The sequence below is a fragment of the Pseudomonas sp. W4I3 genome, assembly GCF_030816195.1.
Classification (GTDB): Bacteria; Pseudomonadota; Gammaproteobacteria; order Pseudomonadales; family Pseudomonadaceae; genus Aquipseudomonas.
Map to the genome: position 1 here is coordinate 1,226,712 of NZ_JAUSXS010000001.1, position 230,686 is coordinate 1,457,397.

190 protein-coding genes, 5 tRNA genes, 3 rRNA genes, 10 pseudogenes and 1 riboswitch (2 of these 209 only partly in view) are annotated in these 230,686 nt (G+C 61.6%); of the genes and pseudogenes, 105 read left to right on the top strand and 103 right to left on the bottom strand.

The annotated features are described in order from the left end of the window. Positions 1-779 carry the 5' portion of a TolC family outer membrane protein gene (locus QF045_RS05410; RefSeq protein WP_306491356.1) on the bottom strand. It extends 661 nt beyond the left edge of the window, so 779 of the gene's 1,440 nt are visible here — the first part of the coding sequence; the start codon lies at positions 777-779; the stop codon falls past the left edge of the window. A 196-nt stretch (positions 780-975) separates the two neighbouring features. After that, a riboswitch (TPP riboswitch) is annotated at positions 976-1,081 on the top strand. Positions 1,082-1,229: 148 nt separating this feature from the next. Here QF045_RS05410 and thiC point away from each other — a divergent pair. Both thiC and cytX read left to right on the top strand, forming a co-directional pair. Beyond that, positions 1,230-3,135: pseudogene (gene thiC / locus QF045_RS05415) on the top strand (phosphomethylpyrimidine synthase ThiC). 148 nt (positions 3,136-3,283) lie between these two features. Then, positions 3,284-4,573, top strand: coding sequence for a putative hydroxymethylpyrimidine transporter CytX (gene cytX, locus QF045_RS05420; RefSeq protein WP_306491357.1), 1,290 nt, complete (start codon positions 3,284-3,286; stop codon positions 4,571-4,573). On the opposite strand, the gene QF045_RS05425 is transcribed toward cytX, so the two are convergent. Further along, positions 4,542-5,288, bottom strand: a complete 747-nt coding sequence (locus QF045_RS05425; protein WP_306491358.1) for an RsiV family protein — start codon at positions 5,286-5,288, stop codon at positions 4,542-4,544. The genes cytX and QF045_RS05425 overlap by 32 nt on opposite strands. Before the next feature lie 194 nt (positions 5,289-5,482). Here QF045_RS05425 and QF045_RS05430 point away from each other — a divergent pair, with 194 nt between their 5' ends. From QF045_RS05430 to QF045_RS05465, 8 genes are all read left to right on the top strand, one after another. After that, positions 5,483-6,100, top strand: coding sequence for an NUDIX domain-containing protein (locus QF045_RS05430; protein ID WP_306491359.1), 618 nt, complete (start codon positions 5,483-5,485; stop codon positions 6,098-6,100). Next, positions 6,091-6,540 carry a DUF1249 domain-containing protein gene (locus QF045_RS05435; RefSeq protein ID WP_017138485.1) on the top strand — a complete coding sequence of 150 codons (450 nt, stop codon included), beginning with the start codon at positions 6,091-6,093 and terminating at the stop codon, positions 6,538-6,540. Before QF045_RS05430 ends, QF045_RS05435 begins: the two co-directional genes overlap by 10 nt. 96 nt (positions 6,541-6,636) lie before the next feature. Beyond that, positions 6,637-7,449: a 3',5'-cyclic-AMP phosphodiesterase gene (gene cpdA / locus QF045_RS05440; RefSeq protein ID WP_306491360.1), complete on the top strand. Its 813-nt coding sequence runs from the start codon at positions 6,637-6,639 to the stop codon at positions 7,447-7,449. A gap of 180 nt (positions 7,450-7,629) precedes the next feature. Next, positions 7,630-8,238, top strand: a complete 609-nt coding sequence (locus QF045_RS05445) for a YqiA/YcfP family alpha/beta fold hydrolase (protein ID WP_306491361.1) — start codon at positions 7,630-7,632, stop codon at positions 8,236-8,238. 45 nt (positions 8,239-8,283) lie between these two features. Beyond that, positions 8,284-10,188 (top strand): DNA topoisomerase IV subunit B, encoded by a 1,905-nt coding sequence (parE, locus tag QF045_RS05450; protein ID WP_124384843.1) that lies wholly within the window; start codon positions 8,284-8,286, stop codon positions 10,186-10,188. Next, entirely contained in the window at positions 10,188-11,183 is a 996-nt protein-coding gene (locus tag QF045_RS05455; RefSeq protein ID WP_306491362.1) for an esterase-like activity of phytase family protein, read from the top strand. The genes parE and QF045_RS05455 overlap by 1 nt, the downstream gene beginning before the upstream one ends. Positions 11,184-11,253: 70 nt before the next feature. Beyond that, entirely contained in the window at positions 11,254-13,518 is a 2,265-nt protein-coding gene (gene parC / locus QF045_RS05460; protein ID WP_306491363.1) for a DNA topoisomerase IV subunit A, read from the top strand. A gap of 173 nt (positions 13,519-13,691) precedes the next feature. Beyond that, entirely contained in the window at positions 13,692-14,402 is a 711-nt protein-coding gene (locus QF045_RS05465) for a membrane integrity-associated transporter subunit PqiC (RefSeq protein WP_306491364.1), read from the top strand. A 325-nt stretch (positions 14,403-14,727) separates the two neighbouring features. Here QF045_RS05465 and QF045_RS05470 read toward each other — a convergent pair whose 3' ends face one another. Then, positions 14,728-16,263, bottom strand: coding sequence for an AhpA/YtjB family protein (locus tag QF045_RS05470; protein ID WP_306491365.1), 1,536 nt, complete (start codon positions 16,261-16,263; stop codon positions 14,728-14,730). Positions 16,264-16,396: 133 nt separating this feature from the next. On the opposite strand from QF045_RS05470, the gene serB reads away from it, so the two are divergent. Continuing rightward, positions 16,397-17,611 (top strand): phosphoserine phosphatase SerB, encoded by a 1,215-nt coding sequence (gene serB, locus QF045_RS05475; protein WP_065951525.1) that lies wholly within the window; start codon positions 16,397-16,399, stop codon positions 17,609-17,611. Positions 17,612-17,743: 132 nt separating this feature from the next. On the opposite strand, the gene asd is transcribed toward serB, so the two are convergent. The 3 genes from asd to QF045_RS05490 are packed head-to-tail and all read right to left on the bottom strand — an operon-like array spanning position 17,744 to position 21,029. Beyond that, complete coding sequence (asd, locus tag QF045_RS05480; RefSeq protein WP_124365614.1) at positions 17,744-18,604, bottom strand: archaetidylserine decarboxylase; 861 nt, start codon at positions 18,602-18,604, stop codon at positions 17,744-17,746. 16 nt (positions 18,605-18,620) lie between these two features. Then, positions 18,621-19,436: a rhodanese-like domain-containing protein gene (locus QF045_RS05485; RefSeq protein ID WP_306491366.1), complete on the bottom strand. Its 816-nt coding sequence runs from the start codon at positions 19,434-19,436 to the stop codon at positions 18,621-18,623. A gap of 57 nt (positions 19,437-19,493) precedes the next feature. Then, positions 19,494-21,029 (bottom strand): HDOD domain-containing protein, encoded by a 1,536-nt coding sequence (locus QF045_RS05490; protein WP_306491367.1) that lies wholly within the window; start codon positions 21,027-21,029, stop codon positions 19,494-19,496. 167 nt (positions 21,030-21,196) lie between these two features. Here QF045_RS05490 and motA point away from each other — a divergent pair, with 167 nt between their 5' ends. Continuing rightward, the gene (gene motA, locus QF045_RS05495) at positions 21,197-22,048 is read left to right on the top strand and encodes a flagellar motor stator protein MotA (RefSeq protein ID WP_065951522.1); all 852 of its coding nucleotides are present in this window, start codon (positions 21,197-21,199) and stop codon (positions 22,046-22,048) included. A 3-nt stretch (positions 22,049-22,051) separates the two neighbouring features. After that, the gene (motB, locus tag QF045_RS05500) at positions 22,052-23,065 is read left to right on the top strand and encodes a flagellar motor protein MotB (protein ID WP_306491368.1); all 1,014 of its coding nucleotides are present in this window, start codon (positions 22,052-22,054) and stop codon (positions 23,063-23,065) included. 157 nt (positions 23,066-23,222) lie between these two features. Here motB and rsgA read toward each other — a convergent pair whose 3' ends face one another. Beyond that, positions 23,223-24,254 (bottom strand): small ribosomal subunit biogenesis GTPase RsgA, encoded by a 1,032-nt coding sequence (gene rsgA, locus QF045_RS05505; RefSeq protein ID WP_306491369.1) that lies wholly within the window; start codon positions 24,252-24,254, stop codon positions 23,223-23,225. 108 nt (positions 24,255-24,362) lie between these two features. On the opposite strand from rsgA, the gene orn reads away from it, so the two are divergent. Together orn and QF045_RS05515 are read left to right on the top strand one after the other, a co-directional pair. Next, entirely contained in the window at positions 24,363-24,905 is a 543-nt protein-coding gene (gene orn / locus QF045_RS05510) for an oligoribonuclease (RefSeq protein ID WP_003171343.1), read from the top strand. 166 nt (positions 24,906-25,071) lie between these two features. Beyond that, complete coding sequence (locus tag QF045_RS05515) at positions 25,072-25,689, top strand: trimeric intracellular cation channel family protein (RefSeq protein WP_306494857.1); 618 nt, start codon at positions 25,072-25,074, stop codon at positions 25,687-25,689. On the opposite strand, the gene queG is transcribed toward QF045_RS05515, so the two are convergent. Continuing rightward, on the bottom strand, positions 25,686-26,750 hold the full coding sequence (gene queG / locus QF045_RS05520; protein WP_306491370.1) for a tRNA epoxyqueuosine(34) reductase QueG: 1,065 nt from the start codon (positions 26,748-26,750) through the stop codon (positions 25,686-25,688). The two genes, QF045_RS05515 and queG, sit on opposite strands and share 4 nt — an antisense overlap. Positions 26,751-26,813: 63 nt before the next feature. On the opposite strand from queG, the gene QF045_RS05525 reads away from it, so the two are divergent. The 12 genes and pseudogenes from QF045_RS05525 to QF045_RS05580 all read left to right on the top strand — a co-directional run bounded on the left by QF045_RS05525 (position 26,814) and on the right by QF045_RS05580 (position 41,159). Beyond that, positions 26,814-27,674, top strand: coding sequence for an NAD(P)H-hydrate dehydratase (locus QF045_RS05525; protein WP_306491371.1), 861 nt, complete (start codon positions 26,814-26,816; stop codon positions 27,672-27,674). Continuing rightward, entirely contained in the window at positions 27,662-28,132 is a 471-nt protein-coding gene (gene tsaE / locus QF045_RS05530) for a tRNA (adenosine(37)-N6)-threonylcarbamoyltransferase complex ATPase subunit type 1 TsaE (RefSeq protein WP_306491372.1), read from the top strand. The genes QF045_RS05525 and tsaE overlap by 13 nt, the downstream gene beginning before the upstream one ends. Before the next feature lie 15 nt (positions 28,133-28,147). Further along, positions 28,148-29,569, top strand: a complete 1,422-nt coding sequence (locus QF045_RS05535; RefSeq protein ID WP_306491373.1) for an N-acetylmuramoyl-L-alanine amidase — start codon at positions 28,148-28,150, stop codon at positions 29,567-29,569. Beyond that, positions 29,569-31,482 (top strand): DNA mismatch repair endonuclease MutL, encoded by a 1,914-nt coding sequence (gene mutL / locus QF045_RS05540; protein WP_373424403.1) that lies wholly within the window; start codon positions 29,569-29,571, stop codon positions 31,480-31,482. The genes QF045_RS05535 and mutL overlap by 1 nt, the downstream gene beginning before the upstream one ends. Next, on the top strand, positions 31,482-32,453 hold the full coding sequence (gene miaA, locus QF045_RS05545; protein WP_306491374.1) for a tRNA (adenosine(37)-N6)-dimethylallyltransferase MiaA: 972 nt from the start codon (positions 31,482-31,484) through the stop codon (positions 32,451-32,453). Before mutL ends, miaA begins: the two co-directional genes overlap by 1 nt. 94 nt (positions 32,454-32,547) lie before the next feature. After that, positions 32,548-32,808, top strand: coding sequence for an RNA chaperone Hfq (gene hfq / locus QF045_RS05550; RefSeq protein ID WP_016976904.1), 261 nt, complete (start codon positions 32,548-32,550; stop codon positions 32,806-32,808). 12 nt (positions 32,809-32,820) lie between these two features. Further along, positions 32,821-34,122, top strand: a complete 1,302-nt coding sequence (gene hflX / locus QF045_RS05555) for a ribosome rescue GTPase HflX (RefSeq protein WP_306491375.1) — start codon at positions 32,821-32,823, stop codon at positions 34,120-34,122. A 96-nt stretch (positions 34,123-34,218) separates the two neighbouring features. Next, positions 34,219-35,395, top strand: a pseudogene (gene hflK, locus QF045_RS05560) (FtsH protease activity modulator HflK). Beyond that, the gene (gene hflC / locus QF045_RS05565) at positions 35,395-36,261 is read left to right on the top strand and encodes a protease modulator HflC (RefSeq protein WP_306491376.1); all 867 of its coding nucleotides are present in this window, start codon (positions 35,395-35,397) and stop codon (positions 36,259-36,261) included. The pseudogene hflK and the gene hflC overlap by 1 nt, the downstream one beginning before the upstream one ends. A 292-nt stretch (positions 36,262-36,553) precedes the next feature. Further along, a complete protein-coding gene (locus QF045_RS05570) occupies positions 36,554-37,741 on the top strand; it encodes an ATP phosphoribosyltransferase regulatory subunit (protein ID WP_306491377.1) in 1,188 nt (395 codons plus the stop codon). A gap of 54 nt (positions 37,742-37,795) precedes the next feature. After that, positions 37,796-39,085 (top strand): adenylosuccinate synthase, encoded by a 1,290-nt coding sequence (locus tag QF045_RS05575; RefSeq protein WP_306491378.1) that lies wholly within the window; start codon positions 37,796-37,798, stop codon positions 39,083-39,085. 139 nt (positions 39,086-39,224) lie between these two features. Beyond that, on the top strand, positions 39,225-41,159 hold the full coding sequence (locus QF045_RS05580) for a methyl-accepting chemotaxis protein (RefSeq protein WP_306491379.1): 1,935 nt from the start codon (positions 39,225-39,227) through the stop codon (positions 41,157-41,159). Between the two features lie 106 nt (positions 41,160-41,265). Here QF045_RS05580 and QF045_RS05585 read toward each other — a convergent pair whose 3' ends face one another. The 4 genes from QF045_RS05585 to QF045_RS05600 form a co-directional block, all read right to left on the bottom strand. Continuing rightward, the gene (locus tag QF045_RS05585) at positions 41,266-42,819 is read right to left on the bottom strand and encodes an iron ABC transporter permease (protein WP_306491380.1); all 1,554 of its coding nucleotides are present in this window, start codon (positions 42,817-42,819) and stop codon (positions 41,266-41,268) included. Further along, positions 42,819-43,844 carry an iron ABC transporter substrate-binding protein gene (locus QF045_RS05590; RefSeq protein ID WP_306491381.1) on the bottom strand — a complete coding sequence of 342 codons (1,026 nt, stop codon included), beginning with the start codon at positions 43,842-43,844 and terminating at the stop codon, positions 42,819-42,821. The genes QF045_RS05585 and QF045_RS05590 overlap by 1 nt, the downstream gene beginning before the upstream one ends. Positions 43,845-43,984: 140 nt before the next feature. Beyond that, positions 43,985-44,071 (bottom strand) — tRNA-Leu (locus QF045_RS05595). A 153-nt stretch (positions 44,072-44,224) separates the two neighbouring features. Next, a tRNA-Leu gene (locus tag QF045_RS05600) sits at positions 44,225-44,311 on the bottom strand. A gap of 224 nt (positions 44,312-44,535) precedes the next feature. Between QF045_RS05600 and rnr the strand changes: the two genes are divergently transcribed. The 13 genes from rnr to QF045_RS05665 all read left to right on the top strand — a co-directional run bounded on the left by rnr (position 44,536) and on the right by QF045_RS05665 (position 62,807). Further along, a complete protein-coding gene (gene rnr / locus QF045_RS05605) occupies positions 44,536-47,169 on the top strand; it encodes a ribonuclease R (RefSeq protein WP_306491382.1) in 2,634 nt (877 codons plus the stop codon). Continuing rightward, positions 47,166-47,927 carry a 23S rRNA (guanosine(2251)-2'-O)-methyltransferase RlmB gene (gene rlmB / locus QF045_RS05610; RefSeq protein WP_124365632.1) on the top strand — a complete coding sequence of 254 codons (762 nt, stop codon included), beginning with the start codon at positions 47,166-47,168 and terminating at the stop codon, positions 47,925-47,927. Before rnr ends, rlmB begins: the two co-directional genes overlap by 4 nt. A gap of 305 nt (positions 47,928-48,232) precedes the next feature. Further along, a complete protein-coding gene (gene rpsF / locus QF045_RS05615) occupies positions 48,233-48,655 on the top strand; it encodes a 30S ribosomal protein S6 (protein WP_003236224.1) in 423 nt (140 codons plus the stop codon). Between the two features lie 28 nt (positions 48,656-48,683). Continuing rightward, complete coding sequence (rpsR, locus tag QF045_RS05620; RefSeq protein ID WP_002551829.1) at positions 48,684-48,914, top strand: 30S ribosomal protein S18; 231 nt, start codon at positions 48,684-48,686, stop codon at positions 48,912-48,914. Between the two features lie 36 nt (positions 48,915-48,950). Continuing rightward, a complete protein-coding gene (locus QF045_RS05625; RefSeq protein ID WP_124384868.1) occupies positions 48,951-49,844 on the top strand; it encodes a hypothetical protein in 894 nt (297 codons plus the stop codon). A gap of 18 nt (positions 49,845-49,862) precedes the next feature. Continuing rightward, positions 49,863-50,309, top strand: a complete 447-nt coding sequence (gene rplI / locus QF045_RS05630) for a 50S ribosomal protein L9 (RefSeq protein WP_003171376.1) — start codon at positions 49,863-49,865, stop codon at positions 50,307-50,309. A gap of 110 nt (positions 50,310-50,419) precedes the next feature. Continuing rightward, positions 50,420-51,817, top strand: coding sequence for a replicative DNA helicase (gene dnaB / locus QF045_RS05635; RefSeq protein ID WP_003188079.1), 1,398 nt, complete (start codon positions 50,420-50,422; stop codon positions 51,815-51,817). Between the two features lie 96 nt (positions 51,818-51,913). Next, positions 51,914-54,217, top strand: a complete 2,304-nt coding sequence (locus tag QF045_RS05640) for a YgiQ family radical SAM protein (RefSeq protein WP_306491383.1) — start codon at positions 51,914-51,916, stop codon at positions 54,215-54,217. Between the two features lie 210 nt (positions 54,218-54,427). After that, positions 54,428-55,357 carry an NAD synthetase gene (locus QF045_RS05645; RefSeq protein ID WP_306491384.1) on the top strand — a complete coding sequence of 310 codons (930 nt, stop codon included), beginning with the start codon at positions 54,428-54,430 and terminating at the stop codon, positions 55,355-55,357. Then, entirely contained in the window at positions 55,345-55,794 is a 450-nt protein-coding gene (locus tag QF045_RS05650; protein ID WP_306491385.1) for a hypothetical protein, read from the top strand. The genes QF045_RS05645 and QF045_RS05650 overlap by 13 nt, the downstream gene beginning before the upstream one ends. A 187-nt stretch (positions 55,795-55,981) precedes the next feature. Beyond that, on the top strand, positions 55,982-59,272 hold the full coding sequence (locus tag QF045_RS05655; protein ID WP_306491386.1) for a DUF2126 domain-containing protein: 3,291 nt from the start codon (positions 55,982-55,984) through the stop codon (positions 59,270-59,272). Between the two features lie 158 nt (positions 59,273-59,430). Continuing rightward, on the top strand, positions 59,431-61,917 hold the full coding sequence (locus tag QF045_RS05660) for a circularly permuted type 2 ATP-grasp protein (protein ID WP_306491387.1): 2,487 nt from the start codon (positions 59,431-59,433) through the stop codon (positions 61,915-61,917). After that, a complete protein-coding gene (locus QF045_RS05665; RefSeq protein WP_306491388.1) occupies positions 61,917-62,807 on the top strand; it encodes a transglutaminase family protein in 891 nt (296 codons plus the stop codon). The genes QF045_RS05660 and QF045_RS05665 overlap by 1 nt, the downstream gene beginning before the upstream one ends. A 103-nt stretch (positions 62,808-62,910) precedes the next feature. Here QF045_RS05665 and QF045_RS05670 read toward each other — a convergent pair whose 3' ends face one another. Continuing rightward, entirely contained in the window at positions 62,911-63,093 is a 183-nt protein-coding gene (locus QF045_RS05670; RefSeq protein WP_057724239.1) for a hypothetical protein, read from the bottom strand. 332 nt (positions 63,094-63,425) lie between these two features. Between QF045_RS05670 and azu the strand changes: the two genes are divergently transcribed. Beyond that, the gene (gene azu / locus QF045_RS05675; RefSeq protein WP_306491389.1) at positions 63,426-63,872 is read left to right on the top strand and encodes an azurin; all 447 of its coding nucleotides are present in this window, start codon (positions 63,426-63,428) and stop codon (positions 63,870-63,872) included. A gap of 135 nt (positions 63,873-64,007) precedes the next feature. Here the strand turns inward: azu and nadE are convergent, their stop codons facing one another. The 3 genes and pseudogenes from nadE to QF045_RS05690 all read right to left on the bottom strand — a co-directional run bounded on the left by nadE (position 64,008) and on the right by QF045_RS05690 (position 67,153). Next, the gene (gene nadE, locus QF045_RS05680; RefSeq protein ID WP_306491390.1) at positions 64,008-64,835 is read right to left on the bottom strand and encodes an ammonia-dependent NAD(+) synthetase; all 828 of its coding nucleotides are present in this window, start codon (positions 64,833-64,835) and stop codon (positions 64,008-64,010) included. Between the two features lie 3 nt (positions 64,836-64,838). After that, the gene (gene pncB / locus QF045_RS05685) at positions 64,839-66,053 is read right to left on the bottom strand and encodes a nicotinate phosphoribosyltransferase (RefSeq protein ID WP_124361042.1); all 1,215 of its coding nucleotides are present in this window, start codon (positions 66,051-66,053) and stop codon (positions 64,839-64,841) included. 208 nt (positions 66,054-66,261) lie between these two features. Then, positions 66,262-67,153 (bottom strand): annotated as a pseudogene (locus tag QF045_RS05690) (LysR family transcriptional regulator). A 154-nt stretch (positions 67,154-67,307) separates the two neighbouring features. Between QF045_RS05690 and QF045_RS05695 the strand changes: the two are divergent. The 9 genes from QF045_RS05695 to QF045_RS05735 all read left to right on the top strand — a co-directional run bounded on the left by QF045_RS05695 (position 67,308) and on the right by QF045_RS05735 (position 78,474). Then, positions 67,308-68,798 (top strand): aldehyde dehydrogenase family protein, encoded by a 1,491-nt coding sequence (locus tag QF045_RS05695; RefSeq protein WP_306491391.1) that lies wholly within the window; start codon positions 67,308-67,310, stop codon positions 68,796-68,798. A gap of 170 nt (positions 68,799-68,968) precedes the next feature. Next, the gene (locus QF045_RS05700) at positions 68,969-70,252 is read left to right on the top strand and encodes an FAD-binding oxidoreductase (RefSeq protein ID WP_306491392.1); all 1,284 of its coding nucleotides are present in this window, start codon (positions 68,969-68,971) and stop codon (positions 70,250-70,252) included. Between the two features lie 374 nt (positions 70,253-70,626). Continuing rightward, positions 70,627-71,763, top strand: a complete 1,137-nt coding sequence (locus tag QF045_RS05705) for a branched-chain amino acid ABC transporter substrate-binding protein (RefSeq protein ID WP_306491393.1) — start codon at positions 70,627-70,629, stop codon at positions 71,761-71,763. A 205-nt stretch (positions 71,764-71,968) separates the two neighbouring features. After that, positions 71,969-72,883 (top strand): branched-chain amino acid ABC transporter permease, encoded by a 915-nt coding sequence (locus QF045_RS05710; protein ID WP_003188099.1) that lies wholly within the window; start codon positions 71,969-71,971, stop codon positions 72,881-72,883. 2 nt (positions 72,884-72,885) lie between these two features. Next, positions 72,886-74,163, top strand: coding sequence for a high-affinity branched-chain amino acid ABC transporter permease LivM (gene livM / locus QF045_RS05715; RefSeq protein ID WP_306491394.1), 1,278 nt, complete (start codon positions 72,886-72,888; stop codon positions 74,161-74,163). Then, on the top strand, positions 74,160-75,035 hold the full coding sequence (locus QF045_RS05720) for an ABC transporter ATP-binding protein (RefSeq protein WP_306491395.1): 876 nt from the start codon (positions 74,160-74,162) through the stop codon (positions 75,033-75,035). The genes livM and QF045_RS05720 overlap by 4 nt, the downstream gene beginning before the upstream one ends. Continuing rightward, complete coding sequence (locus tag QF045_RS05725) at positions 75,032-75,748, top strand: ABC transporter ATP-binding protein (protein WP_306491396.1); 717 nt, start codon at positions 75,032-75,034, stop codon at positions 75,746-75,748. Before QF045_RS05720 ends, QF045_RS05725 begins: the two co-directional genes overlap by 4 nt. Positions 75,749-76,616: 868 nt before the next feature. Next, complete coding sequence (locus tag QF045_RS05730) at positions 76,617-77,381, top strand: SDR family oxidoreductase (protein ID WP_306491397.1); 765 nt, start codon at positions 76,617-76,619, stop codon at positions 77,379-77,381. Positions 77,382-77,568: 187 nt separating this feature from the next. Then, positions 77,569-78,474 carry a cation diffusion facilitator family transporter gene (locus QF045_RS05735; RefSeq protein WP_306491398.1) on the top strand — a complete coding sequence of 302 codons (906 nt, stop codon included), beginning with the start codon at positions 77,569-77,571 and terminating at the stop codon, positions 78,472-78,474. A 100-nt stretch (positions 78,475-78,574) separates the two neighbouring features. On the opposite strand, the gene QF045_RS05740 is transcribed toward QF045_RS05735, so the two are convergent. From QF045_RS05740 to ureE, 5 genes are all read right to left on the bottom strand, one after another. Further along, positions 78,575-79,675: an AGE family epimerase/isomerase gene (locus QF045_RS05740; RefSeq protein WP_306491399.1), complete on the bottom strand. Its 1,101-nt coding sequence runs from the start codon at positions 79,673-79,675 to the stop codon at positions 78,575-78,577. 170 nt (positions 79,676-79,845) lie between these two features. Next, entirely contained in the window at positions 79,846-80,418 is a 573-nt protein-coding gene (locus QF045_RS05745; RefSeq protein WP_306491400.1) for a HupE/UreJ family protein, read from the bottom strand. Positions 80,419-80,438: 20 nt separating this feature from the next. After that, a complete protein-coding gene (gene ureG, locus QF045_RS05750) occupies positions 80,439-81,053 on the bottom strand; it encodes an urease accessory protein UreG (RefSeq protein ID WP_057724209.1) in 615 nt (204 codons plus the stop codon). 21 nt (positions 81,054-81,074) lie between these two features. After that, entirely contained in the window at positions 81,075-81,749 is a 675-nt protein-coding gene (locus QF045_RS05755) for an urease accessory protein UreF (RefSeq protein WP_306491401.1), read from the bottom strand. Next, positions 81,746-82,246, bottom strand: a complete 501-nt coding sequence (gene ureE / locus QF045_RS05760; RefSeq protein WP_306491402.1) for an urease accessory protein UreE — start codon at positions 82,244-82,246, stop codon at positions 81,746-81,748. The genes QF045_RS05755 and ureE overlap by 4 nt, the downstream gene beginning before the upstream one ends. Positions 82,247-82,584: 338 nt before the next feature. Here ureE and QF045_RS05765 point away from each other — a divergent pair, with 338 nt between their 5' ends. Continuing rightward, a complete protein-coding gene (locus QF045_RS05765) occupies positions 82,585-83,082 on the top strand; it encodes a C40 family peptidase (RefSeq protein ID WP_306491403.1) in 498 nt (165 codons plus the stop codon). 5 nt (positions 83,083-83,087) lie between these two features. Here QF045_RS05765 and QF045_RS05770 read toward each other — a convergent pair whose 3' ends face one another. Together QF045_RS05770 and QF045_RS05775 are read right to left on the bottom strand one after the other, a co-directional pair. Next, entirely contained in the window at positions 83,088-83,720 is a 633-nt protein-coding gene (locus QF045_RS05770; RefSeq protein ID WP_306491404.1) for a TetR family transcriptional regulator, read from the bottom strand. A gap of 151 nt (positions 83,721-83,871) precedes the next feature. Next, complete coding sequence (locus QF045_RS05775) at positions 83,872-84,243, bottom strand: hypothetical protein (RefSeq protein ID WP_306491405.1); 372 nt, start codon at positions 84,241-84,243, stop codon at positions 83,872-83,874. Between the two features lie 357 nt (positions 84,244-84,600). On the opposite strand from QF045_RS05775, the gene QF045_RS05780 reads away from it, so the two are divergent. Further along, a complete protein-coding gene (locus QF045_RS05780) occupies positions 84,601-86,670 on the top strand; it encodes an AsmA family protein (protein ID WP_306491406.1) in 2,070 nt (689 codons plus the stop codon). A gap of 131 nt (positions 86,671-86,801) precedes the next feature. Here the strand turns inward: QF045_RS05780 and QF045_RS05785 are convergent, their stop codons facing one another. Beyond that, entirely contained in the window at positions 86,802-87,332 is a 531-nt protein-coding gene (locus tag QF045_RS05785) for a bacterioferritin (RefSeq protein ID WP_306491407.1), read from the bottom strand. A gap of 97 nt (positions 87,333-87,429) precedes the next feature. Then, positions 87,430-88,320 (bottom strand): DMT family transporter, encoded by an 891-nt coding sequence (locus QF045_RS05790; protein WP_306491408.1) that lies wholly within the window; start codon positions 88,318-88,320, stop codon positions 87,430-87,432. 97 nt (positions 88,321-88,417) lie between these two features. Between QF045_RS05790 and QF045_RS05795 the strand changes: the two genes are divergently transcribed. From QF045_RS05795 to QF045_RS05805, 3 genes are all read left to right on the top strand, one after another. Next, the gene (locus tag QF045_RS05795) at positions 88,418-89,206 is read left to right on the top strand and encodes a helix-turn-helix transcriptional regulator (protein ID WP_306491409.1); all 789 of its coding nucleotides are present in this window, start codon (positions 88,418-88,420) and stop codon (positions 89,204-89,206) included. A gap of 71 nt (positions 89,207-89,277) precedes the next feature. Next, complete coding sequence (locus QF045_RS05800; protein WP_124384896.1) at positions 89,278-89,577, top strand: PsiF family protein; 300 nt, start codon at positions 89,278-89,280, stop codon at positions 89,575-89,577. Positions 89,578-89,751: 174 nt separating this feature from the next. Next, positions 89,752-90,765, top strand: coding sequence for an AI-2E family transporter (locus QF045_RS05805; protein WP_124384897.1), 1,014 nt, complete (start codon positions 89,752-89,754; stop codon positions 90,763-90,765). Between the two features lie 126 nt (positions 90,766-90,891). Here the strand turns inward: QF045_RS05805 and QF045_RS05810 are convergent, their stop codons facing one another. Next, positions 90,892-92,160 (bottom strand): Hsp70 family protein, encoded by a 1,269-nt coding sequence (locus QF045_RS05810; protein ID WP_306491410.1) that lies wholly within the window; start codon positions 92,158-92,160, stop codon positions 90,892-90,894. Between the two features lie 236 nt (positions 92,161-92,396). On the opposite strand from QF045_RS05810, the gene QF045_RS05815 reads away from it, so the two are divergent. Beyond that, positions 92,397-93,335: a DnaJ C-terminal domain-containing protein gene (locus tag QF045_RS05815; RefSeq protein WP_306491411.1), complete on the top strand. Its 939-nt coding sequence runs from the start codon at positions 92,397-92,399 to the stop codon at positions 93,333-93,335. 86 nt (positions 93,336-93,421) lie between these two features. Here QF045_RS05815 and QF045_RS05820 read toward each other — a convergent pair whose 3' ends face one another. The 19 genes from QF045_RS05820 to QF045_RS05910 form a co-directional block, all read right to left on the bottom strand. Next, positions 93,422-94,255: an IS3 family transposase gene (locus QF045_RS05820; RefSeq protein ID WP_306491412.1), complete on the bottom strand. Its 834-nt coding sequence runs from the start codon at positions 94,253-94,255 to the stop codon at positions 93,422-93,424. After that, positions 94,252-94,548 carry a transposase gene (locus QF045_RS05825; RefSeq protein WP_306491413.1) on the bottom strand — a complete coding sequence of 99 codons (297 nt, stop codon included), beginning with the start codon at positions 94,546-94,548 and terminating at the stop codon, positions 94,252-94,254. The genes QF045_RS05820 and QF045_RS05825 overlap by 4 nt, the downstream gene beginning before the upstream one ends. A gap of 157 nt (positions 94,549-94,705) precedes the next feature. Beyond that, entirely contained in the window at positions 94,706-96,406 is a 1,701-nt protein-coding gene (ureC, locus tag QF045_RS05830) for an urease subunit alpha (protein ID WP_306491414.1), read from the bottom strand. A gap of 118 nt (positions 96,407-96,524) precedes the next feature. Further along, on the bottom strand, positions 96,525-96,830 hold the full coding sequence (locus QF045_RS05835) for an urease subunit beta (protein WP_306491415.1): 306 nt from the start codon (positions 96,828-96,830) through the stop codon (positions 96,525-96,527). After that, positions 96,827-97,360 carry a GNAT family N-acetyltransferase gene (locus QF045_RS05840; RefSeq protein WP_306491416.1) on the bottom strand — a complete coding sequence of 178 codons (534 nt, stop codon included), beginning with the start codon at positions 97,358-97,360 and terminating at the stop codon, positions 96,827-96,829. Before QF045_RS05840 ends, QF045_RS05835 begins: the two co-directional genes overlap by 4 nt. A 5-nt stretch (positions 97,361-97,365) precedes the next feature. Beyond that, positions 97,366-97,878, bottom strand: a complete 513-nt coding sequence (locus tag QF045_RS05845) for a GNAT family N-acetyltransferase (RefSeq protein ID WP_306491417.1) — start codon at positions 97,876-97,878, stop codon at positions 97,366-97,368. Between the two features lie 9 nt (positions 97,879-97,887). Then, on the bottom strand, positions 97,888-98,190 hold the full coding sequence (gene ureA, locus QF045_RS05850) for an urease subunit gamma (RefSeq protein ID WP_003171437.1): 303 nt from the start codon (positions 98,188-98,190) through the stop codon (positions 97,888-97,890). Between the two features lie 144 nt (positions 98,191-98,334). Then, positions 98,335-99,174, bottom strand: coding sequence for an urease accessory protein UreD (locus tag QF045_RS05855; protein ID WP_306491418.1), 840 nt, complete (start codon positions 99,172-99,174; stop codon positions 98,335-98,337). A gap of 31 nt (positions 99,175-99,205) precedes the next feature. Continuing rightward, positions 99,206-99,904, bottom strand: coding sequence for an urea ABC transporter ATP-binding subunit UrtE (gene urtE / locus QF045_RS05860; RefSeq protein WP_306491419.1), 699 nt, complete (start codon positions 99,902-99,904; stop codon positions 99,206-99,208). Positions 99,905-100,037: 133 nt separating this feature from the next. Then, on the bottom strand, positions 100,038-100,871 hold the full coding sequence (gene urtD, locus QF045_RS05865; protein WP_306491420.1) for an urea ABC transporter ATP-binding protein UrtD: 834 nt from the start codon (positions 100,869-100,871) through the stop codon (positions 100,038-100,040). Continuing rightward, a complete protein-coding gene (gene urtC, locus QF045_RS05870; protein ID WP_306491421.1) occupies positions 100,868-101,935 on the bottom strand; it encodes an urea ABC transporter permease subunit UrtC in 1,068 nt (355 codons plus the stop codon). Before urtC ends, urtD begins: the two co-directional genes overlap by 4 nt. Further along, entirely contained in the window at positions 101,935-103,437 is a 1,503-nt protein-coding gene (gene urtB / locus QF045_RS05875; protein WP_306491422.1) for an urea ABC transporter permease subunit UrtB, read from the bottom strand. The genes urtC and urtB overlap by 1 nt, the downstream gene beginning before the upstream one ends. A 75-nt stretch (positions 103,438-103,512) precedes the next feature. Beyond that, positions 103,513-104,778, bottom strand: a complete 1,266-nt coding sequence (gene urtA, locus QF045_RS05880; RefSeq protein ID WP_124384909.1) for an urea ABC transporter substrate-binding protein — start codon at positions 104,776-104,778, stop codon at positions 103,513-103,515. Between the two features lie 219 nt (positions 104,779-104,997). Beyond that, the gene (locus QF045_RS05885; protein ID WP_306491423.1) at positions 104,998-106,359 is read right to left on the bottom strand and encodes a PepSY domain-containing protein; all 1,362 of its coding nucleotides are present in this window, start codon (positions 106,357-106,359) and stop codon (positions 104,998-105,000) included. Positions 106,360-106,475: 116 nt separating this feature from the next. Continuing rightward, complete coding sequence (locus QF045_RS05890; RefSeq protein WP_306491424.1) at positions 106,476-108,536, bottom strand: TonB-dependent copper receptor; 2,061 nt, start codon at positions 108,534-108,536, stop codon at positions 106,476-106,478. Positions 108,537-108,629: 93 nt separating this feature from the next. Further along, on the bottom strand, positions 108,630-109,019 hold the full coding sequence (locus QF045_RS05895; RefSeq protein WP_306491425.1) for a DUF2946 domain-containing protein: 390 nt from the start codon (positions 109,017-109,019) through the stop codon (positions 108,630-108,632). A 10-nt stretch (positions 109,020-109,029) separates the two neighbouring features. After that, on the bottom strand, positions 109,030-109,512 hold the full coding sequence (locus tag QF045_RS05900; RefSeq protein ID WP_306491426.1) for a copper chaperone PCu(A)C: 483 nt from the start codon (positions 109,510-109,512) through the stop codon (positions 109,030-109,032). A 48-nt stretch (positions 109,513-109,560) separates the two neighbouring features. After that, entirely contained in the window at positions 109,561-109,953 is a 393-nt protein-coding gene (locus QF045_RS05905) for a DUF2946 domain-containing protein (protein ID WP_306491427.1), read from the bottom strand. 261 nt (positions 109,954-110,214) lie between these two features. Then, complete coding sequence (locus QF045_RS05910; RefSeq protein WP_306491428.1) at positions 110,215-110,406, bottom strand: DNA-binding protein; 192 nt, start codon at positions 110,404-110,406, stop codon at positions 110,215-110,217. 301 nt (positions 110,407-110,707) lie between these two features. Between QF045_RS05910 and QF045_RS05915 the strand changes: the two genes are divergently transcribed. Then, positions 110,708-110,959: a DUF6124 family protein gene (locus QF045_RS05915; protein ID WP_306491429.1), complete on the top strand. Its 252-nt coding sequence runs from the start codon at positions 110,708-110,710 to the stop codon at positions 110,957-110,959. 118 nt (positions 110,960-111,077) lie between these two features. Here QF045_RS05915 and QF045_RS05920 read toward each other — a convergent pair whose 3' ends face one another. Together QF045_RS05920 and cbiE are read right to left on the bottom strand one after the other, a co-directional pair. Beyond that, positions 111,078-111,797 carry a cobalt-precorrin-6A reductase gene (locus QF045_RS05920; protein WP_306491430.1) on the bottom strand — a complete coding sequence of 240 codons (720 nt, stop codon included), beginning with the start codon at positions 111,795-111,797 and terminating at the stop codon, positions 111,078-111,080. Beyond that, positions 111,794-113,001, bottom strand: a pseudogene (gene cbiE, locus QF045_RS05925) (precorrin-6y C5,15-methyltransferase (decarboxylating) subunit CbiE). The gene QF045_RS05920 and the pseudogene cbiE overlap by 4 nt, the downstream one beginning before the upstream one ends. A 38-nt stretch (positions 113,002-113,039) precedes the next feature. On the opposite strand from cbiE, the gene cobG reads away from it, so the two are divergent. The 5 genes from cobG to QF045_RS05950 all read left to right on the top strand — a co-directional run bounded on the left by cobG (position 113,040) and on the right by QF045_RS05950 (position 118,390). Beyond that, entirely contained in the window at positions 113,040-114,386 is a 1,347-nt protein-coding gene (gene cobG / locus QF045_RS05930) for a precorrin-3B synthase (protein WP_306491431.1), read from the top strand. After that, entirely contained in the window at positions 114,379-115,005 is a 627-nt protein-coding gene (locus QF045_RS05935; protein ID WP_306491432.1) for a precorrin-8X methylmutase, read from the top strand. The genes cobG and QF045_RS05935 overlap by 8 nt, the downstream gene beginning before the upstream one ends. Beyond that, positions 115,005-115,736 carry a precorrin-2 C(20)-methyltransferase gene (locus tag QF045_RS05940; protein WP_124384920.1) on the top strand — a complete coding sequence of 244 codons (732 nt, stop codon included), beginning with the start codon at positions 115,005-115,007 and terminating at the stop codon, positions 115,734-115,736. The genes QF045_RS05935 and QF045_RS05940 overlap by 1 nt, the downstream gene beginning before the upstream one ends. Continuing rightward, on the top strand, positions 115,736-117,373 hold the full coding sequence (cobJ, locus tag QF045_RS05945; RefSeq protein WP_306491433.1) for a precorrin-3B C(17)-methyltransferase: 1,638 nt from the start codon (positions 115,736-115,738) through the stop codon (positions 117,371-117,373). Before QF045_RS05940 ends, cobJ begins: the two co-directional genes overlap by 1 nt. 237 nt (positions 117,374-117,610) lie before the next feature. After that, complete coding sequence (locus QF045_RS05950) at positions 117,611-118,390, top strand: hypothetical protein (protein WP_306491434.1); 780 nt, start codon at positions 117,611-117,613, stop codon at positions 118,388-118,390. Here the strand turns inward: QF045_RS05950 and QF045_RS05955 are convergent. The 3 genes from QF045_RS05955 to purD all read right to left on the bottom strand — a co-directional run bounded on the left by QF045_RS05955 (position 118,387) and on the right by purD (position 123,253). Further along, on the bottom strand, positions 118,387-118,983 hold the full coding sequence (locus QF045_RS05955; RefSeq protein ID WP_003171467.1) for a MarC family protein: 597 nt from the start codon (positions 118,981-118,983) through the stop codon (positions 118,387-118,389). The genes QF045_RS05950 and QF045_RS05955 overlap by 4 nt on opposite strands. A 104-nt stretch (positions 118,984-119,087) precedes the next feature. After that, positions 119,088-121,859 (bottom strand): hybrid sensor histidine kinase/response regulator, encoded by a 2,772-nt coding sequence (locus QF045_RS05960; RefSeq protein WP_306491435.1) that lies wholly within the window; start codon positions 121,857-121,859, stop codon positions 119,088-119,090. Positions 121,860-121,960: 101 nt separating this feature from the next. Continuing rightward, on the bottom strand, positions 121,961-123,253 hold the full coding sequence (purD, locus tag QF045_RS05965; protein ID WP_306491436.1) for a phosphoribosylamine--glycine ligase: 1,293 nt from the start codon (positions 123,251-123,253) through the stop codon (positions 121,961-121,963). Positions 123,254-123,274: 21 nt separating this feature from the next. Here purD and QF045_RS05970 point away from each other — a divergent pair. Beyond that, positions 123,275-123,388, top strand: a pseudogene (locus QF045_RS05970) (outer membrane lipoprotein carrier protein LolA); the annotation flags it as partial. Between the two features lie 15 nt (positions 123,389-123,403). On the opposite strand, the gene purH reads toward QF045_RS05970, so the two are convergent. From purH to QF045_RS06020, 10 genes are all read right to left on the bottom strand, one after another. Next, positions 123,404-125,011, bottom strand: a complete 1,608-nt coding sequence (gene purH, locus QF045_RS05975; RefSeq protein ID WP_306491437.1) for a bifunctional phosphoribosylaminoimidazolecarboxamide formyltransferase/IMP cyclohydrolase — start codon at positions 125,009-125,011, stop codon at positions 123,404-123,406. Between the two features lie 81 nt (positions 125,012-125,092). Next, on the bottom strand, positions 125,093-125,413 hold the full coding sequence (gene fis, locus QF045_RS05980; RefSeq protein ID WP_002555375.1) for a DNA-binding transcriptional regulator Fis: 321 nt from the start codon (positions 125,411-125,413) through the stop codon (positions 125,093-125,095). Beyond that, complete coding sequence (gene dusB / locus QF045_RS05985; protein WP_306491438.1) at positions 125,410-126,423, bottom strand: tRNA dihydrouridine synthase DusB; 1,014 nt, start codon at positions 126,421-126,423, stop codon at positions 125,410-125,412. Before dusB ends, fis begins: the two co-directional genes overlap by 4 nt. Positions 126,424-126,608: 185 nt before the next feature. After that, entirely contained in the window at positions 126,609-127,829 is a 1,221-nt protein-coding gene (locus QF045_RS05990; RefSeq protein WP_306491439.1) for a DUF3426 domain-containing protein, read from the bottom strand. A gap of 30 nt (positions 127,830-127,859) precedes the next feature. Then, complete coding sequence (prmA, locus tag QF045_RS05995; protein WP_306491440.1) at positions 127,860-128,738, bottom strand: 50S ribosomal protein L11 methyltransferase; 879 nt, start codon at positions 128,736-128,738, stop codon at positions 127,860-127,862. A gap of 266 nt (positions 128,739-129,004) precedes the next feature. Continuing rightward, positions 129,005-130,366 carry an acetyl-CoA carboxylase biotin carboxylase subunit gene (gene accC, locus QF045_RS06000; RefSeq protein WP_003188188.1) on the bottom strand — a complete coding sequence of 454 codons (1,362 nt, stop codon included), beginning with the start codon at positions 130,364-130,366 and terminating at the stop codon, positions 129,005-129,007. 17 nt (positions 130,367-130,383) lie between these two features. Continuing rightward, complete coding sequence (accB, locus tag QF045_RS06005; RefSeq protein ID WP_012721998.1) at positions 130,384-130,845, bottom strand: acetyl-CoA carboxylase biotin carboxyl carrier protein; 462 nt, start codon at positions 130,843-130,845, stop codon at positions 130,384-130,386. 24 nt (positions 130,846-130,869) lie between these two features. Beyond that, entirely contained in the window at positions 130,870-131,325 is a 456-nt protein-coding gene (aroQ, locus tag QF045_RS06010) for a type II 3-dehydroquinate dehydratase (RefSeq protein WP_065951442.1), read from the bottom strand. A 211-nt stretch (positions 131,326-131,536) separates the two neighbouring features. Beyond that, positions 131,537-133,498, bottom strand: a complete 1,962-nt coding sequence (locus tag QF045_RS06015; protein ID WP_306491441.1) for a methyl-accepting chemotaxis protein — start codon at positions 133,496-133,498, stop codon at positions 131,537-131,539. A gap of 53 nt (positions 133,499-133,551) precedes the next feature. Then, the gene (locus QF045_RS06020; RefSeq protein ID WP_306491442.1) at positions 133,552-135,222 is read right to left on the bottom strand and encodes a PleD family two-component system response regulator; all 1,671 of its coding nucleotides are present in this window, start codon (positions 135,220-135,222) and stop codon (positions 133,552-133,554) included. Positions 135,223-135,520: 298 nt separating this feature from the next. On the opposite strand from QF045_RS06020, the gene QF045_RS06025 reads away from it, so the two are divergent. The 4 genes from QF045_RS06025 to speA all read left to right on the top strand — a co-directional run bounded on the left by QF045_RS06025 (position 135,521) and on the right by speA (position 139,862). Then, the gene (locus tag QF045_RS06025; RefSeq protein ID WP_306491443.1) at positions 135,521-136,588 is read left to right on the top strand and encodes a DUF2333 family protein; all 1,068 of its coding nucleotides are present in this window, start codon (positions 135,521-135,523) and stop codon (positions 136,586-136,588) included. Positions 136,589-136,590: 2 nt separating this feature from the next. After that, positions 136,591-137,127, top strand: coding sequence for an NUDIX hydrolase (locus tag QF045_RS06030; RefSeq protein ID WP_306491444.1), 537 nt, complete (start codon positions 136,591-136,593; stop codon positions 137,125-137,127). A 307-nt stretch (positions 137,128-137,434) separates the two neighbouring features. Next, complete coding sequence (locus tag QF045_RS06035; RefSeq protein ID WP_049710213.1) at positions 137,435-137,806, top strand: translation initiation factor Sui1; 372 nt, start codon at positions 137,435-137,437, stop codon at positions 137,804-137,806. Positions 137,807-137,948: 142 nt separating this feature from the next. Then, positions 137,949-139,862 (top strand): arginine decarboxylase, encoded by a 1,914-nt coding sequence (gene speA / locus QF045_RS06040; protein ID WP_306491445.1) that lies wholly within the window; start codon positions 137,949-137,951, stop codon positions 139,860-139,862. Positions 139,863-139,909: 47 nt separating this feature from the next. On the opposite strand, the gene QF045_RS06045 is transcribed toward speA, so the two are convergent. Continuing rightward, on the bottom strand, positions 139,910-141,253 hold the full coding sequence (locus QF045_RS06045; RefSeq protein ID WP_306491446.1) for an MATE family efflux transporter: 1,344 nt from the start codon (positions 141,251-141,253) through the stop codon (positions 139,910-139,912). A gap of 290 nt (positions 141,254-141,543) precedes the next feature. On the opposite strand from QF045_RS06045, the pseudogene QF045_RS06050 reads away from it, so the two are divergent. Then, a pseudogene (locus tag QF045_RS06050) lies at positions 141,544-146,443 on the top strand (alpha-2-macroglobulin). Positions 146,444-146,564: 121 nt separating this feature from the next. Here QF045_RS06050 and QF045_RS06055 read toward each other — a convergent pair. Next, complete coding sequence (locus QF045_RS06055; protein WP_124384936.1) at positions 146,565-146,858, bottom strand: hypothetical protein; 294 nt, start codon at positions 146,856-146,858, stop codon at positions 146,565-146,567. 90 nt (positions 146,859-146,948) lie between these two features. Here QF045_RS06055 and pbpC point away from each other — a divergent pair, with 90 nt between their 5' ends. The 6 genes from pbpC (at position 146,949) to QF045_RS06085 (ending at position 153,813) form a co-directional block, all read left to right on the top strand. Then, entirely contained in the window at positions 146,949-149,279 is a 2,331-nt protein-coding gene (pbpC, locus tag QF045_RS06060) for a peptidoglycan glycosyltransferase PbpC (RefSeq protein ID WP_306491447.1), read from the top strand. A gap of 172 nt (positions 149,280-149,451) precedes the next feature. Further along, positions 149,452-149,760, top strand: coding sequence for a MazG-like family protein (locus QF045_RS06065; RefSeq protein WP_058423592.1), 309 nt, complete (start codon positions 149,452-149,454; stop codon positions 149,758-149,760). Continuing rightward, positions 149,753-150,502, top strand: a complete 750-nt coding sequence (locus tag QF045_RS06070) for a methyltransferase (RefSeq protein WP_306491448.1) — start codon at positions 149,753-149,755, stop codon at positions 150,500-150,502. The genes QF045_RS06065 and QF045_RS06070 overlap by 8 nt, the downstream gene beginning before the upstream one ends. Before the next feature lie 24 nt (positions 150,503-150,526). Continuing rightward, positions 150,527-151,129: a DUF4136 domain-containing protein gene (locus QF045_RS06075; protein ID WP_306491449.1), complete on the top strand. Its 603-nt coding sequence runs from the start codon at positions 150,527-150,529 to the stop codon at positions 151,127-151,129. Between the two features lie 45 nt (positions 151,130-151,174). Next, positions 151,175-151,732 carry a DUF4136 domain-containing protein gene (locus QF045_RS06080; protein WP_306491450.1) on the top strand — a complete coding sequence of 186 codons (558 nt, stop codon included), beginning with the start codon at positions 151,175-151,177 and terminating at the stop codon, positions 151,730-151,732. 98 nt (positions 151,733-151,830) lie between these two features. After that, positions 151,831-153,813: a pilus assembly protein TadG-related protein gene (locus QF045_RS06085; RefSeq protein ID WP_306491451.1), complete on the top strand. Its 1,983-nt coding sequence runs from the start codon at positions 151,831-151,833 to the stop codon at positions 153,811-153,813. Here the strand turns inward: QF045_RS06085 and QF045_RS06090 are convergent. Further along, the gene (locus QF045_RS06090; RefSeq protein WP_306491452.1) at positions 153,810-156,542 is read right to left on the bottom strand and encodes a PAS domain-containing sensor histidine kinase; all 2,733 of its coding nucleotides are present in this window, start codon (positions 156,540-156,542) and stop codon (positions 153,810-153,812) included. The genes QF045_RS06085 and QF045_RS06090 overlap by 4 nt on opposite strands. Beyond that, positions 156,539-156,979: a TadE/TadG family type IV pilus assembly protein gene (locus tag QF045_RS06095; protein WP_306491453.1), complete on the bottom strand. Its 441-nt coding sequence runs from the start codon at positions 156,977-156,979 to the stop codon at positions 156,539-156,541. The genes QF045_RS06090 and QF045_RS06095 overlap by 4 nt, the downstream gene beginning before the upstream one ends. 75 nt (positions 156,980-157,054) lie before the next feature. On the opposite strand from QF045_RS06095, the gene QF045_RS06100 reads away from it, so the two are divergent. Both QF045_RS06100 and QF045_RS06105 read left to right on the top strand, forming a co-directional pair. Then, on the top strand, positions 157,055-157,525 hold the full coding sequence (locus QF045_RS06100) for a prepilin peptidase (RefSeq protein ID WP_306494859.1): 471 nt from the start codon (positions 157,055-157,057) through the stop codon (positions 157,523-157,525). A gap of 123 nt (positions 157,526-157,648) precedes the next feature. Next, on the top strand, positions 157,649-158,422 hold the full coding sequence (locus tag QF045_RS06105) for a response regulator transcription factor (protein ID WP_306491454.1): 774 nt from the start codon (positions 157,649-157,651) through the stop codon (positions 158,420-158,422). 42 nt (positions 158,423-158,464) lie between these two features. Here the strand turns inward: QF045_RS06105 and QF045_RS06110 are convergent, their stop codons facing one another. Genes QF045_RS06110 through cpaB form a run of 8 tightly spaced genes read right to left on the bottom strand, consistent with a single transcriptional unit; the run spans position 158,465 to position 165,883 of the window. Further along, the gene (locus QF045_RS06110; protein ID WP_306491455.1) at positions 158,465-158,734 is read right to left on the bottom strand and encodes a DUF3613 domain-containing protein; all 270 of its coding nucleotides are present in this window, start codon (positions 158,732-158,734) and stop codon (positions 158,465-158,467) included. Between the two features lie 2 nt (positions 158,735-158,736). Further along, positions 158,737-159,459, bottom strand: a complete 723-nt coding sequence (locus QF045_RS06115; protein WP_306491456.1) for a tetratricopeptide repeat protein — start codon at positions 159,457-159,459, stop codon at positions 158,737-158,739. 10 nt (positions 159,460-159,469) lie between these two features. Beyond that, entirely contained in the window at positions 159,470-160,363 is an 894-nt protein-coding gene (locus QF045_RS06120) for a type II secretion system F family protein (RefSeq protein WP_306491457.1), read from the bottom strand. A gap of 1 nt (position 160,364) precedes the next feature. Beyond that, positions 160,365-161,246 carry a type II secretion system F family protein gene (locus tag QF045_RS06125; RefSeq protein ID WP_306491458.1) on the bottom strand — a complete coding sequence of 294 codons (882 nt, stop codon included), beginning with the start codon at positions 161,244-161,246 and terminating at the stop codon, positions 160,365-160,367. A gap of 19 nt (positions 161,247-161,265) precedes the next feature. Beyond that, positions 161,266-162,528: a CpaF family protein gene (locus tag QF045_RS06130; RefSeq protein ID WP_306491459.1), complete on the bottom strand. Its 1,263-nt coding sequence runs from the start codon at positions 162,526-162,528 to the stop codon at positions 161,266-161,268. Then, the gene (locus QF045_RS06135) at positions 162,525-163,721 is read right to left on the bottom strand and encodes a pilus assembly protein (RefSeq protein ID WP_306491460.1); all 1,197 of its coding nucleotides are present in this window, start codon (positions 163,719-163,721) and stop codon (positions 162,525-162,527) included. Before QF045_RS06135 ends, QF045_RS06130 begins: the two co-directional genes overlap by 4 nt. Next, positions 163,718-164,938: a type II and III secretion system protein family protein gene (locus QF045_RS06140; RefSeq protein WP_306491461.1), complete on the bottom strand. Its 1,221-nt coding sequence runs from the start codon at positions 164,936-164,938 to the stop codon at positions 163,718-163,720. The genes QF045_RS06135 and QF045_RS06140 overlap by 4 nt, the downstream gene beginning before the upstream one ends. A gap of 15 nt (positions 164,939-164,953) precedes the next feature. Then, complete coding sequence (cpaB, locus tag QF045_RS06145; RefSeq protein WP_306491462.1) at positions 164,954-165,883, bottom strand: Flp pilus assembly protein CpaB; 930 nt, start codon at positions 165,881-165,883, stop codon at positions 164,954-164,956. Positions 165,884-166,226: 343 nt separating this feature from the next. Between cpaB and QF045_RS06150 the strand changes: the two genes are divergently transcribed. Both QF045_RS06150 and QF045_RS06155 read left to right on the top strand, forming a co-directional pair. Next, on the top strand, positions 166,227-166,421 hold the full coding sequence (locus tag QF045_RS06150) for a Flp family type IVb pilin (protein ID WP_306491463.1): 195 nt from the start codon (positions 166,227-166,229) through the stop codon (positions 166,419-166,421). A 55-nt stretch (positions 166,422-166,476) separates the two neighbouring features. Then, positions 166,477-166,881, top strand: coding sequence for a response regulator (locus tag QF045_RS06155; RefSeq protein ID WP_306491464.1), 405 nt, complete (start codon positions 166,477-166,479; stop codon positions 166,879-166,881). Positions 166,882-166,986: 105 nt separating this feature from the next. Here the strand turns inward: QF045_RS06155 and QF045_RS06160 are convergent, their stop codons facing one another. The 4 genes from QF045_RS06160 to QF045_RS06175 form a co-directional block, all read right to left on the bottom strand. Continuing rightward, positions 166,987-168,669, bottom strand: a complete 1,683-nt coding sequence (locus QF045_RS06160; protein ID WP_306491465.1) for a ShlB/FhaC/HecB family hemolysin secretion/activation protein — start codon at positions 168,667-168,669, stop codon at positions 166,987-166,989. 187 nt (positions 168,670-168,856) lie between these two features. Then, positions 168,857-170,593: a collagen-like triple helix repeat-containing protein gene (locus QF045_RS06165; RefSeq protein WP_306491466.1), complete on the bottom strand. Its 1,737-nt coding sequence runs from the start codon at positions 170,591-170,593 to the stop codon at positions 168,857-168,859. 300 nt (positions 170,594-170,893) lie between these two features. Next, positions 170,894-171,742, bottom strand: a complete 849-nt coding sequence (locus QF045_RS06170) for a MaoC/PaaZ C-terminal domain-containing protein (protein WP_306491467.1) — start codon at positions 171,740-171,742, stop codon at positions 170,894-170,896. Between the two features lie 2 nt (positions 171,743-171,744). Beyond that, entirely contained in the window at positions 171,745-173,097 is a 1,353-nt protein-coding gene (locus QF045_RS06175) for a 3-oxoacyl-ACP reductase (protein ID WP_306491468.1), read from the bottom strand. A 104-nt stretch (positions 173,098-173,201) separates the two neighbouring features. Between QF045_RS06175 and QF045_RS06180 the strand changes: the two genes are divergently transcribed. After that, positions 173,202-174,479: an acetyl-CoA C-acetyltransferase gene (locus QF045_RS06180; RefSeq protein ID WP_306491469.1), complete on the top strand. Its 1,278-nt coding sequence runs from the start codon at positions 173,202-173,204 to the stop codon at positions 174,477-174,479. A gap of 134 nt (positions 174,480-174,613) precedes the next feature. Then, positions 174,614-175,510, top strand: coding sequence for a PA4780 family RIO1-like protein kinase (locus QF045_RS06185; RefSeq protein WP_306491470.1), 897 nt, complete (start codon positions 174,614-174,616; stop codon positions 175,508-175,510). A 200-nt stretch (positions 175,511-175,710) separates the two neighbouring features. On the opposite strand, the gene cueR is transcribed toward QF045_RS06185, so the two are convergent. From cueR to QF045_RS06200, 3 genes are all read right to left on the bottom strand, one after another. Then, positions 175,711-176,112, bottom strand: a complete 402-nt coding sequence (cueR, locus tag QF045_RS06190) for a Cu(I)-responsive transcriptional regulator (protein ID WP_306491471.1) — start codon at positions 176,110-176,112, stop codon at positions 175,711-175,713. Beyond that, complete coding sequence (locus QF045_RS06195) at positions 176,109-178,301, bottom strand: cation-translocating P-type ATPase (protein WP_306491472.1); 2,193 nt, start codon at positions 178,299-178,301, stop codon at positions 176,109-176,111. The genes cueR and QF045_RS06195 overlap by 4 nt, the downstream gene beginning before the upstream one ends. A gap of 66 nt (positions 178,302-178,367) precedes the next feature. Beyond that, complete coding sequence (locus QF045_RS06200) at positions 178,368-178,739, bottom strand: hypothetical protein (RefSeq protein WP_306491473.1); 372 nt, start codon at positions 178,737-178,739, stop codon at positions 178,368-178,370. 147 nt (positions 178,740-178,886) lie between these two features. Here QF045_RS06200 and QF045_RS06205 point away from each other — a divergent pair, with 147 nt between their 5' ends. Next, complete coding sequence (locus QF045_RS06205) at positions 178,887-179,078, top strand: heavy-metal-associated domain-containing protein (protein WP_306491474.1); 192 nt, start codon at positions 178,887-178,889, stop codon at positions 179,076-179,078. Between the two features lie 85 nt (positions 179,079-179,163). After that, positions 179,164-180,357: a multidrug effflux MFS transporter gene (locus QF045_RS06210; protein ID WP_306491475.1), complete on the top strand. Its 1,194-nt coding sequence runs from the start codon at positions 179,164-179,166 to the stop codon at positions 180,355-180,357. An 8-nt stretch (positions 180,358-180,365) separates the two neighbouring features. On the opposite strand, the gene QF045_RS06215 is transcribed toward QF045_RS06210, so the two are convergent. The 3 genes from QF045_RS06215 to QF045_RS06225 all read right to left on the bottom strand — a co-directional run bounded on the left by QF045_RS06215 (position 180,366) and on the right by QF045_RS06225 (position 182,018). Continuing rightward, the gene (locus tag QF045_RS06215; protein WP_164484509.1) at positions 180,366-180,539 is read right to left on the bottom strand and encodes a hypothetical protein; all 174 of its coding nucleotides are present in this window, start codon (positions 180,537-180,539) and stop codon (positions 180,366-180,368) included. 145 nt (positions 180,540-180,684) lie between these two features. Further along, a complete protein-coding gene (locus QF045_RS06220) occupies positions 180,685-181,698 on the bottom strand; it encodes a zinc-binding alcohol dehydrogenase family protein (protein WP_306491476.1) in 1,014 nt (337 codons plus the stop codon). A 26-nt stretch (positions 181,699-181,724) separates the two neighbouring features. Continuing rightward, positions 181,725-182,018 (bottom strand): putative quinol monooxygenase, encoded by a 294-nt coding sequence (locus QF045_RS06225; protein ID WP_306491477.1) that lies wholly within the window; start codon positions 182,016-182,018, stop codon positions 181,725-181,727. Positions 182,019-182,136: 118 nt separating this feature from the next. Here QF045_RS06225 and QF045_RS06230 point away from each other — a divergent pair, with 118 nt between their 5' ends. The 3 genes from QF045_RS06230 to QF045_RS06240 all read left to right on the top strand — a co-directional run bounded on the left by QF045_RS06230 (position 182,137) and on the right by QF045_RS06240 (position 185,355). Then, entirely contained in the window at positions 182,137-183,063 is a 927-nt protein-coding gene (locus QF045_RS06230) for a LysR family transcriptional regulator (RefSeq protein WP_306491478.1), read from the top strand. 137 nt (positions 183,064-183,200) lie between these two features. Then, complete coding sequence (locus QF045_RS06235) at positions 183,201-183,902, top strand: helix-turn-helix transcriptional regulator (protein WP_306491479.1); 702 nt, start codon at positions 183,201-183,203, stop codon at positions 183,900-183,902. 82 nt (positions 183,903-183,984) lie between these two features. Continuing rightward, complete coding sequence (locus QF045_RS06240; protein ID WP_306491480.1) at positions 183,985-185,355, top strand: MFS transporter; 1,371 nt, start codon at positions 183,985-183,987, stop codon at positions 185,353-185,355. A 57-nt stretch (positions 185,356-185,412) separates the two neighbouring features. Here QF045_RS06240 and QF045_RS06245 read toward each other — a convergent pair whose 3' ends face one another. Continuing rightward, positions 185,413-186,366 carry an adenosine deaminase gene (locus QF045_RS06245; protein ID WP_043051475.1) on the bottom strand — a complete coding sequence of 318 codons (954 nt, stop codon included), beginning with the start codon at positions 186,364-186,366 and terminating at the stop codon, positions 185,413-185,415. A gap of 193 nt (positions 186,367-186,559) precedes the next feature. On the opposite strand from QF045_RS06245, the gene QF045_RS06250 reads away from it, so the two are divergent. Further along, positions 186,560-187,651: a calcium:proton antiporter gene (locus QF045_RS06250; protein ID WP_306491481.1), complete on the top strand. Its 1,092-nt coding sequence runs from the start codon at positions 186,560-186,562 to the stop codon at positions 187,649-187,651. A 62-nt stretch (positions 187,652-187,713) separates the two neighbouring features. Here the strand turns inward: QF045_RS06250 and QF045_RS06255 are convergent, their stop codons facing one another. The 6 genes from QF045_RS06255 to QF045_RS06280 form a co-directional block, all read right to left on the bottom strand. Then, positions 187,714-189,072 (bottom strand): 8-oxoguanine deaminase, encoded by a 1,359-nt coding sequence (locus QF045_RS06255; protein ID WP_306491482.1) that lies wholly within the window; start codon positions 189,070-189,072, stop codon positions 187,714-187,716. A 212-nt stretch (positions 189,073-189,284) separates the two neighbouring features. Further along, positions 189,285-189,971: an SDR family oxidoreductase gene (locus QF045_RS06260; protein ID WP_306491483.1), complete on the bottom strand. Its 687-nt coding sequence runs from the start codon at positions 189,969-189,971 to the stop codon at positions 189,285-189,287. Between the two features lie 58 nt (positions 189,972-190,029). After that, a complete protein-coding gene (locus QF045_RS06265; protein ID WP_306491484.1) occupies positions 190,030-190,611 on the bottom strand; it encodes a YigZ family protein in 582 nt (193 codons plus the stop codon). Between the two features lie 12 nt (positions 190,612-190,623). After that, a complete protein-coding gene (locus tag QF045_RS06270) occupies positions 190,624-191,283 on the bottom strand; it encodes a TetR/AcrR family transcriptional regulator (protein WP_306491485.1) in 660 nt (219 codons plus the stop codon). A gap of 87 nt (positions 191,284-191,370) precedes the next feature. Continuing rightward, on the bottom strand, positions 191,371-192,765 hold the full coding sequence (locus tag QF045_RS06275; protein ID WP_306491486.1) for a uracil-xanthine permease family protein: 1,395 nt from the start codon (positions 192,763-192,765) through the stop codon (positions 191,371-191,373). Positions 192,766-192,852: 87 nt separating this feature from the next. Continuing rightward, the gene (locus QF045_RS06280; protein ID WP_306491487.1) at positions 192,853-193,773 is read right to left on the bottom strand and encodes a LysR family transcriptional regulator; all 921 of its coding nucleotides are present in this window, start codon (positions 193,771-193,773) and stop codon (positions 192,853-192,855) included. A 126-nt stretch (positions 193,774-193,899) separates the two neighbouring features. Here QF045_RS06280 and QF045_RS06285 point away from each other — a divergent pair, with 126 nt between their 5' ends. The 10 genes from QF045_RS06285 (at position 193,900) to QF045_RS06330 (ending at position 206,352) form a co-directional block, all read left to right on the top strand. Beyond that, complete coding sequence (locus QF045_RS06285) at positions 193,900-195,249, top strand: aspartate aminotransferase family protein (protein ID WP_124384981.1); 1,350 nt, start codon at positions 193,900-193,902, stop codon at positions 195,247-195,249. A gap of 39 nt (positions 195,250-195,288) precedes the next feature. Continuing rightward, positions 195,289-196,782, top strand: a complete 1,494-nt coding sequence (locus QF045_RS06290; RefSeq protein WP_306491488.1) for a CoA-acylating methylmalonate-semialdehyde dehydrogenase — start codon at positions 195,289-195,291, stop codon at positions 196,780-196,782. 572 nt (positions 196,783-197,354) lie between these two features. Beyond that, positions 197,355-198,891: ribosomal RNA gene (locus tag QF045_RS06295) — 16S ribosomal RNA — on the top strand. Between the two features lie 81 nt (positions 198,892-198,972). After that, positions 198,973-199,049, top strand: a tRNA-Ile gene (locus QF045_RS06300). Between the two features lie 30 nt (positions 199,050-199,079). Continuing rightward, a tRNA-Ala gene (locus QF045_RS06305) sits at positions 199,080-199,155 on the top strand. A 247-nt stretch (positions 199,156-199,402) separates the two neighbouring features. After that, a 23S ribosomal RNA gene (locus QF045_RS06310) occupies positions 199,403-202,295 on the top strand. Positions 202,296-202,450: 155 nt separating this feature from the next. After that, positions 202,451-202,566, top strand: a 5S ribosomal RNA gene (gene rrf, locus QF045_RS06315). The 16S, 23S and 5S rRNA genes sit together here with 2 tRNA genes alongside, the layout of an rRNA operon. A 220-nt stretch (positions 202,567-202,786) precedes the next feature. Continuing rightward, positions 202,787-203,446, top strand: a complete 660-nt coding sequence (locus tag QF045_RS06320) for a paraquat-inducible protein A (RefSeq protein ID WP_306491489.1) — start codon at positions 202,787-202,789, stop codon at positions 203,444-203,446. Further along, positions 203,433-204,056, top strand: a complete 624-nt coding sequence (locus tag QF045_RS06325; RefSeq protein ID WP_306491490.1) for a paraquat-inducible protein A — start codon at positions 203,433-203,435, stop codon at positions 204,054-204,056. The genes QF045_RS06320 and QF045_RS06325 overlap by 14 nt, the downstream gene beginning before the upstream one ends. Continuing rightward, positions 204,049-206,352, top strand: a complete 2,304-nt coding sequence (locus QF045_RS06330; RefSeq protein ID WP_306491491.1) for a PqiB family protein — start codon at positions 204,049-204,051, stop codon at positions 206,350-206,352. Before QF045_RS06325 ends, QF045_RS06330 begins: the two co-directional genes overlap by 8 nt. Positions 206,353-206,523: 171 nt before the next feature. Here the strand turns inward: QF045_RS06330 and mksF are convergent. The 3 genes and pseudogenes from mksF to mksB all read right to left on the bottom strand — a co-directional run bounded on the left by mksF (position 206,524) and on the right by mksB (position 211,351). Then, a pseudogene (mksF, locus tag QF045_RS06335) lies at positions 206,524-209,365 on the bottom strand (Mks condensin complex protein MksF). Further along, positions 209,362-210,069 carry an Mks condensin complex protein MksE gene (gene mksE, locus QF045_RS06340; protein ID WP_306491492.1) on the bottom strand — a complete coding sequence of 236 codons (708 nt, stop codon included), beginning with the start codon at positions 210,067-210,069 and terminating at the stop codon, positions 209,362-209,364. The pseudogene mksF and the gene mksE overlap by 4 nt, the downstream one beginning before the upstream one ends. Further along, complete coding sequence (mksB, locus tag QF045_RS06345) at positions 210,059-211,351, bottom strand: Mks condensin complex protein MksB (protein WP_306491493.1); 1,293 nt, start codon at positions 211,349-211,351, stop codon at positions 210,059-210,061. The genes mksE and mksB overlap by 11 nt, the downstream gene beginning before the upstream one ends. 187 nt (positions 211,352-211,538) lie before the next feature. On the opposite strand from mksB, the gene QF045_RS06350 reads away from it, so the two are divergent. Together QF045_RS06350 and rimI are read left to right on the top strand one after the other, a co-directional pair. Beyond that, positions 211,539-212,282 carry an energy transducer TonB gene (locus QF045_RS06350; RefSeq protein WP_306494860.1) on the top strand — a complete coding sequence of 248 codons (744 nt, stop codon included), beginning with the start codon at positions 211,539-211,541 and terminating at the stop codon, positions 212,280-212,282. Further along, positions 212,275-212,727, top strand: a complete 453-nt coding sequence (rimI, locus tag QF045_RS06355) for a ribosomal protein S18-alanine N-acetyltransferase (protein ID WP_306491494.1) — start codon at positions 212,275-212,277, stop codon at positions 212,725-212,727. Before QF045_RS06350 ends, rimI begins: the two co-directional genes overlap by 8 nt. 119 nt (positions 212,728-212,846) lie before the next feature. On the opposite strand, the gene QF045_RS06360 is transcribed toward rimI, so the two are convergent. After that, positions 212,847-213,251 (bottom strand): serine kinase/phosphatase, encoded by a 405-nt coding sequence (locus QF045_RS06360; protein WP_306491495.1) that lies wholly within the window; start codon positions 213,249-213,251, stop codon positions 212,847-212,849. 139 nt (positions 213,252-213,390) lie between these two features. Between QF045_RS06360 and can the strand changes: the two genes are divergently transcribed. Further along, entirely contained in the window at positions 213,391-214,035 is a 645-nt protein-coding gene (can, locus tag QF045_RS06365; RefSeq protein WP_003188288.1) for a carbonate dehydratase, read from the top strand. Here the strand turns inward: can and QF045_RS06370 are convergent. From QF045_RS06370 to QF045_RS06385, 4 genes are all read right to left on the bottom strand, one after another. Further along, a complete protein-coding gene (locus tag QF045_RS06370; protein ID WP_306491496.1) occupies positions 214,032-214,553 on the bottom strand; it encodes an SET domain-containing protein-lysine N-methyltransferase in 522 nt (173 codons plus the stop codon). The two genes, can and QF045_RS06370, sit on opposite strands and share 4 nt — an antisense overlap. Before the next feature lie 92 nt (positions 214,554-214,645). Continuing rightward, on the bottom strand, positions 214,646-215,815 hold the full coding sequence (locus tag QF045_RS06375) for a hypothetical protein (protein WP_306491497.1): 1,170 nt from the start codon (positions 215,813-215,815) through the stop codon (positions 214,646-214,648). A gap of 122 nt (positions 215,816-215,937) precedes the next feature. Continuing rightward, positions 215,938-217,638, bottom strand: a complete 1,701-nt coding sequence (locus QF045_RS06380) for an acid phosphatase (RefSeq protein WP_306491498.1) — start codon at positions 217,636-217,638, stop codon at positions 215,938-215,940. A 139-nt stretch (positions 217,639-217,777) separates the two neighbouring features. Then, entirely contained in the window at positions 217,778-219,196 is a 1,419-nt protein-coding gene (locus tag QF045_RS06385) for a short-chain fatty acid transporter (RefSeq protein WP_306491499.1), read from the bottom strand. A 185-nt stretch (positions 219,197-219,381) separates the two neighbouring features. Between QF045_RS06385 and QF045_RS06390 the strand changes: the two genes are divergently transcribed. Further along, entirely contained in the window at positions 219,382-220,671 is a 1,290-nt protein-coding gene (locus QF045_RS06390; RefSeq protein WP_306491500.1) for an MFS transporter, read from the top strand. A 3-nt stretch (positions 220,672-220,674) separates the two neighbouring features. Here QF045_RS06390 and QF045_RS06395 read toward each other — a convergent pair whose 3' ends face one another. After that, positions 220,675-222,045, bottom strand: coding sequence for a gluconate:H+ symporter (locus QF045_RS06395; protein WP_306491501.1), 1,371 nt, complete (start codon positions 222,043-222,045; stop codon positions 220,675-220,677). A 340-nt stretch (positions 222,046-222,385) separates the two neighbouring features. Between QF045_RS06395 and QF045_RS27690 the strand changes: the two are divergent. The 3 genes and pseudogenes from QF045_RS27690 to QF045_RS06405 form a co-directional block, all read left to right on the top strand. Next, positions 222,386-223,072, top strand: a pseudogene (locus QF045_RS27690) (PAS domain-containing protein); the annotation flags it as partial. A gap of 108 nt (positions 223,073-223,180) precedes the next feature. Then, positions 223,181-223,612: pseudogene (locus QF045_RS27695) on the top strand (methyl-accepting chemotaxis protein); the annotation flags it as partial. A 56-nt stretch (positions 223,613-223,668) separates the two neighbouring features. Next, complete coding sequence (locus QF045_RS06405) at positions 223,669-224,244, top strand: flavin reductase family protein (RefSeq protein ID WP_306491503.1); 576 nt, start codon at positions 223,669-223,671, stop codon at positions 224,242-224,244. 100 nt (positions 224,245-224,344) lie between these two features. On the opposite strand, the pseudogene QF045_RS27700 reads toward QF045_RS06405, so the two are convergent. Both QF045_RS27700 and QF045_RS06415 read right to left on the bottom strand, forming a co-directional pair. Continuing rightward, a pseudogene (locus tag QF045_RS27700) lies at positions 224,345-224,581 on the bottom strand (hypothetical protein). A 448-nt stretch (positions 224,582-225,029) separates the two neighbouring features. Then, the gene (locus QF045_RS06415) at positions 225,030-225,839 is read right to left on the bottom strand and encodes an AraC family transcriptional regulator (protein WP_306491505.1); all 810 of its coding nucleotides are present in this window, start codon (positions 225,837-225,839) and stop codon (positions 225,030-225,032) included. A gap of 144 nt (positions 225,840-225,983) precedes the next feature. Between QF045_RS06415 and ddlA the strand changes: the two genes are divergently transcribed. After that, positions 225,984-227,078 (top strand): D-alanine--D-alanine ligase, encoded by a 1,095-nt coding sequence (gene ddlA, locus QF045_RS06420; RefSeq protein WP_306491506.1) that lies wholly within the window; start codon positions 225,984-225,986, stop codon positions 227,076-227,078. A 50-nt stretch (positions 227,079-227,128) separates the two neighbouring features. On the opposite strand, the gene ggt is transcribed toward ddlA, so the two are convergent. From ggt to QF045_RS06435, 3 genes are all read right to left on the bottom strand, one after another. Continuing rightward, positions 227,129-228,940 (bottom strand): gamma-glutamyltransferase, encoded by a 1,812-nt coding sequence (ggt, locus tag QF045_RS06425; protein WP_373424406.1) that lies wholly within the window; start codon positions 228,938-228,940, stop codon positions 227,129-227,131. A 194-nt stretch (positions 228,941-229,134) separates the two neighbouring features. After that, a tRNA-Met gene (locus QF045_RS06430) sits at positions 229,135-229,211 on the bottom strand. A gap of 213 nt (positions 229,212-229,424) precedes the next feature. Beyond that, complete coding sequence (locus tag QF045_RS06435) at positions 229,425-229,976, bottom strand: RNA polymerase sigma factor (RefSeq protein ID WP_306491508.1); 552 nt, start codon at positions 229,974-229,976, stop codon at positions 229,425-229,427. A 262-nt stretch (positions 229,977-230,238) separates the two neighbouring features. On the opposite strand from QF045_RS06435, the gene QF045_RS06440 reads away from it, so the two are divergent. Further along, positions 230,239-230,686 carry the beginning of an HrpJ domain-containing protein gene (locus QF045_RS06440; RefSeq protein WP_306491509.1) on the top strand. It continues 617 nt past the right edge of the window, so the window shows 448 of its 1,065 coding nt (coding positions 1-448); its start codon is at positions 230,239-230,241; its stop codon lies beyond the right edge, outside the window.

Sequence of the window (230,686 nt, forward strand, 5' to 3'; positions counted from 1 at the left end):
TAGTTGCTCGCCAGAAGATTAAGGTTCTGGCGTCCGGCGGTCTCGACCCATGCCTTGGCGTCGTTTGGCGCTGGCGGTAATACCGGCAGCGTGTGGACGATTCCCTGGATCGAGTTGTACTGACGGTTGGTGAGTGTGATCAACGCTTCGAAGGCGTCTTCCACCTGGCGCTGGGCCACGATGCGGTTGGCGCGTGCAGTGTCATAGCTGGCCTGGGATTGCAGTACGTCCGTCTTGTCCGACAGGCCGACATCGAAGCGCTCGTTGGACTGATCCAGCTGGCGCTTGAAGGCAGCCTCTTCGGCCTTGGTGGTCGCCAGGTTATCTTGAGCCCGCAGCACGCTGAAGTAGCTCTCGGCGCTCTGCAGGATCAGGTTTTGCTCGGTGGCCGACAGCTGCAGCGCCGCCTGTTCGTTGACGGCTTCAGCTGCTTGTAGCTGGAACCAGCGGTCGGCGCGAAATAACGGTTGGCTCAAGGTTGCGCGCCAGGAATGTGCGTCACGGTCGATCGTGGCCGCTGGCTGATCGAACTTGTTGCGCACATTATTGGAATCGGCGCTCGCCGACAGGTTCGGCAGCAACCCGGCACGGGCCTGCGGGACGACCTCTTTCTGCGCGCCATATTGAGCGCGAGCGGCGGCCAGATCGGCGTTGTTATCCACAGCTTCCTGGTAGACGCTGACCAGGTCAGTTTTGGTCGACAGGGGCGCTTCTGCTGCCCAGGCCATTCCGTTGGTCGCACAAGACACGGCCAGAGCCAGTGAAAGTTTGCGCAGCATGAGGCGATCCCTAGTAAGAATATTATAGTAATAATTTTGCGCTCAAGGCTAAGGTGGGCCGTTCCTGGCGTCAAGCGTCGAGGCAGTGCCCGAGTGTAGTTGCGCGATCACGGCACAACAATCCCGCAATCATGTGATTTATCGGGGTGGCTACATCGCTATTGGCAATTTGCCCATGCCATGGTCTAGACTGGCTGCGTTCTTGTCGGGGTGCCTTGTTGGAAGGCTGAGATCGGTAAATACCGGATCCCGTTGAACCTGATCAGGTTAGCGCCTGCGTAGGGAACAAGATTTCTCGTCACCCGGCGAGTCCTCTTGTGCTTCGTCCGGGATGTTGTTCGACAATCGAACAGCCCTCGTGCGCCAAGCACAGCACTGGCTCCAGTGCATCCGTCCGTCACAGGTTCGCTCCGACAAACATCCACCGCCTGGACAGTTGGAGAGCCCGTGATGAGCACAGAAATAAAAAGTACAAAACCAAAAAACACCGTGCACCTGAGTGAATCGGCCAAGGTCGACTCCGGCTCCGTGCAGCCGTTTACCCGCTCACAGAAAATCTACGTACAAGGCACCCGCCCGGACATTCGTGTGCCGATGCGCGAGGTCAGCCTGGACGTGACCCCCACCGATTTCGGCGGTGAAATCAACGCGCCCGTGGTGGTTTACGACACCTCCGGCCCCTACACCGACCCCAACGTGATCATCGACGTGCGCAAAGGCCTGGGCGATGTGCGCTCGCCCTGGATCGAATCGCGCGGCGACACCGAGCGCCTGTCGGGCTTGAGCTCGCACTTTGGCCAACAGCGCCTGAGCGATGCCGAGTTGACTGCCCTGCGTTTTGCCCACGTGAAAAACCCGCGTCGCGCCAAGGCCGGGGCCAACGTCACGCAAATGCATTACGCGCGCAAAGGCATCATCACCGCCGAGATGGAATACGTTGCCATCCGCGAGAACATGAAGCTTGAAGAAGCCCGCGCCAGTGGCTTGCTCGACCAGCAGCATGCCGGCCACAGCTTCGGCGCCAGCGTGCCGAAAATCATTACCCCGGAATTTGTGCGCGAAGAAATCGCCCGTGGCCGCGCGATCATCCCGGCCAACATCAACCACACCGAGCTGGAACCGATGATCATCGGCCGTAACTTCCTGGTGAAGATCAACGGCAATATCGGCAACAGCGCACTGGGCTCGTCCATTGAAGAAGAAGTGGCGAAACTCACCTGGGGCATTCGCTGGGGTTCGGACACGGTGATGGACCTGTCCACCGGCAAGCACATCCACGAAACCCGCGAGTGGATCATCCGCAACTCGCCAGTGCCGATCGGTACGGTGCCGATTTACCAGGCCCTGGAAAAAGTCGGCGGCGCCGCTGAAGACCTGACCTGGGAGCTGTTCCGCGACACCTTGATCGAACAGGCCGAGCAGGGCGTCGACTACTTCACCATCCACGCCGGCGTGTTGTTGCGCTATGTCCGCGCTGACCGCCAAGCGCGTCACCGGCATCGTCTCCCGTGGCGGCTCGATCATGGCCAAGTGGTGCCTGGCACACCACAAAGAGAACTTCACCTACACGCATTTCGACGAAATCTGCGAAATCATGAAGGCCTACGACGTCAGCTTCTCCCTCGGCGATGGCCTGCGCCCAGGTTCGATCGCCGACGCCAACGACGCCGCGCAATTCGGTGAACTGGAAACCCTTGGCGAGCTGACCAAGATCGCCTGGAAGCACGACGTGCAAACCATGATCGAAGGCCCTGGCCACGTGCCGATGCAGTTGATCAAGGAAAACATGGACAAGCAGCTGGAGTGCTGCGACGAGGCGCCGTTCTACACCCTCGGCCCGCTGACCACCGACATCGCGCCAGGTTACGACCACATCACCTCCGGTATCGGTGCGGCGATGATCGGCTGGTTCGGCTGCGCCATGCTCTGCTACGTCACCCCCAAGGAACACCTGGGCCTGCCGAACAAGGACGACGTAAAGACCGGCATCATCACGTACAAGATCGCGGCGCATGCCGCCGACCTTGCCAAGGGCCATCCGGGTGCGCAGATACGCGACAACGCGCTGAGCAAGGCGCGCTTCGAGTTTCGCTGGGAAGACCAGTTCAACCTCGGTCTGGACCCGGACACCGCTCGCTCCTATCACGACGAAACCCTGCCGAAGGACTCGGCCAAGGTCGCGCATTTCTGCTCGATGTGCGGGCCGAAATTCTGCTCGATGAAGATCACCCAGGAAGTGCGCGAGTACGCGGCCAACCAGCGCATTGACGCGGTGGACGTGGACGTGGCCAAGGGCCTGGCCGAGCAGGCGGAGCGGTTCAAGCAGGAAGGCAGCCAGCTTTACAAGAAGGTCTGATCCGGGATTTCAGGGGCCTGTAAGGGCCTCATCGGGGGCAAGCCCCCTCCCACATTGATCGGGTTCACACAATCAAAGGTGGGAGGGGGCTTGCCCCCGATAGCTATCTCCCAAACAAAAAAAAAATGCCCCTCAGAGATACCCCCCCTTGAGCATTCAACCGAGTACCTACTCCCCCGACATCGCGGTGCCCACCGATAAGCGTGTCTTCGGCGCCCGCGACCTGTTCTCCCTGTGGTTTTCCCTCGGTATCGGCCTGATGGTCCTGCAAACCGGTGCGCTGTTGGCGCCGGGCCTGGGCTTGTCCGGCGCCTTGCTGGCGATCTTCCTCGGTACCCTGGTGGGCGTGTTATTGCTGGCCGCCGTCGGCGTGATCGGCAGCGACACCGGCCTGTCCGCCATGGCAGCGCTCAAGCTCAGCCTCGGTGCCAAAGGCGCCAGCCTGCCGGCATTGTTGAACCTGCTGCAGTTGATTGGCTGGGGTTCGTTCGAAATCATCGTGATGCGCGATGCCGCCAGCCTGTTGGGCGCGCGTGCGTTCAGCGAAGGCAGCCTGTTGGCGAGTCCCTTGCTGTGGACGCTGTTTTTCGGTGGCCTTGCGACCTTGCTGGCGGTGAGTGGCCCGCTGACCTTCGTGCGGCAGATCCTGCGCAAATGGGGCATCTGGCTGCTGCTTGCGGCCTGTCTGTGGCTGACCTGGAATCTGTTCGCCAAGGCCGACCTCGCCACCCTGTGGGCTCAGGTCGGTGATGGCTCGATGCCGTTTGCGGTGGGCTTCGACATTGCTATCGCCATGCCGCTGTCCTGGCTGCCGCTGATTGCGGACTACTCACGCTTTGGCAAGCGCGCCAAAAGCGTGTTCGGCGGTACTGCGCTGGGGTTCTTTATCGGCAATTTCTGGCTGATGAGCCTGGGCGTGGCCTACACCCTGGCATTTGCGCCAAGCGGCGAGGTGAATGCATTGCTGCTGGCCCTGGCCGGTGCCGGCCTGGGTATCCCGCTGTTGCTGATTCTGCTGGACGAGTCGGAAAACGCGTTTGCCGATATTCACTCGGCGGCGGTGTCCAGTGGGATTCTGCTGCGCTTGAAGGTCGAGCACCTGGCGTTGGCCATTGGTGTGGTTTGCACTTTGATCGCCTGCTTTGCGCCCCTGGCGCAATACCAGAACTTCCTGTTGCTGATCGGCTCAGTGTTCGCGCCGCTGTTCGGCGTGGTGCTGGTGGACCACTTCATCCTGCGCCGTCGGGCCCAGGGTACGGTGACCCTGCTGCACTGGCCGGCGCTGGTCGCCTGGCTGGGCGGCATCGCGACCTATCATCTGCTGGCCAATCTTTATCCGGATATCGGCGCCACCCTGCCGGCATTGCTGCTGGCAGGGCTGCTGCAGTTGATTCTGGGGCGGGCGGTCAGTGGCGTGCGGGCATCAGCTCAGGCTTGATCACGCCAGTTAGGCGCGCATAGGGGATAGTGATTTCGATCAACCCCTGTGCGTAGGGGGCGATGGTGCTGACGTTGTACTTGAGCACTACGCCGCCACTGGTCAGGGCCACGTTCGGGGTTTTCTGGAAGGGCCAGTTCTTCACGAACTCCGGGTCGCGGTCCATCTTGGTGTTGATCAACCAGCTGTTGTGCGCAACTTTTGCGGTATTCCAGAAGGCCTGCTCCTGGCCGGGCAGCAACATGTCGGCCAGGCCCAACTCTTTGTGCAGTACACGTGAATAGTTGATGAACCCGCGGCCAGGTTCACCGTGGGCCACGCCGGTGTCCAGGTAGCTGGACACTTCAACGATCACCAGTGCGTCATGCTGCTCCCGTACCTTGGCCTGCAAGTACATGCTGTGGCGGTCGGCGGACTCACGCAGGAATTTATCTCGATAGGCATTGAGCGTCGCAGGCGTGGCGGCGCCGGGCGTGGTGCGGGTCATCTGCAGCAAGCGCTGCTCCACCAGGCTGTCGAGTTGCGGATCGGCAGGGAAATGCACGGTATCGATGTTCACCAGAGGGCAATCCGGGCTGCCGCAGCCGGGTTTGGTTTGCTCCGATTTGTCGGTGGTAACCTCCAGCGGCTTGAGCTGGCTGGGTTGGAACAGGCTCTGGCAGGCGCCCAGGGTCAAGGCAATGCAAGCCACGGAGGCGATTTTTAAAAGCGACATGGGTGTCCTTCGTAAATCGATGGAAAGCGAAAAGAGTAGCGCTTGGACTGCCAACAGGGCCGCCAGTTCGCCACTAGACTGATTAGAGTGAGTTTGACGTCCGCCGTCTATCCCGGCAACTGGAAAGGGGCTGCGCCAACCGGCATCGGCGCGTTAGGATGGCGCCCATTGCACGGCTTATGACGAGGAAGACTATGACCGATTTGACGAAGTCGACGCCGAATAAGATCGAAATTGTTCAGCGCGATCATGCCTATAAAGGCTTCTACCAGCTCGATCGGGTGCAACTGCGCCACGAGAAGTTCGACGGCGGCATGAGCCGCGTGATCAATCGTGAAGTGTTCGTGCGTCATGATGCGGTGTGTGTGCTGCCTTACGATCCGCAGCGCGATGAAGTGGTGCTGATCGAGCAGTTCCGCGTGGGCGCCATGGGCCGTACCGACAACCCATGGCTGGTGGAGATGGTCGCCGGCCTGATTGACAAGGACGAGCAACCGGAGGAGGTTGCACACCGCGAGGCCGAGGAGGAAGCTGGACTGACGTTCTCGGCGCTATGGCCGATCACCCAATATTTCCCCTCGCCCGGCGGTAGTACTGAATTTGTCCACTTGTACCTGGGCCGTTGCGACAGCTCCCAGGCCGGTGGCATCCATGGATTGGAAGAAGAGGCAGAAGATATCCGTGTCACCACCTGGGCGTTCGAAGATGCCTTTCAGGCGGTGCGCGACGGTAAGATTTCCAACGCAGCCAGCATCATCGCCCTGCAATGGCTTGCGCTTAATCGCGCGGAAGTGAGGGGGTTATGGCAGTAAAGGCACGGGAACGTTATAGGGTCGACCTCATCGGGCTGCAAGCTGCGTGCGAGGCCAACTATGCGCGGCTGATGCGCCTGCTGCCCGACATGCGCCACGCACCCGAGGCACGGCGCATTGCCGTGACCCACGGCGACCAGATGCTCGGCGTGCTGACCCTGGAAGTCATCGTCAATTGCCCGTACACCACCACCCTGCGCGTGCGCCAGGAACACAGCCTGCCGTGGCTGCCGGTGCCGCAGTTGGAAGTGCAGGTGTACCACGATGCGCGCATGGCCGAAGTCATCAGCGCCGAACATGCGCGGCGCTTTCGCAGCATCTATCCTTACCCGAATGTGTTCATGCACCAGCCCGATGAGAAAGCGCAGCTCAATGTGTTCCTCGGCGAATGGTTGAGCCATTGCCTGGCCTTGGGTCATGAGTTCGAAGTCGTGCGGTAGATGTGAACGGCGCCCGTTTCCTGGCTTCCCTCTTTGTGTCCTGCCCCAGCATAATCGCCCCAACTATCTAATCCTGTGATTGCCAGGGAGAGCGCCTTGCCGAGCGTATCCACTGTGAAACCTGACGTTGCGCTGCTGGTGCAACTGTCCGACAGCCATCTGTTTGCCGAGGCCGACGGCGCGCTGCTGGGCATGAATACCCGCGAGAGCCTGCAGCGGGTGATCGAACGGGTGCGCGAGCAGCAGCCGCACATCGATCTGGTGCTGGCCACGGGGGATCTGTCCCAGGACGGTACGCTGGCGTCGTACCAGCATTTTCGCGATATGACGGCGCCCCTGGCCGCTCCCACGCGCTGGATTCCCGGCAACCACGATGAACCACAGATCATGGCCCAGGCCGCCGTGCACAGCGACCTGCTGGAGCCGGTGGTGGATATCGGCAACTGGCGCATTACGCTGCTGGACTCCGCTGTACCCGGCTCCGTGCCAGGCTACCTGCAAGACCAGCAACTGCAATTGCTCGCTCAGGCACTGAGTGAAGCGCCGAACCGGCATCATCTGGTGTGCTTTCATCATCACCCGGTCTCAATCGGCTGCACCTGGATGGAGCCTATCGGCCTGCGCAATCCCGATGCGCTGTTTGCCGTGCTTGACCGTTTTCCTCAGGTGAAGGCGGTGCTATGGGGCCACGTACACCAGGAAATCGACCGTGAACGCGAAGGCGTGCGCCTGCTGGCTTCTCCGTCCACCTGTATCCAGTTCGCGCCCGGCAGCGAGGATTTCCAGGTCAGTGAGCAGGCGCCGGGGTATCGCTGGCTGCGTCTGCATGCCGACGGGCGGTTGGAGACGGGCGTGGAGCGGGTCAAAGATTTTGCCTTCACCGTCGATTACGGCAGCAACGGCTATTAGAAAGCTGCAAACACTGATCAAAATGTGGGAGGGGGCTTGCTCCCGATGACTGAGTGTCAGTCAGCCCATGTGGCAGCTGACACACCGCTATCGGGAGCAAGCCCCTCCCACATGGGTTCTCACACAGGCCCCCGATCCCTGTAAACTGCGCCTCTTTGGCTGATGCACGGAGAGCCTGGCATGTCCGCTTCGATCCTCTATATCCACGGTTTCAACAGCGCGCCGGCGTCCAACAAGGCCAGCCAGTTGATCACCGTCATGGACAACCTTGGCCTATCCGGACAGTTGCGTGTTCCGGCGCTGCATCACCACCCGCGTCAGGCAATTCCTCAATTGGAGGAGGCCATCGCAGAACTCGGCAGGCCGCTGCTGGTCGGCAGCTCGCTCGGCGGCTACTATGCAACCCATCTTGCCGAACGCCATGGCCTCAAGGCGCTGCTGGTCAACCCTGCGGTCAGCCCGCATCGGATGTTTGACGGTTACCTGGGGACCCAGAAGAACCTCTACACCGATGAAACCTGGGAACTGACCCACGACCACGTCACGGCCCTGGCCGAGCTGGAAGTGCCAGCCCCTCAAGACGCCGCGCGGTATCAGGTGTGGTTGCAGACCGGGGACGAAACCCTGGATTATCGCCTCGCCCAGCAGTATTACCGGGCCTGTGCCTTGCGCATCCAGGCCGGTGGCGACCATGGTTACCAAGGGTTCGCCCAGCAATTGCCGGCCCTGTTGAGCTTTGCCGGCATTGGCGCTGATCAGTATCAATCCTTCGATTTTGCGTCACTGTAAAGATCGCAGGTCATTTTTTAATCGAACGACTCACGACGAGACCCCATGGCCACTCCCAGCGCTAGCTCTTATAACGCCGACGCCATCGAAGTCCTCTCGGGCCTCGACCCGGTGCGCAAACGCCCCGGCATGTACACCGACACCAGTCGGCCGAACCACCTTGCCCAGGAAGTCATCGACAACAGCGTCGACGAAGCCTTGGCCGGGCACGCCAAGTCGGTGCAGGTCATTCTGCACGCCGATCACTCTCTGGAAGTGTCCGACGACGGTCGCGGCATGCCGGTGGACATCCACCCTGAAGAGGGTGTGTCGGGCGTCGAGTTGATCCTCACCAAGCTGCACGCCGGCGGCAAGTTCTCCAACAAGAACTACCAGTTCTCCGGTGGCTTGCACGGCGTGGGTATTTCCGTGGTCAACGCCTTGTCCACGCAGGTCAGGGTCAAGGTCAAGCGCGATGGCAACGAATACCAGATGACGTTCGCCGATGGCTACAAGGCCACCGACCTCGAAGTGATCGGCACCGTCGGCAAACGCAATACCGGCACCAGCGTGTACTTCGCGCCGGACCCGAAATACTTCGATTCGCCGAAATTTTCCATCAGCCGCCTCAAGCATGTGCTCAAGGCCAAGGCCGTGCTGTGCCCTGGCCTGCTGGTGAGCTTTGAAGATAAAGGCACCGGCGAGAAGGTCGAGTGGCACTACGAGGACGGGCTGCGCTCCTACCTGGAAGATTCCGTCAGCGACTTCGAACGCCTGCCCAACGAGCCGTTCTGCGGCAGCCTGGCCGGTAACAAGGAAGCCGTCGACTGGGCGCTGCTGTGGTTGCCCGAAGGCGGCGACAGCGTGCAGGAAAGCTATGTCAACCTGATCCCCACCGCCCAGGGCGGCACCCACGTCAATGGCTTGCGCCAGGGTCTGCTGGATGCCATGCGCGAATTCTGCGAATACCGCAGCCTGCTGCCGCGCGGCGTGAAGCTGGCGCCGGAAGACGTGTGGGAGCGCATCGCGTTCGTGCTGTCGATGAAAATGCAGGAGCCACAGTTTTCCGGCCAGACCAAGGAGCGCCTGTCGTCCCGCGAGGCGGCGGCGTTTGTCTCGGGTGTGGTCAAGGACGCTTTCAGCCTGTGGCTCAACGAACATCCGGAACTGGGCCTGGCCCTGGCCGAATTGGCGATCAACAACGCCGGTCGTCGCCTCAAGGCCAGCAAGAAGGTCGAGCGCAAGCGCATCACCCAGGGCCCGGCATTGCCCGGCAAGCTGGCCGACTGTGCCGGCCAGGACCCGATGCGCTCCGAGCTGTTCCTGGTGGAAGGTGATTCCGCCGGCGGTTCCGCCAAGCAAGCGCGGGACAAGGAATTCCAGGCGATCCTGCCGTTGCGCGGCAAGATTCTCAACACGTGGGAAGTCGACGGCAGCGAAGTCCTGGCCAGCCAGGAAGTGCACAACATCGCCGTGGCAATCGGCGTCGACCCGGGCGCGGCGGACATGAGCCAGTTGCGCTACGGCAAGATCTGCATCCTCGCCGACGCCGACTCCGACGGTCTGCACATCGCAACCCTGCTGTGCGCGCTGTTCGTGCAGCACTTCCGCCCACTGGTGGATGCCGGCCACGTCTACGTCGCCATGCCGCCGCTGTACCGTATCGACCTGGGCAAGGAGATTTTCTACGCCCTGGACGAGGCCGAGCGCGATGGCATTCTCGACCGCCTGGTGGCCGAGAAGAAGCGCGGCAAGCCACAGGTCACGCGATTCAAGGGCTTGGGTGAAATGAACCCGCCGCAACTGCGCGAAACCACCATGGACCCGAACACCCGGCGCCTGGTGCAGTTGACCCTGGAAGACTTCGCCGGGACGTCGGAAATGATGGACATGCTACTGGCGAAAAAGCGTGCGCCGGATCGCAAAGCCTGGCTCGAATCCAAAGGCAACCTGGCCGAGGTTCTGGGCTGATGCGCACAGGCGTCGCCCTGGCGATCCTGATGGTATGCGGGTTGGCGGCCACCGATGTGGCTGCCGCGCCCGTGGCTGAGTTAAAGCTGGTGTCGGAGCATCCGGTAGACGGCATGCGCGGCGGGAACCTGTCGGGCCTGGCGCTGTGTGGTAACGAGCTGTGGACGGTATCGGATCGCGATGATGACCAGATCTATCGTCTGGACACCCGCGAGCCGACGTGGACTGCCCAAGCGTTGAAAATCGACGTACCGCCCGTGCCCGAGTCGGGCCTGCCGTGGGGGTTGCGCTCGCGCACCAAGGCGGCCTCGTTCATTCGCGGTGGAGACCTGGATTTCGAAGGCATCAGCTGTGATGCCGCAGGTAACCGCTACATCGTCAGCGAAGCCCATGCGGCGGTGTTGCAGGTGCCGGTAGAAGGCGCGCCCGAGTGGTTGAAGATAGCCCCTGGCATGGTGCGCGAAGCGCGGGCCAGCGGCTTGTTGCTGCACTTCAACGCGTTGTTCGAGGGCCTTGCGGTGAATCCGCAAGGCAACCAGCTCTGGCTGGCCGCCGAGCGTGAGCGCCGTGGCCTGGTCTCGATCAAACGCGGGCAGAGCGTGTGGGATTGTGACGGTCCTTGCGTGTTGCTGAGCGAGGCGGGGCTGGAAGTGCAGCCGGCGCAGTTCACCAACGCCAAGGCGGTGTCGAAGGATTTTGCCGATCTGGCGCTGTTCGACGGCAAGCTGTTTACCCTGGAGCGCAACGCGTTCCAGATCTGCCGGCGCGATACGCTAACGGCCAAGGTTGAGCTGTGCTGGTCGTTTGCCGACGAAACCCTGACGCCCCAGCGGCGTTATCCCCAGCCCTACGGCCTGGCCGAAGCCCTGGTGGTGGACGCCGATGGCGCCTGGCTTGGCATCGACAATAATTTCGGCGCGCGTGCCGATGGTGAAAAGCGCCCGGTGGTCTATCGTTTTGCCGCCCCGGCCGGCGGCTGGAGTGCCCAGCCATGAGCCGCGACTTTTTTGAATTGCATCAGCGCAGCGGCAGTTCCGCTGCGCCTTACCCCATGATGAGGCCCGCATGAGTGACATCCTCGCAGACAGCTTAGATGGCGTAGAACGCCGATCGCTGGCTGACTTCACCGAAAATGCCTACCTCAACTACTCCATGTACGTGATCATGGACCGTGCGCTGCCGCATATCGGCGACGGCCTGAAGCCGGTACAACGGCGCATCATCTATGCCATGAGTGAGTTGGGCCTGGACGCCGATTCCAAACACAAGAAGTCGGCGCGTACCGTCGGCGACGTGCTCGGCAAATTCCACCCCCACGGCGATTCGGCCTGCTATGAAGCCATGGTGCTGATGGCCCAGCCGTTCAGCTACCGCTACACCCTGGTCGATGGCCAGGGTAACTGGGGTGCGCCGGATGATCCCAAGTCCTTCGCCGCCATGCGTTACACCGAGGCGCGCCTGTCGCGCTACTCGGAAGTGTTGCTCAGCGAGCTGGGCCAGGGCACCGCGAACTGGGGGCCGAACTTTGACGGCACTCTCGACGAACCCCTGGTGTTGCCGGCACGTTTGCCGAATATCCTGCTCAACGGCACCACCGGCATCGCGGTCGGCATGGCCACCGACGTGCCGCCGCACAACCTGCGCGAAGTCGCCACCGCCTGCGTTCGTTTGCTCGATGAGCCAAAAGCCACGGTCGAGCAGCTGTGCGAGCATATCCAGGGCCCGGACTACCCGACCGAAGCGGAAATCATCACGCCGCGCGCCGACCTGCTGAAGATGTACGAAACCGGCAAGGGCTCGGTGCGCATGCGCGCGGTGTACCACGTCGAAGACGGCGACATTATTGTGACCGCCTTGCCGCATCAGGTGTCCGGCGCCAAGGTGCTGGAGCAGATCGCTGCGTTGATGCAGGCCAAACCGTCGAAATTGCCGCAAGTCGCCGACTTGCGCGATGAGTCCGACCACGAGAACCCTTGCCGCATCGTGATCATCCCGACCAATAGCCGGGTTGACCATGAAGTGCTGATGCAGCACTTGTTTGCCAGCACCGACCTTGAGTCCAGCTACCGGGTCAACGTCAACATCATCGGCCTGGACGGCAAGCCACAGCTCAAGAACCTGCGCAATCTGCTGGTGGAGTGGCTGGAGTTCCGCGTGCAGACCGTGCGCCGTCGCCTGCAATTCCGCCTGGATAAGGTCGAGCGCCGCCTGCACCTGTTGGACGGCTTGTTGATTGCCTACCTCAACCTGGATGAAGTGATTCATATCATCCGTACCGCCGAGCATCCGAAAGCCGAATTGATCGCTCGCTTCGAGCTGAGCGAGATCCAGGCCGACTACATTCTCGACACTCGCCTGCGCCAGTTGGCACGCCTGGAAGAAATGAAGCTGCGCGACGAGCAGGATGCATTGCTCAAGGAACAAGCCAAGTTGCAGGCGCTGCTGGGCAGCGAAGCCAAGCTCAAGAAGCTGGTGCGCAGTGAACTGATCAAAGACGCCGAAACCTACGGCGATGACCGCCGCTCGCCGATCGTCGAGCGCGCAGAAGCGAAAGCTCTGACAGAAACCGAGCTGTTGCCTAACGAGAAAATTACCGTCGTTCTGTCGGAAAAGGGTTGGGTTCGTTCCGCCAAGGGGCATGATATTGATGCCACCGGCCTGTCGTACAAGGCCGGTGATGGCTTCAAGACCGCGGCGGCGGGGCGTTCCAACCAATTTGCAGTGTTTATCGATTCGACGGGGCGCAGTTATTCGGTGCCGGCCCACACCCTGCCATCCGCACGCGGGCAGGGCGAGCCGCTGACCGGGCGCCTCACGCCGCCACCGGGGGCGAGTTTCGAGTGCGTGCTGCTGCCGGACGATGATTCGCTGTACGTCATCGCCTCCGACGCCGGTTACGGATTCGTGGTCAAGGGTGAAGACCTGCAGGCCAAGAACAAGGCGGGCAAGGCGCTGTTGAGCCTGCCGAACAACGCCAAAGTGATCCTGCCGCGACCCGTGGATGATCGCGAGCACAACTGGCTGGCTTCGGTGACCACCGAAGGGCGGTTGCTGGTGTTCAAGATCAGTGACCTGCCGCAGTTGGGCAAGGGCAAGGGCAACAAGATCATTGGCATTCCGGGAGAGCGGGTGGCCAGTCGCGAAGAGTACGTGACCGACATCGCCGTCATCCTGGAGGGCTCGACTCTGGTGCTCCAGGCGGGCAAGCGTACGTTGTCGTTGCGCCCTGACGACCTTGAACACTACAAGGGCGAGCGCGGTCGACGTGGTAACAAACTGCCTCGAGGCTTCCAGAGAGTGGATGCTTTGTTGGTAGAAACGCCTGCTTAAGGCGTACTAGAGGCCTCGATCTACGATTTAACGCGTAGATCGACGCATTGGCGCTGGAGTCATGGCGCATATTCACGGATGATATGGCCTTTCCAGCGCCGGCGTGGCCGAGCGTGTTTAGGTTATTTTTAGTATTACATTGTGGTTCGCCTTGTGGCAGCCACCTGGATGGGATGATGACTGCTCCACGCCTTCCTCTATTTTTGATGCTCGCTGGCCTGTTAGGGCTGGCGGGTTGCAGCACGCACCAGCCGGTGTCGCTGTACCAGCTGGACAGCGGAAGTCCGGCTCAGCCAGCACAAACCGCTGGTATGGCTGTTCTTCTGGGTCCGGTAGTCGTTGCCGACTACCTGCAACGCGAAACCCTGCTGCAACGTCAGAACGACGGCAGCCTGCAAGGTTCCATTGATGGTCGTTGGGCGGGTAGTCTCTCCTCCGATATCAATCAATTGATGTTGCGTCAGGTGGCTGGCCACTTGGACAGCCAGCGTGTGGTCCTGGCGCCAGGGCCCTCCGGGTTTACCCCGGATGTGCAGGTGTTGCTGACCATCACGCGGCTTGACTCCGGCAAGTCGCAACCGGCGATCCTGGATGCGCAGTGGCGCCTGATCGACCGCCGCGGGCAGGTACGGGACAACCGAATCGTGCACCTGCAGGAAGAACATGCCGGCACCACGGCGTCCCAGGTCCAGGCCCAGGGCGTGCTGTTGCAGCACTTGGCGCAGCAGTTGGCGGTGGCGCTCAAGCCATTGGCCAACCAGCCGCCGATTGCCGAGGCACCGCGCAAGCAGGCACCGGCACAGGCTAAGCCAGCAACCCCGGAAAAGCCCAAGATGCCGATGGCCACCCCGATTCGTACGGATTTGGAAGTGTTCAGGTTCTGATTTGAACGGCAGACAAACAAAAGGCCCGCTGAGTAAGCGGGCCTTTTTTGTTATATGTGATGGATGCCACGGCGCAGACCAAATGTGGGAGGGGGCTTGCCCCGATGGCGGTGGTTCAGTGAGTGATGTGCTGACTGATACGCCGCTATCGGGAGCAAGCCCCCTCCCACAGGGTTTCTGTGGTGTGCTTCAAGCTGCCGCACGGAGCGCAGACCATATGTGGGAGGGGGCTTGCCCCCGATGGCGGCAGTTCAGTGAGTGATGTCCCAACTGATACGCTGCTATCGGGAGCAAGCCCCCTCCCACAAGGTTTTTGCGGTGTGCTTCAGGGCTTGCGCGTCTCGTGCATCCGCGCCAACTGACGCTCTAGCATCGACGGGTACGGCTCCATCAACCGCTCAACACAGCTGGCCCCTTCAGGGCTGGCAATCGGGCGGATACGGGCGCGTTGGCGGATCAGCGAATCTTCACTGATCTTGCGCTCCACCAGCAGCAGGTTGCGGCTGTGTTGAGACAAGGCCAGGGCGTCCTGGGCGATCTCGGTCAGCAGCAGGTCGATCTGGCTGATGCCAAACAGGTCATCGCCCACCGTCAGGCCAAGCTGCAGTTGCAGAGTGATGCCGCTGTCCGCCACTTCGATCTGCAGGGCATGGCCCAGGGCGCGCAGCAACTCGCCGCAGCAGATGGCGTTGGTGAGGTAGTCTTCGCCGCTGTCTTCGCTGTGGAACAGCATCAACGTGCTGCCGTCGTTCAGGGTGTGCAATTCGCTCTGGTAGAGCGAGGCGGCCTGGTCGAGGCAGTCGCGGTAGCGTTCCAGCAGTTCGGTCAAACGGGCGCGGGGTAAGCGACGCAGTTGATCCTGGGCGCCCAGTTGCACGGCGAGTACCGCGCTGTACTGAGGTTCGGTGCTCTTGACCGGAAGCGGCTTCGACGCTGCGACAGGCGCGGCATCGGCGGTGTCGCGCAGGTCGGCAAACGGGTCTTCGTCGTCCAGCTCGTCTTCTTCGGCCTTGATCACATGCCGTGGCGCCGGCTTCAAACCGGCGACCGGAGCGCTTTCGTCAAAGCCTGGGTCACGCAGGTCGCGAACCTCAAACTCAGGCTCGTCGCCGTAATCAGCGTCGTCGTACTCCGGCTCGGGCTCGGGTTGAACCTCAGGCACGGTCGGCTCGGGGGCGAAGCTGGCATGCAGCTGGCGCGCGAGGTCGCCGATTTCGTCCTGGCGGTCGGTGGCCGGGGTGTGTTCGTCGATATCGCGTAGCCAGATACGCAGCTGCATCAGCGGCGTGGAGATATGCCGCCCGAGGCGCAGGCTCAACGCCAGGGCCAGGGCCAGCAGGATCGCGCTCAGGATACCCATGCTTTGCAGGCTGATGGTCATCGGCTGTTGGAACTGTTGCATGTCCAGGCTGATGCGCAATTGGCCGGCTTTTACGTCCTGGAACGTGATATTGCTCTGATACAAACCTTCGGCTTCGCCCAGCAGGCCGTTTTTCGGGCGCTGCCCGGCTTCGGCCATGATCCGGTTGTCCACGCTATAAATAGCGGCGTGGGCCACCAACGGGTTCTTGGTCAGGTTGTTGAGCAGCACGTTGAGGCTGAGGATGTCGTTGGACACCAGCAACTCAGTCGCCGAGGTGGCGGTCTGGGTCGTCAAGCTCTCGCCCAGGGCGTCGGCTTGCTCGTGCATGGCCTGCTTGAATTGCAAACCCATCACGCAGGCGTAGATCACCAGGGCCAGAGCGACCAGGATGACGTTATGGCTGGCGATGCGTAATGCGATCGGTACACGGCGGTGGCGCAGTGCCCGGAAGATCAGCAGGAAGAAGTTATCGGTTTTTACTGGCGTGGGCCGGTTCACTTGCGCTCGGCTCTTGGTCCGTGAAGTTGACGCGCAGTATAGCGACAGGCCCATGACCGGCAAAGCGCTGGCTGTGCCCGATGGTCACTGAAAGTGGGTAGAATGCGGTTTTTTTCCAGCCTGGGGGTGCGCTTTGCGCGAAATTGTCCTGATCAACATCACAGGTCTTGACCGACCGGGTCTCACCGCTGCCATTACCGGCGTTCTGGCCCAGGGTGGTGTGAACATTCTCGACATCGGCCAGGCGGTGATCCACGACACCCTGTCGTTCGGCATCCTGGTGGAAATCCCCAGCACCGAGCAGGCGTCCTCGGTACTCAAGGACATTCTGTTTACGGCCTACAAGCTGGATCAGCAGGTGCGCTTCACGCCGGTGTCCGAGGCCGATTATCAGCATTGGGTCGAAGGCCAGGGCAAGAAACGCCATATCGTTACGTTGCTTACCCGCAAGGTCACGGCCGAACAGCTGCAGCGCGTAAGTTCGATCACCGCGCATTACGGTTTGAACATCGACCATATCGACCGTCTGTCGGGTCGCATGCCGCTGGACACGCCAGCAGACAAAGGCAAGGGCTGCATTGAGTTTTCCGTGCGGGGCGAGCCGGCCGATGCGCAAGCGCTGCGCGCCGAGTTCCTCAGCGTGGCCCAGGAGCTGAATGTCGACATCGCCTTCCAGGAAGATTCACTGTTCCGGCGCAACCGTCGTCTGGCGGTGTTCGACATGGACTCCACGCTGATCGAAGCCGAAGTCATCGACGAACTGGCCAAGGCCGCCGGTGTGGGCGAGCAGGTCTCGGAAATTACCGAGCGCGCAATGGCCGGTGAACTGGATTTTCGCGCCAGCTTCAAAGAGCGCCTGGCGCTGCTCAAAGGCCTGGATGTGAGCGTGCTGGACTCAATCGGCGCCTCCCTGCGCCTGACCGAAGGCGCTGAAACCCTGTTTGCCGAACTCAAGCGCCTGGGCTACAAGACCGCCATCCTGTCCGGCGGCTTCACCTACTTTGCCAAACAGTTGCAGGCCAAACTGGGCATTGACTATGTGTTCGCCAACGAGCTGGAAGTGGTGGATGGCAAAGTGACCGGCGTGGCCGTGGAGCCGATTGTCGACGCACAGCGCAAGGCAGACCTGCTCAAGGAGTTGGCGCACAAGGAAGGCTTGCGTCTGGAACAGACCATTGCGGTCGGCGACGGCGCGAATGACTTGCCGATGCTGGCGATTGCGGGGTTGGGTGTGGCGTTCCGCGCCAAGCCATTGGTCAAGCAATCGGCCAAGCAGGCGATTTCGACTCTGGGGTTGGATGGGGTGCTGTATTTGCTGGGCTTGCGCGACCGCGACGGTCAGTTGTAACTGACTCAATGCGGTAAAAAATGTGGGAGGGGGCTTGCTCCCGATAGCGGTGTATCAGTCATACATGAGCTGACTGACACCCTGCTATCGGGGGCAAGCCCCCTCCCACATTGGTTTTTCACATTGGCTGAATCAGGCTTTAGGTGAACCGATACCCTGGCCCATCTGCACCGGCGTACCCGCCGCCAGCTCTTGCGCCCACTGCACCTGATCCGGTCCGAACAGCACGATGGCGGTTGAGCCCAGCTTGAAGCGACCCAACTCAGCGCCTTTCTCCAAGTGGATCGGTGCGCGAGCAGCCTCGTCATAACGGAAGGTTTTCAGCTCGCGCTTGGGTGGCGTAACCAGTCCGGCCCACACCGTCTCAATCGACGCCACGATCATCGCGCCTACCAACACCACGGCCATCGGGCCGCGTTCGGTGTCGAACAGGCAGACAACCCGCTCGTTACGCGCAAACAACTCCGGTACGTTTTCGGCGGTGGTCTGGTTTACCGAGAAAATTCGCCCCGGCACATAGACCATCTCGCGTAAGGTACCGGCCAGCGGCATATGCACGCGGTGATAGTCCTTGGGCGATAGGTAGATGGTGGCGAAGTCGCCGCCCATGAACGGCGCCGCCAGCGCTGCGTCGCCGCCGAGCAGTTCCAGCACGCTGAAACTGTGGCCCTTGGCCTGGAACACACGGCCATGTTCGATCGGGCCAAGCTGGCTGACCGCGCCATCGGCGGGGCTCAGTACGGCGCCGGGAGTTTGATCCAGCGGGCGCGCACCGTCTTTCAGCGCGCGGGTGAAGAAGGCGTTGAAGTGCTCGTAGGCAGTCACGTCTTCAACCAGTGCCTGGGACATGTCCACTTGGTAACGCTTGGCGAACCAACGGGTGAAGGCGTTCTTGAACCAGCGCACGCGGCACTCGGCAATGCAGCCGGCCAAGCGCGACAGCAGGTGGTGCGGCAGCAGGTACTGACTGAGGATAAACAACTGCTTTTTCATTAAATGTCCTTGAACTTCAAATCTCGACGGGGGTGTCGGGGTGGTTGCCCCATTCGCCCCAGGAACCGGCATAACCTTTGACGCGTGGATAACCGAGCGCCTTGGCCACCAGGTAGGTGAAGCCAGAGCGGTGGTGGGTCTGGCAGTGGGTAATGATTTCTTTATCGCGGGTCAGCCCGAGGTCTTCAAGCACCTGCGGCATGTCGCGGCGTATGCGCAGACTGCGCGCCTTGTCCATGCCGGCGGTCCATTCGAAGTTCACTGCGCCTGGGATGTGCCCCCCTCTGGCCGCAAGCACTTTTTCGCCGGAATATTCCAGCGGGCCACGGGCGTCCCAGATGCCCAGGTCGGCCGCGCCGAGCCGGCTTTGCAGGTATTCGCGGGTGGCGGTAGGGCCGTCGTGCAGCGTAAGGCTCGCCGGCCCGCCGGCTGGCAAGGGGATTTCGGTGGAGACCGGGTGTTTTTCCTCCAGCCACGCCAGAAGGCCGCCGTCGAGGTAGTGATACTTCTGGTGGCCGATGACGTCGAGCAACCAGATAAAGCGCCCGGCCCAGCCGCCGCCTTCGTCGTCATAGACCACATAGGTAGCGTCAGGCGTGTGGCCCAGCTCGCCAAACAGTTTTTCCAGGTCGGCCTTGTGCGGGAGCAGACCTGGCGCGGGCGGCTGGCCCAATTGGGTGCGCTTGGGGTCAACGAAATGCGCGCCGGGGATGTGTCCTTCGGCGTAGCGGGCGGCACTGGTGAGGTCCACCACAATCAGGTGTTCGGCATCCAGGCGACCTTGCAGGTCGCTGCATTCGATCACCAGCGGCAAGCCAGAGAAGTCAGGCATGTGAGGTCTCCTGGGCACAAATGTTGGCGATAAAGGAGGGCGATTGTAGCGCAAGCATCAGGTGCTGCGGTTGGTAAAGCTGTGCAGGGCTTTTTCGATGCATTGCGCGGTTTTGCCGAAGGCTTGCACGGTGGTTTCCGAGAACGGCCCGCCGCCCTGGTCCGCCACCATCAGCATCACCACGCGGCCGTTGCAGCTCAGCGAGCGCAGCAACAGGTGTTCGCCGGTAAACAGGCGGCGCAGGATCGGCGGCAGCAGAGCCGAGAACTGCGCATGGTTGTCCGGACCGAGACGCACCTGGGCGGATTTTTCCAGCAAGCGTTGCAGCAGCGTGCTGTTGACGACGTCCAGGCTCAGGTTGGCAGCGTCCTTGGGCAGGCCATCGGCCTGATGCACACGCAAGGTACTCAAGGCGCGATCCGCCATGAACAGCAATACGCGTTGCATGCCGCTGGCGACCAAGGCTTCCTTGGCGCAAGTGGTCAGGTGCATCGCATTGGCAAAGCGGCTCGGTTCGACCAGCAGCTCGGTGCAGCGGTTGCGCCACACCGCCAGGGCTTCGGCGGTGGGAGGCGGCGCGGGCAGCAAGCCACGGTGGACTTTCTGCACATGCCACGGCCAGATCAGCGACAAGGCCGGGTGCCAGAGGTCGGGCATTAAGGTGCTGCGCGCGCTGGTCACCGCTTGCTGGTGAACCTGCTGCTGCACATCACCCAGTGGCTCCTGCAGGTACAGCGCCGTGAGGTATTGCCAGCGCTCGGTGTGCGGGCAGGTCCAGGACTCTTGCGCCGACATCGCCAGGCCGTTGGCCAATAGCACGGTATTGGCCGGCTGGTTCAGCCAGCGGCGCAGGTTGGGTTCGGCGTCGAGCAATTGCTGGTGACGCAGAGGGTCGTCCTCGCGGGCGATACGCAATGCCTTGACCAGCAGGCGCTGCTCGCCCAGCAGCAGGTTATAGCCCTGGGACACCCAGATCGGCAGGTGCCAGGCCGCGGTCAGGCCAAGGCACAGGTCCAGCAGACGCACGCCGAACAATTGCTGCTCGACCTGGCGCGCCGACTCGCCCTTATGGATCACCCGCAGCTCCCATTCCTCCAGGAGCTTGGGGTAGGCGACGGCCATCGGCCACAACGGTGACAGAAGCAGCAGGCTGCCCCAATGGATGTCCTGCCACAAGCGCGCCAGGCGGCTGCCGAACAAGCCGTTGGCTTGCTGCGAGGCATGCTGGCTGACCAGCAGCAACTGGCGCAGCGCCACGGGAATTTCAGCGGCCGGCACCGAAGGCAGGCGCGCCAGCAGCTCTTCGGCGCGTTTGAGGCCGAGGCGGTTGAGCGCCACTTCGAGGTTTTCCGCAGGTTCCGACAGGCTGCCGTGAGTCTGGCTGTTGGCCTCGCGCATTACGCTGAGCACCAGGGCCGGGCTGTTTTGCATCAGCTCGGCAATGTCCCTCAGTGAGCTGCGACTGTCGCGAATGGCTTTGCACACGCGCTCATGGCTGGCCTGGGGGACGGGCAGCAGCACATCGTCCAGGCGCTTGATCCAAGCGGCGAGGGTGGTGGGTTTTGCAGTTGGGACTGTCGTTTCATTAGCCATGATTGGGGCGCGATCATCACGTGGGTTCAACACACCCGGAGCGGGCTCAATTGGCTTTTCGCCTTAACGGGCTATAGTCTGGCGCAGTTTTGCCGATAAGTAGAACAAGAGTTTTTCAGCAGCACCCACTATGTCCATGAACCCGACGGCGCAAGTACAGATCCCCTATGGCTAAAATTATCGGCATCATTGTCGTCATCGCAAGTGTGCTCGGTGGGTACGTCCTGTCCCACGGTAAAATCGCCGCGCTGATTCAGCCTTTCGAAGTGTTGATCATTGGCGGCGCCGCCTTTGGCGCCTTCCTGCAGGCCAACCCCGGCTACATGACCATGCACGTGATCAAGAAGTCGCTGGGCATGTTCAGCTCGCGCTTCTCCCACACCTTCTATCTGGAAGTGCTGGGGCTGGTCTACGAGATCCTCAACAAGAGCCGCCGCGAAGGCATGATGGCCATTGAAGGGGATATCGAAGACGCCGCCGCCAGCCCGATCTTCGCCAAGTACCCGGCCGTGCTCAAAGACGAGCGCATGACCGCCTATATCTGCGATTACCTGCGCATCATGTCCTCCGGCAACATGGCGCCCCATGAACTCGAAGGCCTGTTCGACATGGAGCTGTTCAGCCTCAAGGAAGAGCTGGAGCATCCGTCCCACGCCGTGACCGGCATCGCCGACGGCATGCCCGGTTTCGGTATTGTCGCGGCGGTACTGGGTATCGTGGTGACCATGGCCTCCCTCGGCGAGGGCGACCAGGCGGCTATCGGAATGCACGTCGGCGCGGCGTTGGTGGGTACCTTCTTCGGTATTCTGGCGGCGTACGGTTTCTTCGGCCCGCTGGCGACGTCGCTGGCCCACGATGCCAAGGAAGAGATCAACCTCTACGAAGCGATCAAGGCGTGCCTGGTGGCATCGGCATCCGGCATGCCGCCATCGCTGGCGGTCGAGTTCGGGCGCAAAGTGCTGTACCCGAAACATCGCCCAAGCTTCTCCGAGCTGGAGCAAGCGGTTCGCGGTCGCTAAGCCATGGAAAACAACCAGCCGATCATCATCAAGCGCGTCAAGCGCTTCGCTGCGGGGCACCATGGCGGCGCCTGGAAAATCGCTTTTGCCGACTTTGCGACGGCAATGATGGCGTTCTTCCTGGTGCTGTGGCTGATGTCCACCGCTACCCCTGAACAGAAGATCGCCATCGCGGGCTACTTCAAGGATCCGATTGGTTTTTCGGAAAGTGGTACGCCCTTCGTGATCGACCTGGGCGGCTCGCCGCAGTTGGCGCCCGAGCGCACCATCAACCCGGAAGTGCAGACCGAATCGCCCCAGGAAAAAATCCCGATCGAGCGCGATACGGTCGAAACCATGGCCGAGCAGGTCGAGAAAGAGCGCTTGGAGCTGTTGTTGCAAGAACTGCAGACCAAGGTTGAAGAAAACCCGCAACTGCTCAAGTTCAAGGATCAGATTTCGTTCGAGATTACCCCGGAAGGCTTGCGTATCCAGATCACCGACGCCGCCAACCGGCCGATGTTCGATTCCGGCAGCGCACGTTTGAAGCCGTATTTCGAAGATATCCTGCTGGCCATGGCTGACACCATCAAGGCGGTGCCGAACAAGATCAGCATCAGCGGCCATACCGATGCCAAGCCTTATGCGGGGCAGGGCGACTTCGGCAACTGGGAACTCTCGGCCAACCGTGCCAACGCCGCCCGCCGTGCGCTGGTGGCTGGCAGCTACCCGGACCCGCAAGTGGCGCGGGTGGTGGGTTTTGCTTCATCGCAGCTGTTCGATCCTAAAGAGCCGTTCAACCCGATCAACCGTCGCATCGATATCGTCGTGCTGACCAAAAAGGCCCAGCGTGCGATTGAGGGCGACCAGCCGCCACCGTCTACTCAGGGCGAAGGCGCCCCCGGTGAAGTGCCGGCGGACCCGAATGCGCTGCCGCCAGGGCAGGAGCCGCTGCCGGCCCATGAACTGCGGCAGAAGCTGAACCTGTTTGATGACGGTGGTGTGAAAGAACCGACGGCGCCTGCGCCGGGGTCCTGAACGCCAGATACAAGAAGGCCGCGATAATCGCGGCCCTGTTGTCATTGTAGGAGCGAGCTTGCTCGCGAAAAACGTCAACGATAACGCATATATTCAGGATGCCCGCGTTGCGCTTGGTAGCTTCGCGAGCAAGCTCGCTCCTACAGAGGCTGGCGGCTTAGTAACTGCTCTCAGGCAAGCTCGCAATAATCGAACGGTAGCTGTTCATCCGCTGCTGCTGCACGCGACCATCTTCCAGGGCCTTGAGCAATGCACAGCCCGGCTCGCGGTCGTGTTTGCAGTCGCGGAAGCGGCAGGTGCCGATCAGGTCGTTGAACTCGATAAAGCCTGCTTCCACATCGCTGCGGCTGACGTGCCCAAGGCCGAATTCACGGATGCCTGGGGAGTCGATCAGCTCACCGCCACCGGGGAAGTGGAACAGCCGTGCGGTGGTGGTGGTGTGCGTGCCCTGGCCGGACAGCTCCGACAGCGGGCCGACGCGGGTGTCGACTTCCGGCAGCAGGCTGTTGACCAGCGACGACTTGCCCACGCCGGACTGGCCGACAAACACGCTGATACGCCCGTCCAACTGCTGTTGCAGCTGTTCCATGCCGTTGCCGTGATGGGCCGACACTTCCAGCACCGGGTAACCCAGGGTGCGGTAGACCGCCAGCAGCGCGTTGAGCGCCGGAGCGTTTTGCTCGTCGATCAAGTCGAACTTGTTCAGCAGCAGCAGTGGGCGGATGCCAGCATGCTCGGCGGCGACCAGGTAACGGTCGATCAGGTTGGCGTGGGGCTCAGGCAGCGGCGCGAACACAATCACAATCATGTCGACGTTGGCCGCCACCGGCTTGAGCTGGCCGCGGCTGTCGGGGCGGCGCAATTCGGTGCTGCGTGGCAACTGGGCGACGATCACGCCGATGCCCTGGTTGCCGGCACGCCATACCACCTTGTCGCCGGTCACCAGCGCAGGCAGGTTGGCGCGCAAATGGCAGCGGGAGACTTGGCCGGCGAGGTCGCCTTCCAGCGCCTCGACCTCGACCTGCACGCCGAAGTGCGCGATCACCAGGCCCGTTTGTTCAGGGCCCAGGTCGCCGCCCTCGAGCGCTTCCACGGCGGAGGATTCACGTTTGGCGGCGCGTGCTGCGCGCTCGCCTTGAATCTTTTCGATGCGCCAGTTTTGGCGACGATTGAGCTGGCGTTTGGCCATTGGTGTTCCGTGTCGATAATGCAAAAGTTGGGTGAAACGGTCGCGAGTCTAGCACGGCGGCGCCTGCTAAACTGCCCGGCTACGCCAAGGTGCCAAGAGAATCAAGCCATGCAAAACCCACAGAACCTGATTTGGATCGATCTGGAAATGACCGGTCTGAACCCCGACACCGACGTCATCATCGAAATGGCGACGATTGTCACCGATAGCAACCTCAACACGTTGGCCGAAGGTCCCGTAATCGCCATTCACCACAGCGATGCCGTGCTGGCCACCATGGACGAGTGGAATACCCGCACCCACGGTAACTCGGGCCTGACCCAGCGTGTACGCGACAGCCGCATCAGCATGGCCGAAGCCGAAGCCGAAACCATCGCCTTCCTGGAAAAGTGGGTGCCCAAGGGCAAGTCGCCGATCTGCGGCAACAGCATCTGCCAGGATCGTCGCTTCCTTTATACGCACATGAAGGGGCTGGAAAGCTACTTCCACTACCGCAACCTGGACGTGTCCACCTTGAAAGAGCTGGCTGCGCGCTGGGCGCCGGAGGTCAAGGACAGCTTCCATAAAGGCAGTACGCACCTGGCACTGGATGATATTCGCGAGTCGATCGCCGAGTTGCAGCATTACCGCAAGCATTTCATCAAGGCTTGATGGCGCTATCGCAGGCAAGCCAGCTCCCACGTTTTGATAGAGGAACACATTCCAAATGTGGGAGGGGGCTTGCTCCCGATGGCCAACGACTCGGTTTATCGCCAAGCGCCCCCTTTTGGTGCTATCACCAAATGATTAGACTGCCGGTCTCCCTGCAAGGATCGCCATCATGCTGCTGATGCTCTACCTCATCGCCATCACCGCCGAAGCCATGACGGGCGCCTTGTCCGCCGGTCGGCGTGGCATGGACTGGTTTGGCGTGGTGCTGATCGCCTGCGTGACGGCGCTGGGTGGCGGGTCGGTGCGCGACATGCTGCTGGGGCATTACCCGCTGACCTGGGTCAAGCACCCCGAATACCTGGTGCTGACCTCCATCGCCGCACTGGTGACCATCTTCATTGCACCGCTGATGCGCCGCCTGCGTTCGCTGTTTCTGGCGCTGGATGCCGTGGGGTTGGTGGCGTTCACCTTGATCGGCTGTATGACCGCCCTGGAAATGGGGCATGGCATGTTGGTCGCGTCGGTCAGCGGCGTGATCACCGGCGTATTCGGCGGCATCCTGCGGGATATCTTCTGTAACGACATCCCGCTGATCTTCCGCCGTGAGCTGTACGCCAGCGTGTCGTTTCTCGCGGCCTGGTTCTACTTGCTGTGCCTGTACCTGGAATTGCCCAGCGAACAGGCAATTCTGCTGACCTTGTTCAGCGGCTTTCTATTACGCCTGCTGGCGATCCGGTTTCATTGGGAAATGCCCAAGTTCGTCTACAACGACGACGTCCACTAGCGAGCGGCGTGCTGGTTCAGCGCCCATTCCACATGCTCGCGCACCAGTTCCGACGGGTAGTCGCGCCGCGCCTTCAAGGCTTCCAGCACCGGAATGCTCGACGGGGCGTTACCCAGGCCCACCGCCAGGTTACGCAGCCAGCGCTCGTATCCGGCGCGGCGCAAGGGTGAGCCTTCGGTGCTGCTGAGGAATTTATCCTCGTCCCACATAAACAGCTCGGCCAGTTCTGCGTTATCCAGATTGTGCCGTGGCTTGAAATCGCTTTCGCCGCTGGGCCGGGCGAAACGATTCCATGGGCAAACGATCTGACAGTCATCGCAGCCAAATACCCGGTTGCCGATCAGTGGGCGCAGGTCCTCGGGAATGGCGCTCTTGAGCTCGATGGTCAGGTAGGAAATACAGCGCCGGGCATCCAGCACGTAAGGGCCGACGAAGGCGTTGGTGGGGCAGATGTCCAGGCACGCCGTACAGCGGCCGCAGTGTTCGGTGGCATGAGGAGGGTCTACCGGCAACGGCAAGTCGACAAACAGCTCGCTCAGGAAGAAGTAGCTGCCGGCCTTGCGATTGAGCACCAGGGTGTTTTTGCCGATCCAACCGAGGCCGGCCTGCTCGGCGATGGCTTTTTCCAGCACCGGTGCGCTGTCGACAAAGGCACGAAAGCCAAAGGGCCCGATCTGCGCCTGGATGCGGTCGGCCAGTTGCTGCACGCGCTTGCGGATCAGCTTGTGATAATCACGGCCCAGGGCGTAGCGCGAGACATAGGCTTTTTCCGGCTCGGCCAGCCGTTGCGCCATTTGTGTGTCGCCGGGCAGGTAATCCATGCGCAGTGACACCACACGCAAGGTACCCGGTACCAGCTCGTCGGGGTGGGAGCGCTTGCTGCCATGGGCGCCCATGTAGTCCATCTCGCCGTGATAGCCCGCGTCGAGCCAGCGTTGCAGGTGCTGTTCATGCTCGGCCAGGTCCAGGCCGCTGATGCCGACTTGTTGGAAGCCCAGCTCGCGGCCCCAGTCTTTGATCGATTGGGCGAGGGCGGGCAGATCGGAGGTAATAGCGGGCATGAGACACGGGAAACCACAGGTTAGATGCGTATAATTCTGCCAGACATCGGAGCTTGAAGACGCATGCCTCAGACAAAACACGAAATAACCGACGTTCAGCTTCTTTTGCCAAGCCACTTGCCGCAACTGGCTGCACGTTCTGTAGACGCCCATAAAGGCCAGTTTGGCCATCTGTTGGTGATTGGCGGCGACCGCGGCTTTGGCGGCGCAGCGTTGCTCAGTAGCGAAAGTGCGTTGCGCAGCGGTGCCGGCATGGTGTCGCTGGCGACCCGTGCCGAGCACGTGCCGGCCGCGTTGACCCGTTTGCCGGAAGTCATGACTGTCGGCGTAAGTTCGGCCAACCAGTTGATGGGGTTGCTGGAGAAAATCTCGGTGATCGTTATCGGCCCCGGCCTGGGCGCAGCGTCCTGGGGTAAAAGCCTGTTGTCCGTGGCGGCCAATGCCCGGCTGCCGCAAGTCTGGGACGCCGATGCGCTCAACCAGCTGGCGGCTGGCGGCGTGAGCCTGCCGGCCCATTGTGTGATCACACCGCATCCGGGCGAAGCTGCACGCTTGCTGGGGATGTCTACAGCCGAAGTTCAAGGCGATCGTCTTGAAGCGGTGCGTGCGTTGAGTCGTCAATTCAACGCAGTGGCTATCCTCAAGGGTGCTGGCAGTTTGATTGCAAGCCCGGACGGACGCGTTTCCCGTTGTGATCAAGGCCATCCCGCCATGGCCACGGCCGGTCTCGGTGACGTTCTGGCCGGCCTGGTGGGCGCCTTGCTGGCTCAAGGCATGCCGGCTTATGAGGCAAGTTGCCTGGCCGTGTGGTTGCATGCCACGGCGGGGGATCGCCAGGGCACATTCGGACGCGGGCTTGCCGCGAGCGACCTGATACCCGCCATTCGTCAATTGCTGGAGGAACACTCGCCGTGCCTGAAGTAACTCTTTTCCTGGCCGATGAAGACGCGATGGTCGCGCTCGGTCACGCTATTGCGCGGGTGACCGGCGGGGCGGGGCTGATCTTTCTCGAAGGTGACCTGGGGGCGGGCAAGACCACGCTGTCCCGGGGCATCATTCGCGGTTTGGGCCATACCGGTGCGGTGAAAAGCCCGACGTTCACCTTGGTCGAACCCTACGAGATCGGTGACTTACGCGCCTTCCACTTTGATCTCTATCGCCTGGTCGACCCTGAAGAGCTGGAGTTCATGGGCATCCGTGATTACTTCGACGAAGACGCGCTGTGCCTGATCGAATGGCCAAATAAAGGCACAGGCTTTTTGCCAAAGCCTGACATGACCATTACCATTACGCCGCATGAGCACGGACGTCAGCTGAAGTTGTTGCCCCAGAGCCCGCGCGCTGAGTCGTGGTGTACCGCTCTGGCATTGGAATTCAAATAATTGGTGGGGTTAGGTATGCGCTTTCGCGCGTTGGTTGCTGTCGTGGGGGTGTTGCTTGCGGCAATGACTGTCAATGCTCTGGCTGCTTCACAGGTGAAGAGTGTTCGCCTGTGGCGAGCGCCGGATAACACGCGACTGGTGTTCGACCTGTCGGGCCCGGTCCAGCACAGCGTCTTTACCCTCACGGCGCCTGATCGCCTGGTGATCGATATCAACGGTGCGACCCTGGCCGCGCCGTTGAAAGTCTCCACCGCCAACACCCCGATTACGATGATGCGCTCGGCCCAGCGCACGCCAACCGATTTGCGCGTGGTCATCGACCTGAAAAAGGCGGTCACCCCCAAAAGCTTCTCTCTGGCGCCCAACGCTCAATATGGCAACCGCCTGGTGGTCGACCTGTTCGACAACCCCGCCGATGCCGCACCGCCGCCTGCGCCGACGCCCAGCGTAGCGACGGTGCCTGCGGTGCCGGTCAACCCCTCGCAGCCGCAGGTCAAGCTGCCACCGCCGCCGCCCGCTCCGGCAGGCAAGCGCGACATTATCGTGGTGATCGACGCTGGCCACGGTGGCGAAGACCCGGGCGCGTCCGGGTCGCGCGGCCAGCATGAAAAAGACGTGGTACTGGCCATCGCTCGCGAGCTGCAGCGTCAGGTCAACGGCATGAAAGGTTACCGCGCCGAGCTGACCCGTACCGGCGACTACTTCATCCCGTTGCGCGGGCGCACCGAAATCGCACGCAAGAAAGGCGCGGACCTGTTCGTATCGATCCACGCCGACGCCGCCCCTTCCTCCGCAGCGTTCGGTGCGTCGGTGTTTGCCTTGTCCGATCGTGGCGCCACGTCCGAGACCGCGCGTTGGCTGGCCGACAGTGAAAACCGTTCCGACTTGATCGGCGGGGCCGGCAACGTCTCCCTTGATGACAAGGACAAAATGCTCGCCGGCGTACTGCTCGACCTGTCGATGACTGCCTCGCTGACGTCCAGCCTGAACGTCGGCCAGAAAGTCCTGAGTAACATTGGCCGGGTTACGTCGCTGCACAAACAGCGCGTGGAACAAGCCGGGTTCATGGTGTTGAAGTCGCCGGACATCCCGTCGATCCTGGTCGAGACCGGGTTCATCTCCAACGCCAACGAGGCCTCGAAGCTGGCCAGTGCCAGCCACCAGCAGGCCTTGGCGCGCTCGATCAGTGCCGGCGTCCGCCAGTTCTTCCAGCAGAACCCGCCACCGGGCACTTACATCGCCTGGTTGCGTGACTCCGGCAAGATTGCCCAAGGCCCGCGCGACCACCGCGTGCAGCCCGGTGACACCGTCGCCATGCTGGCCGTACGTTTTCAGGTCACCCCCGCCGCCTTGCGCAGCGCCAATAACCTGAAAACCGATGAATTGAAAATCGGCCAGGTGTTGACCATCCCCGGCACCGAATTGGCGGCGCAGTAATGAGCGAATCTGTCCTGAACACCGGCTCGCGTATCGAACTGCTCAGCCCGCGCCTGGCGAACCAGATCGCTGCGGGCGAGGTGGTTGAGCGCCCGGCGTCGGTGATCAAGGAGCTGCTGGAAAACAGCATCGACTCCGGCGCCAAGCGCATCGACGTGGACGTGGAGCAAGGCGGCGTCAAGCTGCTGCGGGTACGTGACGATGGCAGCGGCATCTCTTCGGATGACCTGCCGCTGGCCCTGGCCCGTCACGCCACCAGCAAGATCCGCGACCTGGAAGACCTTGAACGGGTGATGAGCCTGGGCTTTCGCGGTGAGGCCCTGGCCTCCATCAGTTCCGTGGCCCGCCTGACCCTGACGTCCCGCACGCGCGGCGCCGAACAGGCCTGGCAAGTGGAAACCGAAGGTCGCGACATGGCGCCCCGGGTCCAGCCGGCAGCCCATCCGGTGGGCACTTCGGTGGAGGTGCGCGACCTGTTCTTCAACACGCCGGCGCGACGCAAATTCCTCAAGGCCGAGAAAACCGAATTCGATCACCTGCAAGAAGTGATCAAGCGCCTGGCCCTGGCCCGTTTCGATGTGGCGTTTCATCTGCGCCACAACGGCAAGACCATCCTCAGCCTGCACGAAGCCCATGACGACGCCGCGCGCGCGCGCCGAGTGGCGGCAGTGTGCGGTGGCGGGTTCCTGGAGCAGGCGCTGCCGATAGAAATCGAACGCAACGGCTTGCGCCTGTGGGGGTGGGTCGGTTTGCCGACCTTCTCGCGCAGCCAGGCCGACTTGCAGTATTTTTTCGTGAATGGCCGTGCGGTGCGTGACAAGCTGGTGGCCCACGCGGTGCGCCAGGCGTATCGCGACGTGTTGTTCAACGGCCGGCACCCGACATTTGTGCTGTTTTTCGAGGTCGACCCTTCGGTGGTCGACGTCAATGTGCACCCTACCAAGCACGAAGTACGCTTCCGTGACGGTCGCATGGTGCATGACTTCCTCTACGGCACCTTGCACCGCGCCCTGGGCGACGTGCGTCCGGATGATCAGTTGTCTGCGCCCATCGTAACCGCAGTGGTTCGCCCAAGCGGCCCGGAGGCCGGTGAGTTCGGCCCCCAGGGCGAAATGAGTCTCGCCGGTAACCTGTTGCAATCATCGCAACCGCAGCCAAGTTACACGGCGCCCAACGCGGGGGCCGGTGCGGGTTATCAGTATCAATACACCCCACGGCCGCAATCGACCGTGCCGGTGGGTGAGGCGCAGGCAGCCTACCGAGAATTCTTCGCGCCGCTGCCGGGGGCTGAGCCGAGCACGGTTGCCTTGCCCGAGGGCGGTGGTGATATTCCGCCGCTGGGTTACGCGCTGGCGCAGCTCAAGGGCATCTACATCCTTGCGGAAAACGCCCATGGCCTGGTGCTGGTGGACATGCACGCCGCCCACGAGCGGATCATGTACGAGCGCCTGAAGATCGCCATGGCCAGCGAGGGGCTCAGTGGCCAGCCACTGCTGGTGCCCGAATCCCTGGCAGTCAGTCAGCGTGAAGCCGATTGTGCCGAGGAACACCACGGCGTGTTCCAGAAGCTGGGCTTTGAACTGCAACGCCTGGGCCCGGAAACCCTGGCGATCCGCCAGATTCCCGCGCTGCTCAAGCAGGCAGAAGCCAACCGGCTGGTGGCCGACGTGCTGGCGGACCTGATGGAATACGGCACCAGCGACCGCATCCAGGCGCATATCAACGAATTGCTCGGCACCATGGCCTGCCACGGCGCCATCCGCGCCAACCGTCGACTGGCCCTGCCGGAAATGAACGGCCTGCTGCGCGACATGGAAAACACCGAGCGCAGCGGCCAATGCAACCATGGCCGACCGACCTGGACCCAGATGGGCCTGGATGATCTGGACAAACTGTTCCTGCGCGGTCGCTGATGAGTGCCTTGCCCCCCGCAATCTTCCTGATGGGCCCGACGGCCGCCGGCAAGACCGACCTGGCCATCGAGCTGACCAAGGTCTTGCCGTGCGAGCTGATCAGTGTCGACTCTGCCCTGGTTTACCGGGACATGGACATCGGCACGGCCAAACCTTCGAAAGAGGTATTGGCCCAGCATCCACATCGTTTAATCGACATTATCGACCCGGCCCAGAGCTATTCGGCAGCAGATTTCCGTACCGACGCCCTGGCCGCCATGGCCGAAATCACCGCGCGGGGCAATATCCCGCTGCTGGTCGGTGGCACGATGCTCTACTACAAGGCATTGCAGGAGGGCCTGGCGGATATGCCGCCTGCTGACGCCCAAGTGCGCGCCGAGCTTGAAGAACAGGCGGCACGCCTTGGCTGGCAAGCCCTGCACGACCAGTTGGCGGCAGTGGATCCGGTGTCCGCGGCGCGCATCCACCCCAATGACCCCCAGCGCCTTACCCGCGCGCTGGAAGTCTGGCGCGTCAGCGGCCAGACCATGACTGAACATAGGCTGAAACAAACTGCGCAAAGTGCTGATGCAGGCACATCTGGTCAGTCACAATTGCCCTATACTGTGGCGAATCTGGCCATTGCTCCGGCAAATCGCCAGGTGCTGCATGAACGAATTGCACAAAGATTCACAATTATGTTGGAACAGGGGTTTGTGGAGGAGGTCGTAGCACTGCGTTCCAGAGGTGATCTGCACCCAGGGTTGCCTTCGATACGTGCTGTAGGCTACCGCCAAGTCTGGGATCATCTGGATGGCAAGCTGACGTCAGCCGACATGCAGGAGCGCGGCATCATTGCCACGCGCCAATTGGCGAAGCGCCAGTTCACCTGGCTGCGCAGCTGGAGCGATTTGCACTGGTTGGACAGCCTGGACAGCGACAATCTGTCACGCGCCTTGAAATACTTGGGAACGGTCTCCATATTGAGCTGAGTCCTTGCAATTGCCGTCTATCCTTGGGGGTGTGACGGCCATGCGCTAATTATTTTCCGATTTTTTATTATTGATCCTTAAAGGAGTGCGGCACATGTCAAAAGGGCATTCGCTACAAGACCCTTACTTGAATACCTTACGTAAAGAGAAAGTGGGGGTTTCCATCTATCTGGTCAACGGTATCAAGTTGCAAGGTACGATCGAGTCGTTTGACCAGTTCGTGATCCTGTTGAAAAACACCGTCAGCCAGATGGTTTACAAACACGCTATCTCGACAGTCGTCCCTGTTCGCCCAATCCGTCTGCCTAGCGCAGCCGGTGATGAAGCAGCTGACGCTGAGCCAGGTAACGCCTGATAGGAGTCTCCTTTGTTCTTTGAGCGCCACGGTGGTGGTGAGCGAGTAATCCTCGTTCACTTGGATGGACAGGACCCTGAGGCGCGCGAAGATCCGCAGGAGTTTCAGGAGTTGGCAAATTCGGCCGGCGCCGAGACCGTTGCGTTTTTTAACGTGCCGCGTCATCGGCCAACCGCCAAATACCTGATAGGCAGCGGCAAGGTCGAGGAACTGCGCGACCTGGTACACGCCGAAGAAGCCGATCTGGTGATCTTCAATCACACCCTCACGCCCAGTCAGGAACGTAACCTCGAACGCGTCTTCGAGTGTCGCGTGATCGACCGCACCGGCCTGATTCTCGATATCTTCGCCCAACGCGCGCGTACCCATGAAGGCAAGCTCCAGGTCGAACTGGCCCAGCTTGACCACATGAGCACCCGGCTGGTCCGCGGCTGGACTCACCTTGAGCGCCAGGGCGGCGGCATCGGCATGCGTGGTCCGGGTGAAACCCAGCTGGAAACCGACCGGCGTCTGTTGCGGGTTCGCCTGCGCCAGATCAAGGGCCGCCTGGAGAAAGTCCGCAGCCAGCGCGAGCAATCGCGCCGTGGCCGTTCGCGCGCGGATATCCCCACCGTGTCCCTGGTGGGCTACACCAACGCCGGCAAATCCACACTCTTCAACAACGTGACGAAATCGGACGTGTACGCGGCAGACCAACTGTTCGCCACGCTCGACCCAACCCTGCGCCGTCTGGACATCGACGACCTGGGGCCGATCGTTCTGGCCGATACCGTGGGTTTCATCCGGCATTTGCCGCACAAGCTGGTCGAGGCATTTCGGTCTACGCTCGAAGAGTCGAGCAATTCCGACCTGCTGTTGCACGTGATCGATGCGGCTGAACCGGATCGCATGCTGCAGATCGAGCAGGTGATGGTGGTGCTGGGCGAGATTGGTGCGCAAGACTTGCCGATCCTCGAGGTCTATAACAAACTCGATTTGCTTGAAGGCGTTGAGCCGCAAATCCAGCGCGATGAGAACGGCAAGCCCCAGCGGGTCTGGCTGTCGGCGCGTGATGGCAGTGGCCTGGAGCTGCTTGAGCAAGCCATTGCCGAATTGCTCGGCAGTGATTTGTTCGTCGGCACCTTGCGCTTGCCGCAGCGTTTTGCTCGACTGCGTGCACAGTTTTTCGAGCTGGGCGCGGTACAGAAAGAAGAACACGACGAAGAAGGTGTCAGCTTGCTGGACGTTCGATTGCCGCGCTCGGAGCTCAATCGACTGGTCAGTCGCGAGGGTGTTGTGCCGGCGGAGTTCATCGAGCAACACACTTTGCAATAAAAGCCTGAGAAAGCGGTTGTGCCGCAGTAGCAGGCATTCTGTAGCATTGGTCGGCGCGCCGTGGGTGCGTCTTTGCTTTATCAGATGGAGAGCGCTATGGCTTGGAATGAGCCGGGTGGCAACTCGAATAATCAGGATCCTTGGGGTGGTAAGCGCCGCAATAATGGCGACCGCAAGGGGCCGCCGGATCTCGACGAGGCCTTCCGAAAGCTGCAGGAAAGCCTGAATGGGTTGTTCGGTGGTGGAAAAAAACGCGGTGGTGACGAGGGTGGTCGCACGAGCAAGGGCGGTGGCTATGGCCTGCTGGGCCTGGGTCTTGTCGTGCTCGCGGCCGTCTGGCTGTACAGCGCGGTCTACGTGGTGGACGAGCAGGAGCAAGCCGTGGTGCTGCGCTTCGGCAAGTATTACGAGACGGTCGGGCCAGGCCTGAACATCTACTTCCCGCCGATCGACAAGAAGTACATGGAGAACGTCACGCGTGAGCGTGCCTACACCAAGCAGGGCCAGATGCTCACCGAAGACGAGAACATCGTCGAAGTGCCGCTGACCGTGCAGTACAAGATCAGCAACCTGCAGGACTTCGTGCTGAACGTCGACCAGCCGGAAATCAGCCTGCAACACGCAACCGAAAGTGCCCTGCGCCACGTGGTAGGTTCTACCGCCATGGACCAGGTACTGACCGAAGGGCGTGAATTGATGGCCAGCGAAATCAAGGAGCGCCTGCAACGGTTCCTCGATACCTATCGCACCGGTATTACCGTCACTCAGGTCAACGTACAGAGCGCTGCTGCACCGCGTGAAGTGCAGGAAGCCTTTGACGACGTGATCCGTGCCCGGGAAGACGAGCAGCGTTCGCGCAACCAGGCTGAAACCTACGCCAACGGCGTGGTGCCGGAAGCCCGTGGTCAGGCCCAGCGCATCCTTGAAGATGCCAACGGTTACCGCGACGAAGTGGTCTCCCGCGCCAAGGGTGAGGCAGACCGCTTTACCAAACTGGTTGCCGAGTACCGCAAGGCCCCTGAGGTGACCCGTGAGCGTCTGTACCTGGACACCATGCAGGAAGTCTTCAGCAACACCAGCAAGGTTCTCGTGACCGGCAGCAAGGGCGGGCAGAACAACCTGCTGTACCTGCCCGCTGGACAAGATGATCGAAGGTGGTCGTAGTGGCACCAGCGCGCCGTCCACCGGTTCGAATGCCGCTGCCAACGAAGCGAGCGCCCGTGCGGCCGCTGACTTGCTGCAACAGCAAACACGTACCAGGGAGAGTCGTTGATGAGCAATAAATCGCTGACCGCCCTGATTGTGGGCGTCTTCGTGGTCATCGCTGCCTGGAACTGCTTCTACATCGTGGCTCAGACCGAGCGTGCGGTGCTGCTGCAATTCGGTCGCGTGGTCCAGGCGGATGTCCAGCCGGGCCTGCATGTGAAAGTCCCCTACGTCAACCAGGTGCGCAAGTTCGACGCCCGCCTGATGACTCTGGATGCACCGACACAACGCTTCCTGACCCTGGAAAAGAAAGCCGTGATGGTTGACGCCTACGCCAAGTGGCGCGTCAAGGATGCCGAGCGCTTCTACACCGCGACTTCCGGCCTCAAGCAGATTGCCGACGAGCGTTTGTCGCGTCGTCTGGAATCGGGCCTGCGTGACCAGTTTGGTAAGCGCACCCTGCACGAGGTGGTATCCGGCGAGCGTGATGCGCTGATGGCTGACATCACCCGTTCGCTGAACACCATGGCCGAGAAAGAGCTGGGTATCGAAGTGGTCGATGTCCGGGTCAAGGCTATCGACCTGCCGAAGGAAGTGAACCGCAGCGTGTTCGAGCGCATGAGCACCGAGCGTGAGCGTGAGGCCCGTGAGCACCGCGCCAAGGGTAACGAGTTGGCTGAAGGTATCCGTGCGGATGCCGATCGTCAGCGCCGTGTACTGTTGGCGGAAGCCTATCGCGAGTCTGAAGAGGCCCGTGGTGATGGTGATGCTCAAGCGGCGGCGATCTACGCCAAGGCTTACGGCCAGGATCAGGAGTTCTACGCGTTCTACCGTAGCCTGCGTGCCTACCGTGAAAGCTTCGCGAACAAGACCGACGTGCTGGTGCTGGACCCAAGCAGCGACTTCTTCCGCTACCTGGAAAAGTCCAAGTAACAGGCCTGTGACTGTGTAGGAACCACTCCGTCGGGCGGCTAAAATGCCTGGCGGGGTGATCCTTTCAGAAAACGGGTGTATGATGCGGCAGCCGGGAAATTCCCGGCTTTTTTGCGTCTGCGTGTTCGATTCGGCAGGCGTGACAGTTTTTCGAGGAAAGTGCCCGACGAGGCCGGTTACAGGTCGTTCGTCACGTCGCTCTTGCGCGTGGTTTATGCAGGCGGCATGTATTTTCTGCTTCACTCAAGGCTCGGCCGAGGGCTGGCCGCCCGGATCATAGGGGAATGGCGTAATGGCAACGGTAGACCGCTGGCTGCTGCCAGATGGCATCGAAGAAGTACTGCCACCAGAGGCTGCGCGCATCGAAGTTGCGCGTCGCCAGGTGTTGGATCTGTTCCAGAGCTGGGGTTACGAGTTTGTCGTGACCCCCCATATCGAGTACCTGGAATCCCTGCTGACCGGCGCGGGCCAGGACCTGGATCTGCGCACCTTCAAGGTCATCGATCCGCAATCGGGCCGGCAGATGGGTTTCCGGGCCGACATCACGCCGCAGGTGGCGCGTATTGATGCGCACACCCTGCGCCGCGAAGGCCCAAGCCGCCTGTGCTACGCCGGCAGCGTGCTGCATGCCCAGCCGCGGGCGTTGTCCTCTTCCCGTAGCCCGATCCAGTTGGGCGCCGAGTTGTATGGCGATGCGAGCCCGAGCAGCGACGTCGAAGTGATCAGCCTGATGCTGGCCATGTTGCAGTTGGCTGACGTGCCAGACGTGCACATGGACCTTGGTCACGTCGGTATCTACCGTGGCCTGGCCCGTGCGGCCGGCTTGTCCGGTGAGGTCGAGCAACAGTTGTTCGACGCCCTGCAACGCAAGGCGATCGATGAAGTCATCGCCCTGACCGCCGGCGTGCCGGCTGAATTGGCCGACATGCTGCGTGCGCTGGTCAACCTGTGCGGTGGCCGTGAAGTGCTGGTGGCTGCACGTGAGCGCCTGGCCAATGCGCCTGCGCCGGTGTTGGCTGCGCTGGATGATGTGCTGGCGATTGCCGAGCAGCTGTCGGCGCGTTTCCCGCAGTTGCCGCTGTATTTTGACCTGGGCGAGCTGCGCGGCTACCACTACCACACCGGTGTGGTGTTCGCAGTGTTTGTGCCGGGTGTTGGCCAGGCCATCGCCCAAGGCGGTCGCTACGACGATATCGGCGCCGACTTCGGTCGCGCACGTCCGGCGACGGGCTTTTCCACCGATTTGAAAACCCTGGTGACCCTGGGGCGTGCTGAGGTCGAGCTGCCGTCTGGTGGCATCTGGATGCCCGACAGTACGGACGCGGCACTCTGGCAGCAGGTTTGCCAGTTGCGCAGTGAGGGTCAGCGTGTCGTCCAGGCCTTGCCTGGGCAGCCATTGGCCGCCGCCCGTGAAGCGGACTGCGACCGGCAATTGATTCAGCAGAACGGGCTTTGGCAAGTATCGCCACTGGCTTCTTGAGTTTTCCTGCCGGCCATCGCCGGCACCAAGTTTGCGCGAATGAGGACAAGTGTTATGGGTAAGAATGTCGTAGTCCTGGGCACCCAGTGGGGTGATGAGGGCAAAGGCAAGATCGTTGATCTGCTGACCGAACATGCTGCCGCCGTAGTGCGCTACCAGGGTGGCCACAACGCGGGTCACACGCTGGTCATCGATGGCGAAAAAACCGTCTTGCACCTGATCCCTTCGGGCGTTCTGCGCGAAGGCGTGCAGTGCCTGATCGGCAACGGCGTGGTGGTTGCACCGGACGCCCTGTTGCGCGAGATCACCAAGCTGGAAGAGAAAGGCGTACCGGTGCGTGAGCGCCTGCGTATCAGCCCATCCTGCCCGCTGATCCTGTCCTTCCACGTGGCGCTGGACCAGGCCCGTGAAAAGGCCCGTGGCGAGCTGAAGATCGGCACCACCGGCCGCGGCATCGGCCCGGCCTACGAAGACAAGGTGGCGCGTCGTGGCCTGCGTGTGGGCGACTTGCTCAACATGCCGCGCTTTGAAGACAAGCTGCGTGAACTGGTGGATTACCACAACTTCATGCTGGTGGGTTACTACAAAGAGCCGGCCATCGAGTTCGAAAAGACCCTGGCCGAGTGCATGGAATACGCTGAGCTGCTCAAGCCGCTGATGCTGGACGTGACGGCCGAGCTGCACGACCTGCGCCGTGCCGGCAAGGACATCATGTTCGAAGGCGCCCAGGGCTCGTTGCTCGACATCGACCACGGCACCTACCCGTACGTGACCAGCTCCAACACCACCGCTGGCGGCGTTGCCACCGGTTCAGGCGTTGGCCCGATGTTCCTGGACTACATCCTGGGCATCACCAAGGCTTACACCACGCGTGTAGGTTCGGGTCCGTTCCCGACTGAGCTGTTCGACGAAGTCGGCGCCCACCTGGCCAAGCAAGGTCACGAGTTCGGTGCAACCACTGGCCGTGCCCGTCGTTGCGGCTGGTTCGATGCCGTTATCCTGCGTCGCGCTATCGATGTGAACAGCATTTCGGGCATCTGCCTGACCAAGCTGGACGTACTCGACGGTCTGGAAGCCATCAACATCTGCATCGGTTATAAGGACGCAGAGGGCAACGACGTTGCGCCAACCGACGCTGACAGCTACGTGGGCCTGCAGCCTGTGTACGAAGAAGTGCCGGGCTGGACCGAATCGACCGTGGGTGCCAAGACCCTCGAAGAGCTGCCAGCCAATGCCCGTGCTTACATCAAGCGCGTTGAACAGCTGATTGGCGCACCGATCGACATTATTTCGACGGGCCCGGACCGCAACGAGACCATCGTTCTGCGTCACCCGTTCGCGTAATAAGCTGTTGATGTAAAAAGCAAAGGGCTCCTTCGGGAGCCCTTTGTCGTTTCTGCTGGGCAAACGGCACGACCCTTGCTGTATTTCCATCTTTCGAGGTGCTATCAAATTAATGGCACCCGTGGTGGAGGGATTTCCAGTGTCTGCCGTTCTCTCATTGTTACAAAGCCGTCTGTTGCGGCCGGTGTTCGTTACCCTCGGTATCGCTCTTTTGGTGCAAGTGCTGGTGGCTGTCGCGCTGACGCGGAGCACGGTCACCGCCTTGGAGGCCGATTTGGGCAATCGCCTGGGCGTCGACAGTCAGAAGTTGTCCGGCGAATTGGCCCAGGCCGGCAAGGAAGTCACGTCCAGCCTGGACAGCTTATCCACCAGCACCCGTCAGCGTCTGACCGCCGGGCTTTCCACGCGTCTTCAGGAAGAGCAGAAGCAGTTGCGTGCGACCCTGGAGAAAGACCTGCAGGACTCTGCCAATGACATGGCGCAGTTGCTGGCGTCGGTGGCGCCGCGTGCCATGTGGGACAGCGATGTGCCGACGTTGTCGGAATTTGCCCGGCGTGCCCAGCGCAATCCCAACGTGTTGTTCGTGGTCTATGACGACGCGGCGGGTGAGCACCTGACCCGTTACTTGAACCGTGAAAATCCGATCAACCAGGCTTTGTTGGCAAAAGGCGCGGGGGAGCGGGCACTGGATAAGGTACTCGACGCGGCCAAGGCTGATCCTTCGGTGTATTACGTCGAAGCATCGATCAGCCCCAACGGCGTGGAGATCGGCAAGGTCCGCATGGGGGTTTCCACCGCTTCGGTTGAAGCTGACCTGCAGGCACTGGACAAGCGTTTCGCCGCGTTGATCGCCAGCGGTGATCAACTGGTCGGCGACAGCCTCAAAGGCGCAGCGGCAGATAGCGCCGCCGCGATGGGCGCGCGTTTGCAATCAGCGCAAGCCACTGCCACCCAGATGACCGCCAACACCACCAGCGAGGTTCAGGAGGCTGCCGGCACCTTGCGCTGGCGTATCGGCATGGGCCTGGCGCTGGTCGGTCTTGGCGTATTGCTGCTGATCGCTATCGTGCTTGGTCGCCGCGTGGTCAATCGTCTGAAACTGCTGATTGCCGCCATGGACGATCTGGCTGCCGGTGAGGGCGACCTTACCAAGCGCGTGCAAATCAACAGCAAGGACGAAATCGGCGACATGGCTTCGGCGGTCAATCGTTTTGTGGATAAATTGCAGCCCATCGTGCGCGAGGCCGGAGACGTCGCCCAGCGCACCGGTGTGGAAATCGGCGCGATGACCCTGCGCAATGCGGGTGCTGACGCAGCGGCCGGTTTGCAGCGTGATGAGGTGGCGGAGAGTTTGCGTGCATTGTCGCAAATGGCCGATGAGGCCCAGGCCGAAAGCCATGCCATGCAGGCGGCGCTGCAACAGGTCGTCGACATTCGCCAGGCGACGGATGAAAACTCGCGCACCTCGGCCGAAGTCGGCAGTTTGATCGAGGCGTTGGCCGGGCAAGTGCAGGCGGGGTCCCAGGTTATCGAGCGCCTGGCCCAGCAGAGCGAGCAGATTGAAGTGGTGCTGACGGTGATCCACGGTATCGCCGAGCAAACCAACCTGCTCGCCCTGAACGCGGCCATCGAAGCGGCGCGTGCCGGTGAAACGGGGCGCGGGTTTGCGGTGGTGGCGGACGAGGTGCGTGCATTGGCCAGCAAAACCCAAAGCTCCACCGGTGACATCCAGGCGCATATCGTGGCGTTGCAGCAGGGCGCGCGTGAGGCGGTGGAAACCATCGGCAAGGCCGGACGCCAGGCCAGTGAAGGGCTGCTGGTGCTGCGCGACAGCGTGCGTTTGCAACAGACGGTGCAGGCTTCGGTGGAGCAGGTGCACGCGGCGATCGGCCTGGCGACCCGCGCGGCCGAACATCAGGCTCAGGGCGCGCATGCGGTGCGTGGGCGGGTCGAGGTGATCCATGCCCAGGCCGAGCGTGCGGCGCAGGCGGTGGTCGAGACGACTGCCAGTGGCAAGGTGCTGGATGGGTTGGCGGCGCAGTTGAAGGCGAGTCTGGGGCAGTTCCGGGCCTAATGTTGTCTGTTCTGGCCTCATCGGGGGCAAGCCCCTCCCACATTTGACTGGGTTCCAACTTTGGAATGCATTCAGTGTGGGAGGGGGCTTGCCCCCGATAGCTATCTCAGCGACTCAAATACATCCGCGTCGTAAGCAGATAGACCGGCAACCCCGACACCAGAATCAACAACGCCGCATAGGGCGCCGCCGCCGCAAACTCCACATTCGAGGTATGCGCCCACACGGCGGTGGCCAAAGTGTTGAGCCCAGTCGGGCTGAGCAGCAAGGTTGCCGTCAATTCTTTCATCGCATCCAGGAACACCAGCGCAAACGCCGCGCCCAGTGCGGGGAAGATAATCGGCAGTGTTACCCGGCAAAACGCACTGAAGGACGATGCGCCGAGCGTGCGTGCCGCCTCTTCCAGCTGGGGCGCGGCCTTGTTCAGTGCGGTGCGAATCGGCGCCTGGGCCAGTGGCAGAAACAACAGCGCATAGGCGATCAGCAGCAGTGCCGAGGTCTGATACAGCGCCGGCACGTAATGCAGTGCGAAATACACCAGAGTCAGTGCGATCACCAGGCCGGGCAGGGCGTGCAGCAGGTAGGGCAGGCGTTCGGCCCAGATCGCCAGTTGGCCTTTGTAGCGCACTACCAGCAAGCCGACCGGCACGGCCAGCACCAGGCACAACGCTGCGCCACCCAGAGAAAGCGCCAGGGACGACAACAATGCTTCACTGATCTGGGCGATCGGAAACGCCGCCGACGAACCCACGGCCAGCCAGTAACCCAGCATCCCCAGCGGAATGCCGCTGCCGATGATCGCCAACGCCAGGCAATACAGCTGCCCAAGCGGCGCCCACTTGCCCAGCTTCACCTGTTCGGCATGCCGCGCCGCGCCCTGGCCGATACGTACATGACGGCCCTTGCCGCGCATGCGCAGCTCCAGCCACAACAAGGTCAGGCACATCGCCAGCAGCACCGCCGAGAGCATCGCGGCATTGGCGTTGCTGAATTCCAGTTCAAATTGCTGATAGATCGCAGTGGTAAAGGTTTGCAGGCCGATGATCGACAGAGCGCCGAACTCTACCAGCATATGCAAGGCAATCAGCAGCGCGCCGGCCACCAGCGAGGGCCACAGCAGCGGCAAGGTGACGCGCCAGAACACGCCCCAGCGATTGAGCCCCAGGGTGCGCGCCGATTCTTCCAGAGCGGGATCGAGGTTGCGCAGCGTCGCGGCCACCGGCAGGAATACCAGCGGGTATTTGGACAGCGACATCACCAGGATCGCGCCGCCAAGGCCTTCGAAGTTGGCGCTCAGCGACACCCAGGTGAAGCTGCTGACAAACGCCGGCACCGCAAACGGCAGGCACAGTATCACCCCCCAAAGGCGTCGCCCAGGCAGGTTGCTGCGCTCCAGCAGCCAGGCCAGGGACAGGCCGACCACGCCGCACACCACCGTCACGCCGACCATCAGCGCCAACGTGTTGCGCAGTAGCCCGAAGACATAAGGCCGCCACAGCAGATGCACCGCCTGCGCCCAGCCGGCTTGCCAGGTTTTGAGCCCGACATAGGCCAGCGGCAACAGGCTCAGGCCGACCAGCAACAGCACCGGCAACAGCAGCCAGATGGAAGGGCGTTTGCGCCGGGGACGAAAACCTGCGGCGCTGAGCGATGGGGTCATTAGTTCAGGCCAACGTCACGTTCCAGGTCCAGGGCTTCTTCTGCGTTGCCAAGGTCCGCGGGGGTGACTTTCGGCGGCTGCAGTTCGTTGAAAGGCTTGAGGCCACGATTGGACTGCATGCCTTTGCGCAACGGGTATTCAGCCGAGGTGTTGGTGATCACGCGCTGGCCTTCTTCGCTGGCCATGAACGCCAACAGTTGCTGGGCTTCCTTGGGGTGCTTGCTGGATTTCAGCGCAGCAGCGGAAGACACCGTAATCAGGCCGCCGGCATCGCCGTCAGTGAAATAGTGCAGTTGGGAGTCGAGGTTGGTTTTCTCTTTCTTCAGGGCAAACCAGTAATAGTTGTTCACCAGTACGGTGGCCACTTCGCCATTTTCCACGGCTTTGAGCGCAACCATGTTGTTGCTGTACACCTTGCCGAATGCGCGCAGGCCGGTCAGCCACTCTTCTGCGGCTTCACGTCCGTGCAGCTTGATGATCGCCACCGCTTGTTCCTGGAATGCACCGCTGGTGGGTACGAAGCCTACCTTGCCTTGCCACTCGGGGCCGGCGAAATCCAGCACCGATTTGGGCAGGTCTTTTTCAGCAATCAGTTTGGGGTTGAAGGCGACGACGCGGGTGCGTGCGGTCACGCCCATCCAGTCGCCGTTACTGCCCACGTAATCCTTGGGCAGCACGTCGAGGGTGCTGGCATCGATTTTGGCCAGCAGGCCTTGCTCACCCAGTTTGTTCAGGGGCGGCGACTCTTCGGTGTAGATCACGTCGGCGGGCGAGCGGTCGCCCTCTTCGACGATTTGGCTGGCCAGCTGGTTGCTGCTGCCTTTGCGCACATTGACGTGAATGCCGGTCTTGGCTTCAAAGGCTTTGGCGAGTTCATCGCCGACTTCCTTGTGCTGGCCGTTGTAGAGGGTCAGGGAGACCTTGTCAGCGGAATAGGCAGCGGGCGAGAGCAGGGTCAGGCCGAGCAGAGTGATGGTCAGGCCACGCAGAAGGGATGTCTTGAGACGGGTATCGCGGATCATCATCCGGGGTTTTCCTCACTTGTAAGATACAAATTCTTACAAGGATAAACGATAAAACTTCTCATGTGCGGATGAGCAGGCGTCACCGCCAAGTTTTAAACCCCAGAACGAAAAAACCCGCTTTCGCGGGTTTGATCTGAATTTGGTGCCCAGGAGAAGACTCGAACTTCCACGACCTTGCGATCACCAGCACCTGAAGCTGGCGTGTCTACCAATTTCACCACCTGGGCATTATCAAGCAACGTTGCCGCTGTTGATGGGTCGAACTATACGGTGGGCTTTTTGATCTGTAAACCCCTGATTCAAAAAAATAAATCAAGTTTTACGTTAGAAATCAAAGGCCTGAAACGAAAAAACCCGCTTTCGCGGGTTTGATCTGAATTTGGTGCCCAGGAGAAGACTCGAACTTCCACGACCTTGCGATCACCAGCACCTGAAGCTGGCGTGTCTACCAATTTCACCACCTGGGCAGCATCAACAACGTTGCCGTCGTCGATGGCGCGCACTATACGGAGGCCTTTTTCAGCTGTAAACCCCAGGTATGAAAAAAAACTGGAAAATCTCACCATTGGTCGTGCAATGTGCGCGCAGGGGGCTACAAAAGGCTTTTAAACACTTGTTGATGCCTGAAATTTCCCGTTTCAATACGCGTATGCCAAACTAACCCGCATATAGACAAGGTGAAAACTCTCTAATGGCCGATTGGCAGTCCCTCGATCCCGAGGCCGCTCGTGAAGCGGAAAAATATGAAAACCCTATTCCTAGCCGCGAACTGATCCTGGCGCACCTCGCCGATCGTGGTTCGCCTGCTAGCCGCGAGCAGCTGGTTGAAGAGTTCGGTCTGACCACCGAAGACCAGATCGAAGCCCTGCGCCGCCGTCTGCGTGCGATGGAGCGCGATGCTCAACTGATCTACACCCGCCGTGGCACTTACGCGCCGGTCGACAAGCTCGACCTGATCCTCGGCCGCATTGCCGGCCACCGGGATGGCTTCGGCTTCCTGATCCCGGATGACGGCAGCGACGACTTGTTCATGAGCCCGGCGCAAATGCGCCTGGTGTTCGACGGCGACCGCGCACTGGCGCGTGTTTCCGGCCTGGACCGTCGTGGTCGCCGTGAAGGCGTGATCGTCGAAGTGGTGTCCCGTGCCCACGAGTCCATTGTCGGTCGTTACTTCGAAGAAGGCGGCATTGGCTTCGTTGTGCCGGATAACCCGAAGGTCCAGCAGGAAGTGCTGATCACCCCGGGCCGCAATGGCGCCGCCAAGGTCGGCCAGTTCGTCGAGGTGAAAATCACCCACTGGCCAACGGCGCGGTTCCAGCCTCAGGGCGATATCGTTGAAGTGGTCGGCAACTACATGGCGCCGGGCATGGAAATCGACGTTGCGCTGCGCACCTACGATATTCCTCACGTCTGGCCCGACGCCGTGCTCAAGGAAGCCGCCAAGCTCAAGCCGGAAGTCGAAGAGAAAGACAAAGAGAAGCGCATCGACCTGCGCCATCTGCCGTTCGTCACCATCGACGGCGAAGATGCCCGCGACTTCGACGATGCGGTCTACTGCGAAGCCAAGCCTGGCAAACTGCGCCTGTTCTCCGGCGGCTGGAAATTGTTCGTCGCGATTGCCGACGTGTCCAGCTACGTGAAGATCGGTTCGGCCCTGGATAACGAAGCCCAGGTGCGCGGCAACTCCGTGTACTTCCCTGAGCGCGTGATCCCGATGCTGCCCGAGCAGCTGTCCAACGGCCTGTGCTCCCTGAACCCGAAAGTCGATCGTTTGGCCATGGTGTGCGAGATGACCATCTCGAAAACCGGCGAAATGACCGACTACCAGTTCTACGAAGCGGTGATCCACTCCCAGGCGCGCCTGACCTACAACAAGGTCAGCACCATCCTGGAAACGCCGAAGACCAGCGAAGCCAAGGCCCTGCGTACCGAGTACGCCGGCGTGGTGCCGCACCTCAAGCAGCTGTACTCGCTGTACAAGGTATTGCTGGGCGCCCGTCATACCCGTGGCGCGATCGATTTTGAAACCCAGGAAACCCGGATTGTCTTCGGTTCCGAGCGCAAGATCGCCGCGATCACCCCGACGACGCGTAACGATGCGCACAAGCTGATCGAGGAATGCATGCTGGCGGCCAACGTGGCCACTGCCGAGTTCCTGAAAAAGCACGAAATTCCTGCTCTGTACCGGGTGCACGACGGCCCGCCGCCGGAGCGTCTGGAAAAACTGCGCGCTTTCCTTGGTGAACTCGGCCTGTCCCTGCACAAAGGCAAGGACGGCCCCACGCCGAAGGATTACCAGGCCTTGCTGGCCAGCATCAAAGACCGTCCGGATTACCACGTGATCCAGACCGTCATGCTGCGCTCGCTGAGCCAGGCGGTGTACAGCGCCGATAACCAGGGCCACTTCGGCCTCAATTACGAAGCGTATACCCACTTCACCTCGCCGATCCGTCGTTACCCGGACTTGCTCACGCACCGCGCGATCCGCAGCGTGATCCATTCCAAGCAGAACACCCCGCATGTCAAGCGCGCCGGTGCCATGACCATTCCGAAGGCACGGATCTATCCGTACGACGAAGCGGCCCTGGAGCAGTTGGGCGAACAGTGTTCCATGAGCGAGCGCCGCGCCGATGAGGCCACCCGCGACGTGGTCAATTGGCTCAAGTGCGAGTTCATGAAGGATCGCGTGGGCGAGTCTTTCCCAGGTGTGATCACCGCCGTGACCGGCTTTGGCCTGTTCGTCGAGCTGACCGACATCTACGTCGAGGGCCTGGTGCACGTCACCGCCTTGCCGGGCGACTACTACCACTTCGATCCTGTGCATCACCGCCTGGCGGGCGAGCGCACCGGGCGCAGTTTCCGTCTGGGTGACACCGTGGAAGTGCAGGTCATGCGTGTCGACCTCGACGAACGCAAGATCGACTTCGGCATGCCCGACAAGCCCGCCGAGCCGGTTGGCCGTAAAAAGCGTGGTGCTGAAACGGCAGCTCCAGCCAGCAAAGGCAAAGGGACTGCAGCGAAAGCGGCGGCCGTCGAGGCTGCGCCAGCCAAGGCCGGTCGTCGTTCCTCTGCCAAGGAAAAAGCTCCTGAGGCCTATCGCCCCAGCGATGCCGCGGCGAAGAACGCCGAACTGCGCAAGAGCCGCGAGTTGAAGCAGCAGTTGCTCAATGAAGCCAAAAGCGGCGGTAAAGCGGCGTCTGGGGGAAAGTCCCAAGGGGCGGAAAAACCGTTGAGCAAACCGAGTAAACACCGTAAAGGCCCGCCGAAAGCGGGTTCGGCTCCCGTGAAAAGCGGCGGGTCGCGCAAACCTAAGGCCAAGTCATGAGTCTGGAAAAAATCTACGGCGTGCACGCCGTAGAAGCACTGCTGCGTCACCATCCCAAGCGCGTCAAGCAAGTGTGGCTGGCGGAAGGTCGCAGCGAGCCACGCGTGCAGGCGCTGGTCGAGCTGGCCAATCAGAACAAGGTTGCCATCGGTCAGGCTGAGCGCCGTGAAATGGACGTGTGGGTAGAAGGCGTTCACCAGGGCGTGGTGGCTGACGTCAGTCCGAGCCAGGTGTGGGGCGAAGCGATGCTCGACGAGCTGCTCGACCGTACCGAAGGCGCGCCGTTGCTGCTGGTGCTGGACGGCGTGACCGACCCGCACAACCTGGGCGCCTGCCTGCGTTCGGCGGATGCTGCCGGCGCGCTGGCCGTGATCGTGCCTAAAGACAAGTCGGCGACCCTCACACCCGTAGTGCGTAAAGTCGCCTGCGGCGCGGCGGAAGTGATTCCGCTGGTGGCCGTGACCAACCTGGCGCGCACCCTGGAAAAGCTCCAACAGCGCGGCTTGTGGATTGTCGGCACGGCGGGGGAGGCCGAAGTCAGTATTTATGATCAGGACCTTACCGGCCCGACCATTCTGATCATGGGCGCCGAAGGCAAGGGCATGCGTCGCTTGACCCGTGAGCATTGCGATTACCTGGTGCACCTGCCGATGGCCGGTAGCGTCAGCAGCCTGAACGTTTCGGTGGCGACAGGCGTGTGCCTGTTCGAAGCCCAGCGTCAGCGCGGTGCTAAAGCCAAGGCCAAGCCCAAGAAGTAATCAGGTTGATGCAGGTCAAAATGTGGGAGGGGGCTTGCCCCCGATAGCGGTGTTTCAGTTGCAGATGTTGTGACTGACCCACTGCAATCGGGGGCAAGCCCCCTCCCACATTGTTTATGTGGTGTTTGGGAGATTGTTCAAATAATCACCAATCACCTTGCGCCCGTTCTCCCCCTTCTCTACAATTGCGCCCCTTGCCTTCCTGGCAGGCACTGATGTGCCTCCCTGCGGCAAGGTCCATAAGTGTCATTCACTCCTTGTCTGACCGTTTTTGAGCGGCAGGCTACAACCCGTAAGGAGCATTCATGCGTCATTACGAAATCATCTTTTTGGTCCACCCGGATCAAAGCGAGCAAGTCGGCGGCATGGTTGAGCGTTACACCAAGCTGATCGAAGAAGACGGCGGCAAAATCCACCGTCTGGAAGATTGGGGCCGTCGTCAACTGGCCTACGCAATCAACAATGTTCACAAGGCTCACTACGTGATGCTGAACGTTGAGTGCACTGGCAAGGCCCTGGCCGAGCTGGAAGACAACTTCCGCTACAACGATGCAGTGATCCGTAACCTGGTCATCCGTCGCGAAGAAGCCGTTACCGGCCAATCCGAGATGCTCAAGGCTGAAGAAAACCGCAGTGAGCGCCGTGAGCGTCGCGACCGTCCTGAGCACGAAGGCGCTGATAGCGCTGATAGTGATGACAGCGACAACAGCGATAACGCTGACGAGTAATCCACGGACCTTTTAAGGAGCCTATCAAATGGCACGTTTCTTCCGTCGTCGTAAATTCTGCCGCTTCACCGCTGAAGACGTGAAAGAGATCGATTACAAAGATCTCAACACTCTGAAAGCCTACGTATCCGAGACCGGCAAAATCGTTCCAAGCCGTATCACCGGTACCAAAGCACGTTATCAGCGTCAGCTGGCCACCGCTATCAAGCGCGCCCGCTTCCTGGCCCTGCTGGCCTACACCGACAGCCACGGCCGCTGAGACCGGGCAGTCGACAAGTAGTAAGGGATTGAATGCATGCGCGCCTTAGCTGAGTTCATCATGCGCGGTCGTATGCAGGCCACTCTGGTAGTGGCTGGCTGTGCGGCATTGCCGTTGCTTTATTGGTTGGGTGCCGCCGCCGGTTGCCTTGTGCTCCTGCGGCGCGGTTTGAAGGACGCCCTTGGCGTTCTTGCCCTGGGTTTGTTGCCGGCCTTGATCTGGTGGCTGCAAATGGGTGATCCACGGGTACTTCTGGTACTGCTGGGGTCATCGAGCCTTGCGTTGGTTTTACGCGCAAGCGAGTCCTGGGTCCGTACGCTGCTGGTCAGCGTGGCATTGGGGTTGGTGTACTCAGTGATGCTTGGCGCGGCTTTCCGCCCGCAAATCGAGGCGCTGTCGCAGGAAATCGTCAAGATCCTGCCGCTGGCCCTCGGGGATCTCTACCAGCAATTGTCGGTAGATGAGCGAGCGCGGTTTGCGTCACTGATTGCTCCGGTCCTGACCGGCCTGATTGCGGCTTTGCTGCAGGTCGTCAGCGTGCTGAGCCTGATTCTTGGGCGTTACTGGCAGGCGTTGTTGTACAACCCGGGTGGTTTTGGTCGCGAGTTTCGCAGTATCAGAATCCCAGCGGGGCCGGCGATGTTGCTGCTGGCGTGCATGGTTGTCGGACCGAACTTCGGTCCGCAGATGGCCTTGCTAGCGCCGATTTGCAGCGTACCGCTGGTGTTTGCCGGATTGGCCCTGATTCATGGGCTTGTTGCGCGCAAGCGCCTGGCCAAGTTTTGGCTGGTGGGGTTGTACGTCACGCTGTTGCTGTTCATGCAGCTGATTTATCCGTTACTCGTGGTTTTGGCCATTGTCGACGGCCTGATTGATTTTCGCGGACGTCTGGCGTCGAAAGATGCCGATAGCGCGAACGGTGAAGGTTAAAAGTTAGAGGATTTTCACATGCAACTGATCCTTCTGGAAAAAGTCGCCAACCTGGGCAACCTGGGCGACAAAGTGAACGTTAAGGCCGGCTACGGTCGTAACTACCTGCTGCCATACGGCAAAGCCACCGCTGCAACCGCTGCCAACCTGGCTGCGTTTGAAGAGCGTCGTGCTGAGCTGGAAAAAGCCGCAGCAGACAAAAAAGCTTCGGCCGAAACTCGCGCTGCCCAACTGGCTGAGCTGGAAGTGACTATCACTGCCACCGCCGGTGACGAAGGCAAGCTGTTCGGTTCGATCGGCACCCACGACATCGCTGATGCACTGACCGCCTCCGGCGTTGAAGTGCAGAAGAGCGAAGTTCGTCTGCCGAACGGAACCATCCGCAACGTAGGCGAATTCGACGTAGCCGTGCACCTGCACGCCGAAGTTGAAGCCACCGTACGCGTTGTCGTGGTAGCAGCTTAAGCCGCACCTAACTGACTGGCACCTCGCGTGTCAGCCGGTTAACATCGGGCACGATCCTGTTTACAGGTCGTGCCTTTTGTTTTTTTACACACCCCTAATTTCAAGTGGCCATGAACGAAATCTCCGCTCCTGAGCAATACGATCTGCAAACCGCTGCCCTGAAGGTGCCGCCGCATTCCATCGAGGCCGAACAGGCAGTGCTCGGTGGCTTGATGCTGGACAACAACGCCTGGGAACGCGTGCTGGATCAAGTCTCGGACGGCGACTTCTATCGTCATGACCACCGCCTGATCTTCCGCGCCATCGCCAAGCTGGCCGACCAGAACTCACCGATCGACGTGGTGACCCTGGCCGAGCAACTGGACAAGGAAGGCCAGACCTCCCAAGTAGGCGGTCTGGGTTACCTCGGCGAACTGGCGAAAAACACGCCGTCCGTCGCCAACATCAAGGCCTATGCGCAGATCGTCCGCGAGCGCGCCACCTTGCGCCAGTTGATCGGCATCAGCACCGAAATCGCCGACAGCGCCTTCAACCCCGAAGGCCGGACCGCCGCCGAGATCCTGGACGAGGCCGAGCGCCAGATCTTCCAGATCGCCGAAGCACGGCCCAAAACCGGTGGCCCGGTCAGCGTCAACGACCTGCTGACCAAAGCCATCGACCGCATCGACACCTTGTTCAACACCGATGCCGCGATTACCGGTATTTCCACCGGTTACACCGACCTCGACGAGAAGACCAGCGGCCTGCAGCCGTCCGACTTGATCATCGTCGCCGGCCGTCCGTCGATGGGTAAGACCACCTTCGCGATGAACCTGGTGGAAAACGCCGTACTGCGCAGTGACAAGGCAGTGCTGGTGTACTCCCTCGAGATGCCAGGCGAATCGCTGATCATGCGTATGCTCTCGTCCCTTGGCCGCATCGACCAGACCAAAGTGCGTTCCGGCCAGCTCGAGGACGACGATTGGCCGCGCCTGACCTCGGCGGTCAACCTGCTCAACGACCGCAAGCTGTTCATCGATGACACGGCCGGTATCAGCCCGTCGGAGATGCGCGCACGTACCCGTCGCCTGGTGCGTGAGCACGGCGACATCGCGCTGATCATGATCGACTACCTGCAGTTGATGCAGATCCCGGGTTCCAGCGGCGACAACCGCACCAACGAAATTTCCGAAATCTCCCGGTCCCTCAAGGCCCTGGCCAAGGAATTCAACTGCCCGGTGGTGGCGCTGTCCCAGCTCAACCGTTCCCTGGAACAACGTCCCAACAAACGCCCGGTGAACTCCGACTTGCGTGAATCCGGAGCGATCGAGCAGGACGCCGACGTCATCATGTTCGTGTACCGCGACGAGGTGTATCACCCCGAGACGGAACACAAAGGCATTGCCGAGATCATCATCGGCAAGCAGCGGAACGGGCCGATCGGCTTTATCCGCCTGGCGTTCATCGGCAAATACACCCGTTTCGAAAACCTCGCGCCGGGCAGCTACAACTTCGACGACGACGAATAATGCTTCTGCTCAATTCCGACCATTACCGTCGGAATTGGTCAAAATTTGTGCTATATTCCGCGCCCGCGATTTTTCATCTCAACACCGGTCACCGTCATGCAAACAGCCAAGCCGTTATTTGACTATCCCAAGTACTGGGCCGAATGTTTCGGTCCTGCGCCATTCCTGCCGATGAGCAGGGAGGAGATGGATCAGCTTGGCTGGGATTCATGCGACATCATCATCGTCACCGGTGATGCCTACGTTGACCATCCGTCGTTCGGCATGGCGATCATCGGCCGGCTGCTGGAGTCCCAGGGCTTCCGCGTCGGGATCATCGCCCAACCGAACTGGCAGTCCAAAGACGACTTCATGAAGCTCGGCGAGCCGAATCTGTTCTTCGGCGTCGCGGCCGGCAACATGGACTCGATGATCAACCGCTACACCGCCGACAAGAAAATCCGTTCCGACGACGCCTACACCCCCGGCGGCATGGCCGGCAAACGCCCGGACCGTGCGAGCCTGGTGTACAGCCAGCGTTGCAAGGAAGCCTACAAGAACGTGCCGATCGTGCTCGGTGGCATCGAAGCCTCCCTGCGCCGCATCGCCCACTATGACTACTGGCAGGACCGCGTGCGCAACTCGATCCTGATCGATGCCACCGCCGATATCCTGCTGTACGGCAACGCCGAGCGGGCCATCGTCGAAGTCGCCCAGCGCCTGTCGTGGGGCCACAAGATCGAAGACATCACCGACGTGCGCGGCACCGCCTTCATTCGCCGTGACACGCCGGCCGGCTGGTACGAAGTGGACTCCACGCGCATCGACCGTCCGGGCAAGATCGACAAGATCATCAACCCGTACGTGAACACCCAGGACACCCAGGCCTGCGCCATCGAGCAGGAAAAGGGGCCGGTGGATGATCCGGAAGAAGCCAAGGTCGTACAGATTCTGGCCAGCCCGCGCATGACCCGCGACAAGACCGTGATCCGCCTGCCTTCGGTGGAAAAAGTCCGGGGCGATGCGGTGCTCTACGCCCACGCCAACCGCGTGTTGCACCTGGAAACCAACCCCGGCAACGCCCGCGCCCTGGTGCAGAAGCACGGTGAAGTCGACGTGTGGTTCAACCCGCCGCCGATTCCGATGACCACCGAAGAAATGGACTACGTGTTCGGCATGCCGTACGCCCGCGTACCGCACCCGGCGTATGGCAAAGAGAAAATTCCAGCCTACGACATGATCCGTTTCTCGGTGAACATCATGCGTGGCTGCTTCGGCGGCTGCACCTTCTGCTCGATCACCGAGCACGAGGGCCGCATCATCCAGAACCGTTCCGAAGAATCGATCATTCGCGAAATCGAAGAGATCCGCGACAAGGTGCCTGGCTTTACCGGGGTGATTTCCGACCTTGGCGGCCCGACCGCGAACATGTACCGCATCGCCTGCAAGAGCCCGGAAATCGAATCCGCGTGCCGCAAGCCGTCGTGCGTGTTCCCCGGCATCTGCCCGAACCTGAACACCGATCACTCCTCGTTGATCCAGCTGTACCGCAGCGCCCGTGCCTTGCCAGGTGTGAAGAAGATCCTGATTGCCTCCGGCCTGCGTTACGACCTCGCCGTCGAGTCGCCGGAATACGTCAAAGAGCTGGTCACCCACCACGTGGGTGGCTACCTCAAGATCGCCCCGGAACACACCGAGGAAGGTCCGCTCAACCAGATGATGAAACCGGGCATCGGCAGCTATGACAAGTTCAAGCGCATGTTCGAGAAGTACACCAAGGAAGCGGGCAAGGAGCAGTACCTGATCCCGTACTTCATCGCCGCCCACCCCGGCACCACCGATGAAGACATGATGAACCTGGCCCTGTGGCTCAAGGGCAACGGCTTCCGTGCCGACCAGGTGCAGGCGTTCTACCCGTCGCCGATGGCCACCGCCACCGCGATGTACCACTCGGGCAAGAACCCGCTGCGCAAGGTCACCTACAAGAGCGACGCGGTGACCATCGTCAAAAGCGAAGAGCAGCGTCGTCTGCACAAGGCGTTCCTGCGCTACCACGACCCCAAGGGCTGGCCGATGCTGCGTGAAGCGCTGACCCGCATGGGCCGTGCCGACCTGATCGGGCCGGGCAAGGACCAACTGATCCCGCTGCACCAGCCGTCTACCGACAGCTACCAGAGCGCGCGTCGCAAAAACTCGACGCCGGCCGGCAGCCACAAGGTCGCCAAGGAAACCACCACCAAGATCCTCACCCAGCACACCGGCCTGCCACCTCGCGGCAGCGACGGCAGCAACCCGTGGGACAAGCGCGAACAAGCCAAGGCTGCGGCCCAGGCGCGCAACAAGCAGGCAGCCAAAGAGCGCACCGACGCGGCCAAGGGCAAAGGCGGCAAGCCTGCGCGCAAACCGGTCGTGCCGCGTTGATCGCAGCCTGAACATGCCAAACGCCAGCCTCGTGCTGGCGTTTTGCTTTCTGGCCGGTGGTGAGCCTGTTTGGTAAGGTGGCGGCCATTGAAGCGCTATCGGGGGCAAGCCCCCTCCCACATTTAAACGGTGTCTACATTTCAAAGTGTGGGAGGGGGCTTGCCCCCGATGGCGTCAGTCCAGTTTCCACCCCTTCAAGGAAGAACTCCCATGGGCAACCCCCTGGCCGGTATCGGCATGGACTCCAACCGCTCCCAATTCATGGCGCGCCAGCGTATTGAAAGCCAGATCAACCTGCCGCGCCTGTTTGCCGCCATCGACGCCGATCCAGGTATCGTTGGCGCAGGCGTTGTATACATCGACGCCGACTTCAACGTCATTACCCTGCGCGAATTCAAGCCCATTTGCAGCATCCAGCCCAAGCGCATCATCCTGCGGGAGGCGCAGAAATACGTTGCACCGACACAATTCGCTCAACATGTGACGAGCAACCCCAGAGAGTCCAGGCTGATCGGCGAGGCCGTGAACACTGGGATCTCTTGTCTGGGCGCTGTCATCAGTTGGGCTGCGATTGCCAGCGGCACCCTCCTGGTGCCGTTCAGTGCGGGCGCCAGTTCCGTCGTTGTGGTGATAGGGTACGCGGCGGCGGGCGCGAGTTCGCTGCAATGCATCAATGGCCTTGCCCGCACGACGCTTGAGGTGGCCAAGCCCGAGGTCAACGATTGGCTCGACAGTGAAGGCTGGTACCAGAATGCTTCCATTGTGCTCGACGCAGCGTCGCTGGTCGGCGTGGGCGCTTCGACCCTGACGACGATCAAGCTGGTCAGGGCAGCCAAAGCCTCGACGGGCAAGAGCCTGCGGGATGTGCTTCGCGGTTTGAATCGGCAGGAAAGAGCCAGGCTGACGAAAGAGCTGATGAGCATCAACCATCCCAGCTTGACTGCGAAGATGCTCAAGTTGCGGCAGGCGTCGGGTGAACTCACCAAGCGTTTCACCCCTACGCAGCTCAAGCACGGCACAACGACCCAGATCAAGGACGCCCTGAGCGCAGTCTTAGGGTTCGGCGGGAGTGCCTACTCCGGAAACGTCAATACCATCGCGATCGGGCTGTACGAGGAAGTAAAAGAATGGGCGAATTGATGACGCTCCGGGACTTTTTCAGGCATTACTTTCTGACATTTCTGGGCGGCGTATTTGCGGCGTATTTTTCAGTGGCGTTGGCCATGGCGCTGGCGTTCGTCACCTATTTTGATGATGCGCCCCTTGCTCAAGTCGGGCTCAAGATCATGCTGGCCGGGGCAGTGTTCACGCTGCTGACGGTGCATAGCAACTTTATGATCTTGCGCGGCAAACCCTCTTGGACATGGTTGATGGTCGGTATCTACGTCGCTTGCCTGCTGTTTGTGTTGCCGATGATCCAATACGACCCTCATCGTGTTCTTTATGGGTTGGCGCTGGTTTTTCCACTGTTCGGGCTGCTGATACTCAACAGCAAGGGGCAGCGCGAGATGCGGGCCAAACTCGTTGAAATCCGCCACCTGCGCCAAGCCCTCGGCGCCAGGCACAAGGCCCCATGACTGGGTAGATTCACCACCTCCCTCCAGGCGTTCGCCACAAATATGTGCAGCCCTCGCACCATGACGCCACCATTGGCGTCGTTTTGGTGCTGTACTGCACCGGGCTCGACGATAAAGCGCAATGACTGCCGCTCTGGCATAAGTCTTGCGCGCGTTGTGCCCATGCCCTGGCTCGCAGGAGGCCGCCGTGTCGATTCATGTCGCGTTGCACCACGTTACGCATTACCGCTACGACCGGGCTGTCGAACTCGGCCCGCAGATCGTGCGTTTGCGCCCGGCGGCCCACAGCCGTACGCGGATATTGTCCTACGCGCTGAAAGTGTTGCCCGAGCAGCATTTCATCAACTGGCAGCAGGACCCCCAGGGTAATTACCTGGCGCGTCTGGTGTTCCCGGAAAAAACCGGCGAGCTGCGCATCGAAGTCGACCTGGTCGCCGAGATGGCGGTATTCAACCCCTTCGACTTTTTCCTCGAGCCCTACGCCGAAAACATCCCTTTCAGCTACGCCGCCGATGAGCAGCGCGAGCTGGCGCCGTACCTGGAAACCTTGCCACTGACGCCGAAGTTTGCCGCCTACCTGGCCGGTATCGACCGCACGCCGTTGCCGGCGGTGGATTTTCTGGTCGGCCTGAACCAGCGCCTGGCTGCCGATATCGGCTACCTGATCCGCATGGAACCGGGCGTGCAAACCCCGGAATTCACCCTGGAAAACGCCTGCGGCTCGTGCCGCGATTCGGCCTGGCTGTTGGTGCAGCTGCTGCGCAACCTGGGACTGGCGGCGCGGTTTGTGTCCGGCTACCTGATCCAGCTCACCGCCGACGTCAAAGCCCTCGACGGCCCCTCCGGCACCGAAGTGGACTTCACCGACCTGCACGCCTGGTGCGAAGTGTATTTGCCCGGCGCCGGCTGGATCGGCCTGGATGCCACCTCCGGGCTGTTCGCCGGTGAAGGGCATATCCCGTTGGCCTGCAGTCCCGATCCGTCCTCCGCCGCACCGATCAGTGGGCTGGTGGAGCCCTGCGAGTGCGAATTCACCCACGAAATGTCGGTAGAGCGCATTTGGGAAGCCCCACGGGTAACCAAACCCTACAGCGAGGAGCAATGGCAGGCGATCCAGACCTTGGGCCGGCAGATCGATGGTGACTTGCTCAGGGACGATGTGCGCCTGACCATGGGCGGCGAGCCGACCTTTGTCTCCATCGACGACCCCGACGGCGCCGAATGGAACACCGCCGCCCTTGGCCCGGACAAGCGGCGCCTGTCCGCCGAGCTGTTCCAGCGTATGCGCAGCCACTACGCGCCCAAGGGCCTGGTGCACTTTGGTCAGGGCAAGTGGTACCCCGGCGAGCAACTGCCGCGCTGGTCGCTCAACTGCTACTGGCGCCGCGACGGCGTGCCGATCTGGCACAACAGCGCGCTGATCGCCGATGAGCAAGAGGACTATGGCGCTGACGGCGCGACGGCCGGGCGCTTCCTGGCCAGCGTCGCCGAACGCCTCAAGTTGCCGGCACGTTTTGTGTTCCCGGCCTACGAAGACAATTTCTACTACCTGTGGCGCGAAGGTGCGCTGCCGCAAAACGTCACCGCCCAGGATCCGCGCCTGAGTGACGATCTTGAGCGCGAACGCCTGCGTAAGGTCTTCAGCCAAGGCCTGGATAAAGTCATCGGCCAGGTTCTGCCGCTGGCGCGCACGGCCGCCAATGACCGCTGGCAGAGTGGTCGCTGGTACCTGCGCGACAATCACTGCCGCCTGGTGCCGGGCGATTCGCCGTTGGGTTATCGGCTGCCGCTGGCCTCGCAGCCATGGGTGACGGCGGCGGAATATCCGTTTGTGCACCCCACCGACCCGAACCAGGATCAACCGCAACTGCCGAGCACCGATCAACTGCAAAGCCATGGCGAGCCTGCGGCGAGCGAAGAGCGTGCGCCGAAGCTGGATGAATCCGCCGACTGGCTGACCCGCACCGCGCTGTGTGCCGAAGCGCGGGAAGGGCGCCTCTATCTGTTCATGCCACCGCTGGAACGCGTCGAGGACTATCTGGAGCTGGTGACGGCCATTGAGGCGACCGCTGAAGAACTGCACTGCCCGGTATTGCTGGAGGGCTATGAGCCGCCGGCCGATACGCGGCTGAGCAACTTTCGCATCACGCCTGACCCTGGCGTGATCGAGGTCAACGTGCAGCCATCCGCCACCTGGGACGAGTTGGTGGAGCGCACCGAGTTTCTCTACGAAGAGGCGCGGCAAACCCGCCTGACCACGGAAAAATTCATGATCGACGGTCGCCACACCGGCACCGGCGGCGGTAACCACTTCGTGCTCGGCGGCGCCACACCCAAGGACTCGCCGTTCCTGCGCCGGCCCGATCTGCTGCGCAGCTTGATCAGCTACTGGCACAATCATCCATCGCTGTCCTACCTGTTTTCCGGGCTGTTTATCGGCCCGACGTCCCAGGCGCCTCGGGTGGATGAAGCGCGCAACGATGCGCTGTACGAGCTGGAAATCGCCTTCGCGCAAATGCCCGCGCCCGGCGAAGAATGCCCGCCCTGGCTGGTCGATCGCTTGCTGCGCAACCTGCTGATCGACGTGACCGGCAACACCCACCGCGCCGAATTCTGCATCGACAAACTCTACTCGCCCGACGGCGCCACCGGCCGCCTGGGCCTGCTGGAGCTGCGCGCGTTTGAAATGCCGCCCCATGCGCGCATGAGCCTCACCCAGCAGTTGCTGTTGCGGGCGCTGGTTGCGCGTTTCTGGCGTGAACCCTACGCGCCACCGAAGCTTGCGCGCTGGGGCACTGAACTGCATGACCGTTTCCTGCTGCCGCACTTCATCCAGCAGGATTTCGCTGATGTGATCGTCGAACTCAACGCCGCCGGTTATCCGCTGCGCGCCGAGTGGTTTGCCGCGCACCTGGAGTTCCGTTTCCCCAAGGTCGGTGACTACGCCGTCAGCGGTATCGAACTGGAACTGCGCCAGGCCCTGGAGCCCTGGCATGTACTGGGCGAAGAGGGCACGGCGGGCGGCACGGTGCGCTATGTGGATTCATCCCTGGAGCGTCTGCAAGTGAAGGTGAGCGGCTTGCCACCGCAGCGCTATCTGCTGACCTGCAACGGCATCCCGGTGCCGCTGCAGCCGACTGGCCGGGTCGGCGAGTTCGTCGCCGGCGTGCGTTACCGTGCCTGGCAACCGTCCAACTGCCTGCAACCGACCATCGGCGTGCATGCCCCGCTGGTGTTCGACCTGCTGGATACCTGGATGCAACGCTCGCTGGGCGGCTGCCACTACCACGTGGCCCATCCGGGCGGGCGCAATTACGACAGCTTGCCGGTGAATGCCAATGAAGCCGAAAGCCGGCGGATGGCACGGTTTTTCCGCTTGGGGCATAGTCCAGGCAAGCTCGACGTGCCATCTGTCGTTATCAACGATGAGTTACCGATGACCCTCGACCTGCGGCGTTTCCCCAATAAAAATGACTGAATGCGATCAAATGTGGGAGGGGCTTGCTCCCGATGACGGAGTATCAGCCGATACATAAGTTAACTGATCCACCGCCATCGGGAGCAAGCCCCCTCCCACAGGGGATTTGCAGTGTTTGTTGAGTTAACCTGACTTCCCTTGCCTCTGCCGAGCGTTCCATGTCCGATTTGCTCGACCGCTATCCGCTGACCGCGGGCACCTATCACGAACTGCTGGATGACAGCGGCGCGGTACGGGCCCATTGGCAGCGCTTGCTCGACCACCTGCAGCGCAGCACGCCGGCGCAATTGGCGCAGCGTCAGGCATTGTTGACGCGACAGATCCAGGAAAACGGCGTGACGTATAACGTCTACGCCGACCCCAAGGGCGCCGATCGTCCGTGGGAACTGGACCTGTTGCCCCACGTGCTGGCGGCCGATGAGTGGCAGCACCTGGCTGCCGGCATTGCCCAGCGTGCGCGTCTGCTCAATGCAGTCCTGGCCGACCTCTATGGCCCGCAGCGCCTGATCAAGGAAGGCCTGCTGCCGGCCGAGCTGGTATTCGGGCATAACAATTTTCTGTGGCCGTGCCAGGGTATCCAGCCGCCGGACGGTGCCTTTCTGCACCTGTACGCCGTGGACCTGGCGCGCACGCCGGATGGTCGCTGGTGGGTGACGGCCGACCGCACCCAGGCACCATCGGGCGCAGGCTACGCCCTGGAAAACCGTACCATCGTGTCCCGCGCCTTCCCGGATCTGTACCGCGACCTGCAGGTGCAGCACCTCACCGGTTTCTTCCGCACCCTCCAGGAAACCTTGGCCCGCCAAGCGCCTGGCGATGACCAGCCACCGCTGATCGTGCTGCTCACGCCGGGGCGCTTCAACGAAAGCTATTTCGAACATCTTTACCTCGCTCGCCAGCTCGGCTACCCCCTGGTGGAAGGCGGCGACCTCACCGTGCGCGACAGCACGGTGTTCCTGAAAACCCTCAGTGGCCTGCGCCGCGTGCACGCGATCATGCGTCGCCTGGACGACGACTTCTGCGACCCTCTGGAGCTGCGCACCGACTCAGCCCTCGGCGTGCCCGGCCTGCTCGATGCCGTGCGCCAGGGCAATGTCCTGGTGGCCAATGCCCTGGGCAGCGGTGTGCTGGAATCGCCGGGGCTGCTGGGTTTCCTGCCGAAGATCAACGAGTTCTTGTTTGGTGAAGCACTGATCCTGCCGTCCATCGCCACGTGGTGGTGCGGTGAGGCCCCGGTGCTGGCCGAGGCGCTGGAGAAGCTGCCGGAGCTGCTGATCAAACCGGCGTTCCCCTCGCAAAGTTTCGCCCCGGTGTTCGGTCGCGACTTGAACGCCGAACAACGCCAGGCCCTGGCCGAACGCATGCGCGCGCGGCCCTATGCCTACGTCGCCCAGGAACTGGCGCAACTGTCCCAGGCGCCGGTGTGGCACACCGTGGATGACCATCTGCAACACCGCGCCATCGGCATGCGCGTGTACGCCGTGGCCAGTGACGACGGCTACCGGGTACTGCCCGGCGGCCTGACCCGCGTGGCCGCCGAAGCCGATGCCGAAGTGGTGTCGATGCAGCGGGGTGGCGCGAGCAAGGACACTTGGGTACTCGGCGAAGGTGCGCCCGGTAGCGAGCAGTGGCGGGCCCAGCGCACGATTGGGGCGCACGACCTGGTGCGCCGCGATCCGTATCTGCCGTCACGCGTGGTGGAAAACCTGTTCTGGTTTGGCCGTTATTGCGAGCGCTGCGATGACAGCGCGCGCTGGCTGCGCATCGTGCTGGCGCGCTATGTCGACGGCGACGATCCGCTGGCCTTGCAGGCGGCCGTGGAACTGGGTGAGAGCCTGCGGCTGTTGCCGGATGAAGGGCCACTCCCCGAGCGCTTGCTCGCCGCGTTGCTCGGCGATGACTGGCCCTCGAGCCTGCGCGCCAATCTGCAGCGCTTGCAGTGGGCGGCGTCCCAGGTGCGCGGCAAGTTGTCCCGGGAAAACTGGCAGGCCCTGGTGGAATTGCAGCGCGAAGCCATGGAGCTGGAGCGCGACACCCCGGACTTCGGCGAGCTGCTGGATTTCCTCAACCGCCTGGTGATGTCCCTCGCGGCGCTGTCGGGGTTTGCCCTGGACGACATGACCCGCGATGAAGGCTGGCGCTTCTTGATGATGGGCCGGCGCATCGAGCGCCTGCAGTTTCTCAGCAGCAGCCTTGCCGCGTTCCTGCGCGGTGTGGCGGTGTTCGATCAGGCCGGGCTGGAATGGCTGCTGGAACTGGGCAACAGCAGCATCACCTACCGCTCGCGTTACCTGGCGGTGCCGCAACTGATTCCGGTGCTCGATCTGCTATTGCTCGACGAGCAGAACCCCCATGCAGTGTTGTTCCAGCTCAAACTGGTGAGTCGCACCCTGCGGCGCTTGAACGATGATTTCGGCGTGCCGCGAGAAACCGGCCTGGGGCCGTTGGTGGTGCGGTTGGCGCGCTTCGACCTGGGTTGCCTGGAGAACCCGCTGTTCGGCGAATCCAGCGTGCGTGCCGCACTGGACGGCCTGGCTGACCTGCTGCAGGCGGTCGCCGACGAGAGCGGACAAGTGTCGGATCGCCTGGCCTTGCGTCACTTTGCCCATGTGGATGATGTCAGCCAGCAAACGGTGTCGCTGTGATGAGTGCGCGCTATCAGGTTTTCCATGACACCCATTATCACTATGACAGCCCGGTGTCCCTGGCCCAGCAGCTGGCGCATCTATGGCCACGGCCCTGTGCGTGGCAACGCTGCACCTGGCAAACCCTGGACATCAGCCCGCAGCCTTCTTCACGCCGCGATGAGCTGGACGTATTCGGCAACCCGATCACGCGCCTGGCGTTCGAGCGGCCCCATGATGAACTGCTGGTCAATGCCGGGCTGACCGTGGAAGTGCTGGCGCGACCCGTGTTGGACTTGCACCAGTCACCGCCCTGGGACCGCACCCGTGACAGCTTCACCTACAGCAGCCAGCCGCTGTCGCTTGAAGTGATCGAAGCCTGCCGCTATCGCTTCGAATCGCCTTACGTGCATTTGAAAAAAATCTTCGTCGAATTCTCCGAAAGCTGCTTCCCGCCTGGCGAGCCCTTATTGCTGGGCGTGCAGGCGCTGATGCAAAGGATCTTCAGCGAGTTCACCTTCGATGGCGAAGCCACGCAGGTCGCCACGCCGCTGGTGGAAGTGCTGGAGCGCCGTCGCGGCGTGTGCCAGGACTTCGCCCACCTGATGCTCGCCTGCCTGCGCTCGCGGGGGCTGGCGGCACGCTATATCAGCGGCTACCTGTTGACCCAGCCACCGCCCGGCCAGCCACGGTTGATCGGCGCCGATGCGTCGCATGCGTGGGTTTCGGTGTTTTGCCCGGTGGCGGGCTGGGTGGATTTCGATCCGACGAATAACGTGCAGCCGGCGCTGGAGCACATCACCCTGGCCTGGGGCCGGGATTTTTCCGATGTGTCGCCGTTGCGAGGGGTGATTCTGGGAGGGGGGAACCATGACCCGGAAGTGCGGGTGACGGTGATGCCGCTGATGTAGGAGCGAGCTTGCTCGCGAAGAACCTGAGGGCGCCGCGTTGATCCTGGCTTCCCGCGTTATCGTTGACGTTCTTCGCGAGCAGGCTCGCTCCTACGGTAAATAATTATTCAGCCGGGTCTTTCGGGGTTTCAGTCTCGTCTGCTGCCACTTCACCTTCCGCATCCGGGTTCAGTGCGCCCGCCTCTTCATCGGCAGCGGCTTTCTTGCGTTGCAGCTTTTCCTCTTTCTTCTGTTCCTTGGCCAAGTCTCTCTGACGTTTGGCGAAGGAGTAATTAGGTTTGGCCATGGGCGATCCTCTTGGGTCGAAGGTGAGGGTGGGCGGCGCGCGGCTGCCTTGGGTCGCTATGGTAGCAGCTTAGCAGCGCGGTTGGCCTTCACTTACCGCTGGCGTAAGCGGCCAGCAGGCCGTTGAACAGTTGATTGAGGTACATGGCTGGGGCTCCAACGAATGATGGGCCGATGATATTCAGTTGCCACGCGGTTGGCTGGTAGATTGTGTTGATGAGTCTGATAGCCTAAAGTTGTATACAATCTGTTGATGCAGATCATAAGAACTCACGCCTGATTGAGGCACCCTTGTCGCAATACGCGTTATTCAACCCTGCCTTGGAGATTCACATGTTCGCCAAACTCGTTGCTGTTTCCCTGCTGACTCTGGCTAGCGGCCAGTTGCTTGCTGCAGAGTGCAAGGTCACTGTCGACTCCACTGACCAAATGTCCTTCAACACCAAAGCCATTGAAATCGACAAGAGCTGCAAGCAGTTCACCGTTGAGCTGACTCACTCCGGCAGCCTGCCAAAAAACGTCATGGGCCATAACTGGGTGCTGACCAGCGCCGCCAACATGCAGCCAGTGGCCACCGACGGCATGGCCGCCGGCATCGACAAGGATTACCTCAAGGCGGGCGACGACCGCATCATCGCCCACACCAAAATCATTGGTGCCGGCGAGAAAGATTCGGTGACCTTCGATGTGTCCAAACTGGCTGCGGGTACGGACTACGCGTTTTTCTGCTCGTTCCCGGGCCACATCTCGATGATGAAAGGCACTGTGGTCGTTAAATAACACTGCGTTATCGTTCATCGGGGGCAAGCCCCTCCCACATTCGACCGGCTTCTCATGCTCAAACTCGGTCAACTGTGGGAGGGGGCTTGCCCCCGATGGCATTTCAACACTCAACGCAACACTATCTGACCCACCTCAAGGCGCAAACGGCATGACCCGCTTGTGCTCCGTCTTGCGATAGGTCTCGCAGATAATCCTGAACGCTTCCTCACGCACGGGCTCACCGTGCAGGAACGCATCGATCTCGGCATAGGTCACGCCATGTGACGCTTCGTCCGGCTTGCCCGGTGACAGGTCCTCCAGGTCGGCGGTCGGGACTTTTTCCACCAACGACTCCGGCGCGCCGAAATGCCGCGCAATCGCGCGCACCTGGTTTTTCACCAGCCCGCTCAGCGGCGCCAGGTCGCAGGCGCCATCGCCAAACTTGGTGAAAAAGCCCATCACCGCTTCCGCCGCATGGTCGGTCCCGATCACCAGCCCACCGGCCGCGCCCGCGATGGTGTACTGCGCGACCATGCGCATGCGCGCTTTGGTGTTGCCCAGCACGAAATCGCGGGAGGCCGCCGGCTTGCCCTCGAAGGCCGCGACTTCATTGGCCAGTGCTTTGACCGCAGGGCCGATGTTGACGGTGTGGCGCTCGTCCGGCTCGATGAAGTCCACCGACGCCTGGGCTTCGTGTTCATCAAACTGGGTTTCGTAGGGCAGGCGCACGGAGATAAAGCGATAGGCCTCATCGCCACTGCTGGCGCGCAGCTCCTGCACCGCGCGCTGGGCCAAGAGGCCTGCGGTGAGGGAGTCGACACCGCCACTGATGCCCAGTACCAGCGACTTGAGCCCGGAATTGCGCAGGCAGTTCTGGATAAAGGCCACGCGCCTGGCGACTTCTGCTTCAAGCGCGGCCTGGTCTTTGAACGGCGCTTGCACCTTGAGCTGCTGCGCAATCTCACGCTGTACGGCTTGCATGATTCACTCCTTGCTGGATAGGGCAGGTACTTTGAAAACGTGACGCAAATAGGCGACGAAATTCGGGTCGGTGCAGTGGGTCTTGCCCGCTTCGTCGGAGATCTTGGCGACGGGCTGGCCATTGCAGGCGGTCATTTTAAGCACGATGCTCATCGGTTCCACCCCTGGAATATCGCAGGTCAGGTTGGTGCCGATGCCAAAGCTCACATTGATGCGGCCACGCAGCGCGCGGAAAATCTCCAGGGCCTTGGGCAGCGTCAGGCTGTCGGAGAACACCAAGGTCTTGCTCATCGGCTCGATGCCCAGCTTGTGGTAATGGGCGATGGCTTTTTCCGCCCACTGCACAGGGTCGCCGGAATCGTGGCGCAGGCCATCGAACAGCTTGGCGAAGTACAGATCGAAGTCGCCGAGGAACGCATCGGTAGTGATGCAGTCGGTCAGGGCGATGCCCAGCAGGCCTCGGTATTCGCGTACCCAGCAATCGAGGGCGGCGATCTGGCTGTCTATCAGGCGCGGGCCGAGTTGTTGGTGGGCCATGATCCATTCATGGGCCATGGTGCCCAGCGGCTTCATGTCGAATTCGCGGGCCAGGTGCACGTTGCTGGTGCCGACAAAACGCCCGGGGAAATCGTGCTTGAGTACGCTGACCACTTCTTCCTGCACCCGGTACGAGAAGCGTCGCCGCGTGCCGAAGTCGGCCACTTGCAGCTCCGACAGTTCGTCGCTGCTGGCATTGGCCGTCAGCCAGTCGAACTTGCGGTACAGCTGCTCGCGGGCCTGCTCCAGGATCACGGTCTGGTAGCGGTAGCGGTTGCGCACTTCGCTGACGATGGCCAGCATCGGCACTTCAAACAGGATCACGTGCAGCCACGGCCCGCGCAGGCGGATAAACAGCTCGCCATTTTCGATACCGGTTTGCACATAGCGCAGGTTGAAGCGGAACAGTCCCAGGAAACGCAGGAAGTCTGGTTTCATGAAGCTGATGCGTTCCAGGAAGCCCAATTGGTCCGGGCTCAGGCTCAACTCGGCGAGACGCTCGATCTGGTAGCGGATCTCCGCCAGATAAGGGCGCAGGTCTTCGCTGTTACGGCAACGAAACTCCCATTCAACTTCCACGTTCGGGTAGTTGTGCAGCACCGCCTGCATCATGGTCAGCTTGTAGAAGTCGGTGTCGAGCAGGTTCTGCACGATGCGATCGGCAAACACACTCTCGCTCATAACGGGAATCTCCAGACGGCTCGGCGATGGGCGCCGGCCTTTACGCACGATTGGGGTAGGGGGCTAGTGGCGCATAGACCCGTGGGGTTTTGCCAGTGATTTTTTTGCCAAGGCCACTGGCGCCATCGGGAGCAAGCCCCCTCCCACAGGTTGGAATGCATTTCAAAATGTGGGAGGGGGCTTGCTCCCCATGGCGATATTCCAGGCACTAGATAACCTGCTCCATCATCCACTTCACAAATTCGCGCACCTTCGGCACTTCCGCCGCGTGCTCCGGATAAGCCAGGTAATAGGCATCCTGACTCGGCATCGCATGCTGCCAGGGAATCACCAGCTTGCCGTCGGCCAGTTCCTCTTCCACCAGAAACCTAGGCAGCAGCGCCACGCCGCAGCCGACCTGCGCCGCGCGGATGCACATATAAAAGGTGTCAAAACGCGGCCCGTGGTAACTGTGCTCGGTGTGCAAACCCTGGCTGGCGAACCAGTCATGCCAGCCCTGGGGGCGCGAGGCGTTTTGCAGCAGCACCAGCTCGCTCAGTTGGGTGGGGTCGCTGAACGGCGTGGCCGGCAGGCTCTCTGGCGAACATACCGGTACAAGCTCTTCGCTGAACAACCTCAGGCTCTCGGTGCCGGGGCGTGAACCCTGGCCGAAATAAAACGCCAGGTCGGCCTTGCCTTGCAGCAGTTCATCCGGTTCCATGCTCGTTGCACAGGTCCAGATGGATCTGTGGATGACGCAGACGCCAGCCCTTGAGGCGCGGCACCAGCCAGCGTGCGCCGAAGGTGTAGGGCGTGGACACACGCAGTACTTCGGTTTCGCCGCCATAGGAGCGCAGGTAGTGGGTGGACATCTCCACTTGGGTGAGGATCTTGCGCACTTCCACCAGGTACAAGTCGCCCGCCGGGGTCATCTGCAAGCGGCGCCGCACTCGGCGAAACAGCAGGTGTTGCAGCAATTCTTCCAACTGCGCCACCTGTTTGCTCACCGCGCTTTGCGTGAGGTTCAGTTCCTCGGCGGCGCGGGTGAAGCTCAGATGGCGGGTGGCGGCTTCGAAACACTGCAGCGCAGTGATCGAGGGCAAATGTCTTCTGTTCAGCACGGCCTGCCTCTTTTTATTCTTTGCATGAATAAACGGAATGATATCTCGCCTAATCGTCGTTTGTTGGCAAGTCTTGGGCCAGCTACAAATAAGGCCTGGATCGCCGTGCCGGGCGCGGCGCACATTTTTCTGCTTGTGATTGAAGGAGTGACCCATGGTTGCCGCATTGCTTGACCGTCTCGGGGTAAACCCGGCGCTGTACCAGGCGGGCACACAGCCCGTGCATTCGCCGATCGATGGCAGCCGCATCGGCAGCGTGCACTGGGAAGGCGCCGCCGAGGTGGAGCAGCAGGTCAGTCGCGCCGAGCATGCATTCGAGGCCTGGCGCAAAGTACCGGCCCCGCGTCGCGGCGAGCTGGTGCGCCAGTTCGGCGATGTGTTGCGCCAGTACAAGGCCGACCTGGGCGAGCTGGTCTCCTGGGAAGCCGGCAAGATCACCCAGGAAGGCCTTGGCGAAGTGCAGGAAATGATCGACATCTGCGACTTCGCCGTCGGTTTGTCGCGTCAGCTCTACGGCTTGACCATTGCTTCCGAACGCCCGGGCCACCATATGCGTGAAACCTGGCACCCGCTGGGCGTGGTCGGCGTGATCAGCGCGTTCAACTTCCCGGTCGCCGTGTGGGCGTGGAATACCACGCTGGCGCTGGTGTGCGGCAATGCGGTGATCTGGAAGCCGTCGGAAAAGACCCCGCTCACCGCGCTGGCCTGCCAGGCGTTGTTTGAGCGCGTGTTGAAGAACTTCAAGGACGCACCGCCGTACCTCAGCCAAGTGATTATCGGCGGCCGCGACGCCGGCGCCGCGCTGGTGGATGACCCGCGCGTGGCGCTGATCAGCGCCACCGGCAGCACCCGCATGGGCCGCGAAGTGGCGCCCAAAGTCGCCGCGCGCTTTGCCCGCAGCATCCTCGAACTGGGCGGCAACAACGCGATGATCCTCGGCCCAAGCGCCGACCTGGACATGGCCGTGCGCGCCATCCTGTTCAGTGCGGTCGGCACCGCCGGCCAGCGTTGCACCACCCTGCGCCGACTGATCGCCCACGAATCGGTCAAGGCCGAAATCGTCACCCGCCTCAAGGCCGCCTACGCCAAGGTGCGCATCGGCCACCCGCTGGAAGGCAACCTGATCGGCCCGCTGATCGACAAGCACGGCTTCGACAACATGCAGGACGCGCTGGAGCAAGCCCTGAGCGAGGGCGGCAAGGTGTTCGGCGGCAAGCGCCAGCTCGAAGACCAGTTTCCCAACGCTTACTACGTGTCGCCGGCGATTGTGGAAATGCCCGAACAGAGCGACGTGGTGTGCACCGAAACCTTCGCACCGATTCTGTATGTGATCGGCTACACCGACTTCGCCGAAGCCCTGCGCCTGAACAACGCAGTGCCACAAGGCTTGTCGTCGTGCATTTTCACCACTGACGTGCGCGAAGCCGAGCAGTTCATGTCGGCGGTGGGCAGTGACTGCGGCATTGCCAACGTCAACATCGGCCCGAGTGGTGCCGAAATTGGCGGTGCGTTCGGCGGCGAGAAAGAGACCGGCGGCGGGCGTGAATCAGGCTCGGATGCATGGCGCGGGTATATGCGTCGCCAGACCAATACCGTGAACTACTCGCTGGAATTGCCATTGGCCCAAGGCATCACGTTCGACTGAAGCCTCAAGTCGAAGTGAAGGCAATGTGGGAGGGGGCTTGCCCCCGATAGCGGTGGGTCAGCTGTGTATTGGTTGGCTGACACGCCGCCATCGGGAGCAAGCCCCCTCCCACAGGGGATTTCATTTGTACTTCAAGGTTGTTGTTTGTTGGGTCTCATCGGAGTCTGGCAATGGCACTACGTGAAACATGTTTGTGGGAACACCTCACCCCCAGCCGTCCGGATCGCGCCGCGCTCAAGGGCGAGATCAAGGCGGATGTGTGCGTGATCGGCGCCGGTATCACCGGTTTGTCGGCAGCTATTCATTTGCTCGAGCAGGGCAAAAGCGTCGTCGTGCTGGAGGCCCATCGCACCGGGCACGGCGGTTCGGGGCGCAACGTCGGGCTGGTCAACGCTGGCCTGTGGATCCCGCCGGACGAGATCGAAGCCGGTTTCGGCGAAGCCGTGGGCAGTCAGCTTAATCGCATGCTCGGCGCTGCCCCGGCGCTGGTCTTCAGCCTGATCGACAAATACAACATCGACTGCCAATTGCGCCGCGAGGGCACCTTGCACATGGCGCACAACGCTCGCGGCGAGGCGGATTTGCGCAGTCGTGAAGAACAGTGGAAGCGCCGGGGCGCGCCGGTCGAGTTGCTGACCGGGCAAGCGTGCGAGCAAGCCACCGGCACCACCAAAATCGCCGCCGCGTTGCTGGACCGACGCGCCGGCACCTTGAACCCGATGGCCTACACCAGTGGCTTGGCGAATGCGGCCGTCGGATTGGGCGGGCAGTTATTCGATCACTCTCCTGTCACCCAGCTTGAGCGCCAGGGCTCCGACTGGCTGGTGCAGACGGCCCGAGGCGCGGTGCGCGCCGCACAAGTGGTGATCGCCTCCAATGCCTACACCGAAGGCGAATGGACCGAGCTGCGCCGTAACTTCTTCCCCGGTTATTACTATCAGGTCGCGTCGGCGCCGCTCATCGATGAAGCCGCCGCGCGCATCCTGCCTGGCGGCCAGGGCTCATGGGACACGCGCCAGGTGCTGAGCAGCATTCGCCGGGACGCTGAGGGTCGCCTGTTGCTCGGCAGCCTGGGCAACGGCAACCAGAAACCGGCCTGGTTCCTCAAGGCGTGGGCCGATCGAGTGCAGCAGCACTACTTCCCGTACCTCAAATCGGTGCAGTGGGAATACACCTGGACCGGCTGCATCGCTTTTACGCCCGATCACCTGATGCGCTTGTTCGAGCCGGCGCCCGGGCTGGTGGCAGTCACCGGTTATAACGGACGCGGGGTAACCACCGGCAGCGTGGTCGGCAAAGCGTTCGCCGACTACTTGTGTCACCAGAATCCCCAAGCGCTGCCGATCCCCTTTGCCCCGATGCAACCCTTGTCGGGCGCAGGCCTGCGCAGTTGCCTGTATGAAGCTGGCTTTTCTCTGTATCACGCGGGCCAATGCCTGCGGATCGTGATCTGATCCGCGAAATAGCGCGCAGAAGCCGGCATTTTCTTAGCCGGCTATCCATCTGTATTGGTGCAAGTCGTAGCAATCGCGCACTGTAAATGTGCAGTTCCGTTACGCACAGGGTTACAGGTCGCGGAGCTGTCGTTTATCGCTACGGTTGCAGGTTCCCTCGTTCGTGGTTGTACTTTTTTCGCTTGCTGGTTGCACCTGTCGAGGCTAGACGGTTGCACGTACTGGCAAAAGGACTCTAAACGCCTGTAATAACAATGACACCGTGTCTTTTTGAAGAATAAAAACGTAATGGCACGCGGCTTGCTCTGAGCTTTCGCTGAAAGGTTTGAATGCAAGTTGTCGTGCCAAAAATCAAAAATATCGGAGCACCACTCATGTCCCAGACGTTTTACAAGAAAGGTTTTCTGGCCCTCGCCGTTGCAGCGGCGCTGGGTGTTTCTACGTTTGTTCAAGCTGATGTGAAAATTGGTGTGGCAGGCCCTATGACGGGCGCCAACGCCGCTTTCGGTGAGCAGTACATGAAGGGTGCCCAGGCGGCAGCCGATGAGGTCAACAAGGCGGGTGGCATCAACGGCGAGAAGATCGTATTGGTGGCCGGCGATGACGCCTGCGAGCCAAAACAGGCAGTGGCGGTGGCCAACCGTCTGGCCGACCAGGACAAAGTGATCGGCGTGGTCGGGCACTTCTGCTCGTCCAACACCATCCCGGCGTCCGAGGTGTATGACGAAGCAGGCATCATCGCAATCACCCCGGGCTCTACCAACCCACAGGTGACCGAGCGCGGCCTGGGCGCCATGTTCCGCATGTGCGGGCGTGACGACCAGCAAGGCATCGTTGCCGGCGACTACATCGTCGACGTGCTCAAGGGCAAGAAAGTCGCGGTCATCAACGACAAGGACACCTACGGCAAAGGCCTGGCCGACGCCACCGCGGCTCAGTTGACCAAGCGCGGCGTGAAGCCGGTGCTGGAAGAAGGCCTGACCCGTGGCGAGAAAGACTTCAGCGCGCTGGTCACCAAGATCCGTTCCCTGGGCGCCGACGTTGTGTACTTCGGTGGCCTGCACCCTGAAGCCGGCCCGCTGGTTCGCCAGATCCGTGAAGCCGGCCTGAAAGACGTCAAGTTCATGTCCGATGACGGCGTGGTCACCGACGAACTGGTGGCGACCGCCGGTGGTGCGCAGTACGTGGATGGCGTGTACATGACCTTCGGCGCCGATCCGCGCCTGCTGCCGGACAGCAAGGCCGTGGTGGAACAATTCCGCAAAAACGGCACCGAGCCGGAAGGCTACACCCTGTACGCCTACGCCTCGATCCAGGCCCTGGCTGCCGGCTTCAACGGTGCCAAGTCCAACAAGGGCGAGGATGCTGCCAAGTGGTTGAAGGCTCACCCGGTTAAAACCGTCATGGGCGAAAAAGCCTGGGATGCCAAGGGCGACCTGAAAATCTCTGACTACGTGGTTTACCAGTGGGATAAAGACGGTAAATACCACCAGTTGGAAAAGCAGAAGTAAGCCGAACTGAATGCGGCACCTCTGTAGGAGCGAGCTTGCTCGCGAAAAACCCGAGAGCGACGCGGGCATTCAGGATGCCCGCGTCATCGTTGACGTTCTTCGCGAGCAAGCTCGCTCCTACAGGGGATGTTGCCAAGCCTCTGTTTTCCTCCAGAAGCGCCGCACACCCACCAGTGTGCAGGTGCTCACCGCGTGAGATTGCGTTATGGATGGTATTTTCCTGCAGCAACTGGTCAATGGCCTGACCCTCGGGTCGGTCTATGGCCTGATCGCCATCGGCTACACAATGGTCTATGGCATCATTGGCATGATCAACTTCGCCCACGGCGAGGTTTATATGATTTCCGCTTACCTCGCGGCGATCAGTCTGGCACTGCTGGCTTACTTCGGCATCGAATCCTTCCCGCTGCTCATTCTCGGCACCCTGATCTTCACTGTTGTCGTCACCGGCGTGTACGGCTGGGTCATCGAGCGTGTTGCCTACAAACCGCTGCGTAACTCCACCCGACTGGCTCCGCTGATCAGCGCCATCGGCATTTCGCTGATCCTGCAGAACTACGCGCAGATCGCCCAGGGCGCCAAGCAACAAGGCATTCCCACCCTGCTGGCCGGCGCCTGGCGCGTCGATATCGGCACCGGGTTCGTACAACTGACCTACACCAAAGTGTTCATCCTCGTGGCGGCATTCGCCGGCATGGCGTTGCTCACCTACATCATCAAATACACCAAGCTTGGCCGCATGTGCCGGGCCACCCAGCAAGACCGCAAGATGGCCTCGATCCTGGGCATCAACACCGACCGCGTGATCTCCTACGTATTCGTCATCGGTGCCGCCATGGCCGCGCTGGCCGGCGTGCTGATCACCCTCAATTACGGCACCTTCGACTTCTATGCCGGCTTCATCATCGGCATCAAGGCATTTACCGCAGCGGTACTCGGCGGCATCGGCTCCCTGCCTGGGGCGATGCTCGGCGGGATCATCCTGGGTATTTCCGAGTCGCTGTTCTCGGGGTTGATCAACTCCGACTACAAAGACGTGTTCAGTTTCTCCCTGCTGGTGGTGATTCTGATTTTCCGTCCCCAGGGCCTGCTTGGTCGCCCACTCGTGGCGAAGGTGTAAACATGTCTGCTGCCAAATCTATCGATATCAAGAAAAGTGTGGTCGATACGGTCCTCGCCGGGCTGATTTCCCTGATCGTGTTCGGTCCGATCGTCGGCGTGGTACTCGACGGCTACAGCTTCAACCTGGAACCGGCGCGCGTGGCCACGCTGGTCGCCATTGTGATGATCGGGCGCTTTGCCCTCAGCCTGTTCCTGCAAACCCCCAAGGGCGTGAAGATCCTGCAGGGTTTCGAAAGCAGCGGCTCCGGCGTGCACGTGTTGCCGCCGGACTACAAGTCGCGGCTGCGCTGGATCATCCCGGCCCTGATCGTGATCGCCATCGTGTTCCCGATCTTCGCCAACAAGTACCTGCTGACCGTGGTGATCCTCGGGTTGATCTACGTCCTGCTCGGCCTGGGCTTGAACATCGTGGTGGGCCTGGCCGGTCTGCTCGACCTGGGTTACGTGGCGTTCTACGCCATCGGCGCCTACGGCCTGGCGCTGGGTTACCAATACCTTGGCCTGGGGTTCTGGACGGTGCTGCCGCTGGCGGCCATCGCGGCGGCGCTGGCGGGGTGCATACTCGGCTTCCCGGTGCTGCGAATGCACGGTGACTACCTGGCCATCGTGACCCTGGGCTTCGGTGAAATCATCCGCCTGGTGCTCAACAACTGGCTGTCGTTCACCGGTGGCCCGAACGGCATGCCGGTGCCTTCGCCGACCTTCCTGGGGCTCGAGTTCGGCAAGCGTGCCAAGGATGGCGGCATTCCGTTCCACGAGTTCTTCGGCATCGATTACAACCCCAACATCAAGTTCATGTTCATCTACATCGTGCTGTTCCTGGTGGTGCTGGCCGTGCTGTACATCAAGCACCGCCTGACGCGCATGCCGGTCGGCCGCGCCTGGGAAGCCCTGCGCGAAGACGAGATCGCTTGCCGCTCCATGGGCCTGAACCATGTGCTGGTCAAGCTCTCGGCGTTCACCATCGGGGCCTCCACGGCCGGTTTGGCCGGGGTGTTCTTCGCCAGCTACCAGGGCTTCGTCAATCCGTCGTCGTTCACCTTCTTCGAATCGGCATTGATCCTGGCCATCGTGGTATTGGGCGGCATGGGCTCCACGGTCGGTGTGGTGATCGCGGCGTTCGTGCTGACCGTTGCGCCGGAACTGCTGCGCAGCTTCTCCGAGTACCGGGTGCTGCTCTTTGGCGTGTTGATGGTGGTGATGATGATCTGGCGACCGCGCGGTTTGATCCGCATCAGCCGTACCGGTGTGACACCACGTAAAGGAGTGGCGCCATGAGCAAGGAAGTCGTCCTTTCCGTTGAACATCTGATGATGCACTTCGGTGGCATCAAGGCCTTGAGCGACGTGAGCCTCAAGGTCAAGCGCAACTCGATCTTCGCCCTGATCGGCCCCAACGGCGCAGGCAAGACCACCGTGTTCAACTGCCTCACCGGTTTCTACAAAGCCAGTGGCGGCAAGATCGAACTCAACGTGCGTGGCAAGCAGACCAATGTGATCCAGTTGTTGGGCGAGCGCTTCCAGGCCGCCGATTTCGTGTCGCCGAAAAGCTTCCTCAGCCGGGTGTACTACAAGATGTTCGGCGGCACTCACCTGGTGAACCGCGCCGGCCTGGCGCGCACCTTCCAGAACATTCGCCTGTTCAAGGAAATGTCGGTGCTGGAAAACCTGCTGGTGGCCCAGCACATGTGGGTCAACCGCAACATGCTCGCCGGTATCCTCAACACCAAGGGCTACCGCAAGGCTGAAAGCGATGCGCTCGACCATGCGTTCTACTGGCTGGAAGTGGTGGACCTGGTGGACTGCGCCAACCGCCTCGCCGGTGAGCTTTCCTACGGCCAGCAGCGCCGCCTGGAAATCGCCCGCGCGATGTGCACGCGACCGCAGATCATCTGCCTGGATGAACCGGCAGCCGGCCTCAACCCTCAGGAAACCGAAGCCCTCAGCGCGATGATTCGCCTGCTGCGCGACGAACACGACCTCACAGTGGTGCTGATCGAACACGACATGGGCATGGTGATGAGTATTTCCGACCACATCGTGGTGCTGGACCACGGCAACGTGATTGCCGAAGGCGGGCCGGATGCGATCCGCAACGACCCGAAAGTGATTGCCGCCTACCTGGGCGCGGACGAAGAGGAACTCGTATGAGCGGGCCTATCCTCGAAATGAAGGACCTGGACGTGTACTACGGCCCGATCCAGGCCCTGAAGAAAGTCTCGCTGCACATCAACGAAGGCGAGACCGTCAGCCTGATCGGCTCCAACGGCGCGGGCAAATCCACGCTGCTGATGTCGATCTTTGGCCAGCCACGGGCCGAGTCGGGGCAGATCCTCTACAACGGCGTGGACATTACCCACAAGTCGTCCCACTACATCGCCTCCAACGGCATCGCGCAGTCGCCGGAAGGGCGGCGGGTATTCCCCGACATGACCGTCGAGGAAAACCTGCTGATGGGCACCATCCCCATTGGCGACAAGTTCGCCCAGGAAGACATGCAGCGCATGTTCGAGCTGTTTCCGCGGCTCAAGGAGCGGCGTAACCAGCGCGCGATGACCATGTCCGGCGGCGAACAGCAAATGCTCGCCATCGCCCGCGCACTGATGAGCCGGCCCAAGCTGTTGCTGCTCGATGAACCCAGCCTGGGCCTGGCGCCGATTGTGGTGAAGCAGATCTTTTCCACCCTGCGCGAGCTGGCATCCACCGGGATGACCATCTTTTTGGTGGAGCAGAACGCCAACCACGCCCTGCGCCTGTCGGACCGAGCGTACGTGATGGTCAACGGCGAGATTCGCCTGACGGGCACCGGCAAGGAACTGCTGGTAAACGAGGAAGTGCGCAACGCCTACCTCGGCGGCCACTGATCTAAATACCATGCAGCCCCCTGTGGGAGGGGGGCAAGCCCTAATTTTTCGTAGGAGCGAGCTTGCTCGCGAAGAACTCAGGCCCCCCGCGTTTATCCAGAATGAGCGCGTTGCCTGGACGTTTTTCGCGAGCAAGCTCGCTCCTACATTGAGCCACTTTCGCTTAACTGACCGGTATCAGGGCGAGTCCCCCCACCTTGTTTTGTGTAATCCCCAGCGCCCTCGCCAAATTGTGGAAAACAAATCCAGCCCGCCTCCAAAGCGCGACATATAGCCGCCGCAAATCCCTGTTTTGTCACAGTTTTGACTTGTCCCCATCCGCTGTGGAACCGGCTGTGGGTAACGTGGGAGTAGCTGGCTGCAGGCCTTTAAAAACGTGGCTTGCAGAGGTGTGGTTGTTATTTGATCAGGCGTTTTTTCGCGAGCTGCCGAGGGGTTTGTCAACCTGTTTAAAGACACAGGTATGTGACGGTTTCATGTCACGTATGCCTGTGGATAAGTCTGTGACTAAACTCTGGAAAGACTGCCGCAGAGGCCGGAATGACTGGCCTGGAGCCATCGTCCAGATTGTCACCGGAAAAAATCCCTACATACGGCCCCGTTCAGGTCAAGCAAAAAACTTTCTAAAACCACCTGCAAGCCTTGTATAACGCGGCTCGTGGCGTTTTGCACTTGCCCCCAAAGACTGTGGGCGCAGTTGTGGATAACCTGCGCGTACATGGCTGCAGGCCACGATTTTCATGGCTCTGCCAGATATGGTTAAAAAGTGATCAGGCAAACGTGAAGGTGCGTGCATAGCGGTTGCCGCGAAGCCGGCGTAAGGGCATTCTGCTGGCAACTTTTTTCCGTTGCCCGCAAGGAGAACACCATGTCCGACACGCTGTTTATTACCGGCGCCACTTCAGGTTTCGGTGAAGCCTGCGCCCGCCGTTTTGCCGACGCCGGCTGGAAGCTGGTGCTCACCGGCCGGCGTGCCGAGCGCTTGAATGCGTTGGTCGAAGAGCTTTCCAAGCAGACCGAAGTGCACGGCCTGGTGGTGGATGTACGTGATCGCAAAGGCATGGAAGAGGCCATCGCCAACCTGCCGCCATCGTTCGCGACGTTGCGCGGGCTGATCAACAACGCCGGCCTCGCCGTGGGCACCGACCCTGCGCCCAAGTGCGACCTCGACGATTGGGAAACCATGGTCGACACCAACATCAAGGGGCTGCTGACGACCACTAACCTGCTGTTGCCACGCCTGATCGCCCATGGCCGTGGCGCGGGGATCATCAACCTGGGATCCATCGCTGGTAACTACCCTTATCCGGGCAGCCATGTGTACGGCGGCTCCAAGGCGTTCGTGAAACAGTTCTCGCTGAACCTGCGCTGTGACCTGCAAGGCACTGGCGTGCGGGTGACCAACATCGAGCCGGGCTTGTGCGAGAGCGAGTTTTCCCTGGTGCGTTTCGGCGGTGACCAGGCGCGCTATGACGCGACCTACGCAGGCGCCGAGCCGATCCAGCCGCAGGATATTGCCGACACGATCTTCTGGGTCATGAATACGCCGGCGCACGTGAACATCAACCGCTTGGAGCTGATGCCGGTGAGCCAGACCTGGGCTGGGTTTGCGATTGAGCGTGGGGCCAAGTAGGGCTTTACACCGAGTCGTCTGCATCGGGGGCAAGCCTCCTCCCACACTTGACTGTGTGAACCCGATCCAATGTGGGAGGGGGCTTGCCCCCGATGGCGTCAAATCTGCCAAAAACAGGGCATAAGGTACACTCCACCCCTGAAAACCCTCCGCACTGTGCGGTTTAAAGGTTTTGACGGGAGGAAATGTGAGTAACCGAGGTGAGCAGGCACTGCTCAAACAATCGACCATCCTGATGTTCGCAGTCGCGATCGCCGGGATTGTCACGGGTGTGATATCCGGCGCCCAATCCATTCTGTTCGACGGCTTTTTCTCGCTGATCGCCACCGCCATCAAGGTGCTGATGCTGATCACGGCCAAGCTGATCGCCAAGAAAAGCAACGAGCGTTTCCAGTTCGGCTACTGGCACCTGGAGCCCATGGTGCTGCTGATCGAAGGCAGTTTTCTGCTGCTGATCGCCATCTACGCGTTCCTCAATGGCGTGTTCGGCATCATCAATGGCGGACGCGAGATCGAGCTGGGCCTGGTGATCATTTACGCGGCGGTGTTTACCGTGGTGGAGTTCGCCTACTTCTTCTATGTGCGCTACCGCAACCGCAGCTTGAAATCCTCACTGATCCAGTTCGACAACATCAGCTGGCTGGTGGACGCAATGCTGTCGGTGGGCTTGTTGATCAGCTTTCTGGCGGCATTGTTGCTCAAGTCCCAAGGCTATGGCGAGTGGGCGGTGTACGTCGACCCGCTGATCCTGATTTTGCTGGCCCTGAGCATGCTGGCGCCGGCGTTCAAGATCCTGCGCCCGGCGTTGCGTGAGGTGCTGGGGATTGCCCCGGACCACCTGGATGACACCGTGCGTGAAGTAATGGATGCGGCCAAGGCCAGGCATGGCTTCGACGATTACGTGTCCTACGTGCAAAAGCACGGGCGCGCGCGGTTCATCGAAATTCATGTGGTGTTGCCGGTGGATTATCCGGTGGCTAACGTCGCCACCCTGGACCGGCTGCGCGAGGAGATATCCACAGGGCTTGGCACGCCGGATGCGGCGCGCTGGTTGACGATCAGTTTTACCGGGGATCGCAAGTGGATTGCGTGAGACCGAGGTGAGGCTATCGGGGGCAAGCCCCCTCCCACACTTGACGATGTGAACCCGATCCAATGTGGGAGGGGGCTTGCCCCCGATGAGGCCCTGAAACTCAACCCAGATGCCGGATCAGCCCCTGATAGCAAGTAGCCAAATGATAAGGCGTGGTAGAAGGCATGTCCCACCGGCTCACCACGCCCTGAGTATCCAGGCATTCGTGCCAGCCCTTGTCATGCAGGAAGTTGTTTTGCAGCGCCAGCAACTGGCGCTGCAACACCGCTTCGCTGCCGGGACGCAAGGTCAACGCCCGCAGGTATTCCGCCTGGGCCCAGATACGTTGCGTGCCGTCGCGCACGCTGCCGTCCAGGGCCAGCATGCCGCTGACCGCACCGCTGAACTTATCCACACCGTATTGCTCGGCGTACTCGAACGCCTGCGTCAGTGAGGCATGCAGCGCCGAACCGCGCAGCACCTCCGACGATTCGAGCAAAAAGAACCATTCGAACTGGTGCCCTGGCTCGAACCAGTTATCCACAGCGCCCAAGGGTTTTTCCATCATCACGCCGTGCTGGCGGTCGATAAAGCGCTTTTGCAGGGCGCCGGCCAGGTCCAGCAAGGCGCCGCGGGTGACGGCATCCTCACGCACTGCCAGCGTGGCGAGAAAGCTTTCGGCGAGGTGCATCAGCGGGTTCTGCAAGGGGCCGGAAGCAAGGCTCGACCAGTTGCGCTCCAGCACCGCTTCATACAGGCCGTCGCCCGTGGCAAAGCGTTCGGCGACCACCGCAAGCGCGGCATTGAGCACCGACTCCACCAGCGGTTCGTGCACTTTGGCCCAGTAATGGGCGCAGGCGAAAATGATGAAGGCGTGGGTGTAGAGGTCTTTGCGTTTATCCAGCGGTTGCCCGGCCGGGTCGATGCTGTAGAACCAGCCGCCGTGTTCGGCGTCATGGAAGTGCCGCTGCAGGGAACGAAACAGCGCGGCGGCGCGTTCATCGGCAAAGGCCGCACCGGGTTCGCCGATCAGGCTGGCGAACAGGTACAACTGCCGGGCGCAGGCCATGGCGCGGTAGCGTTGCGGGGGCAGCGGGTGATGGTCGGCATCCAGTGCTTCGTACGGCAACGCCAGGTCGGCATTCCAGCCCGGACCTTGCCAGAGCGGCACGATCAGGTCGTGGAAGTGCGTGAGCACGGAATTCAAGAGAGGTTGGGGCATCGGCTGGCGTCGTCACGGCAGGGGTGTGGCGCGCATGGTATCAGGCTTGGGAACTGTGTTGTCTGTGGTACCGCTATCGGGGGCAAGCCCCCTCCCACATTTGAATGTATTCACACATCAAAGTGTGGGAGAGGGCTTGCCCCCGATGAGGCCCTCAGCAGCGCTGAAGATCAGCCTGCCAGCAACCAGACCCCAGTTGCCGCAGAAGCAGCCCCTGCCACTCGCACCAACGGCGCCGCTGCCGCCGGCAGCAAGCGCACCACGGCATAACCCGCCGCGTGCAGCGCTGCGGTCGCGCCGACAAATCCGGCCGCATACGCCCAGGGGCTGGACATGTCCGGCAGCTCCAGGCCATGGGCCACGCCGTGAAACAGCGCAAACAACGCCGTCGCACCCACCGCCACAAACAACGGTGGCCGCACCGCCAGCGCCACCGCGAGACCCAGGGCCAGCACCGATGCGGCAATCCCGCTTTCCAGCGCCGGCAGGCGCAGGCCTTCGAAACCCAGCAGGCCGCCGATCAACATGGTGCCGACAAACGCGCAAGGCAGCGCCCAACGTGCAGGGCCTTTTTGCTGCGCCGCCCACAGCCCGACCGCGACCATGGCCAGCAGGTGGTCGAGACCGCCCAGCGGGTGGCTGATGCCGGCAACCAGGCCATTGTCACCGTGGCCCGGGTGAGCAAAGGCCAGGGCGGGGGCCAGCAGCAAAGCAGCGGCGGTGAACAGTTTCTTGAGTTTCATAAACAGGCTCCGTAGGAAAATCAGGCAGCAGTCAACAGACCTTGACGTTCGATAAAGGCGACGATTTCATCCAGGCCGACGCCGGTTTTCTGGTTGCTGAACACAAAGGGTTTGCCATTGCGCATGCGTTGGGTGTCGCTGTTCATCAACTCCAGCGAGGCACCCACCAGCGGCGCGAGGTCGATTTTGTTGATCACCAGCAGGTCGGATTTGCAAATACCGGGCCCACCCTTGCGCGGCAGCTTGTCGCCGGCCGACACATCGATCACGTAGATAGTCAGGTCTGACAGTTCGGGGCTGAACGTCGCCGACAGGTTGTCGCCGCCGGACTCCACCAGAATCAGGTCCAGGCCGGGAAAGCGGCGGTTGAGCTGGTCTACCGCTTCCAGGTTGATCGAAGCATCTTCGCGGATCGCCGTGTGCGGGCAGCCGCCGGTTTCCACACCGATGATGCGTTCTGGCGCGAGGGCCTGGTTGCGCACCAGGAAGTCGGCGTCTTCGCGGGTGTAGATGTCGTTGGTAACCACCGCCAGGTTGTAGCGCTCACGCAGCGCCAGGCACAGGGCGAGTGTCAGGGCGGTCTTGCCGGAGCCTACCGGGCCGCCGATGCCGACGCGCAGGGGTTGTGTGTTCATATCGGGTTCTCCAAAAAAGCCTCAGGAACGGAACAGGCGGCTGTACTGGCGCTCGTGGGCCATGCACGCCAAAGACAGGCCGAAGGCGGCGCTGCCCAGATGATCGGGTTCGATGTGACCGGCCGCCTGCTGGGCCTGCTGCAACAACGGCAGCAGCTCGCTGGTCAGGCGCTGTGCGGCCTGTTGGCCCAGAGGCAGGGTCTTCATCAGCACGGCCAATTGATTTTCCAGCCAGCTCCATAGCCAGGCGGCGAGGGCGTCGTCGGGGCTGATTGCCCAGGCCCGCGCGGCCAGCGCCCAGCCAAGCGCCAGATGGGGTTCGGGGTGCTGGTCAAGGAAGCCACGGGCGGCGGTGTCCAGCTCCGGCAAGCCAGCGAGCAGTTGTTGCAGGGAGTAGCCCATTTGCCGGCTTTCCTGATACAGCTCGCGGGTTTCGCGGCTGGCACGGTGTTCTTCACACAACTGCGCCAGGCGTGGCCATGCCTGGTCAGCGGCGGCGCGGCAGTGGGCCAGCAGCAACGGCGCTTCGAACCGAGCGAGGTTGAGCAGCAATTGATCGCTGATCCAGCGCCGCGCGCTGGCGGCATCGTTGACGCGGCCGTTCTCCACGGCCATTTCCAGACCCTGTGAATAGCTGTAGCCGCCAATCGGCAACTGCGGACTGGCCAGGCGCAACAGCGCCCAGGCTGGGTTCATGGACGCACGCCGAACTGATGCAGCTTGGGTGCGTAGTTGAAATCTTCATCGCCATGCCGCGAGTGGTGATGACCGCCGCCGTAGGCGCCGTGTTCGGGCTGGAAGGGCGCCTCGATGGTTTGCGCATCGGCGCCCAGCTGTTCGAGCATCGCCTTGAGCACATAGTCATCGAGCAGGCGCAGCCAGCCATCGCCGACCTGCAGGGCCACATGGCGATTGCCCAGGTGATAGGCGGCGCGGGTCAGTTCGAACGCGTTGCGGCAGGTGACGTGTAGCAGTTGTTCAGGGCGTGCGCAGACGCGTACGACACGTCCGTCTTCGGCCTGTAGGAATTCGCCATCATGCAGCGGCGGTTGCCCGCGCTCCAAAAACAAGCCGACGTCTTCTCCGTCAGCACTGAAACAGCGCAAGCGGCTTTTGCTGCGGGCTTCGAAGTTGAGCAGCAGTTCGGCGGCCCAGAGGGCCTGCGGGGCGATTCGGCGGTGGATCACCAGCATCGGAAGGTTTCCAGCTATGAACGATAAGGGAGCTAGAGCAAGGGCCTTGCCAACCGCGCAGGCGTGTAGGAAATCCGTGTAGGCAATTGCGGTATTGCCACCGAATAGGGCGTCAGCTCATTCACAAAATGTTTCAAATTGGTGCGTGCTGAAAGGTATAGCACCGGAGGAGGGCGTTTTGCGCGCAAAGCGGCGGGTGTCTGCATGAAACTTTTTTCATCTTCTTCGTTGCGGCAGCTTTGGGAATTTTCCTACATGGCGTGAGGATTTGGAGTTCAAGGCCTTACTTCGCGGTTGCTTAACATTCGCGCCGAATTTAACTCACCGCGATGTTTATCATGTTCAAGTCATTTATCTGCCTGGTTGTCGTCAGCCTGTCCTGTTTTATCAATTCTGCCGCTGCCAGTTTCCAGCATCGGGCACCCTTCGACGCTTCATTGCAATCCTCGCCGGTTGAGAATGTGATCGACCGGGCCCACCAACTGTTGGGCACGCCTTACAAGTGGGGCGGTACGTCGGCAAAGCAGGGTTTCGATTGCAGCAGCCTGCTGGTTTATCTGTTCAAGACCCAAGCCAATATCCAGTTGCCGCGCACGACCCAAGCGATGCATCGCTCCACCGCCGCCACCATCGGGCGCAACGCGCTCAAGCCGGGGGATGCGGTGTTCTTCAAAGGCAATGGGCGTGGGCAGGTCAGCCATGTCGGCCTTTATATAGGCGAAGGCAAATTCATCCATTCACCGCGTGCCGGCAAGAACGTGCGTATCGATTCGTTGAGCAATCGTTACTGGGACAAGAACTACACCACCGCCAAGCGCTTTCATAAGGCCGGTTGATCCGGTTACTCGGTGCTGCCCAGGCCTTGCCAATGTTTGAGGCCGATAAAGATAAAGCGCAATTGCTGGGTGATCTTCGCCTGAGGCGTGAGGTGGGCAGGCAGGGCGTGAGCCGGTGGGTCGATGATATCGGGCAGGGTGGCGAACACACTTTTGACGATGAGGTCGGCCATCACGTGCAACCCCTCGGCATCCAGGTGCTGCAGCTTGGGCATGCGCGTGAGGTCGGCCGCAAGGTCCGTGGTGATGTCTTCGCGCAGGGCTCCGATGGCTTGGCGCACGGCCAGGCAACCGCCATATTGTTCGCGGGCCAGGAACAGAAATTGGGAACGGTTCGCCGAGACCACGTCGAGAAAGATCCGCACGGACGCATCGATGATCCCGCCCATGACGAATTCGTTGTGGCGCACCAGGCGAATCGTGGCGCGGAAGGTCTGGCCGACTTCACTGACCAGTACCAGCCCGAGCTGGTCCATGTCGGCGAAATGGCGATAGAAGCCGGTGGGCACGATGCCCGCTGTCTTGGCTACTTCACGCAGGCTCAGGCTGCCAAACCCACGGCCGCACTCCATCAAATGACGAGCAGCGTCCATCAAGGCGAGGCGAGTCTGTTGCTTTTGTTCGGCACGGGGCAGCATGAGCGGATGGGCTTTGTCGGCAAGTACAGCGACGCACTCTAGCAAAACCGCTTCGCTGGCGTCGAACCTGGCAGGGGGCAGACGTGACGCGGTCTATAGAAAAGCGAAAGCCCGATCGACTGATCGGGCTTTTTTATGGGCCACCATGGGCTCAGCTCTGTGCTTGATGCAGTTCTTCCAGACGGTCGGCACCGCCTTCGGCAATACCCTGGGTGTAGGCGCGATCATTGGCTTGCTCGGCGCCGCCTTCGACCAGACCTTTTTCTTGCAGGCGGTCGTTACCACCTTCGGTCAGGCCTTCGGTGTAGGCGCGTTTGTTGGCCTGTTCCGAACCGTTTTCAGCGACAGCGCCTTTGGCGTAGTCACGGTTTTCGTCTTCTTGCGAACCGCTGCGCGCCACGGTCTGGGCGGACTGGACGGCTTGGGCCTTGTTCTGTGGAGTGGCCTGTTCGGCGGCTGGCAGGGCAAAGGCACTGGAAGCCAGGATGGATAACAGGACGGTAGCGAGTACTTGGCGTTTCATGATGGTTGCTCCTTGGGAGGGCGATAAAGTGGGTACAGGGCTAATGCTACTCTTGATAAGTCGATATAAAAGTTCATAAACACAATGGTAATAATCAACAGAATTGATTGTTCTCACCGGAGGCTCTAGAACGCGCCTCTCAAGCACGCGGTTTTGCACCGGTGTGGGTATTTTCGACACGAACCTGGGTAACAATGGTGCGCTGGGAAGGAGAAAATCTGTCTGCTTGATCAGGAAAGTCGCTTTTTTCGGCTAAATCCGGCGTTGCGTTAAACGCTCGGGCACTTTGCCAGTCCTAGTCCTATAAGCTGTGTCAAAGGCTGTTGCCCAGCCAGTCGTATTCAGGAGTTTTGTGCAATGACGCGCACTCGCAAAATCGTCGCCTGGAGCTGCGCCAGCTTCGTTCTGTTAATTGCCATCGTGGTACTGGTTCTGGTGTTCTTCGACTGGAACCGCATCAAGCCGCCCCTCAATGCCAAGGTCTCCGAAGAGCTGCACCGCCCGTTCGCCATCAATGGCAACCTGGCGGTGGTGTGGCAGCGTGAGCCCGACGAAGGCGGCTGGCGGGCCTGGGTGCCATGGCCGCATGTGATCGCCGAAGACCTGAGCCTGGGTAACCCCGACTGGTCCAAGCAACCGCAGATGGTCACGCTCAAGAAAGTCGAACTGCGTATTTCGCCCTTGGCGTTGCTGGCGCAGCGCGTGGTCATCCCGCGTATCGACCTCACCGAACCGAGCGCCGACCTGCAGCGCCTGGCCGACGGCCGGGCCAACTGGACCTTCACATTCGACCCCAAGGATCCCGACGCCGAGCCGTCCAGCTGGTTGGTGGATATCGGCGCCATCGGCTTCGACAAAGGCCACGTCACCCTTGACGACCAGACCCTCAAGACCCGCCTCGATGTGATCATCGACCCACTGGGCAAACCGATTCCCTTCGGTGAAATCGTCGGTGACGCCGATGCCAAAAAGGCCCTGGAGAAAGGCTCCGCGCCGCAAGACTATGCGTTCGGCCTCAAGGTCAAAGGCCAGTACCACGGTCAGGCGCTCGCCGGCACCGGCAAGATCGGCGGCCTGCTCGCCTTGCAGGATGCGGCCAAGCCGTTCCCGCTGCAGGCTCAGGTCAAGATCGCCGACACCAGCATCGCCCTGGCCGGCACCCTTACCGACCCGCTTAACCTCGGCGCTCTGGACCTGCGCCTTAAGCTCGCCGGTGCAAGCCTGGGCAATCTCTACCCGCTGACCGGCGTCACGCTGCCGGATTCGCCGGCGTATTCAACCGACGGCCATTTGATCGCCAAGCTGCATGAAGCCAGTGGCGCGTCTTTTCGCTACGACAACTTCAACGGCAAGATCGGCAACAGCGACATCCACGGCAACCTGGCCTATGTTGCCAGCCAGCCGCGGCCCAAGCTCAGCGGCGCGCTGGTGTCCAACCAACTGTTGATGGATGACCTGGCGCCCCTGATCGGCGCCGACTCCAACGCCAAACAGAAAGCCCGAGGCGGTGAAAGCAAGCAACCGGCCACCAAGGTGTTACCGGTTGAAGAGTTTCGCACCGAGCGCTGGCGCGATATGGATGCCGACGTGGAATTCACCGGCAAACGCATCGTGCACAGCGCCGAGCTGCCCTTCACCGACCTCTATACCCACCTGGTGCTCAACGACGGCGAGCTGAGCCTTGAGCCTCTGCGCTTCGGCGTGGCCGGCGGTAAGCTCGATGCGCAAATCCGCTTGAATGGCCGCACCACACCGATGGAAGGTCGGGCGAAACTCACGGCGCGCAACTTCAAGCTCAAACAGCTGTTCCCGACCTTCGAGCCGATGAAAACCAGCTTTGGTGAGCTCAACGGCGACGCCGATATTTCCGGGCGCGGCAACTCCGTGGCGGCGCTGCTGGGCACCTCCAACGGTGACCTGAAGATGCTGATCAACGACGGCGCCATCAGCCGTGGCCTGATGGAAATCGCTGGCCTCAACGTGGGCAACTACGTGGTGGGGCGTCTGTTTGGCGACAAGGAAGTGAAGATCAACTGCGCGGCGGCGGACTTCGGTATCAAGACGGGTCTGGCGACCACGCGCTTGTTCGTGTTCGATACCGAGAACGCGATCATCTACGTCGATGGCACGGCGAATATGGCGACCGAGCAGTTGGACCTGACCATTACGCCGGAGTCCAAGGGCTTCCGTCTGTTCTCCCTGCGTTCACCGTTGTATGTGAACGGTCCGTTCATCAAGCCCAACGCCGGGGTCAAAGCCATTCCCCTGGCGCTGCGCGGGGCGGGCATGGTCGCACTGGGTGTGATCGCCGGCCCGGCTGCTGGGTTGCTCGCACTGGTCGCGCCAAGTGGCGGCGAGCCCAATGAGTGCGCACCGTTGCTGCAACAGATGAAAGAAGGCAAGGCGCCGAAGACCGTCAAAGGCTAACTGGCAATACGCAAAACCAAATGTGGGAGGGGGCTTGCCCCCGATAGCGGTGTATCAGCCAAACACTCTTTGACTGAGATACCGCTATCGGGAGCAAGCCCCCTCCCACATGGGTATTGCGGTGTTGCGGGTTACAGGTCCTGCAGGATATCCGCCATGTCGTCGGCGTGTTCTTCTTCCTGGGCCAGGATGTCTTCGAAGATGCGACGGGTAGTCGGATCTTTGTCGCCGATGTACTGGATGATCTCGCGATAGCTGTCCACCGCGATCCGCTCGGCCACCAGGTCTTCGTAGACCATTTCCTTGAGCGAGTTGCCCGCCACGTATTGGGCGTGGGAGTTCTTCGACAACAGGTCGGGGTTGAACTCCGGCTCGCCGCCCAGCTGCACGATGCGCTCGGCGAGTTTATCGGCGTGTTCGGCTTCCTGGGTGGCGTGCTCCAGGAACTCATCGGCGGCGACGCTGGCTTTCAGGCCGCTGGCCATGAAGTAGTGACGCTTGTAGCGCAACACACAGACCAGTTCGGTGGCCAATGCTTCGTTGAGCAGGCGAATGATTTCTTCGCGGTCGGCGTCATAGCCTTCGGTCACGGCACCGTTTTCGACGTTCTGGCGGGCGCGGATGCGCAGGGTCGCAACGTCAGTCAAGTGTGCTTCAGTCATCTCAATCTCCTGGGGCTAATCCGGTTATACGTCACACTCTGCCGGCGTGATCGCTTAAGGTTGTGAGTCCCGCAGGAGGCGAAAAGTTTTATCGGATTTAACAGGATGTGTCAGCAGAGCGCCTGACCGGTGTCGTCCAGCGTTCCGACAGGATCACCCCGCCCAGGGTCAGCAACCCACCCACCACGTGATACAGCGCCAGCTCTTCCTTGAGCACCACCGCTGCAATCAGCGCTGTAATCAACGGCAGTAAGTTGAAAAACAGCGTAGTGCGGCTTGGGCCCAGGGCTTTCACCGAATGCATCCACGCCAGCGGCGCCAGCATCGACGCCAGCAGGCACGCATACAACACCAGCGGAATGTTCGCCCAGCCCAGGCCGGCCTTGGCGGAGAACAGGAACAGCGGCAACAGCACCACCACCGCCACCAGCACCTGCAGGTACAGCAGCACCAACGGCGGCAGGCGCAGCTGCCATTTTTTCAACAAAGTGCTGTAGACCGCGTAGGCCAGGGTGGCGACCAGCATCATGCCGTCACCCAGATTGACCCCATGTTGCAGCAACGTACCCAGGCTGCCGGATGACACCACCACCACCACGCCGGCAAACGACAGCACCGCGCCCGTCAGCGCGCCAAAGGTCAGGCGCTGGCCCAGGCTGATGATGGCGGCGGTCAGTGCCATCAACGGCATCAGCGAGAGAATGATGCCCATGTTGGTGGCGCTGGTCAGCGTGGCCGCGTAATAGGCCAGGCTCTGGTACACGGCCATGCCCAGCACGCCGAGGATGAAGATCTTGCCCAGGTTGGGGCGGATCAGCGGCCAGTTGGCGATCACCGGCTTGAGCATGAACGGGGTAAACAGCAGCGCCGCGAACAGCCAGCGATAAAAGCCGATTTCAGCGGGGAAGATCGAACCCACCGCCAGCTTATTGACCACGGTGTTGCCGGCCCAGATAAAAATGGCCAGCAGGGGATACGCGTATTGCATCGAAAACAGTCCAGTGTGTTGATGAGGCGGGATTATCCCTTGTCTGGATCGAAGCCTATACTGCGATCCAGACAACCCGCCGCTGAATCCAGACAATATGTCCAGACACACCGTACGCCTGCCCGATTTTGCCAGCCTGCAAAGCCCCGTGTACTTCCGTTACTCCGACTTCGCCCCGGACACCGAATGCACACCGCACCAGCACGCCTGGGGTTCGCTGGACTATTCAGCCAGTGGGGTGATGCGCATGGAAGTGGCCGGCAGCCGTTTCATGTCGCCGCCGCAGTACGCGGTGTGGGTGCCGCCGCATACCGAGCACAGTTCCTACAATGCCGAGGCGATCGTCTACCACTCGGTGGGCCTGGCGCCGCAGCTTTGCGAGCAACTGCCTCGGCAGCCTTGCACCCTGGCGATCAGTGACATCCTCAAGGCCATCCTCAAGGATTTTGCCCTGCGTGACGTCAATCAGCCGCAGACCGACGCCGATATCCGCCTGGCCCAGGTGCTGGTGGACCAACTCAAGCAGGCGCCGATCCACGATGGCTTCCTGCCTTACGCGCGCCATCCCGGCCTGCTCGGTGTATTGGAAGGCATGCAGGCCGAACCTGGCGACAATCGCCCGCTGGCGCAATGGGCCGAACAGGTGCATGTCAGCGAGCGCACCCTGGCGCGTCAGTTCGTGCGTGAGCTGGGCATGAGCTTTGGTGAGTGGCGCCAGCGCCTGCGCTACCTGGCGGCCATCGAAGCCCTCGACAGCGAGCGCAGCGTGCAACATGTGGCGTTTGACCTGGGCTACAGCAGCGCCTCTGCGTTTATCGCGATGTTCCAGCGCCACGCTGGCTGCACGCCGGAGCACTACCGCCGTGCGAATATTCGTGGCCGGTGAAGTTGTAACTGGTTTTGACTACACTGCCCTGTAGGCCGTGCCCCTCGGCGCGGTAACAGGGAGAAAACTCCATGAAGATGCTGCGTATTCCGTTGTTGATGATGGGCCTGCTGCTGTGTTCCCAGGGTTTTGCCGCCACCGCCCAGCAAAACAAGATGACCACCTGCAATGCCGAAGCCTCCACCAAGACTCTCAAGGGCGACGACCGCAAGGCTTTCATGAAGACGTGCCTGTCGGCCCCAGCGGCCAATGACGCCAAAACCCTGACCCCGCAGCAGCAGAAAATGAAAGATTGCAATGCGTCGGCAAAAACCAAGGCGTTGGCTGGCGATGCGCGTAAAACCTTCATGAGCACCTGCCTGAAGAATTGATAGCCCCAGGCCATAGAGGCTGAGACACTCGCACACAGCCCCCTGTAGGAGCGAGCTTGCTCGCGAAGAACTCAATTACCCCGCGTTTATTCAGAATAAACGCGTTATCGTTGGCGACCTTCGCGAGCATGCTCGCTCCTACACATCCTTTAATACCGTTCGTTTTGAGGCTGTATGCCAACGTTTTCTCAGCGTCATGTGTTGTTGCTGGCCAGCTACATCATTATTTTCGGCGGATTGCTGCTGGTACTGCCGCTGAAGTTGCTGCCCAGCCTGCTGGCCGGCCTGTTGGTCTATGAACTGGTCAACATGCTCACCCCCCAACTGCAACGGCTGATCGAAGGGCGGCGTGCGCGCTGGCTGGCGGTGGCCCTGCTTGGCACCCTGATCGTCAGCGTGCTCACGCTGATCTTTGCTGGCGCCATCAGCTTCCTGCTTCACGAAGCGGAAAATCCCGGCGCCTCGCTGGATAAATTCATGCACGTAGTCGACCGCGCACGCGGCCAGTTACCGCCGTCCATCGATGCCTACCTGCCCGCCAGCGCCGCCGAATTTCGCGTGGCCATCGGCGACTGGCTGAGCAAGCACCTGAGCGAGCTGCAACTGGTCGGCAAAGACGCCGCGCATATGTTCGTCACCCTGCTGATCGGCATGGTGCTCGGCGCAATCATCGCCCTGCAGCGCGTGCCCGACCTGACCAAGCGCAAACCCCTGGCCGCGGCGTTGTTCGACCGCCTGCACCTGCTGGTCCAGGCGTTTCGCAATATCGTCTTCGCCCAGATAAAAATCGCCGCGCTCAACACCGCCTTCACCGCCGTGTTCCTCGCCGTGGTGCTGCCGCTGTGCGGCATTCACCTGCCGTTGACCAAAACCCTGATCGTGCTGACCTTCCTGCTCGGCCTGCTGCCGGTGATCGGCAACCTGATGTCCAACACCCTGATCACGATTGTCGCGTTGTCGCTGTCGATCTGGGTCGCGGTGGCGGCGCTGGGGTATCTGATCGTGATCCACAAGGTCGAGTACTTCCTCAACGCGCGCATCGTGGGTGGGCAGATCAGTGCCAAGTCATGGGAATTGCTGCTGGCGATGCTGGTATTCGAGGCCGCGTTCGGCTTGCCGGGGGTAGTGGCGGGGCCGATTTACTATGCGTATTTGAAGAGTGAGCTGAAGCTGGGCGGGATGGTTTAGGTTTTGTGTTGCCTGGGCTGACGCCATCGGGAGCAAGCCCCCTCCCACATTTTTGAATGTATTCACAAATCAAAATGTGGGAGGGGGCTTGCTCCCGATGGGGGCGCCGCAGATTCAAGTTACAACTCAGTTGCCGTAACGTTTGCTCGCCTCGATCGCCAACCCGCTGCCGATACTGCCGAAGATATTGCCTTCCACATGCCGCGCGTTCGGCAGCATCGCCGAGATGCTGTGGCGCAGCGCGGGGATGCCGCTGGAGCCGCCGGTGAAGAACACCGTGTCCACCTGGGCCACGCCCACCGATGCGTCATTGAGCAACTGGGTAACGCTGCCGCGTATGCGTTCCAGCAGCCCGTCGATGGCTGACTCGAACAGCGTGCGGCTCAATTCCACGCTCAATCCAGACTCAACCCGGTCCAGCAACACCAGGCGGCTGTCTTCGTGGGTCAGCTGGATCTTGGTTTCTTCGACTTCCATCGCCAGCCAGTGCCCGGCACGCTGTTCGATCAGTTTGAACAGGCGGTCGATGCCGCCGGTGTCTTCGATGTCATAGCGCATGCTGCCCAGGGCCAGCTGGGATTTTTGCGAGTACACCGAGTTGATGGTGTGCCAGGTAGCCAGGTTCATGTGGTGACTGGTGGGCATGTAGGCGCCGCTTTTCATGCGACTGCCGTAGCCGAACAGCGGCATCATGCCTTGCAGGCTGAGCTGTTTGTCGAAGTCGGTACCGCCGATGTGCACGCCGCCGGTTGCGAGGATGTCGCTCTGGCGGTTGTCGTTATGACGGCGATCCGGCGACAGGCGTACCAGGGAGAAGTCGGACGTACCGCCGCCGATGTCGACGATCAGCACCAGCTCTTCCTTCTCGATGGTCGACTCGTAGTCGAACGCGGCGGCAATCGGTTCGTACTGGAACGAGATGTCCTTGAAGCCGATCTTGCGGGCCACATCGACCAGGGTGTTTTCCGCTTCCTGGTCGGCCATCGGGTCGTCATCGACAAAAAACACCGGGCGCCCCAGCACCACTTCTTCGAACTCGCGGCCAGCGGTGGCTTCGGCACGGCTCTTGAGCTGGCCGATGAACAGCGCCAGCAGGTCGGTGAACGGCATTGCGGTGCCCAGCACGCTGGTGTCGTGCTTGATCAGCTTGGAGCCCAACAGGCTCTTGAGCGAGCGCATCAAGCGGCCTTCGTAGTTTTCCAGGTATTCGTGCAACGCCAGGCGACCGTACACCGGGCGGCGTTCCTCGAAGTTGAAGAAAACCACCGACGGCAGGGTGATCTTGTCGTCCTCCAGCGCGATAAGCGTCTCCTCGCCGGGGCGGATCCAGCCGACTGTGGAGTTGGACGTGCCGAAGTCGATGCCGCAGGCACGGGCTGGGGATGGGTTTTTCATGTCTATCGGGTTCCGGTCGAAAAACGGCCGCGCAGTGTATGCCAGTCGACGCCGGATGCGTAGGCCGACCATCTGTTAAATCGTGCTTGAAAGCGCGGGATTTGCCCCCACATCTTGTGCATACGGCAAGTGCCGATAACACTTTGACGCACCCCAGGGCGCAAGACTCAACACGTGCAAAGCAGCGCACTTTGTGTCCGGGCTGTGCGATCTCGATTAAGGATGGTGAACCACCGATGGATTTCAAAGACTACTACAAGATTCTGGGTGTCGAGCCGAGCGCCGACGACAAGGAAATCAAAGCCGCCTATCGCAAGCTCGCGCGTAAATATCACCCGGACGTGAGTAAGGAAAAAGACGCCGAAGCCAAGTTCAAGGACGCGTCCGAAGCCTATGAAGCGCTCAAGAGTGCCGACAAGCGCGCCGAGTACGACGAGCTGCGCAAGTATGGCCAGCATGGCCAGCCGTTCCAGGGGCCACCGGGGTGGCAGAGCCGTGGCGGCTTTGGCGGTGGTGCGGGCACTGAGGATTTCTCGGACTTCTTCAGCTCCATCTTCGGCTCGCGCAGCGACGGATTTGGCGGCGGCCAGCGTCGCCCCGCCGGGCGCAAGGGCCAGGACGTGGAGATGCAGTTGTCGGTGTCCCTTGAGGAGACGCTGTCCACGGAGTCCAAGCAGATCAGCTTCCAGGTGCCTCAATACGACGCCTCGGGCCGGCATGTCAGCAACACCACCAAGAACCTGAACGTGAAGATCCCGGCCGGTGTCGCCGACGGTGAGCGCATTCGCCTCAAGGGCCAGGGCGCTCCCGGCATTGGCGGGGGGGCCAACGGTGATCTGTATTTGATGATCAAGTTTGCGCCCCATGCCAGGTTCGAGGTGGATGGCGAAAACCTGATCATCAACCTGCCGCTCGCGCCGTGGGAATTGGCGCTGGGCGCGGAAGTCACGGTGCCTACGCTGACCGGCAAGATCAACCTCAAGGTGCCGGCCGGCAGCCAGAACGGCCAACGCTTGCGCGCCAAGGGCCACGGGTTGCTGAACAAAGCCGGGCAACGCGGCTACTTGTTCGTGCAACTCAAAGCGGTCATGCCCAAACAGGCCGACGACGAGACCATCGCGTTGTGGCAGGCATTGGCGAAAAAGGCCAACTTCAACCCTCGCGAAAACTTCTAAGCGAGCCGGTGCGGGGGCTGGCTAAGCGATATTTGTAGGAGCGAGCTTGTAGCGGTCCAGTTTTTTTGGACCATTCTGTAGGAGTATTAGGCCGCCAGCTTTTCAAAAATGGCTGGCGGCAGGTTGTTCGAGGCAGAGTGACAGCGTCGATGGTTGTAATGAGCAATGAAGTCCATCACGTCCCGCTCTGCTTCGAAGTGAGTTGAGTAACCATTTTCAGGTGACCAATCGTGTTTTTGCGATCTGAAATAGCGCTCCACAACCGCATTGTCCCAACAGTTCCCGCGCCGACTCATGCTCTGCACGATCTGCTTTTCAGCCAAGTAGCTGACGAAGCGCTCAGCTGTGTATTGGCATCCCTGGTCCGAGTGAAACACCAGCTCGGAGGAAGGTCGACGCAGCCCCACAGCAAGTCGTAAAGCCTGCAATGAAAGCTCGGTATCAGCCGTCCTTGAAAATGCCCAACCAACGATTCTGCGCGAAAAAAGATCCATCACAATGGCTAGATACAACCAACTGCCACCGACACGGATATAGGTAATATCTCCCGCCCAGAACGTGTTGGGTTGTTCCGGATTAAAGCGTCGCTCCAGTACATTGGGCGCGATGTTGGACACTTTGGTGGCTCGCCGATAGTGCGCATACTGGGCCCGACGTCTCACCAGGCCCAAACTCTTCATCAAGCTGCGCATACGATGGCGCCCGACCACTACGCCCTGTGTTTTCAGGACTTTTGTAAACCCACGACTGCCCAGCGCTCCGCGATGCTCTCGGTGTAATAGCCGGATTTTCTTTTCCAGTTGGGGCTCAATTCTGCGCTCAGGTTTGGGCTGGCGCATCGCGTAATAGCTGCTGCGAGGCACGCCCAGCAAGCGGCATAGACGTCGCACCGACAGCTTTTTTGTGGCGCCCTCAATCATTTTCTTCGGCCAAACAGCACCTTTAGATGAGAGGGCAACTGCTTTTTTAGGACATCGTTCTCGGCTTCCAGCAACGCCAACCTGGCCTGCAGCGAATCAATCAGATCCTGATCCTGAGGACGCGTCGTTTGCGCTGCTCCTACCTGCTCCTTGCGCCATCGCGAAACCCAGCGTCGCAGCGCCGTCGGCCCCACACCCGTTTGCTCGCACGCCTTAGGCACTGAGTAGTTCAACTCAACGACCAGACGAATCGCTTCGGCTTTTTCTTCGGCTGTAACGATCCGAAATCCCATGACGCTTCCTTAGGTTGATACTCCTACATCATGGTCCATAAATATTGAGCCACAACAGCTTGCTCGCGAAGCACTCAAGGTCACCGCGTTTATTCAGAAATAACGCGTTGTCTGGGCGTTTTTCGCGAGCAGGCTCGCTCCTACAGTGAGGCGGTTGTCAGAACAGGAAATATCGCTGCGCCATTGGCAGCACGTCGGCGGGTTCGCACCATAGCAACACGCCGTCAGCCTTGACCTGATACGTCTGCGGGTCCACCTCGATATCCGGCAGGTAGTCGTTGTGGATCAGGTCGGTTTTCTGCACATCACGGCACCCCTTGACCACGGCAATCTGCTTTTTCAAACCCAGCGCCTCGGGCAGGCCGGCGTCCTGTGCCGCCTGGCTGATAAAGGTCAGGCTGGTGGCATGCAGCGAGCTGCCGAAGCTGGCGAACATCGGTCGGTAGTGCACCGGCTGCGGCGTCGGGATCGAGGCGTTGGCGTCCCCCATCAGGCTCGAGGCAATCGCGCCGCCCTTGAGGATCAGCGTCGGCTTGATCCCGAAAAACGCCGGGCGCCACAACACAAGATCCGCCCATTTGCCGACTTCGATGGAACCGACGATGTGGCTGATGCCATGGGTGATCGCCGGGTTGATGGTGTACTTGGCGATATAGCGCTTGGCGCGGAAGTTATCGTTGCCCGCGCCATCACCCGGCAGCGGGCCGCGCTGTTTTTTCATCTTGTCGGCGGTCTGCCAGGTGCGCGTGATCACTTCGCCGACGCGGCCCATGGCCTGGCTGTCGGAGCTGATCATCGAGAACGCGCCGAGGTCGTGGAGGATGTCTTCGGCGGCGATGGTTTCGCGGCGGATGCGGCTTTCGGCGAAGGCCACGTCTTCGGCAATGCTCGGGTCCAGGTGATGGCAGACCATCAGCATGTCCAGGTGTTCATCGATGGTGTTGCGGGTGAACGGCCGCGTCGGGTTGGTGGAGCTGGGCAGCACGTTGGCAAAGCCGCAGGCCTTGATGATGTCTGGTGCATGGCCGCCACCGGCGCCTTCGGTGTGGTAGGTGTGAATGGTGCGGCCCTTGAGCGCGGCGAGGGTGGTTTCGACGAAGCCGGATTCGTTGAGGGTGTCGCTGTGGATCGCTACCTGCACGTCGTATTCATCGGCGACGCTCAGGCAGTTATCGATGCTGGCGGGCGTGGTGCCCCAGTCTTCGTGCAGCTTCAAACCGATGGCGCCGGCCTTGACCTGCTCCACCAACGGCTGCGGCAAGCTGGCGTTGCCCTTGCCGGTAAACCCAATGTTCATCGGGAACGAATCGCTGGCCTGCAGCATGCGCGCCAGGTGCCATGGGCCTGAGGTGCAGGTGGTGGCGTTGGTGCCGGTGGCCGGGCCGGTGCCGCCGCCGATCATGGTGGTGACGCCGCTGGTCAGCGCCTCTTCGATCTGCTGCGGGCAGATGAAATGCACATGGGAGTCGATGCCGCCGGCGGTGAGGATCATGCCTTCACCGGCGATCACTTCGGTGCTGGCGCCGATGGCCATGGTCACGCCGGGCTGGATGTCGGGGTTGCCGGCTTTGCCGATGGCGTGGATGCGGCCGTTCTTCAGGCCGACATCGGCCTTGACGATGCCCCAGTGGTCGATGATCAGCGCGTTGGTGATCAGGGTGTCGACCACTTCATGGGCGAGCAACTGGCTCTGGCCCTGGCCGTCACGGATCACCTTGCCGCCACCGAATTTGACTTCTTCGCCATAGACGGTGAAGTCCTTTTCGACTTCGACGAACAGCTCGGTGTCGGCCAGGCGCACCTTGTCGCCCACGGTGGGGCCGTACATGTCAGCGTAGGCTTGGCGGGTGATTTTCATCTGTGTGCACCTGATAAATATGTGTTGAATGTGAGACCGCTATCGGGGGCAAGCCCCCTCCCACCTTTGATCTGTGAACACGGCCAAATGTGGGAGGGGGCTTGCCCCCGATGAGGCCCTAAAGGTCGCCCATGACCCGCCCGGCAAACCCGAACACCCGGCGCCCACCGCTCAAGTCCACCAGCTCGACCTCCCGACTCTGCCCCGGCTCGAACCGCACCGCCGTGCCCGCCGGAATATTCAAACGCATGCCACGGCTGGCGGCGCGGTCAAACTCCAGTGCGTCGTTGGTCTCGAAAAAATGATAGTGCGAGCCCACCTGGATCGGCCGGTCGCCGCTGTTGGCCACGCTCAGGCTGACGGTACGCCGGCCGACATTCAGTTCGATCTCGCCAGGCTGGATCTGGTATTGGCCAGGAATCATGCAGGTTGCCCCAGGGTCTTGAAGTAGATAGCGGTCGGGCTGTAGCGCCCGTCCGGGCTTTGGCAGTAGTCGGGCAACTCCCCAACCTTGGTGTAGCGCAGCGATTGGTAGAAGGCCTCGGCGTCGGAGCCGGCTTCGGTGTCCAGGTACAGCAAGCCGCGCTTGTGCTGGCGCGCGGCGAGCTCCAGGGCATTCATCAATTGCTGGCCCAGGCCGTGGCGCCGCGCACTGCTGTGCACCAACAGTTTTTGCACCTCGGCGCGGTTCAGGCCGTTGGCTTTCTGGCACAGCGCCAACTGCACGCTGGCGACCACCTGTTCATCGCGCACCACCACCCACAGCAGCAGGCTGGCCTCTTCGATGCCGGCCTGCACGCCGGTCAAATACTCGCGCGCCTGTACCTCATCGAAGTCGGCCATGAAGCCGACCGAGGCGCCATTCCGGACCGCGTCCAGCAACAGCTCGATCAAGCCGAGGCGGTAATGGGCAAAGCTTTCAGCATTGACTCGACGCAGTTGCGCAGCGCTCATCGATCTCACTCCTTGGGCGGTTCGGCGCCCGGATTCAAGGCCAGTTGCATAAAGGTCAGGTCGAGCCAGCGGCCGAACTTGATACCCACTTGCGGCATCTGCCCGGTGGTGATGAAACCCAGGCGTTCGTGCAGGCGGATCGAGGCAAGATTGCCGCTTTCGATAGCCGCGACCATCACATGCTTGTCGCCGCTGCGCGCGCGTTCGATCAGGGCCGCCATCAAGCGCGGGCCGAGGCCCTTGCCGCGCTGGTCGTTGCGCACGTACACCGAGTGTTCGACGCTGTAGCGGAAACCTTCGAAGGGCCGCCAGTCGCCGAATGAGGCATAGCCGGTGACCTCAGCGTTTTCCACGGCCACCAGGATTGGATAGCCCTGCGCCTGGCGTGCGTTGAACCAGGCTTGGCGGTTCGCCAGGTCCACCGGCTGTTCGTTCCAGATCGCGGTGGTATTCAGGACGGCGTCGTTGTAGATGTCGCGGATCGCCGGCAGGTCGTGTTCGGTTGCATCACGAATCATGGCCTTGCCTCAAGCGATGGGCTGGTGGACGGTGACCAGCTTGGTGCCGTCCGGGAAGGTGGCTTCCACCTGGATATCCGGGATCATTTCGGGGATGCCCTCCATCACCTGTTCACGGCTGAGCAGGGTGGTGCCGTAGTGCATCAGGTCAGCCACGGTACGACCATCGCGAGCGCCTTCCATCAGCGCGGCGGAAATATAGGCGATGGTCTCCGGGTAGTTGAGCTTCACACCCCGCGCCAGGCGGCGTTCAGCCACCAGGCCTGCGGTGAAGATCAGCAGTTTGTCTTTTTCCCGTGGGGTCAGGTCCATGGTTCAAGGTCCTTCAAACAACATTCATAAAAACACTGAAGATCCCTGTGGGAGGGGGCTTGCCCCCGATAGCGGTGGGTCAGTAGCAGATGCATTGCCTGACACTCAGCTATCGGGGGCAAGCCCCCTCCCACAGTTTGATCGTCATGTGCTCCAGATTCGTGGTGCGACTGCTTTGCGGCCAAGCAGCGTAGGGCGCAAAAGTCGCCATAAATCAATCAACCAACCCCGCGCCTGCAGCGCTTCACTGGCCAGGCAGCGCGCGACCAGCAAACCGGGCAGTTGGGTCAAGTCGCCGCGCACCGCGTGGGGCAGTGAGCGACAGTGTTCCAGCAATTGAGCGTCAATTTCACCGGTCACCAGCAAAGTGGCAAACACCGGTTGCCCATCCAGCCCGATAGGCGAATCCAGCAGCCCATCGCCGCCCACAATGCGCTGGCGTTCGTGCCAGAGCAACTGGCCGTCGCGCCGGATATCCAGTTTTGATTGAAAGTGGCCGAGGTCGAAGCGCTCGTCACTGGCCGGGCGCCCGAGGGCGACCACGTCCCAGTAGAACAACCGCGCGTCGCCGTGCAGTTCGATGCGCGTGGTCAGTTCGGCCTGGGCGGCGCTGAACGCAATGGTTTCCTGGGGCAGCCACTCCAGCGTCGCACCGGCTTGCACGGTCAGCTCAAGCTGCTGGAACGCAGGGCCGCTGGCGCGGTACCACTTGGCCGCGCCGGGGCTGGTCAATTGGGCCCAGGCGCCCTCGGCCACCTGCGCGCTGATGTCGAGGCGATCGCCGCCGGCGATGCCGCCGGGCGGGTGCACGATGATGTGCTGGCACACCTCGGGGCCTTCGGCGTACAGGTGTTTTTGCACGCGCAGCGGGCCGAGGTGGCGGCGCAGCACCGGGCGTGTGGTGTCGCCGAAACGCGCGTAGCCGAGTTCCAGCTTGGCGTGCCAGCTGGGGGTGAACAGGGCAGGGGTAACGGGCAGGTTCATGTTTTTTTGCTTATCGTTAGGACGCTACAGATTAGATGGTTACAAGACCGCGCACACCTTCGCTTTCCATATTTTCACCTCGGCCCTGCTGCACGATTTCGCCCCGAGACATCACCAGGTACTGGTCGGCCAGTTCCGCGGCGAAGTCGTAGAACTGCTCCACCAGCAGGATTGCCATATCGCCGCGTGCCGCGAGTTTCTTGATCACGGCGCCGATCTCCTTGATCACCGACGGCTGGATGCCTTCGGTGGGTTCATCGAGAATCAGCAACCGCGGGCGGCTCGCCAGAGCGCGGCCGATGGCCAACTGTTGCTGCTGGCCGCCGGACAAGTCGCCGCCGCGCCGGTGTTTCATCTGCAGCAGCACCGGGAACAGTTCGTAGATAAAGGCGGGCACTTCCTTGGCTTCGGAGCCGGGGAAACGCGAAAGGCCCATCAGCAGGTTTTCTTCCACCGTCAGCCTTGCGAAAATTTCCCGGCCCTGAGGCACGTAGGCGATGCCTGCATGCACGCGCTGGTGCGGCTTGAAGCCGGTGATCGGCTTGCCCTCCCAATTCACCGCGCCTTCCTTGGCCGGCAGCAGGCCCATCAGGCACTTGAGCAGGGTGGTCTTGCCCACGCCGTTACGCCCGAGCAGGCAGGTGACTTCGCCGATTTTCACGTCAAACGACAGCCCGCGCAGGATGTGGCTACCGCCGTAATATTGGTGCAGCTTGTCGACTTGCAGCATTCTCAAAACCTCCTCAATCCCCTGTAGGAGCGGGCTTGCTCGCGAAAAACCTGAGGGCGCCGCGTGCATTCAGAATGCCCGCGTTATCGTTGACGATCTTCGCGAGCAAGCTCGCTCCTACAGGAAAACCACCTTAGCGACCGAGGTACACCTCGATCACGCGCTCATTTTCCTGCACCTGCTCCAGCGACCCTTCCGCCAGCACGCTGCCCTGATGCAACACGGTGACGTGGTCGGCAATCGAGCCGACAAAGCCCATGTCATGCTCCACCACCATCAGCGAATGCTTGCCCGCCAGGCCCTTGAACAGTTCGGCGGTGAATTCGGTTTCGGCGTCGGTCATGCCGGCCACCGGTTCGTCCAGCAGCAACAGTTGTGGGTCTTGCATCAACAGCATGCCGATCTCCAGAAACTGCTTCTGGCCGTGGGACAGCAACCCGGCCGGGCGCTGTACCGAGGCGGTGAGGCGGATGGTGTTCAGCACCTCGTCGATGCGGTCTTTCTGCTCGCCGCTCAAACGCGCCCGCAGGCTGGCCCATACGGACTTGTCGGTTTTCTGCGCCAGCTCAAGGTTTTCGAACACGCTGAGGGCTTCGAACACCGTGGGTTTCTGGAACTTGCGGCCAATGCCGGCCTGGGCGATCTGCACTTCGCTCATGCCGGTCAAGTCCAGCGTCTCGCCGAACCAGGCTTTGCCATGGCTGGGCCGGGTCTTGCCGGTGATCACGTCCATCAACGTGGTCTTGCCCGCGCCATTGGGGCCGATGATGCAGCGCAGTTCGCCGACGCCGATGTAGAGGTTGAGGTCGTTCAACGCCTTGAAACCATCGAAGCTGACGCTGATGTCCTCCAGGGTCAGGATGGTGCCGTGGCGAGTGTTCAGGCCTTTGCCCGCGGCCTGGCCGATACCGATGGCCTCGCGACCGCTGCCCGCGTCGAAAATAGGTTCAAGCATGACGTTCCTCATTTCTTCAGCAGGCCGATAACGCCCTTGGGCAGGTACAGGGTGACGATGATGAACAGCGCCCCGAGGAAGAACAGCCAGTATTCCGGGAAAGCCACGGTGAACCAGCTCTTCATGCCATTGACCACGCCGGCGCCGAGCAACGGGCCGATCAAGGTGCCACGCCCGCCCAGGGCCACCCAGACGGCGGCTTCGATGGAGTTGGTCGGGGACATTTCGCTGGGGTTGATGATGCCCACCTGCGGCACATACAACGCCCCCGCCAAGCCGCACAGCACCGCGCTCAATACCCACACGAACAGCTTGAAGCCACGCGGGTCGTAGCCGCAGAACATCAGGCGGTTTTCCGCGTCCCGCAGGGCGGTGAGCACCCGCCCGAATTTGCTGCGGGCCAGGCGCCAGCCGATGTACAGGCTCGCCACCAGCAGCAGCACCGTGGCCACGAACAGCACCGCGCGGGTGCCAGGTTCAGTGATGCCAAAGCCCAGGATGCTGCGAAAGTTGGTGAAGCCGTTGTTGCCGCCAAACCCGGTCTCGTTGCGAAAGAACAGCAGCATGCCGGCGAAGGTCAGGGCCTGGGTCATGATCGAGAAATACACACCCTTGATCCGCGAGCGGAAGGCGAAGAAACCGAACACCAGGGCCAGCAGCCCCGGCGCCAGCACTACTAGGCACAGCGCCCACCAGAAGTGTTGGGTGCCCGCCCAGTACCAGGGCAATTCGGTCCACGACAAAAACGTCATGAACGCCGGCAACGCATCGCCGGAGGCCTGGCGCATCAGGTACATGCCCATCGCATAACCGCCCAGGGCGAAGAACAGCCCATGGCCCAGGGACAGCATCCCTGCGTAGCCCCACACCAGATCGAGCGCCAGGGCGACGATGGCATAGCAGAGGATCTTGCCGACCAGCGTCAAGGTATAGGCCGAAATGTGAAACACGTTTTCCGCCGGCAACAGCGACAGCAACGGCAGCGCCAGCAGCACCACAAGCAGGAGCGCGCCGACGGCAATCGTCACCTTTGGGCCGGCTTTCTGCGTGGCCGTAAGCATCAATGGCTGGTTCATCAGTCGATCACCCGTCCTTTCAGTGCGAAGAGTCCTTGCGGGCGTTTCTGGATAAACAGAATGATCAGCGCGAGGATCAGGATCTTGCCGAGCACGGCGCCGATCTGCGGTTCGAGAATCTTGTTGGCGATGCCCAGGCCGAAGGCCGCCGTGACGCTGCCGGCAAGCTGGCCTACACCGCCCAGCACCACCACCAGGAACGAGTCGATGATGTAGCTCTGGCCCAGGTCCGGGCCGACGTTGCCGATCTGGCTCAGGGCGACGCCGCCCAGCCCCGCGATGCCGGAACCCAGGCCAAAGGCGAGCATGTCCACCCGCCCGGTGGGCACACCGCAGCAGGCGGCCATGTTGCGGTTCTGCGTGACGGCGCGCACGTTCAGGCCCAGGCGCGTCTTGTTCAGCAGCAGCCAGGTCAGCACCACCACGAACAGCGCAAAGGCGATGATCACGATGCGGTTGTACGGCAGCACTAGGTTAGGCAATACCTGAATGCCACCGGAGAGCCAGGCGGGGTTGGACACTTCGACGTTCTGCGCACCGAACACCAACCGCACCAGTTGGATCAGCATCAGGCTGATGCCCCAGGTGGCGAGCAGGGTTTCCAGCGGGCGGCCATACAGGTGACGAATCACCGTACGCTCCAGCGCCATGCCGATGGCGGCCGTGACAAAGAACGCCACCGGCAGCGCGATCAGCGGGTAGAACTCAATCGCCTGAGGCACGTAGCGCTGCATCAGCATTTGCACCACGTAGGTGGAGTAAGCACCGAGCATCAGCATCTCGCCGTGGGCCATATTGATTACGCCGAGCAGGCCGAAGGTGATCGCCAGGCCCAGGGCCGCAAGCAGCAGGATCGAACCCAGCGACATGCCGCTGAAGGCCTGGCCGAGAATCTCACCGACCATCAACTTGCGTTTGACCTGGGCCAGGCTGGTTTCGGCGGCGGTGTGCACGGTGGCATCGGTTTCGACGCCGGGCGCAAGCAAGGTTTCCAGGCGGGTGCGGGCCAGCGGGTCGCCGGTGTTGCCGAGCAGGCGCACGGCGGCGAGGCGCACCACTGGGTCGGTATCGACCAGTTGCAGGTTGGCCAGGGCCAGGCTGAGGGCGCTGTGCACATCCTCATCGGTCTCGGTGGCGACCTGCTGGTCGAGGAATTTCAGTTGGGCCGGCACTGCCGTTTTTTGCAGGGTGCGCGCGGCATCAAGGCGCACCTTGGGGTCAGCCGCGAGCAACTGCTGGCTGGCCTGCACATTGTCGATCAGGCCGCGCAGACGGTTGTTCAGGCGCAGGGTCTTGGTTTCGCCGTTGAGCGTGAGCTGACCTTGTTGCAGCGCGTCCACCAGCTCGATACGCGCAGGATCTGGCTGGGCGGCCCAGTCCTGGAGGAGCTTGGCTTGCTGCGCCGGGTTGGCGTTGATGAAGTCTTCGGCATCGCCTGCATAGACCGCCAACGGCAGCAACAGCAGCAATGCCAATAAATAGCGATTGAGGGCAGTGGGCATAAACAAATGTCCTAGTCATGCGCGGACAGTGTGGGAGGGAGCAAGCCCCCTCCCACATTTGGCCTGTGGTGGGGCTTAGTTGCTCTTCACGGCGTAGTCCGGCTTTTTGTCATTGCCAGGGATGTACGGGCTCCACGGCTGTGCGCGGATCGGCTCATTGGTTTGCCATACAACGGAGAACTGCCCGTCGGCCTGGATCTCACCGATCATCACCGGCTTGTGCAGGTGGTGGTTGGTCTTGTCCATGGTCAGGGTGAAGCCGGACGGTGCGGCAAAGGTCTGGCCGGCCAGCGCTTCACGCACTTTGTCGACGTCGGTGGACTTGGCCTTCTCCGCCGCCTGCGCCCACATGTGGATGCCCACGTAGGTGGCTTCCATCGGGTCGTTGGTCACCGCTTTGTCTGCGCCCGGCAGGTTGTGTTTCTTGGCGTAGGCTTTCCAGTCGGCCACAAACTTCTGGTTCACCGGGTTCTCCACCGACTGGAAGTAGTTCCAGGCCGCGAGGTTGCCCACCAGCGGCTTGGTGTCGATGCCGCGCAGTTCTTCTTCGCCCACCGAGAAGGCCACCACCGGTACATCGGTCGCCTTCAGGCCCTGGTTGGCCAGTTCCTTGTAGAACGGCACGTTGGAGTCGCCATTCACGGTGGAGACCACCGCGGTCTTGCCGCCAGCGGAGAACTTCTTGATGTTGGCGACGATGGTCTGGTAATCGCTGTGACCGAACGGGGTGTAGACCTCTTCGATGTCCTTGTCCGCCACGCCTTTGGAATGCAAGAACGAACGCAGGATCTTGTTGGTGGTGCGCGGGTACACGTAGTCGGTGCCGAGCAGGAAGAAGCGCTTGGCGCCGCCGCCTTCTTCGCTCATCAGGTATTCCACCGCCGGGATCGCTTGCTGGTTAGGCGCCGCACCGGTATAGAACACGTTGGGCGACATCTCTTCGCCTTCGTATTGCACCGGGTAGAACAGCAGGCCGTTGAGTTCCTCGAACACCGGCAACACGGATTTGCGCGACACCGAGGTCCAGCAGCCGAACACCACGGCGACCTTGTCCTGGGTCAGCAGCTGGCGACCTTTCTCGGCGAACAGCGGCCAGTTGGATGCGGGGTCGACCACCACCGGCTCGAGCATCTTGCCGTTCACACCGCCCTTGGCGTTGATCTCGTCGATGGTCATCAGCGCCATGTCTTTGAGCGAGGTTTCGGAGATGGCCATGGTCCCGGACAACGAGTGCAGGATGCCGACCTTGATGGTCTCGGCGGCCTGGACGGTCCAGGTCAAGCCCATGGCGGCAATGGATGCCGACAAAGTGAAAGCCTTGATCAAGCTGCGACGCTTCATGGTGCGATCTCCGTAAAACCGATAGTTTTTGTTGGGCAGATACACACGACTTTGCAAAGGCTGTGCCTGCTACGCGAGGCGCGGGATTACAGGCGGTTCAGCGAGGCGAATCGGCACCGTGGCGCACCAGGATGGCGCCACGTTCCGTTGCTGAGTGCACGGCAAGCTTCAAAACAGGGCGTTGCGCACCAGGCCGTGCCGGCAGTGCGCAATTCGGTATTAGGCGGTGACGCCGACCCGTGACAACAGCACGCGGTCCAGCACCCACACCACCACCAACGAGGCGCCCACCAGCGGGAAAATGATCGCCAACGCGAGCATGATCGCCATCGCGGTCTTCCACCTGGGCAGGTCATGACGCAACGGCGGCACACCCAGCCCGCCCTGTGGCCGACGCTTCCACCAGATCACCACGCCGCTCACCGCACTGAGCAGAATCATCAGGCAGATCACCAGCACGATCAGTTGGTTGACCCAGCCGAACATCTTGCCTTCGTGCAGCATCACCCCGGTTTCGGTGGCACGTGCGACGCCGTTGTAATGCTCCCAACGCACGTCGGCGAGCACCTTGCCGGTGTACTGGTCCACATGCAGCGTGGCGTCGTTGCGAGGGTCGTTGGCGAATACGGCGATGGTGAACACGCCGGTGGCGGTGGTGGGGAAGGTGATGCTGTAGCCGGGTTCGACCTTGCGCGCAGTGGCCAGGTCGACCACCTGTTGCAGGTTGATGCCGGGCGCGGCGGGGCCCGCGTGCATGGCGCCGTGGTTCATGTGTTCGGCATGGTCGCCGGACATCGGCATCGGCGTATTTTCCATGGCCCAGGGCACCGTTTGCTGGCTGGCGGTATTGAGGGTGCGCGCCTGTTGGTCCGATTGCGGCACGTTGTTCCACATCGCCGCCGGGAAGGTGTTCCACAGGTCGGCGTATTGCTTGCCCCAGAAACCCGTCCAGGTCATGCCGCTGAGCAGCATCACCAGCAGGAACGCCGCGCCCCAGAAACCGGCGACAGCATGCAGGTCACGCCAGAGCAAGCGGCCTCGGCTGTTCAAGCGTGGCCATAACACCCCCGCCGGGGACCGCCCGCGCGGCCACCACAGGTACAGGCCGGACACCACCAGCATCACGCCCCAACCGGCGGCGAGTTCAATCAGGCGATCTCCGGTGGTGCCGATCATCAGTTCGCCATGCAGGGCGCGAGCGATGGCTTGCAGGTTGTCCTCGGCGTCCTGTTCGCCGAGCACGGTGCCGCGATACGGGTCGACGAATACGTTGATTTCGCGGCCCTGCTGCTGCATCACGAACTGCGCACTGCTGGTGGCGTCGGCGGGTGGCAGGTATTTGCTGATCGCGGCCTGGGGGTAGGCGGCCTTGGCCCGTTGCAACTGCTCGTCGGCACTCAGTGCGTGCTCGGCTGCGGGTACTTTCAGCAGCTCGCCATACATCAGCGGGTCGAGCTGGGGTTTGAACAGGTAAATGATGCCGGTCAGGGCCAGCAGCACCATGAACGGGGCGACGAAGAGCCCGGCGTAGAAGTGCCAGCGCCAGGCCAGGTTGTAGAAGGAAACTGTTTGAGTGCTCATCGGGTGCTCCGCAAGGCTTTTGATTTATCTGTGTCAGTTACACCGCTATCGGGGGCAAGCCCCCTCCCACATTGGAGCGCATTCCAAATGTGGGAGAGGGCTTGCTCCCGATGCTCCTAGAAGCTCATGTCCACCTTGGTCCAGAGCGTGCGCCCCGGCTCATTGATAGCCTGCGGGTCGTTCGCCGGGTAGCCAAACCCGGCGTTGCCGGCCAGGTTCAAATGCTCGGCGTAAGCCTTGCCGAACACGTTGTCGACACCGGTACTGACCTTGAAGTTTTTATTGATTCGGTACGCGGCGTTCAGCGAGAACACGCCAAAGCCACTGCTGGTGTCGTAATCCTTGCCCACCACGTTGCCTTTGTTCGGGTCGATGCGGTTCTGCGCCGCGACCACGCGCCACAAGGCGCCGGCGCTCCAGTCATCTTCGCTGTAGGTCAGGCCGAACCGCGCATCCAGCGGCGGCATCTGCGGCAGGGCCTTGCCGTCGCTGCTGTTTTTGCCCCAGGCGTAGGCGAGGCTGGCGTCGGCTTTCCAGTGTTGCGTCAGCTTGTAGGCCGCGCCCAGTTCGCCGCCCATGATGCGAGCGTCGACATTACGCGCCTGGGAGGTGGTGCCCATCATCCCCGGCCGGTAGTCGAACAGGATGAAGTCGCGCACCTGGCCGACGTAACCTGAGACCCAGGCTTCCAGGTCGGCGCTTTTATATTGCGCACCGAAGTCCAGCTGGGTGGTCTTCTCGGGCTTTACGCCGTCGAAGGCGTTCACCGATCCGACCGCGCCGGTGTTGGGGGAAAACAACTCCCAGTAATCCGGGAAGCGCTCGGCGTGGCCCAGGCCCGCATACAGCGTGGTGGGGGTGTCCGCCAGATCGTGCTCGTAGCGTACAAAGCCGGACGGCAGGGTATCGGCGCGGGTGTCACCGGCGGTGGGGTTGGGGCGCGACATCATTGCCGACCCGGTGCGTTGGCGAAAATCCTTGGCTGAGGCACGGTCCAGACGCGCACCGGTGATCAGGCGGTCGCGGTCGGCGGCGTACCAGGTCAGCTCGCCGAACACGCCGTAGTTATGGAAGTTGGCGTCCTTGTCGCGGGGCAGGTCCTTGTAGGTGTCGACGCCCATGCTGCTGCGCGCGCGGTGTTCGTTGGTCTGCGCATCGAGGCCGCCGATCAGTTGCACATCGGCCCAGCGCCAGGTCGCCTTGATCCGGGCACCCAGGGTGCGGCGGTCGACGTTGGACGCCATCGGTCCGGCCATCATCCCGGTGCCGGATGGCACGCGCAGGCTGTAGTTGTCCATCACGTGGTCGGCGTAGTTGTAGTAGACCTGAGCCTCGACCTTGTCCAGCACCTCGCCGAGGTTGGACTTCTCGAAGCGCAGCCCCAGGCTCTCGCGCAGGAACTGCGAGCCGTCCATGCCGCGCCCGGCGTAACGCGCCTCGCCATCGCCACGGCCGGCGGTGAGTTCCAGCAGGGTATCCGCGTCGGGGGTGAAGCCTAAGGCAACGTCGCCATTCCATTTGTCGTAGCGCGAAGCGACGGTGTCGTGGTTGCCGTCTCTGTAATCGTCGGCATGGGCCTGGTTGCCGATCACCCGCACGTAGCCCAATGGCCCGCCGGCAGCCGCGTCGATGACCTTGTCGAAGCGGCCGTTGGAGCCGGCCAGCACACTGGCGTTGACCCGCGTGCCCAGCTCACCGAACTGCTCCGGCTCACGCTCGAACAGGACGGTGCCGGCTGAGGCACCGGGGCCCCACAGTACGGTTTGCGGGCCCTTGATCACGGTGAGCTTGTCGTAGGTTTCCGGCGAGATGTACGAGGTGGGCGCATCCATCCGGCCGGGGCAGGCGCCGAGCATCATGCCGCCGTTGGTGAGGATATTCAGGCGCGAGCCGAACATGCCGCGCAGCACCGGGTCGCCATTGGTGCCGCCGTTGCGTACCAGGGCGAAGCCGGGGATGGTCTTGAGGTAGTCGCCACCATCGCTGGCGGGCACCGGCTGGCGTGGGTCTTTCGGGTGGGTGACAACGGTGAGGGGCGAGCTGGGGGCAATCGCCGTGATCACCGTGGGGCTCAATTCGTGTTCGTCCGCGTGAGCGCAGGGGGCAAGCAGTGCGCCGCACAGTACGGCGAACACCGGGGCAGCGCCCAAGCGGGTGTCGGCAGGAAACCTGGACATGACAAATTCCATCAATCAATCGTAAACAACACGGCCAGCAGCCTGCGGCTGTCTGTCTAAAGTCGGCCGGAGTGAAGTAACGCGATGAAGTGCTTACGAGGCGATGGGCGGCGCGCGGCTGCGGGCGCCGGGGAAGATGTTTTGCCGGGCATGGCCCAGGCGCGGCGCGCAGGGCAGGGCGTTGGCGGGCGGCGGGGCGTCGAGGCTGATAAAAGACGCGCCGCCGGGCAGGGCCGGGCAACTGAAGAGCAGGCTGCAATAGCCGCACTTTTCCCAGAGAACGTGGTGCTCGTCGGGGGCTTTGGTGGGTGTGGGCTCGCCATGGCAGCTGGGCATGTCCATCGACATACCGGCGTGATGGTCCATCGGCATCGCTTGGGAAATCAGCGGACCGATAAAGATCATCAGCATGGCGAACAGGCTGATCCAACTGCCGCGCATCAGGCGCGGGCGTTGAGACAACCTGGCGCGAGGGGCGCCCATCTAGGTGGGCCTACTGGGCGTGCTGATGCTCGTGGGCGGCCATCGGCGGCGTCTTCTGGACCGACACGTTCACTTGGACCTTGCCGGCCTTTTCAAAGGTCAGGGTCAGCGGGAACTGCTTGCCGTCGGCCAGCAGGCTGCGGTCTTTGAGGCCCAGCAGCATCACGTGGTAAGCCATTGGTGCGAAGGTCAGCTCGCCCTTGGCCGGCACGGCGACGCTGGGCACTTGTTGCATCTTCATCAGGTCGCCTTGCATCACATGCTCGTGCAATTCGGCTTTTTCAGCGACGCTGGTTTCAACGCCGAGCAGGCGGTCCTCGGCAGCGCCGGTGTTATGAATCACGAAATACGCCGCAACGGTGGGCGCATTCGGCGGCAACTCCTGGGACCAGGGATCGCTGACCAGCAGGTCACCGGCCTTGTAGTCATCGGCATTGGCGGCACTGAACACCGGCAGCAGCAACGCCGCCAGCAGCAGGGAAGATTTAAGCATGGCAGTTCTCCAGAACGGGTCTAAAACGCAGTTCACTTGCGAAGAAGATCAAACCGTTGGAGAGGCGCGGGGATTGAGGCTCGGCCATTGCTGGCGTGGTGTGGGATTTTGCAAGGCAGGCGCGGGCAGGCTGCGCAGTGCTTCGAGCCGCGTGACATACAACTGCGGCACATGCCCCGGCAACGCCAGCAACTGCGCGGAGCCCGAGCAACACCAACAATGCTGCATGGCGGAATGATCATCTTGCGGCGCCGGAACCTCCAGCTTGCCCAGGGCGATCGTCTTCAGGCTGGCGCCGTTGGAAGAACAAAAACTGCCCCACATCAGCCGCTTGACCGGGTCATCCGTCTGCTGCATCGCACTGGCCAACGGCATGGCAAACGCATTGAACAGCACTGCAAGGCAGGCGATCCAGGCAATTGCAAAGCGTTGACGGGCCATGGCGGATAATCCGTGGGGTTAATCGATCAGACGGGTATTTAGCCTGATCGAGGGGGATAAGTAAAAAGCGGCGGTGTGGTTTGGTGTCGCAGTGCTGGGTTTGAGGATAGACGGGGAATCGAGGGGGCGCCGATCAACAAGGCAGCACAGGTCCAATGTGGGAGGGGGCTTGCCCCCGATAGCTGAGTGTCAATCAGCCCATGTATGGCTGACACGTACCCATCGGGGGCAAGCCCCCTCCCACATTTGGATTGTGTTTGGCTATGAAGTGGCGTTGAGCCTGCGAGTTGCGCGGGCAATGTCGGCTTGCGCCATTTTGATCAATGAACCATCGCCTGGGTCTTCTTCAATGCAGGCTTCGAGGAAAGCATCCATATCTTCTTGTGTTTGAAGATGGTCCGCAGTGTCGAAATTTGTGAATTTTTGATCGTTCCCACGCGTGGGAACGATCAAACAGAAATTTCCGACAAGGATTTGAGGTTGTCCCTAGGACACTCAATCTCTAGGCTCCGTACACCGCTGCAAACGCAGCGGACGGGCGTCGCGGCCCGGATTCCTATGGACGCTGAGCGTCATCGTCTGCTTTCAGTTGGCGCTGTTTTATCGTCTACTATGCAGCGCTATGGCGGCTGTGCGCGGGATACCCTCGGGTATGCCGGGTTTCCTTAGGACCGGTCCGCGAACCTGCGTACAGCTGCCACCCCATCGCGTCGCGGCGATCAATGGCAGCTCCACTTTCCTAAGGAGCTCCACCATGATCAAACCCACCCCCAATCCCCCCATCCGGCTGTTCACCGTGGCCGACGGCATCAGCACCGAAGACCTGCTGGTCAACCTCAGCGAAACACTTGCCTCGGCCAATGCGCTGAGTTGCGACCTGGCCTTTGACCTGGAAGGATCGAAAAGAGAGGAGTTGCTGGGCGTCGCGCAGTTGATTGAGCTTGCCCAGTTGTTAGCCGAACGGGCTCATGATGGTGTCGGGCAGGCTACAGCGGCAGGCAGCTGATAACCCAGTCCAAATGTGGGAGGGGGCTTGCTCCCGATAGCAGTGGATCAGCCAACAATTCAGTGAATGACTCGCCGCAATCGGGAGCAAGCCCCCTCCCACATTGGACCGGTGTTGTTCAGTGAACGTGGATGGCCTCTAAGGCCGCTGCCACTGTAGTGAACTCCCGATCCACGGCCGCCAGCACCGGGCGCTTCAACACCAACACCGGAAGCCCCCGTTCCCGCGCCACTTCGAGCTTCGGTTCGGTGGCCGTGCTGCCGCTGTTCTTGCTGATCAGCACATCAATCTGGCGGCGCTCAAACAGCGCGCGTTCTTCGTCGATCAGAAACGGCCCGCGGGCGCCGATCACTTCGCAGCGCTCGTTGCCCGGATACACATCCAGTGCGCGCAATGTCCAGAATTGCCCCTCAGGGATTTCCTCGAGGTGCTGTAACGGTTCGCGTCCCAGGGTAAACAGTGGCCGCTTGAAAGGCTCAAGCGCTTCGATCAGCTCGGCCCAGTCAGACACTTCCCGCCAGTCATCCCCCGTTTGCGGCTGCCACGCCGGGCGCCGCAAGGCCCAGCACGCCACCCCGCACAACCGCGCCGCTTGAGCCGCGTTCCGGCTGATCTGCGCCGCATAGGGGTGGGTAGCATCAAGAATCAAGCTGATCCCCTCATCCCGAACAAACTGCGCCAGGCCCTCAGCGCCACCGTAACCGCCGACCCGCACTTGGCAGGTGAGATCTGTAGGCACCCGCCCAGCCCCGGCCAGGCTGTAAACATGCGCAGGTCCCAGGGTTCGCGCGATAGCCAGCGCTTCCGTCACGCCACCCAGCAGCAGAATCCTGTTCATACCGGCTTGATCACTTCAAGCAGAGTAATCGGCAGTGCCTGGCGCCAGGTATCGAACTCGCCCAACGGCTGCGCCTGGGCTACGTGGATGCGTGTCAGTTCACCACCGTACTGGGCACGCCAGTTCATCAGGGTCATTTCGCTTTGCAGGGTGACGGCATTGGCAACCAAGCGACCGCCCGGGCGCAGCTGTTGCCAGCAGGTATCCAGCACGCCGTCACGGGTGACGCCGCCGCCAATAAAGATCGCGTCCGGGGCTTCCAGGCCGTTCAACGCCTGCGGCGCCGTGCCGCGAACCAATTGCAGACCGGGTACGCCGAGGGCGTCGCGGTTGTGTTCGATCAAGGCTTGGCGGCCTTCGTCGGCTTCGATCGCCAATGCCCGACAGCTCGGATGCGCGCGCATCCATTCGATGCCGATGGAGCCGCTGCCCGCGCCCACGTCCCAGAGCAGCTCGCCGGGCATCGGGGCGAGGCGGGCGAGGGTGATGGCGCGCACATCGCGTTTGGTCAGTTGGCCGTCGTGTTTGAAGGCCGCATCCGGCAGGCCGGCGAGGCGCGACAGGCGCGGTGCGTCGGGATCGGCTAGGCAATCGATGGCGAGCAGGTTCAGGTCGGCCACCGCAGGCTCACTCCACGACTGCGCGATGCCGTCGATACGCCGCTCCTGCGCGCCGCCCAGGTGTTCAAACACGCTCAACCGGCTGGGGCCATAGCCGCGCTCGGCCAATAACGCGGCAATCAACGCCGGGCTGCTGCCGTCATTGCTCAACACCAGCAAGCGCACGCCACTGGCCAGGTGCGCATTGATCGCCGCCAATGGCCGGGCCACCACGGATACGCACACCACCTCCTGCAATGGCCAGCCCAACCGCGCCGCCCCCAGGGATACGGAGGAGGGCGCCGGCAGGATCGACAGTTCTTCAGCCGCCACCTGCCGCGCCAGGCTGGCGCCCACACGCCATAGAACATCGGATCGCCACTGGCCAATACACACACCGGTTCACCGCGCCGCGCCAGCACGGGCTCCAGGGAAAACGGGCTCGGCCATAACTGGCGCTCGCCACTGATGCACAGGGGCAAAAGGTCCAACTGGCGCTGAGCCCCTATAATGCGCGTGGCGCGCAGCAGGGCATGTCGGGCGTTTCTGCCCAGGCCCTTGAAGCCGTCTTCACCGATGCCTACTACCGTCAGCCAGGGCGACATATCAATTCCTTGAACGACATCCGACGGGCAGGCTTTTCATGCCGTCGGACAAAGCAGGCATAATACCGCGCCTTTACCCGTCAACCGGTAGCCCCGTGAACCCAACGCCCGCTCTGAACACCTTGCGCCCCTCGGCTTGTCCGGGGTTGTTGCGTATCGTCCAGGCGCTGGACGGCGGCATCTGTCGGATCAAATTGGCCGGTGGCGCCATCAGCGCAGCCCAGGCCAACGCTGTGGCGGACGCTGCCCAGGCCTATGCGGGCGGGGTGATCGAGGCGACCAACCGCGCCAACCTGCAGATTCGCGGGATCGGCGCCGAGCAGGACGCTCTCATCGCGATGCTGCTGGCGGCAGGCCTCGGCCCGAGCCACGCGGCCGGCGATGACGTGCGCAACCTGATGCTCAGCCCCAGCGCCGGCATCGACCCACAGATGCTGTTCGACACCCGACCCCTGGCCGGGCAGATCCTCGCCACCCTGGAAAACCATCCACGCTTTCATGAGCTGTCGGCCAAGTTCGCCGTGCAACTGGATGGCTTTGAGGCCTTGGCGATGCTGGAGCATCATCACGACCTGTGGCTGTCGGCCTTCGAGCAAACCGGTGAAACCCTGCTGGCGTTCGGCCTGGCCGGTTGCCCTGGGCTGGACGCGCCGCTGGCCGCTGTGCGACTGGACCAGGGCCATGCGCTGGTGGTGGCGGTGCTGGAAGCCTTTCTCGACCTGGCCACGCCGGAACAAACGCGCATGCGCCACCTGGCTGTGGATAAGTTACTGAGCCGCTTGAACGTGCCGCTACTGCCGGCGGACGGGTTCAAACGCCCGGCCAGTAGCGCTTCGGGCCACTTGGGCAGTTATCCACAGCACCAGCAAGACCTGTTCTATGTCGCCGCCGTCGCGCCCCTGGGCCGCCTGGACCCGGCGATGCTCAAGGGCGCCGCGCAACTTGCCGGCGAGCATGGCGACGCCACCTTGCGTTTTACCCCCTGGCAAGGCGTGCTGCTGCCCAATCTCAAACAGCCCGACGTCGTGATCGAGCAATTAACCCAATTGGGCTTTCTCTGCGCCGCCGACCAACCCCTGGCGCACATGATCGCCTGCACGGGTTCCAGCGGCTGCGGCAAAGGCCTGGCGGATACCAAGGCTGACGCCCTGCAATTGGCCGCCCTGCAACCTGGTCACGCCGTTCACCTGTCCGGTTGCCCGCGCTCCTGCGCCGCTGCGCACACCGCACCGGTGACCTTGCTGGCGGTGAGTCCCGGCCACTACGACCTCTATTTTCGCGACGCAGCCCATCCAGGTTTTGGCCGGCTGCACGCGCGCACCCTTTCTATTGAAGCGACGGGCGCCTTGCTGCGCGCTCGCCCACGGAGCAACACCGATGATTGATTACATCCGCGACGGTCAGGAGATCTACCGCAACTCCTTCGCCATTATTCGCGCGGAAGCCAGGTTGGAGCGCATCCCGGCTGATCTGGAAAAACTCGCGGTGCGGGTGATTCATGCCTGCGGCATGGTCGAGGCCATCGACGGCCTGCAGTTTTCCGAGGGCGCAGGCAAGGCCGGGCGCGAAGCGCTGGCGGCCGGCGCGCCGATTCTGTGCGATGCGCGGATGGTCTCCGAAGGCGTGACCCGTGCGCGCCTGCCGGCCAACAACCCGGTGATCTGCACCCTGCGCGACGACAGCGTGCCGGAGCTGGCGCGGGAGCTGGGCAACACGCGCTCCGCGGCGGCCCTGGAGCTGTGGCGTCCGCACCTGGCCGGCAGCGTGGTGGTGATCGGCAACGCGCCGACCGCCTTGTTCTACCTGTTGGAGATGCTTGATGCCGGCGCGCCGAAACCGGCGCTGATCCTGGGCTTTCCGGTGGGCTTTGTCGGTGCCGCCGAGTCCAAGGCAATGCTCGCCGCTGACAGTCGCGGCGTGCCGTTCGTGATCATGCAGGGCCGCCTGGGTGGCAGTGCCATGGCCGCCGCCGCCGTCAATGCGCTCGCCACGGAGGTTGAATAATGCACGCACGCGGACGTCTGATCGGCCTGGGCGTGGGCCCCGGTGACCCCGAACTGATCACCCTCAAGGCCCTGCGCCTGCTGCGCGAGTCGCCGGTGGTGGCGTACTTCGTGGCTAAGGGCAAGAAGGGTAATGCGTTCGGCATCATTGAAGACCATCTGGTGCCGCAGCAAACCCTGATGCCGCTGGTGTATCCGGTGACCACCGAGGCGCTGCCAGCACCGCTGTCCTATGAGCAAGTGATCAGCGATTTCTACGACACGGCCAGCGTCGACGTGGCCGCGCACCTGGATGCGGGCCGCGACGTGGCGGTGATCTGCGAAGGCGACCCGTTCTTCTACGGCTCCTACATGTACCTGCATGACCGCCTCGCCGAGCGCTACGAAGCGCAGGTTATTCCAGGCGTGTGCTCGATGCTCGGCGGCGCTTCGGTACTGGGCGCGCCGCTGGTGTATCGCAATCAGAGCCTGTCGGTGCTGTCGGGCGTGCTGCCCCACGATGACCTCAAGCGCCGGCTGGCCGACGCGGATGCGGCGGTGATCATGAAGCTGGGGCGCAACTTCCCCAAGGTGCGCCAGGTATTGGAAGAACTCGGCCTGGCCGGGCGTGCGCTGTACGTGGAGCGCGCCACCATGGCCAACCAGAAGATCGTGCCGCTGGATCAGGTGGAGCCGATGTCGTCGCCGTATTTCTCGTTGATCATCGTGCCCGGTGAACGGTGGCAAGGTTGATGAGTCCGGCGATTGTCATCTTGGGCCAGGGCAGCCTGGCAACCGCGCGGCGGATCCAGCAGTTTTACCCGGCTGCGCTGATCCACGGCCTGGACGGTCGGGTTGAGGGTGCAGACCAGCGCTACAGCGAATTCGGCGCCACGCTGCGCCAGCTCTACCAGCAGGGCACGCCGCTGATTGCGCTGTGCGCCGCCGGCATTGTCATTCGTACCCTCGCGCCGCTGTTGCTCGAAAAAGGTGAGGAACCGGCGGTGCTGGCCGTCGCCGAAGACGGCAGCGCCGTGGTGCCACTGCTGGGTGGTCTGGGCGGTGTGAATGTGATGGCGCGGGACATTGCCGCTGCGCTGGGCGTGGCGGCGGCGATCACCACCAGCGGCGAGTTGCGCTTCGGCACCTGCCTGCTCAACCCGCCCAAGGGCTATGCTTTGGCGGACCTGGAACTGGGCAAGCGTTTTGTCTCGGACCTGCTGGCCGGTGAAAGCGTGCGCATCGAAGGCGCGGCGCCCTGGCTGGACCAGGCCAACCTGCCGCAGGACCCGCACGCCCGCCTGGCGATCCATGTCGGCAGTGCCGAGCGTGCGCCCGCCGCCAACGAATTGCTGATTTACCCGAAAACGGTGTGCGTCACCTGCAAACCGGGTGAGCACCTGGGGGCGCGTGTACGCACGGCCTTGCATGAAGCGGGCGTTGCCGTGCAATCGCTGGCGTGCCTGCTGGCGAGCGACCTGCAGATGGCCGAGGCGTCGTTGCATGAGGCCGCGCTGGAGTTGGGCGTACCGCTGCGGTTTGCCCCGCTTGCGCTGCACGCGGACGTCAGCATCAGCGTGGCTGAACAGCCCTTGGATTTGTCACAGCTAGGCCGCCCCCGCGGTCGCCTCGCCGTGATCGGCCTGGGCCCTGGCGCCGCTGAATTGATGGTGCCGGCCGTCAAGGCCGAGTTGGCGCGTTGCACCGATGTGCTGGGCTATGAAACCTACGTGCGCATGGCCGGGCCGTTCCGTGATGACCAGGTGCAGCACTGCACCGACAACCGCGAAGAAATGCAGCGCGCCCGCCACGCCTTCGAACTGGCCGCTCAAGGGCGCTCGGTGGTGGTGGTATCGTCCGGCGACCCGGGTGTGTTCGCCATGGCCGCTGCGGTGATCGAGGCGCTGCATGAGTCCAGCGACCCCGCGTGGCACCAGGTCGACCTGCAGATCCTGCCTGGCGTCTCGGCGTCCCTGGCCACCGCTGCCCAGGCCGGCGCGCCGCTGGGGCATGATTTTTGTGTGATGTCGCTGTCGGACAACCTCAAGCCGTGGTCGATCATCGAAAAGCGCCTGGACCTCGCGTCCCAGGCCGACCTGGCGTTGGCGTTCTACAACCCGATCTCCCGTGCGCGGCCGTGGCAACTGGGGCGTGCGCTGGAGATTGTCGCGCAGCACCGCACGCCTGAAACACCGGTGGTGCTGGGCCGTGATATCGGTCGTCCCGGCCAGACATTGCGCGTCACCACGCTGGGGCAGCTCACCCCGGACCAGGTGGACATGCGCACCATGGTGCTGATTGGCTCGTCCACCACCTGCACTTTTGCGCGCGCCGGTGGTGGGGAGTGGGTGTACACGCCGCGCTGGTACGGCGAAAAACCCGGCTCCTGAAAGCGCGGAGGCAACGGTCGGAAAGCTCCGAATGACTCAAGGATTCTCCTGCGGTCGTTCGGGGCTTTTTCTTTTTTTTACGTCGAAACCACGAAGCCCTCGCTTGATGCCGCGCCACTGCTGGGCGCTGCGTTTTGATTGGCTGCGTCAAGGCATGTTTGTCGCCTGGAAAGCCTGGCGGTGGGTGGACTAGTGTGGTTGCAAGCCCCGAGTCGGGGTGAACGTGGAGAATTGGAAATGGAGCGACATCATCGAAGGATCAATAGTAAAAAGAGGCGCAAGCTGATCGCCGCCTACAAATTGCCGGGTGCGCCCGCAACGCCCGGCGCTTTGCCACTGGACGCTGAAGACGACTGCAATGCGGCGGTGGTCAACAACGGCGTGATTTCTTTTGCCGAGGGGCTGTCCGGGCTAAACCGCGAATACATCCGTAAGAGCTACCTGTTGGCCAGCAGTTATGTGAGCGATGTACTGAACATTCGCCGGGGCACGGAGGCCTGGTACAACGAATTTATCAACGTGATGACCAGCTTGGGCTGGCTGCCGATGCGCAGTCGCTTCGAGCGGGTCTCGCGTTCCGGCAAAGGCCTGACGGTGCAACTGGCGGCATTTAACATCATCAGCGCGCTGCTCGCCTCGATGTCGTTGTCGGGACCGTTGCTCGGCATGCTGCCGAAACTGGCGGCGGATGCGCTGGAAGCCTTGAAGCAGCAGCCAGCGTGTCTGGATTTGTTCAAGCGCAACAGCAGCGTGCACGAAGGCGGCGACTTCGGCGTGGCGTCCTGCGCTGAAACCAATGGCGAAGTCACGATGGTGCTGGTGACCTACAGCAGCCATGGCGTGGGCAAACAGGTGGGTTTGCCGTTCCTCGAGTGGGACAGTTCATCGTTCGAGGCCTTCAGCGGGCAGACCTGCCTGGTGCTGAATACCTCGGTGGTCAACGAAAAGACCCTGCAATTGATGCGCGACAGCGCGGGTGACAAAGTGCAGTCGGCCATTGCCAAGTACCGGATCTAGGGCACCAGATAGCCGCGGACCCCGGTAAAAATAATTTGCGCGGCCAGGGCGCACACAAACAAGCCCATCAACCGGCTGACAATCTGCAAGCCCTGGTCGCCGAGAATCCGTTCGATCCGATTGGACAGGTACAGCACCACGCCCACAGTGAGGCTGGCCAACGCGATACTGAGGATGGCGGTGAGCTTGTCGTCCCAATGCGGCTGGCTCACGCCCATCACCAGCAGCGCACCGATGGTGCCGGGGCCGACCGTCAGCGGGATGGTCAGCGGCACGATGGTCACGTCCTGCTGTACGTTATCGGTCTGCACCGCCGACTTGCCTTGGGCCATGCCCAGGGCGGAGATAAACAGCACGCTGCCGGCACCGATGCGGAACGCGTCCACGGTGATGCCGAACACACTGAAAATCACCCGGCCGAACAGGTACAGCAGCACGCTCGACACCAGCGTCGCCAGCGCGACTTTCCAGGCCAGGCGTCGCCGCTCCTTGCTGGAGTAGCCACGGGTCAGGCTGATAAAGCAGGACAGCACGAAGAACGGGCTATAGAGCACCAGCATCTTCAGGTAAACGCTGAACAACACGTGGAGCATGAGGGCGGCTCGTGGCAGTAGAAGAGGTGTCGAGAGTCTAACAGGCGACATGAAACAAATGTGGGAGGGGGCTTGCCCCCTCCCACATTTGATCGCATTGCAAGTCAGGAGGGCGCGTGTTCGGGCCGCTGCTGGCGCTGCGCCACCCAGAACTCCACCAACTCACGCAGCTGCGACAGCTCCACCGGCTTGGCCATGTGCCCGTCCATCCCGGCCTGGCGCGCGCGCTCCTTGTGTTCCGACAGGATGTGCGCGGTCAGCGCCACCACCGGCGTGCGCACACGTTGGTGGCTGACTTCCCACGCGCGTAGCTGCTGGGTGGCGGAGAAACCATCGAGGATCGGCATTTCACAGTCCATCAACACCAGGTCATAGCGCTGGGCTTTCATCGCCTCCAACGCTTCTTCGCCGTTGCTGGCGGTGTCCGGGTTGAGGTTGAGCTTGCCAAGCATGCCGCGTATCACTTTGGTGGAGATGCTGTTGTCTTCGGCCACCAGGATGCGGAAGTCGCTGGGCACCGTAATCGCTGCCGGCGCGACGGGGACGGGCCGAGGATGGGTCACGCCCTTGCTGCGTTGGGTCAGCTCGTCGGCCAGGGTGGTTTTTAGCGTATAGCCGGCCACCGGTTTGGCGAGGATGCGCTTGATCCCGCAGTTGCGCGCGATGATCTTGCTCGGCGCATTGCTGATCCCCGTGAGCATGATCAGCAGGATGTCGTGGTTCAGGCTCGGGTCTTCCTTGATTTTCGCTGCCAGTTGCATGCCGGTCATGCCGGGCATGTTCTGGTCCAGCAACACCACATCGAAATAATCGCGCAGGTGCGCCTTGGTGCGCAGCAGGGCCAGGGCCTCTTTGCCCGATGCCACGGCGCTGACGTTCAGACCCCAGGCCGAGCATTGCTGCAAGAGCACCTTGCGGCAGGTGTCGTTGTCGTCCACCACCAGCACGCGAGCGTCCTTGAGCGGGCCGTCGAGGTCGGAGGTCGGGTGTTCGAGGCGTTCCGGGTCCAGCGGCAGGGTCAGCCACAGGGTGCTGCCCTGGTGGCTGCCGCTCTTGATACCGAATTCGCCGTTCATCAACAGGATCAACTGACGCGCGATCACCAGGCCCAGGTGCCCGCTCAAGCGGGTCGCCGAGAGGAAGTTCTTGCTGTGCAGTTCGCTGTGCAGCAGGGCGTCGCGCTCGGCGGCTTCCATCGGAACGCCGCTGTCCTGTACCGCGATGCGCAGACGTGGCTTGGTGCTGCGTTCGTCGAGGGCCACGACGATCAGCACTTCGCCTTCGTCGGTCTTGTGCAGGGCGTTTTCCAGCAGGCTCAACAAGGCCTGGCGCAGGCGTGTCGGATCACCGCTGATCACGCGCGGCACCTGGGGCTGGATAAAGCTGATCAGTTCGACATTCTGCTGCTCGGCCTTGGCGCGGAAGATGCTCAGGCAGTCGTCGATCAGCGCGTTGAGGTCGAACTGCACATCGTCGAGTTCGATCTGCCCCGACTCGAGCTTGGAGATGTCGAGGATTTCGTTGATCAGCGTGAGCAACTCATTACCGGCGCTGTGGATGGTCTGCACGTAGTCGCGTTGTTTCACCGACAATGGCGTGCCCAGCAGCAACTCGGTCATGCCCAGCACGCCGTTCATGGGGGTGCGGATTTCGTGGCTGATCTTGGCCAGGAATTCGGCCTTGGCGGCGATTTCGGCATTGCTCGCGGCCAGGTCGCGGCTGAGGCTGAAGCGGGTCTCGACAATGGCGCGCTGGCGCTCACCGAGGGCCAGGCTCATCAACAAACCGCTGAGGCAGATAAAGCTGAGCAGGGTCACGATCAGGCCTTGCGGCGCCACCAGCGTGAGGCCGAGCAGGGCGGGCAGAATGATCAGCGTGCCGATGTTGAACACCACCATCCCCGCCACGAACAGGCGCGCCGGGCGATAGCCTTGCTGCCAGTGATAGGCCGAGACAAACAGCATGCTCAGGCCCGCCAGCGCGACCAGGGCATAGGTGATGATGTTCAGCGGCAGGGTGTTGACGAACAACAGCAGCAGGCCGCACAGCACGATCAACAGAATGTCGGCCATCAACAGTTTGTTCAGCGGGTGCGGCCCCAGGGGCATGAAGAAGCGATAGGCAAACATCAGCCCGCACGGTGCGGTCAGCAGCAGGGCGAGATACGCGCCGGGGGTTTGGATTGCGTGCCAGTTCGGCAGCCACGGCCCCACCACGTTGAGCAACAGCGCCAGGCTGAGCAGCAACAGGCATTCACAGGCGGCCAGCCACAGGCTGCTGCGCGAGCGGTGGTAGGCGAAGCGCGTGAGGTTATGCAGGATCAGCATCAGCAGCACGCCGAACAGCAGGCCGTAGACCAGCGTCTGGTTCTGGTTGGCGGCGGCCAGCACGGCCGGTTCCAGAGTGATGTAAGGGCGCAGCTCGTGCTCCGACACCAGGCGCAGGTAAACCTCGAGTGGGCGCTGGCTTTGTGGCATCGGCAGCATGAAGTCACTGCTCGGCAACGGGCGATTGGCCTGGGGCTGGCGCGTGCCGGTGGTTTGCTGTTCCACCAGGGTATCGCCGTCCAGTACATAGAGGCTCAAGTGTGCGAGGTCTGGTGCGAATACCCGCAGCACTTGTTCATGCTTGCCCGGTTGCAGCTTGAAACGTACCCACAGCGCACCGTCCGGCTGCGCGGCGGTAATGCGGTCCAGTTCGATGGGGCTGAATTGATTGGTGTAGCGGGACGAGCGGATATCGCTCAGTTGCAGGTCGGCCTGATCATCGAGCAATACTGCCCAACCACTGCCTTGCGCAGCGGCTTGAGCCGGGGCCAGGCAGAGCAGGGTCAGCAGACTGACGGTAAAAGCTATGGCGATCCTGAGCCAGCGCACGGCGAAGTCCCTTCGTAGGTGAATGCACGGGTTAACTATGCGCGGGGCGACATGAGTACGGCAAGGGCCAGAGGCCCTTACCTACCCGAACGGATAGCTACTCAGTTGCTCTCGCCACGCTCACGGGCAATGGCGCGGTAGCCGATGTCGGTGCGATAGAAGCAGCCTTTCCAGTCGATTTTCGCGGCCAGCTTGTACGCCTGTTGCTGCGCGGCGTCGACACTGGCGCCCATCGCGGTGGCGCACAGCACGCGGCCACCGGCGGTGACGACGTTGCCATCCTTCAGCGCAGTGCCGGCATGAAACACCTTGCCTTCCAGCGCCGCGGCCGCTTCCAGGCCTTCAATCACATCGCCCTTGGCGTAATCGGCAGGGTAACCGCCGGCCGCCAGTACGATCCCGACGCTTGGGCGTGGGTCCCACTGTGCTTCGACTTTGTCCAGGGCCTGGGCCAGCGCGGCTTCCACCAGCAGCACCAGGCTCGACTGCAAACGCAGCATGACGGGTTGGGTTTCCGGGTCACCGAAGCGGCAGTTGAACTCGATGACTTTCGGGTTACCAGCTTTGTCGATCATCAGACCGGCGTAAAGGAAACCGGTGTAGACGTTGCCTTCGTCGGCCATGCCGCGCACGGTCGGCCAGATCACCAGGTCCATGACGCGCTGGTGCACCTGGGCGGTGACCACTGGCGCCGGGGAGTAAGCGCCCATGCCGCCGGTATTCGGGCCGCTGTCGCCGTTGCCGACGCGTTTGTGGTCCTGGCTGGTGGCCATTGGCAGTACGTTCTTGCCGTCGACCATGACGATGAAGCTGGCCTCTTCGCCGTCGAGGAACTCCTCGATCACCACGCGCGAACCCGCATCACCAAAGGCATTGCCGGCGAGCATGTCGCGCACGGCGTCCTCGGCTTCCTGCAGGGTCATGGCGACGATCACGCCTTTGCCGGCGGCCAGGCCGTCGGCCTTGATCACGATCGGCGCACCTTTTTCACGCAGGTAAGCCAGGGCCGGCTCGATCTCGGTGAAGTTCTGGTAGTCGGCAGTCGGGATCTTGTGGCGCGCCAGGAAATCCTTGGTGAAGGCTTTCGAACCTTCCAACTGAGCGGCACCTGCGGTCGGGCCGAAGCAATCCAGGCCACGGCTGCGGAACAGGTCGACGACGCCGGCCACCAGCGGCACTTCCGGGCCGACAATGGTCAGGGAGACGTTTTTCTCGGCGAAATCTGCCAGTTGCTCAAGGGCCAGCACGTCGATCGCGACGTTTTCGCACTTGGCTTCAATGGCGGTACCGGCGTTACCCGGTGCTACGAACACCTTCTGGACGCGTGGGTCCTGGGCAACTTTCCAGGCCAGGGCGTGTTCACGCCCACCGCTGCCAATGATCAAAACATTCATTTCAAAAACCTCTGATAAACGCTGTGCTTCTTCGTAGGAGCGAGCTTGCTCGCGAAGGTCGTGAACGATGACGAGGGGAACCTGACACCCCGTGGCGTTTTTGAGTTTTTCGCGAGCAAGCTCGCTCCTACAGTAGAGAAGCGGTGCTGTTTAGTGGCGGAAGTGGCGCATGCCGGTGAAGACCATGGCGATGCCCGCTTCGTCGGCCGCTGCGATGACTTCAGCATCACGCATCGAGCCACCCGGTTGGATCACGGCGGTCACGCCGGCTTTCGCGGCGTTGTCCAAACCGTCACGGAACGGGAAGAACGCATCGGAAGCCATGACCGAACCTACCACCTGCAAGCCGGCGTGTTCAGCCTTGATCGCGGCGATACGGGCCGAGTTCACGCGGCTCATCTGGCCGGCGCCGACGCCGATGGTCTGGCGGTTCTTGGCGTAGACGATGGCGTTGGATTTAACGTACTTGGCCACTTTCCAGGCGAAGATCAGGTCGTTGATCTCTTGCTCGGTCGGGGCGCGCTTGGTCACGACTTTCAAGTCGTCGCTGCCGATCATGCCGATGTCGCGGCTCTGTACCAGCAGGCCGCCATTGACACGCTTGTAGTCCCAGGCAGCGGCGCGGTCAGCCGACCATTCACCGCAGGCCAGCAGGCGCACATTGGCTTTGGCCGCGACGATGGCGCGGGCCTCTTCACTGACGCTTGGCGCAATGATCACTTCAACGAATTGACGCTCGACGATGGCCTTGGCCGTCTCGGCGTCCAGTTCACGGTTGAAGGCGATGATGCCGCCGAATGCCGACTCGGTGTCGGTGGCGTAGGCCAGTTCGTAGGCCTGGCGGATCCCGCCTTCAGCGTCCGGGCTCACGGCCACGCCGCACGGGTTGGCGTGCTTGACGATCACGCAGGCCGGCTTGACGAAGCTCTTTACGCATTCCAGCGCGGCGTCGGTGTCGGCCACGTTGTTGTAGGACAGCTCCTTGCCTTGCAGCTGGGTCGCGGTGGCGATGCCCACTTCGGCAGGTTTGGCCTCAACGTAGAACGCCGCGCTCTGGTGCGGGTTCTCGCCGTAGCGCATTTCCTGGGCCTTGATGAACTGGCTGTTGAACGTGCGCGGGAACTGGCTGCGGCCTTCTGTGCTCAGGGTGTCGGCGGCCTGGTTCACGGTGCCCATATAGTTGGCGATCATGCCGTCGTAGGCCGCGGTGTGTTCGAACGCCTTGAGCATCAGGTCGAAACGCTGGGCGTAGGTCAGGCCGCCGGCCTTGAGGCTTTCGAGCACCTGGGCGTAGTCGCTGGCGTTGACCACGATGGCCACGTCTTTGTGGTTCTTGGCCGCCGAGCGAACCATGGTCGGGCCGCCGATATCGATGTTTTCGATGGCGGTCGGCAGGTCGCAGCCTGGCTTGTTGATGGTGGCTTCGAAGGGGTAGAGGTTAACGGCCACCAGGTCGATCGGCTTGATGCCGTGCTCGTTCATGATGGCGTCGTCGATACCGCGACGGCCGAGGATGCCGCCGTGGATTTTCGGGTGCAGGGTCTTGACCCGACCGTCCATCATTTCCGCGAAACCGGTGTAGTCCGCGACTTCCACTGCGGCCACGCCGTTGTCCTGCAGCAGTTTGAAGGTCCCGCCCGTGGAGAGGATTTCCACGCCCAGGGCTTCCAGCTCCCGGGCAAATTCGAGGATCCCGGTCTTGTCGGAAACACTGATCAAGGCGCGGCGGATCGGCAGGCGGGTAGTCTGGTCGGTCATCTCAATTTCCATCAAAAGCAAAGGAGTCAGCAAAAAAGGCGACCGTTTTTACGCGGGCGCCTTTCTGGTTTGATTGAATGCTTACAGCAAATCGTATTGCTTGAGCTTTTTGCGCAAGGTGCCACGGTTGAGGCCCAGCAGCTCACTGGCTTTGGTCTGGTTGCCCTTGACGTAGTTCATCACGCTTTCGAGCAAGGGCGCCTCGACTTCGGAGAGCACCAGGTTGTACACATCCGTGACGGAAGCGCCCTCAAGGTGGGCGAAATAATTGTGCAGCGCCTTCTCGACACTCCCGCGAAGGGTCTGGCCTTCTTCGCTCGGCGTGTTGAGGTGCTGTTTCAAATTGACGTTGTCGCTCACGGGTGTTGTTCCACTCACTAAAGTCTCGGTCATCATCGTCATGCGGCCACCCCTTCTCCATCCCCTGTTCCCAGGCTCTTGTCACGTTCGGCGAAGAACTCACGAACGGTGGCGACCTGTGCCTGCGTTTCATCCAAACGGTTGAACTGAGCGCGAAATTCCTTGGCGCCCGGCAAGGTGGCGAGGTACCAGCCGACATGCTTGCGAGCAATGCGTACGCCCATCACATCCCCATAGAAGGCGTGCAGGGCGGCCAGATGCTCTAGCAGAATACGTTCCACCTCGGACAACTCCGGTGCCGGCAACACATCGCCGGTACGCAGAAAATGCTCGATCTCACGGAAAATCCATGGCCGCCCCTGGGCGGCCCGGCCGATCAACAAACCGTCGGCACCGGTTGCGTGCAGCACGCGCCGGGCTTTTTCGGCTGAATCGATATCGCCATTGGCAAACACCGGCATCGACACCGCCTGCTTGATCGCGGCAATCGTGTCGTACTCGGCTTCGCCGGTATAAAGGTCGGCACGGGTGCGGCCATGCACCGCCAGCGCTGCAATACCTGCCTGTTCGGCGATCTTCGCCACCGTCAGGCCATTCTTGTTGTCCCGGTCCCAACCGGTACGAATCTTCAGCGTCACCGGCACATCGACTGCGGCGACAACGGCCTGCAGGATCTCGGCAACCAACTGCTCATCTTTCAACAAGGCGGAACCAGCGGCCTTGTTGCAAACCTTCTTGGCCGGGCAGCCCATGTTGATGTCGATAATCTGCGCGCCCAGCTCCACATTGGCCCGGGCCGCGTCCGCCAGCATTTGCGCATCACCTCCGGCGATCTGCACCGAGCGTGGCTCGGGATCACCTTCGTGGATCATGCGCATCCGCGATTTGCGGGTGTTCCACAAACTCATGTCGCTGGTGACCATTTCAGAGACTACTAGACCCGCGCCCAAACGTTTGCAGAGCTGACGAAAGGGCTGGTCGGTGACACCCGCCATCGGGGCGAGGATCAAGCCGTTGTGCAATGTATATGGGCCGATGCGTACCGCCGACATAGGACTTCCCTGTTGTGGGGCCGGATCATTAGAGTTCGAAAAAGGGTTGGCATGATACCCGCTCTCGATGACGGGTTAAAGGCTGAATTGGATAAAATCTGAACAGTTAATTTTTTATCGCCGTCGGTTTGGTTGACGCCTGAGCAGTCAATAATCCGCCGTCAAACCCTGGTTGCGGCGTGGCCTCATTCGGGCGAATGGAAGCTCAGGCTGTAATTCACCGCTTTGTTGCCTGGGTCGAGGATGTCCAGGGAGATGTGGATCGGTGTCTGCGAGGGCATTTCGCTGACCCCGGCCAACTCGCCGCTGAGGTACTCGGCGGGCTTGAAGCGCCGACTGGCGATCAGGCCGCCGTTCAGGTCGGCAAAGCGCAGCTCCAGCAGCGGGAAGGGCTGGGAGAAGGTGGCGCGGTTGTAGATGATCGCGTCCACCACCAGCGCGCCGGCGAATTCCGGGTGGCTGCGCACCACCAGGTTGCTGCTCTTGATATGGGCGATATCGACCCGTGATGGCACGCTGCAGCCCAGTTTCGGGCACAACTGCTGGAACCACGGGCGGTAGGCGTCCTGGCGGGCCAGTTCGTCGAATTGGTAGGCGACGTACTGGCCGGCCAGACCGGCGGCGGCGAGCAGTACCAGCACGATCCAGATCAGGCGGCGGCCCCAGCCGGACGGACGCTTCTGTGCATACAAGTGCAGCGGGTCGTCCTCCAGGTCCTGGAACACATCGTCGTGGGCGCTGGACTCGGTGCGCGCTCGCTTGCGCCGCGATGGCGGGCGGTCATCGGTTGCGTCCGCCGATGGCGTCAGGGGTGTAAACGGTGGGTCTGGATCGTCGTCCTCGTCGGGCGTCGAGCGCAGTGGCGGTTCGTCGTCGATGTCATCGCTGTGAAACGACAACGACGGCTCGGTGCGTTCGCTCGGCTCCGGCTCGGCTTCATCGGGCAGGGCGCGCTCTTGCGGCGGCTCGCTGAACAGGCTGGCGGCCCACTTTTCTTCCTCGGCCTTGACGGTATTGCGGCTGGCGCTGAGGGGCTCTTCCTTGTGCCGACGGTCGGCACCGGGCTGGCGGCGTTCCGCGCCAACGGGCTGGGTGTGCTGGATCTCGCGGCGCTCGAGCTTGGCCAGCTCTTCGTCCAGGTCGAGGTTGTCCAGGTCCAGCTCTTCGGCCGTCCACTGTTTCTGGCTGATTGCACGCGGCGGCGCAGGCGTTGGCTCAGCCACGGCGGACTGTTCAGGTTCCGTCGTCGACGCCTGAGCCCGTTGCTCCAGCAACTGGCGAGCGGCATTGAAGACCTGCAGGCACGAGCCGCAGCGCACCACGCCACGGGCCACGCTCAACTGAGCGTGGTTGACGCGAAAGCGCGCTTGGCAATGCGGGCACTGGGTGACGAAACTGTCGGTCATGCGGCCATCCGATTCAGACAAGCGCTCATTCTAGCGCCGACGACCGCTGATGCGTACCCAGCCGTCACGGTTGGCGATAGGGTCCAGCTCGAAATCCTTGGCGTAGGCGGCGGCGACGTCTTCACCCTGCTCGGCGAGAATGCCCGACAGCGCCAGGCGCCCGCCCGGCTTGACCAGGCTCGACAACTGCGGCGCCAGCGACACCAATGGCCCGGCGAGAATGTTGGCGACCAGCACATCGGCCTGTACCTGGGGCAGGTCCTCGGGCAGATAGAGCGGGAATTTGCCTTCAGGAATTTGGTTGCGCCCGGCGTTGTCGCGTGAGGCTTCCAGCGCCTGCACGTCGATATCGGTGCCCACCGCCTCCTTGGCGCCCAGCAGCAGGGCGGCGATGGCCAGAATCCCCGAACCGCAGCCGAAGTCGAGCACGTTGCTGTCGGTCAGGTCCTGGCCGTCCAGCCATTCCAGGCACAATGCGGTGGTGGGGTGAGTGCCGGTGCCGAACGCCAGGCCCGGGTCCAGCAGCAGGTTGACCGCGTCCGGCTCCGGGGCGGCGTGCCAGCTGGGGACGATCCACAGGCGCTGGCCGAAACGCATGGGCTGGAAGTTATCCATCCAACTGCGCTCCCAATCCTGGTCTTCGATCACTTCGCTGTGATGCTCGGGCAGCGGGCCGCCGGTGAGCAATTCCATGTGGGCCAGTACGCTGGCGGCATCGGTGCCGTCTTCGAACAGGGCCAGCAGATGGGTGTGGGACCACAGCGGGGTGGTGTTGAGTTCAGGTTCGAAGATCGGCTGGTCTTCGGCGTCCATGAATGTCACCGACACGGCGCCGACTTCGAGGAACGCGTCTTCGTAGGTTTCGGCTTGTTCTGGGCTGATGGCGAGACGGACTTGCAGCCAAGGCATGGCGGGCACCTTTGAAAAAATGAGTGTGCAGCGGGGTGGGGCTGCGAAAGCGCGCAAGTTTACGCGAGCGGCGTGCAGAAGACGACAGCGGATCAAATGTGGGAGGGGGCTTGCTCCCGATTGCGGTGTGTCAGTCGCCTTATCGGTAGCTGATTCACCGCCATCGGGGGCAAGCCCCCTCCCACATTTTGAACTGTGTACATCCAATAAGCCGGGGTTCCAGAAACAACAAAGCCGCCCGAAGGCGGCCTTGTTGGGTGGAGCACTTACTGGTTGGCCAGCTTGTGTTCCAGGTAGTGAATGTTCACACCACCTTCGCAGAAGCCTTCATCACGAACCAGGTCCCGATGCAGCGGGATGTTGGTCTTGATGCCGTCGACCACGATTTCGTCCAGGGCGTTGCGCATACGGGCCATGGCCTCGTCGCGGGTTGCGCCCCAGGTGATCAGCTTGCCGATCAGCGAGTCGTAGTTGGACGGAACCTTGTAGCCGCTGTACAGGTGCGAATCCACACGGACGCCGTTGCCGCCGGGCGCGTGGAAATGCTTGACCAGGCCAGGGCTTGGGATAAAGGTTTTCGGGTCTTCGGCGTTGATCCGGCACTCCAGGGAGTGGCCGTGCATCTTCACGTCGTCCTGGGTAAAGGACAGCACGTTGCCAGCGGCGATGCTGAGCATCTCCTTGACGATATCGATACCGGTGACCATCTCCGAAACCGGGTGTTCTACCTGCACGCGAGTGTTCATCTCGATGAAGTAGAAACGGCCGTTTTCGTAGAGGAACTCAAAGGTACCGGCGCCACGGTAGTTGATGTCGATGCACGCCTTGACGCAGCGTGCCAGGACTTCCTGGCGAGCCTTCTCGTCCAGGCCCGGTGCCGGCGCTTCTTCCAACACCTTCTGGTGACGACGCTGCAGGGAGCAATCGCGGTCGCCCAGATGGATGGCGTGGCCCTGGCCGTCGGACAGCACCTGCACTTCCACGTGACGTGGGTTGGTCAGGTACTTCTCCAGGTAGACCATCGGGTTGCCGAACCAGGCGCCCGCTTCGGAGCGGGTCTGCTTGGCGGCTTCGATCAGGTCTTCTTCCTTGTGCACCACGCGCATGCCGCGACCACCACCGCCACCGGCGGCCTTGATGATCACCGGGTAACCGACTTCGCGACCAATGCGCAGAGCGGTTTCCTCGTCTTCAGGCAGCGGGCCGTCGGAGCCAGGAACGGTTGGCACGCCGGCGGCGATCATGGCGTCCTTGGCCGAGACCTTGTCGCCCATCAGGCGAATGGTTTCGGCTTTCGGGCCGATGAAGGCAAACCCGGATTTTTCCACCTGTTCGGCGAAATCGGCGTTTTCGGCAAGGAAGCCGTAGCCTGGGTGAATGCCATCAGCGCCGGTCACTTCTGCCGCGGCGATGATGTTCGAGACTTTCAGGTACGAGTTCGTGGCCAGTGGCGGGCCGATGCAGATGCTTTCGTCCGCCAGTTTCACGTGCATCAATTCGGTATCGGCCGTCGAGTAAACAGCGACGGTCTTGATGCCCTCTTCCTTACAGGCGCGCAGGATACGCAGCGCGATCTCGCCGCGGTTGGCGATCAGGACTTTTTGCAGTTTCTTCGCAGGTTTCAACATCGAAGGCGCTCCGCGGTTCAAACGATGGTGAACAGCGGCTGGTCGTACTCAACCGGCTGACCGTTTTCTACCAGGATGGATTCAATGACGCCGGCTTTTTCAGCGGTGATGTGGTTCATCATCTTCATCGCTTCAACGATGCAGATGGTGTCGCCCACTTTCACGGTCTTGCCCACTTCAACGAAGGCTGGCGAGGTCGGTGCCGGGGTGCGGTAGAAGGTACCGACCATTGGCGACTTGACCACGAAACCGTTCAGCGCAGGGGCTGCCGGAGCGGCAGGTGCGGCGGCTGCTGGAGCGGCGGCAGGGGCGGCAGCGGCTGGAGCCGGTGCTTGCATCTGTGGCGCGTAGAACTGTTGAGCCGGGGTCTTGCTGTGACGGCTGATCCGTACGGACTCTTCGCCTTCCTTGATTTCCAGCTCGTCGATACCGGATTCTTCCAGCAGTTCGATCAGTTTCTTAACTTTACGGATATCCATGAATCATCAACTCCCAAGGGTCGGTCAGGGGCGTTTAGCCTGTTCTTCAACGTGTTCCAGGGCGGCCTCCAGGGCCAGTCGGTAACCGCTGGCGCCAAGGCCGCAGATCACTCCTACCGCTACGTCGGAGAAGTAAGAGTGATGGCGGAAAGCTTCGCGTTTGTGCACGTTCGATAAATGCACTTCGATGAATGGGATGCTCACCGCCAGCAGCGCGTCACGTAATGCAACGCTTGTGTGCGTGAAAGCGGCGGGATTGATCAGAATAAAGTCCACGCCTTCGCCACGCGCGGCATGGATGCGATCAATCAATTCATACTCGGCATTGCTTTGCAGGTAGAGCAAATGATGACCGGCAACACGGGCCCGCTGTTCCAGATCGAGGTTGATCTGATCCAGGGTCACTGCCCCGTAGACGCCCGGTTCGCGGGTGCCGAGCAGGTTCAGGTTGGGTCCGTGAAGAACCAGTAAGGTCGCCATCGGCTGTTCCTTGTTATTGGGTGGGGTACGGCAGAACCCGGCGACTATGCCGCAAAGCCTTTGTGACTGTCCAGTTCTATGCAGTAGCCAACACGATTAGCGAGGATAGCGAAAAATTTGTGACTGTGGCCTTGGATCTGGTCATGCAGATCAACTGTGGGAGGGGGCAAGCCCCCTCCCACATTTGATCTTCACCAGGCGCGGGGGTGGGTCACACGCGGAAGGCCTGCACGGCGGTGTTGAGCTGGCCGCCCAGTACCAGCAGGTGTTCGCCCTGGCGGCGGCCTTGCCCGATACGCAGCAGGTTGTCCTCGCCCAACTGGTGAATCCGCTCGCTGTTGTCGCGGATCTCGCTCACCGCCCCGCTTTGCTGCGCAGTCACATCGGCGATGCGCACGGCGGTCTCGGAGATGGTCTGGATTGCCCCGACGATTTCATCCAGCGCGCCATCGGCGGCCTGGGCTTGTTCGGCGGTGGCTTCGGCGTGTTCGACCTGCGCACGCATGCCCTGCACCGATTGGTGGGCGGCGGTTTGCAGGCCGGCGATCAGGCCCTGGATTTCGGCGGTGGCGCCCGCGGTGCGTTGGGCCAGGGAGCGCACTTCATCGGCGACCACGGCAAAACCGCGTCCGGCTTCACCGGCGCGGGCCGCCTCGATTGCCGCGTTGAGCGCCAGCAGGTTGGTCTGGTCGGCGATCGAGCGGATTACCGTGAGTACGCCGCCGATGGTGGCGGACTCTTCGGCAAGTTTCTCGATCATCTGCGCGTTTTGCTGCACTTCACCCACCAGGGCATGCAGCCCGGCCAGGCTCAGGCCGATTACCCGCTGGCCTTGTTCAACGGCCACGCCTGCACTGCGACTGGCGCCTGCGGCCTGGCTGGCATCGCCCGCCACTTGCTGGATGGTCGCTTCCAGTTCGCCCAGGGAGTCACGGATCTGCGCGGTGTCCCCGGCCTGGCGTTCGGCGCCGTCGTGCAAGCCGCTGCTCAGTTCGGCGAGGGCGCGGCTGCTACCGGCGACGGCTTCGGCATTGCCGCGAATCGTGCCGACGAGGTCCACCAGGTAGGCGCGCAGGCGGTTGAGCGAGGCTTCGATATCGTGCAGTTCGCGGTTGGTCCGGCCCAAAGCGATCGGCTGGCTGAAGTTGCCTTCGGCCCAGGTGGACAGCGCCGGTGCGAGGTTGGTCAGCACCCGCGCCAGGCGCCGCTGCAGGGTATCGATCAACAGGGCGATCAGCAGGATCAGGCCAATCATCAGGCCCTGCATCAGGCGCACTTCGCCCTGGATCCGAGCGTGTTGCGCGCGCACTACCGGCTCCATGTCGGCGATCGCTTGTCTCACGCGGGTGATCTTGACGTGGGTGGCGGCGGCAAGCTCGGTGCGTTGCTGGATCTGTTCGCGGGTGCGCTTGAGTTCGCCGGGGTAGCGGGTCAGCAGGCTGTTGAGCTCACGCTTGAGGTCTACGCCGGTGTCCTGGGCTTCGGTTTTATCGCTGTTCTGCAGGCCCATCAGCGCGGAAAAATCGTCGCTGCTGGATTCGGCGCTGGCTTTGACGCCCAGCAAAGGCAACTGCGCCAACCGGTCGGCCTGGCTGCGGATGCTGGCGATTTCACGTTCGACCTCATCGGCCAACTCGGCGCGCCCGCTGCTGACCAGTTTGTCGCGGGCCAGGGACAGCTTGCCCAGGTGTTGCGCGGCGGCCAGCAGTGGCGGCAGATAGCGCGCCGCATCCGCCGAATCGACGGCGCCGGCGTACTGGCTCAGTTGCTCCAGGTTCGCCCCCAGTTCGCGTTCGGCTTGCAGTAGCAGCGCTTGCGGGTCACCGGCCAGTTTGCCGGCGGCGAGCAGGTCGGTTTTGCTGAAGGCATCCAGCTCCGCGAGGCTGGGACGCAGGCTCTGCGCCAACTCGGGCGGCAGTGGGTCGAGTTGCTGCAACAGGCTTTCCAGGCTCTGGCCGGCGCTGCTCAAGCGCAGGGCATCGCCGCTGGCCAGGTAGTCGTCAATATTGCGTGCGGCCTGGTTTTCGAAGGCCTGTGACAGCCCCAGGTAGCGTTCCATCAACAGGTAAGGGCGCTCCAGCGCCCGTTGCGACCACCACAGCGTCGCCCCGAGGGCCAGGCACACGGCCACCAATAGAAGGGTATTGAGATTGGTCAGCAGCTTCAGGCGCATGCGTGGTTTCAACCGACGGCAAAAGATAAGTGCCTGAATTTATTGCGCTTGCGTTACAAAGTTATGACCGATTCAGTGGATTCCGGTGAAAAGATGGCACTTTGCTTTGATGTGCGCGCGGCTTGCACGCGGTTACGCCCGGCGGCCTTGGCACGGTACAGCGCCTCGTCGGCCTGGGCGGCCATCATCAGGCTGTCGGAGCCGTCGCACAGCTCCACCAGCCCGGCGCTGAAGGTGCACCATAAATCCTGCGGCTGGGCCGGGTAGTGAATTTCCGCAAAGCGCCCACGAATGTCGTCCAGCACCTTGCAGGCCGATTCGAGGTCGGTGTCGGGCATCACGATGGCGAATTCTTCACCGCCATAGCGGCCGATGTAGTCGGTCTTGCGCAAACGCTGCTTGAGAAACAGCGCCAGGCTTTTGATCACGCGGTCGCCCATGGGGTGCCCGTGGCTGTCATTGACCCGCTTGAAATGGTCGATATCGAGCATGGCAAAGCTCAACGGCTTGTTCTCGCGACGGGCGCGGAAGCTGCAGTCTTCGAGCAATTGCAGGATATGGGTGTGGTTGTAAAGCCCGGTCAGGCTGTCGCGCACCATCCGCGCTTTTAAATTGCGAGCACGCGCGGCGCGGTTGCGCACGGTGGTGATCAGATGGCGCGGCTTGATCGGCTTGGTCAGAAAGTCGTCACCGCCTTCGCTCATCGCATCCAGCTGTTTGTCCAGGTCGTCTTCGGCCGACAGGTAGATGATCGGCACGCTGACATAGCGGTCGTTGTGGCGAATCACCTTGGCCAGTTCGGTGCCGGTACAGGCGGGCATGTACATGTCGAGGATGATCAGGTCGGGCTGGAAGTCCGCCAGCTCGGCCATCGCCTGGATCGGCTCGATCAAGGTGCGGGTGACGATGCCGGCGCTGTTGAGCAGGCGTTCGGTGTGCAACGCCTGGGCGCGGGAGTCATCGATGATCAGCACTTTATACGGCTCATATTGAGCGACGCAGGTCAGCACTTCGATCTTTTCCAGCAGGCTTGAGGCTTCCAGCGTGCCGGTCAGGAATTCTTCGCCGCCGGCGCGCACGGCGGCCAGGCGGGTCGGGGTGTCGGTTTCATGCAGGCTGAAAAACAGCAGCGGCAGCTTCTGCTCCAGACCCTGCTGGGCTTCGGCGGCCAGCTTCAGCCCCAGCCCGGCGCCGCAGAAATCCACGTCCATCACCATTGCCGACGGCAGGCGCTCGGCCATGGAGGCGCGAAAGGCCGCGACGCTGTCCAGGGATTGGGCGCTCATGCCAAAGAACTCCAGCTGTTTGGCCAGGCGCTCGGCGCGGTCGTGGTCGGCCAGCATCACGTAGATCGGCTTGCGCATCGGTGGCAGCAGGGTTTGTTCAAGCTGGTCGCCCTGACGCAGCCCGGTACGCGACAGGCGCTGCATCAAGCGATTGAGCTCGCTGATCAGTTGGCTGCTTAGGCGGCCACGATTTTCGTCCACGGCCTTGAGGGACTCGCCAATGTGCCGGGCCAGTTGGCTGTGTTCGGGCTGTTCAAAACGCTCGGCAAAGCGCAGCAGGCGCAGATTGGCCTCACTGAGCTCGGAGAAATCGGCGTTCGACCATTCGCTGCGTTGCAGGCGCTGCCAGATCTCAAGAATTTGACGTGCCTGATGAATTACCCGCTGGGCAAAGTGCTGCTTGAGACGCTCGCGGCTGGGGTCTTCTGGCTCGGTCATATCCGGACTACTGTGAGGGTGCGTGCTGAGGTTGGCTGGTGGCCTTATGCTAGCACCTCTTTTTCTGTTGCATGAGTGTCATACGTCAATTAAGTACAAGTCTGTGTCATTCATTTTCTGACCTCATGGTCGCGCTGTGTAAAACGCGTGCATCCTTTATAGTCCAACCGCTGGTATGCGCCAATTCGGTTTAAAAGCCCGCACCGATGGGCACGATGGGGTAGGGTTGTGGTCGGAGTGTTTGACCGCACCCGGACAATTGATGTGCATGAACTCAAGTGATTGAAAGGATATCGCCATGCTGGACTGGAAAAACCGCGAAGGCAGTGCCAAAGGCCCCGCCCCTGAGCCCAAGTCGGCCAACCGCAGCTACTTGCGCAACCTGCTGATGAGCCGCGCCTTGCTCAGCGTGATCTGCTTGTACCTGCTGGTCACCGGTGGCCTGGGTTGGTATTGGAGCCAGGAGCCGGCGTTGTTCCCGGTCCAGCAAAACGCCCAGCTTGCCGCCGAGAAGGAAGGCAAGCAGATGGTGATCGGCTACACCACCGTCGAAACCGTCAAGACCGTGGTCGGCACCTTGCTGAACAAGCCCGGTGGCTACATTTCCAACGACCGTTTCCCGCCAGGCCTGTGGATGGACAACATGCCGAGCTGGGAGTACGGCGTGCTGGTGCAGGTGCGTGACCTGACCCGCGCCCTGCGCAAAGACTTCGCCCGTTCCCAGTCGCAGTCGGCCGAAGACGCGGACCTGGCCAAGGCCGAGCCGCGTTTCAACTTCGACAACAAGAGCTGGGTGCTGCCGTCCAGCGAGTCGGAATATCAGGAAGGCATCAATTCCCTGAGCCGCTACGAAGCACGCTTGTCCGACCCGAACCAGAAGGGCGCGCTGTTCTACGCCCGCGCCGACAACCTGAACAACTGGCTGGGCGACGTCGCCACCCGCCTGGGTTCGCTGTCGCAACGCCTGTCGGCCAGCGTGGGCCGGGTCAAGCTGAACACCGCGCTGAAAACCGAGGCGCTGGCGCCGGGTGAAGTGCCGCAGGTCGATGAAGAAGTGGTGGAAACCCCATGGATGCAGATCGATAACGTGTTCTACGAGGCCCGTGGCCAGGCGTGGGCCTTGTCCCATCTGCTGCGTGCCATCGAAGTCGATTTCGCCGACGTGCTGGCCAAGAAAAACGCCACCGTGAGCGTGCGCCAGATCATTCGTGAGCTGGAGGCCTCGCAGGAGCCGGTGTGGAGTCCTATGATTCTCAACGGCAGTGGCTTCGGTGTACTGGCGAACCATTCGCTGGTGATGGCCAACTACATTTCCCGGGCCAACGCTGCAGTGATCGACTTGCGTCAGCTCCTCAACCAGGGTTGATGATGGACGCTACTCAACGGGAGGCTGCACACCGTGCGGCCTCCGATGCTGAACTGATCTGCTGGGTGGACGAGCAGGACAACCTGCTCGGCCACCTGGTCAGGTCCGACCTTCGCCAGCGCGGCCTGATCGGCCGTTGCACCTTCATATTCCTGTTCAATACCAAGGGTGAGTTGTGCGTGCATCGGCGCACCCTGAGTAAAGCCCTGTACCCGGGGTTCTGGGACACGGCGGCCGGCGGCATGGTGGCTCAAGGGGAGAGCTATGCCGTTTCGGCGGCCCGCGAACTGGAAGAAGAACTGGGCGTGAGCGGGGTGGAATTGACCGAGCACGACCATTTCTACTTCGAGGACGGGGACAGCCGGTTGTGGTGCAAATCCTACTCGGCGGTATGGGACGGGCCCCTGTGCCTGCAGCCTGAAGAGGTGATGGAAGCCTGCTTCCTGCCCATCGAAACAGTGCTGGCGCAGGCCCGGCAAAAGCCCTACTGCCCGGACGCCCAGGAAGGCTTGCGGCGCTATCTCGCCTCACGTCGCTAAAGTTGCATAAATTGGCGCCATTTGGCTCTTAGCAACAGGGCTTTTTGCCGTTACACTGCGCGCCTTTTCACCCGAACCGCGAATGTTTCATCCTGTAGGAGCGAGCGTGCTCGCGAAAAACGCCAAGACACCGCGTGCTGCCTGAATGCCCGCGTTATCGTTGACGATCTTCGCGAGCAAGCTCGCTCCTGCAAGGGTTGTTGACCTTGGCGGTTCGGTAGCGCTGCCCCTGCCTGAGTGGGGCTTCGCGGTCGGTCACCGCCCTGTGCGGCGCCGATCTGTCTTCATCCTCCCAAGAGGATTGCCGGTGGCCAAAAAAGCCGCATCCTTCGCCGCCCTTGGTGGCCTGGTATTTTCCACCGACGCAGGTCGACACTGCCCGGACTGTCGTCAGCCCGTGGACGCGTGCACCTGCAAACAAACCCTGATTCCCGAAGGCGACGGCATTGCCCGCGTGCGCCGCGAGAGCAAAGGCCGTGGCGGCAAGACGGTGACCACCATCACCGGCGTGCCGCTGGCCGAAGACGCGCTCAAGGAGCTGGCCACCACGCTGAAAAAGCGTTGCGGCACCGGTGGCGCGTTGAAAGACGGGGTCATCGAGATCCAGGGCGAGCATGTCGAACTGCTGTTGGCCGAGCTGATCAAGCTCGGTTACAAGGCCAAGAAGTCCGGCGGCTGAAAGCCTCTTCCCAACCTGTGTCTAAACTCTGTCCTGCTAGCGAGGTCTACCTCCCTTACAGGCAAATCGTCATTTTCATTCTTTAGACTGCGCCAGCCTCCGCTTGAGGTGGCGCCTTCGCCTTCATATATAGGGGACTTCGATGTCCGTACGACGCACACGCAAAGACGATGGCAGCCAATGGACAGTTGCGGACAGCCGCAGTGTTTACGGGATCCGCCATTGGGGGGCCGGTTATTTCGCGATCAATGAAGCCGGTCGCGTAGAAGTCCGTCCGAACGGTCCGAACAGCACGCCCGTCGACCTGTACGAGCAAGTCGACGAGCTGCGCAAAAGCGGCCTGTCGTTGCCCTTGCTGGTGCGCTTCCCCGATATCCTGCAAGACCGTGTACGCCAACTGACCGGTGCCTTCGATTCGAACATCGAGCGCCTGGAATACCAGAGCAAGTACACCGCGCTGTACCCGATCAAGGTGAACCAGCAGGAGGCGGTGATCGAAAACATCATCGCCACCCAGAACGTCTCCATTGGCCTGGAAGCCGGCTCCAAGCCTGAGCTGTTGGCCGTGCTGGCCCTGGCGCCAAAAGGCGGCACCATCGTCTGCAACGGTTACAAGGACCGTGAGTTCATCCGCCTGGCGCTGATGGGCCAGAAGCTCGGCCACAACGTGTTCATCGTGATCGAGAAAGAGTCCGAGGTTGAGCTGGTGATCGAAGAGGCCGCCAGCCTCAAGGTCAAGCCGCAGGTGGGCTTGCGCGTGCGCCTGTCGTCGCTGGCTTCAAGCAAGTGGGCGGACACCGGCGGTGAAAAATCCAAGTTCGGTCTGTCGGCGGCGCAACTGTTGTCGGTGGTCGAGCGCTTCCGCGCGGCGGGCCTCGATCAGGGCATCCGCCTGCTGCACTTCCACATGGGTTCGCAGATCGCCAACCTGGCCGACTACCAGCACGGGTTCAAGGAAGCCATTCGTTACTACGGCGAACTGCGCAACCTCGGCCTGCCGGTGGACCACATCGACGTGGGCGGCGGTTTGGGCGTGGACTACGACGGTACTCATTCGCGTAACGCCAGTTCGATCAACTACGACATGGACGACTACGCCGGTGTGGTAGTGGGCATGCTCAAGGAATTCTGCGACGCGCAGAGCCTGCCGCACCCGCACATCTTCTCCGAAAGCGGCCGCTCGCTGACCGCCCACCACGCCATGCTGGTGGTGCAGGTGACCGACGTCGAGAAACACAACGACGAAATCCCGACCATCGAGAACAAGGAAAGCCTGCCGGAAACCGTGCAATGGCTGGTGGACCTGCTCGGCCCGACCGACATCGAGATGGTCACCGAAACCTACTGGCGCGCCACTCACTACATGAGCGACGTGGCCACCCAGTACGCCGATGGCAAACTGACCCTGGCTGAGAAAGCCCTGGCCGAGCAGTGCTACTTCGCCGTATGCCGTCGCCTGCACAACTCTTTGAAAGCCCGTCAGCGCTCGCACCGCCAGGTGCTGGACGAACTCAACGACAAGCTGGCCGACAAGTACATCTGCAACTTCTCGGTGTTCCAGAGCCTGCCGGACACCTGGGCCATCGGCCAGGTCCTGCCGATCCTGCCGCTGCATCGCCTCGACGAAGAGCCGCTGCGCCGCGCCGTGCTGCAAGACCTGACCTGCGACTCCGACGGCAAGATCAAGCAGTACGTCGACGAGCAGAGCATCGAGACCAGCCTGCCGGTACATGGCTTGAACGAGGGCGAAGACTACTTGCTGGGTATCTTCCTGGTCGGTGCTTACCAGGAAATTCTCGGTGACATGCACAACCTGTTCGGCGACACCGACTCGGTGAACATCTACCAGCGCGAAGACGGTTCGGTGTACAGCGCCGGTATCGAGACCCACGACACCATCGAAGACATGCTGCGCTATGTGCACTTGTCGCCGGAGGAGTTGATGACGCACTACCGCGACAAGTGCGCCAGCGCGAAGATTTCCGCGTCCGAGCGTACCCAGTTCCTGGATGCGCTGCGCCTGGGTCTGACTCGCTCTTCGTACTTGTCCTCGTAAAAATGTGGGAGGGGGCAAGCCCCCTCCCACATTTGGATTGCATTCCTTCAGTTCGGCCCCAGCCACAATCCTTGCCGATTCAAGCGCCAGGCAATCGCCCACAGCGTCAGGCTGCGCACTGCCATGAACAACAGGAAGGTTATCCACAACCCGTGGTTGCCCAACCCCTGTAGCGCCCACGCCACCGGCAACACCAGCAGCACGGTCAGCAACATCCCATTGCGCATCTCCCGCGCCCGCGTTGCGCCGATAAACAGCCCATCGAGCAAATAACTCCACACCGCAATCAACGGCAATACCGCAAGGTAGGGCAGGTAGCGGTCGGCGGTTTCGCGCACGCTTGGAATATCGGTCTGCATCGCGATAAACAAATGGCCGGCGAAGGTGAACAGCAACGCGAAACCAACGCTTGCGATCAGTGACCAGCCACAGGCAACCACTAATGAGCGCCTTAACGCCTGGCGGTCACGCGCGCCGATGGCGTGGCCGCACAGGGCTTCGACTGCATGGGCCAGGCCGTCCAGCGCGTGGGCGGTCAGCAGCAGGCCGTTGAGCAGCAGCGCATTGGCCGCCACGGTCGCGTCCCCCAGGCGCGCGCCTTGCACGGTGATCATGAAAAACACCGACTGCAGCGCCAGGCTGCGGATAAAAATGTCGCGATTCACCGCCAGCAGCGGGCGCCAGCTTTGCCAGCGTTTCAGCGCCGCCCAAGCGATCTGCCCAGGGTAGGCGCGCAGGGCTTTTTGCGTGAGGGCCAGGCCGAGCAGGGCGCCGGTCCACTCGGCAATCACCGAGGCCCGCGCCGAACCGACCACGCCCCAGTCCAGGCCGAGCACGAACCACAGGTTCAGCGCGATGTTGACCAGGTTGGTGGTCAGCAGGATCGCCAGCGGCGCACGGGCGTTCTGGGTGCCGAGAAACCAGCCGACCAGCGCGTAACTGGCGAGTGCGGCAGGCAGGCCGAACAGACGCGTATGGAAGAACTCACGGGTCAGTTGGTTCAGTTCGGCGGAGGGCTGCATCCACGTCAGCGCCAGATGGCTGAGCGGAATGCCCACGGTGCCCAGCAGCATTGCCAGCCCCAGCGCCAGCAGCAGGCCTTGCAGCAGGATCTGGCGCAAGGCCGCGCCGTCATTGCGTCCGGCGGCCTGGGCGGCAAAACCGGTGGAGCCCATGCGCAGAAAACCCATGGCCCAGGCGAGGAAGGTATACAGGCTGGCACCGACGGCCACGGCGCCCAGTTGATGGGCGTGGGGCAGGTGACCGATGACCATGCTGTCGACCAGGGCCACCAGCGGCACGGAGATATTCGACAGGATCATCGGCGCGGCCAGGGCCCAGACACGGCGATGGGTGGGGCGGTGGTGCCAGTCGGCAAGCAGGGTGGTCATGAAGGCTCCTTCGAGGGTGGCGCATTGTAACCGTCCACCCACCCCACCGCAGATCCAATGTGGGAGGGGGCTTGCCCCCGATGGCGGTGTGTCAGTTGCTGGATGCATTGACTGGAAGACTGCTATCGGAGGGCAAGCCCCCTCCCACATTTCGATCTCCGATGGCTGGGGCATCGGGCTTGGATTCAGGCCCGCTCACCCTCCGTCGGTCAATGTGATCGGCGCCACAGCGGCTTGGCTTGCGCTGATATATAGTTCACCCCCCGGTTTCCTCTGACTACGAGTGCCCCATGCTTAACAAAGGATTGTTCCTGGCCTGCGCGCTGGCCCTGCTGAGCGCCTGCGATTCTTCCGATAAACCGTCTGCGCCATCCGCCCCTGCGGCGAGCGTGGCACCCAAGCCGGCGAAGGCGGCGGTGGATGTGGCGGCGTTGAAGCAGCGCTACGCCGGGCGCGAGTTGAGTGTGGTGGACGTGTCCGAGGTGCAGTTGGACGGGGCCAGCACCTTGTCGGTGAGTTTCTCCATCCCCCTGGATCCCGATCAGAAGTTCGCCGACAAAGTCCATTTGGTGGACAGCAAGTCAGGCAAGGTCGATGGCGCCTGGGAGCTCTCGGACAACCTGATGGAGTTGCGCCTGCGTCACCTGGAGCCCCAGCGCAAGTTGGTGCTCACAGTAGATCCCGGCGTCAAGGCGGTGAATAACGCCCTGCTGCCCGCCGAGTACACCGCCCGCCTGGAAACCCGAGACCTGCAAGCCACCGTCGGCTTCGCCAGTCGCGGCACGTTGCTGCCCACGCGCCTGGCCGAAGGCTTGCCGGTGATCGCGCTGAACGTGGACAAGATCGACGTGGAATTCTTCCGTATCAAGGCCGAGTCCCTGCCGTCGTTCCTGGCGCAGTGGGGGCGCAATACCAGCCTGCAAAGTTACGAGTCTCGCGAATTGCTGCCGATGGCCGACCTGGTCTACGGCGGGCGTTTTGACTTGAACCCGGCGCGCAAACACCCGCGAAACCCTGTTGCTGCCGATCGCCGGCCTCAAGCAACTGCAGCAACCCGGCGTATATCTGGCCGTGATGCGTGCCTCGGGCACCTATAACTACTCGCAACCGGCCACCTTGTTCACCTTGAGTGACATCGGCCTGTCGGTGCACCGCTACGCCAATCGCCTGGATGTCTTTACTCAGGCCCTGGAGGGTGGCAAGGCGTTGAATGGCGTCGAGCTGGAAATTCTCGATGCCGAAGGCCGCGTGCTCGGTCAGGGCAAGACCGAAGACGGTGGCCACGCCGAGCTGCCGTTGCCGAAAAAAGCCCAAGTGCTGCTGGCCAAGCAAGGTGAACAGACCAGCCTGTTGCGTCTGGACAGTGCCGCGCTGGACCTGGCCGAGTTCGACATTGGTGGCCAGCCGTCCCATCCGCTGCAATTCTTTGTGTTCGGCCCGCGCGACTTGTATCGCCCTGGTGAAACCGTGCTGCTCAACGCCCTGTTGCGCGACAAGGACGGCAACACCGTCAAGCCGCAACCGGTGAGCGTCGAAGTGCGCCGCCCCGATGAACAGGTCAGCCGCAAATTCGTGTGGGACGCCGATGCCTCCGGCCTCTATCAATATTCGCTGCAACTGGCCGGCGAAGCGCCGACCGGGCGTTGGCAGCTGGTATTCGACCTGGGCGACGGCAAGCCGCAGCTGTATGAGTTCCTCGTCGAAGACTTCTTGCCGGAGCGCCTGGCGCTGGAGCTCAAGGGCAGCGACACCGCGTTGAGCCCGGCGGACAATCCGGTGATCCAGGTCAATGGCCGTTATCTGTACGGCGCGCCGGCCTCCGGCAATCGGGTCAGCGGGCAGGTTTATGTGCGCCCGCTGCGCGAGGCGGTCAAGGCCCTGCCGGGCTACCAGTTCGGCTCGGTTACCGAAGAAGAGCTGAGCCAGGATTTCGAACTGGACGAAAGCACGCTCGACGCCAAGGGCCAGGAAGAACTGACCCTGGAAAGCAAGTGGGCCGAGGCCCGGTCGCCGCTGCAACTGATCGTGCAGGCCAGCCTGCAAGAGTCGGGCGGGCGGCCGATCACCCGGCGCCTGGTGCAGCCGATCTGGCCGGCCGAGCAACTGCCAGGCCTGCGCGGACTGTTTGACGGCACTGAAACCAACGGCGACGGCCCGGCGGAATTCGAAGTGCTGGTCGCCAACCAGGACGGGCAGAAACTCGCCGCGCAGAACCTCAAGGTGCGTCTGGTGCGCGAGCGCCGTGACTACTACTGGAACTACTCCGACAGTGACGGCTGGAGCTATCACTACAACGAAAAATTCCTCAACCTCGACGAACAGACCCTGAACATCAAGGCCGGCGACACAGCCAAGGTCAGCTTTCAGGTGGAGTGGGGCCCTTACCGCGTCGAGGTCGAAGACCCGCAAACCGGCCTTATCAGCAGCCTGCGCTTCTGGGCCGGCTATCAGGCCCAGGACAACACCGAAGGCGGCGCCGTGCGCCCCGATCAGGTCAAGCTGGCGCTGGACAAACCCGCCTATGGCGATGGCGATACCGCCAACGTCACGGTCACACCGCCGGCTGCCGGCAAGGGCTACCTGCTGGTGGAGTCCGCCGAGGGGCCGCTGTGGTGGCAGGAAATCGACGTGCCGGCCGAGGGCAAGAGCTTTGCGGTGAAGCTTGACCCGAAATGGTCGCGGCATGACCTGTACGTGAGCGCACTGGTGATCCGTCCTGGCGAGCGCAAAGCCAATATCACCCCCAAACGTGCGGTGGGCCTGCTGCACCTGCCGTTGGATCGGACCCAGCGCAAGCTTGGCCTTACGCTGACCGCGCCGGAAAAAATGCGCCCCAAACAGCCGCTCACGGTGAAAATCGCGGCGAAAAATGCCGACGGCAGTGTGCCCAAGCAAGTGCATGTGCTGGTGGCTGCGGTCGACGTGGGGATTCTCAATATCACCGAATACCCGACGCCGGACCCGTACTCCAGCTTGTTCGGCCGCAAGGGCTATGGCGTCGACCAGTTCGACATCTACGGCCAGTTGATCGAAGCCGGGCAAGGCCGCCTGGCCAGCCTGGCGTTCGGTGGCGATGCGGCGCTGGCCAAGGGCGGCAAGCGTCCGGACACCAGCGTGACCATCGTCGCCCTGCAAAGCGCACCGGTCACTCTCAACGAAAAGGGCGAGGGCGAAGTCAGCGTCAATATTCCGGACTTCAACGGTGAGCTGCGCCTGATGGCCCAGGCCTGGAGCGATGATCGCTATGGCATGGCCGAAGCCAAGACGGTCATCGCCGCACCGCTGATTGCCGAGCTGTCGGCACCGCGCTTCCTGGCCGGAGGTGACCAGACCACCCTTGCGCTGGACCTGTCCAACTTGTCGGGCAAGGCGCAGAAACTCGACGTGCAACTGGCTGCCGAAGGGCAACTTGAACTGGCCGCCAATGGCGCGCAGACCGTAGAACTGAAACAAGGCCAGCGCACCACCTTGCGTATCCCGGTCAAAGCCTGGGGCGGCCTGGGGCAGGGCAAAGTCAGGGTGACCGTCAACGGCCTGGACCTGCCCGGTGAAAACCTGCCGCCGTTCAGCCGTGAATGGACCCTGGGCGTGCGCCCTGCGTACCCGGCGCTGCTCAAGCACTACCGCGCCGTGCTCAAGGATCAGCCGTGGAGCTTGCCTGCGGGCACGCTGGATCAGTTCGACAGCTCGGGACGCGAGGCGCTGTTGAGCCTGTCCAGCCGGCCGCCGTTGAACCTCGGCGCGCAAATCAGTGCGCTCAAGGCTTACCCCTATGGCTGCCTGGAGCAGACCACCAGCGGCCTGTACCCCTCGCTGTATGCCGACGACGCGTTGCTTAAACGCCTGAGCATCAAGGGCGAGCCGGATGCCGAGCGTAAGCGCAAGATCGAATTGGGTATCGAACGTCTGCTGGGCATGCAGCGCTACAACGGCAGCTTCGGCTTGTGGGGCGCCGATGGCGAAGAAGAATATTGGCTGACCGCCTATGTCACCGACTTCCTGCTGCGCGCCCGTGACCAGGGCTTTGCCGTACCGGCCGAGGCATTGAAAAAAGCCAGTGAGCGTCTGCTGCGTTATGTGCAGGAGCGCAACCTGATCGAAGTCGACTACAGCGACAACGCCGAGCACACCCGCTTCGCCGTGCAGGCCTACGCCGGCATGGTCCTGGCGCGTAGCCAGCAGGCGCCGCTGGGGGCCTTGCGCAGTATCTTCGAGCGGCGCAGCGATGCGCGGTCCGGCTTGCCGTTGGTGCAGCTGGCCATCGCCCTGCAAAAAATGGGCGACCAGCCGCGGGCGGACCAGGCGCTGCTCGCAGGCCTGGCGGCACAGCGCAGCGCCAAGGAATGGTTGGCCGACTACGGCAGCCCGTTGCGCGACCAGGCGATGATCCTCGCCCTGCTGGAAGAAAACGACCTGGCCAAGGGCAAGCGCGAGGAACGTTTGTTCACCCTGGCGGACCAGTTGGCGGCCAGCCCGTACCTGTCGACCCAGGAGCGTAATTCGCTGTTCCTCGCCGGGCGGCTTGGTCTTGCCCAGCCGGAAGCGAGCTGGCAAGTGTCACTGACCGGCAGTGGCGCGGTGCGTGAACTGAACAACCAGCAATCGACCCTGCAACTGGATGACAAGCTGCTGTCCAGCGACTTGAGCCTGAGCAATCAGGGGCAAACCCCGGTGTACCAGCAACTGACCATTTCCGGTTACCCACAAGTACCACCGGCAGCGGGTGGCGAGAACCTGAGCATCCGTCGTGAGTACCTGGGCATGAACGGTCAGCCGCTGAACCTGCACAGCCTCAACAGCGGCGACCTGGTGTTGGTGCACTTGGCGGTCAGCGCCAAGCAACGGGTGCCGGACGCCCTGGTGGTGGACCTGCTGCCCGCCGGCCTGGAACTGGAAAACCAGAACCTGGCGCAAAGCGCGGCCAGTCTGGAGAACGCCAGCAGCCAGGTGAAGGAATGGCGCGAGTCGATGCAGAACGCGTCGCTCAAGCATCAGGAGTTTCGTGATGACCGCTACGTGGCGGCGATGAACCTGGACGGCTATGGCGGCACCACGCACTTGCTGTATCTGGCGCGGGCCGTGACGCCGGGCACCTACCGTGTGCCGCCGCCGCAGGTGGAGTCGATGTACCGGCCGAACTGGCAGGCGGTGGGCGAAACCCCGGCAGACATGGTGATCAAGGGTCGCTGAAAAACCAATGTGGGAGGGGGCTTGCCCCCGATGGCGGTGGGTCAGTTGCCGGATGCATTGACTGACACACTGCTATCGGGAGCAAGCCCCCTCCCACATGGGATTGGGGACATTCTTGGGCCTAGTGCACAACCCAACTGAGCAGCCACAATCCCAGGAGCAACCAGATAATTCCCATGATGATCGACGCCCGCATGAACGCACGCACGGCCGAATACAGCAGCATCAGCCCGACGATCAAGGTGATGATGCTGATGATCGAGGTGTCCATGCCCAGGGTGCGCGACAAGCCATCGATAAAGTTGCCGCCGGCATGGGTCAGGGCTCCGAACAAGCCGCTCAGACCGTCGACGATAAAGCGGATGACGGAGCCGAGCGCCTGGCCCAACCACTCGAAAAAGCTTTCTACCTGCATGTGCGTGTCCTGATAAGAAGGTGGGCGTAACTGTGCCTTTGGTCGTTGTTGCGACAGGCGAGTTCCCTACAAGCATAGAGGTTTGCCCGGTTGAATTTGCGTTTTGTTGCCCGCTGGACACTGCTGAGCCTGTTGTTGGTCATTGCCCTGCTATGGCTGGCCGACCGCATCTGGCCCTTGCCGTTGCCCCAGGACGACCTGGCCCGGGTGGTGTTGGCCGAGGACGGCACGCCGTTATGGCGTTTTGCCGATGCCAACGGCGTATGGCGCTACCCGGTGCAAACCAGCGAAGTATCACCGTATTACCTGGACGCGCTGCTGACCTATGAGGACCGCTGGTTCTACCGCCACCCCGGCGTCAACCCGCTGGCTCTGGCGCGCGCTGCGTGGCAGAACCTCACCGGTGCGCGGGTGGTGTCGGGCGGCAGTACCTTGTCGATGCAAGTGGCCCGTTTGCTCGACCCGCATTCGCGCACCTTCCTCGGCAAGTTGCGTCAACTGTGGCGTACCGCGCAGTTGGAGTGGCACCTGTCCAAGGAGCAGATTCTCAACCTGTACCTGAACCGCGCGCCGTTCGGCGGTACGTTGCAGGGCGTGGCGGCGGCCAGTTGGGCGTACTTGGGCAAATCCCCGGCGCAATTGACCCATGCCGAAGCGGCGCTGCTCGCGGTGTTGCCCCAGGCGCCGAGCCGCTTGCGCCCGGACCGTCACCCGCAGCGCGCCCAGCAGGCCCGGGACAAGGTGCTGCGCCGTCTCGCCGAGTTCCAGGTTTGGCCTCAGGCGGCGGTGGATGAGGCGTTGGAAGAGCCGCTGCTGCTCGCGCCGCGCCTGGAGCCGAGCCTGGCACCGTTGCTGGCGCGCCGCTTGAACCGTCCTGACAGCCCGCCTTTGATCCGCACCACGGTGGATGCCACGTTGCAGCGCCGTCTCGAAGATCTGCTGCTAGGGTGGCGCGCACGGTTGCCCGAGCACACCTCCGCCGCCATTCTGGTAGTCGAGGAAGAAACCATGGCCGTGCGCGCCTACCTCGGCTCGGTCGATATCAATGATGCCAAGCGTTACGGGCATGTGGACATGATCAGCGCGCTGCGTTCGCCCGGGTCCACTTTGAAACCGTTTTTGTATGGCATGGCCTTGGACGATGGCTTGATTCATTCCGAATCCCTGCTGCAGGACGTGCCGCGCCGCTATGGCGATTACCGGCCGGGCAATTTTTCCATGGGCTTTACCGGGGCGGTGCCGGCGAGCACGGCACTCTCCAGCTCGTTGAACCTGCCGGCGGTGCAATTGCTGGAAGCCTACGGGCCGAAACGCTTTGCCGCCCAAATGCGCATCGGCGGGATGCCGCTGGCGTTGCCGGCGTTGGCCGAACCGAACCTGGCGTTGATCCTGGGCGGTGCGGGCAGCCGCTTGGAGGACCTGGTGAGCGGCTACAGTGCGTTCGCCCGCGACGGCAAGAGCGCCACCCTGCGTTTGCAGCCGGATGACGTGCTGAGAGAGCGGCCGTTATTGTCGCCGGGGGCCGCTTGGATCGTGCGACGTATCCTCAGCGGCCAGGCGCGCCCCGACCGCGACCCGCGGGCCGAACTGGTGCAACGCCCGACGCTGGCCTGGAAGACCGGCACCAGCTATGGCTTTCGCGATGCCTGGGCGATTGGCGTGGGCCCGCGTTACCTGATTGGTGTGTGGATCGGTCGACCGGACGGCACGCCAGTGCCGGGGCAGTTCGGCCTGGCCTCGGCGGCACCGTTGATGTTGCAGGTGCATGACGTGCTGACCAACCGCGACAGCCAACGCGGCATCAGCGCAGCCGTCAAGTCGGTGCCGGCCAATGTGGGCGTGGCGGCGATCTGTTGGCCATTGGGCCAGCCGATGAACCGCAGCGACCCCAACTGTCGGCGCCAGCGCTTTGCCTGGACCCTGGACAACACCACGCCGCCGACCTTGCAGGCGTTGGACCAACCGTTGAGCGTGGGCTTGATGGAAAGCATCTGGGTCAACGCCAAGGGATTGCGGGTCGATGCGCATTGCCCTGGCGCCGAACCGAGAAATATTGCGCTGTGGCCGGCGCCGCTGGAGCCGTGGCTGCCAAGGGTGGAACGCCGTGAAGCGCGCCTCCCGGCAGCCGACCCGGAGTGCCCGCCACCGGCACTGGCGGCGTCATCGCCGCTGTCTATCGTTGGCGTGCGCGAAGGCGACCAGTTGCGCTTGCCCGCCGCCAGCCAACAAGCCCTGCGCCTGAAACTTTCCGCCCTGGGCGGCAGCGGGCGGCGCTGGTGGTTCCTCAATGGGGCGCCGCTGGGTGACAGTGGCAATCAGGATTTCATCAATGCCAGTTTCGAGCGATTGGGGCGTTATCAACTGAGTGTGCTGGATGAGGCTGGGCAGACGGCCAGGCTTGAGTTTAGCGTTGTTGACTAGGGCCTCATCGGGGGCAAGCCCCCTCCCACAGTGGATTGTGTTCACAAATCAAATGTGGGAGGGGCGGTGCGACGATTCGACTTGCCCCCGATGGCGTCCTCAAACCCGCCACCGCTATTCACTTGCCTTCAATCCCCATCCCCCTGAAGCTATACCCATTCAGGAGCCCCCAATGAACCTCGAACACCTCACCGAACGCCTGCACCGCATCCGCGATACCAACGACTGGAAGCCGTTCCACAGCCCGAAAAACCTGGCCATGGCCGCCAGCGTGGAAATGGCCGAACTGGTGGAGATCTTCCAATGGCTGACCGAAGACCAGTCACGCCAGTTGCCGGCCGATAAGCTGGCGCACGCCGGCCAGGAAGTCGGCGATATCGTGCTGTACCTGCTGTTGCTGTGCAGCGAGCTGGGCCTGGACATGAACGAAGTGGTGCGCGCCAAACTGGCCGACAGCGAACGGCGGTTTGCCCATGAGTGACCGGCATTTCGACCAGTTGGCCACGCGCTTCGCCGAAAAGATCTACGGCGGCGCCAAGGGCGCGATTCGCCTGGCGGTGTTGCAGGCCGACCTCACCGAAGCCTTGCCGGACCGACCGTTGCGGGTGCTGGATATCGGCGCGGGGCTGGGGCATATGTCGTTGTGGCTGGCTGAGCGCGGCCATCAGGTGACCCTGGCCGAGCCCGCCGAGCCCATGCTCGAAGGCGCACGCCAGCGTTTTGCCGAAGCCGGGCAGAGCGCCACGTTCATCCATGCGCCGTGGCAAGACTTGCTTGGCCAGCTCACCGAACCCTACGACCTGGTGCTGTGCCATGCCGTGCTGGAATGGCTGGCCGAACCCCATGCGATCCTGCCGGTGCTGCACCAGTTGACGCTGCCCGGCGGCTGGCTGTCCCTGGCGTTCTACAACCGCGATGCGCTGATTTACCGCAACCTGCTCAAGGGCCACTTTCGCAAGATGCGCAAGAACGACATGGCCGGCGAAAAGCAGAGCCTCACGCCGCAACAGCCGCTGGACCCTCGGGAATTGGCAGCGCAACTCGACGGGCTCTGGCAGGTCGAAAGCCAAAGTGGCGTGCGCGTGTTCCACGACTATATGCCGGTGGAATTCCAGGCGCGCGCCGACCTGCAGGATCTGTTGGAGATGGAGCTCGCTCACCGTCGTCACCCAAGCTTTGCCGGGCTTGGGCGTTATTTACACTGGATCTGCCGCCCGGTTTAAGCGGCCCAGTCTGCGGAGGTCGAAATGCGTCGTCTCTGTTTGATCCTGTTGTCCCTCGGGCTGGGGGCTTGCTCCAGCCCCAACCCTTATGTGGCCGCTTCGGCGCCGATGCCGCCGGCGCCGGCCCAAGCTGCGCATACGTTTGACGCCAGTGCTTACCCGGCACCGGTGCGCGACTACGGCGCTTACCGCAACTGGGCCTGGCGCAACGGCCAATTGCCGGCCGGCACCGCCTGGGCGGACTCGGCCCAGGTGGCCGAAGCGGTCAGTGGCGCACTGGACCAGCGCGGCCTGCGGCCCCTGCATGACAATCGTGCGCCCGACCTGCTGGTCAGCGCCGATGTGCGCCTGGAAAAGCGTCTGCGGCAAGTCCGGGATGACTATGGCTACGGTTATGGCGGCTACAACCGCTATGGCAATGGCTACGGCATGTACAACTCGGTGCCGGTGGTGCGTACCTATGAAGTGCAGGTTGTGGTGGTGCGGGTCAATCTGTTCGATGCCCGCAGCGGCCAGCCGGTGTGGAGCGCCAGTGCGGAAACGGGCAGCCAGGGCAGCCTCAGTGAACGTGCGGATGCGCTTCGCCAGGCTGTACAGAAGGCAATGACGGCCTACCCGCCGAGTTAACCGCTATTCTCATCTAAAGCCTGGACCCATCGTTGGAGAGCCACCATGTTTTGTCGTATCGCTACGCTTGCGTTTGTGCTGCTGCTGGGCGGTTGCCAGAGCAACCAGGTCAACCACGATTTTGACGCCAGCCGCGACTTTGGCGCCTACCGTAACTGGGCCTGGAAAGACCCGGCGCTGCAATACCGCCCGGATGACCCACGCATCAAGAGCGACCTCACCGAGCAACGCATTCGCCAGGCCGTGGGCGAGCAGCTTGACCAGCGCGGCCTGCGTCCCGCCGCGCCCGGCACCCGGCCTGACCTGACGGTGCAGGCCTACCTGATCGTCGAAGACCGCCAGCAGCAAGTCTCCACCAACTACGGTGGCGCCTGGGGCGGGCCGTGGAATGGCTATTGGGGCGCGCCGATGTACAACGAAACGCGCAACATCACCTACAAGGTCGCGACCCTCCAGATCGACCTGCTCGACGGCAAGGACGGCAAGCTGGTGTGGCGCGGCAGTGACGAGCAGATCATGGCCAGCTCGCCCAACCCTCAGGATCGCAGCAACGCCATTCGCAGCACCGTAGGCAAAATCCTTTCGAACTATCCGCCGCACTGATCATGCTCTGTAGAAGCGCTGCCCAGGCGGCGCGTCTACACTCATCGATACCCTCAGGAGAGTAAGCGCTCGGCGACTCGCCGGCACAGGAGTGCTCGATGTCTCCCCACCTTCATGGCAAGCAACGCGGCGCTGTCGGCTTGATGGCGGCCGGTGTGTTGGCGTTGGTGTTGGCGTTTACCTTGCTGGCAGTCGACAGCGGCCGGCTTTACCTGGAAAAGCGCAGGCTGCAGGGGGTGGCGGACACGGCCGCGCTGGAAGCGGTCAGCCGCGGCGGCACCTGCGCGGCCGGCTTGAGCGCGGCGTCGTTTGCGGCGCAAAGCGTGGCGCGTAACCAGTTCGTCGTGGGCAGCGGTAATACCCTGGCCATCCGCTGCGGTGCGGTCACCACCGGTGCGTCCGGCCAGCGCCTGTTCACAGCCAACCCCGCCGTGTCGTCAGCGATCGAGGTGGTGGTCGGCAAAACCGTCACCACCAGCGTGGCCGGCGGCGTCTGGTCGCTGTTTTCCGGAAACCCGGTCAGTCTCAATACCCAATTGACCGCCATGGCTGTGGCAGCCAAACCCACGCCACCGAGGGCCCAGTTGAGCATCAGGAGCACCCTGGTCAGCGTCGATAGCGCCAGCGCCGGGGCGCTGAACGCGATTTTCAGCGGGCTGCTCGGCGGCGCGGTGAATGTGTCGGTGCTCGGCTGGAATGGCTTGCTCAACAGCAACATCAATATGCTCAATTACCTCGACCAGTTGGCCCTCGACCTGCACGTGACCGCCGGTGACTACACCCAACTGCTCAACACCACGGCGACCGCTTCGCAGTTGCTTCAGGCAGCGATTACGGTGCTGGGCAGCAACGCGTTGACGGTGGATGCCGTGACCGCCCTGGGCATTATCAAAGCGGGTGCAACCAACCCGGTGCCGCTGACCCTGGGCAAGATCCTGCAAGTGCAAACGGGCACCACCGCCGCTGCGCTGAATGCCAATCTGCAGGTCTTCCAACTGGTCCAGGGCGTGGTGCAGCTTTCCGGTAGCCAGAGCGCGGCGGCGGTGGCCTTGCCTGTCAGCGTGTTGGGGCTGGCCAATATCACCACGCAGATCAAAGTGATCGAGCCGCCGCAACTGTCTGCCATCGGCAATCCGATACTCGCGGCGGCCAACCCCTTGGGCCCGAATAAAATTTATGTGCGCACCGCCCAGTTGCGCACTCAAGTAACAGTGAGCTTGCCGCTGCTGAGCAGTGTGTCCGGCTTGACCATGGCGGTGAACGACCTGATTGGGCCGCTGACCCCGGTGCTCAATGGCCTGCTGAGTTTGAACCTCGTCACTACGATCAACTCGGCGTTCTGCCTGCTGGGGGCCGGTTGCCAACAGCTGGACATTATTCCGGTGCCGGGTAACGTGCCGCTCAAGATCGTGCTGGATGCCGGCGGCGCCAGCACGTATGTCACCGGCTACACCTGCCCGACGGGCAGCGCGGGCACCAAGAGCCTGACCGCCCATACCGTCAACTCAATTGCGTCGCTGAATGTCGGCAATATCAGCAACGCGTTTTCCTCCACTCTGCCAATGAGCGTGGCGCCGTTGCCGCTGGTCGATATCGGCGTCAAGACCTGCCACAAGATCCTCGGTATCGGCAGTTGTGACCCTCGCGTAGCGTTTGCCGGCGGCGGCATAGCGATCAACGTGCAAAGCCCGGTTGTGGGAAGCAACAGTGAGCAGAACCTGGTGTTTTCCAGCACCACGCCCTTCGCCACGCCGCCCAATGTGGGGCTGGCGCCCGCTTATCAGGCGGCGGTGCCGGCCAGTAATCTGGTGAGTGGGCTTTCCACCGCGCTCACGGGTGTGAGCATTACCGCCTATCAACCGGTGGGCAACAACCCAGTGGGCAGTCTGATCGCAAACACGGTGGCGTTGCTCAGCGGCGTCAACGCCTTGGTAACGCCCGTGTTGAATAATGCCCTGAGTCCATTACTCAACCCCATCCTCAACAACCTGTTGAACAGCCTGGGCGTCAGCCTGGCAAACGTGACCGTGGGCGCCAACCTGAGCTGCGGCCAGACCGGCGAGGCCTACCTGGTGATTTAAACGTCGGTGGCCCTGGGCAGTTCCACGCAAAACCGCGCGCCGTGCTCACCGTTGCTGACGCTGAGGCGTCCGCCCATGTTCTCGACGATGCCGTAGCTCACCGACAGGCCCAGCCCGGTGCCCACGCCAATCGGCTTGGTGGTGAAGAACGGTTCGAAGATGCGTTCCAGCAGACGCGGGTCAATCCCGCCGCCGTTATCCTCGACCCAGATGCGTACGTGGCGGCTGTCGTGTTCGGTATGCAGGGCAATCCACGGGCGCAGTTCCGGGTGCTTTTCCTTAAGGTTCAACAGCGCATCGCGGGCGTTGACCATCAGGTTGATCAGCACTTGCTCCAACTGGTCGACGTAGCCGGTGACCCGCACCGGGATATCCGCTTGGGTCAGCTTTATTTCCACGCCCTTGCCGCGCATGCCTTCGCTGAGCAGTGACAGGGTGCCTTCCACCGCCTGCGCCGGGTCGAAGGGCTGCTGCTCGACTTCCGAACGGCGGCCGAACACGCGCATGTGGTCCACCACCCGCGCCGCGCGTTGTACCTGGGCGTCGATGCGCTGGAGTTTCTCGGTCAGGTAGTCGATCTGCGCGTCGCCATTGCCCAGGCGCTTGAGTACGTTGACGATGGCCATGCGCATCACGTTCAGCGGCTGGTTGATCTCATGGGCCAGGCCGGTGGCCATTTCGCCGAGGGTGGCCATTTTCGCGCTTTGCGTCAGCTGTTGCTGGGAGCGCCGCACTTCGGTGTTGTCGCGGCCCACGGCCTGCACTTCGAGCAAGTTGCCCTGTTCATCGAACACGCCACGGTCCGACCACACCCACCAGGCATGCTCGCGCCCCGGCAGTTGCAGGCTGATTTCCGCCGTGCTCACGGGAAACTCCGCGGTCAGTTGCTCAATGCGCAGCACAAAGGCTGCGCGTTGCTCGGCCGACAGCCAGTGGCCCAGGTTAATCCCGGGCAACTGGTCGGGCAGGCATTCCAGGTAATTGGCCAGGGGCGTGTTGCCGAAGGTCAGGGTCAGGTCCGGACGGTAGCGGCAGATCATTGCCGGTGAGTCTTCCACGAGGATGCGATAGCGCTCCTCGCTGTCCTTGACCTGCTGTGCGGCCAGGGTGGCGTCGGTGACGTCCAGCCACAGCCCGACCGCCTCCACCGGCAGGCCGAGGTCGTCGCGCAGCAACTTGGCCTCGTCGAGCAGCCAGTGGTAATCGCCCTGTTTATCCTGCACCCGATAACGGCTGCGCACGCTGCCTTCACGCAAGAGTTGGCGCGTGCGCTGGAAGTACAGGTCACGGTCTTGCGGGTGGACCCATTGCACCAGGCTGTCGTGGCTGCATTCGGCAAGCGTGCGGCCCAGCAACGGCAGCAGGCTGTCGCTGAAAAACACCGGTTGCAGGGCGCCGTTCTCATAGCGCTGCACGTAGATCACCGCCGGCGAGCTGGCGATCAGGTTGTCCAGACGGGCATGGGCCGCGTCGGCTTGCAGTTGCTGGTTCTTGATGTCGCTGATATCGAGCATGAAACCGATCCAGCGGCGCTGCTCACCCACGCCCAGCACCTGGCCCTGCACGCGGTACCAGGTGGGCGGCTGGTCGCTATCGCCACGGTTCAGGCGCACGCTGGCCAGCAAGGGTTTGCCGAGGGTTTGCAGGTCGAGCAGGCGGCTGTGCAATTCCTGGCGGTCAGCGGGGTGGATGAGGTTCAGCCAGGTGTCCAGGGCTTGTCGGGTCGGACCTTCTTCGGGGTCCAGGTTGCGCATCAATTGCGGTGCGAGCTGGATCTCGCCGCTGGCGGGCAGCAACTCCCACCAGCCGGTGCCGAGCAAGCCCTGCAGGGCTTCCTGGCGTTCCAGTTGCAAGTGATGGCGGTGTTCGCGCAGGCGACTGAGCAGCGGGGCGGCGAGGGCGGCGGCGAGGTTCAGCCAGTCACGTTCGCGGGTGTCGGGTTCACCGCTGTAGGCCCCGCACAGCAGCCACGCGGCGACGCCCTGTCCATCGCGATACGGCACCAGGAAACCCTCGGCATTGCCAAACACACTGTGCAGGCGCGGGTGTTCGCCGCGACCGTAAGGCGCTTGCAGGCTCAACGGGGTGGTGCCGTTGAGGCTGTCCAGGCAGGTGCCGAGGCGCTGGCCGGGGTGCCAGAACAAGGGCGCGTCATGCTGGGCATATTGGCTGTAGACCACCCAACCCTGATCCTCCTGATCAAGCAGCGCCAGGGCGACACAGGGGATGTGCCAGCGCTGCGCCACGCTGCACAACTGTTCGTTGAACACATCGGGCAGTCGGTTGAGGCTGCACACGCGCAGTTGTTCGCTGACCTGGCTGGCCAATTGCTGATTCTGTTCGCGCTGTTCGGCCAGTCTTCGGCCCTGAAGCAAGTCGCCGATGTCCACCGCCAGCAGGCGCCAACCCTGCTCGTAAGGTTCGAGGGTGCCGCGGGTATGCAGGAGTTGCCCGCCGATGCCCTGGAAATCCAGGTCCAGGCTGTGGCGCTGCCAGTCGGCGGGCACCCCTTCCACCGCCAGGGCGCTGTGGGCCGACAACAAGGCTCGCAGCGGCGACGCCTCGGCAGGGAGCGCCAGGTGTGAACGCAATGTGCCGCTGATGTCGAGCACCTGACCTTGCGCATCCAGCTGTACCTGCAACCCGGCCGAAGGTGGCGCAGCGGGCGCGGTGACCAACGCGCTGCCACGGCCGAGCAAGCGCCCGAACAGTTTGTCGCCCGAGGTCAAAACTGCAAGCTCGACTGGGCCTGCAGCGTCGCCGGCAACTGCGGCACGCTGCCAATGCCGGGCAGCACGATAAACGGCATCACGGCGTGCAGATTGGCGGAGGGATAGTTGATCTGCACCGACAACAAGCCATCTACGAAGCTGGTGCTGACCTGGGTCGCCGCATTGAAGTTGTAGGCGTTGGGGATCCACCGCAGGCGGTTGGAAATCGCGCTTTTGGCGGTGGTTTGCACCGCAGTGCTGTAGCCCGGCATGGCCGGGTCGAGCCCAACGCTCAGGCGCACGGCTTCGGCGGTGGCCTGGGTGAACGACTGCATCAACAGCAGCGGCAGGCTATAGCTGACCAGGCCGTAGAACACGGCGAAGAACATCACGAACACGGCGACGAACTCAATCGCGGCCGTGCCTTTCTGCGTGTTGGGGAGGCTAGTTTTCATCACCGCGTCTACCCTGACGGCTACTACTTGATATCAGCATAGAATCAATCGGCGAAAAGGGATGTTTTTTACGTGATCCAGGGTGCGGTGGTGCTGTTGTGGCTGGGCCTATGTGCGGTGCAGGACACGCGGCAGCGATTGCTCGCCAATCGCCTGACCCTGGGCGTTGCACTGTTGGCGGCGGTCTACCTGTTCTGGACCGGCAGTACGTGGCTCGGCGCCTCCATCGGCCAGGGCCTGTGGGCCTTCATGCTGGCGCTGCTGCTGACCTTGCCGGGTTACGCCGTGGGCCGTCTCGGCGCCGGGGATGTGAAATTGCTTGCGGCCTTGGCACTGGTGTCGGATGCCGACTATTTGCTGGGGGCGTTTATCGCCGCTGCGGTGGCGAGTGGGCTCTGGCTTTTGCTCGCGCCACGTCTCTGGCCGCTTATGGCTCAAAGGCTTAGAGATTGCCTGCGACACCTGGCGCCTGAACCGTCAAAGAAGCTGCCATTTGCCCCGTTCTTGTTGGTGGGATTTACGCTTGTCTGGTTTTGGATCCATTAAACGTCGCAAGGCATTAACGCTATGTACATAGTCGGAAAGTACGTCTACGTTTAATGAAGCGTCGTGTAGGAATATTCGTGGTCAAGGAAAGTTTATTTTGGCTTGCCAGGCATGGAGTAGCGCGTGAACAAGCTTATCTCTGCAGTAAAAGTGCTCGTGGTCGACGATCAGCCGCTGATTGTGGAAGAGCTTTGCGAATTTCTTGAAAGCAGCGGGTTCCGTTGTGTCCCGTGTGAGTCCAGCCAGCAGGCCCTGAAACGCTTCAGTGAAGATACCGAGATCGGCCTGGTGCTGTGCGATTTGCATATGCCGGGCATGGACGGCATCGAGTTGGTCCAGGCGCTGCAAAAAGTTGCCGGCCGGCAGCGGGTGTTCGAGGCGATCATGCTGACCGGGCGTGCCGACAAACAGGACGTGATCAAGGCCCTGCGCGCCGGGATAGCGGACTACTATCAGAAGCCGATTAACCTTGAGGAATTGCTTGAAGGTTTGCAGCGTCAGGAAGCCGCGCTGCAAGAGCGCAAGAATGACCTGCAACTGGGTAACTTGAACCAGAAGCTGCAATTTCTTACCGAATCGATCAACGACCTGTACCAGGACCTCGATAAAGTGCGCCGCAGCCCGGCGAGTGAGGAGGCCTCGACGGACGAAGCCGGGGTGGTGGAGATCCCAGCGATATTCAACCAGCTGTCACCGCGCCAACTGGATGTGGCCAGGCTGGTGGGGAAAGGGCAGACCAACTACCAGATTGCCTGTGAGCTGGGCATTACCGAGAACACCGTCAAACTGTATGTGTCGCAAGTGTTGCGGCTGACGCATATGCATAACCGTACGCAGTTGGCCTTGGCGTTATCGCCGAACAACTCGGCGCTGCGCCAGCGGGTGACGGCGCACTGATTGATCGTTCCCACGCGGGTGGGAACGATCTATGAATCCAGGTCAGTTGCTGCCTTCCGTTTTCCCGCCGATTTTCTGCTCGAAGAACGCCGGAATCTCATGCTTGAAGCTGTCCACCCAGCGCTGGGCGGCCACGTCGCGTTCGGTGGCGGAGGCTGTCTGTGGCGTGGTCGACGCAGCCCTGCCGCTGACCTGCAAGGCTAGCCAGTTCTCCGTGGCTGCCTGCTGCGGGGAAGAGGGGCCTGGCTCGATGGCCATGACGCACGAGGGCAAGGCCAGCACGGCCACGCTTGCGAGATAGGGCAGTTTCATCATCAATTCCTCGGGTTGCTGTTGGCGTCACCGACCGTGGCGATCTGGTCCCTGGCCTTGGCGGCGGACACGCTTGAAGCCTTGAGTTTTTCGGCGCGAGCCTGGGCTTCGGTGACGTGTTCGGGCCCCAGGCCCATTTGGCTGACCACTTGCGCGGCCTGTTTCCAGTTGTCTTGGTAGATCAGCAGCGTCACCAGGTTGATGGCTGCGAGCGGGTCGCTCTGCTTGAGTTCCATGGCGGTCATGAATTCAAACCGCGCGTCTTCCAGGCGCAGTTGGTTGAGGTACACCACGCCCAAATCGTTGCGGATTTTTTCGTCGGTGGGCGCCAGCCGCGCCGCGCGCTGCAAGTGGGCCATGGCCAGGCCATTGTCGCCTTGGGCCGAGGCCAGTTGCCCCAGGCCGTGTTCGCCTTCGGCGGCCATACAGGTGCCGAGCAGGCTGCGGTACAGCGGTTGCGCCTCGCTGCGCCCGAGCAGGCGATAAGCCTTGGCCTGGCGCAGGCGGACCTGGGGCAAGCCGGCCGGCAAGCTCTGCAGGTTGGCCAGGCTGGCGTGCAGTTTGCCGCCGTTGGCCATCTCGTCAGCCAGGTTCAACGACAGCTCCTGATCGGAACTGGGTTTGGGGCAACTGCCGGGGGCTGTCAGGGCGCTCCATGGGGTTTGGCCATTGGTGGCGCAACCCCCCAGCAGCAACAGGCTCAAACCGGCGATCAAGGCTTTCATCGGGCGCTCCTCATAAGTGACTCAAGGCCCGGGTGATACCGATGAAGGCGGGTCCCCCGAGCACGATCAGCAAGGCGGGAAACAAAAACACCATCATCACCACCGACATCTTTGCCGACATTTTCGACACGAATTCCTGGATGCGCGTGAGGCGTCGGTCGTCGAGCAATTGCTTGAGCGCCAGCAGCGACTTCATCGCACCGCCGCCTTGATGGACCAGTTGCTGGAGAATGACGCAGGTGTCGGTGAACTCATCCACCGCCAGCAGCCTGGCGGTGGTGCCCAGTTCCTCACTGAGCTCCAACCCGGAATCGACCCGATGCAGAATCAGCTGCAGTTCATGGGTGAGTGCCGGCAGCAGGCGTTGCGCTTCGATGCTCAACACGCGCAACGCCTGTTCCACCGCCATGCCCGATTCGAACAGGATCCGCAGCAGCGGAATGAAGGTCGAGACCTCTTGGGCGATACGCTGCTGACGCGCCTTGGCCACGCTGGCCAGGATGCGCTTGGGCAACAGGTAGCCGACCCCCAGTGCGATCAGGGGCACCAACCACGGCGAGTCGCTCTTGGGAAACAGCACCTGCTGAGCGATCACGGCAACGACCAACAGCAGCACCGGCGTACCGATCTGGAACGCGGCGAACATCGAGCGCTGGCTGGCCTTGCGCCAACCGACGCGGTTGAGCAGCGTCTGGGTTTCGTTGTCCAGGCTGACTGAACGTTGCGCAAGCGGGCTGTTGCCCAGTTGACGCATCATCGCACCCAGACGGTGTTCGCGGCCCATCCGGCCTTGCAGGCGTTGAGCAACCAGGCGTTGACCACGCCGTTGCTTGAGCAGGTTGGCCAGTACCAGCGCCAGGGCGGCCAGGAACAACACGGCGCTGATCAGCAGCGAAATAGCCATCTCAAACGCTCCGCAACATGCGCCACAAGGCGAAGCAGCCGAGCACCTGCATACCCAGTGCGACGAATAACAGCATGCGGCCCGTGCCGTCGTTCCACATGGTCATCAGGTAGGCCGGATTGACCGCCAGGAAATAGCCCACCATTGAAATCGGCAGCGCGGTGAGCACGTAAGCGGTCACCCGGGTCTCGCCGGTCAGGGCGCGCAGCTGGCGCGCGGCCTGCTCGCGCTCGCGGATCATCTTGATCAGGTTCTCCAGCAGTTCGCTGGCGTTGCCGCCATAGCGGTGGTTGACCTTCAAACCCAAGGCGAACAGACGCAATTCGTCACGCTCATAAAATTCAGCGAAGTCATGGGCCGACTCCGGCAGGCTGACGCCCAGTTGCACGTTGCGCTGGATTCGGCCCATGGCGGTTTTAAGCGGGTCCTCGGCCACCTCGATACCGCCCAGCACCGCGTCGGCCAGGGTGCGCCCGGCCTTGAGGCTGCGCACGGTGTGGTCGAGCAGTTGCGGCAGTTGTTCGATCATGCGCTTGATGCGCCGTTGGTAACGCCAGGCGATGTACAGGCGCAGCAGCACGGGCGGCAACACCAGCATCACCAGCAGGCCGGGCCAACTGGCGAGCATCAACCCCAGCGCCACGCCCAGGCCCCACGCGGCCAGCCACAGCCCCAGGCTGTCGGTGGGTTTGCCCAGGCCTGCGCGCAGGAACATGCGCTCCAGGCCACTCCACGAAGCGGTTTGCTGGGCGAGCTGCGGCTGGCCTTCGGCGAGGCGCCCCAGCACGCGTTCGGTCTGGGCACGGCGCAAGCCATTCTGGAATGCGCGAATCGACAGGCCGATCAGCATCACGCAGATGAGTAGCAGGATGGCCCCGGTCATGCTCGATTCCCCTTCACGGCTAGGCCGGTTCGCGGCGCAGTTTGTCGCCGGCGGGGTTGACCGCCTCGCGCACGAAGCCGAAGCCGGTGCGCCGATCATGGCGAAACAGGGTGTTGGTCACGTACACGTCTTCGCGGATACCCACCACCTCGACCACTTCGCTGACACAGCGGCGACCGTCCGGCAGGCGGGTCAGTTGGACCACCACGTCCAGCGCCGCGCAGATCATTTGCCGCAAGGTTTTTTCCGCGATGGCGCGGCCGGTCAGGCCCACCAGGGTTTCCAGGCGCAGCAGGGCATCGGCGGCATTGTTGGCGTGCACGGTGCTCATGGAGCCGTCGTGGCCGGTATTCATGGCGGTGAGTACATCGAGCACTTCCACGCCTCGAATTTCGCCGAGGATGATGCGGTCGGGGCGCATCCGCAGGGCGTTGCGGATCAGGTCGCTGGCCTTGACCTCGCCATGCCCCTCGGCATTGGGCGGGCGGGTTTCCAGGCGTACCACGTGGGGATGGCCCAATTGCAATTCGGCCACGTCTTCGATGGTGACAAGGCGTTCATGGGGGTTGATCAACTGGCTGAGAATATTCAACAGCGTGGTTTTACCGGTGCCGGTCCCGCCGCTGATAAGGATGTTGCAGCGCTTGCCCACCGCCTCCTGGAAAAAGTCGAAGATGTTCTGATCGATGGTCTGCATGGCCACCAGATCGCTGCTTTTGAGCATGTCCTTGCGAAACTTTCGAATCGACAGGCATGGCCCGTCCAGGGCAATCGGCGGGATGATCGCATTGACCCGGCTGCCATCGGGCAGGCGCGCATCGACCATCGGCGACGACTCATCCAGGCGCCGCCCCAATGGCGCAAGGATGCGTTGCATGACGCGCTCCACATGGTGGGCGTCGATAAACCGCAGGTCGCTCTGGTGCAGCAGGCCGTCACGTTCGATAAACACCCGGTGCGGGCCGTTGACCAGGATTTCGGTGACGGACGGATCGCGCAGCAGCACTTCCAGCGGACCGAAGCCGGTCAGTTCATCGACGATTTCTTCGGCCAGGCGCTCCATTTCATAGCGCGAGATCGCCAAGTGCATGCGGTTGATGTACTCGGCCACTTTGTCGATGACAAATTGCGCCAACGACGGGCGTGAGCCTTCCAGCAGATTCTTCCCCGACTCTTCGATGGCATCGATGATGTAGCGATGCAGCACCAGCTTCAGGCCGTCGTGGTCGGCATTGCCACCCAGGCCGCGCGCGGGTGCGCCGAAGAGTTTTTCACTGTTCATTTATCGGCTCCCAACAGGCGTTCCAGCCAACGGCCGGGTGGTTTCCTGATGGCGCCTTCAGAGCGTTTGGCCAAGCGCTCGCCCAGGGTTTTCAGCGCTTGAGTCAGGGCTTCGCGCGGCGCCAGCGCAAACAGGGTTTGCCCTTGGTTTTGAGCGTTCAGCCGTATCTCCGGGCTCAGTGGCAACACCGCGATCACTTCCAGGCCGAAGCTTTTGCTCAACGCGTCGGCGTCAGGCGCACAACTTTTGATGTAGCGATCGATCAGCAGCTTGGCGTGGTCAAGCTTCATGCCCTTTTCCCGCCATTGGGTCAGTACCGCCAGGTTACGCCGGCAGTCGAGCACGTTCTGGTCGGTGCACCACAGCAGCTTGTCGCAATGGCTGACAAAGGTGCGCAGGGCTTCGCTGTCCGGCTGGCCGACCAGGTTCACCACAATGTGCTGGAAGTGTTGACGCAACGCGCTGAGCAGCATGTAAAGCTCGGCGGCGCTGGTGCGCTCCAGAGGCTCATCGTTGGGTGCGTAGGCGAGCATGCGCAGGCCGTCTTCGGCAGAGGTGAACGCGCTGTTGATCAGCGTAGCGTCGAGCCGTCGCATATGGCGCAAGGCATCGCCGAAATTGAACGAACTTTCCAGGCCCAGCAGCGCCAGGCTGTCACCGCGAGGCAGGCCCAGGTCGAGCAGCAGTGTTTGCTGGCCGCTCTTTTGCACCACCAAGGCCAAGTGGCTGGCCACTAGCGCGCCGTCGGAGTTGCCCTGGGTGCCGTACAGCACCGACAGCCCGCCCAATTGCGTATTGGTGGCGACCGGCGGCAGGCGCTTGCTCAGGCGGCGGACCAGTCCGGCCACTTCGCTGGAGCGCGAGCCGTAGGCGACGAAGTCCCGCGCCCCGGCGCGCATTGCGTTGAGCACCAACTGGTTGTCCATACCGTCACCGAGGGCGACGATGGCCAGCATCGGCTTGGCTTCCAGCGCGCCTTCGATCAGCGCGCTCTGGGCCACCAGATGCTCACGGTCAAGGCCGATGAACACCAGGTTGGCGAAGGTCACGTCCACCAGCGCCAGCAGTTCATCCAGGGTGCCGCTGCCGGCGCTGACCACTTGGCCAAGGGGCGCCAGCGCGCCCTGCAGCCATTCCAGGTCGGTGGTATTACGGGTGATCGCCAGGAAGGTCTGGCTCAGATGATCGCTCATTGGGACAACCCGTTAAGGCGGTCGAAATTGCCATTTTCCAGGAAGAACAGGCGGTACCAGTTCGGGTCGTAGTTGCGCATTTTCTCGCCGGGCAACGACGGCAGTTGGGCATTGGCTGCCAGCGGTTGTACCAGGTGCGGCGTGACGATCATCAGCAGCTCCTTATCCTCGCGGCTGACCGACGAATCGCGAAAGAACGCCCCCAGGATCGGGATGTCGCCCAGGCCTGGGAACTTGCTGATGTTGGTGGTGGTATTGCTGCTGATCAGGCCGCTGATCACGAAGCTTTCGCCATCGGCCAGGGACACGCTGGTGTCGGTACGGCGAATGGTCAGCGCCGGCACGCGGATATTGTCGAGGACCACGGCGTTGGTGTAATCCAGCTCGCTGACCTCCGGTGCCACCTTGAGTGAAATGCGGTTACGGTCGATCACGGTCGGGGTGAGGGTCAGGCGAATGCCGAATTCCTTGTATTCGATCGAGATGTTATCGCTGCCGCTGCTCGGCACCGGAATCGGTATCTCACCGCCGGCGAGAAAGGTTGCGCTTTGCCCGCTCATGGCAACCAGGCTTGGCCGGGCGAGGGTGTAGGCAAAGCCGCTGCTTTCCAGGGCGTTGATCATGGCCGAGACGCGACCACCGCCAAAGCCGATGTTGAAGCTGTCCGCGCTCACCGGCAGTTTGAAGGTGCTGGGTGCAGGCGACAGCAAGTTGGGGCTGCCCAGGAAGAAGTTGCTGCCGATGCCCAGGATCTTGGTGCTGGCTTCCTTGAGTTTGGTGCGGCTGACCTCGACGAAACGGATATCGGTCTGGACCTGGCTGGGCAACGAAGGGTCATCGGCGGGCGACAGCGACAGGCTGGTCAGGGCGGTGTTGGCCTTGCCCTTGACGAACACCATGCTTTGGCGCGGCGTGGCCGAACAGGCGGTCCAGACCATCAGGCTGGTGGTGCCGGGGCCGACGCCGGTCAGCAGGAAACCACGGTCGCCATTGAGATGAACGTCGGCGATTTTCGGATCGCCAATGGCCAGGCGCGTGATCGGCACCGGCGATTGCAACTCCTGTTGCAAGCCTTCGCCGACCGACAAGGCGGCGGGCAACTGTGCCAGGCTGGCACAATTGCTCGCCGCCGCCATGGACAGCCCGATGTACAAATGCGACAGCAGCAGGGCACAGGTGATTCTCAGCGTGAACACCGGTATGAAACGTCGGTTCATGCACAGCATCCTTGTTCAGTCGGGAGTTTGTTGGGTTGCTTGATTGCCGCGTATCACCTCGACGCCGGAGCGGCGCGGGGTGCTGCTCTGGGCCAGTTTTTTAGGTGCCTGGGCGAAGGCCAGTTGGGTGAACTGATAGAGGTCGCGGTTAGCGCTCTGCAGGTTGCCCGGCGTATCGCCTTCGCCGGCCCAGTAGCGGCTCAGCAGACGTTCATCGGCGCTGCGCACAGCCAGGCGCAAGGTACCGGCCTGGGTAGCCAGCATCAGCCGGCTCAGCAACTGTTCGGGCACGGCCAGCACCACCGTGCGCGAGGGGGCATGGCGCTGGGCTTTCTCTTCGGCGGTCAGCGCGGGAGGGGAGGCGGGGTTACCGTCATTGGTCAGGCCCATCTGGTCGCCGACGCTGAGCAGGCGTATGGCGGGGATCACCACCTGGGCCGATTGTTCAAGGTTGGCGGCGTCCTGGCGCAGGTACAGCAGCACGTCCACATAGTCGCCTGGACTCAACTGGCCGGCCGCGCCAATTACTTCATCGACGGCGACCGCCAGGGCGCGTTCATCGGCACGGATCATGCGCGCCAGCGGCCCGCCAGGGGTGAAACTTTCTTCGTTGAGCCAGGTGCCTGCGCTGAGCCCCCGCCAGGGGGTACGGCCAACGGCCTGGTCGATACGGCTCATGCTGCCGGCAGGTGCCGTGCGCAGTTTTTCAAGGCTCAGGTCAGCGGCGTTCAGCGCGACGAAGGGGGGCACATCATGGGCCAGCACGACGACCGACTGGCGGGTCTGGTCTTCCACCACGGCTACGGCTTTTTCGACGGGAGCAGCCGGTGGCGGCGGTGGCGGCGCCGGAGCAGGCTCACGGCTGAGGACCAACCCCCAGTAACCGGCAAACAGCGCACCGATCAGTAACACACCGGCCAGTACCATGCTCAGACGCGTGTTCATGACGGCTCTCCCTTTCCTGTTGCACTACTAAACCCGTTTATCCAACAGGCTAATTCGCAACCCGGCTGCTATGAACAGTGGCTCACTATTGCGACTAACTATTTTGCTATTTGAAGGTAGTTCAGCTAGGACGAAATGCCATTACTGACAGAAAGATTTCTTCATGGCGCAGGACGTGTCCTTTGAAAACACGCGTTTAGAGCGTCAGAAAAGTACCTACTACTTTAGGACTAATCAGTTCTTACAGTTGTGAGGGTGAGCTTTGTTGTCAATGCTCAGATGGCACATCGCAATTACTGTGCGGTACCGGGATAGGGCGCTTGGTCGCCTGAGGAGAAACCTTATGTTCCTTGCTCTGCTGATGAAACTTCATGTTCAACTGCAGTTATTGTTTCATCGTAAAGACGGCGCGACAGCAATCGAATACCTGATCCTCGTGGCGATTGTGGCGCTGGTAGTTCTGGCAGCCGGGACGACACTGGGGCCGCAAATCACGGCTTTTTTCACCAGGATCGGGACTGCCCTTACGCCCACTTGACAGCTTACTATGAGCACAATCCTAACTGGCCGATGACGTTGTCAAGGTAATGCTCATGAATGCTGCCGTATCCCCCCGCCAGCAGATCCTGCTGGTGGACGACGAAGAAGATGCCCTCGTTGAACTGGCCGAATCGCTGGAGAACGAGGGCTTTGTCTGCTTTACCGCTACCTCGGTGACGTTCGCGCTGCAGGAACTCACCCTGCACCCCGATATTGCCCTGGTCATCACTGACCTGCGCATGCCTGAGGAAAGCGGTATCTCCCTGATCAAGCGCCTGCGCGAACACACCTCCCGCTCCCACCTGCCGGTGATCGTCATGTCGGGGCATGCGGAGATGGATGACGTCAGCGACATGCTGCGCCTGCAGGTGCTGGACCTGTTTCGCAAGCCCATCTACCTCGCGCGACTGCTCGATACGCTGAACAGTTTGTTTCCCAAAACCATTAGCGTGCTGTAGGAGCGAGCTTGCTCGCGAAGAACGCCAAGGTGACGCGGGGTGCCAGGATGACCGCGTCATCGTTAACGTTCTTCGCGAGCAAGCTCGCCCCTACAGTGATGGGTTTTACAGCTGATAACTGAAACTCAAGGTGTAACGTGGCCGCCGATTGAAGCTGTCCAGGGCGATGTCCGACATTGGCTTGGCGGCTTCCAGGGCGATGTTGTAGTACTTGTTATCGCCAAAGCGCAGGCCCACCGCCGCCGAAGACATGTCGTTGGCCTTGACCGGCAGGTCGTTGAACCAGGTCTTGGCGCGGTCGAGCACCACGTAAGGTTGTAGCACCTTCACCCAGTCGCCGGCACGGTTGAAGCTGTAGTTGACCTCGTACGCCACGCCCCATCCCTTGTCACCCGAGCCCTGGTCATCAGGGTAGCCACGGCCGAAGTTCTGCCCGCCAAACGTGGCGCGTTCGCTGTCGGGCAGGGTGTTATTGCTCCAGTAGAGCGCACCTGAAAGCACGCCTTGCCAGTTGTCGAAGAACTTGTCGCTCTGCACGCCGGACAGGCGCAGGCGGAAGAAGTCGAGGTCGGGTTTTGCCACGTCAAGGTCACTGCGGGCCTTGGCGCCTAAACCGTCGATACCCTGATACAGGCCGCCGCTGAGGATGCGTAACTGCCGGGCGTCGGCCTTGCGCCAGTCACCTTCGAAGGCCAGGGCGCGCAGGTTGGATTCGATATCAAAGCGCAGCGGGTAGCCGACCAGCTTATAGCGGGTGGTCTGGTCTACCGCATACAGGCGCGTGCCCAGGGTGAGTGACTCGGTGGGCGAGGCAATGAAGGGGTGACTCAGGCCGATGGAGTAGCGATCAATCGACTGGTGCGGTTTGAGTTCGAAGCCGCCGTCCAGTTGCACGCTGCTGCTGGGATCGGCGCGATAACGCTCGGCGGCGAGTGCCAGTTGGGTGCCTTCGGCATTGACGAACTGGTTGTAGTCCACGCGGTAGTAGTGCTCTTTGTCCTCACCGGGTGGGAACAGGCCGCTGAGGCTGAGCTGTTCGCCCAGAGATGTTTGAGCATTGCTGGTTGCACTGAGCAAGGCTTGGGTGCCGCCACGGCTTTTCTGCACCAGGCTCATGCTGGTGGTGAAGGGTTTGCGGCTGGCCTGGATCTGCATGTGCGTGGCGCCATCGGTGGTGCCCGGTGGCGGCACCTGCGCCTGTACGGTGAGCCCGGGAATGCGGCTCATCAGGGTGGTGTAGCGTTCGAAGGTCTTGCGCGTAAGAGGGCGTTCGGCCAGCAGCTTTTGCGCCAGTTTGTCGACGTAGGCCGACACCGAGCCGATGTCGCCGGTTTGTTGATAATCTTTGATGTAACCCTCCACCAGCACCACGCGGACCAGGCCGTTTTCAAAGTTCTGTTGTGGCAGAAACGCGTAGGACAACAGGTAGCCATCCTGCTGGTAGCGCCGGGTGATGCCACGGGTGGCCTCGATCAGTTGCGCGAGGTTGGTCTCATGGCCAATCAACGGCGCGTAGGCTTGGGCCGTCTCGGTGAGCGGGTAGACCGTACCGCCTTCGATCTGCAGCTTGCGGATGGTGACCTTGGTGTCCATCAACAATGGCTGGCTCGCAGTGGGCGGCGCTTGCGGCACCTGGGTTTGCGGTGTGGCCGGTCGATAGGCGTCGGCGGGCAGGTTGGGGACCGGTAGGGTGCGCACGGTGTCGTTGCTGTTGAGGAAACTGGGAAGGGCCTCGGCCTGGACATAAGCACTGAGGGTGAGCAAGAACAACGGCGTGAACACGCGCATAGGACACTCCATGGTCAACTGCAGCAGCGTTTCGGGCCCGCCGCGTTCTGAGCGCGGTTGGGGAGGGCGCTGGCTGTCTACATCCCAGCAGCAGCCCATAAAAAAGACGAGAGACTTAGTCAGGGTCTCTCGTCTCAACCAAGCGTAGGCGCTGTAGGGGAGGCCGTCTAATCGGCCAGGTGCATTTCTATTTGCCGGTCAGGCCGTTCAGCAAACCGCCCAGGCCTCCCGTTGTGGCAGTGCTGCCGGTAGTGGTCGTGGTGCCTGTGGTGGTGCCGATATTCAGGCCGCCGAGCAGGCCGCCGCTGGTACCACCGGTGCCGCCTGTGACCAGGCCACCTACCGAGCCTACGGTGTTGCCGACGGCGGTTACGGTGGTGCCCAGGGTATTGGTGACCGGGTTGGCGTTGGCGGCGGTCAGGTTAGTGCCCAGGCTGCTGACGGCGCCGCCGACTTGAGTCACCAGACCGTTGACCGGAGCGCCGACGCCCGTGGTGGTGCCGATGTTCTGGGTCAGTGCGGTGACGCCGGATGTCACGGGGTTCAAGGCTGCGCCGACACTCGTGGCTACGGTGGCGACCGGTGCCGTGGCGCCGGTGTTGGCGACACCCGTGCCGCCCAGGACAGTACCCACGGAGGCAATGGTGTTGCCCAGTGCGCCGCCGGTTACACCGGCTGCACTGACGGTACCGTTGGTGTTGCCGATGTTCAGACCGGTACCAACGTTGTTCACCAGGCCGCCGACCAGTTCCGGTATACCAGGCGCTGCTGCACCACCGGTTGGCGCCACATAGCCGCCGGATTTGTCGAGTGTGCCGCCTACGCCCGCCAGTACGCTGCCGACGACAGTGGTCACAGGGTTTCCGGTCCCGCCGGTACTGGCGACCTGAGTGCCGAGGCTGGTAACGGTGGCGCCCAGTTTATCCACCAGGCCGTTCACAGGTGTGCCCAGGCCGGTCGCCTTGCCGAGGTTGCCGGTGGTGTTTTCCACCAGTGAAACCACGGGCACCAGTACTCTGCCGCCCAGGGTGCCGGTCAGGGAACCCAATGGGCCGGTGGTGCTGGCAGTGCTGAGGGTGTCGCCGAGCATGGTCACCGCGGTGCCCACGTTATCCACTACGCCACCGACTGCGCCGCCTACGCCACCGGTCAAACCGCCGACGACGGGAACGCCGCGCAGGGACGTCGACAGCGATCTGCCGGTGACCGACAGGCCATCGCCCAAGTCAGCGACGCCAGTGCCGACACCTGCCACCGTGATGCCCAGAGAATTGCTGTTGGTACCCAGCGAGCCCAGGCCCGTGGTCACGCCAGTGCCGATGCTGGTAACGGCGGTGCCGGCTGAAGTGACCAGGCCGCCTGCCGTTGTGCCGACAATCGGGACACCGTTCAAGGTCGAACCGAGATCACCCACCGCTGCGCCTACATTGCCTACGGTGGTGCCGAGGGTGCCGGCGATCTGACCAGTGACGAGCGGGGTGGTTGTCGAACCGGTGCCGCCGCCAGTGCCACCGCCGGTACCACCAGTGCCGCCGCCGGTACCACCAGTGCCGCCACCGGTACCGCCAGTGCCGCCGCCGGTACCACCAGTGCCGCCACCGGTACCGCCAGTGCCGCCACCGGTACCGCCAGTGCCGCCACCGGTACCGCCAGTGCCGCCGCCGGTACCACCAGTGCCGTCGCCGGTACCACCAGTGCCACCGCCGGTACCACCGCCAGTGCCGCCACCCGTACCGTCGCCGCCGCCAGTGCCACCACCGGTTCCGCCACCCGCACCACCACCGGCACCTGCGCCAGCATCCGGCGAGGACGCCGCTACGTTGGATTTATGCCCGCCACCACCGCTGCTGCAGCCGCCGAGGCTCATGGCCAGAATCAACGCCAGCGCGGTACTTGCTTTCCAAAACACGAGTTGAGTTTTCATGATTGAGTTCCCTGCACCTGGTACAACCTTGGTTGTTTCAAACGCCCGCTATTTATTGGGTTAGCGATACGTTTGTCCGTGTGGTTATCACAGACCGGTGCCGATGTTCTCGCAACGCTCAACTTGGTATTAACGATTTATATACATAAGGTCTTAGTCGGCTTAACGATTAGTACAAACGATATAGGTTATTAAAATACCGAGTTTTAGTTCCTTATAAATCAAAAGGTTAAATAAAATAGCGGACCCGATCGGATCCGCTATCACTAAAGGTGTATATATACAATTAATCAGTTGTCTTCAGACAATCGGCCGCCACTTACCAAGCATATGCTGTAGGTCGCCAGTGCCGCTCAACACTAACTCGCCATGTGAGCCGGCGCCGGTAGTCATCAGGCTTACTGCACTGGGCAGGCGCACGGGTTTCTTGAAGTGCACCTCAATTTCAAAAGGGGCGACTGGCAGTTGTTCGTCCATCGCCGCGAGCGTGCGGGCCTTGTTCCACAGCCCGTGGGCGATGGCCTGGGGGAAACCGAATAACTTGGCCGTCGGTGCGCTGAGGTGAATCGGGTTGTAGTCACCGGAAACGCGGGCGTAGCGGCGACCGATATCGGCAGGCGCTTTCCAGCGTGTCAGTTCGCTGAGGGGCGCATCGACCGACAGCCCGTGTTCCTCGGCCTCGCCGTCAAGCTTCACGCCTCGGCATAACATCGTGCTTTGCGCTTCCCAGAGTAAACCCAGGGCGTCCTCGACGACGGTCACCACATCGAAGGTCGCGCCCTTGGCATGGGGCTTGAGATTGTCCGTATACACGCCGACGGTCAGCTCACTCACACTGCCCAGGGGCCGGTGAATGCGAATGCGGTTGCTCAGGTGGATCAGCCCCAGCAACGGAAACGCGAACGCCTTGTCGGTGAGCAGTTGCATTTGCAGGCCGAACGCCAGGACATGCGGATAAGTCGCTGGCAGCATCGGGCTGTCGGCAAAGCCGCAGACCTTGCGGTAAGCCGCGACCGCCGTGGGGTCGACGCGGACCTGGCAGCGCAAGCCGAACTCGGGCAGTGTGCTGCCGGTGATCTTGCGCTTGAGTGCCGCACGCCAGTACAGCGGCGGTAGAAATGGAGTGCTGTCCAACGTCTGCCATTGCATGGTTACGCTCCCAGAAGACTTTGCCCACACACCCGCAGTGCCTGGCCGCTGACCGCGCCCGAGCCCGGCTGGCTCAGCCAGGCGACAGCTTCGGCCACGTCCTGCGGCACGCCGCCCTGGCCCAGTGAACTCATGCGCCGTCCGGCCTCACGCAGGGCAAACGGAATATGCGCGGTCATCTGGGTTTCGATAAACCCTGGCGCCACGGCATTGATGCTGATGCCGCGTGTGTGCAACAGCGGTGCCCACGCCTGGGCCAGGCCGATCAGCCCAGCCTTGCTCGCGGCATAGTTGGTTTGCCCGCGATTGCCGGCGATGCCGCTGATGGAGGCCAGCAGCACCACGCGGGCGTTGTCGCGCAGGGTGCCGCTGTCGAGCAGCGCCTTGGTCAGCACCTGCGGCGCATTGAGATTGACCGCGAGCACGGCGTCCCAGTATTCCGGGGTCATGTTGGCCAGGGTCTTGTCACGGGTGATGCCGGCGTTGTGCACCAGGATATCGAGGCCCTCGGGCAGGTGCTCGATCAACTGGGCGGCGGCGTCCTCGGCGCAGATATCCAGCGTGAGGGTGCGCGCATTCAAGCGGGCGGCCAGGGCGTCGAGGTCGGCCTTGGCCTGGGGTACATCCAGCAGGATTACGTCGGCGCCATCGCGGGCCAGGGTTTCGGCGATGGATGCGCCGATACCCCGCGCGGCGCCAGTGACCAATGCTTTGCGCCCGGCCAGCGGGCGCGTCCAGTCTTCGACCGGCGTGGCGCAGGCCTGCAGGCGAATCACCTGCCCCGAGATATAGGCGCTCTTGGGCGACAGGAAAAACCGCAACGCGCCTTCCAACTGGTCTTCGGCCCCCTCGCCCACGTACAGCAGCTGCATCACGCCGCCGCTGCGCAGCTCCTTGGCCAGGGAGCGGCTGAACCCTTCCAGGGCCCGCTGGGCGCTGGCGGCGAACGGGTCGCTGAGGCTTTCCGGCGCACGGCCAAGGAGCACCAAGTGGGCGCTGTGATCGAGGTTTTTCAACAAGGGCTGGAAGAATTCGCGCAACTGCTTGAGCTGGTCGGTGTGCTGCAGGGCGCTGGCGTCGAACACCACCGCCTTGAGTTTGGGGCCGTGCCCGGGAATCCACGCTGGCGCGTCCAGCGCTTCGGCGCCGTAGCTATAGATGGCATCGGTAAGTTTGTTGGCAAACGGCAACACGTGGTTTGCCAGCGCACCACCACCCAGCAGCAGGGCGCCCTCCACTGGGCGCAGGCGCCCGGCTTGCCAGCGTTCCAGGCGTACCGGTGACGGCAGGCCAAGGGCGGCGACCAGGCGATGGCCGAGGCTGGAATTGGCGAAGTCGATATAACGGTCAGACATGGAACGCTCTCCGAAGGCTGGGGTTCAAAGGTTGACCATCCCAGGGTAGCAGTCGTTCGACTAGGCTCACTGATCAAGCCCATAACAGACAGAGGGAGCTTTTCATGACTCAATTGCGCCGTGTGGCGATCATTGGCGGTAATCGCATTCCGTTCGCCCGCTCCAATGGCCCCTACGCCACGGCCAGCAACCAGGCGATGCTCACCGCCGCCCTGGAAGGCCTGATCGAACGTTTCAACCTGCACGGCCTGCGCATCGGCGAGGTGGCCGCCGGCGCGGTGCTCAAGCATTCGCGCGACTTCAACCTCACCCGCGAATGCGTGCTGGGCTCGCGCCTGTCGCCGCAAACCCCGGCCTACGATGTACAGCAAGCCTGCGGCACCGGGCTGGAAGCGGCCTTGCTGGTGGCCAACAAAATTGCCCTGGGCCAGATCGACTGCGGCATTGCCGGCGGGGTGGACACCACCTCCGATGCGCCGATTGGCGTCAACGAGGGCCTGCGCAAGCTGTTGCTGCAGGCCAACCGCAGCAAGTCCATGGCGGATAAGCTTAAAGTCCTGTTACAACTTCGCCCGCAGCACCTCAAGCCGCAGCTGCCACGCAACGGTGAGCCGCGCACCGGGTTGTCCATGGGCCAGCACTGCGAGCTGATGGCGCAGACCTGGCAGATCCCCCGCGCCGAACAGGACGAGCTGGCGCTGCAGAGCCATCAGAACATGGCCGCCGCCTACGCCGAAGGCTGGCACAACGATTTGCTCACGCCGTTTCTGGGGCTGACCCGCGACAACAACCTGCGCCCCGACCTGACCCTGGAAAAACTCGCCGCGCTCAAGCCGGCCTTTGAACGCAGTGAAAAGGGCACGCTGACCGCTGGCAACTCGACGCCGCTGACCGACGGTGCCTCGCTGGTGCTGCTGGGCAGCGAGGCGTGGGCCCGGGAACGTGGCTTGCCGATTCTCGCGTACCTGCGCGATGGCGAAGCGGCGGCGGTGGACTTCGTCAACGGCGCCGAAGGCCTGCTGATGGCGCCGGTGTACGCCGTCCCACGTTTGCTGGCCAGAAACGGCCTGACCCTGCAGGACTTCGATTACTACGAGATCCACGAAGCGTTCGCCGCTCAAGTGTTGTGCACCCTTAAGGCCTGGGAAGACGCGGACTATTGCAAGACGCGTCTGGGCCTGGATGCGCCGCTGGGCGCCATCGACCGCAGCCGCCTCAACGTCAAGGGCAGTTCACTGGCGGCCGGGCACCCCTTTGCCGCGACCGGTGGGCGCATTGTCGCCAACCTGGCCAAGTTGCTGGAGGCGGCCGGTAAAGGGCGCGGCCTGATTTCGATCTGCGCGGCGGGGGGCCAGGGCGTGACGGCGATTATCGAACGCTGATTAGCCGGCAAATTGGCCTAATGAATGCATTCTTCGCGGGTCAGAGGTCGGTAGCCTCTCCCACCGGCGCGCCGATTGCCGTATAACGAGTGCCACACGCGTGTTTGGTAATACAGGACCCACAATAAAAGCTGATGAAGACTCCTAAACGCATTGAACCCCTGATCGAAGACGGTCTGGTCGACGAAGTGCTGCGCCCACTCATGAGTGGTAAAGAAGCAGCTGTTTATGTGGTGCGCTGCGGCAACGAATTGCGTTGCGCCAAGGTTTACAAGGAGGCGAATAAACGAAGTTTTCGTCAGGCGTCCGAATACCAGGAAGGCCGTAAGGTCCGTAACAGTCGCCAGGCCCGGGCCATGGCGAAGGGCTCCAAGTTCGGCAAGAAAGAAACCGAAGATGCCTGGCAGAACGCCGAAGTGGCGGCCTTGTTCCGCCTGGCCGGTGCGGGCGTTCGCGTGCCCAAGCCGTACGACTTTCTTGAAGGCGTGTTGTTGATGGAGCTGGTGGCCGACGAGTATGGCGACGCAGCGCCACGTCTGAATGACGTGACCCTGGAGCCGGACCAGGCGCGTGAATACCACGCCTTCCTGATTTCCCAGATCGTACTGATGTTGTGCACAGGGCTGGTGCACGGTGACCTGTCGGAGTTCAACGTACTGCTTACACCGACGGGCCCGGTGATCATCGACTTGCCTCAGGCAGTGGACGCGGCGGGCAACAACCACGCGTTCAACATGCTGGAGCGGGATGTGGGCAACATGGCTTCCTACTTCGGGCGCTTTGCCCCGGAGCTGAGGAAGACCAAGTACGCCAAGGAAATGTGGGCGCTTTACGAAGCGGGCACTCTGCACCCAGCCAGTGTCTTGACCGGTGAGTTTGACGAGCCGGAAGAGCTGGCGGACGTGGGCGGTGTGATCCGCGAGATCGAAGCGGCGCGGCTGGACGAAGAGCGCAAGCAAGCGATCCGCGCGGCCGATGATGCGCCACCGACCAAGACCGCCGAAGAACCGCCGCCGCCTTGGATGCAGTGATCTTGCGACACATGAAGATCTAAGTGTGGGAGGGGGCTTGCTCCCTGTAGGAGCGAGCTTGCTCGCGAAAAACGTCCAGGTAACGCGTTCATTCTGGATAAACGCGGCGGCCTTGAGTTCTTCGCGAGCAAGCTCGCTCCTACAAAAAGCCTGGGCAAGCCCCCTCCCACATTTGGTTTTGTGTTGAGTCAATTAGAGCATCAGGCGCAGCAGCTTCCGGAGGCCAATTCCTTGAGGATCGGGCAGTCCGGCCGATGGTCGCCCTGGCAGTGTTCCACCAGATCCTGCAACGTATCGCGCAGTTGCTCCAGCTCGCGAATCTTCTGATTCAACTCATCGACATGCTGACGCGCCAGGGCTTTTACGTCGCCGCTGGCGCGCTGCCGGTCCTGCCACAGGGTCAGCAGTTTGCCGACTTCTTCCAGTGAAAACCCCAGGTCCCGCGAGCGCTTGATGAACGCCAGGGTGTGCAGGTCATCGGCGCCGTAGACGCGGTAACCGCTGTCGGTGCGGTGGGCTGGCTTGAGCAGTCCGATGGATTCGTAGTAGCGGATCATCTTGGCGCTCAGCCCGCTTTGGCGAGCGGCTTGGCCGATATTCATGGGTGTTGGTCCTCCAGGTCCTTGGGTTTCCAGGTTTTGAGCAGCAACGCATTGCTCACCACGCTGACGCTGGACAACGCCATCGCCGCGCCGGCCAGCACCGGGTTGAGCAGGCCGAAGGCCGCCAAGGGAATGCCGATCAAGTTATACACAAAGGCCCAGAACAGGTTCTGGCGGATTTTTGCGTAGGTCTTGCGGCAGATCTCCAGGGCCGCCGGCACCAGGCGCGGGTCGCCGCGCATCAGGGTGATGCCGGCGGCATGCATGGCCACGTCGGTGCCGCCGCCCATGGCGATGCCGATATCGGCTGCGGCCAGGGCCGGTGCGTCGTTGATGCCGTCGCCGACCATGGCCACCCTGCCGGTTCTTTTCAGCTCGGCCACGGTGGCGGCTTTATCGGCGGGCAGCACTTCGGCATATACATCGTCGATGCCCAGCGCCTCGGCGACCACCCGCGCGCTGCCGCGATTGTCGCCGGTGAGCAGGTGGCTGCTGATGTGCTGCGTCTTGAGCTGCTGCACGGCTCGTAGTGCGCCCGGCTTGAGCGTGTCGCCAAACGCAAACAGCCCCAGCAAGCGGGGATTTGCGCCTTGTTCGATCAGCCACGACAAGGTGCGGCCTTCAGCTTCCCAGGCCGTTGCTTGCTGGCTCAATGCGCCTGCATCAAGGCCGGCTTCTTCGAGCAGGCGCCGATTGCCCAGGGCCAGTTGCCGGCCGTCAAGGGTGCCGGCAATGCCGCGTCCGGTCAGGGACTGGCTGGCGCTGACGTCGGCCACCTTCAGTCCCTGTTCTTCACAGGCCTCCAGCACCGCCTTGGCCAGTGGGTGCTCGCTGCCGCGCTGCAAGGCCCCCGCCTGTTGCAGCAGCAACGATTCGTTGCCGTCCAGCGCCGCCAAATGCGCGATCTTCGGCGCGCCCGAGGTGAGGGTGCCGGTCTTGTCGAACACCACGGCGCTCACCCCCTGGGCATGTTCCAGGGCTTCGGCATCCTTGATCAGAATGCCATGGCGCGCGGCAACGCCGGTGCCGGCCATGATCGCAGTCGGCGTCGCCAGGCCCAGGGCACAAGGGCAGGCGATCACCAGTACCGCGACCGCATTGATGATTGCGCTCTCCAGGGGCGCGCCGTACAGCCACCAGCCCGCGAGGGTGAGCAGCGCCAGTAACAGCACGGTCGGGACGAATACCTGGCTGACCTTATCCACCAGTTTCTGAATCGGTGCCTTGGCCGCCTGTGCGTCTTCGACCAGTCGGATGATGCGTGCCAGCACACTTTCCGCGCCCAGGGCCCGGGTGCGCACCAGCAGCCGGCCTTCACCGTTGATCGCGCCGCCGGTGACGCTATCGCCGGGCTGCTTCGGCACTGGCAGGCTTTCGCCGCTGATCAGCGCTTCATCGGCATGGCTTTGGCCGTCGACCACTTCCCCATCCACCGGGAAACGTTCGCCCGGCTTGACCAGGACCAGGTCGCCGAGCGCGAGCGCGCTGATGGCCACCTCTTCCTCGCGGCCCTCCGACACGCGCACCGCCCGCTCGGGGCGCAAGGCTTCGAGGGCGCGGATGGCGCTGGCGGTCTGGCGCTTGGCGCGGCTCTCCAGGTATTTACCCAGCAGCACCAGCGCGATCACCACGGCCGAGGCTTCGAAATACAAGTGCGGAGCGGGCCGTGTGAGCCATTGATAGACGCTCAGGCCGTAACCGGCGCTGGTGCCGATCGCGACCAGCAGGTCCATATTGCCCGCACCGGCCCGCACGGCTTTCCACGCCGCGCTGTAAAACCGCGCACCCAGGATGAATTGCACCGGCGTCGCCAGGGCGAACTGGACCCAGGCGGGGAGCATCCAGTGCACGCCAAAGGGTTCCACTAGCATCGGCAGCACCAGGGGCAGCGCCAGCAGGATCGCCAGCATCAGGGCCCAGCGCTCGTGATGCAGGCGTTGGGCTTGACTGGCCTGGGTGGCGCTTTCGCTCTGGGGCAGGGTGGCGGTGTAGCCGGCTTTTTCCACAGCGGCGATCAATACGTCCGGGGCCATCTGGCCGAGCACTTCAACGTGGGCACGTTCGTTGGCCAGGTTAACGCTGACACGTTGCACCCCTGGCACCTTGCCCAGCGCACGCTCCACACGGCCGGCGCAACTGGCGCAGGTCATGCCGCCGATGGGCAGGTCAAAGGCGGTGGGTCCATTCATGGGGCAGTCCTCCGTAAGACGATGCCCCTAGGATCAACCTTGACCTGTGGGGAAGGTCAAGCGCCTTCAGTATTCCAGCGTGGCGGCTTTGAGGTACATGCCGTCCGGGCCTTGGGCGATCCGCAGTTTGCGTACATCTCCGGCTTTGAGCGTGATGTTCTGTGCCGGCGGCGCCAGCATGCCCGGCAGACAGCCCGGGGTTTGGCCCGGCAGCAGCTTGAGGCGCAACGACACATCACCCGCGGGCAAATTGAAGGCGGTGGCTTGTTCCTGGAACAGGCGCCCGGCCAACTGATCTTGAATGTAGAGGCCGATCTCACAGTTGGTTGGCACTTCCAGGCGCTCGCGGGAAATGATCAGCACCGCATAGTCTTCAGCGGCGGGCGCAACGGCAGAAAAACTCATCAGGCCGGCTAGGGCAAAAAACGACCAGCGCATGGCGAATGCTCCGTGGTTCACATCTATCGAAGCTGAAGCTTGGCCGACGTCGCCACCGAATGCCAGCCCGGCCGAGTTTTCTGAAACTTGACCTTGCCATGATGGCAAGGTCGAGACTGGGTCCAACCTCATCAAAGGAGTCATGTCATGCAAGTATTCAACGTTGAAGGAATGACCTGCGGCCATTGCGTTCGGGCGGTGACCCAGGCGGTGCAGGCCCAGGACGCCGATGCCAAGGTCACGGTGGACCTCGCGGCCAAGCAAGTCAGCGTGCAGAGCAAACTCGACCGTGAAGCGATTGCGGGGCTGATCAAGCAAGAGGGTTACACAGTCGTCTGATTGTCGATAGTTAGCGAGCTATCTTAATGTTCAAGACGCCCAAGCACGGCTAGACTGTCGGGCTGCCGACTCACTTGGGTGTCTGATGAACCTTCGCATAATTCTGATTCTGGGCGCCTTGAGCGCCTTCGCGCCGTTGGCGATCGACTTTTACCTGCCGGGCTTCCCGGCGATGGCGACCGCCTTTGCAACCGACGAAAAACACATCCAGTTGACCCTGGCGGTGTATTTCGGTGGGCTGGCCATCGGCCAATTGATCTACGGCCCGTTGGCCGACCGCTTTGGCCGGCGCGTGCCGCTGCTCAGCGGCGTCACGCTGTTTACCCTCGCGTCCTTCGCCTGTGCCTATGCGCCGTCTTTGGAATGGCTAATTGGCGCGCGCTTCGTGCAGGCCCTCGGCGGTTGCGCAGGCATGGTGATTTCGCGGGCGGTGGTGAGTGACAAATGCGACGCCGTGGGTTCGGCCAAGGTGTATTCACAACTGATGCTGGTGACCGGCCTGGCGCCGATTCTCGCGCCACTGGCGGGCGGGATCATGGTGGGGATGTGGGGCTGGCAGTCGATTTTCCTGGCCCTGTCGCTGTTCAGCGTGATGGCGGCCATCGCCGTGGCGGTGGGCTTGCCGGAAACCTTTCCGGCCCATCAGCCGCGCCAGCCGTTATCCGGCTCGCTGCGTCGCTACGCGGCGCTGTTGTCGGACCGGGTCTACCTCGGCTACGCCTTGACTGGCGGCATCTCGATTGCCGGGATGTTTGCCTATATCGCCGGTTCCCCGTTTGTGTTCATCAAGCTGTATGGCGTCCCCGCCGAGCATTACGGCTGGCTGTTTGGCTCCAACGCCGCCGGTTTTATCCTGGTGGCGCAACTGAATGCGCGGTTACTGGCCAAACGCGGCCCGGCATTTCTGCTCTCGCGTACGGTGTGGGTTTACGTCGCGGCGGCGTTGGCCCTGCTGGGGATTGCAGCGCTGCGCACAGAAGCCCTATGGCCGTTGCTGGTGCCGCTGTTTATCTGTATCGCCAGCCTGGGCTGCATTCTGCCCAACACCTCGGCTTGCGCCATGAATGGACAAGGCGCGCGCGCCGGCAGCGCGTCGGCGTTGCTCGGTTGCATTCAGTTCGGTGTGGCAGCGGGTGCTGCATCGCTGGTGGGGGTGTTGCATGACGGCACGGCGATGCCGATGGCGATGGTGATCAGCCTGTGCGGTGTGCTGGCGGTGACGATTGCGATGTCGACCCAGCGCCTGCAACGGGCCAGGGCCGCGCAGGCGCAGGCCTGAAGGGCCGATCAGCCAGCGGCGGCGCGTTGCTGGCTGAGTGGAAAACGGTGGGGGGCCTGGATGCGGGCCTGCAAGGTGTCGGCAAAGGCACGGGCCTCGGCTTCGGTGTGGAAAATAATCGACTTCTGGTCCAGGCGGACCTCCCACTGGGATTTTGCTAACGCTTTTATCAGGATCTTCATTGCTGACTTCCTCACGTAAAAGAATCGTGGCAAAGGCGGCCAATATAAACCTGTATGCGCTGGCAAATATGACAAACGTCAACTGTCGGACTAATGGTGTCGTCCGTTACTTACATCAATAACGGACGACACTGACAGCCGTTTTTTAAAACCCCTCCAACACGATCTTGCCCTTGGCCTTGCCGCTTTCCAGCAGTGCGTGGGCACGGCGCAGGTTCGCCGCATTGATCACGCCGAAGTGCTCGCCGACCGTGGTTCTCAAGGTGCCGGCGTCGATCAGCGCGGCCACCCGGTTGAGCAGGTTATGCTGCTCGATCATGTCCGGGGTCTCGAACATCGAGCGGGTGTACATGAACTCCCAATGCAGCGACAAGCTCTTGCGCTTGAGCTTGCTGACGTCCAGCGCCTTGGGGTCGTCGATCAACGCCAGCTTGCCTTGGGGTTGCAGGGCTTCCACCAGTTGATCCAGGTGATGATCGGTCTGGGTCAGGCTGGCGACGTGGGTCACGTGCGGGTGGCCGGCGTGCTTCAGCGCTTCGCTCAGCGGCTGGCTATGGTCGATTACCAAGTCGGCGCCCAGGGCCTTGGCCCACGCCTGAGTTTCGGGGCGCGAGGCGGTGCCGATGACTTTCAGCGCGGTGAGCTGGCTGGCCAGTTGGGTCAGGATCGAACCCACGCCGCCCGCTGCACCGACGATCAGCAGGCTCTGGCCCTGATCCGCTTTGCCCTCCGGTACTTGCAGGCGTTCGAACAACAGCTCCCAGGCAGTGATGGCGGTCAATGGCAGCGCGGCGGCCTCGGCAAACCCCAGGCTCTGCGGCATATGGCCGACGATGCGTTCATCCACGGTGTGCAATTCGCTGTTGCCGCCTGGGCGAACCAGGGAGCCGGCGTAAAACACCTTGTCACCGGCCTTGAACAGCGTCACTTCACTGCCGACCGCCTTGACCACACCGGCCACGTCCCAGCCGAGCACCTTGGCTGCGCCGTTTTCCGGGGCGACGTTCTGGCGCACCTTGGTGTCTACCGGGTTGACCGAGATGGCTTTGACTTCCACCAGCAGGTCGCGCGGCCCGGCGACGGGTTCGGGCAGTTCGATGTCTTGCAGGGCGTTAACGTCGCTGATGTGCAGGGACGTGTAGTAGGCGATGGCTTTCATGATTTCTCCGGGTAAGGGGCGCGTGGTCAGGCGAGAAACTGCAGGCGCTTGAGTTCGAAGTGTTCGATCACGTCGGCGGCCTTGGTTCGAAAGTTCTGGATATGCGCGCTCTGGTCGTGATCGGCCAGGGCCGCGTCATCGCTCCAGCGCTCAAGCATGTAGAAGGTCTCGGGATGCTGCAGATCCTGGTGCAGGTCGTACTGCTGACAGCCGGGTTCCTGTCGCGTCGGTTCGAGCAGCTCGCGCAGCAGGGTTTCCAGGATGGCCTGTTGGCCGGGCTTGGCGATCAGCGTGGCGATGACGTTAAAGGCAGTGGGCATAATCAACTCCTGGTCGATGAGTAACGGGATGGCCAGATGATTGGCTATTTCCAGTGCAGATAAAAGCGGCTAAAACAGAGGGCTGTTTCAATAAAAAATTGATAATTGGCGGGAATGCATGCTGCGCTTTGATGATTTGCAGTTGTTTGTACGCGCAGCGGACTTGGGCAGCCTGTCGGCGGCCGCGCGGGTAATGGACTTGTCCCCAGCGGTGGCCAGCGCTGCGTTGAAGCGCATAGAGCATCAATTGGGCACGCGCTTGCTGGCACGCTCCACCCGCAGCTTGCGCCTGACCGCCGAAGGTGAGGGATTTCTCACCTACGCCCGCGCCGCGTTGAGTTCATTGGATGAAGGGCGGCGTTTGTTAGCCAGTGGGCAGGATCACGTCAGCGGCATGCTGCAACTGTCGGCGCCGTCGGATTTCGGGCGCAATCAGCTGTTGCCCTGGCTGGATGATTTTCAGCGCCAATACCCGCAACTCAGCGTGCGCCTGTTGCTGGGTGATCGCATTGCCGACCTGTTCCGTCAGCCCGTGGACATTGCCTTGCGTTATGGCGAGCCCGAGGACTCCAGTCTGGTTGCGCTGCCCATCGCCCCGGAGAATGTGCGGGTGCTGTGCGCGGCGCCGAGTTATCTGGCCCGACACGGCGAGCCGCGGCACCTTGAGCAACTGGCCCAGCATAATTGCCTGCTTTATATGCTCGCCGGCCGCGTGCATGACCATTGGCGTTTTTACGACGGCAAGCGTGAGGTCAGCCTGACCGTCACGGGGGATCGGGTCAGCGACGACGCCGACGTGGTGCGCCGTTGGGCGGTGGCGGGTGTCGGCATTGCCTACAAGTCCTGGCTGGACGTGAGCAGCGACGTCGTGGCCGGGCGTTTACGCTTGATCCTGCCGGAGCTGCGCGGTGAGCGCACACCGCTCAACCTGCTGTGCGCGCATCGTGCGCAGTTAAGCAAACCCATCAACCTGCTGCGGGAAATGCTCGTGGCCCGTTGTGCGACATTGACGGCGCAACGGTCGGAGCAGTTCGCAGCGAAGTAATGGCCTCCAGCAAAGCAGGAAATTTCGCTCAAGTGCTGTCCTTGTCCAGTCTGTAAGACGCCATGGAACCGGCGGTTCTGGCCCCTATACTTTGGCGCCAACCGCAGCAGAAAAACGGTTCAACAGGGAGTCGAGAAATGGAACAGGCACCAAGTATCAGTCATATCGCCAGCTTGCTTGCCGAGCCCAAGCGCACTGCAATGCTGTGGGCGCTGATGGACGGTTCGGCGAAGTCTTCAGAGGAGCTGGCGACGTTCGCCGGGCTGTCTGCGGCATCGGCCAATGCCCATCTGGCGCGGTTGACCGGCAGCGGGCTGCTGCGGGTCGAGGCGCGCCGCGGCAGGCGGCTGTTTCGCATGGCGGCAGCGGATGTCAGCGCCGCCCTCGATGCGCTGGCAACTACCACCATGGCCAGTGGGGGGCGTAGTACGCGGCAGGCTCAGCCGCCTGCATTGCCGGTACCGCCGCTGTTGCGTCGCGCCCGCGTGTGCCAGGACCACCTCGGCGGTGAACTGGCGGCCGGTCTGTACCAACGCATGACGGAGGCCGGCTGGATCCAGCGCCACGAGCAGCGTACCGAAGTCACGGTCAGGGGCACCCGGCATTTGGCGCAGTTGGGTATTTTTATCCAGGCATTCTCGTCGCCTCTGGTCTGCGACTGTTTCGACTGGAGCCAACAGCAACCCCATGTGGGCGGTGCGCTTGGGGCGGGCTTGTTGAAACTGTTTTTGCAGTCGAACTGGGTCAGCGCGATCGACGAATCCCAGGCCTTGTCTGTCAGCGAAGCCGGGCTAGTGGAAATCAACCGGTTGGCCACACCGCAGGAGCGTCGCTCTTAGTTTCGGTCAGGTCGCATCCAGCAATCGCCAGGGTAGGCGATGCCGCACACTCTTAAGGGTATTTTCAGACGGGGGATGCGGCATGGGTGCACAGGGCTATAGCGCGGCAGAGCGGCTGGAACGGTTGCCCATCAGTGGCTACCACCGGATCATTTTCATCATCATTGCCCTGGCGTTTTTCTTCGACTCCATGGACCTGGCGATGATGACTTTTCTGTTGGGCTCGATTAAATCCGAGTTCGGCCTGAGTACGGCCCAGGCCGGGTTACTGGCCAGTTCGAGTTTTTTCGGCATGGTGATCGGCGCATCGCTCAGCGGGATGTTCGCGGATCGCTTCGGGCGCAAGCCGGTGTTTCAGTGGAGCATCGTGTTGTGGGGCGTCGCCAGTTACTTATGCTCCACGGCGCAGACGGTTGAGACGCTGACCCTGTTTCGTATCCTGCTGGGCATTGGCATGGGCATGGAATTTCCCATCGCGCAGTCGATGTTGTCGGAGCTGATTCCGGCAAAGCGACGAGGGCGTTATATCGCCTTGATGGATGGTTTCTGGCCGTTGGGGTTTGTCGCCGCCGGGGTGCTTTCTTATTTCCTGCTGCCAGTCATCGGCTGGCGCGACATTTTCCTGGTGTTGGCCGTGCCGGCGGTGTTTGTGTTGGCCATCCGGTTTTTCATTCCAGAATCGCCGCGTTGGCTGGAACAGGCCGGGCGCCACGAGGCGGCGGACAAGGTATTGCTGGGCATTGAACAAAAGGTGCGCAACTCCCTCGGTCGCGCCGACTTGCCGCAGCCCATTGCCTTGCCGCGAGTGGCGAGTACGCCGGGCACTTTCTTCTCGGCTTTCCAGCAGCTGTGGTCGGCGCAGTACCGCCAACGCACCCTGATGATCTGGAGCGTATGGTTCTTTGCCTTGCTCGGGTTCTACGGGCTGACCTCGTGGCTGAGTGCGCTGTTACAGCAGTCAGGCTTTGCCGTGACGCAATCGGTGTATTACACGGTGATCATTTCCCTGGGCGGGATACCGGGTTTCCTCATGGCCGCGTGGCTGGTCGAGCGCTGGGGGCGTAAGCCGGTGTGCGTGGTGACGCTGCTGGGTGGCGGGGTGATGGCGTTTTTGTATGGGCAGAGCGCCGTGTTTGGCGGCAACGTCGGGTTGCTGATTACGTCCGGCTTGTTGATGCAGTTCTTTCTGTTTGGCATGTGGGCGGTGCTGTACACCTATACGCCTGAGCTGTATCCGACTTCCGCGCGCGCGACCGGGTCCGGGTTTGCCTCGGCGATTGGGCGGGTGGGGTCGTTGCTGGGGCCACTGGTGACCGGGTTGGTATTTCCGATAACCGGGCAGGGCGGCGTATTTGCCTTGGGCGCGTTGTGTTTCGCGGTGGCGGCGCTGGTGGTGTGGGTGTTTGGGATGGAGACCAAGGGCAAGACGTTGGAGGAACTCACCGAAATCTGAGGTCAACGCAAAACCCCTGTGGGAGGGGGCTTGCCCCCCTCCTACATTAGTCCGCCGTTAAGGCTTCACCAGTCGTGCATCCAGGCTGTTTTGCGCCAGGCGTTTGGCCTGGTCCTGGGTCATGCCCAGGGAGGTGTACAGCGCGTGGAAGTTCTCGGTGACGTAACCGCCGAAGTAGGCCGGGTCATCCGAGTTCACCGTAACTTTCACGCCACGCTCAAGCATGTCGAGGATGTTGTGCTGGGCCATGTCGTCGAATACGCACAGCTTGGTGTTGGACAACGGGCAAACGGTCAACGGGATCTGCTCGTCGATGATGCGCTGCATCAGGCGCTCGTCTTCGATGGCGCGCACGCCGTGGTCGATGCGCTGGATTTTCAGCAGGTCGATGGCTTCCCAGATGTATTCGGGCGGGCCTTCTTCGCCGGCGTGCGCCACGGTGAGGAAGCCTTCATGACGGGCACGGTCGAACACACGCTGGAACTTGCTCGGCGGGTGGCCCATTTCTGAGCTGTCCAGGCCCACGGCGACGAATGCGTCACGAAATGGCAGCGCCTGGTCGAGGGTTTTTTCGGCTTCGGCTTCGCTCAGGTGACGCAGGAAGCTCAAGATCAAGCCGCTGGTGATGCCCAGTTGCTGCTCGCCGTCCTTGAGCGCGGCAGCGATGCCGTTGAGCACCACTTCGAACGGCACGCCTCGGTCGGTGTGGGTTTGCGGGTCGAAGAAGGGTTCGGTGTGGATCACGTTCTGGGCTTTGCAGCGCAGCAGGTAGGCCCAGGTCAGGTCGTAGAAGTCCTGGGACGTGCGCAATACATCCGCGCCTTTGTAATACAGGTCGAGAAACTCTTGCAGGTTATTGAAGGCATAGGCCTTGCGCAGGGTTTCGACGTCGTTCCACGGCAGCGCAATCTTGTTGCGTTCGGCCAGGGCGAACAGCAGCTCAGGCTCCAGCGAGCCTTCCAGGTGCAGGTGCAGTTCAGCCTTGGGCAGGGCGTTGAGCCAATCGTACATGTCTAAAATCTCATCAGGTGCAATGGCGGCATTCTACAGGCCATGGCTGAAATAATCGGCAAAACCTGACCAGCAGGAGAGTATTTGATTTATTCGCACAAGGGCGGCGTGAACTAAGGTGTAACGAAACGTTAGCGGCGTGGCGCAGTCTGTACCCCAACGACGACTGATTTGCTGTACATAAAGGCCCCCCATGCTCACTTCCCTCAAGCAAGAAAAATTCATGCTGCTGGCGCTGATTGCCGCCATTGCCGCGTACCCGCTGGAACACTGGATGCTCCATAGCGGGCAGATGGTGGCATTGCTCGCTGGCCTCGCCTTGATCGCGTTTATCGTAATGGCGTCAATGCGTGTGGCCCATCATGCCGAGCAGCTCGCGGAAAAGGTTGGCGACCCCTACGGCACCATGATCCTGACCCTGGCGGCCGTGCTGGTAGAAGTGGTGATCCTGGCGATCATGATGAGCAACGAACCCTCACCCACACTGGTGCGCGACACCATCTATTCGGCGGTGATGCTCGATATCAACGGCATCCTCGGCCTGGCCGCGCTGATGGGCGGCATCAAGCATGGCGAGCAGTCGTACAACGATGATTCGGCGCGTACCTACAGCGTGATGATCCTTACCGCCATGGGCGTGTCGATGGTGGTGCCGGAGTTTATTCCCGAGGCCGACTGGAAAATCTACTCGGCCTTCACCATCGGTGCGATGGTGGTGCTCTACACCCTGTTTCTGAGAATGCAGGTAGGCCCCCACAGTTATTTCTTCAGCTATAGCTACCCGGAAAAGCGCCGCAAGAAATTACCGGAACACGAGCAGGCTCCGCCCGTGAGCCTGGCGTTCTCGATCGGCACCCTGGTGTTTGGCGTGATTGTGATTGGCGCGTTGGCCGAGGTGATGTCCAAGACCCTCGACCTGGGCCTGGAAGGCACGGGTGCCCCGCCGGTAATTACCGCGATTGTGGTGGCGGCTATTTCCGCCGCGCCGGAAATTCTCACGGCGTTGCGCGCCGCCTTGGCCAACCGCATGCAGTCGGTGGTGAACATCGCGCTGGGTGCTTCGCTGTCGACCGTGATTCTGACGGTGCCGGTGATGGAAGCGATGGCGCTCTACAGCGGCCAGCCGTTCCAGATGGCAATGACGCCGGTGCAGACGGTGATGGTGTTTATCACGCTGATCGTCAGTGCGATCAATCTCAACGATGGTGAGACCAATGCCATCGAAGGGATGACGCATTTCGTGTTGTTTGCAACGTTTATCATGCTGTCGCTGCTGGGGCTCTGATACAACGCAGGCCCAATGTGGGAGGGGGCTTGCTCCCTCCCACATTTCGAGCTTCGTTTGGCTTAGGTGCCGGCGATCAGCTGGCGGGCCGCCTGGGTGTGATCGGCGATCAGGCCTTTGAGGTCCAGGCCTTCCACCTGCCCGTCGATGACCCGCCACTTGCCGCCGATCATCACCCGGTCCGCGCGGTCCGCGCCGCATAACAACAGGGCTGAAATCGGGTCGTGGCTGCCGGAGAAGCGCAGCTCATCAAGTTTGAATAGCGCCAAGTCAGCCTGTTTGCCCACGGCCAGTTCACCAATATCCGTACGCCCCAGTAGTTGCGCCGAACCTTGGGTCGCCCAGCCCAACACGCCTTCGGGCGTGATTTTTTCCGCTCCGTAACGCAGGCGCTGGATGTACAAGGCCTGGCGTGCTTCGAGGATCATGTTCGAGGCGTCGTTGGACGCCGAGCCGTCCACGCCCAGACCGACCGGGGCACCGGCAGCGAGCAGGTCGAGGGTCGGGCAGATACCGGAGGCCAGGCGCATATTCGAACTCGGGCAATGGCAGATGCCCGTGCCGGCGGCGCCGAGGCGGGCGATTTCATCCGGGTTGAAATGAATGCCATGGGCCAGCCAGGTGCGTGGGCCAAGCCAGCCGACGCTGTCGAGATAGTCCACGGTGCGCAGGCCGAAACGCTGCAGGCAGAAGTCTTCTTCGTCGAGGGTTTCCGCCAGGTGCGTGTGCAGGCGCACGTCGAGCGTGTTGGCCAGTTCGGCGCTGGCTTGCATGATTTCGGGGGTGACCGAAAACGGTGAGCAGGGCGCCAGGGCAATTTGGATTTGCGCGCCGTCGCCGCACTCATGGTAGTCGCGGATCAGGCGCTGGCTGTCATCGAGGATCACTTGGCCTTGTTGCACGGTCTGCTGCGGCGGCAGGCCACCATCGGCTTCGCCCAGGCTCATGGAACCGCGGGTGAGCATGGCGCGCATGCCCAACTCGCGCACGCTGTCGACCTGCACATCAATGGCATTTTCCAACCCGTCGGGGAACAGGTAGTGGTGGTCCGCTGCGGTGGTGCAGCCGGAGAGCAGTAATTCTGCGAGTGCCACCTTCGATGCCAGGGCAAGTTTTTCCGGGGTCAGCCGGGCCCAGACCGGGTACAGGGTCTTCAGCCAGGGAAACAGCGGTTGGTTGACCACCGGCGCCCAGGCGCGGGTCAGGGTTTGGTAGAAGTGGTGGTGTGTGTTGATCAGCCCGGGCAGTACCACATGCTCGCGGGCGTCGAACACCTGCGCACAGGGGTGTGCGGGGGATTGCCCCTGGGCCAGCACTTCGGTGATGACACCGTCTTGCAACACCAGGCCACCACGGGCATCGAGGCCATTGGCAGTGAAGATAGCGAGGGGGTTTTTTAACCAGATACGGGTCGCAGGCATTGGCCGGCTCCTCTGAATGATGGGTTCAGGTTTGCCAGCTCAGTGTTGCCCTGTCTGCTGATCCAGGGTCGCCGGGGAAGGCGAGGTGGGTAGTCTAACTCTGTAGGAGCGAGCTTGCTCGCGAAAATAGTTAACGATAGCGCGGGCAGCCTGGTTTAACGCGGTGCCTGGGCGTTCTTCGCGAGCAAGCTCGCTCCTACAGTTGGGGGGACTTACCAGGCGATGGTGTCGCCCTTGTAGTCCACGAAATGATGACCGCCCTTGCCGGTGTAGGCATTCACCTGATCCACCAGGCCGCGCACGCTGGTTTCAACGTCGATGTGTGCGTTCTCGCCACCCATGTCGGTTTTCACCCAGCCTGGGTGCAGGGACAGCACCGTGGGTTTGGGCTCGCCCAGTTGGGTGATGAAGCTGTTGGTCATGGAGTTGAGCGCCGCCTTGCTGGCCTTGTACAGCGCCAGGTCCGAACCGTCGGGGATGGTCACGCTGCCCAGCACCGAACTCATGAAGGCCAGCACGCCGGTGTCCTTGCGGATCTGCCCGATAAAACGCTGGGCCAGGTTGATCGGCGCTACGGCGTTAGTGAAAAACAGTTGGCCGACTTCCGCCAGGGTCGCGTGGCCAGGCTCCTGGTTGGCGGGGCCCTTGACGCCGGCGTTGACGAACAGCAGGTCGAAGGTGCGGTCTTTCAGGCGCTGGGCCAGGGCGATCACGGCTTGCTGATCGTCCATGTCGAGTTTCTCGATCTGCACCGGACCCACGGCTTTTAAGGCGTCGGCCTTGTTCGGGTCGCGCACGGTGGCGGTCACGTCCCAGCCGTCCTGGAGCAGTTGCTTGACCAGGCCAAGGCCCAGCCCGCGCGAGGCGCCGATGATTAGTGCAGTTTTTGGCGTAGACATGAAAAGCTTCCTTTTAGAGTCGCGGTTCAGGGAGTTCAGCAAACAACAGTATCAGTTTTTATCGTTGCAACAGGATGCGGCCACGGCTCAGGTCGGCAAGCTGGGTCTGCAGGGTATCGACCAGCGCTTCGCCTAGGGCCAATTGCAGTTCTACACCATTGGCGGTGAAGGTCTCTTCCACCACCAGGCCGCCGAGTTCGGCAACGCGCAGTTTGACCAGATTCAGCTCGGCGAATGCGCAGGCGCAGCTCAAGGGTATGCGGCTGATCAGCTCGATGCGCTCGGCATTTTGCAGGCACTTATTGGCGCCGCCGCCATAGGCCCGGGCCAGCCCGCCGGTACCCAGCTGGATGCCGCCGTACCAGCGGATGACCAGCACCGCGACCTGATCGAAACCCTGGGCTTCGATGGCTGCAAGGATGGGCCGCCCCGCGGTGCCGCCGGGTTCGCCGTCGTCGTTGCTACGGTATTGATCGGCCAGCTTCCAGGCCCAGCAGTTGTGCGTCGCGTTGAGGTCGCTGTGTTGCTCGAAAAACGCCTGGGCGTCTTGCGGGCTAGTGATCGGCGCTGCCAGGGTGATAAAGCGGCTTTTGCGTATTTCTTCACGAAATTCGCAACAGCTTGTGAGCGTGAATGGCATAAATCGCTTCGTTTATTGGGCCGGCTTGATGCCACAGCCCTTGAGAATAATGTGGATCAAATTGGTACCGGCGTCTTCCATGTCCTGCTTGGTCAGCTTGGTGCGACCGGTGACGCGGCAGATCTGGGTGGCGAAGTCGGCGTAGTGTTGGGTGCTGCCCCACAGCAGGAAAATCAGGTGCACCGGGTCGACGGGGTCCATCTTGCCGGCATCGATCCAGGCCTGGAACACGGCGGCACGGCCGCTGAACCAGGCGCGATAGTCCTGGCTGAAATATTCGGTGAGGCATTCGCCGCCGCTGATGATCTCCATGGCGAAGATTCGCGAGGCCTGTGGCTGGCGACGTGAAAATTCCATCTTGGTGCGGATGTAGCGGGAGAGGGCTACGGCTGGGTCATCCTCGGCGGTCAGCGCGTTGAACGTGCTGTCCCACAATTCCAGGATATTGCTCAGTACGGCAATGTACAGGCCAAGCTTGTTGGTGAAGTAATAATGCAAGTTGGCTTTGGGCAGCCCGGCACTGGCAGCGATGGTGTTCATGCTGGTGCCCTTGTAGCCATGGCGCGCGAATTCATCTTCAGCAGCCTGGAGAATCGCTTGTTCGTTCTTTTGCCGAATGCGGCTGGCGGGTTTACCGGCGTGGTTGCTGTGGGCAGGAACTTCGAGGCTCATGGAGGTTTCCGTGCTGATCGATGGAGGCGACGTGTGCACAGATAACCCACCCTCAAGCCTCAGACAAGTGTTGATGCAATAAATCCGTCAATGCGGCTCCAGGGAGTCGGGCTGCGGCGTGTGGTTTGCAATGGCGTGGGTGGTTTTATCCTCGGGTAATAGCAGGCACAGCACCATGGCGGTGAGGCCGCCGCTGGTGATGGCGGAGTCGAATAGGTTCTGCACCAGGGTTGGCATCAGGTGCAGCAGATTGGGTTGAGCGGCGATGCCCAGGCCGACCCCAAACGAGGTGGCGATGATCAGCATGCTACGCCGGTCCAACGGTGCCTGCGCAAGGATACGCACGCCCGCTGCGGCGACGCTGCCGAACATGACCAGGGTTGCCCCGCCCAGCACCGGTTTGGGAATTTGCTGCAGCACCGCGCCGATCATGGGAAACAAGCCGAGACAAACCAACAGCGCGCCGATGTACAAGCCGACGTAACGGCTGGCCACGCCGGTGAGTTGGATCACGCCGTTGTTTTGCGCAAAGGTGGTATTGGGGAAGGCACTGAACGTGGCGGCGATCATGCAGCTGACGCCATCGCCCAATACGCCGCCTTTGAGTCGGCTTATATAAGACGCACCGCTGATGGGCTGGCGGGCGATCATGCAGTTGGCGGTAAGGTCACCGACGGTTTCGATGCTGCTGATCAGATAAATCAGCGCGATGGGCAGGAAGGCGCTCCAGTCGAAACTGAAACCAAAGCGAAACGGTACTGGCAGGCTGATCAGAGGCAAGTCGGGCAAGGCCTGTGGCACCAGCTTGCCGCTGAACCAGGCGGCCAGGCTGCCGAGCGCCAGGCCGATGATGATGGCCGAGAGGCGCACCCAGGGCGTGTTCGAGCGGTTGAGCAGGATGATCGTTACGATCACGAACAGGCCCAGGGCCAAGTTGGTGGGCGCGCCGAAGTCGGGGGCATTGAAGCCGCCACCGAGATCGGTGATGCCCACTTTTATCAGGCTGATGCCAATCAGCGTAATCACAATCCCGGTGACCAAGGGCGTGATGACCCGGCGCAGTTGGCCGATTAAGCGGCTCAGCACGATTTGCACCAGGGCGCCGAAAAAGCACACGCCGAAGATCATCGCCAGAATGTCCTCAGGGCTGCCGCCGCGTTGCTTGACCAGAAAACCGGCCGACAGCACCGCACCCAGGAACGCAAAGCTGGTGCCCTGCAGGCAGATCATGCCCGCGCCAATACCAAAAGGCCGGCGCGCCTGGATGAACGTGCCGACGCCGGAGACCATCAGCGCCATGCTGATCAGGTAGGGCAGGTGCGCGGTGAGGCCCAGGGTGGAGCCGATAATCAAAGGCGGAGTGATGATGCCGACGAATGCGGCGAGCACGTGTTGCAGCGCAGCCAGCAGGGCGGGCAGTGGTTTCGGGCGGTCGTCGAGGCCGTAGATCAGGTCGTTTTGGCTGGAGGATTCTGGTGGCATGGCGGGTCAACTCGGGGCGGACGGTTCAAGGTCCATGGGCCTTGCAAAAAACTGTCCACCTGCTCAGCTTTTTACGCCAGGCCCGAATTAGCGCGTTGCTGCCAGACTTTCCAGGAAGCTTTCCAGCACCAAATGGGGGCGGCGGCCCTTGCGCGTGACCGATGCCAGGCTCAAATCGTAAAACCGTGTAGCCGATTTCAGCGCACGTAGTCGGCCTTGTTGCACCCACAGGCTGGCGTAGTGGTCGGGCAGGTAGCCGATATAGCGGCCGGTGAGGATCAGGAACGCCATGCCTTCGCGATCCGAGGCGCTGGCCGTGCAATTGAGCGCCTGGTAATGCGCCTGGATCTCGGCCGGCAAGCGGAAGGTGGGGGCGATGGCGTCCTGGCTGTCGAGCCGGGGGTCGTCCAGTTGCATGTCATCGACGTAAAACAGCGGATGGCCGACCGCGCAATAGAGCAGCGAGCGTTCGCTGTACAGCGGCTGGTACTCCAGGCCGGACAACGCGCTGGCCTGGGGCACAACACCGACGTGCAGACGGCCATCGAGCACACCTTGCTCCACTTCATTGGGAGCAATCATGCGGATTTGGATCTGCACGTCGGGGCCACGCTCTTTCAACTGCGCCAAGGCATGGGTGATGCGCATATGCGGCAGGGTGACGAGGTTGTCGGTGAGGCCGATGATCAGCTCACCGCGCAAGTGCTGGTGCAGGCCATTGACCTCGGTGCGGAAACTTTCCAGAGCACTCAACAGTTGCAACGCCGACTGGTAGACCTCGCGGCCTTCTTCAGTCAACGAGAACCCTGCGCGGCCGCGTTGACAGAGCCTCAGCCCGAGGCGCTGTTCCAGGTCGCTCATTTGCTGGCTGATGGCCGAGCGACCAATCCCCAGAACGGTTTCCGCCGCCGAAAACCCGCCGCACTCCACCACGCTGCGAAAGATGCGCAGCAAGCGGATATCAAAGTCGCTGACCTGGGCCAGAGGGTCGGGACGACGGCTGCTCATAGTTTAGTGAAGTCCTGACTGAAGGTTAGAAGAGTTGAATTTCACCGACTTTATCCGCGTGGCAACTTAGCTGCAACAACGCTTTTTCAATCCCGACGCTGCCTTTTGCCTTGCGAGGTTTTGCTGATGAACATGCCGGAAAACGCCCCATCATCCCTGGCCAGCCAACTCAAGCTGGATGCTCACTGGATGCCTTACACCGCCAACCGTAACTTTCAGCGTGATCCGCGCCTGATCGTGGCTGCCGAGGGCAGTTGGTTGACCGATGACAAGGGGCGCAAGGTCTATGATTCGCTGTCGGGCCTTTGGACATGTGGCGCCGGGCATACGCGCAAGGAAATTCAGGAAGCGGTCGCCAAGCAGTTGGGCACCCTGGACTACTCTCCTGGCTTCCAATACGGTCATCCGTTGTCCTTTCAGTTGGCGGAAAAAATCACCGACCTGACCCCGGGCAACTTGAACCATGTGTTCTTCACCGACTCCGGCTCCGAGTGCGCCGACACCGCCGTGAAGATGGTGCGCGCCTATTGGCGCCTGAAGGGCCAAGCCACCAAGACCAAGATGATCGGCCGCGCCCGTGGCTACCACGGTGTGAACATTGCCGGTACCAGTCTGGGTGGTGTCAGCGGTAACCGTAAGCTGTTTGGTCAGGCGATGATGGATGTCGACCACTTGCCGCATACGTTGCTGGCGAGCAATGCGTTCTCCCGTGGCATGCCGGAGCAGGGCGGTATCGCGCTGGCCGATGAGTTGCTCAAGTTGATCGAGCTGCATGATGCTTCGAACATCGCCGCGGTGTTTGTCGAACCAATGGCGGGTTCCGCGGGCGTGCTGGTGCCGCCGCAGGGTTATCTCAAGCGCCTGCGTGAAATCTGCGATCAGCACAACATCCTGTTGGTGTTCGACGAAGTGATCACCGGTTTCGGCCGCACCGGTTCGATGTTCGGCGCCGACAGCTTTGGTGTCACCCCTGACTTGATGTGCATTGCCAAGCAAGTCACCAACGGCGCGATTCCGATGGGCGCGGTGATTGCCAGCAGCGAGATCTATCAGACCTTCATGAATCAGGCGACGCCCGAGTACGCGGTGGAATTCCCCCATGGCTACACCTATTCGGCGCATCCGGTTGCCTGTGCGGCCGGCCTGGCGGCGCTGGACCTGCTGCAGAAGGAAAACCTGGTGCAGAGCGTAGCCGAAGTCGCACCGCATTTTGAGAATGCGTTGCATGGCTTGAAGGGCAGCAAGAACGTGATTGATATTCGTAACTACGGCCTGGCCGGAGCCATCCAGATTGCCCCGCGTGACGGTGATGCAATCGTGCGTCCGTTCGAGGCCGGCATGGCACTCTGGAAAGCCGGCTTCTACGTGCGATTCGGCGGTGACACCCTGCAGTTCGGGCCAACTTTCAACAGCAAGCCGCAGGACTTGGATCGCCTATTCGATGCGGTCGGTGAAGTGCTGAACAAGATCGACTGATTTCTCCTTCTATATAGAACAACTTCTCAGGAGCCCTGCATGAGCCTTATCCAGCATTTGATCAACGGCGAGTTGGTCAACGACAGCGGTCGCAGTGCCGACGTGTACAACCCGTCCACTGGCCAGGTGATTCACCAAGTGCCGTTGGCCAGTCGTGAAACCATTCAACAGGCGATCGACTCGGCCAAGGCCGCGTTCCCGGCTTGGCGTAACACGCCGCCGGCCAAACGTGCACAGGTGATGTTTCGTTTCAAGCAGTTGCTGGAGCAGAACGAAGGGCGTATCTCGCAGTTGATCAGTGAAGAGCACGGCAAGACGTTGGAAGATGCTGCCGGTGAGTTGAAGCGTGGCATTGAGAACGTTGAGTACGCGTGCTCGGCGCCGGAGATCCTCAAGGGCGAATACAGTCGCAACGTGGGCCCGAATATTGATGCCTGGTCGGATTTTCAACCCCTGGGTGTAGTGGCCGGCATTACGCCGTTCAACTTTCCGGCGATGGTGCCGTTGTGGATGTATCCGCTGGCGATTGTGTGTGGCAACTGCTTCATCCTCAAACCGTCGGAGCGTGACCCGAGTTCGACGCTGCTGATCGCGCAATTGCTGCAGGAGGCGGGTCTGCCCAAAGGCGTACTGAGCGTGGTGCATGGTGACAAAGGTGCAGTGGATGCATTGATCGAAGCACCCGAAGTCAAGGCGCTTAGCTTTGTAGGATCGACGCCGATTGCCGAGTACATCTATTCCGAAGCGACCAAGCGCGGTAAGCGCGTGCAGGCACTGGGTGGGGCGAAGAACCACGCGGTGCTGATGCCGGACGCGGACCTGGATAACGCAGTCAGTGCCTTGATGGGGGCGGCGTATGGGTCTTGCGGCGAGCGCTGCATGGCGATCTCGGTGGCCGTATGCGTGGGCGACCAGGTGGCGGATGTGTTGATTGCCAAGCTGGTGCCGCAGGTCAAGGCGCTGAAGATCGGCGCGGGCACCACTTGTGGCCTGGATATGGGGCCGCTGGTGACGGGGCAGGCGCGGGACAAGGTCAGTGGTTATATAGAAGACGGTGTGTCGGCGGGGGCAAGGTTGGTCGTCGATGGCCGTGGCTTGAGCGTTGCCGGGCATGAGGAAGGGTTCTTCCTGGGCGGCAGCCTGTTTGATCGCGTGACCCCCGAGATGCGTATCTATAAGGAAGAGATCTTCGGGCCAGTGTTGTGCGTGGTGCGGGTGGACAGCCTGGAAGCGGCGATGCAACTGATCAACGATCATGAGTACGGCAACGGCACTTGCATCTTCACCCGTGACGGTGAGGCGGCACGTCTGTTTTGTGACGAGATCGAAGTGGGCATGGTGGGGGTTAACGTTCCACTGCCGGTGCCGGTGGCGTATCACAGCTTTGGGGGCTGGAAGCGTTCGCTGTTTGGCGACTTGCATGCCTATGGGCCGGACGGTGTGCGTTTCTATACCCGTCGCAAGGCGATTACTCAGCGTTGGCCGCAGCGGGCCAGCCATGAAGCGTCGCAGTTCGCTTTCCCTAGCCTGTAAGGCTGGGTGAGTAAAAAGGCCGGCCCGTTGGGGTCGGCCTTTGCGTTTCTGGGGCTTTTTGACTTATATGACAGAAATGTGAAAAAGAGGGTTGACGGCAGATTCTGGAAGCCTATAATTCGCCCCACTTCCGGCGCAGTCGAAACGGAAAACTCCTTGATAAACAATGAGTTAAGTAGGTTTCGGCAGCAGGTTGCTTCAGTTCATCGAAGCCAAAAGGAAGTTGAAAAAGAGGTGTTGACAGCAGCGTGTAACGCTGTAGAATTCGCCTCCCGCTTACGAGAGATCGCAAGCGCAAGTGGTTGAAGTTGTTGAAGAATTCTTCGAAAACTTCTGAAAATAACCACTTGACAGCAAATGAGGCTGCTGTAGAATGCGCGCCTCGGTTGAGACGAAAGGTCTTAACCAACCGCTCTTTAACAACTGAATCAAGCAATTCGTGTGGGTGCTTGTGGAGTCAGACTGATAGTCAACAAGATTATCAGCATCACAAGTTACTCCGCGAGAAATCAAAGATGTAACCAACGATTGCTGAGCCAAGTTTAGGGTTTCTTAAAAACCCAAAGATGTTTGAACTGAAGAGTTTGATCATGGCTCAGATTGAACGCTGGCGGCAGGCCTAACACATGCAAGTCGGGCGGTAGAGAGAAGCTTGCTTCTCTTGAGAGCGGCGGACGGGTGAGTAATGCCTAGGAATCTGCCTGGTAGTGGGGGATAACGTTCGGAAACGGACGCTAATACCGCATACGTCCTACGGGAGAAAGCAGGGGACCTTCGGGCCTTGCGCTATCAGATGAGCCTAGGTCGGATTAGCTAGTTGGTGAGGTAATGGCTCACCAAGGCGACGATCCGTAACTGGTCTGAGAGGATGATCAGTCACACTGGAACTGAGACACGGTCCAGACTCCTACGGGAGGCAGCAGTGGGGAATATTGGACAATGGGCGAAAGCCTGATCCAGCCATGCCGCGTGTGTGAAGAAGGTCTTCGGATTGTAAAGCACTTTAAGTTGGGAGGAAGGGCAGTTACCTAATACGTGATTGTTTTGACGTTACCGACAGAATAAGCACCGGCTAACTCTGTGCCAGCAGCCGCGGTAATACAGAGGGTGCAAGCGTTAATCGGAATTACTGGGCGTAAAGCGCGCGTAGGTGGTTTGTTAAGTTGGATGTGAAATCCCCGGGCTCAACCTGGGAACTGCATTCAAAACTGACTGACTAGAGTGTGGTAGAGGGTGGTGGAATTTCCTGTGTAGCGGTGAAATGCGTAGATATAGGAAGGAACACCAGTGGCGAAGGCGACCACCTGGACCAACACTGACACTGAGGTGCGAAAGCGTGGGGAGCAAACAGGATTAGATACCCTGGTAGTCCACGCCGTAAACGATGTCAACTAGCCGTTGGGAGCCTTGAGCTCTTAGTGGCGCAGCTAACGCATTAAGTTGACCGCCTGGGGAGTACGGCCGCAAGGTTAAAACTCAAATGAATTGACGGGGGCCCGCACAAGCGGTGGAGCATGTGGTTTAATTCGAAGCAACGCGAAGAACCTTACCAGGCCTTGACATCCAATGAACTTTCTAGAGATAGATTGGTGCCTTCGGGAACATTGAGACAGGTGCTGCATGGCTGTCGTCAGCTCGTGTCGTGAGATGTTGGGTTAAGTCCCGTAACGAGCGCAACCCTTGTCCTTAGTTACCAGCACGTAATGGTGGGCACTCTAAGGAGACTGCCGGTGACAAACCGGAGGAAGGTGGGGATGACGTCAAGTCATCATGGCCCTTACGGCCTGGGCTACACACGTGCTACAATGGTCGGTACAGAGGGTTGCCAAGCCGCGAGGTGGAGCTAATCCCACAAAACCGATCGTAGTCCGGATCGCAGTCTGCAACTCGACTGCGTGAAGTCGGAATCGCTAGTAATCGCGAATCAGAATGTCGCGGTGAATACGTTCCCGGGCCTTGTACACACCGCCCGTCACACCATGGGAGTGGGTTGCACCAGAAGTAGCTAGTCTAACCTTCGGGAGGACGGTTACCACGGTGTGATTCATGACTGGGGTGAAGTCGTAACAAGGTAGCCGTAGGGGAACCTGCGGCTGGATCACCTCCTTAATCGACGACATCAGCTGCTCCATAAGTTCCCACACGAATTGCTTGATTCATTGAAGAAGACGAAAGAAGCAGCCCGAAATTGGGTCTGTAGCTCAGTTGGTTAGAGCGCACCCCTGATAAGGGTGAGGTCGGCAGTTCGAATCTGCCCAGACCCACCAATTTTGTGTGGGAAACGCCTGTAGAAATACGGGGCCATAGCTCAGCTGGGAGAGCGCCTGCCTTGCACGCAGGAGGTCAACGGTTCGATCCCGTTTGGCTCCACCACTACTGCTTCTGTCGGTATAAAGCTTAGAAATGAGCATTCCATCGTTGTGATGGTGAATGTTGATTTCTAGTCTTTGACTAGTTCGTTCTTTAAAAATTTGGGTATGTGATAGAAAGATAGACTGAACGTTACTTTCACTGGTAACGGATCAGGCTAAGGTAAAATTTGTGAGTTCTCTTAACTGAGAAATTCGAATTTTCGGCGAATGTTGTCTTCACAGTATAACCAGATTGCTTGGGGTTATATGGTCAAGTGAAGAAGCGCATACGGTGGATGCCTTGGCAGTCAGAGGCGATGAAAGACGTGGTAGCCTGCGAAAAGCTTCGGGGAGTCGGCAAACAGACTTTGATCCGGAGATGTCTGAATGGGGGAACCCAGCCATCATAAGATGGTTACCTTACACTGAATACATAGGTGTATGGAGCGAACCAGGGGAACTGAAACATCTAAGTACCCTGAGGAAAAGAAATCAACCGAGATTCCCTTAGTAGTGGCGAGCGAACGGGGACTAGCCCTTAAGTGGCTTTGAGATTAGCGGAACGCTCTGGAAAGTGCGGCCATAGTGGGTGATAGCCCTGTACGCGAAAATCTCTTAGTCATGAAATCGAGTAGGACGGAGCACGAGAAACTTTGTCTGAATATGGGGGGACCATCCTCCAAGGCTAAATACTACTGACTGACCGATAGTGAACTAGTACCGTGAGGGAAAGGCGAAAAGAACCCCGGAGAGGGGAGTGAAATAGATCCTGAAACCGTATGCGTACAAGCAGTGGGAGCCCACTTTGTTGGGTGACTGCGTACCTTTTGTATAATGGGTCAGCGACTTATTTTCAGTGGCGAGCTTAACCGAATAGGGGAGGCGTAGCGAAAGCGAGTCTTAATAGGGCGTCTAGTCGCTGGGAATAGACCCGAAACCGGGCGATCTATCCATGGGCAGGTTGAAGGTTGGGTAACACTAACTGGAGGACCGAACCGACTACCGTTGAAAAGTTAGCGGATGACCTGTGGATCGGAGTGAAAGGCTAATCAAGCTCGGAGATAGCTGGTTCTCCTCGAAAGCTATTTAGGTAGCGCCTCATGTATCACTGTAGGGGGTTAGAGCACTGTTTCGGCTAGGGGGTCATCCCGACTTACCAAACCGATGCAAACTCCGAATACCTACAAGTGCCGAGCATGGGAGACACACGGCGGGTGCTAACGTCCGTCGTGAAAAGGGAAACAACCCAGACCGTCAGCTAAGGTCCCAAAGTTATGGTTAAGTGGGAAACGATGTGGGAAGGCTTAGACAGCTAGGAGGTTGGCTTAGAAGCAGCCACCCTTTAAAGAAAGCGTAATAGCTCACTAGTCGAGTCGGCCTGCGCGGAAGATGTAACGGGGCTCAAACCATACACCGAAGCTACGGGTATCACGTAAGTGATGCGGTAGAGGAGCGTTCTGTAAGCCTGTGAAGGTGAGTTGAGAAGCTTGCTGGAGGTATCAGAAGTGCGAATGCTGACATGAGTAACGACAATGGGTGTGAAAAACACCCACGCCGAAAGACCAAGGTTTCCTGCGCAACGTTAATCGACGCAGGGTTAGTCGGTCCCTAAGGCGAGGCTGAAAAGCGTAGTCGATGGAAAACAGGTTAATATTCCTGTACTTCTGGTTATTGCGATGGAGGGACGGAGAAGGCTAGGCCAGCTTGGCGTTGGTTGTCCAAGTTTAAGGTGGTAGGCTGGAATCTTAGGTAAATCCGGGATTCTAAGGCCGAGAGCTGATGACGAGTCGTCTTTTAGACGACGAAGTGGTTGATGCCATGCTTCCAAGAAAAGCTTCTAAGCTTCAGGTAACCAGGAACCGTACCCCAAACCGACACAGGTGGTTGGGTAGAGAATACCAAGGCGCTTGAGAGAACTCGGGTGAAGGAACTAGGCAAAATGGCACCGTAACTTCGGGAGAAGGTGCGCCGGTGAGGGTGAAGGACTTGCTCCGTAAGCTCATGCCGGTCGAAGATACCAGGCCGCTGCGACTGTTTATTAAAAACACAGCACTCTGCAAACACGAAAGTGGACGTATAGGGTGTGACGCCTGCCCGGTGCCGGAAGGTTAATTGATGGGGTTAGCTAACGCGAAGCTCTTGATCGAAGCCCCGGTAAACGGCGGCCGTAACTATAACGGTCCTAAGGTAGCGAAATTCCTTGTCGGGTAAGTTCCGACCTGCACGAATGGCGTAACGATGGCGGCGCTGTCTCCACCCGAGACTCAGTGAAATTGAAATCGCTGTGAAGATGCAGTGTATCCGCGGCTAGACGGAAAGACCCCGTGAACCTTTACTATAGCTTTGCACTGGACTTTGAATTTGCTTGTGTAGGATAGGTGGGAGGCTTTGAAGCGTGGACGCCAGTCTGCGTGGAGCCAACCTTGAAATACCACCCTGGCAACTTTGAGGTTCTAACTCAGGTCCGTTATCCGGATCGAGGACAGTGTATGGTGGGTAGTTTGACTGGGGCGGTCTCCTCCTAAAGAGTAACGGAGGAGTACGAAGGTGCGCTCAGACCGGTCGGAAATCGGTCGTAGAGTATAAAGGCAAAAGCGCGCTTGACTGCGAGACAGACACGTCGAGCAGGTACGAAAGTAGGTCTTAGTGATCCGGTGGTTCTGTATGGAAGGGCCATCGCTCAACGGATAAAAGGTACTCCGGGGATAACAGGCTGATACCGCCCAAGAGTTCATATCGACGGCGGTGTTTGGCACCTCGATGTCGGCTCATCACATCCTGGGGCTGAAGCCGGTCCCAAGGGTATGGCTGTTCGCCATTTAAAGTGGTACGCGAGCTGGGTTTAGAACGTCGTGAGACAGTTCGGTCCCTATCTGCCGTGGACGTTTGAGATTTGAGAGGGGCTGCTCCTAGTACGAGAGGACCGGAGTGGACGAACCTCTGGTGTTCCGGTTGTCACGCCAGTGGCATTGCCGGGTAGCTATGTTCGGAATAGATAACCGCTGAAAGCATCTAAGCGGGAAACTAGCCTCAAGATGAGATCTCACTGGAACCTTGAGTTCCCTGAAGGGCCGTCGAAGACTACGACGTTGATAGGTTGGGTGTGTAAGCGCTGTGAGGCGTTGAGCTAACCAATACTAATTGCCCGTGAGGCTTGACCATATAACACCCAAGCAATTTGCGACTCGAGAGAGACCAGATTGCGGTGTGTGAAGACGAGATGAACCGGAAGTTCGACGTTCACAAAACACCAAATTCTATTACATACCCAATTTGCTGAAGCGAGGCCAACTGGCCACGACTCAGTACCCGAATTTCTTGACGACCATAGAGCATTGGAACCACCTGATCCCATCCCGAACTCAGCAGTGAAACGATGCATCGCCGATGGTAGTGTGGGGTTTCCCCATGTGAGAGTAGGTCATCGTCAAGATTAAATTCCAGAACCCCTGTTTGCTAACGCAGACAGGGGTTTTGTTTTGGGCGGTCGAAAACCATGCCGCCTGCAGACACCCCGGTCGCGAGCACCTCCAACACTAACTCCCTGACTCGCCTCCATACTCGCCCAACACACCTGACAAATTTGCACAGTTATTTGTGAACCAGACCACTAGAATAGGCACCTAACCTTTTTTAGAGCCCGAGCCCTATTTATGCCCGATCCGGTTGATGCCCTTGAGGTGTCGGACTTACCCCTGGACGACTTGGTGGCATGCCATGAGTGCGACCTGCTGATGCGCAAACCCATGCTCGCCCTCGGTGAAAAGGCTCATTGTCCGCGCTGCGGTTACGAGCTCTACGCTCACCGTCACAATGTTGTCGAGCGAAGCCTCGCCTTGGTGCTGGCCGCACTGCTGCTCTATATCCCTGCAAATTTTTTACCCATCATGCAGCTCAATCTACTCGGGCAGTCCTCGGAGGACACCGTCTGGAGCGGCGTGGTTGGCCTGTTCAATACCGGTATGCAAGGCGTTGCCGTTGTGGTGTTCCTGTGCAGCATGGCCATTCCCCTGCTCAAATTGCTTTGCCAGCTGGCTGTGCTGCTGAGCATCCGCTGGAACATCGGTCGCAGTTATGGGCTGCTTTTCTACCGCATCTACCACCATATGAAAGACTGGGGAATGTTGGAGGTGTACCTGATGGGCGTACTGGTGGCACTTGTGAAGCTGGCTGATATGGCCTCCATTACGCTTGGCCTGGGCCTGGCCTGCTTTGTCAGTCTATTGATGGTTCAGATTCTGCTCGAGGTGGTGATGTCACCCCACCAGATCTGGCAAGCGTTGTCAGGAGAGGACGACCATGCGGGCGATTGATGCAGGCATTCTGGTTTGTACTGAATGCCATGAGTTGAACAAGCAGCAGGCCGATGCCGATGAGCAGCTCTGCACCCGTTGCGGTGCACTGATCCACGCACGTCGCCCCAATAGCCTCGTGCGCACCTGGGCACTGCTGGTCACTGCGGCGATCTTGTATATCCCCGCCAACCTGCTGCCCATCATGACCGTCAACTCCCTCGGCCAGGGCGACCCCAGTACCATCATGTCCGGCGTGATCCAGCTGGTACAGCACGGCATGTTTCCGATTGCCGCCGTGGTGTTCATCGCCAGTATTCTGGTACCTACCTTCAAGCTTGTGGGGATCGGCCTGCTGCTGTTTTCGGTGCAGCGTCGTCAACCGCTGTCAGCGCAACAACGCATTCTGATGTACCGCTTCATCGAATTCATCGGACGCTGGTCCATGCTGGATATCTTCGTGATCGCCATCCTGGTGGCGGTCGTAAACTTTGGGCGACTTGCCAGTGTCGAAGCCAATCTTGGCGCTGCAGCGTTTGCCAGTGTGGTGATCTTGACGATGCTTGCCGCAGTAACCTTCGATCCCCGACTGATTTGGGATAACACGGAGTCGGATGACGACCATGAGTGATTTGCCTAAAGCTAAAACCCGCCCAGCATCGAACTGGTCGGCCATCTGGGTGTTGCCCCTGATTGCCCTGATCATCGGTGGCTGGCTGGGCTGGCGTGCCTACTCCCAGCAGGGTATCGAGATCCAGGTCCGCTTTGAAAGCGGCGAAGGCATTCAAGTCAACAAGACCGAAGTGGTCTACAAAGGCATGACCGTGGGCAAGGTCAAGGCCTTGGCGCTGGATGACGAAGGCAGCAATCGCGGGGTGATCGCCACCATCGAAATGAACAAGGATGTCGAACAGTACCTCAAGACCAACACCCGCTTCTGGCTGGTCAAGCCCAGCGTCAGCCTAGCGGGCATCACTGGCCTGGAAACCCTGGTCTCGGGCAACTACATCGCCGCAAGCCCAGGCGATGGTGAGCCCACCCGCAAGTTCAAGGCACTCTCCGAAGAGCCGCCGTTGTCCGACGCCAAGCCTGGCCTGCACCTGACCCTCAAGGCTGATCGACTGGGTTCACTTAACCGTGGCAGCCCGGTGTTCTACAAGCAGATCCAGGTCGGTCAGGTCAAAAGCTACTTGTTGTCTGAGGACCAAAGCACTGTCGAGATCAAGGTCTATATCGAACCGACCTACGCCAATCTGGTGCGCAAACATACGCGCTTCTGGAACGCCAGTGGCATCAGCATCGACGCCAACCTTTCCGGTGTGAAGGTGCGCAGCGAATCCCTTTCCAGCATCGTCGCCGGCGGTATCGCTTTCGCCACACCGGAAAATCGCAAGGACAGTCCGCCAACCGACCCAAGCCTGCCTTTCCGCTTGTACGAGGATTTCGACGCTGCTGCCGCGGGCATCAAGGTCAAGGTCAAGCTTACCGACTTCGAGGGCCTGCAGGCTGGACGTACGCCAGTGATGTACAAAGGTATCCAAGTCGGCAGCCTGAAAACCCTGAAGATCGACCCTGACCTGTCCAGCGCCAGCGCTGAATTGACCCTCGACCCGTTGGCCGAAGACTACCTGGTTCAGGACACGCAGTTCTGGGTGGTCAAGCCATCCATCTCCCTGGCCGGTATTACTGGTCTTGAGGCCTTGGTCAAAGGGAACTACATCGCCATCCGCCCCGGTGACAAAGGCACACCGCCGCAACGTGAGTACGTGGCCCGCGCCAAGGCTCCGCCGTTGGACCTGCGCTCCCCTGGCCTGCACATGGTGCTGCTCACCGACAGCCTGGGCTCATTGGATGTCGGCAGCCCGATTCTGTACAAACAGGTCAAGGTCGGTTCGGTACAGAGCTACCAGTTTTCACGCAAGAAAAAGCAATTGGTGATCGGGGTTCATATCGAGAAAGAGTATGAAAGCCTGGTCAACGGTTCGACCCGTTTCTGGAATGCCAGCGGTGTCACCCTCACCGGCGGGCTTACCGGCGGTATCCAGGTGAAAAGCGAATCCCTGGCCAGCCTGATGGCCGGCGGCATTGCCTTCGAAACGCCGGAACCGAATGTGCCGCTGAAAAGACGCATCCCTCGTTTCCGCTTGTTTGCCGATCGTGACGCTGCCAATCAACATGGCACCCTGGTCACCATCAAGGTCGATCGCGCCGACGGCTTGAGCCCCGGCACGCCGGTGCGCTTCAAAGGCCTGGACGTGGGCAAGCTCGAGAGCGTAGACCTGAGTGCCGACATGCAATCGGTGCTGCTCAAGGCGCGTATCACCCAAGTGGCGGACCGCGTTGCGCGGGTTGGCAGCCAGTTCTGGGTGGTCAAGCCTGAGTTGGGCCTGATGAAGACGGCAAATCTGGAAACCCTGGTCACCGGTCAATACATCGAAGTGCAGCCGGCTGCGAAAAACGCCGGCCCGCAGAAGAGTTTTGTCGCCCTTGCCCAGCCGCCGGAAGCCGCGCATCAGGAGGCGGGCCTGAGCCTGACACTCAGCGCCGCACGCCGTGGTTCGCTCAAGGAAGGCGTGCCGGTCACCTACCGTGAGGTCACCGTGGGCAAGGTTACCGGCTACGAGCTGGGGCAGACCGCCGACCGCGTACTGGTGCACATCCTGATCGAGCCCAAGTACGCGCCGTTGGTGCGCAGTGGCAGCCGCTTCTGGAACACCAGCGGCTTCGGACTCGACTTCGGTTTGTTCAAGGGTGCGACCGTGCGTACCGAGTCTCTGGAGACCCTGGTTGCCGGCGGCATTGCCTTTGCCACGCCTGATGGCGAACGCATGGGCAACCCGGCGCGGCCGCAGCAGACCTTTGCGCTGTTCGACAAGTTCGAGGATGAATGGCTGACCTGGGCCCCCAAGATTCCACTCGGCAAGTAGACCGAGGCGCGGCTATCGGGAGCAAGCCCCCTCCCACACCTTTGAATGTATTCACAAATCAGAATGTGGGAGGGGGCTTACCCCCGATGAGGCCTTAAAAGCCACTGCAAAACCCACAAAAAAGGCCGCGATCCAAAAGATCGCGGCCTTTTTGCATTTCAGCGCTATAGGTCAGACTTCGTCCAACTCCGGCTCATCTGCCTGCACGTTGATGGTTGCCTTCACCACATCGTGACGACGGATATATTTCCAGTCCGCCTCATCGATGTAGATCCCGTTCGGTCCGCTGCCGCCTTCCAGGTCGATCGCCACCTGGGCGGACACCTGCGGCTTCACGCTGGCCAGGATCGGCACGAAGCCCAACTGCAGGCTGGTTTCCAGCAGCGCTGCCTGGTTCTTCTCATCGATATCCGCTGCCTCGTCGAGGTAGTACGGCAAGCGCACGCGGCCGGCCTGGTCGCGGTCCATCAAGTGCAGCAACAAGTACATGTTGGTCAGCGCCTTGATGGTCATGGTGGTGCCGTTGGACGCGGCGCCATCGATGTCGGTGTGGATGATCGGTTGGCCGTGCACCTTGGTGATCTCGAACGCCAGCTCGAACAGGTCCTTGAGGCCCAATTGGTTATGGTTGGCCGCCACGAGGCGGGCCAGGTATTCCTTGGCCTCTTCGTTCTTGTTGTCCTGTTCGGCGCTCTGGCTGAGGTCGAACACCGACAAAGTCTCGCCTTCCTCATATTGACCGGCGCTGTGGATGATCTGGTCGATATGCTTGAGGGCTTCCTTGTTCGGCGCCAGCACGATGCGAAAGCTCTGCAGGTTGGAAACCTGGCGCTTGTTGATCTCGCGGTTGAACAACGCCAGTTGGTGTTCGAGGCTGTCGTAGTCGCTACGGATATTGCGCAAGGTCCGCGCGATATCGGTGACCGCCGCACGGCGCGCCTTGCCCAGGGTCAATGCTTCATCAGTGCGGTGGGCATAGGCGTTGATCAGCAGTTGCAGACGACGCTCCATGTCATCCTCGCTGTCGAATTTGGCCACGCCCTTGAGGCGCACCTGGGCATACAGCGCTTCGATCTGACCATCGGCGCGCAGCAAGCCTTGCCAGCTGTCCTGATAGTCGTTGAGCAGCGGCAGCAGGTTGTCCATGGAGTCGTCGACCGGGTCCATGAACGGCGTGCCGAACGGCAGGTCTGCCGGCAGCAACTGGCGACGGCGCAACGCATCATCCAGCGTACGCTGCTTGGCTTCCATATCACCGATCTGGCGGCCGACCAGTTGCAGCTTGGCCGACAGCTGCTGGACGCGCTCGGTGAACGCATCGCTGGAGCGCTTCAATTCGTCCTGGGCCGCTTCCATCTGCGCGAGGTTTTCCAGCTTCTCGCTTTCTTCTGCGCTCAGGGTTCTGGGTGCGGCGGAAATCTTCCAGCGCCTTCTGCGCGTCCAGCACCTGCTGGTACAGCGCTTCAGTCTGGGTCTTGCTCGCCGCTCGGTCAGAGGCGACCGCATGCTGGGTTTTCAGTTGCTTGAGTTCTTTTTCCAGGCGCTCTTTCTGGTCGCGCAATGCCGCGCGATCCGCCAGCGCCTGCAGAGCGGGTGGCTCGATGTGCGAGATGTCGATGGACAGCCCTGGCACTTCGAAACGCTCGCCCTTGAAGCCATCGAGGATCTGTTCCAGGGATTTGACCCATTGGCCTTCGTCATCCAGCGTAATGCCATGCTCACCCAAAGGCAGGCTGAACAATGAGCTGTTGAACAGGCGCATCAGGCGCTCGACGTCCTGCTGCGAGAATTCTTCGCGCAGCTTGGCATAGCTATTGTTGTCCGCGTGATCGAGCTGTTGCTTGACCGACTTCAAGCGTTTTTCCAGGTCGCGCAGACGCTCGTTCAGGTCCTCGGCGCTGAACTGACGGGACTGCGCCAGCGCACCTGCCAATTCATCGTGAGCGTCCTTGGCCGCCAGCAATTGCTGCTCCAGCACCTTCACGTCGTCGACCAGCGCGAAGCGATGCTTGAGCACCGACAGCTCGCCCAGCCAACGCTGGATGCCGCTGATCTCGCGCTCCAGGCGCATCAGCTCCTGGGTGCCGCCACGCTGGTCGTTCTGCAGGGCGTCCTGCTCGTTGCGATAGTGTTCGGCCTGGATCGTCAGCTCTTCCTTGCGCGCACTGGCGTAATCCGACCAGGTGCCCAACAGCGAATCCAGCAACGGCGACAGGCGATGCAGTTTGCCGCGCAGAATGTCGCGCTGTTTCACGCCATTGGCGAGTGCTTCGACCAAAGGCCCGGCGGCCACCAGTGAGTGGTAGTCCTGCTCCATGCGCCGCACATCGCGAAAGGCTTCTTCGCACGCGGCGATGTAATCGACGCTGCCGGAGCGCAGGCTGTGTTCGAACGCATCGAGGAACAATTGCTTGAGCTTGGCCGCAGTGATTTCGCGCATGTGCAGCAGGTTGATGAACAACGCACGGAAGGTCTTCAGGCTCTGTTCGCTGGTGGAACGCAGCGGGATCAGCGTCAGGTCCAGCGGAATCGAGGTGTGGCCGCCTACCAGCAAGCGACGCAGTTCGTCGGGCTTGAGCTCATACGCCTTCAGGCCTTCGCGCTCAAGATTGGTGAACAGCTCTTTCTGGCGCAGGCAGGTGTCGTTCTTCTGATAGTGGGCCAGGTCCAGCTTGCCAGCATAGGCAAAGAACTGGTGACCAAAACCACCGCCCGGGCCGCGCCCGACCACGCCAATGACGTGCGGGCCGTGGGGTAGCGAGACTTCCACCAGGATGTAGCTGGTGTCGGTGGCAAAGTAGAAGCGCCGCGATTGCTCCAGGGTGTACTTGCCGAAACTCATGTCCGACATGCGCGCCAGGATCGGGAACTGCAAGGCGTTGATCGACGCGGACTTACCCAGATTGTTCGCGCCATACACCGACAACGGTTCTTCCAGCGGGAACAAACCCAGGCTGTAGCCGGCGGTGTTCAATAGGGCGAAGCGGCGTATGCCGTAGCGTTCCTTACTCATGCGTCGGTCTCCTGTTCTTCGGCAATCGCGCGAGCGAGAGCGTCTTCTTCGCTTTCTTCAGCGAAGTCGCTCAAGTCCAGCGGGTCATCGGTCTGCAGCAATTTTTCATCGCTGTCTTCGTCGATGATCACCGGCGCGGGCAGCGGCAAGACGCTGTGCACACTGGCGGCGAGGTCACGGTCCTGCTGCACCGACAGGCACACATCAAGGAAGCGATGCATCGGCGGCAGGAAGCGATAGATGCCGTTGTCTTCGCTGGCAAAGCCCAGCTGCGTCATGCGGCGCATGATTTTTTCTTCGAGTTCTTCCTGGGTCTGCACTTCGGCCTGGATAAACAGGTCGCGGTATTTCTCCAGCAACGACGGCAGTTCATCGCGGCCCAGGCTACCGCCATCGAGTACGGCGACCGGATCGCGGCCCTGGTCGGCCAGATGCTCAACGATGATGAAGGTGAACAGCGCCAGGCGCTGGGCGGTCTTGTTCACCTGCGCGGCGGCCACGGCGGTGTCCGGCACGAAGTAGTAGAAACCGCGCGTGTCGCAGACCAGCTCAAAGCCCAGGGCCTTGAACAGCGTGCGGTACTGGTCCTGGAAATTCGACAGTTGTGCGTACAGCTCCGGGTCGCGGCGGCTGACGTGGTAACCCTTGAACAGCTCGCGAAAGATCGGCGCCAGCTGGGACAGTTCGGATAGATCAAGATGCATGCGAATTCCTTACATAAGCGGTGCTCGCGGAATTCTCGGCGGCGTCGGTGCCGGTCGGGAGCAGGGCGAAGGAGCGCAGGCTGACCTGGTGCTCGTGGGTGTGGTAGTCGCGGCGCTCCAGGCGTTCGCGCTTGAAGCGTTTTTCCCGCGAGAGCCGCGAGAACCAGTACAGCAACTCGTCGGTCGCGCCGTCCGGTTCCTGCTCCAGCAGCCAGGTCATCAGGTCCGGCATCGGCAGGGCGTCTTCGCAGCGCTCGAGCATTTCCTTGACCGTTCGCGGCGCGCGCTGTGCTTCGCCCTTGTGGGTTTTGTGCGCCTTGGGGAACCGCGCCGGTTTGGGCTCGAAGTTCGCCAGCGCATACACATACGCCTCGACCTGGCTGGCACTGCCCAGGAAGGTGCTTTGCGGTCGGGTGAACATCGGCATGGCGGCCTGCGGCACTGCATCCAGGCCTTTGCGGCGGATCGCCGACAGGGCCAGCGCCGCACCACGGGTCACGGCGTTGTGCCGGCGGGCTTCTTCGCGTAGCGGCAACAGCAGCTCGCGCGCGTGACGCAAGGTCAGCTGGGCACTGGTCTGCATCTCGAGGATGCGCGCGTGGGTGCGCAGCAGCATGTCGTCGTCCACCAAGTGGCCGAGACGCTGTTGCTCGGTGAGCATGCGCAGCAGCACGTTTTCCACCTTGCGCACGCCTTGCTCGAACGCGCCGTCGGCGTTCACCAGCTGGATCATCGGTTCGACGTACTCGTCCCAGGTGGCCAATACCTCGGCGTAACGCTGGCGCAACGGGATCTGCCGGTCGCTGGTCTTGGCGCGGTCGGCCACGGCCGCGAGCGCCTGTTCGTCGTTGGCGAGTTTTTTCAGTACATCCCGTACGCGCATATCCAGCAGGCGCAATTGCCGGGCCAGGTCGTGGCCGTCGCGGATGTCGAAAGCGTCCTGGATGTAACCGGCCAGGCGCTCGAGGTGGCGCAGGTAGGCTTCGATTTCCAGGCACAGGCCAAGCCGGTGCTCCTTGCGAAGATAGGCGAGAAAGTCGTGGATCTGTGCGTTGAGCTCGAAACGGTTCGGGCTCTTGGCGACAGGCACCAGGATATCCAGGCGAATCCACACGTCCAGCAGGCTGGTGATGTCCTGAGGCGTACTGTCCAGTTGTTGGGCGGCCAGTTGCGCGCGCAACTCGCCAAGGCTCAGGGTGCCTTGGTCGAAGTGTTCGCACAGTGGCTCAAGTAAGGCCCAGTGTTCGGCGAGGGCGCGCAGGACGCGCTTGGGTTCGATCATGGGAATGGCCGGCTGGTTGGCGATTAAAAGTCGCGATTGTACTGCATCGGGCGCGGGATTTATCCACAGCCGGTCAGCGCGCAGTGGGCGATTGTTGTCGAACAGCGGTAGAATCGCCGCTCTTTAGTTATCCACAAGTGGCCGAGCTGTGCTTATCGAGTCCCGACGTCGCGCTTACTTGACCGCCATGCAGGTGGTCAACTGGCTGCCCCGCACCGAACTGCCGTTTGCCGCGCCGTCGCGGCCCGAGCTGTTGCAGGCGCTTGAGCCCTATGAGGCGTTCGAGTCTTCCGGCGAGGAGGCAGCGGCCCCGGTTGCGGTGGTCAAGCCGGTGCCCGAAACACGGCCGACGGTGGAGCGCACGAAGATCGAAGTGCCGCGCCCGTCTCCTATGGCCAGGGCGGTAGTCACCGAAGAAGCCGCGCCTGTGGTCAAGGCCCCGGTGGTACCGCCACCGCGCTTTGCCCTGCAACTGCTGCGCGCCGGGCGCTGCCTGCTGTTGGTGGAGTTGCCCACCGGCGAACGCTTCCAGTCGCGTGACCCTGCCTACCTGCTGCTCAAGGACATGCTGCGCGCCGCTGGCCTGCCCGACAGCCCGCAAATTGTCGGCGACCCGGTGCGCTGGCCGCTGTTGGTGCGCGGCACCATGGACCAGGGCCCGGAAGCGGCGCGGGATTTCGTACAAAGTTTTGTCTCGGCGCGCCTGGAAGACGAACCGTGCGTCTGCCTGTGGCTGATCGGCCTGCCCGCTGTGCGTTTTGCCGGCGAGGCCGATGCCGAGGCCTGGTACCGCGAACTGCAGGTCGAAGGCCTGGGTTCGGTATGGGCCCTGCCGGGCCTGGAATTATTAATGGAAGAGCCACAGCGTAAGGCTGATGTCTGGCAAGCCATGCGCCGGCTGATGGCGCGCTGGAAAACAACCGATGAGTGACGCTTTATCCTTCCGCCCGATGACCGAGGCTGATCTCGATGCCGTGCTGAAGATCGAATACGCGGCGTTCAGCCACCCATGGACCCGCGGCATCTTTCTCGACGGGCTGGGCAAGTACCAGATCTGGCTGATGTTCGAGGGTGAGCAGCAGGTGGGGCATGGCGTGGTGCAGATCATTCTGGATGAGGCGCACCTGCTCAATATCACCGTTAAACCGGAGAATCAGGGCCGGGGTTTGGGCTTGGCGTTGCTGGAACACTTGATGTCCCGCGCCTATGCGGCCAATGCCCGAGAGTGTTTTCTGGAAGTGCGCGACAGCAATACCGGTGCATTCAGGTTGTATGAACGCTATGGCTTCAATGAAATTGGCCGTCGCCGGGATTACTACCCCGCCGTGGGGGGCCGCGAAGACGCGGTCGTCATGGCCTGCACCCTGGTCGACTAATCGCCGACTTCCATGTGGGAGGGGGCTTGCTCCCGATATAGGGTATCAGTCACTGCATAAGTTGACTGAAACACCGCAATCGGGAGCAAGCCCCCTCCCACATGTTAAGCGGTGGTGTGTCAGGGTTTCTGGTTGAGCGGGTCCAGATCCGCCAGCTCGGCCTCATCCAGGCCATTGCCGCCGCCGATGTCATCTTCATCGACCACGCTCAGGTCGTAATCCGCTGCGCCGTCTTCGCCTTCCTCCCGCGCATCCCGCGCGCCATCCTCATGGATCAGCGTTTCCGGGCTCATGTCATCGTCGGTCGACTCATGGTCAGCCGTCGAAGCCCCGGTCAGCCCGGCCTCGCGCACCCGTTCGTCGGGCATCAGATGCTCGCGTTCGCCAGGCGGTAGTTCATCGCCGATTTCGGCTGTCTGGTCTTCCTGATCAAAATCGAGCTCGCGCATCGACCCCATGCGGTCCTCGTTGTCATCAATCGGTTCGGGCTGCGTAGCGCCGTAGGGACGTCGTGATTCAGTCATGGCCAATCCTCATACTGTGGGGCTTATAGTGTGTGGACCGGTTCTGCGCCGCAAAGATTCAAGCTAATTTGCGCCAGGCGTGACCCGGACGAGGGGTTGTCAGTCACAAAACTGCGCATCATTCCTGAGGCTTTCCCTGATGAACGAACTACAAGACCTGCTAGACAACAACGAACGCTGGGCGGATGCGATCAAACAGGAAGATCCCGAATTCTTCGCCAAGCTCGCCCGCCAGCAAACCCCGGAATACCTGTGGATCGGCTGCTCCGATGCGCGCGTACCGGCCAACGAGATCGTTGGCATGTTGCCAGGTGATCTGTTCGTGCACCGCAACGTGGCCAACGTGGTGCTGCACACCGACCTCAATTGCCTGTCGGTGATCCAGTACGCAGTCGATGTGCTCAAGGTCAAACACATCCTCGTCACCGGTCACTATGGTTGCGGCGGCGTGCGCGCCTCAATGCAGGACCGCCAGTTCGGCCTGATCGACGGCTGGTTGCGCACTATTCGTGATCTCTATTACGAAAACCGCGACGTACTGGCCCAGTTGCCCACTGAAGAAGAGCGCGTAGACCGCATGTGCGAGCTGAATGTGATTCAGCAGGTGGCCAACGTCGGTCATACCAGCATTGTGCAAAACGCTTGGCACCGCGGGCAGAGCCTGTCGATCCATGGCTGCATCTATGGCATCAAGGATGGCCGGTGGAAGAGCTTGAACACCACCATCAGTGGCTTTGAGCAGTTGCCACCGCAATACCGTCTGCGGCCGCTGGGCGAAGCCTAAGGCCGTTTACGCTCGCGCCACCAGGCCATGAAGGCCTGGCCCTCGGGGTTCAGCGGCTCCTTGCTGCCGGTGATCCAGCCCCGGCAGTTCAGCTCGCCGCAATGGCAGGCGAACTGCCGGGACAGCGCGTCTTCGGTGTTGGCATAGTCCACAGTCAATGCGGTGCCGACGGGGATGGGTTGTACGCTCCAGAGTTCCAGGTAAGTGGCGTCGAGGAACACGTTCGGGTTGCAGGAGTGCTGCAACAGGCCGCAGAACCAGGCGTCGTACAAGTGTATGCGTGGCGATAGCTGCAGCGTATGCGGGCGTTGTTCGCTGACTGCATAGCCGGAAACCCTGGCGATGCGCACGCGGCTGTCAAATGCAACGCGGGTTTTTACTCCAGCGGTCGCCTCAGCGTCGTGCACGATCTGAAATTGCTCGGTCGAGGGGTAACCCTGATCGACGCGTAGCGTCTTGAATGGGTAAAGGCAGTCAATCACAGCCGCTTTAGCCTTATCCATGGCTCGAGTTTTCATGATTCTCCTGCAGCAAATGGGCGCCGCTCAAGACTCTCCGAAGTCGTGGACGATTTCTACTGTCAAATCTGACAGTAGAAATCGGTGCTGCTTCATAGCGCAGGTGGCGCGACGACGGGCGTTGGCGCCGCACTGCGCAATTGTTTCAACTGGGCCTTGATGGTGGGCGTGGCGCATTTGGCGTTTGCCTGCTCCGGGCTCAGGTTGCGCACCGAGGTATAGAACAGCTCGCAGGTCTGCTCCTTGCGCGTGACCTGCCAGGTGTTCATGCACGCCTTGAGCAAGACATTCGCGTCGCTGGCGGGTTTCTGGCCCATGCCGGCTTGCCAGCACGCCGCGCTCAGATCCTGGCCCATCACTTTCAAGCCGGCCTCATCGGCTTTCTGCTCATTACCGTCATAAGTGTCCGGGCTGGCGGCATACCAGATGTAGCTCGGGTGGTTGGCGCCGAGTACCGAGACTGGCGTGCCCGGCTCCGGGCTGATCTGCGCCAGGCCCAGTACCGCCACCGTTTGCCCGTATTGCTGCTTGATCCAACTGCGCACCGGTGCGCCGAAGGCCACCATCGGCAATGAACCGTTGGGGCGCAGGCTCAGCTCCTTGACCATGCGGGTCTGGTAGTCGGTGAAGTAGCTGTAGACGGCTTCCAGGTCCTTTCCCGCATTGGACGGCGCGGCGATGGGGGCGATATCAATGATGGTCTGATAGGCCGGGGTTTCACCGGCGGGAATGCCGTTACTGGTAAGCAACGTTGCCCAGCGGTCGGTGGTGGCCGATTCCAGATAATCCTGGGCCTGGGTCAGCGAATAATCCGGCGGAAAATGCAGCAGTTCGATGCTTTTGCGGTTTTCCAGGGCCATGCCCAATGGCAGGAACAGGTACCAGTTATACGCCCACTTGCCGTCGCTGTTGAGCTGGCTGGCACCCTGATAAGCGAGGTCGGCGGTATTGAGCAGTGCTGTCAGGGGCTGGCCGTAGCCCTCCGGCACGCCGCTGAAGGTTGCCGCGACCTGGCCGTCATGCACCTTGACGCTGACCTTGGCCCGGCTGTAGCCGTCCCGTTGCAGGCTCTGGTTCAGATAATGCTCGGCGGTCTGTTCCAGCGTCCAGGGCCGAAAGCAGATCACGTTGCAGTTATTGGGGAACGCAAACAGCTGGGTGACGCGCTGCGTGCTGCCCAATGGCACTTCGATATCGGCCTGTACGACCGCACTGGCCAGCAGTGCGGCCAGGGTTAAAGACAGCCTGGTCGGTTTGAACATAGTTGGTTCCTTGTCAGCGAAAGCCCGTCTGCGCGGGATGAAAGCCCACCCTCACACAGTAGCGGCTGACCAGGAAAATCGCGTGCTAAATCGCGGTGCGTGTCGCGATTGGATAAGTAAACCTACACGCTGAACTGCAAGGCGTTACTCAAATCACCCATGGGTTTCTGGCCGCGGGCGATCATCGCCTCATCCCTTTGCTTGAGGCCGTCCAGGGTCTCCAACTGAAACACGCGGGTGATCAAGCGCAAGATTGACGCGGTGTCGTAGACCGTATGGTCAACCGTGCCTTTGCGTGCGAACGGTGACACCACCAGGGCCGGAACCCGCGTGCCCGGGCCCCAGCGGTCGCCCTTGGGCGGTGCCACGTGGTCCCACCAACCGCCGTTTTCATCGACGGTCACGATCACCACCATGTTGTTCCACTGCGGGCTTTCCTGCAGCACTTTCAGGGCGCGGACGATATGGCGGTCGCCCGAGGCCACATCGGCATAGCCGGCATGCATGTTCAGGTTGCCCTGGGGCTTGTAGAAACTCACGGCGGGCAGCTTGCCCGCTTCGGCGTCGGCGAAGAACCTATTGGTACTCGACTCATCGCCCAGCCCGCCGTCGCGCAGGCGTTTGTCACGCTCGGCACGGTTTTCGGGGCCTTGCTGCCTGAAGTAGTTGAAGGGCTGATGGTGATACTGGAAGTTCGGAATCTTGGGGATGCCGCCCGAGTCCTTGAATTGATCCAGGGTGGCTTGCCATGCACCGGCGTACCAGGCCCAGTCGACGTTCTTTTTCGAGAGCTTGTCGCCAATGTGTTCATGGGTCTGTGGCACCAGCACATTGGGCAGGTCCGGTTTGGAAAAGTCCGGGTTTTGCGGGTCGCGGATCCAGGTCGGCCAGTAAGGCGGAGCCAACGTGTTGACGGCGTAACCGTCGGGCGTCAAGGCACTGGGGCCGAACTGCGGCGGTCCGGCCATGGCACTGGCCGGCGAAGCGTCCAAAGGCTTGAGGCGGGTGTCGGTTGGGTCGTCGCTTTGCAGCGTGGCGATCTGCGCCTTGGCCACCGACTGCGCGGCATTGGGATAGGTGGGCGCGGTGGCGCTGATCAAATACTGATGGTTAAGAAACGAGCCACCAAATGCGCCCTGGAAGAAGTTATCGCACAGCACGAACTCCTTGGCCACATCCCACAGGCGCAGGGAGTAACGGCTCTGGGCGTAATGGCCCATTACCAGGCCACCGGAATCGCCCCAGGCGACGAAGCGGTCGTTCTTGCCACCGTTGATCTGCATCTGGTTCTGGTAGAACACGTGCCACAAGTCCCGGGTCACCAGGCTCAGCGGCAAGTCTTCGGCATTCGGGCCTTTGAGGGCGAACGGTGCGTTGGGCAGGTTTTCCTGAAATTGCACCGCGCTCGGATAGGTGACGCCATCCACGCTTTGCGGGCCCACCTGCAGTACGCCGCCCCAGGTCGGGGGGAGGGTGGTCAGTACGCTGCCATCGCGGTCGCGTTGCTGAAAGTCGGCAGTGGAAAGCGCCGAGAGAGGCTTCTCCAGTCCAGGGAAGTGCGCAAACAAATTGTTGAAACTGCGGTTCTCGGCGTAGATCACCACCACGGTCTTCACATTCTCGCGCAAGGCCTTGTCCAGCTCCTGGGGCGAGAGCGGCCGTGGCACCGGTTTACCCGGTGCCTGGCTGGTATTGCCACAGGCACTCAAGCTCACGCCTACCCCCAGCACCGCCGCACCGCCCAGGAAGCGTCGGCGGCTCGTGCCTGCTGGCGCTTGGGCGTTGGAATCGGGAGTAGGGCGGTCTTCAGGCGCGTCAGTCATTGCGGGGAAATCCTTGGCGAGATGTTGCAAGATATTTCGCAGGACGGTAGCAATGGAATGTGACGAAATTAAGGCAGCTACAAGTTCCAAGCCTCAAGCAGCAAGCTTGAAGCTAAAAACTTGCAGCTTGAGGCTGCTTTTAAGGCATCACCGGCGGCAAATACTTCAACGTCGTTCCCAACGCCCACAGCAGGAACAACACCAGCGGCGTGTGCACCAGCAGCTGCACAAACGAGAACCCGATCAGATCCCGCGCCTTGAGCCCCAACACCCCGAGCAACGGCAGCATGTAGAACGGGTTGATCAGGTTCGGCAGCGCTTCGGCTGCGTTGTAGATCTGCACCGCCCAGCCCAGGTGATATTGCAGGTCGTTGGCCACTTGCATCACGTAAGGCGCTTCGATGATCCACTTGCCGCCGCCGGAAGGGATGAAGAACCCAAGCACCGCCGAGTACACGCCCATCAGCAGGGCGTAGGTGTCGTGGGATGCGATGGAGGTGAAGAACAGCGAGATATGGTGCGCCAGGGTCTGCCCGTCGCCGCCTTTGACCACGGTCATCAGCGCCGCAATCGAGCCGTACAGCGGGAACTGGATCAGCACGCCGGTGGTGGTCGGCACGGCGCGGGCCACCGCATCGAGGAAGCTGCGCGGGCGCCAGTGCAGCAGCGCGCCGACCATGATAAACAGGAAGTTATAGGTGTTGAGCCCCGAGATGGCACTGATGGCCGGTTTGGTCGAAAACTCGTGGAATAACCAACCGGCCGCCAGCAACGCGAGCAAGATCGTCAGCAACGGGCTGTGCTCCAGCCATTCGCCAGGGCGGGTAGGTGCCTGGGGCTTGGGCAGATTGAACGCCGGGTCGACGCCGCAGGCCTTGGCGTCCCGTGCACTGTTCGGGCCCGGTGCGGTGGCATAGGCGATGATCAGCGATACGATGATCAGCGCCAGCAGCATCACACCGGATTGCCACAAAAAGATGGTTTCGGTAAACGGGATCATTCCGGTGATCGCCAGGATCGACGGCGGCAAGCTGGCCGGGTTGGCCTGCAACTGCGCGGCCGAGGATGACAACCCCAGCGCCCACACCGCGCCCAGGCCCAGATAGGCAGCCGCGCCAGCGGCACGGTAGTCCATGCGCAGGTCCGTGCGCCGGGCCAGTGCGCGCACCAGCAAACCGCCGAACACCAGCGACAGGCCCCAGTTGAGCAGCGACGCCACCATTGAAATCAACGCGACCCAGGCCACGGCCGAGCGGCCGTTTTTGGGGATGCGCGCCAGGCGGTCAATCAGCTTCACCGCAGGTGGCGAACTGGCGACTACATAGCCACCGATCACCACAAAAGCCATCTGCATGGTGAATGGAATGAGGCTCCAGAACCCGTCACCAAACGCTTTGGCGGCTTCGGTGGGCGCAGCGCCCATGCCCAGGGTGGCCACTGCAACGATGATCACGGCAAGGGCGGCGAACACCCAGGAGTCCGGAAACCAGCGCTCGGCGAAGTTTGAGCAACGCAGGGCGAATCGGGCATAGCGGCTTTCTTCGATAGCATCGGCCACGAATCTTTCCTCTTGTATTTATTATGGGGTTGGCAGTTTTCCGGCATGTTCCTCCACGATCATTGATTTGGGAATGTAGTTATCTTCATCGATCAATGAGTAAAACAAATATATCCGCCGCGATTGCCAGGATCCGGTTCAACTCATAACCTGCACGCCATTTCGTCCGTCTGCCGAGCTTGTACATGACTGCCACCTTTTCTTCACAGGCGCAGCGCTTCTCCCGCTCCGACTACAAAACCCTGGGCCTGGCCGCCCTCGGTGGCGCCTTGGAAATCTACGATTTCATTATCTTCGTGTTCTTCGCGCTGACCCTCAGCCAACTGTTCTTCCCCCCGGAAATGCCCGAGTGGCTGCGGCTGCTGCAAAGCTTCGGCATCTTCGTCACCGGCTACCTCGCACGTCCGCTGGGCGGCATCCTGATGGCGCACTTTGCCGACCACCTGGGACGCAAGCGTGTGTTCAGCCTGAGCATCCTGATGATGGCCTTGCCCTGCCTGCTGATCGGGATCATGCCGACCTACGCGCAAATCGGCTATTTCGCACCGCTGATCCTGCTGGCGCTGCGCGTCTTGCAAGGCGCTGCGGTAGGCGGTGAAGTGCCCAGCGCCTGGACCTTCGTCGCCGAACACGCCCCGCGCAGTCATCGCGGCTATGCCTTGGGTTTCCTGCAAGCGGGCCTGACGTTCGGCTACTTGCTCGGCGCACTCACGGCTACGCTGCTCGCACAGGTATTTTCCCCGGCCGAAATTCTCGACTACGCCTGGCGCCTGCCCTTCCTGCTTGGCGGCGTATTCGGTGTGATTGGCGTATGGCTGCGTCGCTGGCTCAGCGAAACCCCGGTGTTCCTCGAAATGCAGGCCCGCCGCCAGGCTGCCGCCGAATTGCCGCTGCGCACCATATTGCGCGACCACCGCGCCGTGTTGCTGCCGGCGATGATCCTCACCTGTGTGCTCACGTCGGCGGTGGTGGTGCTCGTCGTCATCACCCCGACCATGATGCAGAAAACCTTCGGCATGAGTCCCAGCCATACCTTCGCCTTGAGCGCGTTGGGGATTGTGTTCCTCAACATCGGCTGCGTATTGGCGGGCCTGCTGGTGGACCGTATTGGCGCCTGGCGCGCGGTGCTGGTCTACAGCCTGCTGCTGCCGGTGGGGGTGTTTATGCTGTACGCCAGCTTGATCAACGGCGGTATCTGGCTGGGCGCGGCGTATGCCGTGGCAGGCTTGAGCTGCGGTGTGGTGGGTGCGGTGCCGTCAGTGATGGTCGGCCTCTTTCCGGTGCAGGTGCGGGTGTCGGGAATTTCCTTCACCTACAACATTGCCTATGCGCTCTGGGCGAGCACTACACCGCTCATGCTGATTGCGCTGATGCCCACAAGTCCGTGGATTTGCGTGGGCTATTGCGTGGTGATGGGCGCGGTGGGGGCCGGGAGTGCGGCGCTGTTCGGCAGGCGCCACACCCTGGTTGGCTGAGGCTCAGGTCAGGAAGTGCCAGAGCAGCAATGTACCGACCAGCCCGACCACCGAAACGATGGTCTGCAACACCGACCACACCCAGATCGTCTGCTTGAGCTGCAAGCCAAAGTACTCGCGCACCATCCAGAATCCGGCGTCATTGACGTGGCAGAAGAACACCGAGCCTGCGCCAATCGCCAGCGCCACCAGTGAACTCTGGGTCGCCGCGAGCCCGGCCATCATCGGTGCGAGAATGCCCGCCGTGGTGGTCGTGGCGACGGTGGCCGAGCCGGTCGCCTGACGCAACGCCACGGCGATCAACCAGGCCAGCAACAGGTACGGCATGTGGGCGCCTTCCGCGACCTTGCTGATGGTCTGGCTCACCCCGGCGTCGAGCAGCGTTTGCTTGAGGCCGCCACCCGCGCCGATGGTCAGCAGCAACACGGCGATGGGCGCGAGGGCTTTGCGCAGGGTGTTGCCGACATCGGCGCGTGGCATGCCGGCGGCCCAGCCCAGGCAGATCACCGCGGCGATCACCGCCAGGCCGAGGGCAATCAGCGGTTCGCCGAGGAATTTCAAGGTCAGGCCGACCGTGCTTTCTACAGGGAGAGCGACTTTGGCCAGGGTGCTGCCGAGCATCAGAATCACTGGCAATAGAATGATCAGCAACGATACGCCAAAGCTCGGCTGACGCGGCGCCTTGGGCGGTGCGCTGAACAGCGCGCCGATTTCGGCCGGTTCATCCACATGCAGGCGCTTGGATAGCCAGTTGCCGTAGAGGGGGCCGGCCAGGATCACCGCCGGCACCGCCAGGCAGAATCCAAGCAGCATGGTCAGCCCCAGGTCGGCGTGCAGCGCGCCCACCGCAATCAACGGCCCTGGATGCGGTGGCATCAGCGCGTGCAGGGTGGTCATGCCCGCGAGTGCGGGGATGGCGATTTTCAGCAGTGGCTGGTTCGAGCGCTTGGCCATCACAAAAATGATCGGCACCATCATCACCAGGCCGACTTCGAAGAACAGCGGCAAGCCGATCACCATGGCGACCAGTGCCATCACCCACGGCAAGGATTTGCCCTTGCCCAGCCCGAGCAAGGTTGTGGCGATACGGTCGGCCGCGCCGGATTCGGCCATCAGCGCGCCGAGCATAGCGCCCAGGGCGATGATAATCCCGGCTTCGCCGAGAATCGCCCCGGCGCCTTTGCTGAACGCCTTGGCCACTTCTTCCGGTGGCAGCCCGGCGCCGACCCCGGCAATAAAGGTGCCGATCAGAATCGACAGGAACGGCGGCAATTTGGTCGCGCTGATCAGCACGATGATGCTGGCAATCGCCAGCAGTACGCAGGACATCAAGCGGGTGTCGTGAACCATCCACGCGGCAGTCGATAACTCCAAGACAGGACTCCTCATCGAGCAGGTTGGCTAATGTGTTTCTTTTTGTTTCTGAAAGAAAAGCATACCTGATACCGCGCCAGCCAAGTGCAACGGGCCTTTTTGGTGCAAGGCGCCTCACGTGCTGGGGGGGTGAATGGAAGCTGAAGGATCCAAAAAATATAGTTCGGCCAGTGCCTGAAGCCCTCTTCAGAAAAAACCCGCAGCGCCGATGCAGGTTAAGACGCCCTCCCCACTTGCCTATCGGTGCCCCATGTTCAATACCCGCCTGAAGCAGGAGCTGTCGGCTCTTCGCGAAGAATTGTCGAGCTTGCACCAGGTCAAACAGAGCCTGGAAAGCGAAATGCTCTGTTTGACGCTGGATACTGATGGCCGAGTGGAGTGGGCGAATGCCAACTTTCTGCAGGAACTGATCTACACGTTGAGCGAGATTCAGGGGCGGCCAATCGAAGAGCTGGTGCCGGCCCACATTCGCCAGGACCCATTCCAGTTGCGTTTCAAACAGGCGCTGACGCGTGGCGAACATTTCGCTGGCGCGGTGCGGCTAATGCGCGGCAATGGCAAAGAGGCGTGGCTACGCTCGATCGTACAACCGGTGCGCAGTTCAGACGGGCGCATCAAGCATTTTTCGATTTATTCCAGCGACCTCACGCGCACCATCGAGAGTTCGCGTGAACATCAAAACCTGATCACTGCACTGATGCGCTCCACCGCGTTGATCGAATTCGATCTGGACGGGCAAGTGCTCACCGCCAATGACCGCTTCCTCGGCGCCATGGGCTACAGCCTGGCGCAGATCCAGGGTAAGCATCACCGTATGTTCTGCGAGCCGCAGGAGTACAACAGCCCTGATTACCAGCAGTTCTGGAAGCGCCTGAACGCCGGCGAGTTCGTCGCGGCGCGCTTCAAACGTGTGGACAGTCATGGCCGTGCGGTGTGGTTGGAAGCCACCTATAACCCGGTGGCGGACGCCAATGAGCGGCTGTACAAAGTGGTCAAGTTCGCCACGGTGATCACCGACCAGGTCAACCGTGAACAGGCGGTGGCCGAGGCGGCCAACATCGCTTACAGCACCTCCCTGCAAACCGATGACAGCGCCCAGCGCGGTAACACCGTGGTGACCCAGGCGGTGGACGTGATGCGCGACCTGGCCCAGCACATGCAGCATGCCGGCCAAGGGATCGAGGCGTTGAACGCCCAGTCCCAGGTGATCGGCAGCATCGTCAAGACCATCAGTGGCATCGCCGAACAGACCAACCTGCTGGCGCTCAACGCGGCCATTGAAGCCGCTCGGGCCGGCGAGCAGGGGCGTGGGTTTGCGGTGGTGGCCGATGAGGTGCGGCAGTTGGCCTCAAGAACCAGCAAAGCCACTGAAGAGATCGTCGGCGTCGTGCGCCAGAACCAGGACATGGCCCGCGACGCGGTGGCCTTGATGGCCGGCGGCCGCCTGCAAGCCGAACAAGGCCTGGCGCTGGCGGCCGAAGCGGGCACAGTCATCGTGGAAATTCAGGACGGCGCGCAAAAGGTGGTGAGCGCCGTCGGGCAATTCGCCAACCAGTTGACGAGCTGACCGGTGGCTCAGGCTTGAGGTATCGTAGGTTTTTTTAGCGCGAAGAGCCGATCCCCATGAGCCCAACTCACCGTCGTCCGGTCCCATTGTCCAAGGCCTACCGCTTGCTCAACCACGGGCCGACCGTGCTGGTCAGCGCCGCGCATAACGGCCGGCGCAATATCATGGCGGCTGCCTGGGCCATGCCGCTGGATTTCGAGCCGCCTAAAGTCGCGGTGGTTCTGGACAAGGCCACCTGGACCCGCCAACTGCTTGAAGGCGCCGGTACCTTCGTGCTCCAGGTGCCTTGCGTCGCGCAGGCCGACCTGGTGCAAACGGTCGGCAACACCAGCGGCGCCGACACCGACAAGTTCGCCGCCCATGGGCTGCACACCTTCAGCGGCGAACACACCGAAGCGCCGCTGGTGGAAGGCTGTGTGGCCTGGCTTGAATGCCGCTTGCTGCCCGAACCGGGTAATCAGCAAACCTATGACCTGTTCCTCGGCGAAGTGGTCGCCGCGTATGCCGATGAGCGTGTGTTCAGCGAAGGGCATTGGCACTTTGAAGGCCATGATGAACTGCGCACGTTGCACCATGTGGCGGGTGGGAATTTCCTGGCCATTGGCCAACCGGTTGTCGGGCACCAGCTCTGACCAAGGGGGCAGGCCCAGTTAAGCGAGCGCAATGCTCAAAACAGCGAAGATCAACTGTGGGAGCAGGCAAGCCAGCTCCCACATGGGGTTTGTGATGTTTTCAGGTTCGTGGCATGCACTCGATGGTGCGGTTTACCACGGTCTTGGCCATCTCCAGCAAGTGCCAGGCGGCATGGATTCAGGCGCGGTCGTGGGGTTGCTGGTGATCGCAACAGTCCCACACCGTGGCCGATGCGCTGTTGATCAGATGGGAAATATAGAGTTGAGCGTCTTCGAAGCTGAGCTCTTCATTGACGGCTAGGCAATCCATGGGTGGATCGGGAAGTGCTTTGGTCACTCCTGATTAAGTCAGAAGCCAGCCCGGTCGCGACTAAACGAAGGGTGGCGGCTGTACGCAGGTTAGTCGACCGGCTAATCAGGAAAATCCGGCGCACCCGAGGGTGCCCTGCGCACAGCCACCATAAAACCTCATGGAGGACCATGCGCCTGATTAGAGTCCGGGCGACTAAACCCGATCACCGAAATTCAGCGACGGAGCGAAGACTAGCCATCGATTCCAACAGGCACAAGGTGGCGGAGATTTTCTCGGAAACGTCCTGCAATTTAAAGGGACACGGCTTGCTGGCCCTTTACAAACCATGACCAAATGCCAGCAACGCCACTTTATCTAAATGTGGGAGAAGGCTTGCTCCCGATGGCGGGGGATCAGCGACAGGTATGCTGGCTGACACACCGCCATCGGGAGCAAGCCCCCTCCCACATTTGAATGCATCCCAAGTCTTGGATCAGCGCCCGAGCATCTTCACCCAGCGCGACGGCGGCATGCCGTAGGTGCTGCGAAACTGTCGGGTCATGTGGCTTTGGTCACTGAAGCCGGCGGTCATCGCCGCGTCCACCAATGGCTGGCCCTGGGCCAAAAGGTGGCGCACCAGGTCCAATCGACGCATGGTCAGGTAGCGGTAGGGGCTGGTACCGAACAGTAAGCGAAAATCTCGCGACAACGCCCAGCGATCGCGCTCGGCATGCTCGGCCATTTCATCCAGGGTGATGCTGCGGCCCAGGGCGCTGTGGATAAATTCCCGGGCACGTTCGGCGGCGACGTAGTCGAAGGATGTGCGCTTGGCGATTGCGCCGCTGGCATCGCTCAGCGCCTGGGCGACGTCGAACATCGCGTCCTGCTCCTGCATCGGGTCGATCGGGCAATCCAGGCTTTGCAGCAGCACTTCGCTGGCGCGATGCAGTCGGGGGTCGGTGGAGACACCGCCAGGTATGAACGGCAACGGCTTGCCGCCGAGGATCTGCTGGATCAGCGCCGGTTGCACATAAATCATCCGATACTTGAAACCTTCCGCGCTGCCCGCACGGCCATCATGGATTTCATCGGGATGAATGACCATGGTAGTGCCGGGCAAGCTATGGGTCATGCCACCGCGATAATGAAAACTCTGCACACCGAACAACGTACGGCCGATGGCGTAGGTGTCATGGCGATGGGGGTCGAACGCAAAGCCGGCAAAGTACGCCTCGATACGGTCCAGGCCGCTGGCGTGCGGGGCGCGGTGCAGCCAGTCGGAGGTGTGGGTAGGGTTGCCCATGGTGACTTGTCACAAAAGGAGGTGGAAACACGTTAACCCAGTCTGTATGCGTTGTCTGCCGGGGTCTTGCACGATCGTGCAGGGGCTGGCAAACCACCGAGTGCCCGTGGTAAGAAGCCTTACTTTCAGCAGTGAGGCCGGGTCATGAGCAAGGTGCGGGTAGGGATTATTTTTGGCGGCCGTTCAGCCGAGCATGAAGTGTCATTGCAGTCGGCGCGCAACATCGTCGACGCTCTTGACCGTTCGCGCTACGAGCCGGTTTTGATCGGTATCGACAAGGCCGGTCACTGGCACCTCAATGACACCTCGAACTTCCTGATCAACCAGGAGAACCCGGCGCTGATTGCCCTCAACCAGTCCAACCGTGAACTGGCGGTGGTGCCCGGCAAAGCCAGCCAGCAAGTGGTTGAGACGTCCGGGCAGGGCCTGCTGGAACACATCGACGTGATTTTCCCCATCGTTCACGGCACCCTTGGCGAGGACGGTTGCCTGCAAGGCCTGCTGCGCATGGCGGACCTGCCCTTCGTCGGCTCGGACGTGCTCGGCTCGGCGGTGTGCATGGACAAGGACATCAGCAAACGCCTGCTGCGTGACGCCGGCATTGCCGTCACCCCGTTCATCACGCTGACCCGCAGCAATGCGGCGCGCACCTCCTTTGCGGCGGCAGCAGGCAAGCTCGGTTTGCCGATGTTCGTCAAACCCGCCAACCAGGGCTCATCAGTGGGCGTGAGCAAGGTCGGCAGCGAAGCCGAGTACCACGCGGCGGTCGAGCTGGCCTTGGGTTTCGATGAAAAAGTGCTGGTGGAATCCGCCGTCCAGGGCCGCGAGATCGAATGCGCCGTGCTGGGCAACGACAACCCTATCGCCAGCGGCTGCGGCGAGATCGTGGTCAGCAGCGGCTTCTATTCGTATGACAGCAAATACATCGATGCCCAGGCGGCGCAGGTGGTGGTGCCGGCGGATATCAGCCATCAAGCCAGCGAACGCATTCGCAGCCTGGCGATTGAAGCGTTCCAGGTGCTGGGATGCGCCGGGTTGGCGCGGGTCGATGTGTTCCTGACCGACGACGGCGAAGTGCTGATCAACGAAATCAACTCGCTGCCCGGTTTCACTCGCATCAGCATGTACCCCAAGTTGTGGCAGGCGGCCGGCATGAGTTATAGCGAACTGGTCAGCCGCTTGATCGAGCTGGCGCTGGAACGGCATGCCGCGCGCAAGGGCTTGAAGATCAACCGCTGAACCGTCTGCGCGGTGGCGAGGGAGCCCGTTCCCCCGCCACACAGGATGAATCAATCGCCCAATGCTTCGCCTTCGCGGCGCGGGTCTGCACCACCGCTCAGCGACACCTTGCCTTGGGCATCACGTGTGCGAACAATCGCCTGCACGCCGCTGGTCATGTCTATTTCGCTCAGCTCATGGCCCTTGCGCTTCAATGCCTGCTTCACATCCTGGCTGAACAACCCGGCTTCCAGTTCGGTCGCGCCGTTGCGGCTGCCGAAATTGGGCAGGTTGATGGCCGCTTGCGGATCGAGTTTCCAGTCGAGCATGGCCACCAGTGACTTGCTCACGTATTCGATGATCTGCGAACCGCCCGGCGAACCCACCGTGGCCAGCAATTCACCGCTCTGACGGTCGAACACCAGCGTCGGTGCCATGGCAGAGCGCGGACGTTTGCCGGGCTGCACGCGGTTGGCGACGGGCTGGCCGTTTTCTTCGGCGATGAACGAGAAGTCGGTCATCTGGTTATTCAGCAAAAAGCCCTGGACCATCAGGTGGGAGCCGAACGCCGCTTCCACCGTGGTGGTCATCGATACGGCGCCGCCCTGGTCGTCCACGGCCACCACTTGCGAGGTGGAAATGCGCAGCGGCGAGCGGTCCGGCGCATAGGCGACCTGGATGCCCGCCGGCTGGCCTGGCTTGGCCACGCCCATGCTGCGCTCACCGATCAGTGCGGCGCGCCGGTTCAGGTAATCGGGGGCGACGAGACCTGCAACGGGTACCGGCGTAAAGTCCGCATCGGCCACGTAAAGCGCGCGGTCAGCGAAGGCCAGGCGCCCGGCTTCGGCGATCAAATGCACGGCCTCAGGCGTTGGTTCAAGCCCGGCGGGCGAGGTGCTCTGGGTTGGCGTCATCGGCGCGATGGCCTGGCGCGGGTCACGGGCTTGCAGCGCCTGCAGCGTCCCCAGGATCTGCGCCACAGCGATGCCACCCGACGATGGCGGCGGCATGCCGCACACCTTCCATTGTTTGTAGTCGGTACACAACGGCGTGCGTTCCTTGGCGACGTAGCCCTTGAGGTCGGCCTGAGACAGGCTGCCGGCATTGCCATGGCCCTGCACCTTGCGTGCGATCTCATCGGCGATCGGGCCGTGATACAGCGCGTCCGGTCCCTCCTTGGCGATACGTTTGAACACCTTGGCCAGCGCCGGGTTTTTCAACAGTGTGCCGGTGGCTTTTGGCGACCCGTCGGCATTCAGAAAGTAAGCTGCCATGTCGGGTGACTGCGCGATAAAACGGTCTGCGGCGATCAAGCTGTGCAAGCGCGGGGAAATCGCGAAGCCCTGTTCAGACAAACGAATCGCCGGTTCGAACAGCTTGGCCCATTGCAGGTGGCCGGTCTTGCTGTGCGCCATTTCCAGGGCCCGCAACACCCCCGGCGTGCCCACCGAGCGCCCGCCAATCTGCGCATCGGTGAATGCCATTGGCGTGCCGTCGGCGTTCAGGAACAAGCGCTCGGTCGCCCCGGCCGGAGCGGTTTCACGACCGTCATAGGCGTGCACGTGTTCGCCGTCCCACAGCATGATGAATGCGCCACCGCCGATGCCGGAGGATTGCGGTTCCACCAGCGTCAACACCGCTTGCATGGCGATGGCGGCATCGATTGCCGAGCCACCCTGGCGCAACATTTCGCGCCCGGCTTCGGCGGCCAGAGGGTTGGCGGCGGCGGCCATATGCCGCTCGGCGTGGCGGGTGGTGAGGTCGGTGCGATAGCCCGAACCCAGTTCCGGCGCGGGTGGTTGATCATTGATCGCGGTGTGGCAGCCGGCCAGGGCGAGAGTGGTGGCAACTATTGTCAGTTGACGGCGGGAAATAAAAAGCACGCGCTGAACTCCGTTCATTTTGAGAATGATCTGGTCTTCCTGTCGGCAGACTTTAGCGCAGTAGAGGAGGGAGTTATGCATCGAAGATTAGAGATGTGCCGACCGCAGCGTGACGTTATCGACCATTTTCCCACCCAGGGTAAACAGCGGGCATAAAAAAACGGCCTACCTTTCGGTAAGCCGTTTTTAGTACTTGGTGGCTACACAGGGACTTGAACCCCGGACCCCAGCATTATGAATGCTATGCTCTAACCAACTGAGCTATGTAGCCAAGTGGCGCGCATTATTCGCGTAGAACGGGAATGCGTCAAGGGTTTTTGTTAAGTTTTTTTCTACGCTTTCAACTGTTTAACGAAAAGCAGGCTCAGTGGCGACGAGTGGCCGGGTGCCATTCATGCTGCGGGTCTCTTGCAGCCGCGCGCGTAAAGACGCGATCGCGTTGGGCGCAGATCCTTTTCGCCCAACGGTTTGCCTCTAGCGGTACTTACGGCAGCAACGGGTTGTGAGTCACGCGTTTAAGCTGTTCGCGCGCCCGTGACAAGCGTGAGCGTACCGTGCCGATGGGGATGTCCAACGCATCTGCGGTGTCCTGATAGCTACCATCGGTTTCGAGCGAAGCGTAGAGCGTCTTGCGCATTTCCACCGGCAGGTGGTCGATGGCGCTCAGGGTTTTTTCCAGGCGTCGGTTGACTTCAAATTCCCAGTCCAGGCTGTTGTGTTCTTCCTGGCCATGCCACAACGATTCGTCGAACTCGCAATGCACAGGTTTGGCATACATGCGCCTGAAGTGGTTGCGGATGAGGTTCTGGGCAATCCCGCACATCCAGGTGCTGAGGGTAGCCTGGCCGCTGAAACGCTCTCGGTTGCGCCAGGCTTCCAGGTAAGTGAGCTGCAGAAGATCGTCGGCGTCTTCGGGGTTGAGTACGCGTTTATGAATGAAGCGTCGCAGTTTTTTTTGCTGGTCGTCCGTCAGTTGTACCATGAACTGAGGCGAACTGCCGACGAGGTGCGCTAGATCACCAATAGGTATTTTCATGTAGTTTTCCTCCGGGAACGCTCTATCGAAATGGTTTCGATAGAGCCCCTTTTGCACTGGCTGTGCCAAACGGAGAAAACTCATAACTTATTGATATATATAGATATATATTTCAGTAGGCGCTTTTATTGTGCCGTAAATTGCAAAAAGGAAGATCTGGGCGTGCGGGTATTTTCATACCCATTGCCGTGAAATGTTTCGATGGAACTGAGTCGCAGCGGCTTGCCACACAGGGACACAAACTTCCCATTCCGGCCGGCCCATGAAAGTTGAATCCTTCAGCGATGTGCAGCAGATCCAACCTGCGGACAGAACCAGTGCGAACACTGTCGAAGCGCCAGGCCGTCCACTTGGTCTGGATGACCTTGCGCAGATTTTCAGCGAAGAAGTAAAGCTCAACGCACAGACCCTGGGCCGTCGTTCCATTGGAGCAAAAGTTTCGCCCGTCGCTGAGTTTGCGCAGCTTTATGAGCAGCTCGGTCATCCCGGTCAAGCCACGCTGGAAACCATTGTTCGTCGCTTTCGGTTCGAGCTGCTGCGCAAGCCCACTGTCGGAAAGCTGGTAAGCCTGGCCGGCAGCGACCCCGCACGTGCCTTCGTGGTGCTTCAGTTCATCGCCAACGAAGCGCAAACCAATGGATTGAAAATAGAAGAGGGCTTGGCACGGGGTGCCTTGAAAGACCTGAGGCATGCGTTCAGCGGGCCGATCC

Coding starts and splice junctions, on each gene's coding strand:
- purD (WP_306491436.1), bottom strand. CDS start 123,253: ATGAATGTTTTGATCATTGGCAGCGGTGGGCGTGAACACGCCCTGGCC.
- QF045_RS06055 (WP_124384936.1), bottom strand. CDS start 146,858: ATGCAGGTAGAAAGCTTTTTCGAGTGGTTGGGCCAGGCGCTCGGCTCC.
- rsgA (WP_306491369.1), bottom strand. CDS start 24,254: ATGGCCAAACGCCAGCTCAATCGTCGCCAAAACTGGCGCATCGAAAAG.
- dusB (WP_306491438.1), bottom strand. CDS start 126,423: ATGTCGGCGGTACGCATCGGCCCATATACATTGCACAACGGCTTGATC.
- QF045_RS06210 (WP_306491475.1), top strand. CDS start 179,164: ATGAACCTTCGCATAATTCTGATTCTGGGCGCCTTGAGCGCCTTCGCG.
- QF045_RS05640 (WP_306491383.1), top strand. CDS start 51,914: ATGCAAACAGCCAAGCCGTTATTTGACTATCCCAAGTACTGGGCCGAA.
- QF045_RS05915 (WP_306491429.1), top strand. CDS start 110,708: ATGATCAAACCCACCCCCAATCCCCCCATCCGGCTGTTCACCGTGGCC.
- ureE (WP_306491402.1), bottom strand. CDS start 82,246: ATGCTGGTGATCCACCGCCGAATCGCCCCGCAGGCCCTCTGGGCCGCC.
- QF045_RS06140 (WP_306491461.1), bottom strand. CDS start 164,938: ATGAACCGACGTTTCATACCGGTGTTCACGCTGAGAATCACCTGTGCC.
- QF045_RS06290 (WP_306491488.1), top strand. CDS start 195,289: ATGAGCCTTATCCAGCATTTGATCAACGGCGAGTTGGTCAACGACAGC.
- QF045_RS05795 (WP_306491409.1), top strand. CDS start 88,418: ATGTCCAGACACACCGTACGCCTGCCCGATTTTGCCAGCCTGCAAAGC.
- aroQ (WP_065951442.1), bottom strand. CDS start 131,325: ATGGCGACCTTACTGGTTCTTCACGGACCCAACCTGAACCTGCTCGGC.
- queG (WP_306491370.1), bottom strand. CDS start 26,750: ATGCCCGCTATTACCTCCGATCTGCCCGCCCTCGCCCAATCGATCAAA.
- miaA (WP_306491374.1), top strand. CDS start 31,482: ATGAGTGCCTTGCCCCCCGCAATCTTCCTGATGGGCCCGACGGCCGCC.
- QF045_RS06125 (WP_306491458.1), bottom strand. CDS start 161,246: ATGACCGGGGCCATCCTGCTACTCATCTGCGTGATGCTGATCGGCCTG.
- QF045_RS06435 (WP_306491508.1), bottom strand. CDS start 229,976: ATGAAAATACCTATTGGTGATCTAGCGCACCTCGTCGGCAGTTCGCCT.
- accB (WP_012721998.1), bottom strand. CDS start 130,845: ATGGATATCCGTAAAGTTAAGAAACTGATCGAACTGCTGGAAGAATCC.
- QF045_RS05790 (WP_306491408.1), bottom strand. CDS start 88,320: ATGCAATACGCGTATCCCCTGCTGGCCATTTTTATCTGGGCCGGCAAC.
- QF045_RS05570 (WP_306491377.1), top strand. CDS start 36,554: ATGGCAACGGTAGACCGCTGGCTGCTGCCAGATGGCATCGAAGAAGTA.
- QF045_RS06280 (WP_306491487.1), bottom strand. CDS start 193,773: ATGAGCAGCCGTCGTCCCGACCCTCTGGCCCAGGTCAGCGACTTTGAT.
- QF045_RS05950 (WP_306491434.1), top strand. CDS start 117,611: ATGGAGCGACATCATCGAAGGATCAATAGTAAAAAGAGGCGCAAGCTG.
- QF045_RS05710 (WP_003188099.1), top strand. CDS start 71,969: ATGGATGGTATTTTCCTGCAGCAACTGGTCAATGGCCTGACCCTCGGG.
- QF045_RS06130 (WP_306491459.1), bottom strand. CDS start 162,528: ATGAACAGTGAAAAACTCTTCGGCGCACCCGCGCGCGGCCTGGGTGGC.
- orn (WP_003171343.1), top strand. CDS start 24,363: ATGCAAAACCCACAGAACCTGATTTGGATCGATCTGGAAATGACCGGT.
- purH (WP_306491437.1), bottom strand. CDS start 125,011: ATGACCGACCAGACTACCCGCCTGCCGATCCGCCGCGCCTTGATCAGT.
- QF045_RS05955 (WP_003171467.1), bottom strand. CDS start 118,983: ATGCTCCACGTGTTGTTCAGCGTTTACCTGAAGATGCTGGTGCTCTAT.
- rlmB (WP_124365632.1), top strand. CDS start 47,166: ATGAGTCTGGAAAAAATCTACGGCGTGCACGCCGTAGAAGCACTGCTG.
- QF045_RS06170 (WP_306491467.1), bottom strand. CDS start 171,742: ATGCAATGGCAGACGTTGGACAGCACTCCATTTCTACCGCCGCTGTAC.
- can (WP_003188288.1), top strand. CDS start 213,391: ATGAACGAACTACAAGACCTGCTAGACAACAACGAACGCTGGGCGGAT.
- QF045_RS06230 (WP_306491478.1), top strand. CDS start 182,137: ATGCTGCGCTTTGATGATTTGCAGTTGTTTGTACGCGCAGCGGACTTG.
- QF045_RS06020 (WP_306491442.1), bottom strand. CDS start 135,222: ATGACCGAGCCAGAAGACCCCAGCCGCGAGCGTCTCAAGCAGCACTTT.
- QF045_RS06160 (WP_306491465.1), bottom strand. CDS start 168,669: ATGCGCGTGTTCACGCCGTTGTTCTTGCTCACCCTCAGTGCTTATGTC.
- QF045_RS05890 (WP_306491424.1), bottom strand. CDS start 108,536: ATGTCCAGGTTTCCTGCCGACACCCGCTTGGGCGCTGCCCCGGTGTTC.
- QF045_RS05800 (WP_124384896.1), top strand. CDS start 89,278: ATGAAGATGCTGCGTATTCCGTTGTTGATGATGGGCCTGCTGCTGTGT.
- QF045_RS06045 (WP_306491446.1), bottom strand. CDS start 141,253: ATGACCACCCTGCTTGCCGACTGGCACCACCGCCCCACCCATCGCCGT.
- QF045_RS06150 (WP_306491463.1), top strand. CDS start 166,227: ATGTTCCTTGCTCTGCTGATGAAACTTCATGTTCAACTGCAGTTATTG.
- QF045_RS06030 (WP_306491444.1), top strand. CDS start 136,591: ATGGACGCTACTCAACGGGAGGCTGCACACCGTGCGGCCTCCGATGCT.
- QF045_RS06225 (WP_306491477.1), bottom strand. CDS start 182,018: ATGCCCACTGCCTTTAACGTCATCGCCACGCTGATCGCCAAGCCCGGC.
- QF045_RS06360 (WP_306491495.1), bottom strand. CDS start 213,251: ATGACTGAATCACGACGTCCCTACGGCGCTACGCAGCCCGAACCGATT.
- ureG (WP_057724209.1), bottom strand. CDS start 81,053: ATGAACACACAACCCCTGCGCGTCGGCATCGGCGGCCCGGTAGGCTCC.
- prmA (WP_306491440.1), bottom strand. CDS start 128,738: ATGCCTTGGCTGCAAGTCCGTCTCGCCATCAGCCCAGAACAAGCCGAA.
- azu (WP_306491389.1), top strand. CDS start 63,426: ATGTTCGCCAAACTCGTTGCTGTTTCCCTGCTGACTCTGGCTAGCGGC.
- QF045_RS06255 (WP_306491482.1), bottom strand. CDS start 189,072: ATGCCTGCGACCCGTATCTGGTTAAAAAACCCCCTCGCTATCTTCACT.
- QF045_RS05730 (WP_306491397.1), top strand. CDS start 76,617: ATGTCCGACACGCTGTTTATTACCGGCGCCACTTCAGGTTTCGGTGAA.
- QF045_RS06285 (WP_124384981.1), top strand. CDS start 193,900: ATGAACATGCCGGAAAACGCCCCATCATCCCTGGCCAGCCAACTCAAG.
- QF045_RS05575 (WP_306491378.1), top strand. CDS start 37,796: ATGGGTAAGAATGTCGTAGTCCTGGGCACCCAGTGGGGTGATGAGGGC.
- QF045_RS05820 (WP_306491412.1), bottom strand. CDS start 94,255: ATGATTGAGGGCGCCACAAAAAAGCTGTCGGTGCGACGTCTATGCCGC.
- urtC (WP_306491421.1), bottom strand. CDS start 101,935: ATGAACCAGCCATTGATGCTTACGGCCACGCAGAAAGCCGGCCCAAAG.
- QF045_RS05785 (WP_306491407.1), bottom strand. CDS start 87,332: ATGACTGAAGCACACTTGACTGACGTTGCGACCCTGCGCATCCGCGCC.
- QF045_RS05485 (WP_306491366.1), bottom strand. CDS start 19,436: ATGCCTGACTTCTCTGGCTTGCCGCTGGTGATCGAATGCAGCGACCTG.
- QF045_RS05780 (WP_306491406.1), top strand. CDS start 84,601: ATGACGCGCACTCGCAAAATCGTCGCCTGGAGCTGCGCCAGCTTCGTT.
- QF045_RS06240 (WP_306491480.1), top strand. CDS start 183,985: ATGGGTGCACAGGGCTATAGCGCGGCAGAGCGGCTGGAACGGTTGCCC.
- QF045_RS05660 (WP_306491387.1), top strand. CDS start 59,431: ATGTCCGATTTGCTCGACCGCTATCCGCTGACCGCGGGCACCTATCAC.
- QF045_RS05705 (WP_306491393.1), top strand. CDS start 70,627: ATGTCCCAGACGTTTTACAAGAAAGGTTTTCTGGCCCTCGCCGTTGCA.
- parC (WP_306491363.1), top strand. CDS start 11,254: ATGAGTGACATCCTCGCAGACAGCTTAGATGGCGTAGAACGCCGATCG.
- QF045_RS06330 (WP_306491491.1), top strand. CDS start 204,049: ATGAGTGATTTGCCTAAAGCTAAAACCCGCCCAGCATCGAACTGGTCG.
- rnr (WP_306491382.1), top strand. CDS start 44,536: ATGGCCGATTGGCAGTCCCTCGATCCCGAGGCCGCTCGTGAAGCGGAA.
- QF045_RS05895 (WP_306491425.1), bottom strand. CDS start 109,019: ATGGGCGCCCCTCGCGCCAGGTTGTCTCAACGCCCGCGCCTGATGCGC.
- QF045_RS05445 (WP_306491361.1), top strand. CDS start 7,630: ATGTCCGCTTCGATCCTCTATATCCACGGTTTCAACAGCGCGCCGGCG.
- urtA (WP_124384909.1), bottom strand. CDS start 104,778: ATGAAGCGTCGCAGCTTGATCAAGGCTTTCACTTTGTCGGCATCCATT.
- speA (WP_306491445.1), top strand. CDS start 137,949: ATGTCCGTACGACGCACACGCAAAGACGATGGCAGCCAATGGACAGTT.
- QF045_RS05770 (WP_306491404.1), bottom strand. CDS start 83,720: ATGCTGCCCCGTGCCGAACAAAAGCAACAGACTCGCCTCGCCTTGATG.
- ureC (WP_306491414.1), bottom strand. CDS start 96,406: ATGAAAATCACCCGCCAAGCCTACGCTGACATGTACGGCCCCACCGTG.
- QF045_RS05695 (WP_306491391.1), top strand. CDS start 67,308: ATGGTTGCCGCATTGCTTGACCGTCTCGGGGTAAACCCGGCGCTGTAC.
- QF045_RS06065 (WP_058423592.1), top strand. CDS start 149,452: ATGAACCTCGAACACCTCACCGAACGCCTGCACCGCATCCGCGATACC.
- QF045_RS05755 (WP_306491401.1), bottom strand. CDS start 81,749: ATGAACCCAGCCTGGGCGCTGTTGCGCCTGGCCAGTCCGCAGTTGCCG.
- livM (WP_306491394.1), top strand. CDS start 72,886: ATGTCTGCTGCCAAATCTATCGATATCAAGAAAAGTGTGGTCGATACG.
- QF045_RS05775 (WP_306491405.1), bottom strand. CDS start 84,243: ATGAAACGCCAAGTACTCGCTACCGTCCTGTTATCCATCCTGGCTTCC.
- QF045_RS06085 (WP_306491451.1), top strand. CDS start 151,831: ATGTCTCCCCACCTTCATGGCAAGCAACGCGGCGCTGTCGGCTTGATG.
- urtB (WP_306491422.1), bottom strand. CDS start 103,437: ATGCCCACTGCCCTCAATCGCTATTTATTGGCATTGCTGCTGTTGCTG.
- QF045_RS06095 (WP_306491453.1), bottom strand. CDS start 156,979: ATGAAAACTAGCCTCCCCAACACGCAGAAAGGCACGGCCGCGATTGAG.
- QF045_RS05990 (WP_306491439.1), bottom strand. CDS start 127,829: ATGACCGACAGTTTCGTCACCCAGTGCCCGCATTGCCAAGCGCGCTTT.
- QF045_RS05490 (WP_306491367.1), bottom strand. CDS start 21,029: ATGGCTAATGAAACGACAGTCCCAACTGCAAAACCCACCACCCTCGCC.
- QF045_RS05650 (WP_306491385.1), top strand. CDS start 55,345: ATGGGCGAATTGATGACGCTCCGGGACTTTTTCAGGCATTACTTTCTG.
- QF045_RS05670 (WP_057724239.1), bottom strand. CDS start 63,093: ATGGCCAAACCTAATTACTCCTTCGCCAAACGTCAGAGAGACTTGGCC.
- mksB (WP_306491493.1), bottom strand. CDS start 211,351: ATGATCGAACCCAAGCGCGTCCTGCGCGCCCTCGCCGAACACTGGGCC.
- QF045_RS05535 (WP_306491373.1), top strand. CDS start 28,148: ATGCGCTTTCGCGCGTTGGTTGCTGTCGTGGGGGTGTTGCTTGCGGCA.
- QF045_RS05825 (WP_306491413.1), bottom strand. CDS start 94,548: ATGGGATTTCGGATCGTTACAGCCGAAGAAAAAGCCGAAGCGATTCGT.
- QF045_RS05435 (WP_017138485.1), top strand. CDS start 6,091: ATGGCAGTAAAGGCACGGGAACGTTATAGGGTCGACCTCATCGGGCTG.
- QF045_RS05940 (WP_124384920.1), top strand. CDS start 115,005: ATGCACGCACGCGGACGTCTGATCGGCCTGGGCGTGGGCCCCGGTGAC.
- QF045_RS05720 (WP_306491395.1), top strand. CDS start 74,160: ATGAGCAAGGAAGTCGTCCTTTCCGTTGAACATCTGATGATGCACTTC.
- QF045_RS05465 (WP_306491364.1), top strand. CDS start 13,692: ATGATGACTGCTCCACGCCTTCCTCTATTTTTGATGCTCGCTGGCCTG.
- QF045_RS05455 (WP_306491362.1), top strand. CDS start 10,188: ATGCGCACAGGCGTCGCCCTGGCGATCCTGATGGTATGCGGGTTGGCG.
- QF045_RS06390 (WP_306491500.1), top strand. CDS start 219,382: ATGACTGCCACCTTTTCTTCACAGGCGCAGCGCTTCTCCCGCTCCGAC.
- asd (WP_124365614.1), bottom strand. CDS start 18,604: ATGAAAAAGCAGTTGTTTATCCTCAGTCAGTACCTGCTGCCGCACCAC.
- QF045_RS05885 (WP_306491423.1), bottom strand. CDS start 106,359: ATGAGCACTCAAACAGTTTCCTTCTACAACCTGGCCTGGCGCTGGCAC.
- QF045_RS05840 (WP_306491416.1), bottom strand. CDS start 97,360: ATGAGCGCTGCGCAACTGCGTCGAGTCAATGCTGAAAGCTTTGCCCAT.
- QF045_RS06135 (WP_306491460.1), bottom strand. CDS start 163,721: ATGAGCGATCATCTGAGCCAGACCTTCCTGGCGATCACCCGTAATACC.
- QF045_RS06155 (WP_306491464.1), top strand. CDS start 166,477: ATGAATGCTGCCGTATCCCCCCGCCAGCAGATCCTGCTGGTGGACGAC.
- urtD (WP_306491420.1), bottom strand. CDS start 100,871: ATGAGGAACGTCATGCTTGAACCTATTTTCGACGCGGGCAGCGGTCGC.
- QF045_RS05845 (WP_306491417.1), bottom strand. CDS start 97,878: ATGATTCGTGATGCAACCGAACACGACCTGCCGGCGATCCGCGACATC.
- QF045_RS06380 (WP_306491498.1), bottom strand. CDS start 217,638: ATGACTGACGCGCCTGAAGACCGCCCTACTCCCGATTCCAACGCCCAA.
- mutL (WP_373424403.1), top strand. CDS start 29,569: ATGAGCGAATCTGTCCTGAACACCGGCTCGCGTATCGAACTGCTCAGC.
- mksE (WP_306491492.1), bottom strand. CDS start 210,069: ATGCATCTTGATCTATCCGAACTGTCCCAGCTGGCGCCGATCTTTCGC.
- hflC (WP_306491376.1), top strand. CDS start 35,395: ATGAGCAATAAATCGCTGACCGCCCTGATTGTGGGCGTCTTCGTGGTC.
- ureA (WP_003171437.1), bottom strand. CDS start 98,190: ATGGACCTGACCCCACGGGAAAAAGACAAACTGCTGATCTTCACCGCA.
- QF045_RS06080 (WP_306491450.1), top strand. CDS start 151,175: ATGTTTTGTCGTATCGCTACGCTTGCGTTTGTGCTGCTGCTGGGCGGT.
- QF045_RS06180 (WP_306491469.1), top strand. CDS start 173,202: ATGACTCAATTGCGCCGTGTGGCGATCATTGGCGGTAATCGCATTCCG.
- cpaB (WP_306491462.1), bottom strand. CDS start 165,883: ATGAACACGCGTCTGAGCATGGTACTGGCCGGTGTGTTACTGATCGGT.
- QF045_RS05625 (WP_124384868.1), top strand. CDS start 48,951: ATGCGCGCCTTAGCTGAGTTCATCATGCGCGGTCGTATGCAGGCCACT.
- cueR (WP_306491471.1), bottom strand. CDS start 176,112: ATGAATATCGGCCAAGCCGCTCGCCAAAGCGGGCTGAGCGCCAAGATG.
- nadE (WP_306491390.1), bottom strand. CDS start 64,835: ATGCAAGCCGTACAGCGTGAGATTGCGCAGCAGCTCAAGGTGCAAGCG.
- urtE (WP_306491419.1), bottom strand. CDS start 99,904: ATGCTGCAAGTCGACAAGCTGCACCAATATTACGGCGGTAGCCACATC.
- QF045_RS06375 (WP_306491497.1), bottom strand. CDS start 215,815: ATGTTCAAACCGACCAGGCTGTCTTTAACCCTGGCCGCACTGCTGGCC.
- QF045_RS05900 (WP_306491426.1), bottom strand. CDS start 109,512: ATGCTTAAATCTTCCCTGCTGCTGGCGGCGTTGCTGCTGCCGGTGTTC.
- motA (WP_065951522.1), top strand. CDS start 21,197: ATGGCTAAAATTATCGGCATCATTGTCGTCATCGCAAGTGTGCTCGGT.
- QF045_RS06175 (WP_306491468.1), bottom strand. CDS start 173,097: ATGTCTGACCGTTATATCGACTTCGCCAATTCCAGCCTCGGCCATCGC.
- QF045_RS06165 (WP_306491466.1), bottom strand. CDS start 170,593: ATGAAAACTCAACTCGTGTTTTGGAAAGCAAGTACCGCGCTGGCGTTG.
- pncB (WP_124361042.1), bottom strand. CDS start 66,053: ATGAGCGAGAGTGTGTTTGCCGATCGCATCGTGCAGAACCTGCTCGAC.
- QF045_RS06325 (WP_306491490.1), top strand. CDS start 203,433: ATGCGGGCGATTGATGCAGGCATTCTGGTTTGTACTGAATGCCATGAG.
- QF045_RS05745 (WP_306491400.1), bottom strand. CDS start 80,418: ATGAAACTCAAGAAACTGTTCACCGCCGCTGCTTTGCTGCTGGCCCCC.
- QF045_RS06200 (WP_306491473.1), bottom strand. CDS start 178,739: ATGCGCTGGTCGTTTTTTGCCCTAGCCGGCCTGATGAGTTTTTCTGCC.
- QF045_RS05805 (WP_124384897.1), top strand. CDS start 89,752: ATGCCAACGTTTTCTCAGCGTCATGTGTTGTTGCTGGCCAGCTACATC.
- QF045_RS06110 (WP_306491455.1), bottom strand. CDS start 158,734: ATGAAACTGCCCTATCTCGCAAGCGTGGCCGTGCTGGCCTTGCCCTCG.
- QF045_RS06415 (WP_306491505.1), bottom strand. CDS start 225,839: ATGGGCAACCCTACCCACACCTCCGACTGGCTGCACCGCGCCCCGCAC.
- QF045_RS05765 (WP_306491403.1), top strand. CDS start 82,585: ATGTTCAAGTCATTTATCTGCCTGGTTGTCGTCAGCCTGTCCTGTTTT.
- QF045_RS05645 (WP_306491384.1), top strand. CDS start 54,428: ATGGGCAACCCCCTGGCCGGTATCGGCATGGACTCCAACCGCTCCCAA.
- QF045_RS06405 (WP_306491503.1), top strand. CDS start 223,669: ATGAGCCCAACTCACCGTCGTCCGGTCCCATTGTCCAAGGCCTACCGC.
- QF045_RS06260 (WP_306491483.1), bottom strand. CDS start 189,971: ATGTCTACGCCAAAAACTGCACTAATCATCGGCGCCTCGCGCGGGCTG.
- QF045_RS05725 (WP_306491396.1), top strand. CDS start 75,032: ATGAGCGGGCCTATCCTCGAAATGAAGGACCTGGACGTGTACTACGGC.
- QF045_RS06245 (WP_043051475.1), bottom strand. CDS start 186,366: ATGTACGATTGGCTCAACGCCCTGCCCAAGGCTGAACTGCACCTGCAC.
- QF045_RS06220 (WP_306491476.1), bottom strand. CDS start 181,698: ATGAAAGCCATCGCCTACTACACGTCCCTGCACATCAGCGACGTTAAC.
- QF045_RS06070 (WP_306491448.1), top strand. CDS start 149,753: ATGAGTGACCGGCATTTCGACCAGTTGGCCACGCGCTTCGCCGAAAAG.
- ddlA (WP_306491506.1), top strand. CDS start 225,984: ATGAGCAAGGTGCGGGTAGGGATTATTTTTGGCGGCCGTTCAGCCGAG.
- dnaB (WP_003188079.1), top strand. CDS start 50,420: ATGAACGAAATCTCCGCTCCTGAGCAATACGATCTGCAAACCGCTGCC.
- QF045_RS06195 (WP_306491472.1), bottom strand. CDS start 178,301: ATGAATGGACCCACCGCCTTTGACCTGCCCATCGGCGGCATGACCTGC.
- QF045_RS06075 (WP_306491449.1), top strand. CDS start 150,527: ATGCGTCGTCTCTGTTTGATCCTGTTGTCCCTCGGGCTGGGGGCTTGC.
- accC (WP_003188188.1), bottom strand. CDS start 130,366: ATGTTGAAACCTGCGAAGAAACTGCAAAAAGTCCTGATCGCCAACCGC.
- QF045_RS06350 (WP_306494860.1), top strand. CDS start 211,539: ATGCAGGTGGTCAACTGGCTGCCCCGCACCGAACTGCCGTTTGCCGCG.
- QF045_RS06250 (WP_306491481.1), top strand. CDS start 186,560: ATGCTCACTTCCCTCAAGCAAGAAAAATTCATGCTGCTGGCGCTGATT.
- QF045_RS05585 (WP_306491380.1), bottom strand. CDS start 42,819: ATGACCCCATCGCTCAGCGCCGCAGGTTTTCGTCCCCGGCGCAAACGC.
- QF045_RS06270 (WP_306491485.1), bottom strand. CDS start 191,283: ATGAGCCTCGAAGTTCCTGCCCACAGCAACCACGCCGGTAAACCCGCC.
- rimI (WP_306491494.1), top strand. CDS start 212,275: ATGAGTGACGCTTTATCCTTCCGCCCGATGACCGAGGCTGATCTCGAT.
- QF045_RS06215 (WP_164484509.1), bottom strand. CDS start 180,539: ATGAAGATCCTGATAAAAGCGTTAGCAAAATCCCAGTGGGAGGTCCGC.
- QF045_RS05425 (WP_306491358.1), bottom strand. CDS start 5,288: ATGTCGCTTTTAAAAATCGCCTCCGTGGCTTGCATTGCCTTGACCCTG.
- QF045_RS06265 (WP_306491484.1), bottom strand. CDS start 190,611: ATGCCATTCACGCTCACAAGCTGTTGCGAATTTCGTGAAGAAATACGC.
- QF045_RS05905 (WP_306491427.1), bottom strand. CDS start 109,953: ATGGCCCGTCAACGCTTTGCAATTGCCTGGATCGCCTGCCTTGCAGTG.
- QF045_RS05855 (WP_306491418.1), bottom strand. CDS start 99,174: ATGAACCTGCCCGTTACCCCTGCCCTGTTCACCCCCAGCTGGCACGCC.
- QF045_RS06275 (WP_306491486.1), bottom strand. CDS start 192,765: ATGCCACCAGAATCCTCCAGCCAAAACGACCTGATCTACGGCCTCGAC.
- QF045_RS05920 (WP_306491430.1), bottom strand. CDS start 111,797: ATGAACAGGATTCTGCTGCTGGGTGGCGTGACGGAAGCGCTGGCTATC.
- parE (WP_124384843.1), top strand. CDS start 8,284: ATGGCCACTCCCAGCGCTAGCTCTTATAACGCCGACGCCATCGAAGTC.
- QF045_RS05525 (WP_306491371.1), top strand. CDS start 26,814: ATGCCTCAGACAAAACACGAAATAACCGACGTTCAGCTTCTTTTGCCA.
- cobJ (WP_306491433.1), top strand. CDS start 115,736: ATGAGTCCGGCGATTGTCATCTTGGGCCAGGGCAGCCTGGCAACCGCG.
- QF045_RS06115 (WP_306491456.1), bottom strand. CDS start 159,459: ATGAAAGCCTTGATCGCCGGTTTGAGCCTGTTGCTGCTGGGGGGTTGC.
- cobG (WP_306491431.1), top strand. CDS start 113,040: ATGCCGTCGGACAAAGCAGGCATAATACCGCGCCTTTACCCGTCAACC.
- rpsF (WP_003236224.1), top strand. CDS start 48,233: ATGCGTCATTACGAAATCATCTTTTTGGTCCACCCGGATCAAAGCGAG.
- QF045_RS06185 (WP_306491470.1), top strand. CDS start 174,614: ATGAAGACTCCTAAACGCATTGAACCCCTGATCGAAGACGGTCTGGTC.
- QF045_RS06370 (WP_306491496.1), bottom strand. CDS start 214,553: ATGAAAACTCGAGCCATGGATAAGGCTAAAGCGGCTGTGATTGACTGC.
- rpsR (WP_002551829.1), top strand. CDS start 48,684: ATGGCACGTTTCTTCCGTCGTCGTAAATTCTGCCGCTTCACCGCTGAA.
- QF045_RS06320 (WP_306491489.1), top strand. CDS start 202,787: ATGCCCGATCCGGTTGATGCCCTTGAGGTGTCGGACTTACCCCTGGAC.
- QF045_RS05815 (WP_306491411.1), top strand. CDS start 92,397: ATGGATTTCAAAGACTACTACAAGATTCTGGGTGTCGAGCCGAGCGCC.
- fis (WP_002555375.1), bottom strand. CDS start 125,413: ATGACGATGATGACCGAGACTTTAGTGAGTGGAACAACACCCGTGAGC.
- rplI (WP_003171376.1), top strand. CDS start 49,863: ATGCAACTGATCCTTCTGGAAAAAGTCGCCAACCTGGGCAACCTGGGC.
- QF045_RS06015 (WP_306491441.1), bottom strand. CDS start 133,498: ATGCGCCTGAAGCTGCTGACCAATCTCAATACCCTTCTATTGGTGGCC.
- motB (WP_306491368.1), top strand. CDS start 22,052: ATGGAAAACAACCAGCCGATCATCATCAAGCGCGTCAAGCGCTTCGCT.
- QF045_RS06205 (WP_306491474.1), top strand. CDS start 178,887: ATGCAAGTATTCAACGTTGAAGGAATGACCTGCGGCCATTGCGTTCGG.
- QF045_RS05935 (WP_306491432.1), top strand. CDS start 114,379: ATGATTGATTACATCCGCGACGGTCAGGAGATCTACCGCAACTCCTTC.
- QF045_RS06235 (WP_306491479.1), top strand. CDS start 183,201: ATGGAACAGGCACCAAGTATCAGTCATATCGCCAGCTTGCTTGCCGAG.
- QF045_RS05810 (WP_306491410.1), bottom strand. CDS start 92,160: ATGAAAAACCCATCCCCAGCCCGTGCCTGCGGCATCGACTTCGGCACG.
- QF045_RS05430 (WP_306491359.1), top strand. CDS start 5,483: ATGACCGATTTGACGAAGTCGACGCCGAATAAGATCGAAATTGTTCAG.
- QF045_RS05590 (WP_306491381.1), bottom strand. CDS start 43,844: ATGATGATCCGCGATACCCGTCTCAAGACATCCCTTCTGCGTGGCCTG.
- QF045_RS05835 (WP_306491415.1), bottom strand. CDS start 96,830: ATGATTCCTGGCCAATACCAGATCCAGCCTGGCGAGATCGAACTGAAT.
- QF045_RS05740 (WP_306491399.1), bottom strand. CDS start 79,675: ATGCCCCAACCTCTCTTGAATTCCGTGCTCACGCACTTCCACGACCTG.
- QF045_RS06120 (WP_306491457.1), bottom strand. CDS start 160,363: ATGGCTATTTCGCTGCTGATCAGCGCCGTGTTGTTCCTGGCCGCCCTG.
- QF045_RS06025 (WP_306491443.1), top strand. CDS start 135,521: ATGCTGGACTGGAAAAACCGCGAAGGCAGTGCCAAAGGCCCCGCCCCT.
- QF045_RS05700 (WP_306491392.1), top strand. CDS start 68,969: ATGGCACTACGTGAAACATGTTTGTGGGAACACCTCACCCCCAGCCGT.
- QF045_RS05665 (WP_306491388.1), top strand. CDS start 61,917: ATGAGTGCGCGCTATCAGGTTTTCCATGACACCCATTATCACTATGAC.
- hfq (WP_016976904.1), top strand. CDS start 32,548: ATGTCAAAAGGGCATTCGCTACAAGACCCTTACTTGAATACCTTACGT.